Source organism: Rhizobium mayense (genome assembly GCF_030272705.1).
In the GTDB taxonomy this organism is placed as follows: Bacteria; Pseudomonadota; Alphaproteobacteria; order Rhizobiales; family Rhizobiaceae; genus Rhizobium; species Rhizobium mayense.
The window spans coordinates 1-230,686 of sequence record NZ_JARFYM010000006.1 but is presented as its reverse complement, the minus strand read 5'-3'; the positions used below and the strand labels follow the sequence as shown (position 1 = coordinate 230,686).

The 230,686-nt window shown below is 60.1% G+C and carries 209 protein-coding genes, 3 tRNA genes and 2 pseudogenes (1 of these 214 cut by a window edge); 108 read left to right on the top strand and 106 right to left on the bottom strand.

All coding sequences use genetic code 11. From position 1 onward, the window contains the following. Positions 1-203 carry the 3' portion of a hypothetical protein gene (locus tag PY649_RS11110; protein ID WP_285868403.1) on the top strand. 139 nt of this gene lie to the left of the window's left edge, so only the last 203 of its 342 coding nucleotides appear in the window; its start codon lies beyond the left edge, outside the window; its stop codon occupies positions 201-203. Here the strand turns inward: PY649_RS11110 and PY649_RS11105 are convergent. Beyond that, positions 169-1,491 (bottom strand): plasmid recombination protein, encoded by a 1,323-nt coding sequence (locus PY649_RS11105; protein ID WP_285868402.1) that lies wholly within the window; start codon positions 1,489-1,491, stop codon positions 169-171. The genes PY649_RS11110 and PY649_RS11105 overlap by 35 nt on opposite strands. Positions 1,492-1,827: 336 nt before the next feature. Continuing rightward, the gene (locus PY649_RS11100) at positions 1,828-3,588 is read right to left on the bottom strand and encodes a hypothetical protein (protein ID WP_285868401.1); all 1,761 of its coding nucleotides are present in this window, start codon (positions 3,586-3,588) and stop codon (positions 1,828-1,830) included. A gap of 1,054 nt (positions 3,589-4,642) precedes the next feature. Between PY649_RS11100 and PY649_RS11095 the strand changes: the two genes are divergently transcribed. Continuing rightward, the gene (locus tag PY649_RS11095) at positions 4,643-4,888 is read left to right on the top strand and encodes a hypothetical protein (RefSeq protein ID WP_285868399.1); all 246 of its coding nucleotides are present in this window, start codon (positions 4,643-4,645) and stop codon (positions 4,886-4,888) included. On the opposite strand, the gene PY649_RS11090 is transcribed toward PY649_RS11095, so the two are convergent. Then, on the bottom strand, positions 4,889-6,643 hold the full coding sequence (locus PY649_RS11090; protein WP_285868398.1) for a DUF6538 domain-containing protein: 1,755 nt from the start codon (positions 6,641-6,643) through the stop codon (positions 4,889-4,891). A gap of 97 nt (positions 6,644-6,740) precedes the next feature. Continuing rightward, positions 6,741-6,815 (bottom strand) — tRNA-Thr (locus PY649_RS11085). A gap of 155 nt (positions 6,816-6,970) precedes the next feature. Between PY649_RS11085 and PY649_RS11080 the strand changes: the two genes are divergently transcribed. The 13 genes from PY649_RS11080 to PY649_RS11020 all read left to right on the top strand — a co-directional run bounded on the left by PY649_RS11080 (position 6,971) and on the right by PY649_RS11020 (position 18,314). Continuing rightward, on the top strand, positions 6,971-7,240 hold the full coding sequence (locus PY649_RS11080; RefSeq protein WP_285868397.1) for a hypothetical protein: 270 nt from the start codon (positions 6,971-6,973) through the stop codon (positions 7,238-7,240). Between the two features lie 130 nt (positions 7,241-7,370). After that, positions 7,371-8,663: a UDP-N-acetylglucosamine 1-carboxyvinyltransferase gene (murA, locus tag PY649_RS11075; protein WP_285868396.1), complete on the top strand. Its 1,293-nt coding sequence runs from the start codon at positions 7,371-7,373 to the stop codon at positions 8,661-8,663. Positions 8,664-8,796: 133 nt separating this feature from the next. Then, positions 8,797-9,237, top strand: coding sequence for a DUF2948 family protein (locus PY649_RS11070; RefSeq protein WP_285868395.1), 441 nt, complete (start codon positions 8,797-8,799; stop codon positions 9,235-9,237). A 63-nt stretch (positions 9,238-9,300) separates the two neighbouring features. Then, on the top strand, positions 9,301-10,599 hold the full coding sequence (gene hisD, locus PY649_RS11065; RefSeq protein ID WP_285868394.1) for a histidinol dehydrogenase: 1,299 nt from the start codon (positions 9,301-9,303) through the stop codon (positions 10,597-10,599). Between the two features lie 3 nt (positions 10,600-10,602). After that, positions 10,603-11,076 carry a UPF0262 family protein gene (locus PY649_RS11060; protein WP_285868393.1) on the top strand — a complete coding sequence of 158 codons (474 nt, stop codon included), beginning with the start codon at positions 10,603-10,605 and terminating at the stop codon, positions 11,074-11,076. A gap of 5 nt (positions 11,077-11,081) precedes the next feature. Further along, positions 11,082-11,549 carry an arsenate-mycothiol transferase ArsC gene (locus PY649_RS11055; RefSeq protein WP_285868392.1) on the top strand — a complete coding sequence of 156 codons (468 nt, stop codon included), beginning with the start codon at positions 11,082-11,084 and terminating at the stop codon, positions 11,547-11,549. A 143-nt stretch (positions 11,550-11,692) separates the two neighbouring features. Next, on the top strand, positions 11,693-11,911 hold the full coding sequence (gene infA, locus PY649_RS11050) for a translation initiation factor IF-1 (protein WP_004117876.1): 219 nt from the start codon (positions 11,693-11,695) through the stop codon (positions 11,909-11,911). Positions 11,912-11,968: 57 nt separating this feature from the next. Further along, on the top strand, positions 11,969-12,589 hold the full coding sequence (locus tag PY649_RS11045; protein WP_285868391.1) for a Maf-like protein: 621 nt from the start codon (positions 11,969-11,971) through the stop codon (positions 12,587-12,589). A 5-nt stretch (positions 12,590-12,594) separates the two neighbouring features. Then, a complete protein-coding gene (gene yacG, locus PY649_RS11040; protein WP_285868390.1) occupies positions 12,595-12,798 on the top strand; it encodes a DNA gyrase inhibitor YacG in 204 nt (67 codons plus the stop codon). A gap of 184 nt (positions 12,799-12,982) precedes the next feature. Further along, positions 12,983-13,058 (top strand) — tRNA-Phe (locus PY649_RS11035). Positions 13,059-13,530: 472 nt separating this feature from the next. Next, positions 13,531-15,477, top strand: a complete 1,947-nt coding sequence (locus PY649_RS11030) for a PrkA family serine protein kinase (RefSeq protein ID WP_285868389.1) — start codon at positions 13,531-13,533, stop codon at positions 15,475-15,477. Positions 15,478-15,495: 18 nt separating this feature from the next. After that, positions 15,496-16,767 (top strand): YeaH/YhbH family protein, encoded by a 1,272-nt coding sequence (locus tag PY649_RS11025; protein ID WP_285868388.1) that lies wholly within the window; start codon positions 15,496-15,498, stop codon positions 16,765-16,767. Further along, positions 16,764-18,314, top strand: coding sequence for a SpoVR family protein (locus PY649_RS11020; protein WP_285868387.1), 1,551 nt, complete (start codon positions 16,764-16,766; stop codon positions 18,312-18,314). The genes PY649_RS11025 and PY649_RS11020 overlap by 4 nt, the downstream gene beginning before the upstream one ends. Positions 18,315-18,326: 12 nt before the next feature. Here PY649_RS11020 and PY649_RS11015 read toward each other — a convergent pair whose 3' ends face one another. From PY649_RS11015 to PY649_RS10990, 6 genes are all read right to left on the bottom strand, one after another. Beyond that, a complete protein-coding gene (locus PY649_RS11015) occupies positions 18,327-19,778 on the bottom strand; it encodes a DHA2 family efflux MFS transporter permease subunit (protein ID WP_285868386.1) in 1,452 nt (483 codons plus the stop codon). Between the two features lie 235 nt (positions 19,779-20,013). Continuing rightward, the gene (locus PY649_RS11010; protein ID WP_285868385.1) at positions 20,014-20,946 is read right to left on the bottom strand and encodes a DUF6030 family protein; all 933 of its coding nucleotides are present in this window, start codon (positions 20,944-20,946) and stop codon (positions 20,014-20,016) included. Between the two features lie 140 nt (positions 20,947-21,086). Further along, the gene (locus tag PY649_RS11005; protein WP_285868384.1) at positions 21,087-21,797 is read right to left on the bottom strand and encodes a copper homeostasis protein CutC; all 711 of its coding nucleotides are present in this window, start codon (positions 21,795-21,797) and stop codon (positions 21,087-21,089) included. Beyond that, a complete protein-coding gene (locus PY649_RS11000; protein ID WP_285868382.1) occupies positions 21,787-22,713 on the bottom strand; it encodes an ROK family protein in 927 nt (308 codons plus the stop codon). The genes PY649_RS11005 and PY649_RS11000 overlap by 11 nt, the downstream gene beginning before the upstream one ends. 94 nt (positions 22,714-22,807) lie before the next feature. Then, on the bottom strand, positions 22,808-24,160 hold the full coding sequence (locus PY649_RS10995) for an ATP-binding protein (protein ID WP_285868380.1): 1,353 nt from the start codon (positions 24,158-24,160) through the stop codon (positions 22,808-22,810). After that, complete coding sequence (locus PY649_RS10990) at positions 24,157-24,816, bottom strand: response regulator (protein WP_285868378.1); 660 nt, start codon at positions 24,814-24,816, stop codon at positions 24,157-24,159. The genes PY649_RS10995 and PY649_RS10990 overlap by 4 nt, the downstream gene beginning before the upstream one ends. A gap of 229 nt (positions 24,817-25,045) precedes the next feature. Here PY649_RS10990 and PY649_RS10985 point away from each other — a divergent pair, with 229 nt between their 5' ends. The 9 genes from PY649_RS10985 to PY649_RS10945 all read left to right on the top strand — a co-directional run bounded on the left by PY649_RS10985 (position 25,046) and on the right by PY649_RS10945 (position 34,863). Beyond that, entirely contained in the window at positions 25,046-25,498 is a 453-nt protein-coding gene (locus tag PY649_RS10985) for an RbsD/FucU family protein (RefSeq protein WP_285868377.1), read from the top strand. A gap of 55 nt (positions 25,499-25,553) precedes the next feature. Then, positions 25,554-26,507 (top strand): sugar-binding transcriptional regulator, encoded by a 954-nt coding sequence (locus PY649_RS10980; RefSeq protein ID WP_285868375.1) that lies wholly within the window; start codon positions 25,554-25,556, stop codon positions 26,505-26,507. Positions 26,508-26,654: 147 nt separating this feature from the next. Then, positions 26,655-27,971 carry an ABC transporter substrate-binding protein gene (locus PY649_RS10975; RefSeq protein ID WP_285868373.1) on the top strand — a complete coding sequence of 439 codons (1,317 nt, stop codon included), beginning with the start codon at positions 26,655-26,657 and terminating at the stop codon, positions 27,969-27,971. Between the two features lie 149 nt (positions 27,972-28,120). After that, positions 28,121-28,993, top strand: coding sequence for a carbohydrate ABC transporter permease (locus tag PY649_RS10970; protein ID WP_285868371.1), 873 nt, complete (start codon positions 28,121-28,123; stop codon positions 28,991-28,993). 1 nt (position 28,994) lies between these two features. Then, positions 28,995-29,837: a carbohydrate ABC transporter permease gene (locus tag PY649_RS10965; protein ID WP_285868369.1), complete on the top strand. Its 843-nt coding sequence runs from the start codon at positions 28,995-28,997 to the stop codon at positions 29,835-29,837. Between the two features lie 11 nt (positions 29,838-29,848). Then, complete coding sequence (locus PY649_RS10960; protein ID WP_285868368.1) at positions 29,849-30,847, top strand: ABC transporter ATP-binding protein; 999 nt, start codon at positions 29,849-29,851, stop codon at positions 30,845-30,847. Positions 30,848-31,001: 154 nt separating this feature from the next. After that, the gene (locus PY649_RS10955) at positions 31,002-32,483 is read left to right on the top strand and encodes a mannitol dehydrogenase family protein (RefSeq protein WP_285868367.1); all 1,482 of its coding nucleotides are present in this window, start codon (positions 31,002-31,004) and stop codon (positions 32,481-32,483) included. Between the two features lie 101 nt (positions 32,484-32,584). Continuing rightward, entirely contained in the window at positions 32,585-33,259 is a 675-nt protein-coding gene (locus PY649_RS10950; RefSeq protein ID WP_285868366.1) for an HAD family hydrolase, read from the top strand. A 20-nt stretch (positions 33,260-33,279) separates the two neighbouring features. Then, a complete protein-coding gene (locus tag PY649_RS10945; RefSeq protein WP_285868365.1) occupies positions 33,280-34,863 on the top strand; it encodes an FGGY-family carbohydrate kinase in 1,584 nt (527 codons plus the stop codon). Between the two features lie 47 nt (positions 34,864-34,910). Here the strand turns inward: PY649_RS10945 and PY649_RS10940 are convergent, their stop codons facing one another. Then, positions 34,911-35,762 carry a MurR/RpiR family transcriptional regulator gene (locus PY649_RS10940; protein ID WP_285868362.1) on the bottom strand — a complete coding sequence of 284 codons (852 nt, stop codon included), beginning with the start codon at positions 35,760-35,762 and terminating at the stop codon, positions 34,911-34,913. Between the two features lie 257 nt (positions 35,763-36,019). On the opposite strand from PY649_RS10940, the gene PY649_RS10935 reads away from it, so the two are divergent. Beyond that, positions 36,020-36,733 (top strand): sulfate transporter family protein, encoded by a 714-nt coding sequence (locus PY649_RS10935; RefSeq protein WP_285868361.1) that lies wholly within the window; start codon positions 36,020-36,022, stop codon positions 36,731-36,733. Positions 36,734-36,816: 83 nt separating this feature from the next. On the opposite strand, the gene nth is transcribed toward PY649_RS10935, so the two are convergent. Further along, positions 36,817-37,596 carry an endonuclease III gene (gene nth / locus PY649_RS10930; protein ID WP_285868360.1) on the bottom strand — a complete coding sequence of 260 codons (780 nt, stop codon included), beginning with the start codon at positions 37,594-37,596 and terminating at the stop codon, positions 36,817-36,819. Positions 37,597-37,618: 22 nt separating this feature from the next. Here nth and PY649_RS10925 point away from each other — a divergent pair, with 22 nt between their 5' ends. Beyond that, on the top strand, positions 37,619-38,122 hold the full coding sequence (locus PY649_RS10925; protein ID WP_285868428.1) for a DUF2244 domain-containing protein: 504 nt from the start codon (positions 37,619-37,621) through the stop codon (positions 38,120-38,122). Positions 38,123-38,191: 69 nt separating this feature from the next. Continuing rightward, positions 38,192-39,064 (top strand): methylated-DNA--[protein]-cysteine S-methyltransferase, encoded by an 873-nt coding sequence (locus PY649_RS10920; RefSeq protein ID WP_285868359.1) that lies wholly within the window; start codon positions 38,192-38,194, stop codon positions 39,062-39,064. Positions 39,065-39,164: 100 nt separating this feature from the next. Here PY649_RS10920 and PY649_RS10915 read toward each other — a convergent pair whose 3' ends face one another. Beyond that, entirely contained in the window at positions 39,165-40,154 is a 990-nt protein-coding gene (locus PY649_RS10915) for a sugar-binding transcriptional regulator (RefSeq protein ID WP_120705519.1), read from the bottom strand. 491 nt (positions 40,155-40,645) lie between these two features. On the opposite strand from PY649_RS10915, the gene tal reads away from it, so the two are divergent. The 4 genes from tal to PY649_RS10895 all read left to right on the top strand — a co-directional run bounded on the left by tal (position 40,646) and on the right by PY649_RS10895 (position 43,886). After that, a complete protein-coding gene (gene tal, locus PY649_RS10910; RefSeq protein WP_285868357.1) occupies positions 40,646-41,611 on the top strand; it encodes a transaldolase in 966 nt (321 codons plus the stop codon). Positions 41,612-41,871: 260 nt separating this feature from the next. Then, complete coding sequence (locus PY649_RS10905; protein ID WP_285868356.1) at positions 41,872-42,831, top strand: ABC transporter substrate-binding protein; 960 nt, start codon at positions 41,872-41,874, stop codon at positions 42,829-42,831. A gap of 77 nt (positions 42,832-42,908) precedes the next feature. Beyond that, a complete protein-coding gene (locus PY649_RS10900) occupies positions 42,909-43,544 on the top strand; it encodes a L,D-transpeptidase (protein ID WP_285868427.1) in 636 nt (211 codons plus the stop codon). 21 nt (positions 43,545-43,565) lie between these two features. Then, on the top strand, positions 43,566-43,886 hold the full coding sequence (locus PY649_RS10895) for a hypothetical protein (protein ID WP_285868355.1): 321 nt from the start codon (positions 43,566-43,568) through the stop codon (positions 43,884-43,886). Positions 43,887-43,908: 22 nt separating this feature from the next. Here the strand turns inward: PY649_RS10895 and PY649_RS10890 are convergent, their stop codons facing one another. From PY649_RS10890 to PY649_RS10875, 4 genes are all read right to left on the bottom strand, one after another. After that, positions 43,909-45,066 carry a CaiB/BaiF CoA transferase family protein gene (locus PY649_RS10890; protein ID WP_285868354.1) on the bottom strand — a complete coding sequence of 386 codons (1,158 nt, stop codon included), beginning with the start codon at positions 45,064-45,066 and terminating at the stop codon, positions 43,909-43,911. Position 45,067: 1 nt separating this feature from the next. Beyond that, positions 45,068-45,613 carry a MaoC family dehydratase gene (locus tag PY649_RS10885; RefSeq protein ID WP_285868353.1) on the bottom strand — a complete coding sequence of 182 codons (546 nt, stop codon included), beginning with the start codon at positions 45,611-45,613 and terminating at the stop codon, positions 45,068-45,070. A 33-nt stretch (positions 45,614-45,646) separates the two neighbouring features. After that, positions 45,647-46,483: an amidohydrolase family protein gene (locus PY649_RS10880; RefSeq protein WP_285868352.1), complete on the bottom strand. Its 837-nt coding sequence runs from the start codon at positions 46,481-46,483 to the stop codon at positions 45,647-45,649. Positions 46,484-46,546: 63 nt separating this feature from the next. Then, a complete protein-coding gene (locus PY649_RS10875; RefSeq protein WP_285868350.1) occupies positions 46,547-47,338 on the bottom strand; it encodes an IclR family transcriptional regulator in 792 nt (263 codons plus the stop codon). A 179-nt stretch (positions 47,339-47,517) separates the two neighbouring features. Between PY649_RS10875 and PY649_RS10870 the strand changes: the two genes are divergently transcribed. From PY649_RS10870 to PY649_RS10820, 11 genes are all read left to right on the top strand, one after another. Beyond that, a complete protein-coding gene (locus PY649_RS10870; RefSeq protein ID WP_285868349.1) occupies positions 47,518-48,834 on the top strand; it encodes an ABC transporter substrate-binding protein in 1,317 nt (438 codons plus the stop codon). 180 nt (positions 48,835-49,014) lie between these two features. Continuing rightward, on the top strand, positions 49,015-49,908 hold the full coding sequence (locus PY649_RS10865) for a carbohydrate ABC transporter permease (protein WP_285868348.1): 894 nt from the start codon (positions 49,015-49,017) through the stop codon (positions 49,906-49,908). 2 nt (positions 49,909-49,910) lie between these two features. Then, entirely contained in the window at positions 49,911-50,777 is an 867-nt protein-coding gene (locus PY649_RS10860) for a carbohydrate ABC transporter permease (RefSeq protein ID WP_285868347.1), read from the top strand. A gap of 7 nt (positions 50,778-50,784) precedes the next feature. Continuing rightward, entirely contained in the window at positions 50,785-51,882 is a 1,098-nt protein-coding gene (locus PY649_RS10855) for an ABC transporter ATP-binding protein (RefSeq protein ID WP_285868346.1), read from the top strand. A gap of 17 nt (positions 51,883-51,899) precedes the next feature. Next, positions 51,900-53,012: a mandelate racemase/muconate lactonizing enzyme family protein gene (locus PY649_RS10850; RefSeq protein WP_285868345.1), complete on the top strand. Its 1,113-nt coding sequence runs from the start codon at positions 51,900-51,902 to the stop codon at positions 53,010-53,012. A 14-nt stretch (positions 53,013-53,026) separates the two neighbouring features. After that, a complete protein-coding gene (locus PY649_RS10845; protein WP_285868343.1) occupies positions 53,027-53,356 on the top strand; it encodes an L-rhamnose mutarotase in 330 nt (109 codons plus the stop codon). 195 nt (positions 53,357-53,551) lie between these two features. Next, positions 53,552-54,625, top strand: a complete 1,074-nt coding sequence (locus tag PY649_RS10840; protein ID WP_285868342.1) for a Gfo/Idh/MocA family protein — start codon at positions 53,552-53,554, stop codon at positions 54,623-54,625. A 3-nt stretch (positions 54,626-54,628) separates the two neighbouring features. Beyond that, positions 54,629-55,081: a MaoC family dehydratase gene (locus tag PY649_RS10835; RefSeq protein WP_285868341.1), complete on the top strand. Its 453-nt coding sequence runs from the start codon at positions 54,629-54,631 to the stop codon at positions 55,079-55,081. Between the two features lie 6 nt (positions 55,082-55,087). Then, the gene (locus PY649_RS10830; RefSeq protein WP_285868340.1) at positions 55,088-56,221 is read left to right on the top strand and encodes an extracellular solute-binding protein; all 1,134 of its coding nucleotides are present in this window, start codon (positions 55,088-55,090) and stop codon (positions 56,219-56,221) included. Between the two features lie 113 nt (positions 56,222-56,334). Next, the gene (locus tag PY649_RS10825) at positions 56,335-57,066 is read left to right on the top strand and encodes an SDR family oxidoreductase (protein ID WP_285868339.1); all 732 of its coding nucleotides are present in this window, start codon (positions 56,335-56,337) and stop codon (positions 57,064-57,066) included. 110 nt (positions 57,067-57,176) lie between these two features. Then, positions 57,177-57,851 carry a DUF1345 domain-containing protein gene (locus PY649_RS10820; RefSeq protein WP_432761348.1) on the top strand — a complete coding sequence of 225 codons (675 nt, stop codon included), beginning with the start codon at positions 57,177-57,179 and terminating at the stop codon, positions 57,849-57,851. 44 nt (positions 57,852-57,895) lie between these two features. Here PY649_RS10820 and PY649_RS10815 read toward each other — a convergent pair whose 3' ends face one another. From PY649_RS10815 to PY649_RS10785, 7 genes are all read right to left on the bottom strand, one after another. Beyond that, on the bottom strand, positions 57,896-58,069 hold the full coding sequence (locus tag PY649_RS10815) for a DUF1328 domain-containing protein (RefSeq protein ID WP_285868338.1): 174 nt from the start codon (positions 58,067-58,069) through the stop codon (positions 57,896-57,898). Between the two features lie 141 nt (positions 58,070-58,210). After that, a complete protein-coding gene (locus PY649_RS10810) occupies positions 58,211-59,638 on the bottom strand; it encodes a gamma-aminobutyraldehyde dehydrogenase (RefSeq protein WP_285868337.1) in 1,428 nt (475 codons plus the stop codon). 15 nt (positions 59,639-59,653) lie between these two features. Continuing rightward, positions 59,654-60,469: an ABC transporter permease gene (locus PY649_RS10805; RefSeq protein WP_285868336.1), complete on the bottom strand. Its 816-nt coding sequence runs from the start codon at positions 60,467-60,469 to the stop codon at positions 59,654-59,656. Next, positions 60,459-61,430 carry an ABC transporter permease gene (locus PY649_RS10800; RefSeq protein ID WP_285868335.1) on the bottom strand — a complete coding sequence of 324 codons (972 nt, stop codon included), beginning with the start codon at positions 61,428-61,430 and terminating at the stop codon, positions 60,459-60,461. The genes PY649_RS10805 and PY649_RS10800 overlap by 11 nt, the downstream gene beginning before the upstream one ends. Beyond that, a complete protein-coding gene (locus PY649_RS10795) occupies positions 61,427-62,413 on the bottom strand; it encodes an ABC transporter ATP-binding protein (RefSeq protein ID WP_285868334.1) in 987 nt (328 codons plus the stop codon). Before PY649_RS10795 ends, PY649_RS10800 begins: the two co-directional genes overlap by 4 nt. Before the next feature lie 166 nt (positions 62,414-62,579). After that, on the bottom strand, positions 62,580-63,740 hold the full coding sequence (locus PY649_RS10790) for an ABC transporter substrate-binding protein (RefSeq protein ID WP_285868333.1): 1,161 nt from the start codon (positions 63,738-63,740) through the stop codon (positions 62,580-62,582). Positions 63,741-63,888: 148 nt separating this feature from the next. Continuing rightward, on the bottom strand, positions 63,889-64,797 hold the full coding sequence (locus PY649_RS10785) for a LysR family transcriptional regulator (RefSeq protein WP_285868331.1): 909 nt from the start codon (positions 64,795-64,797) through the stop codon (positions 63,889-63,891). 194 nt (positions 64,798-64,991) lie between these two features. Between PY649_RS10785 and PY649_RS10780 the strand changes: the two genes are divergently transcribed. Continuing rightward, on the top strand, positions 64,992-65,840 hold the full coding sequence (locus PY649_RS10780) for a hypothetical protein (RefSeq protein ID WP_285868330.1): 849 nt from the start codon (positions 64,992-64,994) through the stop codon (positions 65,838-65,840). Positions 65,841-65,883: 43 nt separating this feature from the next. Here the strand turns inward: PY649_RS10780 and PY649_RS10775 are convergent, their stop codons facing one another. From PY649_RS10775 to PY649_RS10750, 6 genes are all read right to left on the bottom strand, one after another. After that, the gene (locus PY649_RS10775; RefSeq protein ID WP_285868329.1) at positions 65,884-66,171 is read right to left on the bottom strand and encodes a hypothetical protein; all 288 of its coding nucleotides are present in this window, start codon (positions 66,169-66,171) and stop codon (positions 65,884-65,886) included. A 144-nt stretch (positions 66,172-66,315) separates the two neighbouring features. After that, on the bottom strand, positions 66,316-67,812 hold the full coding sequence (lysS, locus tag PY649_RS10770; protein WP_285868328.1) for a lysine--tRNA ligase: 1,497 nt from the start codon (positions 67,810-67,812) through the stop codon (positions 66,316-66,318). A 16-nt stretch (positions 67,813-67,828) separates the two neighbouring features. Then, on the bottom strand, positions 67,829-69,286 hold the full coding sequence (gltX, locus tag PY649_RS10765) for a glutamate--tRNA ligase (protein ID WP_285868327.1): 1,458 nt from the start codon (positions 69,284-69,286) through the stop codon (positions 67,829-67,831). 276 nt (positions 69,287-69,562) lie between these two features. Continuing rightward, positions 69,563-70,312, bottom strand: a complete 750-nt coding sequence (locus tag PY649_RS10760) for a TerC family protein (RefSeq protein ID WP_285868326.1) — start codon at positions 70,310-70,312, stop codon at positions 69,563-69,565. A 132-nt stretch (positions 70,313-70,444) separates the two neighbouring features. Continuing rightward, positions 70,445-71,284 carry an AraC family transcriptional regulator gene (locus tag PY649_RS10755; RefSeq protein WP_285868325.1) on the bottom strand — a complete coding sequence of 280 codons (840 nt, stop codon included), beginning with the start codon at positions 71,282-71,284 and terminating at the stop codon, positions 70,445-70,447. 105 nt (positions 71,285-71,389) lie between these two features. After that, positions 71,390-72,070, bottom strand: a complete 681-nt coding sequence (locus PY649_RS10750; RefSeq protein ID WP_285868324.1) for a TetR/AcrR family transcriptional regulator — start codon at positions 72,068-72,070, stop codon at positions 71,390-71,392. Positions 72,071-72,234: 164 nt separating this feature from the next. Here PY649_RS10750 and PY649_RS10745 point away from each other — a divergent pair, with 164 nt between their 5' ends. The 5 genes from PY649_RS10745 to xylA all read left to right on the top strand — a co-directional run bounded on the left by PY649_RS10745 (position 72,235) and on the right by xylA (position 79,291). Then, positions 72,235-73,473, top strand: coding sequence for an HlyD family secretion protein (locus PY649_RS10745; RefSeq protein ID WP_285868322.1), 1,239 nt, complete (start codon positions 72,235-72,237; stop codon positions 73,471-73,473). 15 nt (positions 73,474-73,488) lie between these two features. Next, complete coding sequence (locus PY649_RS10740; RefSeq protein WP_285868321.1) at positions 73,489-75,087, top strand: DHA2 family efflux MFS transporter permease subunit; 1,599 nt, start codon at positions 73,489-73,491, stop codon at positions 75,085-75,087. Between the two features lie 206 nt (positions 75,088-75,293). Next, positions 75,294-76,319, top strand: a complete 1,026-nt coding sequence (locus tag PY649_RS10735) for a LacI family DNA-binding transcriptional regulator (protein ID WP_285868320.1) — start codon at positions 75,294-75,296, stop codon at positions 76,317-76,319. Between the two features lie 38 nt (positions 76,320-76,357). Then, positions 76,358-77,815 carry a xylulokinase gene (gene xylB, locus PY649_RS10730; RefSeq protein ID WP_285868319.1) on the top strand — a complete coding sequence of 486 codons (1,458 nt, stop codon included), beginning with the start codon at positions 76,358-76,360 and terminating at the stop codon, positions 77,813-77,815. A gap of 165 nt (positions 77,816-77,980) precedes the next feature. Then, on the top strand, positions 77,981-79,291 hold the full coding sequence (gene xylA, locus PY649_RS10725; RefSeq protein WP_285868318.1) for a xylose isomerase: 1,311 nt from the start codon (positions 77,981-77,983) through the stop codon (positions 79,289-79,291). A gap of 50 nt (positions 79,292-79,341) precedes the next feature. Here the strand turns inward: xylA and PY649_RS10720 are convergent, their stop codons facing one another. Together PY649_RS10720 and PY649_RS10715 are read right to left on the bottom strand one after the other, a co-directional pair. Continuing rightward, positions 79,342-79,698, bottom strand: a complete 357-nt coding sequence (locus tag PY649_RS10720; RefSeq protein WP_285868317.1) for a VOC family protein — start codon at positions 79,696-79,698, stop codon at positions 79,342-79,344. Between the two features lie 12 nt (positions 79,699-79,710). Continuing rightward, positions 79,711-80,736, bottom strand: coding sequence for a LacI family DNA-binding transcriptional regulator (locus PY649_RS10715; protein ID WP_285868316.1), 1,026 nt, complete (start codon positions 80,734-80,736; stop codon positions 79,711-79,713). 167 nt (positions 80,737-80,903) lie between these two features. On the opposite strand from PY649_RS10715, the gene PY649_RS10710 reads away from it, so the two are divergent. The 8 genes from PY649_RS10710 to PY649_RS10675 all read left to right on the top strand — a co-directional run bounded on the left by PY649_RS10710 (position 80,904) and on the right by PY649_RS10675 (position 91,803). Next, positions 80,904-82,427 (top strand): sugar ABC transporter ATP-binding protein, encoded by a 1,524-nt coding sequence (locus tag PY649_RS10710; protein WP_285868315.1) that lies wholly within the window; start codon positions 80,904-80,906, stop codon positions 82,425-82,427. A gap of 60 nt (positions 82,428-82,487) precedes the next feature. Continuing rightward, positions 82,488-83,504 carry an ABC transporter permease gene (locus PY649_RS10705; RefSeq protein ID WP_285868314.1) on the top strand — a complete coding sequence of 339 codons (1,017 nt, stop codon included), beginning with the start codon at positions 82,488-82,490 and terminating at the stop codon, positions 83,502-83,504. A 62-nt stretch (positions 83,505-83,566) separates the two neighbouring features. Further along, the gene (locus PY649_RS10700; RefSeq protein ID WP_285868313.1) at positions 83,567-84,514 is read left to right on the top strand and encodes a substrate-binding domain-containing protein; all 948 of its coding nucleotides are present in this window, start codon (positions 83,567-83,569) and stop codon (positions 84,512-84,514) included. 267 nt (positions 84,515-84,781) lie between these two features. Continuing rightward, the gene (locus PY649_RS10695) at positions 84,782-85,834 is read left to right on the top strand and encodes a sugar phosphate isomerase/epimerase family protein (RefSeq protein ID WP_285868312.1); all 1,053 of its coding nucleotides are present in this window, start codon (positions 84,782-84,784) and stop codon (positions 85,832-85,834) included. 294 nt (positions 85,835-86,128) lie between these two features. Then, positions 86,129-87,316, top strand: a complete 1,188-nt coding sequence (locus tag PY649_RS10690) for a Gfo/Idh/MocA family protein (RefSeq protein WP_285868311.1) — start codon at positions 86,129-86,131, stop codon at positions 87,314-87,316. Between the two features lie 192 nt (positions 87,317-87,508). Then, a complete protein-coding gene (locus tag PY649_RS10685; protein ID WP_285868310.1) occupies positions 87,509-88,882 on the top strand; it encodes a GH1 family beta-glucosidase in 1,374 nt (457 codons plus the stop codon). 49 nt (positions 88,883-88,931) lie between these two features. Then, entirely contained in the window at positions 88,932-89,480 is a 549-nt protein-coding gene (locus tag PY649_RS10680) for an NADPH-dependent FMN reductase (RefSeq protein WP_432761347.1), read from the top strand. Positions 89,481-89,589: 109 nt separating this feature from the next. Then, a complete protein-coding gene (locus PY649_RS10675) occupies positions 89,590-91,803 on the top strand; it encodes a bifunctional diguanylate cyclase/phosphodiesterase (RefSeq protein ID WP_285868309.1) in 2,214 nt (737 codons plus the stop codon). A 5-nt stretch (positions 91,804-91,808) separates the two neighbouring features. Here PY649_RS10675 and trhO read toward each other — a convergent pair whose 3' ends face one another. Next, on the bottom strand, positions 91,809-92,753 hold the full coding sequence (gene trhO, locus PY649_RS10670) for an oxygen-dependent tRNA uridine(34) hydroxylase TrhO (protein ID WP_285868308.1): 945 nt from the start codon (positions 92,751-92,753) through the stop codon (positions 91,809-91,811). A gap of 169 nt (positions 92,754-92,922) precedes the next feature. Between trhO and PY649_RS10665 the strand changes: the two genes are divergently transcribed. Continuing rightward, positions 92,923-93,399, top strand: a complete 477-nt coding sequence (locus PY649_RS10665; RefSeq protein WP_285868307.1) for a GNAT family N-acetyltransferase — start codon at positions 92,923-92,925, stop codon at positions 93,397-93,399. Positions 93,400-93,573: 174 nt separating this feature from the next. On the opposite strand, the gene PY649_RS10660 is transcribed toward PY649_RS10665, so the two are convergent. The 3 genes from PY649_RS10660 to PY649_RS10650 form a co-directional block, all read right to left on the bottom strand. Beyond that, positions 93,574-95,964, bottom strand: a complete 2,391-nt coding sequence (locus tag PY649_RS10660) for an arylsulfatase (RefSeq protein ID WP_285868306.1) — start codon at positions 95,962-95,964, stop codon at positions 93,574-93,576. A gap of 220 nt (positions 95,965-96,184) precedes the next feature. Continuing rightward, on the bottom strand, positions 96,185-97,093 hold the full coding sequence (locus PY649_RS10655) for a CHAD domain-containing protein (RefSeq protein ID WP_285868305.1): 909 nt from the start codon (positions 97,091-97,093) through the stop codon (positions 96,185-96,187). Further along, complete coding sequence (locus PY649_RS10650; protein ID WP_285868304.1) at positions 97,071-97,556, bottom strand: CYTH domain-containing protein; 486 nt, start codon at positions 97,554-97,556, stop codon at positions 97,071-97,073. Before PY649_RS10650 ends, PY649_RS10655 begins: the two co-directional genes overlap by 23 nt. Before the next feature lie 160 nt (positions 97,557-97,716). On the opposite strand from PY649_RS10650, the gene PY649_RS10645 reads away from it, so the two are divergent. From PY649_RS10645 to PY649_RS10635, 3 genes are all read left to right on the top strand, one after another. Then, positions 97,717-98,355 carry a 2-dehydro-3-deoxy-phosphogluconate aldolase gene (locus tag PY649_RS10645; RefSeq protein ID WP_285868303.1) on the top strand — a complete coding sequence of 213 codons (639 nt, stop codon included), beginning with the start codon at positions 97,717-97,719 and terminating at the stop codon, positions 98,353-98,355. A 192-nt stretch (positions 98,356-98,547) separates the two neighbouring features. Then, complete coding sequence (locus PY649_RS10640; RefSeq protein WP_285868302.1) at positions 98,548-99,255, top strand: tellurite resistance TerB family protein; 708 nt, start codon at positions 98,548-98,550, stop codon at positions 99,253-99,255. 88 nt (positions 99,256-99,343) lie between these two features. Continuing rightward, positions 99,344-99,559 carry a hypothetical protein gene (locus PY649_RS10635; protein WP_285868301.1) on the top strand — a complete coding sequence of 72 codons (216 nt, stop codon included), beginning with the start codon at positions 99,344-99,346 and terminating at the stop codon, positions 99,557-99,559. Between the two features lie 9 nt (positions 99,560-99,568). Here the strand turns inward: PY649_RS10635 and PY649_RS10630 are convergent, their stop codons facing one another. The 3 genes from PY649_RS10630 to PY649_RS10620 form a co-directional block, all read right to left on the bottom strand. Then, positions 99,569-100,681, bottom strand: coding sequence for a nickel/cobalt transporter (locus PY649_RS10630; RefSeq protein ID WP_285868300.1), 1,113 nt, complete (start codon positions 100,679-100,681; stop codon positions 99,569-99,571). Continuing rightward, positions 100,675-101,331 (bottom strand): DUF1007 family protein, encoded by a 657-nt coding sequence (locus PY649_RS10625; RefSeq protein WP_285868424.1) that lies wholly within the window; start codon positions 101,329-101,331, stop codon positions 100,675-100,677. The genes PY649_RS10630 and PY649_RS10625 overlap by 7 nt, the downstream gene beginning before the upstream one ends. 90 nt (positions 101,332-101,421) lie before the next feature. Beyond that, positions 101,422-102,315 (bottom strand): LysR family transcriptional regulator, encoded by an 894-nt coding sequence (locus PY649_RS10620; RefSeq protein WP_285868299.1) that lies wholly within the window; start codon positions 102,313-102,315, stop codon positions 101,422-101,424. Positions 102,316-102,847: 532 nt separating this feature from the next. Between PY649_RS10620 and odc2 the strand changes: the two genes are divergently transcribed. Further along, positions 102,848-103,981 (top strand): ornithine/lysine decarboxylase, encoded by a 1,134-nt coding sequence (gene odc2 / locus PY649_RS10615; RefSeq protein WP_285868298.1) that lies wholly within the window; start codon positions 102,848-102,850, stop codon positions 103,979-103,981. A gap of 95 nt (positions 103,982-104,076) precedes the next feature. Next, a complete protein-coding gene (locus PY649_RS10610) occupies positions 104,077-104,667 on the top strand; it encodes a GNAT family N-acetyltransferase (protein WP_285868297.1) in 591 nt (196 codons plus the stop codon). Between the two features lie 39 nt (positions 104,668-104,706). Here the strand turns inward: PY649_RS10610 and PY649_RS10605 are convergent, their stop codons facing one another. From PY649_RS10605 to PY649_RS10580, 6 genes are all read right to left on the bottom strand, one after another. Then, entirely contained in the window at positions 104,707-106,086 is a 1,380-nt protein-coding gene (locus tag PY649_RS10605; RefSeq protein ID WP_285868296.1) for a cytochrome-c peroxidase, read from the bottom strand. Between the two features lie 23 nt (positions 106,087-106,109). Beyond that, positions 106,110-107,735, bottom strand: a complete 1,626-nt coding sequence (locus PY649_RS10600; protein ID WP_285868295.1) for a phospholipase C — start codon at positions 107,733-107,735, stop codon at positions 106,110-106,112. A gap of 247 nt (positions 107,736-107,982) precedes the next feature. Beyond that, entirely contained in the window at positions 107,983-108,795 is an 813-nt protein-coding gene (gene cysE, locus PY649_RS10595; RefSeq protein ID WP_285868294.1) for a serine O-acetyltransferase, read from the bottom strand. Between the two features lie 16 nt (positions 108,796-108,811). Then, positions 108,812-109,801 (bottom strand): WD40 repeat domain-containing protein, encoded by a 990-nt coding sequence (locus PY649_RS10590; protein ID WP_285868293.1) that lies wholly within the window; start codon positions 109,799-109,801, stop codon positions 108,812-108,814. Continuing rightward, complete coding sequence (locus tag PY649_RS10585) at positions 109,801-110,898, bottom strand: CobW family GTP-binding protein (protein ID WP_285868292.1); 1,098 nt, start codon at positions 110,896-110,898, stop codon at positions 109,801-109,803. The genes PY649_RS10590 and PY649_RS10585 overlap by 1 nt, the downstream gene beginning before the upstream one ends. A gap of 138 nt (positions 110,899-111,036) precedes the next feature. After that, complete coding sequence (locus PY649_RS10580) at positions 111,037-111,828, bottom strand: creatininase family protein (protein WP_285868291.1); 792 nt, start codon at positions 111,826-111,828, stop codon at positions 111,037-111,039. Between the two features lie 86 nt (positions 111,829-111,914). On the opposite strand from PY649_RS10580, the gene PY649_RS10575 reads away from it, so the two are divergent. The 3 genes from PY649_RS10575 to PY649_RS10565 all read left to right on the top strand — a co-directional run bounded on the left by PY649_RS10575 (position 111,915) and on the right by PY649_RS10565 (position 114,569). Beyond that, positions 111,915-112,427 (top strand): MarR family winged helix-turn-helix transcriptional regulator, encoded by a 513-nt coding sequence (locus tag PY649_RS10575; RefSeq protein WP_285868290.1) that lies wholly within the window; start codon positions 111,915-111,917, stop codon positions 112,425-112,427. 120 nt (positions 112,428-112,547) lie between these two features. After that, positions 112,548-113,570: a LacI family DNA-binding transcriptional regulator gene (locus tag PY649_RS10570; RefSeq protein WP_285868289.1), complete on the top strand. Its 1,023-nt coding sequence runs from the start codon at positions 112,548-112,550 to the stop codon at positions 113,568-113,570. Positions 113,571-113,600: 30 nt separating this feature from the next. Next, on the top strand, positions 113,601-114,569 hold the full coding sequence (locus PY649_RS10565) for a 2-hydroxyacid dehydrogenase (protein WP_285868288.1): 969 nt from the start codon (positions 113,601-113,603) through the stop codon (positions 114,567-114,569). Here the strand turns inward: PY649_RS10565 and PY649_RS10560 are convergent, their stop codons facing one another. Further along, a complete protein-coding gene (locus PY649_RS10560; RefSeq protein ID WP_285868287.1) occupies positions 114,570-115,358 on the bottom strand; it encodes a gamma-glutamyl-gamma-aminobutyrate hydrolase family protein in 789 nt (262 codons plus the stop codon). It lies immediately after the preceding gene. Positions 115,359-115,653: 295 nt separating this feature from the next. Between PY649_RS10560 and PY649_RS10555 the strand changes: the two genes are divergently transcribed. The 7 genes from PY649_RS10555 (at position 115,654) to PY649_RS10525 (ending at position 123,927) form a co-directional block, all read left to right on the top strand. Next, entirely contained in the window at positions 115,654-116,760 is a 1,107-nt protein-coding gene (locus PY649_RS10555; RefSeq protein ID WP_285868286.1) for a TRAP transporter substrate-binding protein, read from the top strand. Between the two features lie 231 nt (positions 116,761-116,991). Then, positions 116,992-119,295 carry a putative bifunctional diguanylate cyclase/phosphodiesterase gene (locus PY649_RS10550; protein ID WP_285868285.1) on the top strand — a complete coding sequence of 768 codons (2,304 nt, stop codon included), beginning with the start codon at positions 116,992-116,994 and terminating at the stop codon, positions 119,293-119,295. Between the two features lie 293 nt (positions 119,296-119,588). Beyond that, positions 119,589-120,341, top strand: a complete 753-nt coding sequence (locus PY649_RS10545; RefSeq protein ID WP_285868284.1) for an N-acyl amino acid synthase FeeM domain-containing protein — start codon at positions 119,589-119,591, stop codon at positions 120,339-120,341. A 283-nt stretch (positions 120,342-120,624) separates the two neighbouring features. After that, positions 120,625-120,849, top strand: coding sequence for an aa3-type cytochrome c oxidase subunit IV (locus PY649_RS10540; RefSeq protein ID WP_285868283.1), 225 nt, complete (start codon positions 120,625-120,627; stop codon positions 120,847-120,849). 110 nt (positions 120,850-120,959) lie between these two features. Further along, positions 120,960-122,123: a Re/Si-specific NAD(P)(+) transhydrogenase subunit alpha gene (locus PY649_RS10535; protein ID WP_285868282.1), complete on the top strand. Its 1,164-nt coding sequence runs from the start codon at positions 120,960-120,962 to the stop codon at positions 122,121-122,123. Continuing rightward, positions 122,124-122,522: an NAD(P) transhydrogenase subunit alpha part 2 gene (locus PY649_RS10530; protein WP_285868281.1), complete on the top strand. Its 399-nt coding sequence runs from the start codon at positions 122,124-122,126 to the stop codon at positions 122,520-122,522. 10 nt (positions 122,523-122,532) lie between these two features. Continuing rightward, complete coding sequence (locus PY649_RS10525; RefSeq protein WP_285868423.1) at positions 122,533-123,927, top strand: NAD(P)(+) transhydrogenase (Re/Si-specific) subunit beta; 1,395 nt, start codon at positions 122,533-122,535, stop codon at positions 123,925-123,927. Positions 123,928-124,024: 97 nt separating this feature from the next. On the opposite strand, the gene PY649_RS10520 is transcribed toward PY649_RS10525, so the two are convergent. The 5 genes from PY649_RS10520 to rpsU form a co-directional block, all read right to left on the bottom strand. Beyond that, positions 124,025-124,507, bottom strand: coding sequence for a DUF992 domain-containing protein (locus PY649_RS10520; protein ID WP_285868280.1), 483 nt, complete (start codon positions 124,505-124,507; stop codon positions 124,025-124,027). A 102-nt stretch (positions 124,508-124,609) separates the two neighbouring features. Continuing rightward, on the bottom strand, positions 124,610-126,271 hold the full coding sequence (locus PY649_RS10515; RefSeq protein ID WP_285868279.1) for a sensor histidine kinase: 1,662 nt from the start codon (positions 126,269-126,271) through the stop codon (positions 124,610-124,612). 243 nt (positions 126,272-126,514) lie between these two features. After that, positions 126,515-127,600 (bottom strand): NAD(P)/FAD-dependent oxidoreductase, encoded by a 1,086-nt coding sequence (locus tag PY649_RS10510; protein ID WP_285868278.1) that lies wholly within the window; start codon positions 127,598-127,600, stop codon positions 126,515-126,517. 121 nt (positions 127,601-127,721) lie between these two features. Next, positions 127,722-128,597 carry a tetratricopeptide repeat protein gene (locus tag PY649_RS10505; protein WP_285868277.1) on the bottom strand — a complete coding sequence of 292 codons (876 nt, stop codon included), beginning with the start codon at positions 128,595-128,597 and terminating at the stop codon, positions 127,722-127,724. A gap of 142 nt (positions 128,598-128,739) precedes the next feature. Further along, entirely contained in the window at positions 128,740-128,952 is a 213-nt protein-coding gene (gene rpsU, locus PY649_RS10500) for a 30S ribosomal protein S21 (protein WP_003585885.1), read from the bottom strand. 473 nt (positions 128,953-129,425) lie between these two features. Between rpsU and PY649_RS10495 the strand changes: the two genes are divergently transcribed. From PY649_RS10495 to PY649_RS10480, 4 genes are all read left to right on the top strand, one after another. Continuing rightward, positions 129,426-130,679 (top strand): sarcosine oxidase subunit beta family protein, encoded by a 1,254-nt coding sequence (locus PY649_RS10495; RefSeq protein WP_285868276.1) that lies wholly within the window; start codon positions 129,426-129,428, stop codon positions 130,677-130,679. Positions 130,680-130,744: 65 nt separating this feature from the next. After that, positions 130,745-131,110 (top strand): sarcosine oxidase subunit delta, encoded by a 366-nt coding sequence (locus PY649_RS10490; protein WP_285868275.1) that lies wholly within the window; start codon positions 130,745-130,747, stop codon positions 131,108-131,110. Beyond that, positions 131,107-134,103: a sarcosine oxidase subunit alpha gene (locus tag PY649_RS10485; protein WP_285868274.1), complete on the top strand. Its 2,997-nt coding sequence runs from the start codon at positions 131,107-131,109 to the stop codon at positions 134,101-134,103. The genes PY649_RS10490 and PY649_RS10485 overlap by 4 nt, the downstream gene beginning before the upstream one ends. Next, positions 134,096-134,644 carry a sarcosine oxidase subunit gamma gene (locus tag PY649_RS10480; protein WP_285868273.1) on the top strand — a complete coding sequence of 183 codons (549 nt, stop codon included), beginning with the start codon at positions 134,096-134,098 and terminating at the stop codon, positions 134,642-134,644. Before PY649_RS10485 ends, PY649_RS10480 begins: the two co-directional genes overlap by 8 nt. 491 nt (positions 134,645-135,135) lie before the next feature. On the opposite strand, the gene PY649_RS10475 is transcribed toward PY649_RS10480, so the two are convergent. The 13 genes from PY649_RS10475 to PY649_RS10415 all read right to left on the bottom strand — a co-directional run bounded on the left by PY649_RS10475 (position 135,136) and on the right by PY649_RS10415 (position 158,198). Beyond that, positions 135,136-135,624, bottom strand: coding sequence for a MaoC family dehydratase (locus PY649_RS10475; RefSeq protein ID WP_285868272.1), 489 nt, complete (start codon positions 135,622-135,624; stop codon positions 135,136-135,138). 68 nt (positions 135,625-135,692) lie between these two features. Beyond that, the gene (glgX, locus tag PY649_RS10470; protein ID WP_285868271.1) at positions 135,693-137,666 is read right to left on the bottom strand and encodes a glycogen debranching protein GlgX; all 1,974 of its coding nucleotides are present in this window, start codon (positions 137,664-137,666) and stop codon (positions 135,693-135,695) included. Between the two features lie 210 nt (positions 137,667-137,876). Continuing rightward, positions 137,877-139,505 (bottom strand): alpha-D-glucose phosphate-specific phosphoglucomutase, encoded by a 1,629-nt coding sequence (locus PY649_RS10465; protein ID WP_285868269.1) that lies wholly within the window; start codon positions 139,503-139,505, stop codon positions 137,877-137,879. Positions 139,506-139,509: 4 nt separating this feature from the next. Further along, complete coding sequence (gene glgA / locus PY649_RS10460; protein WP_285868267.1) at positions 139,510-140,952, bottom strand: glycogen synthase GlgA; 1,443 nt, start codon at positions 140,950-140,952, stop codon at positions 139,510-139,512. A 3-nt stretch (positions 140,953-140,955) separates the two neighbouring features. Further along, on the bottom strand, positions 140,956-142,218 hold the full coding sequence (glgC, locus tag PY649_RS10455) for a glucose-1-phosphate adenylyltransferase (protein WP_285868265.1): 1,263 nt from the start codon (positions 142,216-142,218) through the stop codon (positions 140,956-140,958). A gap of 25 nt (positions 142,219-142,243) precedes the next feature. Beyond that, positions 142,244-144,451 carry a 1,4-alpha-glucan branching protein GlgB gene (gene glgB / locus PY649_RS10450; protein WP_285868264.1) on the bottom strand — a complete coding sequence of 736 codons (2,208 nt, stop codon included), beginning with the start codon at positions 144,449-144,451 and terminating at the stop codon, positions 142,244-142,246. Continuing rightward, positions 144,448-146,910, bottom strand: a complete 2,463-nt coding sequence (locus PY649_RS10445; RefSeq protein WP_285868262.1) for a glycogen/starch/alpha-glucan phosphorylase — start codon at positions 146,908-146,910, stop codon at positions 144,448-144,450. The genes glgB and PY649_RS10445 overlap by 4 nt, the downstream gene beginning before the upstream one ends. 298 nt (positions 146,911-147,208) lie before the next feature. After that, positions 147,209-148,429, bottom strand: a complete 1,221-nt coding sequence (locus PY649_RS10440; protein ID WP_285868261.1) for a vWA domain-containing protein — start codon at positions 148,427-148,429, stop codon at positions 147,209-147,211. A 130-nt stretch (positions 148,430-148,559) separates the two neighbouring features. Further along, positions 148,560-149,444 (bottom strand): transglutaminase family protein, encoded by an 885-nt coding sequence (locus PY649_RS10435; protein ID WP_285868259.1) that lies wholly within the window; start codon positions 149,442-149,444, stop codon positions 148,560-148,562. A gap of 4 nt (positions 149,445-149,448) precedes the next feature. Further along, positions 149,449-151,866, bottom strand: a complete 2,418-nt coding sequence (locus PY649_RS10430; protein ID WP_285868257.1) for a circularly permuted type 2 ATP-grasp protein — start codon at positions 151,864-151,866, stop codon at positions 149,449-149,451. A gap of 13 nt (positions 151,867-151,879) precedes the next feature. Continuing rightward, a complete protein-coding gene (locus PY649_RS10425) occupies positions 151,880-155,200 on the bottom strand; it encodes a transglutaminase family protein (RefSeq protein WP_285868255.1) in 3,321 nt (1,106 codons plus the stop codon). A gap of 178 nt (positions 155,201-155,378) precedes the next feature. Then, complete coding sequence (locus tag PY649_RS10420) at positions 155,379-156,806, bottom strand: mannose-1-phosphate guanylyltransferase/mannose-6-phosphate isomerase (protein ID WP_285868253.1); 1,428 nt, start codon at positions 156,804-156,806, stop codon at positions 155,379-155,381. 291 nt (positions 156,807-157,097) lie between these two features. After that, positions 157,098-158,198: a DUF475 domain-containing protein gene (locus PY649_RS10415; RefSeq protein WP_285868251.1), complete on the bottom strand. Its 1,101-nt coding sequence runs from the start codon at positions 158,196-158,198 to the stop codon at positions 157,098-157,100. A 424-nt stretch (positions 158,199-158,622) separates the two neighbouring features. On the opposite strand from PY649_RS10415, the gene PY649_RS10410 reads away from it, so the two are divergent. Next, the gene (locus PY649_RS10410; RefSeq protein ID WP_285868250.1) at positions 158,623-158,871 is read left to right on the top strand and encodes a hypothetical protein; all 249 of its coding nucleotides are present in this window, start codon (positions 158,623-158,625) and stop codon (positions 158,869-158,871) included. A gap of 78 nt (positions 158,872-158,949) precedes the next feature. On the opposite strand, the gene PY649_RS10405 is transcribed toward PY649_RS10410, so the two are convergent. Both PY649_RS10405 and PY649_RS10400 read right to left on the bottom strand, forming a co-directional pair. Next, positions 158,950-159,438, bottom strand: a complete 489-nt coding sequence (locus tag PY649_RS10405; protein ID WP_285868249.1) for a hypothetical protein — start codon at positions 159,436-159,438, stop codon at positions 158,950-158,952. A 93-nt stretch (positions 159,439-159,531) separates the two neighbouring features. Further along, positions 159,532-159,762, bottom strand: coding sequence for a hypothetical protein (locus PY649_RS10400; protein ID WP_104824271.1), 231 nt, complete (start codon positions 159,760-159,762; stop codon positions 159,532-159,534). A 215-nt stretch (positions 159,763-159,977) separates the two neighbouring features. Between PY649_RS10400 and PY649_RS10395 the strand changes: the two genes are divergently transcribed. Then, a complete protein-coding gene (locus PY649_RS10395; protein WP_285868247.1) occupies positions 159,978-160,286 on the top strand; it encodes a hypothetical protein in 309 nt (102 codons plus the stop codon). Positions 160,287-160,372: 86 nt separating this feature from the next. On the opposite strand, the gene PY649_RS10390 is transcribed toward PY649_RS10395, so the two are convergent. The 3 genes from PY649_RS10390 to cpdR1 form a co-directional block, all read right to left on the bottom strand. Further along, on the bottom strand, positions 160,373-160,729 hold the full coding sequence (locus PY649_RS10390; RefSeq protein ID WP_285868246.1) for a hypothetical protein: 357 nt from the start codon (positions 160,727-160,729) through the stop codon (positions 160,373-160,375). Between the two features lie 246 nt (positions 160,730-160,975). Further along, positions 160,976-161,050, bottom strand: a tRNA-Val gene (locus tag PY649_RS10385). A gap of 84 nt (positions 161,051-161,134) precedes the next feature. Continuing rightward, on the bottom strand, positions 161,135-161,497 hold the full coding sequence (cpdR1, locus tag PY649_RS10380; protein WP_004117561.1) for a response regulator CpdR1: 363 nt from the start codon (positions 161,495-161,497) through the stop codon (positions 161,135-161,137). Between the two features lie 279 nt (positions 161,498-161,776). On the opposite strand from cpdR1, the gene PY649_RS10375 reads away from it, so the two are divergent. Together PY649_RS10375 and hisN are read left to right on the top strand one after the other, a co-directional pair. Continuing rightward, positions 161,777-162,661: an N-formylglutamate amidohydrolase gene (locus PY649_RS10375; protein ID WP_285868245.1), complete on the top strand. Its 885-nt coding sequence runs from the start codon at positions 161,777-161,779 to the stop codon at positions 162,659-162,661. Positions 162,662-163,146: 485 nt separating this feature from the next. Continuing rightward, positions 163,147-163,920 (top strand): histidinol-phosphatase, encoded by a 774-nt coding sequence (hisN, locus tag PY649_RS10370; protein WP_285868244.1) that lies wholly within the window; start codon positions 163,147-163,149, stop codon positions 163,918-163,920. Positions 163,921-163,953: 33 nt separating this feature from the next. On the opposite strand, the gene PY649_RS10365 is transcribed toward hisN, so the two are convergent. Continuing rightward, a complete protein-coding gene (locus tag PY649_RS10365) occupies positions 163,954-164,928 on the bottom strand; it encodes an alpha/beta fold hydrolase (protein WP_285868243.1) in 975 nt (324 codons plus the stop codon). A gap of 205 nt (positions 164,929-165,133) precedes the next feature. On the opposite strand from PY649_RS10365, the gene PY649_RS10360 reads away from it, so the two are divergent. Then, positions 165,134-165,868 (top strand): SDR family oxidoreductase, encoded by a 735-nt coding sequence (locus PY649_RS10360; protein ID WP_285868242.1) that lies wholly within the window; start codon positions 165,134-165,136, stop codon positions 165,866-165,868. Here the strand turns inward: PY649_RS10360 and PY649_RS10355 are convergent. From PY649_RS10355 to PY649_RS10345, 3 genes are all read right to left on the bottom strand, one after another. Beyond that, a complete protein-coding gene (locus tag PY649_RS10355) occupies positions 165,819-166,757 on the bottom strand; it encodes a LysR family transcriptional regulator (protein WP_285868241.1) in 939 nt (312 codons plus the stop codon). The two genes, PY649_RS10360 and PY649_RS10355, sit on opposite strands and share 50 nt — an antisense overlap. Positions 166,758-166,869: 112 nt before the next feature. Then, positions 166,870-167,937, bottom strand: coding sequence for a cyclic nucleotide-gated ion channel (locus PY649_RS10350; protein ID WP_285868240.1), 1,068 nt, complete (start codon positions 167,935-167,937; stop codon positions 166,870-166,872). A 127-nt stretch (positions 167,938-168,064) separates the two neighbouring features. Continuing rightward, positions 168,065-168,544: an Lrp/AsnC family transcriptional regulator gene (locus PY649_RS10345; RefSeq protein ID WP_285868239.1), complete on the bottom strand. Its 480-nt coding sequence runs from the start codon at positions 168,542-168,544 to the stop codon at positions 168,065-168,067. Positions 168,545-168,677: 133 nt separating this feature from the next. Between PY649_RS10345 and PY649_RS10340 the strand changes: the two genes are divergently transcribed. Beyond that, positions 168,678-169,094, top strand: coding sequence for a DUF2000 domain-containing protein (locus PY649_RS10340; RefSeq protein WP_285868238.1), 417 nt, complete (start codon positions 168,678-168,680; stop codon positions 169,092-169,094). A gap of 352 nt (positions 169,095-169,446) precedes the next feature. Then, entirely contained in the window at positions 169,447-169,911 is a 465-nt protein-coding gene (locus PY649_RS10335) for an Hsp20 family protein (RefSeq protein ID WP_285868237.1), read from the top strand. Between the two features lie 105 nt (positions 169,912-170,016). Here the strand turns inward: PY649_RS10335 and PY649_RS10330 are convergent, their stop codons facing one another. After that, positions 170,017-171,033, bottom strand: coding sequence for a bile acid:sodium symporter family protein (locus PY649_RS10330; protein WP_285868236.1), 1,017 nt, complete (start codon positions 171,031-171,033; stop codon positions 170,017-170,019). Between the two features lie 105 nt (positions 171,034-171,138). On the opposite strand from PY649_RS10330, the gene PY649_RS10325 reads away from it, so the two are divergent. Beyond that, positions 171,139-171,996 (top strand): LysR substrate-binding domain-containing protein, encoded by an 858-nt coding sequence (locus PY649_RS10325; protein ID WP_285868235.1) that lies wholly within the window; start codon positions 171,139-171,141, stop codon positions 171,994-171,996. 413 nt (positions 171,997-172,409) lie between these two features. On the opposite strand, the gene PY649_RS10320 is transcribed toward PY649_RS10325, so the two are convergent. Further along, a complete protein-coding gene (locus PY649_RS10320) occupies positions 172,410-173,456 on the bottom strand; it encodes a threonine aldolase family protein (RefSeq protein ID WP_285868234.1) in 1,047 nt (348 codons plus the stop codon). 151 nt (positions 173,457-173,607) lie between these two features. On the opposite strand from PY649_RS10320, the gene PY649_RS10315 reads away from it, so the two are divergent. The 3 genes from PY649_RS10315 to PY649_RS10305 all read left to right on the top strand — a co-directional run bounded on the left by PY649_RS10315 (position 173,608) and on the right by PY649_RS10305 (position 180,371). Further along, positions 173,608-173,859: a hypothetical protein gene (locus PY649_RS10315; RefSeq protein WP_285868233.1), complete on the top strand. Its 252-nt coding sequence runs from the start codon at positions 173,608-173,610 to the stop codon at positions 173,857-173,859. A 155-nt stretch (positions 173,860-174,014) separates the two neighbouring features. Continuing rightward, entirely contained in the window at positions 174,015-178,739 is a 4,725-nt protein-coding gene (gene gltB / locus PY649_RS10310; RefSeq protein WP_285868232.1) for a glutamate synthase large subunit, read from the top strand. Between the two features lie 177 nt (positions 178,740-178,916). Continuing rightward, a complete protein-coding gene (locus tag PY649_RS10305; protein ID WP_285868231.1) occupies positions 178,917-180,371 on the top strand; it encodes a glutamate synthase subunit beta in 1,455 nt (484 codons plus the stop codon). A gap of 54 nt (positions 180,372-180,425) precedes the next feature. On the opposite strand, the gene PY649_RS10300 is transcribed toward PY649_RS10305, so the two are convergent. The 3 genes from PY649_RS10300 to PY649_RS10290 form a co-directional block, all read right to left on the bottom strand. Continuing rightward, entirely contained in the window at positions 180,426-181,511 is a 1,086-nt protein-coding gene (locus PY649_RS10300; protein ID WP_285868230.1) for a serine hydrolase domain-containing protein, read from the bottom strand. A gap of 36 nt (positions 181,512-181,547) precedes the next feature. Continuing rightward, on the bottom strand, positions 181,548-182,741 hold the full coding sequence (locus PY649_RS10295) for an SGNH/GDSL hydrolase family protein (RefSeq protein ID WP_285868228.1): 1,194 nt from the start codon (positions 182,739-182,741) through the stop codon (positions 181,548-181,550). A gap of 88 nt (positions 182,742-182,829) precedes the next feature. After that, positions 182,830-184,053: a lytic murein transglycosylase gene (locus PY649_RS10290; RefSeq protein ID WP_285868227.1), complete on the bottom strand. Its 1,224-nt coding sequence runs from the start codon at positions 184,051-184,053 to the stop codon at positions 182,830-182,832. A 205-nt stretch (positions 184,054-184,258) separates the two neighbouring features. Between PY649_RS10290 and galU the strand changes: the two genes are divergently transcribed. Further along, entirely contained in the window at positions 184,259-185,146 is an 888-nt protein-coding gene (gene galU / locus PY649_RS10285; RefSeq protein WP_285868226.1) for a UTP--glucose-1-phosphate uridylyltransferase GalU, read from the top strand. Between the two features lie 51 nt (positions 185,147-185,197). Here galU and PY649_RS10280 read toward each other — a convergent pair whose 3' ends face one another. Further along, positions 185,198-186,724: an outer membrane beta-barrel protein gene (locus PY649_RS10280; RefSeq protein WP_285868225.1), complete on the bottom strand. Its 1,527-nt coding sequence runs from the start codon at positions 186,722-186,724 to the stop codon at positions 185,198-185,200. A gap of 197 nt (positions 186,725-186,921) precedes the next feature. Between PY649_RS10280 and PY649_RS10275 the strand changes: the two genes are divergently transcribed. Then, positions 186,922-187,917, top strand: coding sequence for a KpsF/GutQ family sugar-phosphate isomerase (locus tag PY649_RS10275; RefSeq protein WP_285868224.1), 996 nt, complete (start codon positions 186,922-186,924; stop codon positions 187,915-187,917). Here the strand turns inward: PY649_RS10275 and PY649_RS10270 are convergent, their stop codons facing one another. Both PY649_RS10270 and PY649_RS10265 read right to left on the bottom strand, forming a co-directional pair. After that, on the bottom strand, positions 187,918-188,376 hold the full coding sequence (locus tag PY649_RS10270; RefSeq protein ID WP_285868223.1) for an NfeD family protein: 459 nt from the start codon (positions 188,374-188,376) through the stop codon (positions 187,918-187,920). It abuts the gene before it with no gap. A 1-nt stretch (position 188,377) separates the two neighbouring features. After that, entirely contained in the window at positions 188,378-189,394 is a 1,017-nt protein-coding gene (locus PY649_RS10265) for an SPFH domain-containing protein (RefSeq protein ID WP_285868222.1), read from the bottom strand. A 405-nt stretch (positions 189,395-189,799) separates the two neighbouring features. Between PY649_RS10265 and PY649_RS10260 the strand changes: the two genes are divergently transcribed. Next, the gene (locus tag PY649_RS10260; protein ID WP_285868221.1) at positions 189,800-190,708 is read left to right on the top strand and encodes a S1C family serine protease; all 909 of its coding nucleotides are present in this window, start codon (positions 189,800-189,802) and stop codon (positions 190,706-190,708) included. A gap of 30 nt (positions 190,709-190,738) precedes the next feature. Here PY649_RS10260 and hemH read toward each other — a convergent pair whose 3' ends face one another. The 10 genes from hemH to PY649_RS10210 form a co-directional block, all read right to left on the bottom strand. Then, a complete protein-coding gene (gene hemH / locus PY649_RS10255) occupies positions 190,739-191,764 on the bottom strand; it encodes a ferrochelatase (protein ID WP_285868220.1) in 1,026 nt (341 codons plus the stop codon). A gap of 98 nt (positions 191,765-191,862) precedes the next feature. Continuing rightward, positions 191,863-194,124, bottom strand: a complete 2,262-nt coding sequence (locus PY649_RS10250; protein ID WP_285868218.1) for a 5'-nucleotidase C-terminal domain-containing protein — start codon at positions 194,122-194,124, stop codon at positions 191,863-191,865. A 379-nt stretch (positions 194,125-194,503) separates the two neighbouring features. Further along, the gene (gene omp10, locus PY649_RS10245; protein ID WP_285868217.1) at positions 194,504-194,875 is read right to left on the bottom strand and encodes an outer membrane lipoprotein Omp10; all 372 of its coding nucleotides are present in this window, start codon (positions 194,873-194,875) and stop codon (positions 194,504-194,506) included. 181 nt (positions 194,876-195,056) lie between these two features. Then, positions 195,057-196,508 carry a homospermidine synthase gene (locus PY649_RS10240; RefSeq protein ID WP_285868216.1) on the bottom strand — a complete coding sequence of 484 codons (1,452 nt, stop codon included), beginning with the start codon at positions 196,506-196,508 and terminating at the stop codon, positions 195,057-195,059. 136 nt (positions 196,509-196,644) lie between these two features. After that, a complete protein-coding gene (locus PY649_RS10235) occupies positions 196,645-197,547 on the bottom strand; it encodes a heme-dependent oxidative N-demethylase family protein (RefSeq protein ID WP_285868215.1) in 903 nt (300 codons plus the stop codon). Between the two features lie 9 nt (positions 197,548-197,556). Next, positions 197,557-197,925, bottom strand: a complete 369-nt coding sequence (locus tag PY649_RS10230; RefSeq protein ID WP_285868214.1) for a nuclear transport factor 2 family protein — start codon at positions 197,923-197,925, stop codon at positions 197,557-197,559. Positions 197,926-197,933: 8 nt separating this feature from the next. Next, on the bottom strand, positions 197,934-198,218 hold the full coding sequence (locus PY649_RS10225) for a YciI family protein (protein ID WP_285868212.1): 285 nt from the start codon (positions 198,216-198,218) through the stop codon (positions 197,934-197,936). A 3-nt stretch (positions 198,219-198,221) separates the two neighbouring features. Beyond that, positions 198,222-198,863, bottom strand: a complete 642-nt coding sequence (locus PY649_RS10220) for an aminotransferase class IV family protein (RefSeq protein WP_285868211.1) — start codon at positions 198,861-198,863, stop codon at positions 198,222-198,224. Next, positions 198,848-200,008 carry an aminodeoxychorismate synthase component I gene (locus tag PY649_RS10215; RefSeq protein ID WP_285868210.1) on the bottom strand — a complete coding sequence of 387 codons (1,161 nt, stop codon included), beginning with the start codon at positions 200,006-200,008 and terminating at the stop codon, positions 198,848-198,850. The genes PY649_RS10220 and PY649_RS10215 overlap by 16 nt, the downstream gene beginning before the upstream one ends. 209 nt (positions 200,009-200,217) lie before the next feature. Continuing rightward, on the bottom strand, positions 200,218-202,065 hold the full coding sequence (locus tag PY649_RS10210) for a M3 family oligoendopeptidase (RefSeq protein WP_285868209.1): 1,848 nt from the start codon (positions 202,063-202,065) through the stop codon (positions 200,218-200,220). Between the two features lie 224 nt (positions 202,066-202,289). On the opposite strand from PY649_RS10210, the pseudogene PY649_RS10205 reads away from it, so the two are divergent. The 3 genes and pseudogenes from PY649_RS10205 to PY649_RS10200 all read left to right on the top strand — a co-directional run. Continuing rightward, positions 202,290-203,541 (top strand): annotated as a pseudogene (locus PY649_RS10205) (sigma-54-dependent transcriptional regulator); the annotation flags it as partial. Between the two features lie 122 nt (positions 203,542-203,663). After that, positions 203,664-203,873, top strand: a pseudogene (locus PY649_RS35150) (helix-turn-helix domain-containing protein); the annotation flags it as partial. Between the two features lie 174 nt (positions 203,874-204,047). Next, the gene (locus PY649_RS10200) at positions 204,048-206,018 is read left to right on the top strand and encodes a peptidoglycan L,D-endopeptidase MepK (protein WP_285868207.1); all 1,971 of its coding nucleotides are present in this window, start codon (positions 204,048-204,050) and stop codon (positions 206,016-206,018) included. A gap of 110 nt (positions 206,019-206,128) precedes the next feature. On the opposite strand, the gene PY649_RS10195 is transcribed toward PY649_RS10200, so the two are convergent. From PY649_RS10195 to PY649_RS10185, 3 genes are all read right to left on the bottom strand, one after another. After that, positions 206,129-206,392 (bottom strand): DUF2312 domain-containing protein, encoded by a 264-nt coding sequence (locus PY649_RS10195; protein WP_285868206.1) that lies wholly within the window; start codon positions 206,390-206,392, stop codon positions 206,129-206,131. 94 nt (positions 206,393-206,486) lie between these two features. Next, positions 206,487-206,792, bottom strand: coding sequence for a DUF1244 domain-containing protein (locus PY649_RS10190; RefSeq protein ID WP_285868205.1), 306 nt, complete (start codon positions 206,790-206,792; stop codon positions 206,487-206,489). 62 nt (positions 206,793-206,854) lie between these two features. Further along, on the bottom strand, positions 206,855-207,652 hold the full coding sequence (locus tag PY649_RS10185) for an N-formylglutamate amidohydrolase (RefSeq protein ID WP_285868204.1): 798 nt from the start codon (positions 207,650-207,652) through the stop codon (positions 206,855-206,857). Positions 207,653-207,857: 205 nt separating this feature from the next. Between PY649_RS10185 and PY649_RS10180 the strand changes: the two genes are divergently transcribed. The 6 genes from PY649_RS10180 (at position 207,858) to PY649_RS10155 (ending at position 213,942) form a co-directional block, all read left to right on the top strand. Then, complete coding sequence (locus PY649_RS10180; protein WP_133710524.1) at positions 207,858-208,346, top strand: DUF1036 domain-containing protein; 489 nt, start codon at positions 207,858-207,860, stop codon at positions 208,344-208,346. Beyond that, positions 208,346-209,785 (top strand): pyruvate kinase, encoded by a 1,440-nt coding sequence (gene pyk, locus PY649_RS10175; RefSeq protein ID WP_285868202.1) that lies wholly within the window; start codon positions 208,346-208,348, stop codon positions 209,783-209,785. The genes PY649_RS10180 and pyk overlap by 1 nt, the downstream gene beginning before the upstream one ends. Positions 209,786-210,128: 343 nt before the next feature. Continuing rightward, positions 210,129-211,523 (top strand): selenium-binding family protein, encoded by a 1,395-nt coding sequence (locus tag PY649_RS10170; RefSeq protein WP_285868201.1) that lies wholly within the window; start codon positions 210,129-210,131, stop codon positions 211,521-211,523. Positions 211,524-211,549: 26 nt separating this feature from the next. Next, the gene (locus PY649_RS10165; protein ID WP_285868200.1) at positions 211,550-212,179 is read left to right on the top strand and encodes a hypothetical protein; all 630 of its coding nucleotides are present in this window, start codon (positions 211,550-211,552) and stop codon (positions 212,177-212,179) included. A 157-nt stretch (positions 212,180-212,336) separates the two neighbouring features. Beyond that, positions 212,337-213,221: an NAD(P)-dependent oxidoreductase gene (locus tag PY649_RS10160; protein ID WP_285868199.1), complete on the top strand. Its 885-nt coding sequence runs from the start codon at positions 212,337-212,339 to the stop codon at positions 213,219-213,221. Positions 213,222-213,306: 85 nt separating this feature from the next. After that, positions 213,307-213,942, top strand: a complete 636-nt coding sequence (locus tag PY649_RS10155; RefSeq protein WP_285868421.1) for a LysE family translocator — start codon at positions 213,307-213,309, stop codon at positions 213,940-213,942. Between the two features lie 3 nt (positions 213,943-213,945). Here PY649_RS10155 and PY649_RS10150 read toward each other — a convergent pair whose 3' ends face one another. The 4 genes from PY649_RS10150 to PY649_RS10135 all read right to left on the bottom strand — a co-directional run bounded on the left by PY649_RS10150 (position 213,946) and on the right by PY649_RS10135 (position 216,366). Then, on the bottom strand, positions 213,946-214,917 hold the full coding sequence (locus PY649_RS10150; RefSeq protein ID WP_285868198.1) for a threonine ammonia-lyase: 972 nt from the start codon (positions 214,915-214,917) through the stop codon (positions 213,946-213,948). 89 nt (positions 214,918-215,006) lie between these two features. Further along, complete coding sequence (locus PY649_RS10145) at positions 215,007-215,579, bottom strand: DUF4865 family protein (protein ID WP_285868197.1); 573 nt, start codon at positions 215,577-215,579, stop codon at positions 215,007-215,009. 2 nt (positions 215,580-215,581) lie between these two features. Further along, positions 215,582-215,971 carry a cupin domain-containing protein gene (locus tag PY649_RS10140; protein WP_285868196.1) on the bottom strand — a complete coding sequence of 130 codons (390 nt, stop codon included), beginning with the start codon at positions 215,969-215,971 and terminating at the stop codon, positions 215,582-215,584. A 5-nt stretch (positions 215,972-215,976) separates the two neighbouring features. Then, positions 215,977-216,366 carry a tautomerase family protein gene (locus PY649_RS10135; protein ID WP_285868195.1) on the bottom strand — a complete coding sequence of 130 codons (390 nt, stop codon included), beginning with the start codon at positions 216,364-216,366 and terminating at the stop codon, positions 215,977-215,979. Positions 216,367-216,476: 110 nt separating this feature from the next. On the opposite strand from PY649_RS10135, the gene PY649_RS10130 reads away from it, so the two are divergent. Next, complete coding sequence (locus PY649_RS10130; RefSeq protein ID WP_285868194.1) at positions 216,477-217,418, top strand: LysR family transcriptional regulator; 942 nt, start codon at positions 216,477-216,479, stop codon at positions 217,416-217,418. Here PY649_RS10130 and PY649_RS10125 read toward each other — a convergent pair. The 6 genes from PY649_RS10125 to PY649_RS10100 all read right to left on the bottom strand — a co-directional run bounded on the left by PY649_RS10125 (position 217,397) and on the right by PY649_RS10100 (position 221,319). After that, the gene (locus tag PY649_RS10125) at positions 217,397-218,449 is read right to left on the bottom strand and encodes an alpha/beta fold hydrolase (RefSeq protein ID WP_285868193.1); all 1,053 of its coding nucleotides are present in this window, start codon (positions 218,447-218,449) and stop codon (positions 217,397-217,399) included. The genes PY649_RS10130 and PY649_RS10125 overlap by 22 nt on opposite strands. Before the next feature lie 89 nt (positions 218,450-218,538). Then, on the bottom strand, positions 218,539-219,168 hold the full coding sequence (locus tag PY649_RS10120) for a tetratricopeptide repeat protein (RefSeq protein WP_285868192.1): 630 nt from the start codon (positions 219,166-219,168) through the stop codon (positions 218,539-218,541). 99 nt (positions 219,169-219,267) lie between these two features. After that, a complete protein-coding gene (gene ykgO / locus PY649_RS10115; protein ID WP_003582204.1) occupies positions 219,268-219,393 on the bottom strand; it encodes a type B 50S ribosomal protein L36 in 126 nt (41 codons plus the stop codon). A 153-nt stretch (positions 219,394-219,546) separates the two neighbouring features. Next, the gene (locus tag PY649_RS10110) at positions 219,547-220,605 is read right to left on the bottom strand and encodes a 5-(carboxyamino)imidazole ribonucleotide synthase (RefSeq protein ID WP_285868191.1); all 1,059 of its coding nucleotides are present in this window, start codon (positions 220,603-220,605) and stop codon (positions 219,547-219,549) included. Next, complete coding sequence (gene purE, locus PY649_RS10105; protein ID WP_285868420.1) at positions 220,602-221,096, bottom strand: 5-(carboxyamino)imidazole ribonucleotide mutase; 495 nt, start codon at positions 221,094-221,096, stop codon at positions 220,602-220,604. Before purE ends, PY649_RS10110 begins: the two co-directional genes overlap by 4 nt. A 19-nt stretch (positions 221,097-221,115) precedes the next feature. Next, the gene (locus PY649_RS10100) at positions 221,116-221,319 is read right to left on the bottom strand and encodes a YdcH family protein (RefSeq protein ID WP_028752913.1); all 204 of its coding nucleotides are present in this window, start codon (positions 221,317-221,319) and stop codon (positions 221,116-221,118) included. Between the two features lie 229 nt (positions 221,320-221,548). Between PY649_RS10100 and PY649_RS10095 the strand changes: the two genes are divergently transcribed. Then, a complete protein-coding gene (locus PY649_RS10095) occupies positions 221,549-221,722 on the top strand; it encodes a YdcH family protein (RefSeq protein WP_285868189.1) in 174 nt (57 codons plus the stop codon). A 205-nt stretch (positions 221,723-221,927) separates the two neighbouring features. Here PY649_RS10095 and PY649_RS10090 read toward each other — a convergent pair whose 3' ends face one another. Beyond that, positions 221,928-222,188, bottom strand: coding sequence for an ArsR/SmtB family transcription factor (locus PY649_RS10090; RefSeq protein ID WP_107109154.1), 261 nt, complete (start codon positions 222,186-222,188; stop codon positions 221,928-221,930). Positions 222,189-222,439: 251 nt separating this feature from the next. Between PY649_RS10090 and PY649_RS10085 the strand changes: the two genes are divergently transcribed. Together PY649_RS10085 and PY649_RS10080 are read left to right on the top strand one after the other, a co-directional pair. Continuing rightward, positions 222,440-223,093 carry a thiamine phosphate synthase gene (locus PY649_RS10085; RefSeq protein WP_285868187.1) on the top strand — a complete coding sequence of 218 codons (654 nt, stop codon included), beginning with the start codon at positions 222,440-222,442 and terminating at the stop codon, positions 223,091-223,093. 9 nt (positions 223,094-223,102) lie between these two features. Then, positions 223,103-224,344 carry a tetratricopeptide repeat protein gene (locus PY649_RS10080; protein ID WP_285868186.1) on the top strand — a complete coding sequence of 414 codons (1,242 nt, stop codon included), beginning with the start codon at positions 223,103-223,105 and terminating at the stop codon, positions 224,342-224,344. Positions 224,345-224,409: 65 nt separating this feature from the next. On the opposite strand, the gene PY649_RS10075 is transcribed toward PY649_RS10080, so the two are convergent. After that, positions 224,410-226,158 (bottom strand): chemotaxis protein, encoded by a 1,749-nt coding sequence (locus PY649_RS10075; protein WP_432761346.1) that lies wholly within the window; start codon positions 226,156-226,158, stop codon positions 224,410-224,412. 344 nt (positions 226,159-226,502) lie between these two features. Between PY649_RS10075 and PY649_RS10070 the strand changes: the two genes are divergently transcribed. The 5 genes from PY649_RS10070 to PY649_RS10050 form a co-directional block, all read left to right on the top strand. Further along, complete coding sequence (locus PY649_RS10070) at positions 226,503-226,826, top strand: hypothetical protein (protein WP_285868185.1); 324 nt, start codon at positions 226,503-226,505, stop codon at positions 226,824-226,826. After that, the gene (locus tag PY649_RS10065; RefSeq protein ID WP_120705347.1) at positions 226,823-227,191 is read left to right on the top strand and encodes a response regulator; all 369 of its coding nucleotides are present in this window, start codon (positions 226,823-226,825) and stop codon (positions 227,189-227,191) included. The genes PY649_RS10070 and PY649_RS10065 overlap by 4 nt, the downstream gene beginning before the upstream one ends. Beyond that, positions 227,188-229,221 (top strand): chemotaxis protein CheA, encoded by a 2,034-nt coding sequence (locus PY649_RS10060; RefSeq protein WP_285868183.1) that lies wholly within the window; start codon positions 227,188-227,190, stop codon positions 229,219-229,221. Before PY649_RS10065 ends, PY649_RS10060 begins: the two co-directional genes overlap by 4 nt. An 11-nt stretch (positions 229,222-229,232) precedes the next feature. Beyond that, a complete protein-coding gene (locus PY649_RS10055; protein WP_120706463.1) occupies positions 229,233-229,733 on the top strand; it encodes a chemotaxis protein CheW in 501 nt (166 codons plus the stop codon). A 38-nt stretch (positions 229,734-229,771) separates the two neighbouring features. Beyond that, the coding region (locus PY649_RS10050; protein WP_285868182.1) for an MCP four helix bundle domain-containing protein at positions 229,772-230,686 on the top strand (915 nt) is incomplete at its 3' end.

The following is a 230,686-nucleotide window of genomic DNA, read 5'->3' as shown; positions in this document are numbered from 1 at the left end:
CATATGAGATCGAACAAATCATCTTCGATTCAGAAGGCGAAGAAATTGCTATTCTCGGCGTTCCCGAAGATGGTGCAACGTTAAGGTTCTCACTTTCACTCGCGGAAGCGAAAATGAAAGCTGTAGCAGAGCTTCAAAATTGGGTTGAGTCTGGACGAGCAGAGCTGCTTAAGGACGAGGCTTTTGCGCCGACTTCGAAATAAATTTCGGCTTCAACTGAAGACTGGGGGCGGCATGAACATGGTCATGCACCGCCTCCGGTTCAAAACTTGACTGAAGCCGCTGCAAGATCGATTTCGCTTGGTCACGCTCCAGCCGCAGCATTTCGGCCGCCTGTCTGGCCTCGCGAACTGATTGTTCTGCCTCTCTTCGCTGTTCGCGCTCAGCGTCTAGCTGCCTTTGTTTTTGCTCGATTCCCCGGGTGAGCCGTCCGATTTCCGAGGTGAATTCTTGACGAATTTTATCAGCAATTTTTGATTTCCGAAGGCCGTCCCAAATCGCTCGTAGCTTGCCCGACCATCCACCATAACGGCGGGCATTTTCGACCGCCGCCTGCGCTTGCTCTTGTTGTATCTTGGCGCGATTTTCCGCCGTTCTGGCGGCGGCGATAGCCTTTGCGGCAATTTCCTTTTCACGTTCGACAGTGGCCTTCGCCACAGCCGCCGCTTGTTTCTCCTGATCGGCGGCTGCACGGATCGCCGCCGCTTTTGACTTCGTCTGCTCAACAAAATTGTCGCCGGATCGTTTGACCTCACGAGCCAGCTCGACCGTCTTTTGCAGTGCTTTCGCCTGGACCTTCTCGCGCTGCCATTCGTCGCGGCTCAGGCGACGGCGCTGAGGCCCCAGGCGCGTCAGGCCGCTGGGCACAGCGACAGCCTCGTGGTAGCTGTCCTGCCATGCTCGCATTGATTGTTTATAGGCTACGTCAGCACGCTTGCTGAGCGCCTTTGCGTCCTCGCCTACGGCAGGACCAGCGCCCATGACGGCACGTTTTGCCATCGTGCCAGGATGATATTTAAGCGCCGCCATCGATGGATCGCTCGTAGGTACAATGTACGCGTGAATATGAAAATATTCCTCATCTTCGTGCCTAATGACCGACTTTAGATCGTCGCCATACTGTGAACGAAGCCATGATATTGTTCTTTTTTCCCACCTTTCCGCTTCCGCCCGTTTGCTCGGATCGGCGCGGATTTCGGCCATTGTCGCCGGATACGACGCGATGACTGTATGTAAAGTTTTCTTATCCCTCGCCAGCTTGCGGATGTGACCGCCTTTAACGCGGATCGTTGCGGTCGAAGCCGCGCCATCGTGTATTTCCTGTACTTGTTCGACGTCGACGCCGAACACGACGACGGGCGGCAGGGGATTAGCAACATGAATTGCGGCTTCCCGCTTTCGAGACGCTTCCGCAAAAATAAAATCTGTACCTCGACCTTTCGAGTCGGCTTTGCGGCTGAAGGATTCGAGGTGGACAAACTGGTAGCCCATGCGTCAACCTGTCCGTCGATCACATTCTACTGTCAGAACGTCATCCATGCTCCCATCGATTTCGATGATCCGATCTATTATTTGATGTGTCTGAAATTCCTGCATCGCTTGGCTCCATGAAATAGGAAAATTGTCCTTAGACCATGCGGCCGAAATTAAATCGGCGGAAACGGAAAATGGGGACGGAATCGCAATTAGTAGTGACCGACTACCAACAGTAAACTGTTGTCGGCCATTCCATGGAGGGGCCTTCAGCCGGACGATTTCATCGAGACCCTCGCCGGGAGCCTCCTCGAGGGGTTTGCCGACGGCCCCTCTGTCGTCGGGGAGGCGATCCTATGCGATGTAGATGCCCAGCTCGGCGAAGTCAGCCACAAGCGACTCGTAATACTTGTCGCGTTCGTTGCTGTTTGCAGCACTCAACACGCGGCCCGGATCGAGGCGCGCCGTGCCTGGATTGTCGATAGCGATGCGCTCGACAACCTCATGCACGTGCTTTTGCCCGCCGATCCCACGTTCGTGGAGATGTCGTTTCACATCATCCGCAGCCAATCGCAACAGCCGATCAGCTTCGTGCGATGCCTGCTGCTCATTGTGCTCGCGCTCGCGTTCCGCATTTCGAGCCTGCCAACGGCTTTCGATTTCCATCGATTCCGCTTCAGTCTGCTCGACAGCACCCGCGAATCCTGCTTCACCGCCGTACTCGACTCGCAGCAGGAACGTGCTGGCGAGTCCGTGCCGCATCCATCGCGACCAAACCGGCGCTTCCACACGACCGACAACATCGTCGGTTTCGTGATATAACTGCTCGCTGTTGTCGTCGTCATCGTCTTGCGGTTCGGCCGTCAGGCCGAGCTTTTTAGCAAGCGCGGCGGACACGACACATGACCGTGTACCGGGCATGGTCGCTTCGTATTCCTTCCACTTGGCGAACATCTGTTTGTCGCCCACCGAAGCCGCAACGGCGATATCCCACGGTGTCAAGGACTTCGCAGACTTAGTTTCGTCCTTATACCCCCCAGCAACCTCCCAAGCCATGGACCCCTTGGCGGTATAGTCACTAGCATCAGCGGCATCGCGGGCGACGCGTACATGCCAGCCGTATCGGTCGGAGACCTCGCCATCTTTGTCACGCACCTTCTCGGAATACGCCTTTGCGATCCACTCGCCCGCTTGCTTCGCACGTTTGTAAGCATCAGCATCCGGACCGTCCACCAGGATCGACAAATGTTGGTGGTAATGCCAGCCGTTATCAAGGCTGAATGTGACCTCCTGGCCGACGATGACGCCCAGAATGCCGTAGTCCGCAACTGCCTTGACCCATACGCGGCCTTTGCGGGCAGCGCTGGATGAGCCCTGCACAAGTTCCTTGATTTCGGCAAGCGACATGTCCATCGAGTGGGCGGCAGTCAATACTACGAGCGCCGCCCTGCCGCCGCGCAGGAACGTCGCGGTTGCCGCCGCCTGCACCCGTTCCGCGCGTTTCAGCGCCTTTGCTGGAGCGCAGGTCGGGCAGAGCCACGGCGAGCCACAGCGGTAAATGCCACTGACGCCAGCGCGAAGCTCGCCAGTCTGCTCACCATAGCGCAAGTGAATGTTGACGTGTGTCGCACCTTCGCCGGGCCGTCCACAACCACAGACAGCCGGTCCGCGCTCATCCGGGTCTTTGGGACGACAAAGCCGCTGGACCTTGGCGAGTAGCGCATAACGACTGACCGTTGACGACCCTCTGAATTGATCGGTTTCAGAAGAAGAAAGAAGGAGCGGAGGAGCTACGTTCCCGCTGCGCGGAACCGTAGCTCCTCCGCTCCCAAGGCCGCCCGCTTTGGGCGGCTGCTGCGCGGCCTGCGGCCTTGCGTTCGCGGTCTCCAGATGCGCAGAAACGGCAGCACGAACAGCCTGCTCGCTATCCAAGGCATCAGAGAACGGGTCGACGAAAGGCGCGTTCGCTGGATCATCAAAAAGCTTGAGACTGGTGCGGCTCCTCGACGCGCGACGGCTGGAGCCGCTAGGCTTCGAAATAGTGTCAACATTGAAATTTGGGAAAGAGGGGCGCTTCGGTTGACTGGCTGGGCTATGTGCCAGCCCACCGGTCACTCAGTCGTCAATAGGAGCTTTACAATAAACATAAATTCGTTCATCTTTATTGAACAGTGACACAAAAGACGCCGGAGGGGTTCCCGCCCCGAAGATGGCGTCTTTTTTGATGGTCGAAGGAAATCGAATCGGCGTCAAGTCCAAACCCTCCCATGATGACGCCACCCTTAAGATACAAAAAAATAACCCTCCGGTTCGAAACCGGAGGGTTATTAAAGTTCCAAGTCGTTGATCCCCACAGACTGGGGACTGCTATGCAGGTTAGACGCTGACACTTACACTATCTGTTGTCGATCCCCTGCAATGAGGGGACTGCTGATCGTTCGAAAGCAGCATTGCTTGCGATACGTATATATGTTGTTGATCCCCTGATTGGGGACTGCTGGTCCCGATGCGCTCGTTCCGCACCGGTTAATTCAAGATATAAAGACAGAAAGTACGGTTACAACAGTCAAAATCGAAAAATCTCCCGTAAATAACTCTTCGAATGGGAAAGCAATGTTGACATCAGTTCTCGGACGGCGACTGAAACAATGTTGACACTTTTGAAACGCTTTAAGAACAATAGCTTAGAAGGCATTGAGATCATTGTATAGTTTTGTTAACTATACTAAAAGGACTGCTGTTTTCACCCTTCTATCCGCCCGGCAGCGGTAGCCTCGCTCTTTTTTCCACGACGAATCTCCCTCGCTTCGGATCGAGCCTTTTGTCTCGACCCGCTCGCCTACGGCGACTGCTCCTCCCGATTAATCGCGGAACCTTTTTCGCTCGGTGACATCCGACATGCGCGCTCTTCTCACGCCCCGATGGGGCTGCGGCCATCCCCCTTGCGGGGCATGCCCTTCGAAAGAGCCTATGCGCGCCTGTCCGCTGTCAACCCTGCCTGCCCCTGAGATCGTGACGAATAATCCCTTTCTAGGAAAACTAAAATCCAATCGACTTTATTAACGGACGCTATCCCAAGTCCGGCATCTTTCCCGCCGTGAGGATTCTCAAAAATCCCGATTTCTGCTATAAAATATCCAATGAAATCAAATAGAAAAGAGAATTTCCAATGAAGAAGACGATCACCAAAATTCGCGGACTGACGGTTAACGTCGAGGTCGTAGAAGTCTGCCAGACGGACCAGAACGGCGGCGTCCTGTGCTACATCGCCGCGATCTACGTCCAGGCGCACGGTAAAGCGGAAAAGACGCTTGTCCGTAAGTCCAGGTTGCCGGGCGCGGCTGCGCAACTCAGGCGGGAAATCGAACGGGACGGAATCCAGGCATTCGACCGGATCACAGGCAGCAATCGGTAATCAGCTCGCCACTAGGTCTTTCCGCGCTGCGATCAGGCGCGAGAAGTCGAGCCCTTCATATATCAGCTTATCCATCTCTTCCTTAAGTAACCGGACGCGTACCATGCCGGTGCCATACCTGTCGGCCATACCGCCGTCAGAGTGCCCTTGAAGTGCGTTGATAAATTCAATCGGAATCCGGCTATTCCGACAGCAATCCTCAAAGCTATGTCGAAAGCTATGGAATGAATTCCGATCCGTCTTCGCCCCTATATCCACCAAGAATCTTTTGAAGCGAGGGCTATAAGCTGTTGAATAGTACCCGTCGGCGGCCTTCGGGAAGTCCGGGAAAAGCCGCTTCCCCTTTTTGCGCTGGCGTTCAACAAATTCCGCAAACCCAAGCTTCTTGAGAGTTTTGTGGACCGGAATCGTCCGGACCGACGCATCCGTTTTTAGTCCTTGCTTCAGATCGGCCTTGCTACGCTCGCCGTCATCACGGATGTCAAAAAAGAGGATTCCATTTTCGTGACGAACATCATCACATAAAAGTTGGATAACCTCACCAGATCGTGCCCCCGTGAAAAGACCAATGAGAGGGACCCAGTAGATTCCTTGATCGGACGGGACGTAATCGCCAGCGGTTAGATAAGATTTCTCCGATTTGCATCCCGTAAACAGCGGCGCATCGAAAATCTTTTGAAGCTGGCTCGTTGTAAAGGGGTCTCGCTCGTCGCGTGCCTTCATCGCCAACCGTAGGTTCATCTTGTTAAAAGGATTCGCTGGAACGTCATCATATTGTGCTTCTGCCCAGTTCCAGAACGCGCGCACAAACCCGAGAATCTTGTTGACGTTGCGATTCGACATCTTGTCGACATCAGTCGATTTAGCCTTTTCGACTGCCTCAAGGAAATCGAGTTTCTTGAACTCTTCCTTTTGTAGGAAATTGGGAGGAAGCGACATGATCGCCTCCTTGAATTTCCGCGCATCAGCTTTCTTGTATTCGCCAAGCGGCTTGTCGCTGACGAGCTCCAGAAAGCGCCGCGCCCACAATTCGTTAGACTCCGCGCTACTCTCGACCCAATCGCCGTCTTTTCGAGTCTTTTCTTTAACCCATGCCGATATTGCTGTGCTCAGCATGACGCCAGAAGATGGCAGAGCTGTCTCCGAAGGGACCTCAGGGTATTTCTCGAAGGAGGGATAGGCATCGATAATTGGATTGGGAGAGTAATCCCCCTTCCGAAACTTCCATATTTGATCCTTCGCTTGATACAAGCTTTTGCCGGTTGCGGCTCTGAGCTTTTCCAAGCTTTGGGCGTCAACCAATAGACCCATTTCTTTCAGATGCGCCGCAATCTTCGCGTCGAGCCATCCGAATGTTCTCTCGTTCATCGCCTCAAGCATTTTCGCGACAAGCGCTGGGTCTCCACCTGTTTTGACTGTCGTCTTGGCAGGTTCAAATATCCTTGCCAATTGCAAGGACATACCGATGGCTTCATCCTTATCAGGTTCATCCTCGAACCTGGAAACCCATGCTCGGGAGATATCTCCAGCAATTCCCCACACTTGTTTATGCGTCAGTGTGATCGGCCCCTGACGTAATCGCGACCACCTTTCCTCGATTTCAGCAGCGGCCTTGGCAAATAGGACCTTTGCCTCTGCAGGGTCGCGGGTCTTCAAACTGAATTTCTCTTCGCGCTTGCCGATTACGGGACGAAGATCGTCGGGAACCTTCTTGCGTAGCCAGTAAATGCTGCCGCGCTTAATGGGTCGAGCCATTCTCAAAACCATGGGTCAGTGTACCGCTCAGGTGTACCAAAAAGGCGGTTACAAAAGCCCTAAAGCTCAATAAATGAACGATTTCCGGGGGATAAGATGGTGCTGCTAGAGAGATTTGAACTCTCGGCCTCTCCCTTACCAAGGGAGTGCTCTACCCCTGAGCTATAGCAGCAAACCGTGGCGCCAGTCGGTGCGCCGTGTTGGGCGAGGCGGCTATTGCCATAGGTCGGAGGTAAGTGCAAGCCGCAAATTTCAAGATCGGCGAAAGATATCGGGAAAAAATGTGTCGGTCTTTTGAAGGTCGGGAATTTCGGCTATGGGAAGGACATGGGTGCGGACAAGACGAAAACTGGTGATGACCTGATCTCGCAAGGCGGTTTGACGGCCGGCGGGGAGAAGGAAGGCGCGCGCGCAAAGCAGAATATCGAGGCGGAGCGCCGCCGCGAGCGGGCGGCCCAGAAGCTGCGCGAAAATCTTGCTCGCCGCAAACAGCAGGTTCGGGCGCGCCGCGCGGGCCAGGCGGACGAGACGGATGGGCTTCCCGCCGCAAATTCTTCCGATCAGAAAGATGTCGCCGCAAAAATGGACGAATCGTAATGATTGATGTCGCCCATCATCAAACGAATTGATGCGTTAATCTATTTCGTTTAAACAGCGCTTTCTCCCCGAACGCGTGGAATTTGGCGCACGGAACTTCAGGAAAGGCGGGCTTCGCCCGTAGTCATATATGGATCGTATCAGGATTGTCGGCGGCAACGAGCTCAAAGGTATCATTCCGATCTCCGGCGCCAAGAATGCCGCTCTGCCTCTGATGATCGCCTCGCTGCTCACCAGCGATACGCTGACCCTCGAAAACGTGCCGCATCTCGCCGATGTCGAGCTTCTGATGCGCATCCTCGGCAATCATGGCGTCGATGTCGCCGTCAACGGCCGGCGCGAGCGCCAGGAAGACGGCTATTCCCGTACTATCCATTTCACCTGCCGCACCATCGCCGACACGACCGCGCCCTATGAGCTGGTCGCCAAGATGCGCGCCAGCTTCTGGGTCATCGGGCCGTTGCTCGCCCGCGAAGGCCAGGCGCGCGTGTCGCTGCCGGGCGGCTGCGCGATCGGTACGCGTCCGGTCGATCTCTTCATCGAAGGCCTGACGGCGCTCGGCGCCACCATGGAAATCGATGGCGGCTATATCAATGCCACCGCGCCGAAGGGCGGCCTGATCGGCACACGCTATGTCTTCCCGAAGGTTTCGGTCGGCGCGACGCATGTCATGATGATGGCGGCAACGCTTGCCCGCGGCACGACGGTCATCGGCAATGCGGCGCGCGAGCCCGAAATCGTCGATCTCGCCAATTGCCTCATCGCTATGGGCGCCAAGATTTCCGGCGCTGGCACGAGCACGATCACTATCGAAGGCGTCACCTCGCTCTCCGGCGCGCGTCACCGCGTCCTGCCGGATCGCATCGAGACGGGCACCTATGCCATGGCCGTCGCCATGGCGGGCGGCGATGTCCGCCTGGAAAATACCAACATGGCGCTGCTCGATACGGCGCTGGAAAGCCTGCGCCGCGCCGGTGCCGTTGTTTCGGCGACCGAAAACGGCATTCGCGTTCAGCGCAATGGCGGCGGCATCAAGCCGGTCGATATCGTCACCGATCCCTTCCCGGGCTTCCCGACCGACCTGCAGGCGCAGTTCATGGCGCTGATGACACGCTCGACCGGCACGTCGCATATCACCGAAACGATCTTCGAAAACCGCTTCATGCATGTGCAGGAGCTCGCCCGCCTCGGCGCGAAGATTTCTCTCTCGGGCCAGACCGCCAAGATCGAGGGCGTCGAGCGGCTGAAAGGCGCGCCGGTCATGGCGACGGACCTTCGCGCTTCCGTGTCGCTCGTCATCGCCGGCCTTGCCGCCGAAGGCGAAACGCTGGTCTCGCGCGTCTACCATCTCGACCGCGGCTTCGAGCGGCTCGAAGAAAAGCTGACGCGCTGCGGCGCCATGGTCGAACGCATCAGCGACTGAGTTCCGGCTGCCCGCAAAAAGAGACGGGAGAAGCCTGTTTTCTCCGGTTGCGTCTTGCCCGCCCGCATCCTATTTCCATCACGGGGGAAATGCCGCTATCGGCATTTCCGTGGCGATCGGGGATATCAGGCGAATGACCAATCTCAAGCTAATGGCACTGGACAACGAAGACCTGGGCGTCATCTCCGCGCATATGCAGGATAGTGTGTTCAAGATTGGCGACATGAACTATGCGCCGAAGCTCGGGCAGTTCTCGCTCGCCGCCAATCGCTTCGTCTGGGAACTGACGGATCAGAAGGACAAGCCGTTCGAGCGCCACCGCTCGGCGCTGGTGTTCAAGCGGGTGCTGGCGGTGCGCTCCAGCGGCGTCGACCGGCGCCAGCGCGACGAGGTCCTGTCGCTGCTCGCCATCCGCTTCGCTGCAAAAGGCGAGGGGCCGGATGGCACGATCGAACTGACGCTCGCCGGCAATGCGACGATCGCGGTTGATGTCGAATGCATCGAAGTTCAGCTTGCAGATCTCGGCGGCGCATGGGAAACGGCTAACAAGCCCAGTCATCCGGACGAAGCCTAGGAGCCGGACGACAGACCAGTTTCGGCCGCTTGCGGCGGCCTCGATGTAAAAGGATTATCAGCGTTGGCTATCTGGCTGGATCAGGCGTCGGAGGGATTCGAGCAGCAGTTCGCCGCTTTCCTGACGACCAAGCGGGAAGTGTCCGAGGATGTGAATGCCGTCGTGCGTGCCATCATCGATGACGTGCGGGCGCGAGGTGACGCGGCTCTCGCGGATTATTCGAAGAAATTCGAGGGCATCGATTTCGCCACGACGCCGATGCGGGTCACCGAAGCCGAGATCGATGCGGCTGTTGCCGCCGTCCCCGCCGAAGTCCTTGGCGCCCTCAAGGTCGCCGCCACCCGCATCGAATCCCATCATCGCCGGCAATTGCCCAAGGACGATATTTATGAAGACGAGCTCGGCGTCGGCCTCGGCTCGCGCTGGACGGCGATCGAAGCTGTCGGCCTCTATGTGCCCGGCGGCACGGCGAGCTATCCGAGCTCGGTGCTGATGAATGCCGTACCGGCCAAGGTCGCCGGCGTCGAGCGCATCGTCATAACCGTGCCGACGATGGGTGGGGCGGTCAATCCGGCTGTTCTGGCGGCCGCCCGCATGGCCGGCGTCGAGGAGATCTACCGCATCGGCGGCGCGCAGGCGATCGCCGCACTCGCCTACGGCACCGAGACGATTGCCCCGGTCGCCAAGATCACCGGCCCCGGCAATGCTTATGTCGCTGCCGCCAAGCGTCAGGTTTTCGGCACGGTCGGCATCGACATGATCGCCGGCCCCTCGGAAGTGCTCGTCATCGCCGACAAGAACAACGATCCGGACTGGCTGGCCGCCGACCTCCTGGCGCAGGCGGAGCATGATGAAGGCGCGCAATCGATCCTGATCACCGATGATGCGGCGCTCGGCAAGGCCGTGGAAGGCGCCGTCGAGCGGCAGCTCAAGCAGCTTGGCCGGTCGCGGACGGCTGCCGCGAGCTGGCGGGATTTCGGCGCCATCATCCTGGTTTCCGATCTGAAGCTGGCCGTTCCGCTCGCCAACCGCATCGCCGCCGAGCATCTCGAACTTGCCGTCGACGATCCCGATGCGCTGCTTGACGGCATTCGCAATGCCGGTGCGATCTTCGTCGGGCGTCATACCCCGGAAGTGATCGGCGACTATGTCGGCGGCTCCAACCACGTGCTGCCGACGGCCCGCTCCGCCCGCTTTTCGTCAGGGCTTTCGGTGCTCGATTTCGTCAAGCGCACATCGATCCTGAGGCTCGGCCCTGAACAACTGCGCACGCTCGGGCCGGCGGCGATCGCGCTCGCCAACTCCGAAGGGCTCGATGCCCATGCGCGATCCGTTGCGATCCGCCTCAATCTCGAAGGGTAGGGCATGGCTGACGGCGTCTACCGGCTGAGCGACGTGATCCTGGACGACACGATCGGCCGTGCGACGCCCGACGTCGAACATGAGCGCGCCGTCGCCATTTTCGATCTGATCGAGGAAAATAGTTTCGAGCCCGTCGGCCATGACGGCGGGCCTTATCAGTTGAACCTGTCGCTGGTGGATCAGAAGCTGGTCTTCGATATCCGAACCGAAGAAGGGGCTGTCGTTGCCACCCATATCCTGTCGCTGACGCCGTTTCGCCGGATCGTGAAGGACTACTTCATGATCTGCGAAAGCTATTATGAGGCGATCCGCTCGGCCACCCCCAGCCGCATCGAGGCGATCGACATGGGCCGCCGCGGCATTCACAATGAAGGCTCGCGGACGCTGATGGAGCGGCTGAAGGGCAAGATTATCGTGGATTTCGACACAGCCCGGCGGCTTTTCACACTTGTCTGCGTGCTCTACTGGCGCGGGTGACGGCAATGGAACAGCCGAAGGCCATCGAACATAGCGGAAAGGCGCCCGGCGCCATCCTCTTCATGTGCGGGCTCAACACCATCCGCTCGCCGATGGCAGAGGCGATCGCGCGGGGAATGCTGCCGCAGGGCACCTATGTCGCTTCGGCGGGCATCCGCGCCGGTGAACGCAACCCCTTTGTCGATGTCGTCCTCGACGAAATCGGTCTTTCGCTCGGCCGCCGGCAGCCACGGACCCTGGAGGAGCTGGAGGATGATTTCTTCGACGTGATCATCACGCTCTCCCCCGAGGCGCATCATGCGGCCCTCGAACTGACGCGCGCCAATGCCATCGACGTCATCTATTGGCCGACCATCGATCCGTCGGCCACGGACGGCACGCGCGAGCAGATCCTCAATGCCTACCGTGAGGTGCGGGACCATCTTCTTGGTCTCATCGAGAGCCGACTGGTACAGCATCGCGGCTCTCTTTAGAATGCCGCATGAAACAAATGCAGAAAGCCTGATCAACGAGGTTCACAAAACCGCAGCGATTGTGTAGTTTCCGCGCAAATTTCCGGCGGCCTCGCTTTTTAGTCATGGACGCCGGCACCAACCCCACAGGAAAAGAAGCTTTAATGCCGAAAGAAGAAGTCCTTGAATTTCCCGGTGTCGTCACCGAATTGCTGCCGAATGCAACCTTCCGCGTGAAGCTGGAAAACGAGCACGAGATCATCGCGCACACCGCCGGCCGCATGCGCAAGAACCGCATCCGCGTTCTGGCCGGCGACAAGGTGCTTGTCGAAATGACACCTTACGACCTGACCAAGGGCCGCATCACCTATCGTTTCAAGTAGTCCGCAGCTCACATCCGAGCCGGCCCTCCGTCTGCCGCCTGTCACGGTCGAGGTTTTATGGCGCTGAAACACAAGCTGATACTGGCCTCCGGATCGCCGCGCCGCGTCGACCTCCTGCATCAGGCAGGAATTGAGCCGGCGCGTCTGATGCCCATGGATATCGACGAGGATCCGAAAAAGTCGGAACATCCGCGTTCGTTGGCGCGCCGGCTTTCGGCGGAAAAGGGTGAGGCGGCGTTTGCGGCGGTCAAGGGTGATGTCGCCTGGCAGGGAAGCTACATCCTCGCCGCCGATACGGTCGTTGCCGTCGGCCGGCGGATTCTGCCGAAGGCAGAATTCGTGGACGATGCGTCGTCCGCATTGCATCTGCTCTCCGGCCGCAGCCATGTCGTCTACACCGGCATCTGCCTGATCACGCCCGACCGCAAATTGCGCCAGAAGGTCGTCGAGACCAAGGTTCGATTCAAGCGGCTGTCCGGCAAGGACATCGACATGTATCTCGCCTCCGGCCAGTGGCGCGGCAAGGCAGGCGCCTATGGCATACAGGGGCTCGCCGGCTCCTTCGTGCAGAAGCTGATCGGCTCCTATACGAATGTCGTTGGATTGCCACTTTATGAAACCATGCTGCTTCTCGCGGGGGAGGGATTCGACGTCTACGCGGAATGGCAGGAAGGATGATCGTCATGGCAGATGAGATCAAGGTGGGTGCAAAGGTCGAGCCGCTGCGCAAGACGCGACCCTGCGCGGAATGCGGCCGGCCTTCGGTGCGCGAGCATTACCCCTTCTGCTCGGATCGCTGCCGCTCACTCGATCTGTCGCGGTGGCTGACCGGATCCTATGCCATTCCCGTTGCCGACGACGAGAGCAAAGCGTCGGACGAGGAATAGGCGCTTCGTCAAGTCGACGAACCCTTTCATTTTATTCGTGAATTGCCAAAATTCCATTTCCTGTCAAAAAAGAGTCATTTGCGGCTGGACATGGGCGAACAAGATGCTATAACCCCGCTCGCTTCCGGGGCGAACCAACCGCCCAAGGGTCTTTCAAGACCTTCGATCAGTGCGAAGCAGGGATGCCCAGGTAGCTCAGTTGGTAGAGCAGCGGATTGAAAATCCGCGTGTCGGTGGTTCGATTCCGCCCCTGGGCACCATTTTATTTTCATCTTAAATTCACCACGATGTGCCGAAGCACCAGAAGTCGCGGGCAACTTATTGGTTCAGCCAATGCGTGACACGTCCATCTTTGGCGTACGGCAACGTCTGGCAAGCGATCAGCGGCGCGATGCAAATCCCGCTGAAGTTTCGGATCCGGATTTTTCCTTTGTTTCAATCGGGATATCGCGGCTGGGGCCGCCTAAAAGGGCGAGCCGGCTCGTGCTTTTGCAGGGGCTGTCAAGCGCGTCTAATGGTGGAGATTTGGTCATTATTCGCAACTTTAGAGGTATCAATTATTAATTCCGGTGAAAGAACCTTTCAAGATATTGATGGCCAGTGCAATGAAGCGTACGAATTATTGAAGGATCACCTATTGATTCGAAGCGACTATTACCGCACCTTAGATACTAGCGGGATGTGAACTCGCTAAGTCCGGCGTTTATTGCAATAGCAAGCTATCGAGGCGCCATGTTAAACAACGATGTGCTATTTAACACGTTCGCCCGTTCTTTCGAAGCACGGCGCGAAGTTGAGATGTCATTCTCTGAATACCTGGATGCGTGCCGGGACGACACGCTCATGTACGCGAACGCGTCGGAGCGTCTGCTGGCCGCCATGGGTGAACCACTGCTGATCGATACGGCCAAGGATACCCGTCTCGGGCGTATCTTCATGAACCGGACGATCCGGACCTACCCGGCGTTTTCCGGCTTCTTCGGCATGGAAGAGACGATCGAACGCATCGTCGCTTTCTTCCGCCATGCGGCGCAGGGACTGGAGGAGCGCAAGCAAATCCTCTATCTGCTCGGCCCTGTCGGCGGTGGCAAATCTTCGCTCGCCGAGCGGCTGAAGTCGCTGATGGAGGTCCATCCCATCTACGTACTGAAGGCCGGCAATGAGCTTAGTCCGGTGTTCGAAAGCCCGCTCAGTCTCTTCGATCCCGTGACCATGGGACCGATGGTCGAGGAGCGCTACGGCATTCCGCGCCGGCGTTTGACCGGGCTGATGAGTCCGTGGTGCCTGAAGCGATTGGAAGAGTTCGAAGGTGATATTTCCCGCTTCCGGGTGGCCAGGATACAGCCGTCGAGGCTGCGACAAATCGCCGTCGCCAAAACCGAACCGGGCGATGAAAACAACCAGGATATCTCCTCGCTGGTCGGCAAGGTCGATATCCGCAAGCTCGAAAGCCTGGCGCAGAACGACCCCGACGCCTACAGCTATTCCGGTGCGCTCAATCGCGCCAACCAGGGCATCCTCGAATTCGTCGAGATGTTCAAGGCGCCGATCAAGATGCTGCATCCGTTGCTGACGGCGACGCAGGAGGGCAACTATATCGGCACCGAGAATATCGGCGCCATCCCGTTCTCCGGCATCATTCTCGCCCACTCGAACGAGTCGGAATGGCAGAGCTTCAAGGCCAACAAAAACAATGAGGCGTTCATCGACCGCATCTGCGTCGTGAAGGTGCCCTATTGTTTGCGGGTCACAGAAGAGCAGAAGATCTACGAGAAGCTGATCGAGGAATCCGAGCTCAGCGATGCGCCTTGTGCACCGTCGACGTTGGAGACGCTCGCCCGCTTCACGGTTCTGACGCGGCTTGCCAAGCACGAGAACTCGACCGCCTTCTCCAAGCTTCGGGTGTATGACGGCGAAAGCCTGAAGGAGACCGATCCGAGAGCACGCAGCGTGCAGGAATATCGTGATGCGGCCGGTGTCGACGAAGGCATGGACGGGGCTTCGACCCGCTTCGCCTTCAAGGTCCTGGCGGCGACCTTCAACTACGATACGACGGAGATCGGCGCCGATCCGGTGCATCTGATGTACATGCTCGAACAGGCGATCCGCCGCGAGCAGCTACCGCTCGAAACCGAGAAGCTCTATATCGAGTTCATCAAGAGCGAGCTCGGGCCGCGCTATGCGGAATTTATTGGACATGAGATTCAGAAGGCCTATCTCGAATCCTATGCGGATTACGGCCAGAATCTCTTTGACCGTTATGTCGACTACGCCGACGCCTGGATCGAGGATGTCGATTTCAAGGATCCTGACACCGGCCAGCTGCTGGACCGAGAGCTTCTCAACCAGGAACTGACCAAGATCGAGAAGCCGGCGGGTATCGCGAATCCGAAGGATTTCCGCAACGAGATCGTCAAGTTCTGCTTGCGGGCGCGGGCAAGCCACGGCGGTAAGAATCCGTCCTGGACCAGTTACGAGAAGATCCGCGAAGTCATCGAAAAGCGGATGTTCTCCCAGGTCGAGGATCTCCTACCAGTCATCTCGTTTGGGTCCAAGAAGGACGGCGAGACAGAAAAGAAACATGGCGAATTCGTTGAACGCATGATGGCCCGTGGCTATACCGAGCGTCAGGTTCGACGGCTTGTGGAATGGTACATGCGTGTGAAACAGGCAGGATGAGCCACCAAGGAAGAAGGAATGCACATTGTTGACCGACGCCTTAACCCGGGCGGCAAAAGTCTAGAAAATCGTCAACGATTTTTGCGAAGAGCAAAAGCGCTGGTGCAGAGAGCGGTCTACGAATCCTCTCAAAATCGCGACATTCAGGACATTCTGAAGGGCGGTGAGATCAGCATTCCCTTAGATGGAACCGAGGAACCTCGGCTCCATCGCGGCCCGGACGGTCTGCATGAGCATATCCTTCCCGGCAACAAGGACTTCATTGAAGGCGATATACTTCCGCGGCCGGAGAGCGGTGGCGGAAGAGGGCGGGCTGGCGGCGAGGGCAGCGGTGAAGACGCCTTCCGCTTCATCCTGACGCGCGAGGAATTCCTCGACCTTTTCCTCGACGATCTCGAACTTCCCGATCTTGCCAAGAAGCGGCTGACGACGACCGATCAGCCCAATCCGGTACGATCGGGCTATTCGGTGACGGGATCGCCAGCCAATCTTGCCATCAACCGCACCATGCGGCTGGCGATGATGCGGCGCGTGGCGCTGCATCGGCCGAAGCCAGAGACCGTCGCCGAGCTTGAGGCGGAGGCGGCCGAATGCCAGGACGAGGAGCGGCGTGCCGCACTCGAGGCCGAAATAAAGGTGCTGGAATCGAAGGTCCGGCGCATTCCCTACATCGATCCGATAGACATTCGCTATCGCCGTTTCGAGAACGAGCCGAAGCCGGTGGCGCAGGCCGTGATGTTCTGCCTCATGGACGTCTCCGGCTCGATGTCGGAGCACATGAAGGACCTTGCCAAGCGCTTCTACATGCTCCTCTACATCTTCCTGACGCGGCAGTATCGTCGCGTCGAGATCGTCTTCATCCGTCATACGGATGTCGCCGAAGAGGTGGACGAAGAGACGTTTTTCCGCAGTCCGGCGACCGGCGGCACGCAGGTGTCGAGCGCGCTCGAAGCCATGCGGCGGATCGTTCATGATCGTTTCCCGCCATCGGACTGGAACATCTATGCGGCGCAGGCGTCGGATGGCGACAATGCCTATTCGGACAATGCGACAGCGGCGGCGCTGCTCACCAACTCCATTTTGCCGGTCAGCCAGTATTTCGCCTATCTGGAGGTGGGTGAGGCGCGCAGTGTTGCGATCTCATCCGGTTCGGCGCTCTGGTCGCTCTATGAGCGCATCCAAGTGGGCTGGCCCGTGCTGTCGATGCGCCGCGTCAGCGATCGCAGCCAGATCTACCCGGTCTTCCATGATCTCTTTCAGCGCCGGGCGGCAGAAACAAGGAGCGGATGATGGCGAAAGCATCGATGGAGCGGCTTTTTGAGGGTGCGGACTGGGATTTCGCCACCATCCAACGGATCCACGATGCCTGCGAGCGGATCGCCATCGACGAGCTCGGCCTCAACGTCTACCCCAATCAGATTGAGATCATTACTGCCGAGCAGATGCTGGACGTCTATTCCTCGATCGGCATGCCGCTGTTTTACAAGCATTGGTCCTTCGGCAAACATTTTGCGCATCACGAAGCGTTCTATCGCAAGGGCCTGCGCGGACTTGCCTATGAGATCGTCATCAACAGTTCGCCCTGCATTTCCTACCTGATGGAGGAGAATACGGCGACGATGCAGGCGCTGGTGGTCGCCCATGCCGCCTTCGGTCACAATCACTTCTTCAAGAACAACTACCTGTTCAAGCTCTGGACGGATGCCGAGGGTATCCTCGATTATCTCAACTTCGCCAAGGGTTATATCGCCCGCTGCGAGGAGCGCTACGGTCACGCCGCCGTCGAGCGGACGCTGGATGCGGCGCATGCGTTGATGTCGCATGGCGTCCATCGCTATGCCGGCAAGAAAACTCCTGACCTGCGCGATGAGGAAAAGCGCGAGCGTGAGCGGCGCGAATATGACGAGCGGATATTCAACGACCTCTGGCGGACGGTTCCGGTCGCAAAGGACAAGAAGATGCCTGACCTCGATTTGCAGCACCGGCGTTCGCTCGCCGGCCTGCCGCAGGAAAATATCCTCTATTTCCTGGAGAAGATGGCGCCGCGAATGAAGCCGTGGCAACGGGAGATTTTGCGCATCGTCCGGCATGTGGCCCAATATTTCTACCCGCAAAGCCAGACCAAGGTCATGAACGAAGGTACGGCGACCTATGTACACTACCGCATCATGACGCGCCTGCACGAGCTCGGCGGCATCGGCGACGGCGATTTCCTGGAATTCCTCAAGTCGCATACCAATGTCGTCTTCCAGCCGGCCTTCAACGATCCGCGCTATTCCGGCCTCAATCCCTACGCGATCGGTTTTGCGATGATGCAGGATATCGAGCGGATCGTGACGAAGCCGAAGGAAGAGGACCGGCAGTGGTTTCCAGATATCGCCGGGACCGGCGACACTATGGCGGTGCTGCGGGACCTCTGGGCCAATTACCGCGACGAGAGCTTCGTGTCGCAGTTCCTCAGCCCGCATCTGATGCGCAAGATGCGTATGTTCCATCTCACCGATGATCCGGAAGAGGAAGAGGGGTTGTTGGTGGCGGCAATCCATGACGAGCGAGGCTACAAACGCATCCGCCGCGAGTTGGCGCGGCAATATGATGTCGGCTGGATCGATCCGCATATCGAGATCGTCGATGTCGATCTGGCCGGTGACCGGCGGCTGATGCTCAAGCATACCGTGCTGAACGGCGGCCTTCTGGAGGATGTAGACGCCAAGCGCGTGCTGCAGCACCTCGCCGATCTCTGGAGCTATGACGTGCTGCTGCAGGAAGTCGACCGCTCCGGCTTGGTCCTGCGCGACCATCTCGTCCATCCGCGCCCGTCGGCCATTGCGGCCTGACGGCGCAGGTTTTTAAGCGGCTTCCTTCGATTGGCGATAGTGGCCGCTGACCTGCCTGCCGTCTTCCGGCCGCAGCTTCAGGAAGCCCGGCAGACCCAGGAGCGGGATCACCGCCATTAGCAGAAATGCCATGTGGAACTTATCCGGCGTAAGCTTGGAGCCGTCCAGTGTGACGAGGCCGAGCAGCATGGCGGCAATGGAGACGCCGAAGCTGACGCTCAACTGCTGCAGCACGCCGCCGAGGCTCGTGGCGCGGCTGAGCTGAGCGGCGGGTGTGTCGGAATAGGAAAGCGTATTCGACGTCATGAACTGCGCGGCGCGCGCCAGGCCGAAGACGAAGACGTAAACAATAATGAACCAATGCGGCGTCTCCGGCCCGATCAGGGCGAAACCGGCGACGATGGCGGCGCCGAAAACAGCACTCCAGCTCAATACGCGGTCGAAGCCATAAAGCCTCAGCATCGTCGATGATACGGGACGCACGGCGAGAGCGCTCAATGCGCTGACGAAGGTCAACGTGCCCGAAACGATCGGGCTCAAGCCAAAACCAACCTGCAGCATCAGCGGCAACAGGAAGGGCACGCCGTTGAGGCCGACACGACAGATTCCGCCGGCCAAGGTGCCGACGCGGAACGTGCGCAGCTTGAACAGCGTCAGATCGACGGCCGGCGATTCCGCTGTCTTGGCGTAGCGGATGAAGGCGACAAGAAGCAGGCAGGCGGCCGCAAGGACGGCGATGATGGCCCAGACAGGAATGGTCGGCCGGCCGACATTCTCGATGCCGTATTGCAGCAGCACGCAGCCGACGCCGACCATGATGAAACCTGGAAAGTCGAATTTGATCGAGGTGTCGCGAACGGTGTCTTCGACGTAGCGCAACGCCATCAGCATGCCGATGATGCCGAAGGGCAGGTTGACCCAGAAGATCCAGCGCCAGGAGAGATAGGTCGTGAGAAAACCGCCGAGAATAGGTCCGATCACCGGGCCGATAACGGCCGGCAATGTCATATAGGTCATCGCAGTCACCAATTGGCTGCGGGGAAAACTGCGGATCAGGATGAGGCGTCCGACCGGCGTCATCATCGCACCGCCGAAACCCTGGAGGGCGCGCGTGGCGACGAGCATCGGCAGGCTCGTCGCCAGGCCGCACAGTATCGAGCCCATGGTGAAGGTGAAGAGCGACAGAGCAAAGATGCGCCGTGCGCCGAAGCGGTCGGCGAACCAGCCGCTCACCGGGATGAACATGGCGAGCGTCAGAATATAGGTCGTGACCGCGAGGTTCATGCGCACGGGCGTCGTGGCAAGGCTTCTGGCGATGTCAGGAACGGCCGTGACGAGGATTGTCGAATCGAGCTGCTCCATCAGGAATGCAACGGCGACCACGGCGGGGATGATGTAGCGCATGCGGGGGTCGCGGTCGATCGCGAAGACCTCGCCTTCTGGGGCGGTATCCGTGGAATCCATGGGAATGCAATTACTTTCCACGGCCGAATGGGAGGTTCGGCGCGTCAATGCTGGCGCATGATCTTATCCAAGAACCGCTTCGCACTTTTGAGAATCATGCTGTGGGCGACCGGTCGGTCACCGGCCATCGAAATCGCGCGCATTTGACCACTATCGATGGCGCGGTGCAACAAAAAGCGGGGCGAACAGCGCCCCCCATCTCAGGTTAAAAGTAAAATTTTCGCGAGCGGTTCTGTTATCTGGCCGGTGTCGGCGACGGGAGCGTCCATCGCGCCTTGTCGAAGACGATGGCCGTGCGGATCTCCTCCGGCGTTTTTCTCTCCAGCCCCAGCTGAAGGTTGAAACTCCTGTCGTTTTGGAATTCCCGGAAGAAGGCGAGTTTTGTGCCGAAAGCTTGCTGCGTCACGTCCTGTAGTTTGCCGATCGCGTCGAGCGCAGTCTGGAAGTCGAGCCAGCGGGTCTCTGTCAGCAACGCGACGACGGAATCGACGAACATCTCGCCGATGGCACGGCCGTCCGCATTGTCGGGCATGATCACCTTGATGCGGATGTTGTCGAGCTCTCCGGCCGGCGTGCCGCGGATGATGATAAAGAACGACGCCGCGTTTGGTTCACCGTTGCCGCCCTTCTGGATCTCGTAACTGCATTCGTAAGTTGCGGCGCCAAGCGCGCTCTGCCGCCATTCGCCGACGGGCAGGCCGGATTTGATGAGGTCGGCGCACAGCATCGGCCCCGTTGTCCGCCAGCTTCGTATGAACGCGCCGCGCAAGGCGTCGACGGGCGCATCGAACAGATGAGAGCGCCGGGCGCGCGTTGCCTTTGCTGCCGCCGGGGCTTTGGCAGGTGTGGCCGGCATCTGTGCGGGTGCAAGTGCATGTGCCGTAGTTGTCGGCGGATTTGCCGGTGCGGTTTTCGAGGGGCCGGTTTCGACCGGCTTCGGATTGGCAGTTTGCCCGGCGGCGGTCTGCGGCGCGGTGGTCGTCTCCGCCGGGGTTAGGAGTTGCTGTGCCGACGCCTTGAACAGCTCAAGATGATAGCGGGCGTCCAGTGCCCGGAGATTGCGCATTCCGTTGGCAAGCAACGCCGTCGCCAAAATGATCGAGCCGATGACGATCGCCGCAATCCAGAAGACAGCCCTGCTTTTCTTGCGAGGTGGCGCCACCGACATGGTTCAGATCTACAGCTACTCCAGAGGAAACCTGCTCAACTGCGACGGGTTGGCATTCCGCAGCCGATCTATAGCTACACAATATGCGTTTATGAACGATTGATCACTCTACCGTTTCTTTGTCAAATCGCAGCCCCTGTTCAGGCGAAATGCGCCTTGAGCATCCTCACGACGGCGGCGTCGGTGCGGCGGACAGTCGGGGTGGAAAATCCGAAGGCGAGCAGATGTTCATCCGTCTCTTTTTCGGCGACGGAGCAGGAAGAATGGATTTCACCGATCGCCAAGCGCGGCCAGAGCTTGTCGACCGTCCCGATATTGACGCCCGAGCCGGGCATGATGGAAATGCGGCCGGCCGCGATGGCGATTGCCTGTTCCAACACGGCGAGGCCTTCCACGGCCGTCTTCTCGCAGCCGGACGTCAGGATGCGCTCGAAGCCAAGCGAAACGGCGAGTTCCACCGCTTCCTCGATATCCGGAACGAGATCGAAGGCGCGGTGCAATGTCTTGCCGAGGCCTTCGGCATGGGCGACGAGGGCGGCGAGCGTATCGCGATCCAGGCGGCCGTCGGGCAGGGAGGCACCGAGCACGACTCCCGGCAGGCCGGCATGTCTGATGGCGTCGATGTCGCTTTTCATGACGGCGAGTTCATCTGCCGAATAAACGAAACTGCCGGCGCGGGGACGGATCATGGCATAGGCAGGGATGGGAGCGCGCGCTGCCATCGCCATCAGCCCCGCACTCGGGGTCAGGCCGCCGACGGCAAGGGCGCTGCAAAGCTCGATGCGATCGGCCCCGCCGGCGACGGCGGCGTTGAGGCCGGCAATATCCTCGACGCAGACCTCAAGCAGCATGGCTTCGCTCTTCGGCAAATTTCAGTCCCAACAATGCCGCACCGATAAGACCGGGCTCGACCTTGCATTCGCTAGGCACGACGAGCGGGCGGTCGAACTTGCGGAGGATACGCGCGCGCACCGCCGCATCCAGCCGGGCCAGCAGGGGTTCGACATTGGAAAGGCCACCGCCGACAGGGACGATCGTCGCGCCGGTGATGTTGATGGTCAGCGCCAGCGGCGAGGCGACGAGATCGACGAGCACATCGATCGTCCGCTCCGCCTTTGCATCGCCATCGAGCCATTGGCGGATGATTTCCTCGCTGGAAAATTCCAGTCCGTGCAGGGTCTTGTGCAGGCGTTCGACGCCACGGGCGCCGCCGACCGTATCGACGCAACCTTTTTGGCCGCAGCCGCAGGGATAGGCGGGGATGGCGACCGGTGGATTGCCGGCAAATGAGGCTATGATCGGGCCGTGGCCCCACTCGCCGGCAAAGCCGCCGGCGGCGTTGACGAGACGGCCATCCGCCACTAGGCCGCCGCCGACGCCGGTACCGAGAATGGCGCCGAAGACGATGCGATGGCCACGTCCGGCGCCCGACATTGCCTCCGCCATCGCGAAACAATCGGCGTCGTTGGCTATCAGGACGGGATAGCCGAGTTCCGCTTCCAGCTCGGCGGCAAGGCGCCGGCCGTGGATGCAAGGGATGTTGGCGCAGATAAGTGCCTGCGTGTCAGGATCGACGACGCCGGCGATCGAAAAGGAAACGCAATCCGGCTTCTCTCCGGTCTCAGCGATAATAGCGCGCAAAGCTTGGACGAATTCGCCGAAGTCGTGCTTCGGCGTCGGGCGGCGGGCGAGCGGCGTGATGTCCGTCATGGTGTGGGCGATACCGCCTTTGATGGCGGTGCCGCCGATGTCGAAGGATACGATCATAAATACTCGCCTGCAGGAAACGTCTTGCGCTTGCTCGCACCCTTTGCCGGTCTTTGCAAGGCCAATCGGCAAGCGGCGCCCGTCCCTGGTGGGATCAGACTTCCGGCAGAACGATCCTGGCTTCAAAACCGTCCACCTGACCGGTGGCTGGCGACAGCAGATCGAGGCGACCGCCGATCTGCGCGACAATACGCTCGGCGATGGCAAGGCCGAGGCCGGAGCCGGAAGCTTTGGTCCTGCCGCGCCAGAAGCGCTTTTTCAGACCGGCCAGTTCTTCCTGTGACAGCACATGGCCACCGTTCAGAACACGAATGATACCGGCGTCGATCCTGACGGTCACCTCGTCGTCGGCCGGGCCGTGGATCAGGGCGTTTTCGATCAGGTTGCGCATGACGATTGCGAAGCCGTCGATATCGACGTTGCGGATTAGCTTTCCGTCCGCCTCGTTTTCCAGGAGAATGCGCCCGGCCGTGCCTGTGTCGCGGTCGTAGTCGCCGATGATGGTTTCGATGATGGCGATCAGATCGGCCGGCTTGTCGCCGGTGCCGATGCCGGCCTGGGCGCGGGAGAGCTGCAGCAGCTTCTCCGCAAGCCGGCCGAGATTGGAGAGCGAGGTCTCGATGCGTCCAGCGCGATCGACAAGCGGCCCTTTCGGCAGCTCTGCGATCAGGCGCTGGGTCTGCGCGAGCGCGCCTGCAATCGGCGTGCGTAGCTCATGGGCGCTGTTGGCGGTGAATTCCCGCTCGGCTTCGAGGGCGGAGCGCAGGCGGCCGAGCAACAGATTGACGGAGCGGGCGATCGGCTGCAGCTCGTGCGGCAGCGTATCGCTCTCCAAGGGGGCCATGTTGCCGCCGTCCTTGGTGGCGATTTCCGATCGCAACCGGTCGATCGGGCGAAGAGAGCGGCCGACGATGAACCAAATGGCGAGGATGCTGCCCGGGATCAGGGCGAGCAACGGCCAGAGGAGGGCGACGCCGCTTTCGCGGGCTGCTTCCCGGCGGTTCTTGAAGGCATCGGCGACATGTAGGAAGAGCGCGCCGTCCGGCGAGGATTCGGTATAGATCCGGTATTTCCCCGTATTATGGAAACCGATCGCCAGCGGCACGTCGTAAGGCGTCGTGGGCGCATCATGGGAATGCAGGAGGAGCTTGCCGGTCGCGTCGAGCACTTGGTAAGTCAGGTATTCCCGATTCAGTCCCCTCTCCATGTTTTCAAGGGTCTGCGGATCGGCGGCGGGATCGCGATCGGCGAGATCGTCGACCACCAGCGGCATCAGCCGCTGGGCGGTTTCCTGCAATGCACCGTCGAAGGTCTCGGAGAGCTCCTTGTTGACCACATAGACACCGATCCCGACAGCGATCAGCCAGAACAGGACGACGGTGCCGGTGAGCGCCGCAATCAAGCGGCGTGTGATGCTGGTGCGCTTGGGAGCCTTGCGCTGCTTCATCTCTCACCCAGGCAATAGCCGACGCCGCGGGCGGTGCGGATGCGGTCCCTGCCGATCTTTTTGCGCAGACGGCTGACATAGACTTCCACGGTGTTGCTTTCGATTTCCGAGCCGAAGGCGTAAAGCGCTTCTTCGATCTGGTCTTTCGAGACGATGGCGCCTGGTCGTGCCACCAGCAGATCCAGAACCGCCCATTCGCGCCCGGTCAGTACGACATCCTTGCCCGAGAGCGAAATGCGCCGCTGCGGCAGGTCGATTTCGAGATCGGCAACGCGGATAGTTGGTTGTGGACTGCCGCTATAGCGACGGGCCACCGCCATGATGCGGGCGGAGAGTTCGTCGAGATTGAACGGCTTGACGAGATAGTCGTCGGCGCCGCTGTTCAGCCCGTCGATGCGGTCGGAAATCTGGTCGCGGGCTGTCAGAATGATGACGGGCGTTTCATCAGGTTTGCGGCGCAGTTTCTTTAGGAAGTCGATGCCTATGCCGTCGGGAAGCTGCAGGTCGAGCAGGATAAGGCCGTAATGCACGGCGCTGGTGACCTCTGTCGCGTCGGCCAGGTTTTTTACCCAGTCGATGGCATGCGGGGTCGCAGCGATATGGTCACGAACCGCGCCGCCGATCGTCTCATCGTCTTCGACCAGAAGAATCCTCACCTGTCCCTCGCAACTTTCGCGCTGCTGCAGTTAATGCCGCCGAACCTATCTGGTCAATAAAGGCCGAAATAAGCCACAATGAGAAGCACACATCTTATCCCTGCCTTCTCCGACCGATAACGTTCACGGCGGCTATGGACAGAGATCGGCGCCGCGATTACTTCTTGCGTCCCAACAAGGAGCGCGGCTGTAAGTTGCCGCTGATCGAAGAGCTTGAGGAGGCTCGTTCATGCTGAAGGGAATTTCGCCGCTATTGAATGCGGATGTGTTGCATGCGTTGCAATCGATGGGGCATGGCGACATGCTGGCGATCGTCGATACGAACTTTCCGGCCGACGCGGTTGCACGCGAGACCAGGCTGGGCCGCCTTCTGCGGATCGACAATGTATCGGCGGCCGAAGCTGTTTCGGCGGTGTTGTCGCTGATGCCGCTGGATACGTTCATCGCTGATGCGGCGGCGCGTATGGAGGTGGTCGGCGCGGCGGACGTCGTGCCACAGGTTCAGGAGGAAGTGCAGGCGGCGATCAATCGCGCCGAAGGCAAACATTGGCCTCTGACGTCGGTCGAGCGTTTCGCTTTCTATGAGCGGGCAAAAACCGCCCATTGCGTGATCCAGACCGGGGAGCGCCGTTTCTATGGTTGCTTTACCTTGACCAAGGGCGTCATCCCGCCGGAAAACTGAGTAACGTACCCGTCTGGAAAAAGCGGCGCTGTTTTTGCATCTACGAAGGAATGTGATGGCCAGGAAGTTGGATTCCCAAGGACGGCTTGACGACGCGGCGCGAGCTGGCTGGCTGTATTACGTTGCCGGGCGGACGCAGGACGAGATCGCCATCGCCATGGGAATTTCCCGGCAATCGGCGCAGCGGCTGGTGTCGCTCGCGGTTGCCGAACGGCTGATCAAGGTGCGGCTTGATCATCCGATTGCCGCCTGCCTCGAATATGCCGCGGCGCTGCGCCAAAAATTCAAGCTCAGGCATGTCGAAGTGGTGCCGAGCGATCCGAACGGGACATCGTCCACGGTCGGCATCGCCGAAGCAGGGGCGGCCGAGATCGAGCGTTGGCTGAAGCGCAGCGATCCGATCGTGCTGGCGATCGGTACCGGCCGGACGCTGAAGGCAGCCGTCGATCAACTGCCGGCCATCGAATGTCCGCAGCATCGCGTCGTATCGCTGACCGGCAATATCGGTCCGGACGGTTCGGCCGCCTATTACAATGTCATCTTCAGCATGGCCGATGCGGTCAAGGCACGGCACTATCCCATGCCGCTGCCGGTGCTCGTCTCCTCGGCCGCCGAACGCGAACTCTTGCATGCGCAAGCGCTGGTGCGCTCGACGCTCGATATCAGCGCACAGGCCGACGTGACTTTCGTCGGTATCGGCGAGATGGGCATCGAGGCGCCGCTATGTCTCGATGGATTTCTCGAGAAGGACGAGATGCTGGCATTGATGAAACGGGGAGCGGCCGGCGAAATCTGCGGCTGGGTCTTCGATGGCCAGGGCAAGCTGATGTCGGACGACGTCAACGACCGTGTCGCCAGCGCTCCGCTTCCGCCGCGCGAAGCCTCCTCGGTCATCGGAATCGCCAAGGGCAAACGCAAGTTCGAGGCCATCAAGGCTGCCGTTACAGGCCACCAGATCAATGGTTTGATCACCGACGAAGCGGTTGCTGAATTTTTGCTCAGAGACTGAGCAAAAAATAAACGTCATAAAAACAAATAGATGAGCTGTACGTTCGGCGACGCAGCAACGAATCCGCATTGACATTTTGCGGCAAAAGACGAGTAATTGCTCACGAGCAAAGCGAATGCTCATCTTTTGATCTTCTGGGAGGAAGATATGAAATTGAAAACTTTCCTGCTGGGCGCATGCTCCGCACTGGTGTTTGCTGGAATGGCGTCCGCCGAAACCCTCACGATTGCCACCGTGAACAATGGCGACATGGTCCGTATGCAGAAGCTTACGGACGATTTCAAAGCTAAGAACCCCGACATTGACCTGCAGTGGGTCACGCTCGAAGAAAACGTATTGCGCCAGAAGGTTACGACCGACATCGCTACCAAGGGCGGCCAATATGACGTGCTGACGATCGGCACCTATGAAGTGCCGATCTGGAGTAAGCTCGGCTGGCTCGCGCCGCTCGATAAGCTTACTGCCGACAAGAACTATGATGTAGATGACATTCTCCCGCCTATCCGCAGTGGACTGACGGTGAATGGTAAGCTCTATGCTGCGCCGTTCTACGGCGAAAGCTCGATGGTGATGTACCGTAAGGACCTGTTCGAAAAGGCCGGTTTGAAGATGCCGGATGCGCCGACCTGGGACTTCATCGCCGACGCAGCCCGCAAGATTGCCGACAAGGACCATGAGATCTACGGCATCTGCCTTCGCGGCAAGGCCGGCTGGGGCGAAAACATGGCTTTCCTGACGGCGATGTCGAATTCGTTCGGCGCTCGCTGGTTCGACGAGAAGTGGAAGCCACAGTTCGATCAGCCGGAATGGAAGGACACGCTGGACTTCTACGTCAAGCTGATGAAGGACGCCGGCCCTCCGGGCGCTTCGTCCAACGGCTTCAACGAAAACCTCTCGCTGTTCCAGACCGGCAAGTGCGGTATGTGGATTGACGCGACGGTCGCAGCCTCCTTCGTTTCCGACCCGAAGCAGTCGAAGGTTGCCGACAAGGTCGGCTTCGCCCTGGCGCCGGACAAGGGCCTCGGCAAGCGCGGCAACTGGCTCTGGGCATGGAGCCTGGCGGTCCCGGCTTCTTCGAAGAAGACCGAAGCTGCTGAGAAGTTCATCGAATGGGCAACCAGCAAGGATTACACCAACCTCGTTGCTCAGAAGGAAGGCTGGCTGAATGCACCTCCCGGCACCCGCGCCTCGCTCTATGCGAATGCGGACTATCAGAAGGCAGCACCTTTCGCGAAGATGACGCTTGACTCGATCAACGCGGCTGATCCGGCTCACCCGACCGTCAAGCCGGTTCCGTATGTCGGCGTCCAGTTCGTCGCTATCCCTGAGTTCCAGGGTATCGGCACCGCCGTCGGCCAGCAGTTCTCCGCTGCCCTTGCAGGTCAGATCCCCGTGGATCAGGCTCTCAAGGCCGCGCAGCAACTGACCAGCCGTGAAATGACCAAGGCTGGCTATCCGAAATAAGAAACCTCCCAAGGTGAGGAGGGGGCGCCTCGCCGCGCTCCCTCCATTAGGCCGCCGCGTGCCCGAACTGCTCTTCGGCGGCCTGCTTTATTTTAGCCGGTCCGGTCCACGGCCACCTCTCCCTGCTAAAAGATAGGTCGGTACTTGCCATGGCAACGCTACACACCCGTTCCACCGCCCGCGTCATGATGGCGCCTTCCGTGTTGCTCCTCTTCGCGTGGATGATCGTCCCGCTGGTCATGACGATCTATTTCTCGACGCTGAACTACAATCTCATGTCCCCCGGCGAGCATGAATTCATCGGGCTTCTCAACTACCAATATTTCGTCACCGACCCGGCCTTCTGGAATTCGCTGCTGGTCACGCTTCTGCTCGTGGGCGGCGCGTTGATCATCACGGTGGTCGGCGGCATCGCTCTCGCGCTCCTTCTCGATCAGCCGATCTTCGGCCAAGGCATTGTGCGGATGCTGGTGCTAGCGCCCTTCTTCGTCATGCCGACGGTCGCCGCCCTTGTTTGGAAACATATGTTCATGAACCCGGTAAACGGGCTTCTGGCGCATCTTTTCAAGTTTTTCGGGCTCGAACCGCTGACCTGGCTGGAGACGGTTCCCCTATTTTCGATCATCATCATCATTGCCTGGCAGTGGCTGCCCTTCGCAACGCTCATCCTGCTGACGGCATTGCAGTCACTTGACGAAGAGCAGAAGGAAGCCGCCGAAATGGACGGCGCCGGTGCGGTTTCGAAGTTCATCTACATCGTCCTGCCGCATCTGGCACGTGCGATCACGGTCGTCATCCTCATCGAGACGATCTTCCTGCTCTCGGCCTTCGCCGAAATCCTGGTCACCACCAATGGCGGTCCGGGCACGGCCACGACCAACCTTACTTACCTGGTCTATTCGCAGCTCGTTCTGCAGCAAGACGTCGGCGGCGCATCGGCGGGCGGCATCATCGCCGTCATTCTCGCCAATATCGTCGCGATCTTCCTGATGCGCGCAGTCGGCAAGAATCTGGAGGCTTAAGATGGCTCGCACTGTCTCAACCAAACGCAAGGTGGTCGTATCCGTCGTCGCCTGGGTCGTCGCGATCCTGATCTTCTTCCCGATCCTCTGGACGTTCCTGACGAGCTTCAAAACGGAAGGCGACGCCGTCGCTTCGCCTCCACAGTTCCTCTTCTTCCATTGGACGCTGGAGAATTATTTCGAGGTGCAATCGCGCTCGAACTATTTCCTCCACTTCGGCAACTCGGTTCTCATCGCCTTCGGTTCAACGATCCTCGGCTTGATCGTCGCCGTTCCGGCTGCCTGGGCCATGGCGTTTTCTCCGACCAAGCGCACCAAGGACGTGCTGATGTGGATGCTGTCCACGAAGATGATGCCGCCGGTTGGTGCCTTCATCCCGATTTACCTGCTGTTCCAGGCTTTCGGTCTGCTCAACAACCAGTTCGCCAGCCGCCTCGGCATGGTCGTCGTGCTGATGCTGATCAACCTGCCGATCATCGTCTGGATGCTCTACACCTACTTCAAGGAAATCCCCGGCGAGATCCTCGAAGCGGCCCGCATGGACGGCGCGTCGCTGGCCAAGGAGATTATCTATGTGCTGACGCCGATGGCGATCCCGGGCCTTGCCTCGACGATGCTGCTCAACATCATCCTGGCATGGAATGAGGCCTTCTGGACGCTGAACCTCTCCGCGGTCGACGCGGCGCCGCTCAGCACCTTCATTGCCTCCTATTCCAGCCCGGAAGGCTTGTTCTACGCCAAGCTTTCGGCAGCATCGACCATGGCGATCGCCCCGATCCTGATTCTCGGCTGGTTCTCGCAAAAACAACTCGTTCGCGGCCTCACCTTCGGCGCGGTTAAGTAAGGAAGAGAAACATGGGTAGCATTGTCCTTAAGAAGGTTTCTAAGGTCTTCGGCGAAGCCAAGGTCATCCCTTCCATCGACCTTGACATCAATGACGGCGAGTTCGTCGTGTTCGTCGGCCCCTCCGGTTGCGGCAAGTCTACGCTGCTGCGTCTGATCGCCGGCCTCGAAGATGTTTCCAGCGGCCAGATTTTGATCGACGGCAAGGATGGCACCAATCTGGCGCCCTCCGAACGCCGCCTTGCCATGGTGTTCCAGTCTTATGCGCTTTATCCGCATATGAGCGTTCGCAAGAACATCGCCTTTCCGCTCAAGATGGCGAACTTGCCGCAAGCGGAAATCGACAAGAAGGTGGCAGAAGCGGCGCGCGTTCTGAACCTGACGGATTATCTTGAGCGCAAGCCGCGGCAGCTATCCGGCGGTCAGCGCCAGCGCGTCGCCATCGGCCGCGCTATCGTGCGCCAGCCGGTAGCCTTCCTGTTCGACGAACCCTTGTCGAACCTCGATGCGGCATTGCGCGTCAACATGCGCCTCGAAATCAGTGAACTACACAACCAGCTCAAGACGACGATGATTTACGTGACGCACGACCAGGTCGAGGCCATGACCATGGCCGACAAGATCGTGGTCCTGAACCGCGGCAATGTGGAGCAGGTCGGTTCGCCGCTCGAGCTATACCGCAGCCCGCAGAACCTTTTTGTTGCCGGCTTCATCGGCTCGCCGAAAATGAACTTCGTCACGGGTGCCTATGCGCAGAACCTCGGCGCCCATACGATTGGCGTCCGCCCGGAACACGTGCTGCTGTCGACCACCGAGGGTGATTGGCAGGGCAAAGTGAATGTTGCCGAACATCTCGGCTCTGACACGTTCCTGCATATCGATGCCGATGGCATCGGCACCATCACGGCCCGCGGCACCGGCGATTTCCCGGCTCGTGCCGGCGACACCGTCTATCTCACACCCGACAAATCTCGCATCCACCGGTTCAGCGAAACGGGGCGGGCGATCTAGATCGAACGCCCTCGCCATGCCCGGCCCCGCGCGGGCAGCGAATGCCATTTAGCTTGGGCCTGCATCTGTCGCTAAAGGTGGGCCCAGGTCATCCTGGCCGGAGAAGTATTCCCAACCTCTCCGGAGCAAAAGACCTTTCAGAAGGACTTGAGACATGACCTGCAAATTATCGCTCGCAACCCTTCAGGAGGCGGCCGCAACCGCTGCCATCCCGGCCTACGAACCGAAGTCGCTGTCGGCGGGCATCGTTCATTTCGGCGTCGGCAATTTCCATCGCGCGCATCAGGCAATCTACCTCGACGACCTCTTCAATGCGGGCCAGGACCATGATTGGGCGATCATCGGCGCCGGCGTGCTGCCTTCGGACGCCGCCATGCGCGAGAAGCTCGCGGCTCAGAATTTCCTGACGACTGTGGTTGAGCAGGACAATAATCGCACCGCCGCGCGCGTTACGGCACCGATGATCGATATTCTGCCGGTCGGTGACGCCAAGATCATCATCGCCAGGCTTGCCGATCCTTCGATTCGCATCGTCTCGATGACGATCACCGAAGGCGGCTACTTCATCGACGCCTCCGGCAAGTTCAATCCCGCACATCCGGCCATCGTCGCCGACGGTCAGAACCCGGGCGAGCCGAAGACGGTGTTCGGCCTGATCGTTGCCGGTCTCAAGGCTCGCCGTGCTGCCGGCCTGCAAGCCTTTACGGTGATGTCCTGCGACAACATTCCCCACAATGGCGGCGTCACGAAAGCGGCCGTCGTCGGGACGGCGCAGCTTTCGGATCCGGCCTTTGCCGACTGGATCGCCGCCAATGTCGCCTTCCCGAACGGTATGGTCGACCGCATTACGCCTGCAACCGGCGCCCGCGAGATCGACCTGCTGAAGGAAGTCTTCGATATCGAGGACAATTGGCCGGTCTATTGCGAAGAGTTCAAGCAATGGGTGCTGGAAGACAATTTCCCGGCGGGCCGCCCGGCGCTCGAAAAGGTCGGCGTGACGTTCGTGCCGGATGTCACGCCTTACGAGCACATGAAGATCCGCATCCTCAACGGCGGCCATGCGGCCATCGCCTATCCGGCGGCGCTGATGGACGTGCATTTCGTGCACGAGGCCATGGAAGAGCCCTTGATCCGTGCCTACCTCGCCAAGCTCGAGAACGAAGAGATCATTCCCGTCATCCCGCCCGTGCCGAACACGGTGCTTGCCGATTATTTCAAGCTGATCGAGCGGCGCTTCTCCAATCCGAAGATTGCCGACACCATTCCGCGCCTGGCCCAGGACGGTTCGAACCGGCAGCCGAAGTTCATCCTGCCGTCGACTGCCGATCGCCTGCGTCGCAACGAAGATGTCGTAGGCCTGGCGCTGGTTTCGGCACTGTGGTGCCGCTACTTCGCCGGCACCACCGACAGCGGCAAGGATATCGTCTTCAACGATGCCAGCGCCGACCGGCTGCATGCCGCGGCACTGAAAGCCAAGGATGATCCGAACGCCTTCCTCGTCTTCGACGATATTTTCGGCAACGTCGCCAAGTCGGATCTTTTCCGCAAGCGCTTTGCCCATGCATTAAAAACGCTGTGGGAAAAGGGTACGCGCGCCACCCTGCAGCTATACCTCGACAACAAACTCGCGGAATAACTATCCACCGGCCGGGGCGCTCAAGTCCCGGCCGAATTTTTATGGTCAAAACCTGCGTTTCAAGAGATGCAGCGGAAAACAGGGTTCGGGTTGGATCAGCGATGACTGATGCGGAGAAGGGACTCGTAATCTTCGATTGCGATGGTGTGCTCGTTGACAGCGAGCCGTTGTCCGTCAGCGTGCTTATCGACGCGATGCACGATGTCGGCGTGAATATGAGCGAGGAAGACATCTACAGCCGATTCCTCGGCAAAAGCCTTGCCACGCTCGTCGACACGCTGGAGACCGAATTCGACGTCTTCATCGATCAGGATTTTCTCGATCGCATCCGAAACGACCTTTATGACCGCTTCCGGCACGAACTGAAGCCGATCGGCGGCATCGCCGAGACGCTGGATAGGCTGGCCATTCCGCGTTGCGTCGCCTCCTCCAGCCAGATGGAGCGCATCCGGTTGTCGCTCGGCGTTACCGGTCTGTTGGAGCGGCTGGAGCCGAACATATTCAGCGCCAGCATGGTCAAGCGCGGCAAACCGGCACCCGATCTCTTCCTTTATGCCGCCAAGCAGATGCAGGTCGCTCCGCAAAACTGTATCGTCGTCGAAGACAGTCCGGCCGGGATCACGGCGGCGAGGGCGGCCGGCATGACGGTTTTCGCCTTCACCGGCGGCTCGCATGCTCATTCGCCGAGTTACAGGGCTGAACTTGAGCAGCTTTCTCCTGAGGTGGTGTTTGACGCAATGCCGGATTTGATACACCTTGTCCGCAATAAGACGTAAGTGGACGGGGCCCCTTCTGTATGCGTGATCACGTGGTTGCGGTCGATATCGGTACTGGCAGCGCCCGTGCCGGGGTGTTCACTTCGCGCGGCGCTCTACTGGCCAAGGGCGAACATCCGATCTTCATGAACCGCCCGCGTGAGAATCACGCCGAGCACGATTCCGAAAACATCTGGGCCGCTGTCTGCACGGCCGTGCGTGCTGCCGTCGCGGCCTCCGGAGTGGATGCATCCGTCATCGGCGCCATAGGCTTCGACGCCACCTGTTCGCTGGTGGTGCGCGATACCAACGGCAAGCCGCTCACGGTTTCGACCGGCGGTGAAGACCGGTTCGATACCATCGTCTGGCTCGATCACCGGGCACTTGTCGAAGCGGATTTCTGCACGGCCACCAAGCATCCGGTTCTGGAACATTCCGGCCACTTCATGTCGCCGGAGATGGAGATGCCGAAGCTGATGTGGCTGAAGAAAAATCTGCCGCAGAGTTGGGCCAAGGCGGGCTATTTCTTCGATCTCGCCGATTTCATGACCTGGAAGGCAACGGGTTCGCTTGCGCGCTCGCGCTGCACGCTGACGGCGAAATGGAATTATCTCGCCCATCGCAAGCCAGGCTGGCAGACGGATTTCCTCAATGTGATTGGTCTTGGCGATCTGCGCGAACGCGGCAACCTGCCGGAGGAGACAGCTCCCGTCGGGCAAAGCGTCGGTACGCTGACGGCGGAAGCAGCTAATGCTTTGGGGCTCGACCGCGAGTGCCATGTCGGGGCAGGAATGATCGATGCCTATGCCGGCGCTCTCGGTACACTCGCAGGCCATTCCGGCGATCTCGGCGCGCTGGAGCACCAGCTGGCACTGATTGCCGGCACGTCGAGTTGCGTCGTCTCCTTTTCGCGTGAGCGCAGGCGCAGCACCGGCATGTGGGGACCCTATTACGAAGCCGTGTTTTCGGATACCTGGCTGGTCGAAGCCGGGCAATCGGCGACCGGCGCGCTTCTCGATTATATCGTCGGCATGCATGCGGCCGGCGGCGAACCGACGGCGGCGTTGCATGACCGCATCGTGAAGCGCATCGCCGAACTGCGCGCCATCGAGGGCGATGCCTTTGGCGAGCGTATCCATGTGCTTCCGGATTTTCACGGCAATCGATCGCCGCTTGCCGATCCGCACGCGGTTGGCGTCGTCAGCGGCTTGACGCTGGACGCGTCCTTCGATGGCCTGTGCCGCCTCTACTGGAGAACCAGCATCGGGGTTGCGCTCGGCATTCGCCATATTCTCGAGAAGATGCATGACTATGGCTACGTGCCCGATACCCTGCATGTCGCCGGCGGCCATGTGAAGAATGCCGTGTTGATGGAGCTTTATTCCGATGTCACCGGCTGCAAGGTGGTCGTGCCGGAGATGAACGAGGCGGTGCTGTTGGGAACGGCAATCGCGGCTTCCGTTTCCTGCGGTCTCTACGAAAACCTAGGGGCGGCCGGCGCGGCCATGTATCCAGGCGGTCGCGAGCGTTTGCCGGACAAGCGCAAAAAGGCGCTTTATGACCGCGATTACCGGCGATTTCTCGCCATGTACCGCCATCGTGCCGAACTCGATTCCATGGAATAAAAAAGTCGGAAGAGGGTTCCAGCGGTCATGTCATCGCTTGCCGATCGTTACCGAAGCGGCGCGTGGGCGAACATGCCTTCCAGCTCCTCAATCCTGCGGATGCGGGTCTCCGCCTCTTCACCGGCGGCCTGAACGACGGTGGCAGCCAGGAATTCCAGCAAGGCCATCATCGCCGCCAGATTTTCGTGAGGACCGGCGCGCAGCGGTGGCAGCGACAGAGTCATATTGGCAAATTCATGTGCCCATTCGGTATATTGGCTGGTGATCAGCAGCACCTTATAGCCGGCGCGGCGGGCGGAACGCGCAAGCAGCCGCGACGTGACGAAGCGGTGCGAATCGATGATCACTACCAGCGCGTCGGTCGATTGGTGGCCGAGCAGCTCGATATAGCTGCCGTTGGCGCCGTCCAGGAACTGCACATGGTCGCGAGCAAATGCGAGGCGGTCGCAGAGATGGCGCCCGAGGCTGGCGAGGCTAAGATGTGCGGTGATGAAAACCTCGCTGGCCGAAAGGATAGTCGCCACCGCATCCAGCCATTGCGGCTGGCTGGTGAGATTATAGATATGCTGGAGCATCTCGACTTGCTCGGCGATCTGGCCGGCGATCGGGCGTCCCTCGCTGGCGTCCTTTTGCAATTGTTCCAGAACGTTCGGCAGCTGCAGCGCCACCGGCGCTACATTTTCCCGCAGATGCACTTTGATGCCATCCAGGCCCTGATAGCCGAGCGACCGCAGAAAGCGCCCGACGGTCATCGGGCTCAGCTCCAGCCTGTCGGCGACGGAAGAGGCAGTTTCGAAGGGCAACTCTGTCAAATGTTCGGAAAAATACTTGGCTATTCGGCGCTCGGCAGGAGTGCCTGTCTTGATATATTGTCTGAGTTTCTGACCAAGGTCTTCCAAATGTTACGCCTCGCTGACGGTCTATCCGAAGTGCGATCGCGCCGAATGCAGAAACAATCGGGTGGTTTGCAATTTTTTGATGGACCGGTGATCATGTTTAGGTTGTTGTTTTTCGTATGACACCCAAAATATATTAGTATGTACTTTATTACAACAATTCAAATGGGTGATGGATATTACGCGCTTGACGGGAAGATATTGAGGTAATTGCAATCACTATTTACATATCGAGCTACGACCAAGGGGATATCTGACGAATGATCATCCATGCCGCGCGTCTTTCCATCGCAAACCTCTTTGCAGCCGAAACGCGCAAGGTTTTCTGGAAGGTCCTGGGACTGACGTTGCTCGCGCTTGTTGCTCTCTGGTTTGTGCTGCGCGGCACCTTCCTTAGCTATGTCTTGCCTTGGTTACAGAGCTTCATGCCGACCATACCGGATTGGACGAGCTGGCTCACCTTTCTCTTCGCAGTTCTGGCGGGTCTCGGTCTGGCACTCCTATTGGCGCTACTGATTTCGCCGATAACGGCAGTGATCGCAGGTCTTTTTCTCGATGAAGTCGCCGAGGTGGTGGAGAAACGAGATTATCCGGCCGATGCGCCGGGAAAAGCTCTGCCGTTTGCCGCGGCCATGAAGAGTTCACTGAGATTCCTCGGCGTCGTCGTCGTTGGCAACATCATCGCGCTGCTTCTCCTTTTCATTCCCGGCGTCAATCTCATCGCCTTTTTTCTGGTTAACGGCTATCTGCTCGGCAGGGAATTTTTCGAATTCGCCGCGATGCGCTTTCGGCCACCGGAAGAAGCACGGCGGTTTCGCATCAAATATGGTTTCACAGTCTTTCTGTCCGGGCTGGTGATCGCCGCCTTCCTCGCCATTCCCATCGTCAACCTTTTGACGCCGCTGTTTGCGGCTGGGATGATGGTGCACCTGCACAAGCTTCTTTCCCAGAAGGAAGCGGCTCGCCGCATCTGACACTTGGAGCGGCTGCGACTCTATCCCTTTGTTTTTACGCAATTCCGGACGGAAAACCGCTTCGCACTTTTCCTGGAATTGCTCTAGCCGGCCGCCTCCACGCCGAGCAGTTGCGGCGGGAGCGGGACCAATGGCGCGGGTATATCCCAGGTCTTTTCGGGCGAGCGACAGAGGTCGGCGATGACGCAGCGCTCGCATTCCGGCTTGCGCGCTTTGCAGACATAGCGCCCGTGCAGGATCAGCCAGTGATGGGCGTGGTAGAGATATTGATCCGGGATCACCTTCATCAGCCGTTGTTCGACCTCGTCCGGCGTCTTGCCGGGCGCGAGCAGCAATCGGTTGGCGATGCGGAAAATATGGGTGTCGACGGCGAGGGTTGCCTGGCCGAAGGCCATGGAGAGGACGACATTGGCTGTCTTGCGGCCGACGCCCGGCAGGGTCATCAGCTCCTCGCGCGTCTGCGGCACTTCGCCGTCGAAATCCCGGATAAGCTTCTCCGATAGTGCCACGACGTTCTTCGCCTTGTTGCGGTAAAGGCCGATCGTCTTGATGTAGTCGCGGATACGCTCTTCACCGAGATCGAGCATCTTTTGTGGCGTGTCGGCGACGGCGAAGAGGGCGCGGGTCGCCTTGTTGACGCCGGCATCGGTTGCCTGTGCCGACAGAGCCACGGCAACCACGAGGGTAAAGGGATTGACGTGTTCCAACTCCCCCTTCGGCTCAGGCCGCTGAATGGAGAAGCGACGGAAGATTTCGTCCAAATCCGCCTTGGAGTAGGGGCTTTTGAAAGCCGTCTTGCGGCCCGCCGTCGCATTTGACTTTTTCGCGTTCGGCGCGCTGGATTTGATCTTGGGATTTGCCATGAACGACCTATACTCAAGTCCTATGACCGAACGCAACGCCGATACTGACATCGATACCAACAGGCCGGTCTTCGCCGCCGAATTGTTTCCCCATCGCTCCCTGGGGCGAAAGGGGTTCAAGGTGATGCTGACGCTGATGGGGGCATTCTGCCTGATTTATAGCGTCGTGTTCATCCTTCGCGGCGCGTGGCCGATAGGCATCTTTTTCGGTGCGGATTTCGTCCTGCTCTACGGCGCCTTCTGGCTGAACTACCGTTCGGGCAGGGTGCGGGAGGAAGTGACCGTGTCGCGCACCGACGTTTCGATCCGCAAGTTCTCGCCCTCGGGCCGCATGGTCGAGCACCGCTTCAATCCGTTCTGGACACGTTTTCTCGTTCGCCGACACAGGGAAATCGGTGTTGTGTCGATGCATGTCCGCGACAAAAGCCATGACACCGATGTCGGCTCCTTTCTCAATCCCGATGATCGGGAGAGTTTCGCGAAGGCTTTCAAACGCGCGCTCGCGACGGTGACGCAACGGATATGAGCGCTTAAGCAAGAAACGGGTGGTTTCTTCGCCTTCTTCGTGGTGATCTAGCCCACAAGGAGAAAGATTATGAATGCCATCGCACAGTTGAAGACGGACATTACGCCGGACGGGCCGGACTATGATACCGTCCGCCGGGTGATCGAACTCATCACTGAGGATTATCGCGACCAGCCGTCACTGGAGGCCATCGCCGACCGGCTCGGACAATCGCCGACACAGTTGCAGAAGACTTTTACTCGTTGGGCCGGATTGTCGCCCAAGGCCTTCCTGCAGGCGGTGACGCTCGATCATGCCAAGCGGCTGCTGCGTGAGGAAGATCTGCCCTTGCTGGAAACTTCGTTCGAAGTGGGTCTGTCCGGTCCAAGCCGGCTGCACGATCTTTTCGTCACGCATGAGGCCATGTCGCCCGGCGAATGGAAGGCGAAAGGCGGCGGGCTGGTCATTCGCTACGGCTTCCACATCTCACCTTTCGGCCTGGCGCTGATCATGGTCACCGATCGCGGCCTTGCGGGCCTCGCCTTCAGCGATTCGGGCGATGAGAAGGCCTGTTTGGAAGACATGACCTGCCGTTGGCCGAACGCGCAATATGTCGAGGACCTGCAGGCGACCATGCCCTATGCGGCGCGGATTTTCGAGCCGTCGAAATGGTCGAGCGAACAGCCGTTGCGTGTCGTGCTAATCGGCACGGATTTCCAGGTGCGCGTCTGGGAAAGCCTGTTGAAGATCCCGATGGGCCGGGCCGTGACCTATTCCGACATCGCCAAGGATATCGGCCAGCCGACGGCGATGCGCGCGGTTGGCGCCGCGGTCGGCCGCAACCCCGTCTCCTTCGTGGTCCCCTGTCACCGCGCGCTCGGCAAGAACGGCGATCTCACCGGCTATCACTGGGGCCTGACGCGCAAGCGGGCGATGCTGGGCTGGGAAGCCGGGAGGGCGTGAGGGCTGGTGTGTTGCAACATGCTACCAATCTCCCCCTTGTGGGAGATGTCACGACAGTGACAGAGGGGGTACGCACCCTCCGCGAACTCGGGGTCGATGATCATGCCGCCTTTGCCATCGCCATCTGCAACAGCGCCTTTGCCGCGCTTTCGTCCGTGATTAAGGTGTTGCAGCCGATGCGCTTGATGGTGGCGCGGATCGCAAGGGCGCGGTGCGCGCCGCCGGAAGACAGGACGATGTGCTTGGCCTTCTTCAGCGTGTCGAGATCGACCGACATCACGCGCTTGTTGATGGGGTGATCGACGGAATTGCCTTCGGCATCGAGGAAATTGAACATGGTGTCGCAGACGCAGCCGGCCTCGATCAACTGATCCAGCACCTGCTTCGATATGAAGCCTTCCGACAGCGAGGTCGAGCGGGGGCCGATGTCGCCGCAGCTGACGATGGCAAGATCGAGGCTTTCGGCCAGCCGGTAGATCGCCTCGAGACCGCATTTTTCAATCAGATTGCGCTTGGTCTCGATGGAATCGACCAGGAGCGGCGCCAAGAACATATAGCATTCCGCGCCAAGCTGGCTCGCCAGGCGCCAGGTATAATCAATGGGGTTGGTCTGCTGGACAGCGACGATGCCGCCGAGCAGCGAAACCACTTTGCAATTGTCGCGGCGCGGTGGGCGGAAGCTCGCGAGTGAGGCCGTCATGGTCCGGCCCCAGCCGACACCAATCGTATAGTTGTCGGGGATCGCCTCGGTCAGAAACTGGCCAAGGGCCAGGCCGACGCTTTTTGCCTGGGCGTCGACATCAGCGCTTGCAGGCGAGGGAACAACGATTGCCTCGTCCAGCCCGTAGGCGCGCTCGAGCTTGATCGCCAGCTCGACGCAATCGTCAATGCCTTCATTGATCCAGATCTGCACTTCGCTGCGACGCATTGCCTCGTCCAGCAGGCGGATGACGGTCGTGCGGCTGATGCCGAGCTGTTCGGCGACGTCCTTCTGCGTCAGGCCCTGATTGTAATAAAGCCAAGCCGCGCGCAGCCTCAAAGACGCCGTCTCGGAATAGGCGGTGTGTGTCCCACGTCTTAGTTTGGCCACAGGTCCTCCGGCAAGATTTCTGCACGCCCTTTTTGTTTAATGATCGCGAGCAACAAAGGTTGCGGATGACAGGGGCGGCAAGATCAGCTCTTCTGCTGCCGATATTCTATGGCCTGAAACTTATGTCAATTGAAATGCACAAATGTCCTTGACTTTTCGTCGCGAGATTGATGATAGTCGCCGTGAGGAAGTCGGTCTTTGTCCAGTCGAGGAGGACATTGTGCGAGCGCTGTGTCGTGGGCGTGTCTGGCCAAGCAGAGAGCCATATAGGGCGCTCGGTTTCGGCGAAAAGCCTGTCTTCGGCAATTGCTTCCTCGCTGCTTTGACCGTCCGCCGGGAATGGAACTTTCGCGCTTTTTCTCCCGTTACCAGGGCATAGGAGAAGGAAGGGCGCAATCCGCTTGCAGTCTTCTGTCGTCCATCGAACCGGACGGAATTTCGCCGGCCAAAATCTCCCAATCCATGGGCCCAATTCAACAAGGATACGTATTATGACATCCAAGCTTGACCAACTCCGCGCTATGACGACGGTCGTGGCCGATACCGGCGATATCGAAGCGGTTGCCCGCTTGAAGCCGGTCGACTGCACGACCAATCCGACGATCGTCCTCAAGGCGCTCGGCACGCCGATGTTCGCCGATGCGATCAAGGAAGCCGTTGCCTGGGGCAAGAAGCACGGCGGCACGCCGGACGCTATTGCAGCTGCCGTCGCCGATCGCCTGGCAATCTCCGTAGGCGCCGCTCTTTCCGGCCTTGTTCCCGGCCGTGTCTCGACCGAAGTCGACGCAGACCTGTCTTTCAACACCGAAGCCTCGATCGCCAAGGCGCGCGCCATCATCGCTGCCTATAAGGAACGCGGCATCGAGCGGGACCACATCCTGATCAAGCTCGCTTCCACCTGGGAAGGCATCCGCGCTGCTGAAGTCCTGCAGAAGGAAGGCATCGACTGCAACCTGACGCTGCTCTTCAGCAAGGCCCAGGCTATTGCCTGCGCCGACGCCAAGGTTTTCCTGATCTCGCCCTTCGTTGGCCGCATCCTCGACTGGTACAAGAAGTCGACCGGCAAGGAGTTCACGCCGGAAGAAGATCCGGGCGTTATTTCCGTCCGCGAGATCTACAACTACTACAAGGCCAACGACATCAACACGATCGTCATGGGCGCTTCCTTCCGCAGCGCCGGCGAAATCGAAGCGCTGGCTGGCTGCGATCGCCTGACGATCAGCCCCGCCTTGCTCGACGAACTTTCCAAGGATGACGGCAAGCTGGAGCGTAAGCTCTCGCCGGAGCACAAGACCTCCGTCGCCAAGATCGCGGTCGATGAAAAGACCTTCCGTTGGATGATGAACGAAGATGCGATGGCGACCGAAAAGCTCGCCGAAGGCATTCGCGCATTCGCCAAGGACCTGATCGCTCTGCGGACCATGGTCGGCAAGGAACTGCAGCTCGCCGCCGCCTAAGCGGTTGGTGAAAACCTTCTCCTCAGTGAGAGGGTTGTGCGCAAGTTACATGGAGGGGCGTCACATTGTAACGCCCCTTTTTGTTGGTGCCATCTATGCCCGACATCCCCATCCTGTCGCCGGTTGGTTTCACGTAACCGGCGTAAATTTCGATCATGTTACCGTAACGTACTTACCTGCGGATGCTTCCCTCCGCTATCTGGTTCCGGTTCGCGACAGCCGCGACCGGACAGCAGATGTTACCGAAAGCTGGAGGGGACATGAAGAACAGGCTCATTTCCGTCTCAGTGGCGTTAGCCGCTGCCCTTGCGTCTGTCGGGGCGGTCAGCGCCGATGCGGCCGATTTGGTCATCTCGATGCCGAATTGGCCTTCGGGTCAGGCGACGGCGAATATCCTGAAGGTTGCGATTGCCAAGGAATATAAGCTCGATGCCGAGGTCCGGGAGCTCGGAACGCTCACCGCCTTCAACGGTCTCGAAAGCGGCGATGTCGATATCAATCCCGAAGTATGGCGGCCGAACCTCGACAGCCTGATCGAGAAATACGTCAACGAAAAGCACGTCGTCGATGTGGCGGCGCGCGGCATCGATGCCTGGCAAGGCCTCTGCGCCACGCCGGATGCCGTTGCTGCCGGTATAAAGGACATTGCAGATCTGAGTGATCCCGCCAAGACCGCGCTTCTGGATACCGATGGCGACGGACGCGGAGAGCTGTGGATCGGGGCGCCGACCTGGTTGTCGACAGGCATCGAGAGAGTGCGCGCCAATAGCTATGGCTATGCGAAAAACCTGACCCTGGTCGAAGCCGAGGAAGAGGTCGGCATGGCTGCGGTCGATGCGGCGGTCGCGACCGGCCGGCCGATGGTGTTTGCCTGCTACGCGCCACATCACGTCTTCGAGCTGCACAATATCGTGCGACTGACAGAGCCGCCCTATGATGCTTCCAAATGGAAGATCGCACCGGCGAGCGATCCGACCTGGATCAGCGATTCCAGCGCACCGGTTGCCTGGCCGGCTGTGAGTTTTCACATCGCCTATGCCACCGCCTTCGCAAAGAAGCACGCCGACGTTGCGAGCTTTCTCGAGAAGATCGATTTCACGCCAGAGGAAATTACGCACATGACCTACGCCCTGCAGGTAGAGCGTCAGCCGCCCCTGGAATTCGCGAAGCAGTGGGTAGACAGCCATGCATCTCGCATCGACGGATGGGCAAAGCCATGAGAACAGATCCGAAAGAGAACGCCGAGACATTGGTGGAGGCAGGATCGGAACGACGCTGGAGGCGCAAGGCAGCTGTCATGCTGGTGGCCGCTGCCGCAGGCCTTGGCCCGCTCGTCGCGTTCGCGGCGCAGACGCAGATCTTTGATCCGCAGACCCGAACCTGGGTCGACTACGATGCGAGGAAGGCTCGTCAATATTACGCCCGCAACAAACAGGTGCCGGATGCCTTTCGCAGGCAAGTCGTGCCCTTCCGGACGGCTGAAGAGCCGGGAACGATCATTATCGACGGCAACCAGCATTTTCTCTACCTGGTCCAGCCCGGCGGCCAGGCGATCCGCTATGGCATAGGCGTTGGGCGGGAAGGCTTCGGCTGGGCCGGCATCGTGCGCGTCGGACGCACGGCGGAATGGCCGACCTGGACACCGCCCGCCGAAATGGTCGCCCGTGATCCGAATGCGGTGAAATGGGCGAACGGCATGCCCGGCGGACCTGACAACCCGCTCGGGGCGAGGGCCCTTTACCTGTATGAAGGCAACAACGACACGATCTACCGCATTCACGGCACGCCGGAATCATGGTCGATCGGCCTCGATGTCTCCTCCGGATGCATACGCATGAATAACGACGATATCATCGACCTGCACTCTCGCGTGAAGATCGGCGCAAAGGTGATAGTACTGATGCAGGGCGCGGCACTCTACAAGGGCGTATGACTGCAAAATGGGGGATTGAGAATGACGAAATTGAATGCCTGGGCCGCGGCACGATTGCTTTTCCCGCTTGTGCTCCTAGCGCCGGTGACGGCATGTGTATCCTCGCCGCCGCCCGACCAGATGGCTCGAACGAAACTGCAGACGGCTCCCGCCGATCTGCAGCTCTTGTGCGCTGACGCCGCGGCAAAATCCGCCGGCCTCACTCAGAGCAAGGTGCTTCCGACGAATTCGCAGCAATTGGATGCAAACACCTACCGTGTCGAGTTGAATGCGACCGGCCGCAGATTTAATTGCATCATCGACAACACCGGCAAGGTCGCTTCGGTGCAGCCGGTGGCCTGAGGTTTCTTCACGGCGAGGGGTGTCAGGTGATGAACTCCGCTCTGATCTTCTCGGAATCGCTGCCGATCGTCGGGGCGGCGATATCGCTCTTGTGGCGCGCTCCATTGACACGGATCGGGCTTGCCGTCGTGCGAACGGAAACGCCGTCGCCACGGGTTACCGTCTGCAGCATGTCGAGCTGCCGGAAGGCGGCGGTTTGCAACAGTTTCGGCCAGTCCAGCACTTCCGCCGCCCATATATCGGCGGGCTCCAGGATAGCGAGCCATTCCTTCACGGTCTTCTCGTGCAGGCGGCTGGCGATCAGGCTCTTGATCTCGTCGCGGCGAGAGAAGGCCTCGTCCGGCGTGTAGTCGGTAAGCGCCGGAAGCTCGAAGAGAGGTGCCAGTTTCGGCAGCGGCGTCATGGCCAGCGCCAGCCAGCCATCGGCGCAGTGATAGACGCCATAGGGGGCCGAGAGATAGGCGTGGGCGTTGCGCACGGAGGATTTCTTCGGCAGGCGGCCGCCATCGTTCAGATGGGTGGTCAGTACTTCGAACTGGAAATCGATCATCGCCTCCAGCAGACTGGTTTCGACGTGGACACCCTGATCGGTGACGCTGCGCCGCACGAGACCGGCGAGAATGCCCTGGACGATGAGATTGCCGGCCAGCATGTCGGCAACCGCCAGGCCGAAGGGCACCGGGCCATCGTCGGCCTCGCCGTTCAGCCACATGGCGCCGGAGCGGGCCTGGGCGAGCAGATCCTGGCCGGGAAACTGCCGCCACTCGTTGTCCGGTCCGTAGCCGGTGATGCTGCCATAGACGATGCGTGGATTGATCTTGGCGACCGTGACGTAGTCTAGACCCAGCCGGTCGATGACCCCGGGGCGGAAATTCTGGATGATGACGTCGGCCTTTTCGATCAGCGTCTTGAGGTCCTGCAGGTCACCTTCATCCTTCATGTTGACGGCAAAGCTTTCCTTGCCGCGATTGATCGCGTGGAACAGCGTCGAGTCGCCGCCGATCTCCGTGTCGCTGAGATAAAGCCGGCGGCAGAGATCGCCGCCATCGGGACGCTCGACCTTGATCACCCGCGCGCCGAGGTCGCCGAGACGAAGGGCGGCCATAGGCCCAGCCAGAAACTGGCTCATATCCAGCACGGTGATGCCGGCGAGCAGGCTGTCGTTATTTCCTTCAGTCATTTCAGCCCTTCAATTCCGGAGCGTCAGCGGGCCGGCCGTTCTTGTAGCGCACCGTCTGGATATGCTCGCAATAAAGCACCAATTCCCCTTCGCCCTTGAAGACTTCGTAGGAAGAGCGGATCAGGCCGAGATCCTTGTATTTCGGCTGTTTGTCGAGATTGGTGCGGATGGTGTAGATCGTGTCGCCGATGAAAGTGGGCTTGATGAAGCGCAGCTTGTCGTAGCCGTAGGAGAAGGCATTGATGCAGTTGGTGGCGACGAGGCCGAGGCCGGCGGAGAAGACGAAGGCGCCGGCGACGAGGCGTTTGCCGAATAGGCCTTCCGTTTCCGCGAAGATCTGGTCGCTGACATAGGGATGCATATCGAGGACGAGGGCGTTGAACTGCTGGGATTCGCCTTCGGAGATCGTCCGCCGCAGTGAGCGGATCTTGTGACCGATCTCGAAGTCTTCATAGAACCAGTTTTCCGAGTTCCAGACGGGAATGTCGGCGTGATCGGCCGGCATGGTCTTCGGACGAGTGCTGAAAATGCCGACGGTGGCAGTCATGGCATGGGCTTTCGATCGACTTGCATGGCGCGCTCAGAGAGACCAGAGGCGCTTGGCGTTGAGCTGATAGAGGCGGGCTCGCTCGTCGGCGCTCGCCCCTTGCGTCAGCGCATGGGTCGCGGCGATCCAGGTGGAGAGACCGCCGCCCAGCGTGCAGACGGGCCAGTCGCTGCCCCAGATGACGCGATCCCAACCGAAGCTTGCGATCGAATGCTCGACGAAGGGGCGCAGCGTGTCGACCGTCCAGCTATCGGGATCGGCATAGGCGACGACGCCGGAAATCTTGACGACAACGTTCGGCCGCTTGGCGATTTCAGTCATTCCCGAGGTCCAGATCTCGCTGAGGCCATCCTTGACGGCGGGCACGCCACAATGGTCGAGAATGAACTGAACATTAGGGTTGAGATCAGCGACTGCGATCGCCTTGGAGATTTGATGCGGCAGAACGCAGAAATCGAAGGTGAGGCCGGCGCCGGCGAGCCGCTTCAGATTTTCGCGGAAAAGTGCGCCCTCGGAAACGTCGTCGGGGACGACATGCAGCACGCGGCGAAAGCCCTTGACGAAGGGATCGGCGAGCACGCGCTCGAGATAGGCAGGAAAGCCTGCATCTTCCGGACGGCAGGCGGCAATGGCCCCGCGGATCATGCCGCCGGGCTGTCGGCTCAATTCTTTGACATAGTCCGTTTCCCGCTCGATATCGCCTTCAGCGACGTCCACTTCCATATGGAGCGTGTCGGTGATCCCCACGCGTTGGGCTTCGCGGGCATAGTCTTCGTAGAGGCTGTCGCGGTTCAGCGCGCCGGCCCCTTCCAGCCAAGGATATCCTAGTTTGCCGCGATTGACGATGTGCAGGTGGCTATCGAAAAGCATGGCGATCCTCCCATCATGCTGGTCAATATATACTCACAGAAGAATAGTTTATTCAAATAGAAATTATATCTCGGCATTATCCAATGTGCCTGCAACGGTCTCGGATACGTCTTTGGCCGCTTCGCGTACATATTGGATCACCTGCTCGTAGCTTGGTGCATTCGGATTGACCGGTTGGATATAGGGGCAAGTGAGTGCGGCCAATGCGTAGCCGTCCAATGCCAGCACGGGCGCCGAAATGTTGCGCACGCCGTTGGTCTGCAGGCTATCCATCGTCTCGAAGCCTTGCTCCTTGATCAACTGAAGGCGCTCGTTGAGGTCGGTAGGCATCGGCACGTCGTCATCCTGCTGACGCTGCTGCTCGCTGATCATCATCTTGCGCTGTTTTTCGTCGCGGAAGGCCAGCAGGACATGGCCGGAGCCGGTATTGAAAAGATTGATCTGGGCACCGACGCGAATCGAAATGCCCCAATAGGTGGGCGAATCCTGTTGGGCGATGACCACGACCGAGCCGCGGTCGAAAATCGCCAGATGGCAGGCTTGCTCGGCGCGGTTGGAGAATTCGCGCATCAGCGGGGTAGCAAAGGAAACGAGCCGGCGTACCGGCGCGTGATAATGCGCCAGGCCGAAAAGTTTGAGGGTTAGATAGAAACGATCGCCGTCCTGCCGTTGCACATAGCCACGCCGGACCAGGCGATCGAGCATACGGTAGAATTCGTTCGGGCTTTTGCCGAGCGCCTTGGCGATTTCGGCCTGCGTCAGACCGCCGTCGATTCGCGCCAGCAGTTCCAGGATGTCGAGGCCTTTGTCCAGCGCCGGTGCGCGGTATCGATCGCTATCGTCTTCTACGCTCATGGAAGGCCCCATATGAAGGAAATATAGATCATTCATATATGAATGAAAGCGATTTGCAAGCGGCTGCGATCCCTGCTTGACGGTCGATGAATAAGATGTTTACATATAAATTATTGATCCATATTTGGGTCGTGAGGGCGATCGGGCGGGGTGTCCGGTCCTTTAGGGAGGAAAATTCAATGAGGAATTGGAAGACCGGCCTCGCAGCCGGCGTACTGGCATTGCTGGCGAGCTCCGCGATCTCTGCTGCCGACCTGCCCGGCAAGTTCCCGGGTGTGACGATCGACGCCAAGCTGATTGGCGGCCAGCAATATGAGCCGCTCTATGGGCGCATTTCCGAGTGGGAGAAGGAGACCGGCGCCAAGGTCAACATCCTCTCCAAGAAGAACCATTTCGAGCTCGACAAGGAAATCAAGTCGGACATGGCGTCGGGCGATATTTCCTGGTGCGTCGGTTCGAACCACTCGTCCTTCGCGCCTCAGTATCCCGACCTCTACACCGATCTCAGCAAGCTGTTGCCGAAGGAAGAGATTGCCAAGTTCGTCGATTCGACCATCGAAGCGTCCACCATTGACGGCCGGCTGATCATGCTGCCGCGCGCCCAGTTCGACGTGTCGGCGCTCTACTATCAGAAGAGCCTCTACAACGACGAGGCCAAGAAGACGGCGTTCAAGGCCAAGTACGGCTACGATCTGGCACCGCCGAAGACCTGGAAGGAAGTCTCCGACCAAGCAACCTTCTTCGCCAATCCGCCGAATTTCTTCGGCACGCAGTTCCCCGGCAAGGAAGAGGCGATCAACGGCCGCTTCTATGAAATGCTGGTCGCCGAAGGCGGCGAATATCTCGACAAGGACGGCAAGCCGGCCTTCAATTCCGAAGCCGGCGTGCGCGCGCTCGACTGGTTCGTGAATATGTACAAGGCGAAGGCCGTTCCGGCCGGCACGACGAACTATCTTTGGGATGATCTCGGCGCCGGATTTGCGTCGGGCACCGTCGCGCTCGATCTCGATTGGCCGGGCTGGGCAACTTACTTCAACGATCCGAAGTCCTCGAAGATCGCCGGCAATGTCGGCGTCGTCGTGCAGCCTGTGGGCTCGTCTGGCAAACACACCGGCTGGTCCGGCCATCACGGCTTCTCGGTGACGGAAGCGTGCAAGAACAAGGACGCCGCCGCATCGCTCGTCTGGTTCCTGACGAACGACGACTCGCAGAAGCTCGAAGCCGCCAATGGCACGCTGCCGACCCGCAAGGCCGTCTGGGATTGGGACATCCAGCAGGCTGCGTCCGATCCCTATAAGAAGGAAGTGCTGAGCACCTTCCAGGAATCGATGAAGTATGCCTTCCCGGTTCCGCACACACCGCAATGGATCGAGATATCCAACGTCGTCTATCCTGAGCTTCAGGCCGCCATCCTTGGCGACAAGACCTCGAAGCAAGCGCTCGATACTGCCGCACAGAAGGCAACCGACGTTCTGAAGGACGCCGGCGCGCTCTAATTGCCGCAATCAAAGTCCCGTATCCGGCGGAGGGTACGGGACTTCTCTAAAAATTGCTTATGACCAGTGCCTTTAGGGGCCGGTCTGTCCGGCCGGATTTCTTCCGGCCTCTCGGCCCCATGCAATCGCATTCCAGGCAGTTCGGGCCACGCTGCTGAGGAATGCCGACAGGTGCAAACCATGTTCAAGAAAATATCTCCACCGGTCCTGCTGCTTCTTCCGGCGATTATCGTGCTCGTGGCGGTGGTGCTGTTTCCGTTGCTTCTGTCCTTTTATTCCAGTTTCACGCCATTCCGCCTGACGCGGCCGGCGACGCTCTTCACCTTTATCGGCTTGCGGAACTATACCCGCATTCTGACCGATCCGGTCTTCCTGGCGGCCTTCGTGCGCACCGTCGTGCTTCTGACGATCGCGCTCAACCTGGAAATGCTGCTAGGTCTCTGCCTGGCACTCCTGGTCAACAAGGCCACCCACGGCAAGCGCATCCTGCGCACGCTGATGATGTTTCCGATGATGTTTTCGCCCGTGCTCGTCGGTTTCCAGTTCAAATTCATGTTCAACGACAATGTCGGCATCATCAACAATGCCCTGCAATCCCTGGGCATTACCAACAATGCCATACCCTGGCTGATCGACGGCAATCTGGCGCTGCTATCCATCGTCATCGCCGAAGTCTGGTCGTCGACATCGGTCTTCGCGATCCTCATCCTTGCCGGCCTGCTGGCCATGCCGCAGGAGCCGGTGGAGGCCGCCAAGGTCGACGGCTGCACGAGCTGGCAGACCTTCCGTTACGTCACTTGGCCGTTCCTGATGCCGTTCGCCTTTATCGCCATGACCATCCGTTCGCTCGATGTCGCCCGCGCCTATGACATCGTCAAGATCATGACCGATGGCGGCCCGGCGCGGCGAACGGAACTGATCTGGACGCTGGTCGGACGCACGGCCTATGCCGATGCGCAAATGGGGCTTGCCAACGCCATGGCCTATGTCTCGATCATCCTGTCGATCGCCTTCACAGTCTATTTCTTCCGTAAGCTGGCGCTTGCCCGCACCCAGATCGGAGCGGAGTGGTAATCATGGATCGCAACGCCAAACAACGCACGCGCCGACGCATCGCAAAAGTTGCCTATCTCATAGGCCTTTTCATCGCGATGCTCATCATCTGCCTGCCGGGCTTCTGGATCATCCTCAGCTCGCTGCGGCCCACGGTCGAGATCATGGCGAAGCCGCCGGTCTGGATACCGCAGGAGCTGTCGTTCGAAGCCTATCGCGCTATGTTCGGCGGCGCGGGGCAGGGCGGTATCCCCGTCTTGGATTATTTCCGCAATTCGCTGGTGATTTCCGTCACCTCCACCATCATCGCGCTGATCATCGGCATGTCCGGCGGCTATGCATTCGCCCGCTACCGCTTTGCCGGCAAGTCGGCCGTTTTCCTCGGCCTGATGCTGACGCGATCCGTGCCGGGCGTGGCGCTATCGCTGCCGCTGTTCATGGTCTATGCGCGGCTCGGCATCATCGACACGCATTTTGGCCTGATCATCACCTATGTGGCGCTGAACGTACCCTTCACGATCTGGTTGATCGACGGCTTCTTCCGTCAGGTGCCGAAAGACCTCGCCGAGGCGGCGCAGATCGACGGCTGCACACGCTGGCAGGCCTTCTGGCAGGTGGAGTTTCCGCTCGCCGGTCCCGGCATCGCGTCTGCGGGCATCTTCGCCTTCCTCACCTGCTGGAACGAATATGCACTAGCCTCGCAGCTCACCCGCTCCGTCGATTCCAAGACGCTGCCGGTCGGTCTGCTCGACTACACGGCCGAATTCACCATCGACTGGCGCGGCATGTGCGCGCTGGCGGTCGTGATGATCGTTCCGGCGCTCGCTCTTACCTTCATCATTCAGAAGCATCTGGTGTCGGGTCTGACATTCGGTGCGGTCAAAGGTTGAAATCCCCATGGCTCAGGTTTCGCTCAAAAAACTCGTCAAGCGCTACGGCGCCCTGGAAATCGTCCACGGGATCGATCTCGATATCAAGGACAAGGAATTCATCGCGCTTGTCGGGCCTTCTGGCTGCGGCAAGTCGACGACGCTGCGCATGATCGCCGGCCTTGAGGAGATTTCCGGCGGCGCCATCATGATCGGCGATACCATCGTCAACGACCTGCCGCCACGCGATCGCAACATCTCCATGGTGTTCCAGTCCTACGCGCTCTATCCGCACATGACCGTGCGCGAGAACATGGGCTTCTCGCTGAAGATTGCCAAGCAGCCGCAGGCGGAGATCGACCAGCGCGTCAACGAAGCGGCCGCGATTCTCAGCCTGGAGGCGCTGATGGATCGCCGGCCGGCGCAGCTTTCTGGCGGCCAGCGCCAGCGCGTCGCCATGGGCCGCGCCATCGTCCGCCAGCCGGAAGTCTTCCTCTTCGATGAGCCGTTGTCGAACCTCGACGCCAAGCTCCGCACGCAGATGCGCACCGAGATCAAGAAGCTGCACGCCAAGGTGCAGTCGACGGTGATCTACGTCACCCACGACCAGGTGGAAGCGATGACGCTTGCCGACCGCATCGTCATCATGCGCGACGGCTATATCGAGCAGGTCGGCACGCCGGATGAGGTGTTCAAGCGGCCAGCCACCCGTTTCGTCGCCGGCTTCATCGGCTCGCCGCCGATGAATATCGAGGAGGCTACGATTTCGGCCGGCACACTGGTGTTCAAGAACGGCGACAAGCTGCCGCTGCCAGGCCAGTTCGAAGGCCGCGTCAAGGATGGTGAAAAGGTTGCCTTGGGCCTGCGTCCGGACGATATCTTCCCAAGCGGCCATGGCCTGCATTCCGGCGCCGAAACGGCGGTGCATGAGGTAACGTTGCCCGTCGCCATTACCGAGCCTCTCGGCAATGAAACTCTGGTGTTCGTCGAATTTGCCGGCCGCGAGTGGGTATCGCGCATGCTCAATCCGCGCGGTTTGAAAAGCGGCGAACAGCTGAAGATGAGCTTCGACCTCAGCCAGGCGCATCTCTTTTCCGCCGAGACCGGCAAGAGCCTGGCGATCTGAGCGAGGGAGACCGGAACATGGCCCGTATCGAAAAAATTGAACTGTGCATGGTCGACCTGCCGCCGAAGGTGAAGCGGACGGATGCGATCCAGAGCTTCGTCAGCCAGGAGACGCCGATCGTCACCATCACCGATTCCGACGGTGCCGTCGGGACCGGCTACAGCTATACGATCGGCACCGGCGGTTCCTCGGTCATGCGGCTGCTATCGGACCATCTCGCGCCACTGCTGATCGGCGAGGATGCCGAATGCATCGAGGCGATCTGGCATAAGATGGAATTTGCCACTCACGCGACGACAATCGGCGCGATCACGGCCCTGGCGCTTGCGGCTATCGATACGGCGCTTTGGGACCTGCGGGCGAGGAAGCAGAATTTGCCGCTCTGGAAGCTTGCCGGCGGCGCCAAGGATCGTTGCCCGCTTTACACGACAGAAGGCGGCTGGCTGCATATCGAGAAGGAAGCCTTGGTCGAGGACGCCCTGCAGGCGAAGGCCAGGGGCTTCTCGGGCTCGAAGGTGAAGATCGGCAAGCCGCATGGGTCCGAGGACTACGACCGGCTTTCGGCGATGCGTCTGGCGCTCGGCTCCGGCTTCGAGATCATGACGGACTGCAATCAAGGCTTCACGGTCGACGAAGTCATCCGCCGTGCCGCAAGGTTGAGGGAGCTGGATCTCGCTTGGATCGAGGAGCCGCTGCCGGCCGATGATCTCGACGGCCACATCCGACTGACGCGCTCGACGCCGACGCCGATCGCGGTCGGCGAATCCATCTATTCGATCCGGCATTTCCGCGAATACATGCAGAAGGGCGCGTGCTCGATCGTCCAGGTAGACGTTGCCCGCATCGGCGGCATTACGCCATGGCTCAAGGTGGCGCATGCGGCGGAAGCCTTCGATATCCCGGTCTGCCCGCACTTCCTGATGGAACTGCATGTCAGTCTCGTCTGCGCCGTGCCGAACGGGAAATATGTCGAATATATCCCGCAGCTCGACGATCTCACCACTAAGGGCATGGAGATCGTTGACGGCAAGGCTATCGCCCCCGCTGAACCCGGCGTCGGCATCGCTTGGGACTGGGAAGCGGTGAAGGCGCGCTCGATCGGTGAGTTCACGAAAGAGATTCACGGCTAAGGGAGGATTAGGCCATGCAGCGGATGGGGATGATGATCGGCCTGGAGCCGTCAAAGGTCGAGGAATACAAGCGCCTGCATGCGGCGGTCTGGCCCGAAATCCTGGCGCTGATCTCCGAGTGCAACATCACCAACTACTCGATTTTCCTGAAAGAGCCGGAAAACCTGCTCTTCGGCTATTGGGAATATCTCGGCACGGATTTCGAGGCCGACATGCGCAACATGGCTGCGAGCCCGAAAAACCAGGAATGGTGGTCCGTCTGCATGCCCTGCCAGAAGCCGCTCGATACCCGCAAGGAAGGCGAATGGTGGGCGATGATGGAGGAGGTGTTTCATCTTGACTGATTTGCAAGGACAGCCCCTCACCCTAGCCCTCTCCCCGCAGGCGGGGAGAGGGAACAACCTTTTTTGCGGCAGCCTCTCGATTTCTACAGAGTTGAGGGGCGGACCAGGGTGCGCCCATCACCTTCTCCCCGTCAAAACGGGGAGAAGGTGGCCGACAGGCCGGACGAGGGGCTTCTCACGACCGGAGTTGAACTCATGACCTTCGATCCCACCTCCCTGCGCCAATGGTGGCCGAAGCCCACCACGCCGCGTCCGATCGTCATCTTCGGCGCCGGCAGCATCGTCGGCGATGCACACCTGCCCGCCTACAACAAGGCGGGCTTCCCGGTCGTTGGCCTCTATGATCCGAACGGGGAAAAGGCAAAGACCCTGGCGGATCAATGGGGAATACGCGCCTTCGCATCCGAGGCTGAGGCGCTTGCGGTCGAAGGTGCGATCTTCGATCTGGCAACACCTCCGGCCGCCCACGCCGCAATCCTTGCCAAGCTGCCGCGCGGTTCTTTCGCGCTGACCCAGAAGCCGATGGGCAGCGATCTTGCCGGAGCGACTGAGATTCTCAGAGTATGCCGCGAGCGCGACATCAAGGCGGCCGTCAATTTTCAGCTCCGCTTTGCACCGATGATGCTCGCGCTCTACGACGCGGTCGAGAAGGGCTACCTCGGCGAGGTCGTCGATTTCGACGCCTGGCTGGCGCTGGCGACGCCCTGGGGGCTGTGGCCTTTCCTGAAAGGCCTGCCGCGCATCGAGATCGCCATGCACTCGATCCACTATCTCGACTTCATCCGTGGCCTGCTCGGCAATCCCAGGGGCGTGCATGCCAAGACCATCGGCCATCCGAACCATGAGGTGGCGCAGACGCGCACGGCTGCGATCCTGGACTATGGCGACAAGGTGCGCTGTGTGCTTTCGGTCAATCACGACCATGATTTCGGCCGCAAGTTCCAGGCTTGCGAATTCCGTATCTCCGGCACCAAGGGCGCGGCCTATATCAAGCTCGGCGTCAATCTGGACTATCCGCGCGGCGAGCCGGACGAACTGTGGATTCGCCCGGCCGGCGGCAGCGATTGGGTCGAGGTGAAGCTCGAAGGCGCCTGGTTCCCGGATGCCTTCGTCAACCGCATGGCCAATCTGCAGCGCTTCGCCTCGGGCAAGGACGAGACATTGGTCGGCTCCGTCGAAGATGCCTGGCAGACCATGGCGCTGGTCGAGGCGGCCTATCAATCGAGCGCGCAGCCAGCAACACCGATTGCCGGACTTCCAAAGGTGTAAGCGATGGCCGAACAGACGATCTACTTCGAAGACTACGCGCTCGGTCACGTCCGGACGACAACGGGACGGACGATCACCGAGACCGATTTCGTCGTCCATGCCGGTCATACCGGCGATTTTTTTCCGCATCATATGGATGCGGAATTCGCTAAGACCTTGCCCGGCGGTCAGCGCATCGCCCATGGCACGATGATCTTTTCGATCGGCGTCGGGCTGACGGCGTCGCTCATCAATCCCGTTGCCTTTTCCTATGGCTATGACCGGCTGCGGTTCATCCGTCCCGTGCACATCGGCGACACGATCCGCACGCGGGTGACGATATCGGCAAAAGAGGACGATCCGAAACGCCCAGCCTCCGGCCGCGTCGTCGAACGTTGCGAGGTGCTGAACCAGCGCGACGAAGTCGTACTCGCTGCCGACCACATCCTGATCGTCGAGCGCAAGGCGGAAAACTGAGAGAGAATGATGGTGAAATTCAAGGGAATGACCTGGTCGCATCCGCGCGGCTACGACCCGATGGTGGCATGTTCGAAACTCTGGTCGAAAAAGACCGGTGTCGAGATCGTTTGGGAGAAGCGTTCCCTGCAGGATTTCGAGACCTTTCCGGTGGAGGAGCTTGCGGCCTCCTATGATCTGATCGTCATCGACCATCCGCATGTCGGGCAGATCACGCGGGAGAATTGTCTGCTGCCGCTCGACGAGGCGGACCATGCGGATGAGGTAGCCGCAATCGCCGCCGGCACGGTTGGGCGCTCCTTTCCGAGCTACAATTGGCAAGGCCGGCAATGGGGCTTTCCGATCGATGCGGCGACGCAGGTTCAGGCTTACCGGCCGGACCGCTTGAGCGGGCCGATCACCGATCTCGCCGAGATCGTATCGCTGGCGGCCAAGGGCAGGGCGATCCTGCCGATGCGGCCGCCGCATTCGCTGATGACCTTCTTCACGCTGGCGGCGCATCTCGGCACACCCTGCAGCGTCGAGGGGCCGGAACTCATCGCCAAGGCGGATGGAGAAGCCGTGCTCGACTGGATGGCGCGGCTCGCCGGCGGCATGGATGCCAAATGCTACGAAATGGACCCGATCGCCATCTTCGATCTGATGAGTGAGCCGGATTGCCGCTACTACGTCGTTCCCTTCGCCTATGGCTACGTCAGCTATTCCTTTGCCGGATTCCGACCGGCGCGCTTAGCCTTTGCCGACATGCCCGTGATCGATGGACGTGCACCGAACGGCTCGGCGCTCGGCGGCACAGGTATTGCCGTTTCGGCCAGGACGCAGGCACCGGAAGAGGCCAAAGCCTTTGCGCGCTGGATCGCCGGCGGGCCGGTGCAAGCAGGCGCCTACGCAAGCGGCAACGGTCAACCGGGTCACTCAGATGCGTGGGTCAGCAATGCCGTTAACGCGCCTGCGCTTGATTTCTACCGCAATACGCGCGCCACGCTAGAGGGTGCCTATGTCCGGCCGCGTCATGACGGCTACATGGCGTTCCAGAGCGAGGCTTCGAACATCATTACCAATGGACTGCGCACAGGCGAGCGGCATACAGTCCTCATCGACAAGCTCAACCGGCTCTTCGCACAATCGTTCGAAGGCTAGGGCAAGGCGGCTCTAGCTGTTTGTTTTCGCGTGATCTTATCTGCGGGCCGCCACGCATTTCGCTGAGTGGCCCTCGGTCTTGAGATCATGCCCTGGAGGAAAGGATCAGGACTATGGGTCACGGATTGGAAGGCAAGAAGGTCGTCATCACGGCGGCGGGACAGGGTATCGGACGGGCGACGGCCGAGCGCTTCATTTCGCTCGGTGCGCATGTATATGCCACCGACATCAACGAGCAGACGCTTTCGACGCTGGAAGGCGCAAGCAAGCATGTACTGAATGTGCTCGATGGCGCTGCGGTCAAGGCCTACGCCGACGAACTTGGCCCGATCGACGTGCTCTTCAATTGCGCCGGCTTCGTGCATGCCGGCACCATCCTCGACTGCGAAGAGAAGGATTGGGATTTTTCCTTCAATCTCAATGCGAAGGCGATGTATACGACCTGCCGCATCTTCCTGCCGGGCATGCTTGAAAAGGGCAAAGGATCGATCGTCAACATGTCCTCTGTCGCCTCGAGCGTGAAAGGCGTGCCGAACCGCTTCGCCTATTGCGCCTCCAAGGCAGCCGTCATCGGCCTTACCAAATCGATTGCCGCCGATTTCGTCTCCAAGGGCATCCGCGTCAATGCCGTTTGCCCCGGCACCGTTGACAGCCCGTCGCTGCATGAGCGCCTGCGCGCCACTGGCGACTACGAGAAGGCCATGACCGATTTCATCGCCCGCCAGCCGATGGGCCGCATCGCGGATGCCAAGGAAATCGCAGCCCTGGTAACCTATCTCGCCGGCGACGAGGCTGGCTTCACCACCGGCCAGATCCATGTCATAGACGGTGGCTGGACGGCCTGAATTAGCGTCTTCTCCGAGCTCGGAGGTCTCGCATCGCGAGGCCTCTTTTTGTTTGCCACTTCCATCAGAGAATCTATATCTGAAAGAGAATTAGTGATCGGGAGAGCGGCATGCCCACGGACGGACAACAGCATCGTTCCAGGGGCGCCATGCTGTTACGCAAGCATCAGGTGATTCTTGTCAGCGTCGCGGTCGGTGTCGCCGTCTTCCTGCTGCTGACTTCGCGCGCCTTCAACGCGAGCAATGTGCTCTTCGCGTGGAACGCTACCGCCGTCGTCTATGTCGTCTACAGCCTATACCGGATGCTGACATCCGACGTGCATCGCATCCGCAAGCGCTCGGCCGACATCGATTTCTCGGATGCATTTCTGCTGTTCTTGTCGATTGCGGCTGCGATCGCCAGCGTCGGCGGCATCGCCCTGGAACTGCTTGGCGTCAAGGAAGCGCCGCCGGAAGTGGCGCTTTTCCACGCATTGATGGCGATTGTGACGATCCTGATTTCCTGGGTGTTCCTGCATATACTTTTCACGAACCACTATGCGCATCGCTACTACCGCGATTTTCATACGGGGCAGGGGCTGAAATTTGCCGAACCGGTGGAGGAGCCCATCTATTGGGATTTCCTCTATTTCTCCTTCACCATCGGTGTCGCCGCCCAGACCGCGGATATCGGCGTTTCTACCGTCGGCATGCGCAAGCTGGTGCTGCTGCATGCCATCCTGTCGTTCTTGTTCAACACGACGATCCTGGCACTTGCAATCAACGTCGGGGCGAGTTTGGTGTAGCCCGCTCCGTCAAGTGCCTCCGTATCGTCATCGCCCGCCGTTCATCACACGACCGCGTTGCCGGCCATGACTGCCAGGATCAGGAACACCAGGAAGATGATCACGAAGATGACAAAAAGCACGCGGGCGATCGTTGCCGTCGCGGCTGATACGCCGGAAAAGCCGAAATACCCGGCGACCAGAGAAATTATGAAGAATATCAGAGCCCACTTCAGCATCAGAAAATCTCCTCTGCGTTGCGCCTAACGAAGACGCAGGAGACTGGAAATTGTTCCGATACCGTTTCGATTGCCGGGAGATGGGCTTTGGTAAGTGACGCAGCACTGGTCATGCGATTGCAGTGCTATGCCGACCGCTTCTCACCCATGGTTGATCATCACGTGCCGGACGGCGGTGTAGTCCTCCAGCGCGTAGACCGACATATCCTTGCCATAGCCGGATTGCTTCAGGCCGCCATGGGGCATCTCGTTGACAAGCATGAAGTGGGTGTTGATCCAGGTGCAGCCATATTGCAGGCGGGCGGCGGTTTGCATGCCGCGGCTGATGTCCTTGGTCCAGACAGAGGATGCCAGGCCATAGTCGCTGTCGTTGGCCCAGGTCACGGCATCCGCGATATCCGTGAAGCGGGTGACGGAGACGACCGGGCCGAACACCTCGCGACGGACGATTTCGTCGTCTTGTGTGGCGCCGGCAACCACGGTCGGGGCGTAGAAGAAGCCGCGATCACCCGAAGTCTTGCCGCCGGTGGTGATCTGCATGTGCTTATGTTCGGCGGCGCGGGTGACGAAGCTCTCGACACGGTCCCGTTGGCGTTTGGAGATCAGCGGGCCGATTTCGTTTTCGGCGTCGTCAGTCAGATTGAACTTGATGCTGGAGACGGCGGAGGTCAGGTCTGCGACGAAATTGTCATAGACCTTGGCGTCAGCGTAGATGCGGCATGCGGCGGTGCAGTCCTGGCCGGCATTGTAGTAGCCGAAGGTCCTGATGCCGGCGACGACGGCGTCGATATCTGCATCGTCGAAGACGATGACCGGGGCCTTGCCGCCGAGTTCGAGATGCGTGCGCTTGACCGTTTTGGCGGCGGCCTGCAGCACTTTCTTGCCGGTGGCGACGTCGCCGGTGATCGACACCATGCCGATTTTCGAGTGGTTGATCAGCGCGTTGCCGACGCTCTCGCCGCGACCGAGGATGACGTTGACGACGCCTTCCGGCAGGATGTCGGCCAGCAGCTTCGCCATCTTCAGCGCCGTCAGCGGCGTCTGTTCCGAGGGCTTGAATACGACGGTGTTGCCGCCGGCGATCGCCGGTGCCAGCTTCCAGGCCATCATCATCAGCGGATAGTTCCATGGCGCGATCGATCCGACGATGCCGATGGGATCGCGGCGGATCATGGAGGTGTGGCCGGGCAGGTATTCGCCGGCGACCGGGCCATGCAGGTTGCGCACCGCGCCGGCGAAGAACCGGTAGCAGTCGACGATGGCGGGGATTTCGTCGTTGAGGACGGCGTTGATCGGCTTGCCGCAGTTCAGCGCTTCCAGTGTCGCGAAACCTTCGGCATCCTTCTCGATGGCGTCGGCGATCTTCAGGAGATAGGCGGAGCGTTGCCCGGGCGTCGTCTGCGACCAGCTTACAAAGGCTTTTTCGGCGGCGTCGACGGCAGCATCGATCTGGCCGAGCGAGGCTTCCGGCAGGTTGAGCACGGTCTCTCCGGACTTCGGATTGAGGATATGCTCTTCCGTCTCGGTGCCGGCCTCAAAGCGGGAGCCGATCAGCATCTGGGTGTCCATAATATTCTCCCTTTTTCATTTGCCGCCGCCAGCGATTTGGTCGCCGTCGCGGGTAAGATAGTAGGCCGCCAGGATCGGCAGGAAGGTGACGAGCACCACGACCACAGCGACGACGTTGGTAACAGGGCGCTGGCGCGGACGGATCAGCTCTTCCAGCATCCAGATCGGCAAGGTCATCTGCTGGCCGCCGGTAAACGTCGTGACGATGACCTCGTCGAAGGAAAGCGCGAAGGCGAGCATGCCGCCGGCGAGCAGCGCCGTGCCGATATTCGGCAGGATGATATGGCGGAAGGTCTGGAAGCCGTCGGCCCCAAGGTCCATCGAGGCTTCGATCAGCGAACCGGAGGTGCGGCGGAAGCGGGCGACCGCATTGTTATAGACCACGACGACGCAGAAGGTGGCGTGGCCGAGAACGATCGTCCAGACCGAGAAGGGAATATCGAACAGGCTGAAGGCCGAGCGTAGCGCAATGCCGGTGATGATGCCGGGAAGTGCAATCGGCAGGATCACCAGAAGCGAGATCGCTTCGCGTCCGAAGAATTTCGTCTGGCTGACGGCGGCGGCGCAGAGCGTGCCGAGCACCAGGGCGATGACGGTCGCGATCGTCGCCACCTGCACTGATAGCGCCAGCGACGACCAGACATCCGGCCGGTTCCAGGCTATGCCAAACCATTGCAGCGTAAAGCCTGGCGGCGGCCACTGATAGCTCTTCTCCTCGGTGGTGAAGGCATAGACGAAGATCAGCAGGATCGGCAGATGCAGGAAGAGCAGGCCGCCGGCGGCTGCAATCTTCAGGGGCAGGGAAGCGTTTTGGCCGCGATCAGAGCGCATCGAAAGCTCCCTGTTTTTTGGCGATCCATAGATAGATGGCCATGATGACGATAGGCACGACCGAGAAGGCGGCGGCGAGCGGCACATTGCCCGCGGTGCCCTGTTGCGCATAGACCGCCTGGCCGATGAAGAGGCGCGATGAGCCGATGATCTGCGGGATGATGTAGTCGCCCAGCGTCAGCGAGAAAGTGAAGATCGAGCCGGCAACGACGCCGGGCAGCGCCAGCGGCAGCAACACGGTGCGGAAGGTCTGGTTCGGCGTGGCGCCAAGATCGGCGGAGGCTTCGAGGAGATTGGCGGGCACACGCTCAAGGGCCGCCTGTGTCGGCAGGATCATATAGGGCAGCCAGATATAGACGAAAACTAGGAAGGTGCCGATATAGCTCACCGACAGCGAATTGCCGCCGACGATGGGAAGATTGAGCACGCCGTCCAGCAGCCAGCCAAGGTAAAGCTTGTCGAAGAGCCAGGTCAAAATGCCTTCCTTGGCGAGGATCAGCTTCCAGGCATAGACCTTGACCAGATAGCTCGACCAGAGCGGCAGCATCACGCCGAGATAGAACAGCGCCTTCCATTTTCCCTTGGCGTACCGTGCCGCATAATAGGCGATCGGGAAGGCAACGAAGGAGGAGGCGATGGTAACCAGCGCCGCCATCACGATGGTGCGGATGATGATGTCGAAATTGGCGGAATTCAAAAGCTGCGCATAGGTCGAGAGCGTGAATTCGTAGTTCACCATTCCCGAGAAGTCGTCGATCGAGAAGAAGCTCTGCAGAAGCAGTGCGATCAGCGAGCCGATATAGATAATGCCGAGCCAGAGCAGCGGCGGCGTCAGCATTAGGAAAAGCAGGAGTTTCGGGCGACGCCAGAAGAGATCGGACAGGCGGCCGAAGAAACCGCCGCGGCGTGGCAGGATCGAGGTGGCCGCCGGTGCGGCCGTTGCGATGGCGGCTGATATCATGCGGCGTCGTCCATGTAATGGATATCGGCAGGCTGCCAGGCGATGCGCACCGAGGCACCGGTTTCCGGAATCGGCTGGCCTGCAGGCACGGTGACATGCATCCGCGTGCCCTGCGCTTCCACCGAAAGCCGGGTGGCGGCGCCGAGAAAGCTGGTCGCCTGCACCGTCGCCGGAACACCGGCATCCTGCGTCAATCGTATCGCCTCGGGCCGAAGGCTGGCCCAGCGCCGTTCGCCGCCAAGTGACGACATGGTCTCGGGAGCAATCACATTGGAGGAACCGACGAAATCGGCGACGAAACGGGTCTTCGGCCGCTGATAGATATCGTGCGGCGTGCCCTCCTGCACGATCCGGCCATTGTTGAAGACGGCGACGCGATCGGCCATGGAGAGCGCTTCGCCCTGATCGTGGGTGACGAAGACGAAGGTGATGCCGAGCGCCCGCTGGAGGCTCTTCAGTTCCTCCTGCATCTGCTCGCGTAGTTTGAGGTCTAGCGCGCCAAGCGGTTCGTCAAGGAGCAGCACTTTCGGCTTGTTCACAAGTGCGCGGGCGAGTGCCACGCGCTGACGCTGGCCGCCGGAGAGCTGGCCGGGGCGGCGGGCGCCATAGCCCGGCAGCTTCACCAGTTCCAGCGCCTGTTCAGCGGCCCTCAGCCGTTCGGTCTTGCCGATACCCTTGACCATCAGCCCATAGGCTACGTTGTCGAGGATATTGAGATGCGGGAAAAGGGCGTAATCCTGAAAGACAGTGTTGACGTTGCGGCGATAGGGCGGCACGCCCTCGGCGGTATCGCCGAAAATCTCGATGTGGCCGCCGGTCGGTTGCTCGAAACCGGCAATGAGCCGTAGGCAAGTGGTCTTGCCGGAGCCGGAGGGGCCAAGCATGGCAAAGAATTCGCCGGAGGCAATCTGCAGATCGACGTGATCGACGGCACGGACCTGGCCGAAATGGCGCGATACCTGCTGGAGACGAACGGCGGTCATGGGATGCTCCGGGATATGCAGGGACGACGGCCATATTCCGCCGTGGTCTCTCTGTTTGAAAAAGGGCTCGGTGAGGCGATGAGGGGCTTTCGATATCAGGCCCCTCATCGTCCCGATGCGATCGCGCTCATTGAGATCGAGAGGCGGTCGCCACAATCGGCGTGAACTATCTGCCCCCAATCACGCCGATATAGTCGGAAACCCAGCGATGGTAGGGTACGCATTCGCTCTCGGTGGTGCACTTGGCGACCGGGGTTTTCCAGAACTTGATCTTCTCGAAATGATCGTAACCGTTGGTGGCGCAGCCGCTGTCGGTCAGGAGTTCGTTGCCTTTGCAGGCGGCCGGGACAGAAGGGACCGCGCCGAACCAGGCTGCAGCGTCGCCCTGGACCTTTGGCTGCAGTGAATGTTCGATCCACATATAGGCACAGTTCGGATGCTGGCTGTCGGCATGCAGCATGGTGGTATCAGCCCAGCCGGTCGCGCCTTCGTCCGGGAAGGTCGAGCCGATCTTCTGCTTGTCGGCTTGCAACAGGTTGACCTGGAACGGCCAGGAACCGGAGGCGACGACGCCTTCGTTCTTGAAGTCATCCGTTTGGATCATCGCGTCGTGCCAATAGCGGCTGACGAGTTTGCGCTGGCCGCGCAGAAGGTCGAGAGCGGCCTTGTATTGGTCCTCGTTGAGTTCGTAGGGGTCCTTGATGCCGAGTTCAGGCTTGTGGGCCATCAGGTAAAGAGCGGCGTCGGCGATATAGATCGGGCCGTCATAGGCCTGGACGCGGCCCTTGTTGGACTTGCCGTCCGGCAGGGTCATTTCCTCGAAAACGACATTCCAGCTCTTCGGTGCCTGACCCTTGAAAGCGTCGGTGTTGTACATCAGCACGTTCGGTCCCCAGAGATAGGGTACGCCGTAGTGGACGCCGTTGACCGTATGCCAGGGAGCATTCTTCAGGCGATCGTCGAGGTTCTTCCAGCTGGGGATCAGATCGACGTTGATCGGCTGGACGCGCTTGCCGGCGACAAGGCGCAGCGAAGCGTCGCCCGACGCAGTAACAAGGTCGAAGCCGCCTTCGTTCATCAGCGCCACCATTTCATCCGAGGTGGCGGCGGTCTTGACGCTGACCTTGCAGCCCGTGTCTTTCTCGAACTGGGTGACCCAGTCATAATTCTTGTCGCTTTCACCGCGCTCGATGTAGCCGGCCCAGGCGACGATGCTGACGGCGCCTTCGCCCTTGCCGAGCGTTTTCAACGGCTCAGCAGCGATGACCTGCGTTGCGAAGCCTAGGCATGCGAGCGCAGCCGTGCATGATTTCAGCAGATGCTTCATCGAATTCTCCCGGTTCTTGAGCCAGTTGGTCTAGGAGCCAGTTTCTGGCGATTTGTTCCCGGAGAAAAAGGTGACGCGAATTGGCCGTATTCGCAAATTCATTTATCAGAAAGGTGATATCGGAATTTCCGATGAATTGCTCAGAAACCTACCGCTGACGGCCCGAACGCATGGCTTCGGCGATACCGACGAAATCGCGGGCGGCCTGCGGCAGACTCGAGCCTTTGCGCCAGACCATGCCGACTTGCACAACCGGCAGCGAGCCGGAGACATCGCGGCTTTCGATACGGTCGCCTTCCAGCGACCAGGGGCGGTAGACGAGATCCGGCAGCAGCGCGACGCCGGCGCCCGTGGCAACCAAACTGCGCACCGCCTCGACCGAGCGGGTGCGGAAGGCGACATGCGGGCGTGCGCCGAGTGCCGTCAGCAGTTTGCCGGTATTCTCCTCGATCTCGTCGATGGTCAGCATGATCAGCGGTTCGCGCGAGATGTCGGCGACGCTGATGATGTCGGCGGAGACCAGAGGGTGGCCCATCGGCAGCCAGAGGCGATAGGGAGATGTTTCGAGGATTTCGGCCTGCAGCGCCATGCGGTCGCGCAGGTTGGAAATGACCATGACGGCAACGTCGAGTTCGCCGCCAACCAGCAGATGTTCGAGATAACCGCCATTGTCCTCGATGGCGCTAACCTCGACGCCGGGGCAGGCGCGGCGATAGCGCGCCAAGAGGTCGGACAATACATAGCCGGCGACCAGCGACGTGACGCCAATATTCAGCGAACCGCCGGCGGCGTTCTGCTGGCTGGAGAAACTGGTGCGGGCGTCGGAAACGGTCGCGAGGATCTTCGTGGCATGGCGGAGGAACTGGTGGCCGTTGTGGGTGATGGACAATCCGCGTGGATGGCGGTCGAAAAGCGCGACGCCGAGGTCGCTCTCCAGTTCCTTCAGCGCCTCGGTGACCGAGGATTGCGAGATAGACAGGTTCTGCGCGGCGCGGGTGATGGAGCCCTGTTCCGCCACGGCGACGAAATACTGAAGCTGTCTCAAAGTGAAGGCCATGCCCCGGTTAGAGCACGGCCGTGCCATCCGAGGCAAGCACCAGCATCGGTCTGAAAGGCTTGGACCTTTTTTGGTAACGGAAACGCGAGCAGAGCAAGATTCATCACTTCTTTAAGTATTCCGAAACGCCATATCCCTAACGTGAGAGTTGATCATTTTGTCGCGTTGGAGTGCTCTATGGTGGAGCAGTTGGCGTGAGCGCCTTACTGCACATTTTCCGGCCATCCCGGAAGCTTGTCGTCATCGTCGGCGGAGTGGCCTTGTTGATGGGCTGTTCCGGCGTCTTTGCGCTTTATATCGGCAAAGACCAGCTCCTGGGCCTGACCGCGGCCTCCCCGAACGGCCTGAAATGCAGCGACGTCAACCTCGTCACGATCCGCAAGGAGGATCAGTTCTGGGTGCGCAAATATATCCGCACCGATCCGACAGACGGACTGACGCGGGTCAGAACGGCGCTTCGCGTTGCCAAGGCTGTCTATGACGAGCAAAAGCCGGATCTCGTTCAGGTGGTGGTTCTCGATAAAAATGGCCCGACCTTGCGGTCCGATATTCGCGGCCGGGCGTTAGGCGCCGATGTCGTCTATATGCCGCATCCCGCCAAGGTTGCCGATGGTACCGTTGAGGGGCCGGTCACGGCGCGCTACTACAATGGCGGGGCGAGCGCGGAGGGTCTCTTTTATGGGGAACAGATCAACATGTTACCCAAGGATATCGACGACGCGCTGGCGGCGCTGAAGGATCACACCGATTGCGACAACCCGCTGGCCGCCGAGAACGAGTCGGGCGGCGACGCGAAGAAGGACAAACAGAAAGCCGCCGAAGCCGCAGAGCAGAAGGCCGCCGCTCGGGTGGAAAAGGACGAAGCGCCTGCGACACCTCCAGAACAGCGCCCTCCTGCATCAACAGGCAAACTCCCGCCTGAGGGCGACAATACCGGCAGCTTCATTGGCGCCGACGCCGCCGATCCGGATAAAGCGCCATCGCCGGGTCTCGACCCGACCATGACGGGCGCCAGCGATCGGCGGTCGCCGGTAACGAATTGATTTCAGACAACCTTTGCCTCGCGGACGCGAGGGCGGAAATCCCTCAATCCGCCGCCAAATGCTTTTCGCCGATGGCCTGGTAAAGCGCAAACAGCGCCTCATGGACCGCGCCCGCGAGACGGTAGAATTCCGGATTGGCAAGAACGGCGGGATGTTGCAGCAACTGGTCGTCCGTCATATCGAGCATGAGCGACGTGGTATGCATCGCCTCATGGCAGCCGAACGTGCCCGGCGCGTATTGCGTCAGATCGACATCGCCCAGTTCGGCGAGATCGGCTAGGCGCTGTTGCTCGAGATCGGCGTCCGTCATCAGGTTTTCTGTCTCAGTCATTTTTCGGGCCTCTTGTTTCCGGAGGGCGGGGATTCGCCGCACGTTGGCGGGATTTATACGCAATCCGCAAGCAATGGCCCAACGAAAAAGGCCGCCATGGCATAGCTGGCGGCCTGTCGTCTCTATCGTCTGCGCGAAACCGTCTCAGTCCGCCTTGCTGCGCCGTGCCGGGAACAGGATGATGTCGCGGATCGACGGGGAATTGGTCAGCAGCATGATCAGCCGGTCGACGCCGATGCCGAGGCCGCCGGCCGGCGGCATGCCCTGGTCGATGGCATCGAGGAATTCGTCGTCCAGTTCCTTCTGCTTCTCGCCGCGGGCATGCGCCTGTTCGAGCTGCTCGACCATGCGGGCGCGCTGCTCTTCCGGATCGTTGAGTTCCGAGAAGGCGTTGCCGAGTTCCCAGGCGTTGCAATAGGTCTCGAAGCGTTCGACGAGGCGCGGCTCGCCCGGCACTTCCTTGGCGAAGGGCGAGATGTCCTTCGGGAAATGCGTGACGTGCGCGGGTTGGATCAGCGTGCCCTCGACCTTCTCTTCGAAGATGAAGGCAAGGCATTCGCCCCAGGTCGCATCCTTCTCGACGGCGAAGCCGGCGGCCTTGGAGGCGGCGCGAGCTTCTTCGTCCGTCTTGATCGCCAGGAAGTCGATGCCGGTCGCTTCCTTGACGGCGTCGGGCATCGGCACGCGGCGGAACGGACCCTTGAAGGAGATCTGCTTGTCGCCAAAAGCAAATTCCGTGCTGCCGTGGATTGACATGGCGAGCGTCGAGAACAGGCGCTCGACGAGGTTCATGATGTCCTCGTAGTCGGCATAGGCCCAGTAGCACTCCATCATCGTGAATTCAGGATTGTGCCTTGTGGATACGCCTTCGTTGCGGAAGTTGCGGTTGATCTCGAACACCTTGTCGGTGAGGCCCGAAACCAGGGTGCGCTTCAGGAACAGCTCCGGCGCGATGCGCAGGTACATGTCGAGCTTCAGCGTGTTGTGATGCGTCTTGAACGGCTCGGCCGTGGCGCCGCCATAGACCGAGTGCAGCATCGGCGTTTCGACTTCCATGAAGCCGTCATTCTCCATGAAACGGCGGATGCCGGAGACGATGCGGCTGCGCTGCTGGAAGCGAAGCTTCGATTCCTCGTTGGTCATGATGTCGAGATGGCGCTTGCGGTAGCGCGCCTCGATGTCGGAGAGGCCGTGCCACTTTTCCGGCATCGGCAACAGCGACTTGGTCAGCATGGTGATTTGCTGGGCATTGATTGTCAGCTCGCCGCGCTTGGTGCGGCGCACGATTCCGGTCACGCCGATGATGTCGCCGATGTCGATCATCGGCAGCAGGGCGCGGGCCTCTTCGCCGGTCACGTCCTTGTGGCTGAATATCTGGATTTTCCCCGAGGCGTCATGGATATCCATGAACATGCCGGAATTGCGCGAGGAATAGACGCGGCCGGCGACAGTGACGACATCGCCGGTTTCCGTATCCGGCTCCAGCCCCTCATATTTCGCGGCCAGTTCGGCGTTGGTCAGCGTCCGGTGGAAATGCGCCGGATAGACGTCGCCGATCTGTTCGCGCAGCAGCTTCAGCTTCTGCGCGCGGACTTCCGTTGCATCGGAGGAAAGGGTTGCTGTTTCGGTCTTGTCGTTCATGGTTTTTACGTCCGGTTCAGTTCTTCGGGCCGACGAGGGTCGCAACGGTCTGGGCCGCCAGTTTCAGGCGCTGGCGCACGACCGAGCGGCCGAGGATCGCCATCGAGTCAAACAGCGGTAGCGAGCGCGACGAGCCGGACACGGCGACGAAGAGCGGCGCAACGATGACCTTCAGCTTCTTGCCCATGCGGTCGGCGATGGCGCGCAGCTCGGCTTCGATCGTTTCGACATTCCATTCGAGGATCTTTTCAAGGTCGGGCTGCACGGTGTTCAGGATTTCAAGCAGTTCTTCCGGCGTCGACTTGACCTTCGCAAACGCCGAAGGATCGAGGTTGAGATCGGACTTGAACAGGAAACCGGTGAGGTCAGGCAATTCTCCAAGCTTGGAGATGCGCGACTGCGACAGCTTCAGGCCTTCCTTCAGGCGGCTGTTTTCCATCGCCCAGGTCAGGACGCGATGCTGGAATTCCTCTTCCGACAGCTTCTCGCGGATCCAGCGGCCGTTCAGCCAGTCGAGCTTCTGGATGTCGAAGATCGCGCCGGCCTTGGAGAGGTTTTCCGGGTCGAACTTTCCGGCGAGTTCGTCCATGCTTAAGAGCTCTTCGCCTTCGGCGATCTGGATGAAGAACAGGCCGAGGAAGTTCATCAGCGCCTCGGGGATGTAGCCGAGTGCCGTGTAATAGGAGATCGACGTCGGGTTCTTGCGCTTCGACAGCTTCGACTTGTCGGCATTGCGCATCAGCGACAGGTGCATGAACACCGGCGGCTCCCAGCCGAGATACTGATAGATCAGGATATGCTTCGGCACCGAGGCGAGCCATTCCTCGCCGCGTGCGACATGGGTGATCTTCATCAGATGGTCGTCGACGACGTTGGCCATATGATAGGTCGGCATGCCGTCGGCCTTCAGCAGGACCTGCATGTCGACCGCATCCCACGGGATTTCGACATCGCCATAGACGCCGTCATGGAACTTGCAAGAGCCTTCGGTCGGGATCTTCATGCGCACGACGTGCGGCTCGCCGGCAGCGACGCGCGCGGAGACTTCTTCAGCGGTAAGGTTCAAACAGTGGCCGTCATACTTCGGCGGCAGGCCGGCGGCGCGCTGAGCAGCGCGCATCTGTTCCAGCCGCTCCGGCGTGCAGAAGCAGCGGAAACCATGGCCGGCTTCGACGATCTTCTCGACATAGGGCTTGTAGATATCCTTGCGGTCGCTCTGGCGATAGGGGCCATATGGGCCGCCCACATCGGGCCCTTCGGCCCATTTCAGGCCGCACCATTTCAGCGCGTCGAGCACCTTCGTCTCGAATTCTGGGGTCGAACGCGTCGCATCCGTGTCTTCGATGCGAAGGATGAACTCGCCACCATGCTTCTTGGCGAAGAGATAGTTGAACAGCGCGATATAAGCTGTGCCGACATGCGGCTCGCCGGTCGGGGAGGGTGCGATGCGGACGCGAACGCCTGAAGTGGTCATCTTGTTTGCTCGTCAGAAAAAGCCAGGCCGCTGCTTGCGATAAGCGCTGCCCGGCTGGAGATGTTTATCTGGATCAGGAAACCGGCCGGAAAAGGGCGTCTTGACGCTTCAATCCCGCGTTTTCCGTTTGGCTGGCCTTAGGCCATATTCAATGGCGCGCGTCAAGGAATTTAGGTTGGAGGCAAGCTCAGCGGACTGGCCAGACATAGAGCGATGTCGGAACGCTGACGAGAACGATAGGAACGGAAAGCGGCGAGCATTGGGACGACGGGACGGTCAATGCCCTCCTGCGGCTCTTTTTCGCCTGTTCCGCGCCAGCATGTTCAGCATCTCGACCGCGGCCGAGAAGGCCATGGCGGTGTAAACGTAACCCTTGGGAACATGGAAGCCCATGCCTTCGGCGATCAGTGTCATGCCGATCATCAGCAGGAAGGCGAGCGCCAGCATGACGATGGTCGGGTTCTTCTCGATGAAGTTGGCAAGCGGCGCGGCCGCCACCAGCATGACGGTGACCGCGGCGATGACCGCGATGAACATGATCGGCAGATGCGGCGTCATGCCGACGGCGGTGACGATGCTGTCGATCGAGAAGACCAGGTCGAGCAGCAGAATCTGGCCGATGGCCGACGCAAAGCCGGTGTTGATGGTGGTCGACGTGGCGATGAAGTCCTCGCCATGTGCTTCGGGATCGACATTGTGATGGATTTCCTTGGTCGCCTTCCAGACCAGGAACAGGCCGCCGCTGATCAGGATCAGGTCCCTCCAGGAAAAGCCGTGGTCGAAGATTTCGAAGACCGGTTCCGTCAGTTGTACGATCCAGGCGACGGTCGCGAGCAGCACAAGACGAAGGACCAGCGCGAGGCCGATGCCGACCTTGCGGGCTTTCGCACGGTGTTCGACGGGTAGTTTGTTGGTCAGGATCGAGATGAAGATAAGGTTGTCGATGCCGAGGACCACTTCCATGACGACGAGCGTGACGAGCGCAATCCATGCGCTCGGATCCTGCACCAAGCCAACAATGTCCATCGACGATTTTCCTCCGGCCAGCGTCCGCCGACGCTGCCCCCAGCTCCGGCTCCCCAATGATGGTCGCTAATGTAAGGAGTGGAATCGCAGGTGCAAGCGCCACCCATATTTTCGCGGGTGGCGCGCATATTTCTATGCTTTCAGGGGAATCCATACCTCCGTCACGCCCGTGCCGGTGTGGGGATCGAAACGGTCGTCGTAACGTTCCATCATGTCGGGCAGGCCGCCGTGCTGGTGACCGGATTGCGGCAGCCAGTCACCGAAGATCTGGTGCACGGTGGCGGAGATGCCCGAAACATGGCCGCGATGGGTGAAGATGGCATAACGCTGCGGCGGCAGCTTAAGGGTCGTGAAGCCCTCCGGCAGATCGTCGGCCGCGGTGACCTCAGCGGCAGACATATAGCGGAAGCTGTCGGTCTCGCCTTCGGCCTGGGTGCAGACGCCGTAGGCGACATTGCCGACCTGGCCGGGGATATGGCCGAATTGCTGGTTGAATTTCTGCCAAAGCGAGGGAATCCCCTGAGTGGCTTCATAGGCATAGGTTTCCGCGAGACCGGCCAGTAGCATTGCGGGTCGGGTTTCGAAACGCGGCGCGTCGAGTTTGGGAAGGCGGGTGTCGTCCATTCTGATCGGCTCCAGCAAAACAAGGTTTCGGGCGTGCCCCTGTTTGCGCAAACTGTCGGGCGTCATCCCGAATTGTTCGCGGAAGGCACGGGTGAAAGCCTCATGCGAGCCGTAGCCCGCATCGAGGGCAACCTCGAGAATGGTCGACGAGCTGTTGATCAGCGCAAGGGCGGCCCCGCTAAGGCGCCGGCCCCGGATATAACCGCTGATCGAATGGCCGGTGGTGAGCCCGAAGACGCGCGACAGATGATAACGCGACAGGCCGGCCGTATCGGCGATCTCGTCCAGCGAAATGTCAGATGAGAAATGGCTTTCGATGAACCATATCGCTCTTCCGATCGCGCTCATGTTCGATTTCCCTGGTTGCCCGCCCATTGTTAGGCGCGGACCGGCTATCGGGCTTGATCGCGATTGCGGGATTGGGGCGGATATCCGCCGGCTATCGGAAGGCGGTCAAGCCTGATTGTTCCGATTGTTACCATAAGCGGCCATGAAGACGCGAACGGCGCCGCGCACGACATAGTCGATCTCCTCCTTCGAGGGAGGGATATCCATGTCTCCGAACAGTCTCAGCTTGAAGTAGCTGCCGCTGGCCATGTCGAGGAAATGACGTGCGGCCATATCGAAGTCCTCGATGCGAAGACGACCGGCGGTAACCTGACGTTCGAGGAAGCTGCGGAGAACAGTGCGCAGGTTTTCCGGGCCAGTGAAGAAGCGTTGACAGAGGGATGGCATACGTTCGCGCACGCCGATGACGGTGCGCATGGCGCTGATGGTCTTTTGCGATGTAACGTGGCTCACGAACACCATGCCGAAGTCATAAAGACTGGTCGCCACATCGGCATCGTCGGCAAGCGCAGTGCGTACGGTCTCGACGAAACGCGCGCGCTCATTGTCTATCATGGCGGAGAACAGATCTTCCTTGTTGGCGAAATAGACATAAAGAGTGCCCTTGGAGACGCCGGCTTCGCGCGTGACGTCGTTCATGCTCGCCGCATCGAACCCCATTTTCATGAAGACGCGTGTGGCACCATCCAGAATCTGCTGGCGCTTGACGGGGTCTTCGCCGGCAGCCCAACGCCCTCCCGATGCGGGCGCGTTTACGACTGCGGTGTTTTCAGGCTCGTGTTTCATCGTCTCCGTTTAGCTCGATCACTTTTTCTGAATCTTAATCAGATTCGTTAATTAAATCGAACCGGGTGGTTCGATATGACTTGATATGGAATGAAAAACGATCTATGTCAACTGAACTGAACCGTTCGGTTCGATTATTTTAGCCAGATTCCGGTGGTAGGGCAATGTCGTCAAGTCATAGTAACAATGTAGCGCGCATCGTTGATGATTCCGCTGATGTCGAAGTGGAAGCAAAGGGCGCCGGCACATCTGTTGAGGCTCCCGCCGCGGAACGGCCTGGCAACCCACCCCCCGCCCAGGCTGCGCCTGCGGCTCCAGTCCAGGCGGCCCCACCGCCGGCTGAGAAGAAGCGGCGCAGCCTGGTGCTTCCGATCATTGTCGTTCTGGCGCTCGTTGGCGGCGGCTGGTACGGCTACGAGTGGTGGACGAACGGTCGCTTCCTGGTGTCGACTGACGATGCTTACATCGAAGGCGACATTGCGACCATTCAGCCGAAGGTGACGGGCTATGTCGCCAAGGTGGACGTCGTCGCCAACCAGCAGGTCAAGGCGGGCGATGTGCTCGCCACGCTCGACGACGGCGATTACAAGCTGGCCCTTGGCCAGGCCCAGGCTTCGCTCGACACCGAGCAATTGTCGCTGCACACGATCGATGCGCAGATTGCCGCCGGTCAGGCCGCGCTTGCCCAGGCGCAGGCCCAGAAGGTTGCGCTGGAAGCTACGGTGCGCGGCGCGCAGATCACCCAGACACGTGCTGCCGAACTTCAGTCGAAGTCAGTCGGCACCACGGCCTCCTTGGATAGCGCCAATATCGCCCTCGACCAGGCCAAGGCCAATCTCGTCGGCGGCGATGCGGCCATCGCATCGGCTCAGGCCAATATCAACCTGCTGCAAGCGCAGCGTCGCCAGGCGGAAAGCACGATCAAGGGCCTGGAGGCTGCACGCGACAAGGCGGCCCGCGACCTCTCCTTCACCGTGTTGAAGGCGCCCTATGACGGCGTTGTAGGCAACCGTTCGGTTCAGGAGGGCGATCTTGTCTCTCCCGGCCAGAAGCTGATGGCGCTGGTTCCGACTCGCCAGCTCTATATCGACGCCAACTTCAAGGAAACGCAGATCCAGCATCTGGTTGCCGGTTCCAAGGTCAATGTCCATGTCGATGCCTACAGCGATCATCCGATCGTCGGTACGGTCACGTCGATCTCGCCGGCCTCTGGCTCGGTCTTCTCGTTGCTGCCGCCGGAAAACGCGACGGGCAACTTCACCAAGGTGGTCCAGCGCGTGCCGGTTCGTATCGCCTTGCCACAGGATGCGCTCGACAGCGGTCGTCTGCGGGCCGGTTTGAGCGTCGTTGTCGATGTCGATACCCGCACAGCGCCTGATCGTGCCGGATGGGCCAGTAACTAAATTCGGAGAGCGCCGATGGCCTCGACAGCAGCGACCGTAGGTTCGATAGCCGGTCCCGCCGTCCCAGCGGCGGAACATATGGACCCCCGCAGACTCATCGCATTCTTTGCGATGGTGCTCGGCATGTTCATGTCGATCCTTGACATTCAGGTGGTTTCCGCCTCCCTCAGCGAAATCCAGGCCGGCCTCAGCGCCGGCTCGGATGAAATTCCCTGGGTCCAAACAGCCTATCTGATCGCCGAAGTCATCATGATTCCGCTTTCGGGAACGCTGGCCCGCATCATCTCGACACGATATCTTTTCGCCGCCTCCGCCGCCGGCTTCACCATCGCCAGCGGTCTTTGCGCGACGGCGACCAACATCGATCAGATGATCGTCTATCGTGCGCTGCAGGGCTTTATCGGCGGCGGCATGATTCCGTCAGTTTTCGCCGCTGCCTTCACCATTTTCCCGCCGTCGAAGCGCAATGTGGTGTCGCCGATCATCGGTTTGATCGCAACGCTTGCTCCGACCATTGGCCCCACGGTCGGCGGCTATCTCAGCCACGCGTTTTCCTGGCACTGGCTGTTCCTGGTCAACATCGGGCCCGGCATCATTGTCACTATCGTCACCTGGAATTTCATCGACTTCGACAAGCCGGAGCTGTCGTTGATGAAGAAGTTCGACTGGTGGGGACTATTTTCCATGGCGCTGTTTCTCGGCGCGCTGGAATATGTGCTTGAAGAAGGCAACACCAACGACTGGTTCAACGACGACTATATCGTGATGGCTGCGGTTGCTTCCGCAATTGGCGCGCTGATCTTCTTTTACCGAGCGTTCAGCGTCGATTTCCCGGTCGTCGATTTGAAGGCCTTTAGCAATAAGAACTTCGCGTTTGGTTCGATGTTCTCTTTCGTGATGGGCATCGGGCTTTATGGTCTGACCTATATCTATCCCGTCTATCTCAGCCGTATCCGCGGATATGATTCACTGATGATCGGCGAGACGATGTTCGTCTCCGGCCTGGCAATGTTCTTCACCGCGCCTCTAGCCGGTATTCTTTCCGGCAAGATGGATCTCCGGATCATGATGATCATCGGCTTCTGCAGTTTCGCGGCCGGCACGTGGATCATGACCGGCTTGACGATGGACTGGGATTTCTGGGAGCTCTTCATCCCGCAGATTCTTCGCGGCTTCGGGCTGATGATGTGCATGGTGCCCATTAATAATATCGCGCTCGGAACCATGCCTCCCGCCCGCATGCGCGGTGCTTCCGGCCTGTTTAACCTGACCCGCAACCTCGGCGGTGCCGTCGGGCTTGCCATCATCAACACGGTGCTCAGCACCCGCCAGGACGCCCACTATATGCATCTGCGCGAGCATGTGCATTGGGGAAGCCCCGCCGCCATCGATCAAATCAACAACATGACGGCCAATTTCAGTGCCAGTGGCTTGGACGGTCCGCAGGCGGCGGTGCGGCAGTTGGTCAACATGGCGGAGCAGCAGGCGATCATCATGTCCTTTAGCGACGTCTTCCTGATGCTGACGGTATTGTTCCTTGCGATGATCTTTGGCGTATTGATGCTTAGCAAGCCGAAAGCCCCGCCGAAAGGCGCTGGCGGCGGTGGCCATTAGGGCGTCCCGCTTTCAGGTGGCATTACCTGCGAACGCATAGGATGGCCCACGCATCCCGTTTCACTCCTATCTCCCTGTAATGGAAAGGCTTCTCGGATCGAGGAGCCTTTTTCTTTTCGTTGCCATCGACAGGAAATTTCAGGCGCCAAAAATTTTTGATTTACGTACATCAGAATTAGCGATAAGAATCTCGTCAGGAGGAGCTGATGAGACCCACCGTTTACGATATCGCCGCTGCAGCGGGCGTCAGCCTTGCGACCGTGGACCGGGTTCTGAACCAGCGCCCGGGCGTGCGTCTCGTGACACGTGAGAAGGTGGAAGCGGCCATTCGCGACATCGGCTACGTGCGCGACGTGGCAGCCGCCAATCTTGCCAAGGGCCGTGTCTATCCGCTCGTCTTCATCCTGCCGACCGGCGATAATTCCTTCATGCACGGCCTCTATGCCGAAGTGCGCCAGGCAATGACCCGGTCGGCCTTCGAGCGCACGGAGATTCGCATTGTCGAGGTGCCTGCCTTCGACGCAGCGGCCCTGGTGGCCGCGCTCGACGCATTGAACGGCACGGACCTTGCCGGCGTGGCCTTGGTAGCGATCGACGCGCCGGACGTGCGGGCCGCCGTCGACCGGCTGGTGGCGGCGCGGCTTCCCGTCGTCACCCTCGTTTCCGATCTCACAGGCTCCACGCGGCATCATTATGCCGGCGTCGACAATATCGCTGCGGGCCGGACGGCGGCTCGGCTGCTTGGCCGTTTCCTGGGTGGGCGCAACGGCGATATCACCGTTCTCGCCGGGTCCATGCTGGTGCGCGACCATCGTGAGCGCTTGGAGGGATTTGCCTCCGTCATGGCGGCGGAATTTCCGCAACTGCGCCTGCTGCCGGTGCTCGAGGGCCGCGACGATCCGGAAATCGCCAACGCGCTGGTCTCCGAAGCCCTTTCCGGCAGCAACAGCATCATCGGCATCTACAGTCTCGGCGCCGGCAATCGCGGCTTGATCAGGGCGCTGAAAGCGACCGGGCAGGGTCGCGGACTGACCGTCGTCGTGCACGAACTGACCGAACATACCCGTGCAGCCTTGCAGGACGGCACGATCGATGCCGTTCTGAACCAGGACGCCGGCCATGAGGTGCGCAGCGCCATACGCGTCATGAAGGCGACAGCGGACGGCCAGGACGTCATCGCCGGGCAGGAACGCATCCGCCTCGACATTTTCTTGAAGGACAATCTGCCCTGACCATCAAAACCTGCGGCAGAGCATAGGGAGTACATCTGATGTATTTGGGTCTCGATCTCGGAACGTCCGGCGTCAAAGCGATGCTGATCGACGGCAATCAGAAGATCATCGGATCGGCCAATGGCGGGCTCGACGTATCGCGTCCGCATTCGGGCTGGTCGGAGCAGGAACCGGCGCACTGGATTCGCGCCACCGAGGAGGCGGTCGCCGGCCTGAAGACGGCGCACCCGAAGGAGTTGGCTGCGGTGCGCGGCATCGGCCTGTCCGGCCAGATGCATGGTGCGACGCTGCTCGACGCAGACGACAAGGTGCTGCGCCCCTGCATCCTCTGGAACGATACGCGCAGCTATCAGGAGGCTGCGGCACTCGACGCCGATCCACGTTTCCGGACGCTGACCGGCAACATCGTTTTCCCCGGCTTCACCGCACCGAAGCTCGCCTGGGTCGCCAAGCATGAGCCGGACATCTTTGCCAAGGTGCGCTGGGTACTGCTGCCGAAGGACTATCTGCGCCTATGGCTGACGGGCGAGCACATGTCGGAAATGTCCGACTCCGCCGGCACGTCCTGGCTCGACACAGGCAAGCGCAAGTGGTCTTCCCAGCTGCTCGCCGCCACCGATCTCGATGAGAAACAGATGCCGACGCTGGTGGAAGGCACCGAAGCCGCCGGCAAGCTGCGCGGCGAACTGGCCTCGAAGTGGGGCATTGCCGGCGACGTCGTCGTGGCCGGCGGAGCAGGGGACAATGCGGCCTCGGCCTGCGGCATGGGCACGGTCAGCCATGGCGCCGCCTTCGTCTCGCTCGGCACTTCGGGCGTGCTCTTTGCTGCCAACGGCTCCTACCTGCCGAAGCCGGAAAGTGCGGTTCATGCCTTCTGCCATGCGCTGCCGAACACCTGGCACCAGATGGGCGTCATCCTGTCGGCAACCGATGCGTTGAACTGGCATTCGGGCGTCACGGGCAAATCCGCCTCCGAACTCACCGGCGAACTCGGTGATGCCTTGAAGGCACCGTCCGGAGTCACCTTCCTTCCTTATCTTTCCGGCGAGCGCACGCCGCACAATGATGCGACCATCCGCGGCGCCTTCATCGGTCTCGGCCATGAAAGCGGCCGTGCCGTGCTGACCCAGGCGGTGCTCGAAGGCGTCACCTTCGCTATTCGTGATAATCTCGAAGCACTGCGTTCGGCAGGCACCGATATCGCCCGCGTCACCGCCATCGGTGGTGGCTCGCGCTCGCGCTATTGGCTCGCCTCGATTGCGACGGCGCTCGGCGTTCCCGTCGATTTGCCGGCCGACGGCGATTTCGGAGCAGCCTTCGGCGCCGCCCGTCTCGGTCTGATCGCGGCAACCGGCGCCGATCCGGTCGCCGTTTGCACGCCGCCTGAAACGGCCGGCACGATCGAACCGGTAACAGCGCTGACCGGCGCTTACGAGGATGCCTACAAGCGTTATCGCGCGCTTTATCCGGCGATCAAGCCGCTGAGCATAGTTTGAGGGGGACCCCCTCACCCTGCCTTCTCCCCGAGGGGAGAGGGTGAGACCGAGCTTGCGGCAGCCGCCCATACCCTTCTCCCCGCGGGGAGAAGGTGGCGCGAAGGGTCGGATGCGCCACACGGCACGAACAACAATACCGAAATACCAAACCCAAGGAGATGAGACATGAGCACCGGATTTTTTGGTGACATCAAGAAAGTAAAGTACGAGGGCCCTGACAGCACCAATCCGTTGGCCTTCCGCCACTATAACAAGGACGAAGTGGTCCTTGGCAAGCGCATGGAAGACCATTTGCGTTTTGCCGTTGCCTACTGGCATACCTTCGCTTGGCAGGGTGGCGACCCCTTTGGCGGCCAGACCTTCCTGCGCCCGTGGTTCGAAGACACGATGAAGGCAGCCAAGCTGAAGGCCGACGTCGCGTTCGAACTCTTCCAGCTGCTCGACGCACCGTTCTACTGCTTCCACGATGCCGACGTGCGTCCGGAAGGCAAGAACTTTGCCGAAAACACCAAGAACCTGAACGAGATCGTCGACTACTTCCAGGAAAAGCAGGCCGCCACCGGCGTCAAGCTGCTCTGGGGTACCGCGAACCTGTTCTCGAACCGCCGCTTCATGTCGGGTGCCGCCACCAATCCGGATCCGGAAGTCTTCGCTTACTCCGCGGCAACGGTTAAGACCTGCATGGACGCTACGGCCAAGCTCGGCGGCGCCAACTACGTTCTCTGGGGCGGCCGCGAAGGCTATGAAACCCTGCTCAATACCGACCTCAAGAAGGAACTCGACCATCTCGGCCGCTTCCTCAACCTCGTCGTCGAGTACAAGCATAAGATAGGCTACAAGGGCACGATCCTCATCGAGCCGAAGCCGCAAGAGCCGACCAAGCATCAGTACGACTACGACGTCGCGACCGTTTACGGCTTCCTGAAGAAGAACGGCCTCGAAAACGAAGTGAAGGTCAACATCGAGCAGGGCCATGCGATCCTCGCCGGCCACTCCTTCGAGCACGAGCTGGCGCTCGCCAACGCGCTCGGAATCTTCGGCTCGATCGACATGAACCGCAACGACTACCAGTCCGGCTGGGACACCGACCAGTTCCCGAACAACGTTCCGGAAATGGCGCTCGCCTATTACCACGTCCTGCAGGGCGGCGGCTTCACCACCGGCGGCACCAACTTCGACGCCAAGCTGCGCCGCCAGTCGCTTGATCCGGAAGATCTGCTGATCGGCCACATCGGCGGCATGGATGCCTGCGCCCGCGGTCTGAAGGCTGCCGCCAAGATGATCGAGGACAAGGCCCTGTCCGGACCGCTCGACGCCCGCTATGCCGGCTGGGATTCGGCCGAAGGCCAGAAGCTTGCCCGCGGCGAATACTCGCTCGAGCAGATCGCCGAATGGGTTGAGGCCAAGGACATCAATCCGCAGCCGAAGTCCGGCAAGCAGGAACTGCTCGAAAATATCGTCAACCGTTACGTTTGATCGATAGTTGCCGGGAGGCGGTGTTTCATCGCCTCCCGGCCATTCCGGTGCTATCGGCGGAATGCGCGGCTCGAAATGGAAATGGAATTTCCGCAAGGATCCTTGGCATTGGCGAACACATAGCCGTCAGCCTGATGCAACGGCCCGAATTCAAGCCCCTCGCTCGCGCATTTGGCGCGGAACGCTTCGACATGCTCAACGTCGAAGACCAGTTTCACCGATGATTGGTCCATCTTCTGGGTCTTTGCTGCGCGGTGGATCATGAGATTGGCGCCTCCGTCAGGCGCCCGCAGCTCGACAATTCGATCGCCGTCCTGTCGGAGCGGCTTGAATCCAAAATGTTTCTCGTAGAAGCCGACCGTCGCTTCCACATCGCGGGCGTAAAGGATGAGTCTGCCGAGCGGCACAGCTACGCGTCTCTATCGCCGCGCACGCGACGGTGCCGAGACCGAGTTGCGCACCACCAGATCGGGCCGCAGCAGGATTTCCGTCTCAGCTGGCTCGCCGTCCGATAGGAGTTCGATCAGCAGCGACATCGCGTGCTTTCCGATGAGGGTTCGCGGCTGCCGGATGGTCGTCAGCGACGGCGTCATGAAGACGGCTTGCGGCACATCGTCGAAGCCGGTCACCGAAAAATCCTTGGGAATGTCGTAGCCGCGCGCCTTCAGCCCGATCATCACGCCGATGGCGGTCTGATCGTTGACGCACATGAAAGCTGACGGCAGCGTGTCGCGCATGAAAAGCTGCTCCACGGCCAGCCTTCCACTTTCGATGGTGCCGTCGCCCTCGAACACGATGCGTAGATCGGGACTGATATTGGCGGCATCCAGGCCTGCCTCATAACCCATGCGCCGTCGGCTATAGGCGAGGCGGGTGCGCGAATCGCCGATGAATGCAATCTTCCGGTGACCCTCAGCGATCAGAAGGTCGACGGCCTTGCGCGCTCCGGCGATATCGTCCACGCCGACATAGGGAATACCCCCATTGAAGACCGGCTCGAAGACGCCGACGCTCGGCGGAAGCCGCGCTGTCATCGTCTGGTGTCCGAAGGGCAGGATACCGGTGAACAGGATCAAACCGGCCGCCTGGTTGGAATTCAGGAACTTCAGATATTCCAGCCCGCGCTGCGCATCGTTCTGCGTGTGGCCGATCAGGACGCCATAGCCGTGCGCACGGGCCTCATTTTCCAACCCGATGAGAATATTGGAGAAATTGGGATCGCCGATATCGGGCGCGACGACGAGAATCATGTTCGAGCGGCCAAGCCGCAGGCTGCGCGCCATGGCATTGGTGGTATAGCCGGTGATCGCAATCGCCTGGTTGACCTTCAGGCGCGTCGAATTCGCGACCTTCTCAGGCATATGGATTGCCCGCGAGACCGTTGCGATCGAAACATTGGCAATTCTGGCGACGTCTTCGATAGTTGCGGGCGTGGAATTAGACACTGCGCTCTGCCTTGGGTCTCGTCTCGGACCGGACACTACACAGACTTCCGCGGAGGTCAAAGGCGACCGCGAAAAATTGTGCAATGTGCACTCATGTAAACCTTTACAGGCAATATGTAAAGGTTTACACAGCTTGGAAGTGGGTGGAGCCACGGGGGGAGGAAGTGATGAGTTCGGAGACCGTCGACGGTGCGGTGGTGCTGTCCGCGAGGCGAATTTGCAAGTCCTTCAGTGGCGTGCAGGTACTGTTCAGCGTCAATTTCGATCTTCGAGCCGGCGAAATCCATGCGCTGATGGGCGAGAATGGTGCCGGCAAGTCGACGCTCGTAAAGGTTCTCTCCGGTTTCGAGCAGCCAAGCTCGGGTGAGATCCTGCTCGACGGCCAGCCGGTGAAGCTGCCGCCCAACGGCGCCGCCGAGGCGCTCGGGATCGTCATCATCCACCAGGAATTCAATCTGGCCGAACATCTGACCGTGACCGAGAGCCTGTTTCTCGGTCGTGAAGTCACACGTTTCGGCGTCCTCGATCGCAAATATATGCGCGCAGAAACGCGCCGTGTCCTCGATCTCCTCGGTTCGCATGTCGACGAGAGAGCCTTAATCAGCACGCTTTCCATCGCCGACAAGCAGATGGTGGAGATCGCCAAGGCGATCAGCCGGGACGCCAGGATCGTCTTCATGGACGAGCCGACCGCCGTTTTGTCGCGAGAGGAAACCAACTTTCTGTTCAAACAGGTGCGCAAGCTGCGTGACCAGGGGACGAGCTTCGTCTTCGTGTCCCACAAGCTCGACGAGGTCATGGAACTGACGGACCGGGTCACGGTCCTGCGCGATGGCCAATGGGTGAAGACATCGCAAACCTCGCTGCTCGACGGCGAATCGATTGCCCAGTTGATGGTCGGGCGTGAGCTTTCCAGCCTCTATCCCGCCAAGAACGAGCCCGATGTCGACGAGAAGGTGGTGCTCAGCGTGAGTTCCCTTTCGACCGGCTACGTCCGCGATGCGAGCTTCGAGCTGCGCAAGGGCGAGATATTGGGCTTTTCAGGCATGATCGGGTCCGGTCGCACCGAGTTGATGGAGGCAGTCGTCGGCCTGCGCTCACGCTCCGCCGGTGAAGTCATCGCCAACGGTCAAACGGTGCCGCCGCATGACGTGCATGCGGCCATCGATGCCGGGCTTGCCTATATGACCAAGGACCGTAAGTCCAAGGGCTTGCTTTTGAATTCGGGCATGGCCGTCAACTTGACCCTCCAATCCTTGGATCGGCACGGCAAGTTCGGTTATCTAAGCGCCTCCAGCGAGGCCAATGCACTGGCGCGGGCGCGGCGGCGTTTCGACATCCGCGTTCGCGACGGAAATATCGTCGTTGGCCGCATGTCCGGCGGCAATCAGCAGAAATTGCTTCTGGCCAAGGTCATGGAAACCGAGCCGCGGATCATCATCATCGACGAGCCCACGCGCGGCATCGATGTCGGCACGAAGCAGCAGATCTATCATTTCATTTCGGCTCTGGCGCGCGACGGCCATTCGATCATCGTGGTCTCGTCGGAAATGCCCGAGGTCATCGGGCTGTGCACGCGGATCGCGGTGATGCGCGAGGGCCGGATCGTCGGCATGCTTGAAGGCGACGAGATCTCGGAGCAGGAAATCATGCGTTATGCGGCAGGCCTGAAGAAAAAGACCGCTGCCTGAACGGGCGGCTGAGGCAGGGCGAATTCCCAGCAGTCATGGGACGGGAGGTTGGTTTTGGTTATGAGCGTGGGCGAAGACAGCAGCGGCAAGGCCGATCGGCGAGGGCGTTCCTGGCGTGATGTCGATCTTAGGGCTGTGGCACCGTTTGCAGCGCTGGTGCTGCTCCTGATCGTAGGCGCATTGGTCAACCCGAACTTCATCGGCATTACCAATCTCACCAATGTCGCGACGAGATGCGCCTATATCGCGATCATCGCGGTCGGCGCCACCTTCGTCATCTCCGCTGGCGATCTCGATTTGTCTGTCGGCGCGATGGTCGCCTTCGTCGCAAGCCTGATGATCCTCTTGATGAATTCAGGCGTCATCGCCGATCCGGCCCTGATGTTAGCGGCGGCTGTAATGTTCTCGATCGTCGCCGGTCTCCTGTGCGGCCTGGCCAATGGTCTGATTACGACCATGGGCAAGATCGAGCCGTTCATCGCGACCCTGGGCACAATGGGCGTCTACCGTGGCTTGACGACCTGGCTGTCGCAGGGCGGCGCGATCACCTTGCGCCCGGCAAATCTGCAGGCGCTCTATAAGCCCGCCTACTACGGCTCCGTGCTCGGCGTGCCGGTGCCGATCGTCGTCATCATTGTCGTCACCTGCATCGCGGCCTTCATCCTTTATCGCACGCGTTACGGGCGGCATGTCATCGCCGTGGGTTCCAGCCGCGACGTTGCGCGTTATTCCGGCGTGGCGGTCAATCGCGTGCGTACCGTCGCCTTCGTCATCCAGGGCCTGTGCGTGGCGATCGCCGTGCTTCTCTACGTGCCTCGCCTTGGCTCGACATCGGCAACGACGGGGAGCTTGTGGGAGTTGCAGGCGATCACGGCCGTCGTCGTTGGCGGTACGGCGCTGAAGGGCGGCGCGGGCAGGGTATGGGGTACCGTTTGCGGCGCCTTCATCCTCGAGCTAGTCGGCAACATCATGCTGCTTTCCAATTTCATCAGCGAGTATCTGCTCAGCGCCATCCAGGGCGCGATCATCATCATCGCAATGCTGGTTCAGCGCTCGCTTGCTCGCAAACAGCAATAACCGGGTCTAAGGGGCGCCCGGTCGTTATGACAATGCCCTGTCTCTATCTGGGAGGATGAAATATGCGTAAAAGACTATTTGGCCTGGCTGTCGCACTGGCGGCTCTCGCCAGCACCGTTCACGCCGAGGACAAGAAGGTTACCATCGGCGTTTCCATTCCGGCGGCGGACCATGGCTGGACCTCGGGCGTCGTCTTCCATGCCGAACGCGTCGCCAAGCTTTTGATGGCGGAACATCCGGGGCTTAACGTCATCGTCAAGACCTCACCGGACGCGGCGAGCCAGGCCAACGCGGTACAGGACCTCGAGACCCAGGGCATCGACGCTCTCGTGATCCTGCCGTCGGACCCCGATCCGCTGGTCAACGCCATCAAGGAAGTCAAGGACAAGGGCAAGTTCGTCGCTCTCGTCGACCGTGCGCCGAGCAACAACGACAATTCCGTCCGCGACCTCTATGTTGCTGGCAACAATCCTGCACTTGGTCAGACGGCGGGCGAATATATCAAGGCCCATACCCCGAATGCTCAGGTCGTCGTCATCCGCGGGCTGCCGATCCCGATCGACCAGCAGCGTCAGGACGGTTTCGACAAGGGTATCGCCGGCTCCAACGTCAAGGTTCTCGATCGGCAATACGGCAACTGGAACCGCGACGACGCTTTCAAGGTCATGCAGGACTATCTGACGAAATTCCCGAAGATCGACGTAGTCTGGTGCCAGGATGACGACATGGCCGTCGGCGTGCTGCAGGCGATCGACCAGGCCAAGCGCACCGACATCCAATATGTCATCGCCGGCGCCGGTTCGAAGGATATGGTCAAGAAGGTCATGGACGGCGACAAGCTGATCCCGGTCGATGTGCTTTATCCGCCGGCGATGGTCGGGACCGCCATGGAACTGACTGCTTCCAACTTCTACAATCAGGTTCCGGTCCGCGGCAATTATATCCTGGATGCGACCTTGGTCACCAAGGACAATGCCAAGGATTTCTACTTCGCCGATTCGCCGTTCTGATTGGTTGATCCACACATTTCGAGCGAGGCGCCCGCCGGTTCCGGCGGGCGTTTTTTGTAAGTTCTGCCACTGAGTTTATCTCGGTGCGGCGATTTTTGCGGCACGTACCTCTTGCCGTCGAAGGCAGGCCGTGATTAGGTCTGCCTGCATTCGACTTTCGGCCAGACGGCCCTATTGTTTTTGAGGGAAGGACGCCTCGTTCGCCCCGAATGAGGTGTTGAAACGCTTCGGAAACGTTTGCAGCACACGACCAGGGAGGAATTACGCATGAAGACGATCAAGGGCCCAGGCCTGTTTCTCGGGCAATTCGCAAGTGACGAAGCTCCGTTCAACTCGTGGGATTCGATCACGAAATGGGCGGCTGAGGCCGGCTATGTCGGCGTGCAGGTTCCGACCTGGGCAGGCCAGCTCATCGACCTGAAGAAGGCCGCGACCTCCAAAGACTATTGCGATGAATTCGCCGGCGTCGCCCGCGCCAACGGCGTCGAGGTCACCGAGCTTTCGACCCATCTGCAGGGCCAGCTCGTTGCCGTGCACCCGGCCTATGACGAGGCTTTCGATGGCTTTGCGGCGCCGGAAGTGCGCGGCAATCCCAAGGCGCGGCAGGAATGGGCTGTCGAGCAGGTGAAGATGGCGCTGTCGGCTTCCAGGCATCTCGGCATCAAGGCGCATGCGACCTTCTCCGGCGCGCTTGCCTGGCCGTTCCTCTATCCCTGGCCGCAGCGTCCGGCCGGCCTGGTCGAAACCGCCTTCGACGAGCTTGCCCGCCGCTGGACGCCGATCCTCAATCATGCCGATTCCTGCGGCGTCGATATCGCCTACGAAATCCATCCCGGCGAAGATCTGCACGACGGCATCACCTTCGAAATGTTCCTGGAGCGGGTCGGCAACCATCCGCGCGCCAACATGCTCTATGACCCGTCGCACTATGTCCTGCAGTGCCTCGACTATCTCGACCACCTCGATATCTACAAGGACCGCATCAAGATGTTCCACGTCAAGGATGCGGAGTTCAATCCGACCGGACGTCAGGGCGTCTATGGCGGCTATCAGAGCTGGGTCAACCGCGCCGGCCGCTTCCGCTCGCCTGGCGACGGGCAGGTCGATTTCGGCTCGATCTTCTCGAAGCTGACCGCCAATGATTTTGACGGCTGGGCCGTAGTCGAATGGGAATGCTGCCTCAAGCATCCGGAAGACGGCGCGCGCGAAGGTGCCGAATTCGTCAAGTCGCACATCATCCGCGTCACCGAGAAGGCGTTCGACGACTTTGCCGGCAGCGGCACGGATCAGGCTGCCAACCGGCGCATGCTGGGGCTTTGATAATTCTCTCTTCTCCCCCCCGGGAGAAGAGGGGGCCACCCTGGTCCTTCGAGGCTTCACTCTTTCGCAGAGCTCAGGAGGCTCCGCACCTCAGGATGAGGGCGGAGCGGGCTTTTGCGAAATTCCATGGGAGCCATCCTTGGTATCTGTGGGTGGAAGAGGTTTTGCCGCAAAAGATCAGCCTCACCCTGAGGTGGCCCGCAGGGCCCTCGAAGGGCGAGGCGGGTTGTTTGGAACGGCAGGCACCAAATCTTCCTCCGTGAGGGGGAATTCTAATTCATTCAGGAGGAATCTATGGCAATCGAAGGATCATCGGAGCAGACGCGTGAGCCGCGCATTCGGCTTGGCATGGTGGGTGGAGGCGCGGGCGCCTTCATCGGTGCGGTGCACCGTATCGCCGCGCGCATAGACGACCAGTTCGATCTCGTCGCTGGCGCGCTGTCGGCCTCGCCGGACAAGGCCATCGCTTCGGGCCGCGATCTCGGTCTCGATCCGTCCCGCACCTATGCCAGCTATCGTGACATGGCAATCCGCGAAGCCAAGCTGAAGAACGGCATCGAAGCGGTTTCGATCGTTACGCCGAACCATGTTCACTACGACGCCGCCAAGGAATTTCTGAGGCGCGGCATCCATGTTATCTGCGACAAGCCGCTGACCTCCAACCTTGCCGATGCCAAGAAGCTGAAGAAAGTGGCCGACGAAAGCGGTGCACTGTTCATCCTGACCCACAACTATACCGGCTATCCGATGGTCCGCCAGGCGCGTGAGATGATCGCGAATGGCGAGCTCGGCGATATCCGTATCGTGCAGGCGGAATATCCGCAGGACTGGCTGACTGAAAATATCGAGCAGTCGGGCCAGAAGCAGGCCGCCTGGCGCACCGATCCGTCGCAGTCCGGCGCTGGCGGCTCCACCGGCGATATCGGTACGCACGCCTATAACCTCGCCTCCTTCGTCACCGGCCTGGAACTCGACAGCCTCGCCGCCGATCTCGACAGCTTCGTCGAAGGCCGCCGTCTTGATGACAATGGCCATCTGCTGCTGAGGTTCAAAGCCAGGGGTTCGGAGAAGCCGGCCAAGGGCATGCTGTGGTGCAGCCAGGTGGCGCCGGGTCATGAGAATGGCCTCAAGCTCCGCGTCTACGGCACCAAGGGCGGCATCGAATGGACGCAGGCCGACCCCAACTATCTCTGGTACACGCCGTTCGGCGAGCCGAAGCGCCTGATCACCCGCAATGGTGCCGGCTCCGGTGCGGCCGCTGCGCGCGTGTCGCGCATCCCGTCCGGCCATCCGGAAGGCTATCTCGAAGCCTTCGCGACTATCTACACGGAAGCTGCGCGCGCTATCAACGCCCGCAAGAAGGGCGTGGCGGTCGATCCAGGCGTCGTCTTCCCGACCGTCGATGACGGCGTAAAGGGCGTCGCTTTCGTCGAGGCCTGCGTTGCTTCTTCGAGGCGCAATGGTGCCTGGGTCAAGCTCTGATCCCGTGCGTATGGGACGGCGGGTTGTTTGCCGTCCCATCCTCCTCGACTTCTGACTGCAACGTTGCAGTTTTGTCATTTCGGGACTGTACAAGGACGTTTTCGTAGGTTTAAACCGCGCGCAAGCCCAATGTCGTGAGTGCGGGTCGATCGCACCCGGCCGTCCCGCCGTTTGAGAGAAACGAGGTTAGTCATGATTGATCCCAAGAGCTTTGCCGCCCGTTTCCCGGGCGATTTCACGTTCGGCGTCGCCACTGCCGCCTTCCAGATCGAAGGCGCCACCAAAGCGGACGGCCGCAAGCCGTCGATCTGGGATGCCTTCGCCAACATGCCGGGCCGCGTCTATCATCGCCACAACGGTGATGTCGCCTGCGATCATTACAACCGCCTGGAACAGGATCTCGATCTGATCAAGGAGATGGGCGTCGAGGCTTATCGCTTCTCGATCGCATGGCCGCGCATCATTCCTGACGGTACGGGTCCGGTGAACGAAGCCGGTCTCGATTTCTACGACCGTCTCGTTGATGGCTGCAAGGCGCGCGGCATCAAGACCTTCGCGACGCTTTATCACTGGGACCTACCGCTGACGCTTGCCGGCGACGGCGGCTGGACGGCGCGTTCGACGGCTTATGCCTATCAGCGTTATGCGAAGACCGTCGTGAGCCGCCTCGGCGACCGCCTGGATTCGATCGCCACTTTCAATGAGCCCTGGTGCATCGTCTGGCTTAGCCACCTCTACGGCATCCACGCGCCGGGCGAGCGCAACATGCAGGCAGCGCTTTATGCCATGCACACCATGAACCTCGCGCACGGCCTTGGCGTCGAGGCGATCCGCGCGGAAGCGCCCAAGGTGCCAGTTGGTATCGTGCTCAATGCCGCCTCCATCCTTCCGGGTTCCGATAGTGCCGAAGATCAGGCAGCCGTCGAGCGCGCGCATCAGTTCCACAACGGCGCCTTCTTCGATCCGATCTTCAAGGGTCAGTATCCGAAGGAATTCATCGGGGCTCTCGGCGACCGCATGCCGGCCATCGAAGACGGCGATCTGAAGATCATCAACCAGAAGCTCGATTGGTGGGGTCTGAACTACTATATGCCGATGCGCGTCTCCGATGACGCCTCGAAGAGCGGCGATTTCCCCTGGACGAAGGAGGCACCGCCGGCGAGCGACGTGAAGACCGACATCGGCTGGGAGATCTACGCACCGGGCCTGAAGCACGTGGTGGAAGATCTCTACAAGCGCTACGAACTGCCGGAATGCTATATCACCGAGAACGGCGCCTGCTACAACATGGGGGTCGTCAACGGCGAAGTCGACGACCAGCCGCGCCTCGATTACTACATCGACCATCTCGGCGTCGTCGCAGACCTGATCAAGGACGGTTATCCCATGCGCGGTTATTTCGCCTGGAGCCTGATGGATAATTTCGAATGGGCGGAAGGTTACCGCATGCGCTTCGGTCTCGTGCATGTCGATTACGAGACGCAGGTGCGCACGGTGAAGAAGAGCGGCAAGTGGTATCGCGAACTCGCCGGTCAGTTTCCGAAGGGGAATCATAAGGCGGCTTAAGGGACGGATGGGTGTCGTCCGAATCGCTGGCGCTTGATAGGTTTCGCGCATGATCCAGTGCCCGCTTTCCTTCTACGCGCTCTGCGGCAGTCAAAGACAGGCCTCCACCAGCCGCCGGCTGCTGGAGGCTCTGCGACTGATATCGCCTGACGGAGTTTCCATCGAAATCTGTGACTTGATCGGCAATCTGCCGATCTTCAATCCGGATCAAGAGGGCGACAGGACGCCTCCTGTCGTCGAAACATTTGCCGCGAAGATCCGCGATGCGGACGGGCTGATCGTATCCTGTCCGGAATATGCCCATGGCATCCCCGGCGGTTTCAAGAACGCTTTGGATTGGCTGGTGTCGCGTGACGAAGTGCCGTTCAAGCCGCTGATGTTTGCGCACGCTTCGCATCGCGGCGATCTTGTGCTGGAGCAACTGACCGAAGTGTTGAAGACCATGTCGCTCCGTATCGTGCCGGAGGCTTTTCTGCGCGTGCCGCTCGCCGGCAAGAGCGATGAGGCGCAGGCGGCAGTCCTGGCGGAGATGCAAGAGAACGGCACGCTGAGGGGCAGCCTTGATCGTTTTGCGCAGGCAATCCGCGAATTTACATGAATGCTTGCTGCGCCAATGAATTTACAACCTTGTCACGCAATAATCATAGGTTCGCTTTAACCGTTTTTTGAAGACCTGAAGGCACACTCCAAAGTCAAGGAGAAGTGCATTGGGAGCAGTTTTCAAGTCAATCCAGCGGAACACGCAAATCGGTCGTCATTCCATCGTGACGGCCGTTTTGTTTTCGTTCGCTCTGGTCGTCACAGTTGTCACGCTGATGGTGCTGACGGCGATCGGTCGGGTGGCGGACTATTCCAACAAATTGGACGACGAACGCTCCTGGGAAACCACCGCCGGCGCGCTGAAGACCTTCGAGGGCCTGCTCGACGCGACGCTGCATGACTATGCGGCGCGAAATGCCGCCGCCAGGAATGTCTATGAAGAGAACGATCAGGACTGGATCGCCGGCAACTACGGCGAAATGTCCTCCGATGGCGCCCTATTCGACATGGCGCTGGTCGTCGATGACAACAACCAGCCCGTCATTGCCTATCGCGACGGCAAACCGATGACTGACAAGGTCGAGGATGTCTTTGATGCCTCGATCTGGGCCCTGGTGGATCAGGTGCGCAAGACGCGGGTGACCGGCGTGCCAGAGGCGAGCGGCTATGTGATGACCGACAAAGGCATCGCCGCCGTCGGTGTCGCAACGATCCGCCAAAAGTCCGGTCATATCCCCGTGCCGGAAGGCGAGCGCCGCTATCTGATTTTCGTCCGCCACCTCGATGCCGCCAAGATCAAGATGCTCTCCAATACCTATGTCATCAGCGGCCTCAGGCTGGTGCCGCCGGACACGACTGCGCGCTATGCCGTCTCGATCGTCGATCCGCTCGGCAAGCCGCTCGGGCGGCTGGTCTGGACCTCGCGCGGGCCCGGTGACGTCAGCTATCAACAGGCGCGTCCGCTGGTGGTCGGCGCCCTCGGCCTGGTCGGCATGTTTTTCGTGGTGCTGCTGATATTGGGGTCGCTGGCAGGCCGACGGCTGAGGGCGGAAGAGACGCTGGCGCGGCAGGGCTCGTTGCGAGACCGGCTCAGCGGCCTTCTCAACCGCGAGGGCCTGCGCGTCGATGTCGACCGATTGGTGGAGAGCGCCCGGGCCGACGGCAGCAATGTCCTGCTGCTCTATCTCGACCTCGATGGCTTCAAGGAGATCAATGACTCCTATGGCCACGGCACCGGCGACCAGTTGATCCGCGCCGTCGCCGCCGGGCTGAATGTGCTCATTCCGCCGACGGCGACGCTCGCACGGCTTGGCGGCGACGAGTTCGCCGTCGCCTTTCCGACCAAGGAATTGAACGACGCGCCAGCGCTCAGGCTTGCCGAACAGGTGCTGGATTTCTTTGCTGAGCCATTGGAGATCGGCCGCCGCGTGGTCGTGGTCGGCGCCAGCATCGGCATTGCCAGCTCGCCCGAGGGCCGGATCGACCGCGAGGAACTGGTGCGCCGCGCCGACCTTGCCATGTACAAGGCCAAGGAAGCCGGCCGCGCCCGCATGACCTGCTATGAGACGGCCATGGACGCCGATCGCGAGGAACGCAACGCGCTGGAACTTGACCTGCGCAATGCCATCGAAAAGGAAGAGTTGACGCTCGCCTATCAGCCGCTGGTCGACGCCAAGACCCATGAGATCACCGGCGTCGAGGCGTTGGTGCGCTGGAACAGGCCCGGTCACGGGCCGATTTCGCCCGATGCTTTCATTCCCGTTGCCGAGACGAGCGGCTTGATCGAGGCACTCGGGTTGCTCGTGCTGCGCAAAGCCTGCGAGGCGGCGCAGCAATGGCCGGACCTGCGGATCGCGGTCAACGTCTCGCCGGGACAATTCCGCAATCCCGCTTTTGCGGACTATGTCCGGCATGTCCTGAACCGTACCGAGATCGAAGCCGAACGCATCACGCTGGAAATCACCGAAGGCTATATCATCCAGAATCCGGAGCGCACCCGGCAATCGATAGAGCGGCTGAAGGCGCTCGGCGTCAAGGTGGCGCTCGATGACTTCGGCTCGGGCTTCTCGTCGATCGGCTATCTCCGCCAATTCGGCTTCGACCGCATCAAGATCGACCGGTCGCTCACGATGGATGTGCTAACGGATAGCCGTGCTCGCGAGATGCTGCAGGCGACGGTGGCGTTGGCGCGTTCGCTCGACATTCCCGTGACGGCTGAAGGCATCGAGACGGAAGAGCAGGGGATCGCCCTGGAACTCTTCGGTTGCGATGAGCTGCAGGGTTATTTCTTCGCCAAGCCGCTGCCGGAAGCCGAAATCAGCAAGCGGCTGAAGGCGCAGACGGCCCGCGCGCTTGAAGGCGAGCAAGAAGCAGCCGCCTGAATTCTTTAGCCGCCTATATGTTCCTGGCCGCGCTTGCGGGCGAGCATGACCTGGCGCTGGCGCTCGCGGAAGCGCTTGCGGTCTTCCTCGGTGCGGTCGTGATAGCATTGGCTGCAGGACACGCCGGCTTCATAGAAAGGCGAGGTGATCTCTTCGGCGGTGATGGGATTGCGGCAGGCATGGCAGAGCTTGTAGTTGCCTTCCTTCAGGCCATGTTCGACGGAAACGCGTTCGTCGAAGACGAAGCAGGCGCCTTCCCACAGACTTTCCTCAGCGGGCACATCCTCGAGATATTTCAAAATGCCGCCCTTGAGGTGGTAAACCTCGTCGAAACCCTGCTCTTTCATGAAGGCGGTTGCCTTCTCGCAGCGGATGCCACCGGTGCAATACATGGCAATCTTCGGCTTGTTGTGCAGGCCCTCGTTCTGGCGCACCCATTCCGGAAATTCTCGAAACGTCTTGGTCTTCGGATCGACCGCGCCCTTGAACAGACCGATCGCCGTCTCGTAATCGTTGCGCGTGTCGATGACGATCGTGTCCGGGTCGGAGATCAGCGCATTCCAGTCCTTCGGCGCGACATAGGTGCCGACGATCCTGGTGGGGTCGATATTCTCGACGCCCATGGTGACGATCTCTTTCTTCAGCTTCACCTTCATGCGCACGAAGGGCATTTTCGATGCCCGGCTTTCCTTGTGCTCCAGGTCTGAAAATTCCGGCTGGGCGCGCAGGAAAGAGAGGACAGTGCCAATGCCAGCATCCGTACCGGCGATGGTGCCGTTGATGCCTTCATGGGCGAGCAGCAGCGTGCCCTTGACGCCATTTGCTTCGCAGAGCGCAAGCAGCGGCTCCCGCAGGGCCTCGAAGCGCGGAAAGGAAACAAAATGATAGAGGGCGGCAACGAGGAATGCGCCGCCTGCCTCATGTCGTGGGGTGGAAAGGATGTCCGTCATGCCGCGGAAATACAATTTTGTGCGCCGGCAGGCAATCGGGATTTATCTTATGCGTCACAGTGGCCATCATCCGACTTGCGCCAGCCTCTGCAAAGATCTGCTGAGAAGAGATGAGTGGATCAGCCGGCCCAATTTGCGCGGGACGATCGATATGCGACGAGAGGTTAACGTGCCAAAGAACATACTGACTGTAAGAGCATATGTCCCGGCGGATGCCGATCTCACCATCGAGATATTCCTGAGAGCGATCCGGGAGGTGGCATCAAAGGATTATAATCAAGCCCAAGTCGATGCCTGGGCCAAGGTAGAAGACCGGGAAGCCTGGGCGAAACGCCGGTCAAGCAGGCCGGCCTGGATCGTCCAGTCCGGGATCGTGCCAATCGGATTTGCGGATCTGGTGCCCGACGGGCTGTTGGATATGATGTTTGTCCATCCCGATTATAAAGGCATGGGTGCTGCCAGCCTGCTCCTGAAGGCGATCGAGACAGAGGCAAGAAAACAGGGGCTCGGCCGCATTTTTACCGAGGCAAGCCTTACCGCCAGACCATTCTTCGAACGACGAGGCTTCCGCGTCCTGGCATCGCAGAGGGTGGAAAAGCGCGGGCAGATGCTCGAAAATTTCCGCATGGAGAAATTTCTTCGATAGCTTGGCGTTGAACGCGTGGGAGAGATTTCCCCAATCTCCCGCCTTCCAGCCAAAGTTGCTGGATCTTCCCCGCTTCCTGCTTCGTTGGTCCGCAAAAACTCGGCGGGCCATTTGAAGGTTAACTGCGCGACAAAGGGGACATCGATATCAATGTCCCCCTTCGTCCGGCAGTGTCTATGGCTGCAGCGCCACCTGCAGTTTTGCGATATTCCCATTGAAGGGGAACGGCACCTGATAGTCGTTGTCCTCTACGCCTGTCCGCGTATCGACCCCCACATCGAAGGTCTCGTCCCACGGCATTAGTGCTGGAATTGTGTGCGGAATTTTCTCGTTGGCAACCTCAGTGCCATCCACCTTGAGGACGCCGGTTCCACCTTTGCCGAAACCGGGGCCATCGGATTTGAAATCGAACACAAGGGTGTGCTTGCCGGGCGCCAAGGCATCGTGACCCTCCCAACGAAAGCGTTCCATATCAACAAAATTGTACAGGAATACCGGTTTGCCTTTGAGCAGATAGAAGCCGTATCCGCCGAAGCGCCCACCAGTGGTGACAAGCATGCCTTCACCACCGCCCTGCGGTATCTCCACCTCCGCTGTGATAGTGTAAGATCTGTTCACGATGTTCGGAGCGTTGCTGGACGGAATACCGGATATCACGCCGGAATACGTGAAGTCATTTCGTCCGGCTGTGGCACTTGGCCGTGGGGTGAGGAGGCGCTCCAGGATCGAATTATCAAGTGGGAAGACGTTGTATTTCGCCGCTTCCATGAGAAACAGCTCCTGCATCTCGTGCAACTTGTCTGGCATCTTGGCGGCGAGATCGTTGTTTTCCGAAAAGTCCTCCGTGAGGTTATATAATTCCCATTTGTAGCCGTTGACGACGTCGGGCATTTTAGTCGTGCCCATCAGCCAAGGCGGTGCGGGCGGCGTCGTGGCGGCGATCCAGCCGTCATTATAGATCGCGCGGTTGCCGAACATCTCGAAATATTGCGTCGTGCGCGCCGACGGAGCTTGGGCATTGTCCCAGCTATAGGCCATGCTGACGCCTTCGATCGGCTTTTGCGCCACTCCATTGACCATGACAGGCGCCTGGATTCCAGTCGCCTCTAGGATGGTGGGAACAATGTCGATCACATGGTGGAACTGACTGCGGATGCCGCCGGCGTCCTTGATCCGCGCTGGCCAGGCCATCGCCATGCCCTGCCTCGTACCGCCGAAATGCGAGGCGACCTGCTTCGTCCATTTGAACGGCGTGTCAAAGGCCCATGACCACGCCACCGACATATGCGGGTACGTTTTGTCGGAACCCCAGACGTCGTAGAACTTCATCTGATCCGCGACCGGAATCTGCATCCCCTCGATGGTGATCAATTCGTTGGGGGTGCCAAGTGTGCTGCCTTCGGCACTCGTGCCATTGTCGCCTTCGATGTAGATGACAAGCGTGTTGTTGAGCTTGCCCAGATCGTCGATTGCCTGGATCACCCTTCCGATTTCGTGATCGGAATAAGCGACATAGGCGGCGAAAACTTCGGCCTGTCGCGCAAACAACTTCTTGCTGTCCGCATCCAAGCTATCCCACTTCGGTAGGTCGTCGGGCCACGGAGTTAGTTGCGTATTCGCAGGAATGACCCCGAGCCGCTTCTGGTTGGCGAAAATCTGTTCGCGCATTTCGTTCCAACCCATGTCAAACTTGCCTTTGAACTTGTCTATCCACTCCTGGGTCGGATGGTGAGGCGCATGGGTGGCTCCTGGTACGAAATAGACGAAGAACGGCCTGTCAGGAGCGGCCGCATTCAGTTGCTTGATATGGTCAATGGCATTGTCGGCTTCGTCCGTGGTAAGGTTGTAACCCGGCTTACCAACCCATGGGAAAATCTGGGTCGTGTTTTGGAATAAGTATGGCGTCCATTGGTTGCTGTCGCCGCCCATGAAGCCGTAGAAATATTCAAAGCCCATCCCCACGGGCCATTGATCGAACGGTCCGGCACTGCTGTATTGGAAAGCGGGGGTGTTATGGTTCTTGCCGAACCACGACGTTGCGAAGCCGTTCTGCTTCAGAATTTCGCCGATCGTGGCGTTGTCTACGCCAATGACGGAATCGTAACCGGGGTAACCGGTTGCCTGCTCGGAAATGACCCCGAAGCCCGACGAATGATGGTTCCGCCCGGTGATCAGTGCCGCCCTCGTCGGAGAACAGAGCGCTGTCGAATGAAACTGCGTGTAGCGAAGGCCCGCTTTCGCAACGCGATCCAAGGCAGGCGTCGGGATGACGCCGCCAAATGTACCGGCAACACCGTAACCCGCATCATCGGTCATGATGAGCAGGATATTCGGCGCGCCCTTTGGCGGCACGATCTGAGGCGGCCAATAAGGTTTGGAGTTCTTGGCGTCGAGGCCAATTTGTCCGCCGAATGCCGGGGGCGGGTTCGGAAGATATCTTCCGTCGATCGTTGTCGTTGCGCTGGGCGAACCAGGTTCGCCTGTGACCTGTTGGGCGCTTGCCCGGTCGAATGAAACGGCGGTTAAACTCAATGTGGCGAGAAATAGTGTTCCAATTCTCAACATCGTCTTGTCCTCCCAACCCGATGAAGTCGAGACCTTGGCATGATGCCGAAAAGTGACAAGTACGTTACGGTTAATGAGACGCGGTCGCTGACGTCGGGCCGTTATGACACCACAAGCACGCGGCGGCAGTGGTTGCTTTTGAATGGAAATTTTCGTCCGAGAGAGTCGCTACCTAACGGAGAGGAATTGCCTACAATCTTTGCTGATGGAATTGATTTCCTCAATCCCCGGCTTCCAGCCAAAGTCGTTTGATCGTCCGCGCTTCCTGCTTCGGTTCGTCGGCAAACAGCCAGCGGGCCTTGGCCAGCGCATCCTGGCGGGCGGTTTGCTGGCGGGAGATGATCGCCTCCAGCAGGCGGGCGCGGTCGTCATTTCCGTTGAAGAGATGCGGCTCGCGATCGGTAACTTCGGAAAGCATCGACAGATCGAGATAGCGGCCAAGCACATCGACCAGCGCCTTCGCTTCCAGCTGTTTTGCGCGCATGGCCGACGGCCAGATGTCGCGCAAAAGCGCATGATGCATCCAGCAATCCTGGCCGCGTTTGCGCAACTCGTGAAATTGGTCGGTATGAGCTTCTGCATGGCATTCGGCGAGTGCCTTCGCCGCCTTGCGCCCTATCTTGCGCCAGCTTTTTTGAAAGATGCGTCCGGCCTCGCGTCGGCCGCTGTCGAAAGAGATCGCGCTCAGCGCCTCCAACGCTTCTCGGCAGGTGGTAATCGCGGATTCCGCCTTCTCCTCGAGGTCGGTATCCGCCTCCGACAGCCGATCGCGCCGGGCCGTGAGGACATCGATGACGCGTGCTAGCGCCTGTGCTTCTTCCTCGCATGTCGCCGTCTCGTGCAGATGACGACCGACCTCGATGAGAGCGGTCGCGTCGCGAACGTGGGAGAGCGTTCGCGCCATCTCCCGCAGCCTGTCATTTTCCTGTCGCTGGAACTCCGGCGCGCGGTGAGCGATCAGCCGGTAGAGCGCGCGCACGCGCTTGATATGCTTGCGCGCAGTGTGCACCGCCTCATGCAGTCCCTCCGGCCGATCGGTCAATGCTGCTATCGCCTTGCCGAGTTGACGCGCAGCGGCGGTATGCACATCGTCGTCGAAGGCCTTGTCAGGCCGAATGCGATAACTCATCGTATTCCTGTTCGAATTGCGTCGCGAGCGCCTGGTTGGAGTAGCGATATTCGCCGGTCACCTCGCGGCCAACCCAATCCGGCAATTCAGGATCATCGCTTTCGCACTCCATCTCGACCTCGGCGGTCACCAGGCCGCGATGCGCGCCGCGAAAGACGTCGACTTCCCAGACAAAGCCCTTGTAGGGCACCTTGTGGCGGGTCTTCTCGATGACAAGGCCGATGGCGTTGCCGAGCAGCTCTTCGGCATCGGCAACGGGGATCTCATATTCGAACTCGTCGCGCGTCATCGCCCTGCCAATCTTCATCGTGAGGGTGGCGACCGTGTCGTTCGTCAGGCGAACGCGCACGGAGCGATCGTCCATGGAGGCAATATAGGCCTGCCGTAGGGTAAGCTTCTCGGAAGTGAGGTCGCGCCATTGATCGCCGCGCACCAGAAACTTTCGCTCGATCTCTTTTGCCATGCGCTCGACATGCTCCGTCAGCATCATATTTGAATAGACTAACGGATGTTTTCGGGATTTCCTACCCTTGGTAATCAAACTTCGCTTTTGTCTCGACAAGGACCTCTCGGAAGGCTATTCGAACACCGGATTTCAATCGTTTTAAGGGAGCACGCCGACCATGGGCGAGAAAACCGAAAAGCTTCTTTCCATCCTGAAATTGCAGCCTGTCGTTCCCGTCCTCATTGTCGAAGATGCGAAATCGGCCGTGCCGCTCGCCCGGGCGCTGGTTGCCGGCGGTTTGAAAGCAATCGAGATCACGCTTCGCACTGCCGGTGCGCTCGATGCCGTCCGCGCCGTGGCGGAGGAAGTCGAAGGGGCTGAAGTCGGCACTGGCACGATCCTCAATGTCGCGCAGTGGGAAGCTGCCGTCGAAGCAGGCTCGAAGTTCATCGTCAGCCCCGGAACAACGCAAGAGTTGCTGGACGCTGCCCGCGGCTCCCACGTGCCGCTGCTGCCGGGTGCGGCGACGGCGAGCGAAGTCATGGCGTTGCGTGAGGAAGGCTACAAGGTGCTGAAGTTCTTTCCGGCCGAACAGGCTGGCGGCGCTGCCTATCTCAAGGCGCTGTCCTCGCCACTCGCAGGCACGCTGTTCTGCCCGACCGGCGGCATTTCGCTGAAGAATGCCCATGATTACCTGTCGCTGCCGAACGTCATCTGCGTCGGTGGCTCCTGGGTCGCGCCGAAGGAACTGGTCGCGGCAGGCGATTGGGCCGGGATCACCAAGCTCGCCGCCGAAGCGGCCGCACTGAAGGGCTAAGCTAAGGCCTTCCGAAAAGTCGACCAAAGGGCGTGCATGGTCTCATGCGCGCCCTTTTGCTTTTCGGCAGGTTTGTATTCGCAGTCGTCTCTTCCTATTTCCCTCTCGCAGTTTTGTTTTCGCATGATCTCGCCCAAAAACCGCTGCGCACTTTTTGGGATCATGCTTCGCAAAGGACGGAGGACCATCAAGATGATCGACGCCCGCAAGCTTCTGGACCAGTTCCTGGGATCGCAAGTTCCGGGAATGCAGGGAAGCGTGAGAGACAAGGCGACCGAAGCCATCAATCTTGCCAGGGACAATCCCTTGGCAACCAGCGCCATTGCCGGAGTGCTGTTGGGTACGAAGACAGGCCGCGAGATTACCGGCAACGTACTGACGCTCGGTGGCCTCGCCGCCATCGCCGGGCTCGGCTATCAGGCATACAAGAACTATCAGGCGGGCAACACACCGGAGACGGCGCCGCAACCTGCCCAGCAGGCGGAGCCGCAATTCCTGCCGCCGCCCTCCAATTCCGGCTTCAGTACCGCGCCGGCGAGCGCCAGCAATGATTTTGCGCTTTCCCTCGTCCGCGCCATGATCGCCGCCGCCCGTGCCGATGGGCATATCGACGATGCGGAGCGCCGGCATATTCTCGGCAAGGTGCAGGAAGCGGGCGTCGGTGCGGAAGCGGAAGCTTTTTTCGAGCGCGAGCTTGCCAATCCTGTCGATCTCGACGCCATCGTCGCATCGGCGCAAACCGAAGAGCAGCGCGTGCAGGTCTACACGGCGTCGCGGCTGACGATCGAGCCGGATTCGCGAGCAGAGCGCGGTTATCTCGATCTTCTCGCCGGTCGCCTCGGTCTTCCCGATGCGCTGGTCGATCATATCGAGGCAACGGTCGCAAGCGCCAAGGTCTGATCATCGGCGGAAGGGCCGGTTGCCTTTCGTGGGCGGCTGGCCTAAGCCTTCGCCGGACAACGAGTAGCGGCGCGAAGGAACAGCCATCTTGACGGATAAAAACAGCGAAACCCGCTCAACGGCGATCGCGGCCGCTATTATCTTGCTGGCCGCCATGGCGCTGTTGTACTTGATGCCCGATATCATCGTCCGGCTCGGCAATGTTTCGCCGTGGCTCGGCACCGGCTTCGGCGTCCTGGTCATTCTGGCCTTCTTCCTGGTCTTCTGGATGAGAGCCCGCTATCAGAGGCGCAAGAACCGATAATCCACCAAGTCAGGTCTGCAGCGACGCGCCGAGCAATATGACGCCGGTGCAGATGACCAGCAACGCGCCCAGGATTTCGATGCCATTGCCGACCCATGTCGAAAGCTTCGAACCGCGACCGGTGAAATGCACGGCGGTGCCCTTGGCGAAGACGGCGATGATGGCGAGCAGCGAGACGGTTAACGCCGTGCCGATCGACATGGCGATAACGGACAGCAGACCGCCGAGATAGAGCCCGTTCAGCATCGAGAAGGTCATGACGAGCAGCGCGCCAGAGCAGGGGCGCAGGCCGACGGTGATGATCGCCGACCAGGCTTCGCGGACGCTGAATTTCTCGTTCGCCAGCATTTTCGGATCGGGCAGATGCGAATGGCCGCAGGTCTCGCAGACCATGCCATTGGCCAAATCATGTGTCGGGTCGTCGCAATTATACCGGTTGCCTGTCTGCGGCGTCGCGCGGACGCGGGAGAGTTTTTGCACAGGACCTGAGCTGTTCGAGGCGTCTTCGAAAAGCGACATGCTGACCGGGCCGGCCGACGTCGCGAATTGCACCTCCTGGCGTTGCGGCCTGCTTTGGATCATCGAGCGTAGTTTGCGGAACAACAGCCAGCCGCCGAAGATGATCACCATGACGAAGCTGGTGATCTCCATAGCATTGGTGGCCATCGTCATGGTGATGCCCGACCCGCGCAGGACGAAATAGGCGGCCCCGACGACGAGAACGGCGACGAGGCCTTGGATGAAGGCCGAGATAAACGAGATGACGATACCGCGCTTCAGCTCGATCTCGTTTGCGACCATGTAGGAAGAGATGACGGCCTTGCCATGGCCGGGGCCGGCGGCGTGAAAGATGCCGTAAGCGAAGGAGAGGCCGATCAGCGTCCAGAGTTGCCAAGGATCCTGACGCATGGCCTCGATGGATTTGGTGAGCGCCCGATAGAAGGCCTGCTGCTCATAATTTACATAGAGAAAGATCGGCGCCAGCGGCCCCCCGGTCGGCTGGAAGCTCGGTTCTGCCGTGCCGATGCCGAGCGGCGATCCCGTGGCGTGCGCAAGGCTTGCGGCTGCCAGAAAGGCGAGGGCTGCCGCCGGAAGCAGCCTCGATATCCGCGACGTCAGCATTGGACGTCTATCCGCGTGGCGAAGAGCTTCGACATGGTCGTTCCCGTCGGATCGTTGAAGAAGGCATCCGTCAATGTCGCCTTGTTTTCGGCGATGACTTCGTCCGGATCAGGGCGCACGACCTTCTGCGTGCAGCCTTTGAAGGCGTCGCCTTCTGTCACCAGCTCGTTGTCGCTGGGAAAATCGATCGAGGTGTAGAGCGTCGGGTCGTAGATGCCGAAGCTGAGCTTGTTGCCCTTCAGCACCATAGGCTCGGACGGCTTGACCGCGAAGAACATCAGGAGCTGGCCGTCCTTGTAGTCGACATTGATGACGTCTGGCTTGTTGACCTTGATGGCTTTGCCGTTGAGCGTCAGGTTTGTGTAGTAGTCGTAGTCGGCGAGCGAATCGCGCACTGTTTTACCGACTTCCTTGAGCTCATTCGGGTCGAGCTTCAGGTTGGTGTTCTTGTCGAAATCCATCAGCACCGAGGAGGAGAAGACCTCGTCGAAGCGCCAGACATTGCGCAGCTCCTGCACCGCGCCGTCAGCACCTGCCAGCACTTCCAGGCGCGCTTCCACGAAGATATGCGGATGCGCCGATGCCGCGACAGGCGCGAGCAACAGGCCTCCGCCCAGGGCGGCGATATGGAGAACGGTGGATTTTCTCATGCGTCCGATGTGCTTCGTGAGCATTGATTCACCTGGATTTCTGGTCAGGAAATGAGACGGAATTGGGACCAGTCGACAGAGCTAAAATGCTCAGCTGTGTTTGCGGAACCAGTTATGCAGGTAGTCGACGAAGATGCGCACCTTGGCCGGGAGATAACGGCGGTGCGGGTAGACCGCATAGATGCCGCGGTCGGTCGGGATGTAATCGTTGAACAGTGTCAGTAGTTCGCCGCTCGCGATCGCCTTGCGGCCGATGAAATCCGGGACCACGGCAACGCCGAGGCCCGAGAGGGCGGCGCGCAGAGTGGCGTGCGGGCTATTGACTTCGATCGGGCCGCTGATCGCGACATTGAAGGTCGTGCTGTCCGGATTGAAGAAGCGGATGCTGTTCTGTGAACGGTTGTTGGTATCGACGATAAAGGGGACATTTGCCAGATCATTGGGATGTTCCAGCGTCGGGTAGCGGTCAAGAAACTCCTTGGTCGCGCAGATGTGAACGCGGAAATCCGAGATCTTGCGGGCGATCATGCCGGAATCCTCGAGCTTGGTGACGCGAACGGCGACGTCGAAGCCTTCCTCGATCAGATCGACGAATCGGTCATCGGCAGCGATCTCCAGCGCGAGGTCGGGATTTTCCTTGGCGAAGTCGATCAAGGACTGCCCGACATCGGCATCGACAAAGGTGCGCGGCACGGAGATACGCAGGCGGCCCTTGAGCTGCTGATTGCTCTCGCGCACGAGATCGGCGAGATTATCGATTTCTTTCAATATGTCGGAAGCGGTGCGATAGTAGGTATGGCCCGCCTCGGTCATCGAGAATTGCCGGGTCGTGCGATTGAGCAGGAGAGCGCCAAGCTCATCCTCCAGTTCTCGGACATATTTGGAAAGCAGCGCCTTGGAGCGCCCGGTTTTCCTTGCGGCCGCGGAGAAACCTTCCGCCTCGACCACATCGATAAAGGCGCGAATCCGGGTCAAAGTGTCCATGGCAAAGCCCTCGTTAACCGTCGCAAGTTATTGAACAAATTGGGCCGGTTTGTTCAATTATTTTTTTCGGCCGCTGGCGAAAAAAATTCTTGATTATTGCGGCGAATATTCCTATTTCGGGTTCAGCCCAAAGTCGCACGTGCCCGTGGGTGTCCGCCGATCCTCGATGTGGTGAGAAAATCGGTAAGGTACCTGGAATTAACCCCTCCAGTCGCTATTCCGGCCAACCGGAAAATGCGAGGACATCTGAAGCAACGACGGTGCGGGCCTTTTTGTTCTCTCCCGGCTTTCCATCAGCCGGGGTTACTGAAGAGGCACACCTTCATTGCCGGAAGTGCGGTTGGGATTTTCCCTCCAATCCATGGCAGACAAAGCCGAATCCGCGCTGCGTTCGCAGCACTGGTTCATTATCTGCGCGTCGCGCGTTTGCATGGTTCCGGGGTCTCCACCGGCTGGTACCTGAGCGAATGAGCGTCGCCCTTTGTCCTCTGGGTTTTTCCCGGAGCTTTTGGAATTGAAAAAGGGAATTGACATGACCACGCAACGTATTCGCGACTTTCTCGCTACCCGACGTCCGGACGGTCCCTGCCTGGTGGTTGATCTCGATGTCGTCCGCGACAATTTTCACGCTTTCCGTCACGCCATGCCGGACAGCGCCATCTACTATGCCGTAAAGGCGAACCCGGCTCCGGAAGTGCTGCGCTTGCTCGCAGGCCTGGGCTCCAACTTCGATTGCGCGTCCGTCGCTGAAATCGAAATGGCCCTCGATGCCGGTGCGACGCCTGCCCGCATCTCGTTCGGCAACACCATCAAGAAGGAGCGCGATATCGCCCGTGCGCATGCACTCGGTATCAACCTCTTCGCCGTCGACAGCCATGAGGAAGTCGAGAAGATTTCCCGTGCAGCTCCCGGCGCCCGTGTGTTCTGCCGCGTGCTGACGGATGGCGAAGGCGCCGAATGGCCGCTGTCGCGCAAGTTCGGCTGCGTCCCGCAGATGGCTGTCGACGTTCTCGTCTACGCCCATCAGCTCGGTCTGGAATCCTACGGCGTGTCTTTCCACGTCGGCTCGCAAATGACCAAGGTCGATGCCTGGGACGATGCTCTTGCCGATGCCAAGCGCGTCTTCGTCTCGCTCGCCAAGCAGGGCATTCACCTGCAGATGGTCAACATGGGCGGCGGTTTTCCGACCAAGTACCTGCGCGACGTTCCTTCGGCTGAAGCCTATGGCAAGGCGATCTTTGCGTCTCTGCGTGCCCATTTCGGCAACCAGATCCCGCATACGATTATTGAGCCGGGCCGCGGCATGGTCGGCAATGCCGGCGTGATCAAGGCCGAAGTCGTCCTGATTTCCAAGAAGTCGGACAACGATGCCGCTCGCTGGGTCTTCCTCGACATCGGCAAATTCGGCGGTCTCGCCGAAACCATGGACGAGGCGATCCGCTACCCGATCCGCACGACGCGTGACGGCGACGAGATGGAACCCTGCGTCATTGCCGGCCCGACCTGCGATTCGGCCGACGTGCTGTATGAAAAGAACCTCTATCCGCTGCCGGTGACGCTCACCATCGGCGACGAGGTCCTGATCGAAGGCACCGGCGCCTATACCACCACCTATTCGGCGGTTGCTTTCAACGGGTTCGACCCTCTGAAGGCTTACATCATCTAAGGTTTGTCCTCGCCGCCCCCGTAACCAGCCGGGGCGGCACCCTCACAATAGTTCGTCACCACCGCTGATAACGGTATTGGGCACGGGAGGCCGAGATGGCCGCTGTTCTTGATTCTGTCCGCGCATTTTTTGCGCCGTCCACTTTCACCCTCGACCTGGAAAATGCAGGCGACGTCGTCGCGCGCGAAAATCTGCTCGATCGCGTCATGGGCGCCGATCGCCGCAAGAAGTCGTCCGAAAAGCTCCGCCGCGGCCGCGTTCCGGCCGAGGGCCTGGCGCTTGTCGCCCGCGATCGCGCCGGCCATGTCATCGGCACTGTTCGCCTTTGGAACATCGAGGCTGGCGTCGATCGTGAAACCCGCCCGGTCGATGCGCTGCTGCTGGGCCCGCTGGCTGTTGATTGTCCCCATGCAGGCAAAGGCGTCGGTTCGGCGCTGATGCGCGCTGCCGTCCTCGAAGCCAAGAAGCGTGGCCATGGCGCCATCCTGCTTGTCGGCGACGCGCCTTATTACGAGCGTTTCGGCTTCTTCGCCGAAAAGACCCGCCACCTCGTCATGCCCGGCCCGTTCCAGCGCAACCGTTTCCTCGCGCTCGAACTCAAGGATGGTTGGCTGGATGGCGCCGCCGGCATGATCGTCGCCAGCGGCCGCAAGCTGGGTCAGCCTCCGGTCGCCATGGCTGCTTAAGGTCTTCATCCGCCTTCGCCCGTTGTGGCGGAGGCGTTTCTATTTGGCCGCCTTCATCCCATCTTTCGCCGGGTCGTAACCGTCCGTCAGCGTTTTCAGAAACGCGACGACATCAGCGATCTCGGTATCGTTCAGAGCCGGCGCATCGCCGAGCTTGCGGTTCATTGGCGCGTCGATGACGTCGATATTGGCCTGATATTGCGCCGGCAGGTCGTTGTATTTCTGTGCCTTCCCGCTGGGATCCTTCGGATAGATTTCGTCGGGATTGGTGTCGCGCTTGACGTAGAAGCGAGTGACATCCTCCAGCGAGCGATAGACGCCATTGTGGAAGAAGACGCGGCGAGTAGCGACATTGCGCAGCGTCGGTGTCTTGAACAGCCCGCAATTCTGTGGCTGGGCGGAATAGGTGTCATTGCGCAGCGGACCGCAGATGCCGGTGTCGTAATAATGCGGGTCGGCATTGGCCGGAATGTCCGGATTGCGCGGTGCGCCAAGCGCCTCGAATTCGAAATCGGTGAAGTTCGGCATACGTCCGTCACCAGTCATCTTGTCGAGATGGCAGGAGGCGCAATTGCCCTTGTTGGGATCGTCGAACAGTTTCAGCCCGCGCATTTCGGCGTCCGACAGCGTCGCCTTGCCGCGCAGGTAATAGTCGTATTTGCTCGAATATGGGTGGAAGGATGGTTCTTCGATCTGATACCGCGCCAGCGCGAAACCGGCTTCGGCGATCGTCATATCCTGATCGTTGAGGACATTGTTGCCGAAAAGGGCGCCAATGTCCTTGCCATAACTCTGCTTGAGCTTGGCATAGACGACGGCTGCATCGGCATTGGCCATCTCGAAAGGCGAGATCATCGGCTGCAGCGCCTGTTCCTCCAGCGAATCGACGCGGCCATCCCAGAACATGCCGCCCTGCGGCACCAGATCGGGTGCATTCGAATCGGCCTTGACGACGGCCTGCGCCGTCAGCGGCCCTGCGACGGTCGCCGGGGCGTTGGCAAGCGCTACGCCGGATGCCTCGGTCATCGGCGCCGCCTCAGTCGTCTCGTCGGCAGCAGTTTCCGCGCCGACGGAGAAGGCAGGCGTCGACATCTTATAGGCGAGGCTCGGGACAGCGCGGATGCCCGGTTGGTCGAGATGCGGTCCCCCCAATTGCACGGCGCGATCATTAGCCGGCGCATAGTGATTGTTGGGATCATGGCAGGTGGCGCAGGACATCTGGCCGCCGCCGGAAAGCGATTGGTCGTGGAACAACTTCTGCCCGAGCTGCGCGACGGCGCTCAGGGGGGCGGCATCGTCATAGGTATCTGCAGCGGCATTGGCGGCCGGTTCGCTTGCCAATCCGATGGTCGCCCCCGCGAGCGAGATGCTCGCGAGCGCGATCAGGGGGAGGAAAGGGCGCTTCGTGTTCAAGGACATTTTCGATCCCCCATTCTATTGGTTTAGGAGGCGCTGTTACCGGTCTTCGTGTCGAGGATCAGCTTCTGCGCATCGCCCTTCGACCAGTCGAACATGTTGTTCAGCGAGCCGGAGATGGCATCGAACGAGCCGCCGCCGAGGCGTTCGCCGCCCATCCAGTTGTCTTCGATGAAACGCATCACTGAGGTCTGGTCAGTCAAAGTATGGTCGACAAAGTTGACCTTGGAGTAGGGCGAGATGACCAGCAGCGGCTGGCGCGTGCCGTAGCCGCAGCGGCCCTGGGCCGGCTGGCCGTTGACGCCCGGCAACGGGGTTCCGGTCGAGCAGCTATCGCCGTTCAGCACGTCATAGCCCTTGACGCCGAGCTTCGACGGATTGACGACGGCGTGGGCATGGTCGTACCAGCCGTCGGAGTCGTCATAGAGGACGATGATTGCGGTGTCCTTCCAATCCGGCGAATTCTGGACGGTATTGACTACCTGGGTCACGAATTCCTGCTCGTCGAGCGGATCGGAATAGCCGGCATGGCCGTCCTGATAGGCCGGCGCTTTCAGGAAGCTGACGGTCGGCATGGTGCCGTTCTTCAGCGCGGCGTAGAAATCCGTCATGTCATACTGATGGTTGGCGGCGTCGGTGGTGCCGATTGCCGCGACCGAGGACGGACGCGCATGCGTCGGGTTCGCGGTCGAGGCGTAGTACTGGAACGGCTGGTGATGCGGGATGTAGTCGGCGCTGTTGACCTGGGTAACGGTCGAGGTCGAGGCCCGTTTGCAGCCCGTGGTGCCGTCGGCATTGGTCTGCGTCAGGTCGAAGCCACCTTCGAAGAAGCCCCAGGTGATGTTGTGTTCGTTCAGCATGTCGCCGATGTTCTTGCCGTACATCAGCGCCGTCTGGCCGGCCGAGCAGGCGTCGCCGGTCGGATCGAAGTCGCTGATCGCGGTCCAGCCGCCGTTGCCGTCAGGCACGATGCGGCCCTTGGAATAGGTGCCGTCCTTTTCCAGCGTGTAGCCAGGGGGCAGGATGGCGCCATTGGTCTGGCCGGAGATGAGGTTCAGCGCGCCGGGGGTCGACGGGCCGAAATTGGTGGAGAAGGAATTGTCGTTCAGCGCATAGTGCTGAGCGTAGTTCCAGAGCGCGGTGACGGTGTTGCCGTCATAGTAGCCCATGACCTGGCCCTTGGTGCCGAACGCGCCGGCGGCATCCTTGGTGCCCTTGCCGGTATTGGCCGGGAAAAGGTCCATGGCGAAATTGTTGTAGGCGGCCTGCTCGGCGGTATAGCCATGGTTCTGCGACTGGGCGGCTGCCTGGGTGCGATCGAGGCGGAAGGGGGCCGCGGCATCGGCGCCGTTGGCCGTATTCGTCTTGTTCGGGTTATTGTCGATGAGACCGGCGTGGGCGAGCGTGTTGATGTCGGTCGGCGTGTTGTCAGCGGCCTTGAATGCCGGCTCACCGTCGACATTTGCTGCCTTGGGGTAGGTCCCGAAATAATGGTCGAAAGAAACGTTTTCCTGGAAGATGACGACCAGATGCTTGATCGGGGTCGCGGTATTCGTCGGCGCCGTATCGGCGGCACCGGCGGTGGAACAAAGCGAAATCAGGGTGAGCGCGCTGCCGGCAGCGAGGGCGGCGCGACGCGAAAGACAGATCATTGTCATATCCTCTCGAGTGGGGTCTGCGCCCCGACGCTTAAAATGCGCCGCGCCGAGGCGGAGGGAACCGTGCCGGGCTATCAAGCGTATATGACAGTTCCGTGAATGTGCATGCCGGGAGAGGGAGGTGTTGCCTATGAGGGACGCAACTAAAGGGTTGTTTTTGCTGACATGAAAAAGGAGGTCGCGGGCAGGTGTGGCTGATGCGCGTTGCCTGCTACCTTATGTCACGGGGCACAGCCGTCAGCTAGATATTCTGATCCATCGTCTCGGCCGGGATCTCGTCAGCGCGATGGATGCGGACCACCGTGGCGGGGACGCCGGCGACGGTGCAATGGGCCGGAACCGGCTTTACCACGACGCTGCCGGCCGCCACCTTGCTGAAGGCGCCGACTTCGATGTTGCCGAGGATCTTTGCGCCGGCGCCGATCATTACGCCGTGACGGATTTTCGGATGCCGGTCACCGGTTTCCTTGCCGGTGCCGCCGAGCGTGACATTTTGCAGGATCGAGACTTCATCCTCGATGACGGCGGTCTCGCCGATGACGATGCCGGAGCCATGATCGAGCATGATGGACACGCCGATCTTTGCCGCCGGATGGATATCCGGACCGAAGACGAGCGACGCGAGATTGGAAAGCCAGCTGGCGATTTCTGGCCGGCCCTCCGTCCAGAGCGCATGGGCGATGCGGTGGGTCTGCAGGGCGTGAAAGCCCTTGAGGTTCAGCAGCGCATGCAGATAGGTCGTGCAGGCGGGATCGCGAGTACGGACCGCGACGAGATCCGCCTCCGTCGCGGTCAGGATTGCGCTATGCCGCGTCAGCACGTCCTGAAACAGGGCGGCGAGATCGCCGGCTTCAATGCCTGCAACGGAAAGGCGAGCGACCAGGACATTGGCGAGGCTTTCGGCATCCGACTGCGTCGCGATGATCTGCGCGGAGAGCAGCGGGCGCAAGGTCGGCTCGCGGCCGGCGAGATCGGAGGCCTCATGGCGAATTACGTCCCAGACGCTGCCGGTGGCAGGGGAATGTCCGGCGATTGCCGTTCCTGTCTGGGACATGGCCATATCTTTCTTATCAAGCGGAAACGTCGACCACGCCGCAATCACCGGCCTCGGAGGCAAAGGCGAGCAGCTTGCCGGATTTGCTCCAGCTCATGGAGGTGATTGCACCTTTGCCGGGCCGACGCAAGAGCGCTTCCTTGGCGTCGCCGATGCGCACCGCCAGGATCATGCCGTCGATGAAGCCGATCGCCAGAATGTCTTCCACGGGATGGAACTTGACCGAGGTCGCCATGATATTGGCGCGGGTCCCGAGTTCCAGCGGCGCCTTGCCCATCGGACCGTCCTTGCCCTGAAACGGCCAGACAATTGCCGCCGGTGCGCCGGAGGAGGCGAGCCATTTGCCCTTGTTGGACCAGGAGAGCGATTTCACCTTGGCGGGATACCCCGTCATGCGCATGTGCCGGGCCTCGGCGCCGGGCTTCGTGTCCATCTTCCAGCCGTGCAGTGCGTTTTCCTGCATGGTGGTGACGACGAACTGACCGTCCGGCGAGAAGGTGACGCCAGTGTGGGCGCCCTTCCATTCAAGATTGATCGGCTGCGCGGTCATGCCGACCCAATGCAGCGACACGCCGTTATAGCGGGCGACCGCAATGCGCAGGCCCTTGGGCGCGAAGGCGATGCCTTCGACGGTGCGCCCCTCGGTAAATTCCTTGGTCGAGCCATCGGCCAGCCGCACAAAGCTGCTTTTCCCGTATGCGTAAGCGACAGTGCCTTGCGGGCCGGCGGCGAGCTGGGTGATCCATTTGCGCGGTGCCTCTGCCAGCACGGTGACGCCGCCGTCGGCAGCGATCCGGAGAACCTTGCCGTCCTCGCCGCCGGAAACCAGGCTGTCGCTGTAGGGATCGCGAATGCAGGTGAGCATGCCCTGATGGGCTTCCGTCACCTTCTCGCCACCTTCCAGCCGATGGATCGCGCCGGCGGCGCTGGCGAAGAAGGGGGTATCACCTAAAAATTCGACGGCCAGAACGTGGCCGTCGATATCAAGCGGAGCGACAGTCGGCATCAGGCGGCCGCCTCGCAGGCCTTGAAGCTCTTTTCCAGCTTTTCGCGATCGAGCTCACGGCCGATGAAGACCAGGCGGCTCTCATGCTTTTCGCCCTCTTTCCAGGCGCGCTGGTGATCGCCTTCGATGATCATGTGAACACCCTGGACGACATAGCGTTCCTCATCGCCTTTGAAAGCGATGATGCCCTTGAGGCGCAGAATGTTTGGGCCATCGGTCTGCGTAACCTTCTGGATCCACGGGAAGAAGCGTTCGGGGTTCATTTCACCGCCGCGCAGCGAGACCGACTGTACCGTCACGTCATGAACGGCCGAGAGGCCATGGTGATGGTGGTCGTGATCATGATCGTGGTGGTGATGGTCGTGATCATGGTCGTGATGATGGTGGTCGTGGTCGTGATGATCGCAATCCGGGCCGCAGACATGGTCTTCATGGCCATGCTCGAGGAAATGCGGATCGTTTTCCAACGCGCGCTCGAGATTGAAGGCGCCCTGGTTCAGGACGCGGGCGAGGTCAACGCCGGAGCGGGTGGTCTTGTAGACGCGCGCGGCGGGGTTGATGGCGCGGACGATGTCCTCGATCTGAGCGAGCTCTTCCGGAGAGACGAGATCGGACTTATTGATGACGACGACGTCGGCAAAAGCGATCTGGTCTTCGGCCTCGCGGCTGTCCTTCAGGCGCAGCGGCAGGTGCTTGGCATCGACAAGTGCTACGACGGCATCGAGCTCGGTCTTGGCGCGGACATCGTCATCCATGAAGAAAGTCTGGGCGACGGGAACCGGATCGGCAAGGCCTGTCGTTTCGACGATTATGCCGTCGAAACGGCCGGGACGGCGCATAAGGCCCTCGACGACGCGGATCAAGTCGCCGCGCACCGTGCAGCAGACGCAGCCATTGTTCATCTCGTAGATTTCTTCGTCTGATTCGACGATCAAATCGTTGTCGATGCCGATCTCGCCGAACTCGTTGACGATGACGGCGTATTTCTTGCCGTGGTTTTCAGAGAGAATACGGTTGAGCAGCGTCGTCTTGCCGGCGCCGAGATACCCCGTCAGAACGGTGACGGGAATGGGCTTCTGCGTGGCTGTTTCGGTCATGGGAGCCTCGAAATATGGGAGTTTGCCCCGGAGAGCGGAAAGTGATCGCGTTCCATATAAGGAGTTGGCGGCGCCAGTTCAAAGGCTTTTATATGTTATAAGATCACATTGGGTTTGGGACGGCGGCTTCAATGTGGTTCAGTCCAGCCTCTCCACATCAAACTCGCTGACATCCCTGAGCAACTCCACCAATCCCTTCACCGCATGGGCGATCAGCCGCTCGCCCTTTTCCGCTGTCGCGGCACCTGCATTGCCCGCCACGCCTTGTCCGCTCAGATCCGACATTTTCCAGCCGAAGGCATGGGGACCATAGGCGCGCAGATGCTTGAAGCGCCTGATGAAATCGGATTGCCGGGACGGGAAATTCGCGGCTTTGGTCATGTTGACTTTCTCGGGGTAGAGCGCCAGCATCACCGACGTCTCGATATCGCCGCCGTGGATATCGATGGCCTTGTCTTCCGGCGCGATCAGTCCTTCGGGCACACCGAAGCGCGTCCAACTGGTCGCGACCGCCAGCATGTCGAAGCGGACGCGGGCTTCCGTCGCCACGATGGTCATCAAGGGCGAGTTGCCGCCATGGGCGTTCAGCATGACGAATTTGCGGATGCCGAGATGGTGCAGGTTTTCGGCGATACCGAGCCAGCGGTTAACGGCTTCGTCAAAGGCGAGCGTCCTGGTGCCGGCGATATCCATATGCTCGATGGAGTAGCCGACCGGCTCCGCAGGCAGAAAAGTCACGGGCAAATCGGCCGGCAGCGCAGCCTTCAGGCGGGCCACGATGCCTTCGGCAATCAACCCATCGGTTTCGAAGGGTAAGTGGGGGCCGTGTTGTTCATGGGCACCAAGCGGCAGGACGGCGATCCAATTTGCCCGGTCAATTGGCATCAACGTCCTATCATTGTCATCGAAACGCGGCATTGGCTGTGCCATCTGTGGATGTGCCTCTTGTTTATGTCAATAACCTGCGCAATGTCATATCGTGATGCTGCAGCGGCGGAAAGATCAACGGAATCACGATGGGTAAGAAGAGCAAGGACGGAAAAAAAGGTAAGTCGGGTAAGAAGAAGGACCACGGCGAATACACGCTTGCCGATTTGTCGCCGGCATTGACGCAGGCGGCGCGGTCGATGCGCACGGTTCTGACACGCAACCTGACGGCCAGCGGCCTCTACGCTGGGCAGGATGGCGTCATCCTTGCCCTTGCGGCGAGCGATGGCCTGCCGGCTGGAACGCTGGCGCAGAAGCTAGGCGTCAAGGCACCGACCATGACCCGAACGATCGGCCGCATGGAGGCGCAGGGCTTCGTCGAGCGACGGCCGGATGCGACGGACGCCCGGTTGACCAAGGTCTATCTCACGGAGGCCGGGCGCAATAGCGTCACCGAGATCACAAGTTCGGCTGCTGCTTGCGACGAACTCGCTACCCGCGGCTTTTCGGAGAAGGATGTCCGCTCGCTCGTGCGCCTGCTAAGGGCGATCGACGGCAATCTTCAAGCCGGTGACCATGACGAAGATGATGGGGAATTCTGAGAACCCCCGCGAATTCGAGTTGCGCGGCGCGATTTAATCTTTTAATTAAAGTTTTTAAATTCCGGAATCGTGAGACGACGGGATGGCATATTTGGCTGCGTTTCACGAGGAGAGGAGCGCATGGCGCAAAAGATAAAGCTTTCGACCATTGCGGAAACGCTGGGCATTTCAACGGCGACCGTATCCCTTGCCTTACGTGACAGTCCGCTGGTGGCGGCGAACACGCGCGAGAAGATCAAGGATCAGGCGCGCACGCTCGGTTATATCTACAATCGCCGCGCCGCAAGTCTAAGAACCTCGCGATCCGGAATCATCGGCGTCGTCGTCCACGACATCATGAACCCGTTCTACGGCGAAATCCTCAAGGCGATCGAAAGCGAGCTCGACCGTAGCCGTCACACCTTCATTCTTTCCAACCATTACGATTCGGTCGAGAAGCAACGAACCTTCGTCGAGACCCTGCTGCAGCTCGGTGGCGATGGCATCATCATGTCACCGGCGATCGGCACGCCCGCTGAGGATTTCGATCTGGCGGAAGAAAACGGCATGCCGGCCATCCTCGTCGCCCGTTCGATGGAGGGACTGGATCTGCCGACCTTCCGCGGCGACGACAGCTACGGCATTTCGCTCGCGACAAATCACCTGATCAGCCTCGGCCACCGCACCATCGCGATGATCGGCGGCACGGACCAGACCTCGACCGGCCGTGACCGCTATCAGGGCTATGTGAACGCCTTGCGCAAGGCAGGCATCGAAGTTGACCCCAATCTGCGCATTCCCGGCGCTCGTTCCAAGCAGGGCGGTTTCGAATCGGCCGTGCATCTCCTGTCATTGCCGCAGAAGCCGACGGCAGCCGTGTGCTGGAACGATCTCGTGGCGATCGGTTTGATGAACGGTATTTCCCGCGCCGGCCTCGTGCCGGGCAGGGATATTTCGGTCACCGGCTATGACGATCTGGAGGAAGCGGCGATCGCGACGCCGGCGCTGACGACGGTATGGAACGGTCAGGCCGAGGTCGGAAGGCTTGCGGCGCGCGCGCTTTTGGATAGGCTGGCGGGCAGCCATGAGCCGGATGGTATTCATCTCATCAAGCCGGAAATGCGCATCCGCCAATCGACGTCTCCCTACCAGGCGCGCCAATAGCGCCGATCCGCGTCTTCAAGAGGAAAGATCATGTCCGATACTCGCATTGCCATCCTCGTTCCGGGGAAAATACACCCGCGCGTTCTCGAAACGCTCGGCAAACAATTCGATATCATTTCCGTTGAACGCGATGGCGGCCCGAAGGTTGACGCGGAAACTGCAGCCCGCATACGTGGCGTTGCTGTGGCGGGCGGCTTCAACGCCGCCTGGATCGATGCCTTCCCCAACATCGAAGTCATCGCCAATTTCGGTGTCGGCTATGACGGCATCGATGTCGGGCATGCCGCCTCGAAGGGGATCGTCGTCACCAACACGCCCGACGTTCTGAACGACGAGGTGGCCGATACCGCGATCGCGCTGTTGCTCAACACGCTGCGGCAGTTTCCGAAGGCGGAAAGCTGGCTGCGCGATGGCCGCTGGGTGAAAGAAGGGGCGTTTGCGCTGTCGCCCTTCTCCATGAAGGGACGTCGCGTCGGCATCTACGGCCTCGGCCGCATCGGCCTGGAGATTGCCAGACGGCTGGAGCCGTTCAAGGTGAAGATTGGCTATCACACGCGCTCGCCGCGCGACTCGTTGCCGTACGACTACTATTCGACCCTGAAGGAGATGGCACAATCGGTGGATACGCTGATCTCCGTCGTTCCGAAGACGCCGGAGACGCACAAGGTGATCAACGCCGAGATTCTATCGGCGCTTGGGCCGCAAGGCGTGTTCATCAATGTCGGACGCGGCTGGTCGGTGGATGACGATGCGCTGATCGCAGCCCTCCGGAACGGCACGATCGGCGCGGCCGGCCTCGATGTTTTCTACGACGAGCCGAACGTTCCTGAAGCCTACCTCTCGTTGCCGAATGTCTCGGTGCTGCCGCATGTGGCATCCGCCTCGGTGCCGACCCGCAACGCTATGGCCGATCTCGTGGCGGACAATATCATCGCATGGTTCAACAACGGCAACGTGCTGACGCCGGTGCCGGAAACTCCGGTTAAATCAAAAGGCTGATCATACGGCCTGTTGCCGGCGAGGATCGGCCAAGGGCTGCTCTTTGCCGGCCGCATAGTCGCGCACGGCATCGCCGAAAGCGGCAAACAGCTTGCGCGACGGCGAATCCGTCTCCGCCCAATATTCCGGGTGCCATTGCACGCCGACGGCAAAGGCCTTGGCGTCGATAACGGAGACTGCTTCGATCGTGCCGTCTTCCGCGACGGCTTCCACCTGCAGCCGTGGCGCCGTATCGGCGATCGCCTGACGGTGCAGCGAGTTTACCCGCACTTCGCCGGGGCCGACGATGCCGGCGATGCAGGAGCCCTCCTTGACGAACACGCTTTGGCGGATCGAATACATCGTGTCGCGGTCGACATGCGGCGGCTTGCGATGGTCCCAGATGCCCGGCTGTTCCTGGATTTCGCTGGCGAGGGTGCCGCCAAGCGCGACGTTCAGCTCCTGAATGCCGCGACAGATGGCGAGCATCGGGATGGCACGGTCGATGGCGCGGCGAATGAGCGGCAGCGACGTAGCGTCACGGGCCGGATCGAAAGGACCATCGTTCTCGCGCGCTTCCTGGCCGTAGTGCGAGGGGTGCACATTGCTGGCGGAGCCGGACACGAGCAGACCGTCGACGCGGTCGAGGATGGCGTCGACATCGTTGCCGTCTTCCATCGCCGGGACGATCAGCACCATCAGCCCTGCGGCGTTGACGGCCGCGCGGATATATTGGTGCTGCACCGCATGCCAGGTCACGCCGTCGAATTCTCGGATATCGGCAGGAACGGCGATGATCGGTCTGGACATATGAGGCTCCGGAGAAATGCGAAACTATCGGGATCGGCTGAGATCCCACAATGTATATGGTGTCAATGCAAACGCCAGTCACCCTCAAACAAATCTACGCGAAGAGTGGCTCCTCGGCAACGCGGAATGGTTGCGGAGAAGCTTTGTTCCCGTTCGTCATGACGATGTACAGGAATCGCCATAATACGGTGTAAAAGCAATCTTGAAAGACAATGCGCGGCGTGGTTAGCTCCATCGCTTGCGCCACGGTCGGGAGAGCATCTTTCCCGCAATGCTATCTATACGGGAGGTTTCGATGGATCGCCGTTCGTTCATCAGGCGAGCTGGAGCAGTTGGCGCGGGCGCGGCCGCCTCTGCGCTCGCCAGCCCCGCTGTGGCTCAGGAATTTCCGAAGATCACCTGGAGGATGACCTCCTCCTTCCCGAAGAGCCTGGATACGCTTTATGGCGGCGCCGAGGACATTGCAGCGCGTGTTTCGGACGCGACCGGAGGCAATTTCGTCATCCAGACCTTTGAAGCCGGCGAGATCGTGCCGGGCGCGCAGGCCGCCGATGCGGTGAGTGCCGGGACGGTCGATGCGGCTCACACCTGTTCCTATTATTTCTGGAACAAGGACCCGACCTACGCCATCGGCACAGCCCTGCCGTTCGGTCTCAATGCCCGGCTCAGCAATGCCTGGTTCTATGAGGGCGACGGCAACAAGCTGATGAACGAGTTTTACGCCACCCAGGGTATTTTCGGCCTGCCGGCCGGCAATACCGGTGCGCAGATGGGTGGGTGGTTCCGCAAGGAAATCAATACGCTCGACGATCTCAAGGGCCTGAAGATGCGCATTGCCGGCCTTGCCGGCAAGGTCATCGAAAAGATCGGCGTCGTGCCGCAACAGGATCTCGCAATCAACGATATTTACGCCGCGCTCGACAAAGGTGCGATCGACGCGGCGGAGTGGGTCGGCCCCTACGACGATCTCAAGCTCGGCTTCCAGAAGATCGCCAAATATTATTATTATCCCGGTTGGTGGGAGGGAGGCGCCGTCGTGCACGCCTTCTTCAATCTGGAAAAATGGAACGCGCTACCGAAAACCTATCAGACGATCCTGGCGAATGCCTGTGCCTTTGCCAACACCAACATGCTGGCGAAATATGATTTGAGAAATCCGCAGGCGTTGAAAGAGATCGTGAAGCAGGGCGTGACGCTGCGCCCCTTCAGTCAGGAAATTCTCGAAGCTTGTTTTCAGGCGGCGACCGGAATCTATGCCGATCTTTCGAAATCGAACGATTATTTCAAGCGTATTTATGACGATCAGGTTGCTTATAAGAAGGATGCCTATCTCTGGATGCAGCTTTCCGAATATACCTTCGACACCTTCATGATGATCCAGCAACGGGCAGGCAAGCTCTGATAGGCGGCGCGTTGGCTTTTGCCATTTTTCTATTTTAGCATGTTATTATTGACGAAATATAGTCTGGGTAGAGTATGTCTTGGCCGATTGCACGAATACGGTGCAAAATATCACTCAAAATCGGCGTAAGTTACCGACATGATTAGAAAATCTGTCCAGATACCTCTTATTTGGGCAATCAAATTTTAAAAAGTTTCAATTAGTGTGTCCGCCGCACCAGGGGAACTCTGAATGAAGCCTCAAAGCCCGGACACCGTGCCGACGGATGTTTATCTGTCGTTCGTCAGTTCGCTTTTCGGAAACCGTAAAACGCTGTTTACGGGTGTGTTCGTTCACATCTTGAGCTATGTCATTGTTTTTCTGAGTACAGGCGCCGGCATCTATCTCGGTCTCTGTCTGGCCTTTGCCGCCGTTTTCGCCTTCCGTATGTATTCGTTCCGGCTGTTCGACGCTGCCGACAAACACGCTTTTTCGCGCGCCGACATAGCGCGTTGGGAAACGCGTTATGTGTTGGGCGCCGCAGGTACGGCCGGCCTCCTCGGTATCGGCAGCGGCTACGCGATCCTCATCGTCCAGGACCCGTTGGCGGAATTCATCTGCATCGCCGTGACTATGGCATCGATGGTGTCGATCGTCGGCCGTAATTATGGTTCGCAGAAGGCGATCGATCTGCAGACCATGGCTTGCTGCTTACCGATCATTGTCGCCTGTTTGATGTCGGAACAGCTCTACAAGGCCATCGTCTCCATCATGCTCGTGCCCTTCGGCCTGACGACCCGCTCGATGGCCAATGGCGTGCGCGAGTTTCTTTACAAGAATGTCATTGCTTCGCGTGAGATATCGCTGATCGCCGACCGGTTCGATACGGCGCTCAACAATATGACGCATGGCCTGTTCATGCTGGACGCCGACAACCGCATCATGGTGGTCAATCGGAAGGCCTGCGAGCTTTTGAACCTGGCGCATCAGGAACAGCTCCGAGATTGCGAGTTCGATGTCGTGCTGCGCTATGGCGCCCGTCACGCCTTTATCGACGGCTCGCTGCCCGGCCTGATCCAGCGGCAGATGGCGCAGCTGGTCAGCGGCTCGCTGTCGCGCACGCTGATTCAGTTCAACGAAGACTTGTTTCTGGAGTTTTCGGCAAGCCGGCGCGCCGATGGCGTCGTCATTCTGATTTTCGAGGATGTGACGCCGCGCATCCGCGCCGAGCGCAAGATCCTGCACATGGTGCGCTTCGATCCGCTGACGGGATTGCCGAACCGCGAATATTTCGTCGAGATGATCAAGGAAAAGCTTGCGGCGCGCGCCGAGGAGGGCCAGATCGGCATTCTGGTTCTCAACGTCGACGACTTCAAGCACGTCAATGACACCAAGGGCCATGTCATCGGCGATCGGCTGCTGGTCGCCATAGCGGCCCGACTGCGGGAGAAGGCGGGAAATATGGCGCTTTCCGCGCGTCTCGTCGGGGATCAGTTTGTGTTGTTTTTCCCCAACGAGGATCACGAGCCCGATTTGGACGGCCGTGTGCGCGCGCTGCACGCCGCCATGGCCGGCCTGTACGACGTGGATTGCAACAGTTTTCGTGTCTCCTTCAGCGGCGGCTATGTAACCATGTCGAGCCGTGAGTTCCGTCCGGAGGAGTGGCAGATCAAGGCCGACCTGGCGCTGTTCGAGACCAAGTCGCGGACGAAGGGCGGCTGCACTGCTTTCGAGCAGGAAATGGATGCCCGCTACGTCGAGCGGCAGAAACTGAAAGAGGATTTGCGCGAGGCGATCGAGGCCGGCAAGCTGCACGCCGTCTATCAACCGATGTTCACGCCGGATGGCAGTCGCATCGATTGCTGCGAAGCCTTGTCTCGCTGGGTGCATCCGGAAAAGGGGTCGATTCCGCCGAATATCTTCGTGCAGATCGCCGAAGAGATGGGCATCGTCAGCGGCATTACCCGTTTCATGCTCAATCATGCCTGCCGTGACTGCGCCACCTGGCCGGAGCCGATCTCGGTTTCAGTCAATCTCTCGGCGCAGGACCTGCGCAGCAACGATATCGTCGCCACGGTCTTGGAAGCGCTCGATGCATCGGGTCTAGACCCGTCGCGGCTGCATCTGGAAGTAACCGAAAGCTGCTTGATGGATGAGGTGGCGACCGTTCGATCCATCCTCGCCGACCTGCGCTCCAAGGGCATCACCATCGCCATCGATGACTTCGGCACTGGCTTTTCCAGCCTCAGCTATCTCGATTCGTTGCCTGTCGATATCGTCAAGATCGACCGTTCCTTCGTACGCGACATCACCAACGACAGCCGCCGTTTCAAACTCCTGTGCGGAATCGTTGATCTCTCAAGGGCACTTAGTCTCGAAATCGTTATCGAGGGAGTGGAGACGGCGGAGCAACTGGCGCTCATCGATGAATACGATTTGGCCGATATCATCCAGGGCTATGTGTTTTCAGTTCCCGTGTCGCAGGACAGCGTTGCCGAGATGGTGGACAATCTCAGGCGCAATCAGCGGGCCATGCGGCAGGATAATGTGGCCTGAACTCCGGCTCGCTGCCGATTCACGCTGTCTATCTCTGGTGACAGGCAGACATCTACACCATCAACATCTCTTGCCTGCCGTAACGTTAAGTTTGCTCCGGTAAAGGACGGCGAACATCTACTTTCTTCATAATATTCAATAGATAAGAATCATTGAATATTCGAATCTATACCGGTATTCGTAGTCAAAAAATTAACCTTAACGAAAAAATAATTAATAAAAATTAAAACGAATATTGATCAATTTTTCGGTTAATACCAATAATGGACCGTTACCATTGTGGAATAACGGCCATGACTTATATGAGTACTTTGAAAAATAGCTTTGCTGGGAAGCTTATGGAGGTGCTCGATCATGTCGAATATCGTCGGATCGAGAGCAGCGAGGACATGGAGGATGTCGCCCGCCTGCGCTACAAGGCTTACAAGGCGCATTCGGTTTTGCCGGTTGCAGCCAAGACCATGATCGACGCCATCGATTTCGACGAACAGGCCTATATTTTCGGTGTCTATTATTACGAAGAGCTGGTGAGTACGGTGCGCGTGCACCACGTCACGCCGGACCATCGCGTTTGTCAGTCCACGGGGATTTTCCCCGATGAAATCCATGCCTTTCTCGATGCCGGCATGACGCTGATAGATCCGGCCCGCTTTGCGATCGATCCCGATTTCGAGCTTGAAATGCCGGCGCTGCCTTACTTGACACTGCGGCCTGCGATCGTCGGGGCTATCTATTTCGATGCCGACCGGGTGATGCAGCATATCCGTCCGGCACATGCTGCTTTCTACAAGCGTGTCTTCTATGCCGACACTATTGTTCCACCGCGCATGACGGAGACCTATGGTTTCGAACTGACGTTGCTTGCTTCACGGTCGAAAGAGATCCGCGGCAAGTTGATGCAACGATATCCCTTCTTCGATTCGGAACCCTATGAGCGGCGGATGATGTTCTCCCGCGATGTTGACGGCACGCTCCCGCTGACCATCCTGCCGACTGCACGATTGGCTGCGGGCGGGCGCAGCGTCATGCAAGAACGATTTGGCTAAGCTTTCTCGAGAGCGCCGTGCGCTCATTTGAACGCACAAAGGTCGCTCTCGTCTTTTGAATCTGGAGCATCTCGTCTGCTTTCAGGTGGCTACCTTATAGCGGGATGCTCTAGCCTCTGCGGCGTTGTCGTGCATTGCATTTTTCGTCGCTTTGTGTAAGGCCTCGGTGGAGGAAAATTGTCTGCGGTGTCTCGTTGAGATTCACCGCGGCTTTCGAGGCTGGACCCCAGCCGACAGGCGATCGCAAGGCCGGCCGGGGAGTGGATTGAGGGGAGATTTGTGAATGGCAGAACATCATACCGGACCGGTCGAAATGGGTGCTCCGATGGATTACAAGGAGCATGAGAAGACCTATAATCTGTTTCTGCGGGCAGCCAAACTCGGGACGACCATTGTCGCCGCCTTGCTGATTGGCATGGCCGCAGGCTTTTTCGGCCATGCCGGTTTCCTCGGCGGGTTCTTGATTTTCATTATCCTTGCTGTTGTCGGCTCTTATTTGACCCTCTGATCGTCGCAGGGCCGTCCGGCCCGCGCTTTCCCTGGAAATCTTGGCCTGATTCTGCAGGCTATTGCGCTCCTGTATGCGGTAGCGCGGTCGTTTGACGCGAGGTGGTGTCGTTGGGCAATCTGGTTTTCGTTGCCAAGGAGACCGTGGCGGATGAGACGCGCGTTGCAGCGTCCGTCGAAACGGTGAAGAAGATGAAAGGCCTTGGCTTTGACATTGTGGTTGAAGCCGGCGCCGGCGCTCCGTCGCGCATTCGGGATGGTGAATACGAAGCCATCGGCGCGCGGGTCGGCTCCGCTCAGGATGCCGCCCAGGCCGATGTCATCCTCAAAGTGCGCCGGCCCACCGCTGACGAGATCGCGGGCTATAAGAGCGGCGCGATCGTCATCGCCATCATGGACCCCTATGGCAATGAAGCCGCACTTGTCGATATGGCACGGGCCGGACTGACGAGCTTCGCCATGGAGCTGATGCCGCGCATCACCCGTGCACAGTCGATGGACGTTTTGTCGTCGCAGGCCAATCTCGCCGGCTATCAGGCAGTCATCGAGGCCGCCGCGGTTTATGACCGGGCGTTGCCGATGATGATGACGGCGGCCGGTACCGTGCCGGCGGCGAAAGTCTTCGTCATGGGCGCCGGCGTCGCCGGTCTGCAAGCGATTGCAACGGCAAGGCGGCTCGGCGCGCAGGTGTCGGCGACGGACGTTCGTCCTGCCGCCAAGGAGCAGGTCGCCTCGCTTGGCGCCAAATTCGTCGCCGTCGAGGATGAGGAATTCAAGGCGGCGGAAACGGCTGGCGGCTACGCCAAGGAGATGTCCAAAGACTATCAAGCCAAGCAGGCTGCCCTGGTTGCCGAACATATTTCCAAGCAGGATATCGTCATTACGACAGCTTTGATTCCCGGCCGCCTGGCACCACGGCTCGTCAGCCGCGAGATGCTGAAGGCGATGCGCTCCGGCGCCGTTGCCGTCGATCTTGCCGTTGAACGCGGGGGCAATATCGAGGGTGTCGAATTCGGGACAGTGGCCCATGTCGAGGGTGTCAAGGTTGTCGGATATCCCAATATGGCCGGGCGCATCCCAGCGAGTGCGTCGGCGCTCTATGCCAAGAACCTCGTCACTTTCTTGGAAACGATGGTCGACAAGAACACCAAAAACCTCGGGCTCAACCGTGCCGACGAACTGATCAAAGCGACGATGCTGACCGATGGCGGCGAAGTTGTGCATCCGAATTTCGTGGACCCAGATCAGCCGACGGTCAACAAGGGGGATCTCTAGATGGCGAGCCAAGCAATGGACCAGGCGCTTCAGCAACTGGACGACGCCGTTAACGCCGTGATGACCGCCGCCGCCCAGGCGCCGGAATCCGTCAGCGCAGTCTCCGGCGGCACGATCAATCCCTTCGTCTTCCAGCTGGCGATCTTCGTATTGGCGATCTTCGTCGGCTACTACGTCGTCTGGTCTGTGACGCCGGCCCTGCACACGCCGCTGATGGCTGTGACGAATGCGATTTCCTCGGTCATCGTCGTGGGCGCGCTCTTGGCGGTCGGCATTTCCGCCAGCGGGCTCGCTACCGGTTTCGGCTTCGTGGCGCTGGTGCTCGTCTCGGTCAATATTTTCGGCGGCTTCCTTGTCACCCAGCGCATGCTGGCGATGTACAAGAAGAAAGACAAGTGAGGGCGGCATGCTGAGCAATATCGCGGCCTTCCTCTATCTCGTCTCCGGCGTGCTGTTCATCCTGGCGCTGCGCGGCCTGTCGCATCCGGCCACCAGTCGCCGCGGCAATCTCTACGGCATGGTCGGCATGGGTATTGCCATCGCGACGACGCTGGTTCTGGCGACGCCCTCCTTCGGTGGCTTGGCGCTGATCATCCTCGGTCTCGCCATCGGCGGCGGGGCGGGGGCCTATATCGCCCGCGTCATTCCGATGACCTCGATGCCGCAACTCGTTGCCGGCTTCCATTCCCTGGTGGGTCTAGCGGCCGTGCTGGTGGCCGCTGCGGCACTTTATACGCCATCCTCCTTCGGCATCGGCGCCATCGGCACGATCCATCACGAGGCTCGCATCGAAATGGCGATCGGCGCGGCCATCGGCGCGCTGACCTTCACCGGCTCGATCATCGCCTTCCTGAAGCTCGACGGACGCATGTCGGGCAAGCCGATCCTTCTACCGAACCGACATGTGATCAATGCTGCGCTGCTGGCGCTGATCGTCTTCTTCATCGCCGGGCTGGCTGTCAGCGAAAGCCATTTCGATTTCTGGGCGATCGTCGCTCTGGCACTGGCGCTCGGCGTGTTGCTGATCGTGCCGATCGGCGGCGCCGACATGCCGGTCGTCGTATCGATGCTGAACTCCTATTCCGGTTGGGCGGCGGCCGGTATCGGCTTCACGCTTGGCAATCTGGCGCTGATCATAACCGGTGCCCTGGTCGGCTCCTCGGGCGCAATCCTCAGCTACATCATGTGCAAGGGCATGAACCGCTCTTTCATCTCCGTGATTCTGGGAGGTTTTGGTGGTGAAACGGCATCCAACGACGCTGACAACAGCGACAAGATGGTGAAGCTCGGCTCGGCAGAGGATGCCGCCTATCTGATGGCCAATGCCTCGAAAGTCATCATCGTGCCGGGATATGGCATGGCGGTCGCCCAGGCTCAGCATGCGCTGCGCGAAATGGCCGACAAGCTGAAGGCAAACGGCGTCGACGTGAAATATGCCATTCATCCCGTTGCCGGCCGCATGCCCGGTCATATGAATGTGCTGCTGGCCGAAGCCAATGTTCCTTATGACGAAGTGTTCGAGCTAGAAGACATCAATTCGGAATTCGCTCAGGCCGATGTCGCCTATGTCATCGGCGCCAACGACGTCACGAACCCGGCCGCGCGCGACGACAGTACTTCGCCGATTTACGGCATGCCGATCCTTGACGTCGACAAGGCCAAGACCTGCCTCTTCGTCAAACGTTCCCTCGGCTCCGGCTACGCCGGTATCGACAACACGCTGTTCTACAAGGACGGCACGATGATGCTGCTCGGTGACGCCAAGAAGGTATCTGAGGAGATCGTCAAGGCGATGAACGGGTGATTCCAATCTTCTCCATGGGGGAGATGTCAGGACGTGAAGAGGCAGCGAAGATACAACACAGGGCGATCCGCGCGGATCGCCCTGAGTTGATCCCCGCTCAAATCGAAGCGGGTGCCAGCGTCATTTTCTCAACGCCGACGGCGATGTTGACGCCTTCCTGGGCCTGCACGTTGAGGGGTTGCAGCATAAAGGCCTTGTTGGTGCCGCCGGTGATAACCTTGGCGCCGCCGCCGGCGGCAAAGCTGGCATCGGCGCCAACGCCATAATATTCCCCGGCCAACGCGATATCGGTCCATGGCGTGCCGGTTTTGGCAAGCACGGCCCAGATCATGACGCTACGGCCGGTAACGCCGAGGTCGATGCCGTATTTCTGGATGGCGGCGGCATAACGCGCGCTTGGTCCGCCGTTGCTCGGCTCAAAAGTGCACATCAGGTTCTTTTGAGACATGACGATCATGCCCGTCGATCCTTCCGACGTGCAGGTGAGCCTGCCGAGAGTGGCGTAGTCGGCGGAACTTGCAGGCGCAGCCCATATCACGAGGGACAGCGCCGCGGACGCCAGGAGAAGTTGTTTCAGCATGGTCTTTCTCCTTTGGAATGACCAAACTGTAACGATTCCCCGCGGTTGAATGTTCCCGGGGGGGGGGCAGGCGTCGTTACCGCAAGACCGCTGCGATATGCACTAGTTTCGCTCGCGTTCACGCTCCATGGTGCTGCGCAAGGCGTTCAGCACCCAGACCAGACCTGTCGGGCGGAAGTCGACCTCTACGCTGCCGCTAAAGGCGGCGGCGGCATGAGCCTTGGTGACGGTCGTACCAAAGCCGGTCACGGTGGGCGTCTTGACGATCGGCCCACCGCTTTCCGTCCAGACGAACCGGATCATTTGTCCGATGTCACTCTCCACATTCGTCCATTCGATCGCGACCTTCCCCTCGGGAGCGGAGAGTGCACCGTATTTCACCGAATTCGTCGCCAGCTCATGTAGAACCAAGCCGAGATTTTGCACGGCCTCCGGCTTCAACAGGAAATCCCGACCCTTGATGTCGAGTTGTTGCGGTCCTTGCAGGAAGGTGGCCAGATGAATATCGATCACCCTGCGCAGCGACACGCCGGACCATTGTTCGCTGGTCAGGACTTCGATCGAACGCGCCAACCCTTCCAGCCGGTCGGCGACGGCACGTTGAAAGGTATCGACGCTGTCGGTCTGCCGGGCGAGCTGGCGGGTCATCGCCTGGGCGAGTGCGAGCAGGTTCTTGGTGCGATGGACAAGCTCGTGCATGACGAAATGCAGCCGGTCCTCCGTTTCGCTGCGATCGAAAGACGCGTTGGAAAGCGCCATGGCCATTTGATTGGCCTCAATGACACTGGTGTCGATCGGCGAAACGATCTCGCCGCGGCCCATGCGGTCCGCCATATCGGCGATGTTCTGGATGGTGGTACGCACTTGGCGGGCCAACGCATAGACGGCAATCAGGGCGATCAGCAACAGGGTGACGCCACCATAAATCAGGAAGCGCCATGTGCTCATCAGCGAAGCCTGCGCAGAGGCGACGGGCCCCCATACGACGGCTTTCCACGACCAGCCGGGAATTTGCGCATAACCGAGCAGGGCGTGCGGCAGGATCTTTTCGTCCTGAAAGACGCCGCTTGAGGCGATCAGTTTCGGCAGTATGTCGCGGTTGAAGGCGTCGCCAGAAGCATGATTGGCGGGACCGCTGGAAGCGACGACATGGCCGGAGCTGTCAAGGACTGCGGCTGACCAGCCAGGCGCGAGCGCATCCGTCGTGACGAGCTTGCCGAGGTCTTCGGCGCTCTGCGTCATGATCAACGCCGCGCCGGCGGGCGAATGGTAAAGAGGCAGGGTGACGTTATAGACCCATTGACCGCTGCTTGAGCCGATGAAGACGTCGGAGGCCTCGATACGCCCTGAGTCGAGCGCCGAGTGCAATGCAGCGAGATTGGCTGTCTTGCCGAGCGGCTCACCGAATGGGTGGCTCGTATTCAGCCGTTGCTGGCCATCCTTGTCGACGAGCAGGACGAAAAGCGAATCGGTGCGAAGCACCGTCTCCGTCCGGTCGAAGAAGGTTGCGATATCATTACGCTCCAGTTCCGGTGAGGAGGAGAGCAGTCGCAGGGTCGTCGCCATGTCCTGCAGCTGTCGATCGATGGTACGTGCCAGTGCCTGGGCATCCTGAACCGTATCACGCTTCAGCACATCGCGTTCGTTGTTCTCGAGCTGGACCAGCAACAATGCCACGAAGGCCAGAATCGGCAAGGCAATCGCCAGTGCTATGGCGATCAGATAAGCCCCAATCGAAGCCTTCGGGAAGCGCGGCTTTTTCATGGCAGGATCAACCGATCGGACCACCATCGGGATAAAAGACGTCCGCAAAAGCGGGAATAGCGGTCTTAGTCATCATGTCGAGGGCCCCCACACTCTTACCCGAGCAGCATGATCTCGAAAGCGCCATGTTAGGGCCCGGTAAATTGCGTTGCAACATATGAAAAGTCACCGCCGCTAAATCGTAAGTGCGGCTGGACGCTTCGAGTATGATCGAATTATCCTTAAGGTTGTAATTTCATTGAATTATTCGCATGCCTGCGCGAATCGCGACAGGCGGAATGGGGAAAGCTGAGCATCGAGATGGCCGTCGATAATTTCCGTTGCCGCAACCAGTCCGACGAGCGGCGCCAGCGTCACGCCGGAATGCAAGACGGCGAGATAGAGGCCCGGCGCGTCGTCGGCGCCGCCAATGATCGGAAAGCCATCTTTCGGGGTTGGGCGGTAGCCGACAGTATAAAAATCGAGTTCGAGCCTGTCGCCGCCGCGTAGCATGGCTTTGACCTTGGCAAAAAGTTCGTCGGCTGCCTTTTGTGGATTGTCGCCCGGATCGGTACCGGCGAAATCGCTGCCGGCAATGATCCTGCCTTCCGTCGTCTGGCGCATATGCAGCTCCGGCGCCATGACAAGGCCGTTCAGCAGCGGTGGACAGGGACGGGAGTGAACGATCAGTCCCGGCGGCGTTTCTATCGGCACATCGATACCGACGGACGCGGCGAGCGCCACTGTGCCGGCGCCGGCGGCCAAAACGACGTGATCGGCTAACAGCGCTCCATCCGTCGTTTCAACGCCCGCAATCTTGCCGTTCTCCTGCAAGAGCCGCCTGGCCTCTGTGCCGTATAGCAAGGTTGCGCCGTGACGGGCGGCATCCTCCAACAGCATATTGGCAGCGGCCACGGGCTCAACGGCGCCTTCTTCGGCGACATACAGCGCGAAGGCGGGCGGATCGGCGAGATGAGGTTCGAGGGCAGCGCTTGTCTCGCGATCGACCTGCCGCATGCCGTAACCCCAGCCGGTTTGCTGGGCGGCATAGGCCTCCAACTCAGCCTCCGGCAGATCCCAGCAGAGCCCGCCGTACCAGGAAAGCGGCAGGCCGGGAACATCAGCCGCCAGCTGCGACCATTCCGCCATCGAGCGGCGGCGGAAATGGAAATAGAATTCGGGATTGCCCCAACTCGCATTGATCCAGGCGAAGGACTTCGGAGTCGCCTCGCCGCCAGCCTTTTCTGCGATCACGGTGACGGATGCGCCTCTGCGCGCCAAATGCCAGGCGATGGACGCGCCTATGATGCCGGCGCCGACGACGATGATTTTGGGAGGAGAAGAAGGCATGCCGTGTCTCTTGTCCGAATGTGGGGCCGGAGGGAGACTATGCGCTGCACAGCGCAAAGAAAAGCCGCCGGGCGGATAATCGCCGGGCGGCCGACTATTCTGACGATCTGCGCTCGATTTTTTAGGCGCCCGCTCCGACGCGCGCCAGGCCATCCTTGGCTGGCTGATAGCTCGGGTCGAGGTTGACGGCGTGTTGGTAGGAACGGCGGGCTTTGGCTTTGTCGCCACGGCGCTCGTAGACGAAGGCCTGATTTGCCCAGGATTCGGCGACCTTGTTGTTCAGGTCGATCGCGTGGTTGAAATCGGCGAAGGCGTTGTCGTCGTCGTTCTGCGCGAGATAGGAAATGCCGCGGCTGTTATAGGGCTCGGGCGAATTTGGTGACAGCGAGATCGCCTTCGAGAAGTCGTCGATCGCCTTATCCTGCTGATTGCGCTTCTGATAGATCACGCCGCGGCCGTTATAAGCACGGCCATCCGTCGTTCCGAGGCTGATCGCCTTGGAATAGTCGCTGAAGGCGTCGTCGTCGCGGCCGGCTTGGCGATAGAGGTTGCCACGGCCGATATAGGCGACGTCATAATTGGGATTGATCTGCAGCGCGGCGTTATAGTCGGCGGTCGCTTCCGGAAGCTTGCCCATGTTGCGATAGATGAGCGCGCGGTTGGCGTAGGCCTGATAGAACTTCGGATTGAGCTGGATCGCCTGGTTGAAGTCCGCAAGGGCGCGGCTGAATTCGCCGCCGCGGCCATAGGCAGTGCCGCGAACGTTGTAGCCTTCCGGATTCTGAGGATTGGCATTGATGACCGAGGTCAGCGAGGCAATGTTTTCCGACGAGCCCTGTGCTTTGTCGATTCGGATCACCGTATCAGTGGAGCCGGTCTGACACCCGGAAAGGCCGATTGCGGTGAGAAGAGCCAAAGCGGGCAAGGCAGCAGCGCGCTTCGAAGCAATAAAAGACAGTTTCGAAGCGCGGAACTGTTGGGACGTCGTGATTGCCATTATCGGGTTTCGCTTTCCCCATGCGTTATATCAGGCTGTTTTGATTTAATCCCGTTTGCCGGGAGAAGAAATCAAAAAAATGGCGGCGGCGAACGATTCGCCCCCGCCAGACATGCATCTGAAAACGTCGAAAGAACGACGATTAGCGTGCGACCAGACCTTCGCGCTGTGCACGCTTGCGCGCCAGCTTGCGAACACGACGAACAGCTTCTGCCTTCTCGCGAGCACGCTTCTGCGACGGCTTTTCGTAATAGTCGCGCATCTTCATTTCGCGGAAAATACCTTCGCGCTGCATCTTCTTCTTGAGAGCGCGGAGAGCCTGGTCGACATTGTTATCGCGGACAAGTACCTGCACGAGAATCACGTTCCTTTGGTTTGGTTGATGCCAGCGGCGACAGCAGCGCCAGGAGGCAAAAAAATAACGCTCGCGCGGCCGCAGCCTTGCGATTGGTAAGGCGAGATAGCAGATCGGTTTGTCAAAGTCTAGCCAGATCGTGAGTTTGCAGAGGAAAAAGCGGTTTGTCGAGCGTGAATTGCGCCGACGATGTCGTCTCCGACATGCTTGTCTGAGATTTCGAACCACAGTCATTTCAATCCACATGTTTTCCTTTTACGCGTGACGCAACAATGTGGTTTGTTCCTCAGCGGCCATGAATTCAGACAAATGGATCCAGGCTGTTCACAAGGTCGGGCCTTGCTGTAGCATTCTTGTGGGCCGTGTCGAAAGACGGTCCTGTATGCGTCGCAAAAGAGCCGTTGTGTCGGTTTTCGATTTGCGATTTGTATGGCCCATGAAAATGGCGTCTTGCCTGAAGGAGTTGAGGGCGAATGCGTAAATACTCGGTTTTTGCCGTGGCACGGGAAGCAATGCGGGCTCACAAGGGCTGGGAGGCCCAATGGACCTCGCCGGAGCCGCGCAAGGAGTATGACGTCATCATCATCGGCGCCGGCGGTCATGGCCTGGGTGCCGCCTATTACCTCGCCAAGGAGCACGGCATCACGAATATTGCCGTGATCGAAAAGGGGTGGCTCGGCGGCGGCAATACCGGCCGCAACACGACCATCATCCGCTCGAACTATCTCTATGAAGAGAGCATGCACATCTACGAGCATTCGATGAAGCTCTGGGAGGGGCTTTCTCTGGATCTCAATTATAACGTCATGTATTCGCCGCGTGGCGTGATGATGCTGTCGCACAATATCCACGACCAGCAGTCCTTCAAACGGCATATCCATGCTAACCGGCTCTATGGCATCGACAATGAATGGTTGACGCCGGAGCAGGCCAAGGCCTATTGCCCGCCGCTCGATATTTCGAAGACCGCGCGTTACCCGATCAACGGCGCCGCCCTGCAACGCCGCGGCGGCACGGCGCGACACGATGCGGTCGCCTGGGGTTACGCCCGCGCCGCGTCCGATCGCGGTGTACACATCATCCAGAATTGCGAAGTGACCGGGATCCAACGTGGTCCGGATGGCCGGGTGACCGGCGTCGACACGACCAAGGGCTTCATCGGCGCCAAGAAGATCGGCGTTTCGGCGGCGGGCCACACCACGGTCGTCATGCAGATGGCCGGCGTGCGTGTGCCGCTGCAATCGAGCCCACTTCAGGCGCTGGTTTCCGAGCCACTCAAGCCGATCTTCCCCTGCGTCGTCATGTCCAACACCGTGCATGCCTATATTTCGCAGTCCGACAAGGGCGAACTCGTCATCGGCGCGGGCACGGACCAGTATAATTCTTATAGCCAGACCGGCGGCCTGCAGATCATCACCCATACGCTGGATGCGATCTGCGAGCTCTTCCCGATGTTCCGGCGCGTGAAAATGATGCGCTCCTGGGGCGGCATCGTCGACAATACGCCAGACCGTTCGGCGATCCAGTCGAAAACGCCGGTGCCAGGGCTTTATGTCAATTGCGGCTGGGGGACAGGCGGCTTCAAGGCGACGCCGGGTTCGGCCAATCTATTCGCGCATCTGATCGCCCGCGACGAGCCTCACAGGTTCAATGCCGGACTGACGCTCGATCGCTTCCGTACCGGCCGTTTGATCGACGAGGCGGCGGCTGCCGCCGTGGCGCATTGATGGGTTGTAGCTCTGCGTCCGTCCTCCGGGCTCCGGTTCCGAGCTTTAACATTAGGTAGAAAACGATGCTGCTGATTTACTGCCCCTATTGCGAGGAAGAGCGTTCGGAACTGGAGTTCCGCAACGCCGGCGACGCGCATATCGCGCGGCCAGAAAATATCGCTGGGATTTCCGATGAGGAGTTCGAGGAATATTTCTTCCTGCGGGACAATCCGAAGGGTCTGATCTTCGAGCGCTGGCGGCATATCCATGGCTGCGGCCGCTTCTTCAATGCGGCGCGCGATACGGTCAGCGATCGCTTCTACCGGACTTACAAGGCCGGCGAGCCGAAGCCGGATATTTCGACGCCGCTGCCGGCCGCGCGTGAGCCGGTGGTGCAAGACCAAAATGCACAAGAACACACGGCAGAAGAAGAGGGATTTGCGAAATGAGCGGCGCCAATCGTATTGCGGGCAAGGGCCGTCTGACGCCAGCTAGAACCGCCCGCTTCACCTTTGACGGCAAAAGCTACACGGCGCTGGAGGGCGACACCGTCGCCTCGGCGCTGCTTGCCAACGGCATCCATCTCGTCGGCCGCTCGTTCAAATATCATCGTCCGCGCGGCATCCTGTCGGCGGGCGCAGAAGAGCCGAATGCGCTGCTCGATATTTCCCGCGATTCGGCTCGCCGGCAGCCCAATGTGCGCGCCAGCGTGCAGGAGGTCTTCGATGGCATGAAGGCGCAGTCGCAGAATCGCTGGCCGTCTCTCGCCTTCGATGTCGGCGGCGTCAACAATCTCATGTCGCCCTTCTTTGCTGCCGGCTTCTATTACAAGACCTTCATGTGGCCGAAGGCGGCCTGGAAGCATATTTACGAGCCTTTCATCCGCCGCGCCGCCGGTCTCGGCGTTGCGCCGACCGAGGAAGATCCAGATCATTACGGCAGCCGCTATGCCCATTGCGATGTCCTGGTGGTCGGCGCGGGCATTGCCGGTCTTTCGGCGGCGCTCGCGGCCGCAGAGGCTGGCGCCAAGGTCATTCTCTGCGACGAACAGCCGGAAGCGGGCGGGGCGCTGCGCTTTGACGCAAGCGTCAAGATCGGCGGCGTCGAGGGCTACGTCTGGGCACAGAATGTTGTCGCCAGGCTCCAGTCGATGGACAATGTCGAGGTGCTGACCCGCACGACGGCTTTCGGCTACTACAACCACAATTTTATCGGTCTTGCCGAGCGCGTCACCGATCATATTGCAAAGCCTGGCCGCAATCTGCCGCGCGAGCGTCTTTGGCAGGTCCGCGCCAAGCGCGTCATCATGGCGACGGGCGCGATCGAGCGGCACATGGTGTTTCCGAACAACGACCGTCCTGGCATCATGCTGGCATCCGCGGCGCGCACCTATCTCAATCACTACGGTGTTGCCGTCGGCGCCAAGATCGGCGTCTACACGGCGCATGACTCGGCTTATGAGGCTGCCTTCGATCTGAAGCGCGCCGGCGTATCCGTCGCCGCCATCGTCGACAGCCGTTCGCGTCCGGGCGAGGCCGTGCTTGCCGAGGCGAAGCAGCTCGGCATCGAGGTGCTGACGGATTATGCCGTTGTCGATACTGCCGGCAAGCTTCGCATTTCGTCCATAACGGTGGCACGCAACGGGGGCCGGGGTTCGCGCAAGATCGCGGTCGACGCGCTGCTCGTCTCCGCCGGCTGGACGCCCTCCGTGCATCTGTTCTCGCAGTCGCGCGGCAAGCTGAAATTCGATGCTGAGAGGCAACGCTTCCTGCCGGGCACTTATGTTCAGGATTGTCTTTCGGTCGGTGCCTGCAATGGCACGGACGGCCTGCAGGCGGCGATCGAGGAATCGCTGGCTGTCGGCGAGCTGATGGCGCGGGCAACCGGCGCCAGTGGTGAGGGCAACAAGATCGTGCTGCACGCCGAGCAGGCCTTTGAATGGACCGGCGGCATGATCGGCGCGGCCGAAGGCGCGGGGCCCGATACCAATGCGAAGGCTTTCGTCGACTTCCAGCATGATGTCTGCGCCAAGGACATCCGTCTCGCCGTGCGCGAGGGCATGCATTCGATCGAACATATCAAGCGTTTCACCACCAACGGCATGGCTTCCGATCAGGGTAAGCTTTCCAACATGCATGGCCTGGCGATCGCCGCGGAAATGCTCGGCAAGGATATCCCGCAGGTTGGTCTCACCACCTTCCGCGCACCCTACACCCCGGTGACCTACGGCACGCTGATCAGCCATTCGCGCGGGTCGCTCTTCGATCCCGCGCGCAAGACACCGATGCATGCCTGGGAAGAGGCGCACGGCGCCGTCTTCGAGGACGTCGGCAACTGGAAGCGCGCCTGGTTCTACCCGCGGCCCGGTGAGACCATGCATCAGGCGGTCAATCGCGAATGCCGCACGGCGCGCGAAGTCGCCGGTGTGTTCGACGCCTCGACGCTCGGCAAGATCGAAGTGGTCGGGCCGGATGCAGCAAAGTTCCTGAACCTCATCTACACCAACGCCTGGGATACGCTGAAGCCCGGTCGCTGCCGTTATGGCATCATGACCCGCGAGGATGGCTTCGTCTATGACGACGGCGTCGTCGGGCGCTTGGCCGAGGACCGGTTCCATGTGACGACCACGACCGGCGGTGCGCCGCGCGTGCTGCATCACATGGAAGACTATCTGCAGACCGAGTTCCCGCATCTGAAGGTCTGGCTGACGTCGACGACAGAACAGTGGGCCGTCATCGCCGTACAAGGCCCGAAGGCGCGCGAGATCATTGAGCCTTTGGTAGAGGGGCTGGATCTTTCCAACGAGGCCTTCCCGCATATGAGCGTGGCCGAGTGCACGGTCTGCGGCGTACCGGCACGGCTGTTCCGCGTCTCCTTTACCGGCGAAGTCGGCTTTGAAATCAACGTACCGGCCGATTACGGCCAGTCCGTATGGGAAGCCGTCTGGGCTCGCGCCGAGCCGATGGGCGTCTGCGCCTACGGTACAGAGACCATGCACGTGTTGCGCGCTGAAAAGGGTTACATCATCGTCGGCCAGGATACCGACGGCACGGTGACGCCAGGCGATGCCGGGCTTTCCTGGGCCGTCTCCAAGAAGAAGACCGATTTCGTCGGCATTCGCGGCCTGAAACGACCGGATCTGGTCAAAGAAGGCCGCAAGCAGCTTGTCGGTCTCGTCACCCGCGATCCGAAGGTGGTGTTGGAGGAGGGTGCGCAGATTGTCGCCGATCCGAACGAGCCGAAGCCGATGACCATGCTCGGCCACGTCACCTCGGCCTACTGGTCGGAGAATCTGGGCCATTCCATCGCTTTCGCCTTGGTCGCCGGCGGCCGAGAGCGCATGGGCAAGACGCTCTATGTGCCGATGCCCGACAAGACGATCGCCGTCGAGGTGACGGATCTGGTGTTCTTTGACAAGGAAGGAGGCCGGATCAATGGCTGATGTCGCAACCCGCAAACTGCCGCTCGCCGGCCGCCACGGCGGCGCTGCTACCGTCCGCCTAACGGCGGCGGCGCCTGCCAGCCGTATATCGCTCCGCGCGCCTGTCGATTCGATACCCGGCCTGTCCTGGGCCCTCAAGCTGGATATACCGCAGCGGCCAAAGACATCTTCGCACAAGGACGGCCGCTATGCCCTTTGGCTCGGACCGGACGAATGGCTCATCATCGACGAAAGCGGCGCCGATCTGCTCGGCCTTCCGGGCGATGCAGGGGTTCTCTACGCGGCGACCGATATTTCGCACCGAAACACGGCAATCATCGTTTCCGGCCCTGGCGCTGAAACGACGCTCGCCGGCGGCTGCCCGCAGGATCTGTCGCTGCAGGCTTTCCCCGTCGGGGCCTGCTCGCGCACATTGTTCGGCAAGGCGGAAGTCGTGCTGCTGCGGCTCGACGAGGAGACATTCCGCGTCGAAGTCTGGCGTTCCTTTTCCGACTACGCCTTTGGCCTTCTGGCCGAAACGGCGGAGGATGCGGGGCTTTAGGCACCGCAGGCTTTAGCAAGCAAAGTTAAGATCAGTATCAGCTTGGTGCATGAAGCCGATAGTTGTGTAATCGAGCTTGTTTGCCGCAAAATTCGGTCGCATACTGGTTGTAATGGCGAGTATTTCACAACATTCGCCTTCAATCAGTGTACCGTCGTGCGCGACACAAGGGTCATGTTCATGGGCTCAGACAAGGAAGGCTTTGAAGTCGATTCTCAGTCATGGACGGGGATGGGGGTGCAGTCGGAAAACTCGCAATCCCCGGTGCGAAGTGAATATTTTAATATAGATTATATGTGCCGTTTATGTTTGTGGTTAAGTTTGGGGCAAATAGCCTTTCGTACAATAGAGAAGATTATATCTGAGGAATTTTCTCTGAGTTTTCTGTACACAAAGCCGGGCTTAAGTTTCTATATAATTCATATTTCATTTGCGGCGATCGCGTTTGTAATTCTTTTCTTGAGAAAAATGCCTCGCGATTCAAAAAAGCCTTAAGCCTCTTCGGGCCGGTCCTTCGGGTCGAATTGCGAGATAGTCGTCCATGTCGCGGTCAGGGCAGGTTTGCGCTCATTCTCGATTTCGACGCTGACCTCGTAGGTCAGCATCATCATGCTGGCGCCGCGAAGCCGCGTTTCGGCGAGCGTGAAACGGCCGCGCACGCGGGCGCCGCATTTGACCGGCGACATGAAGCGGATCTTTTCGAAGCCGTAGTTGATGCCGAGTGTCTGCTCGCGGATTTTCGGCAGGCCGCTATAGTTCATCGCCGAGAGCAGCGAGAGCGTCAGGAAGCCATGCGCGATAGTGCCGCCATAGGGCGTTTCGGCCTTGGCGCGTTCGGGATCGACATGGATGAACTGATGGTCGAGCGTCGCGTCGGCGAAGGTGTCGATCATCGTCTGATCGACCGTGATCCAGTCGGAGACGCCGATCTCGGTCCCGACCAGCCTCATGATCTCAACAAGCGAAATATCGCTGGGCATTCTATCCTCGTAAGGCACTACTGCTTCTGCCGAGCCTTCTGGCGGAAAAGGCCGAAAAGTCAACGGGTTCAGTTTTCGATGAGAAAGCTGACCGAGCGCGCCGGGACGATGATAGCGCCTTGAACCGCCGTCGTCTCCTTCGGAGTGAGCAGCGACCACCCTGCCTTGGCCGATGGCGGTAGCTTGAAGTCCTGTTCCTCGTTAGCGCGGTTGAGCAGCATGGCGAGACGGGTCTTCTTGCCGCTATTGCGATCTTCGGTCCCGATCGCCATGCCGAGTACGCTGGCAGCCGGCGTCTCCCAATCGGGCACCGTCATTGCCGTGCCCTCAGTGGAGAACCATAGAACGTCGCCGTTGCCGTTGAAAAATTCCATCTCGCCGAAGGCCGTGAAGCGGCGGCGGATGCTAGCGAGCCAGGCGGTGTGGCCAATCAACTCCTCGTCCAGCGTCTGCCAGTCCATCCAGGTTATGTCATTGTCCTGGCAATAGGCGTTGTTATTGCCGCGCTGCGTGCGTCCGCCTTCGTCGCCGGCGGTCAGCATGATCGTGCCACGCGTTGCAAAGAGTGTGGAGAGCAGGGCCTCAATGTCGGTGCGGCGTTTGCGGAGAATCGCCGGATCGTCCGTCTTGCCTTCGACGCCGTTGTTCCAGGAGAAGTTTTCATTGTGGCCGTCGCGATTGTTCTCGCCGTTCGCCTCATTGTGCTTCTGTGCATAGGAGACGATGTCCATCAGCGTGAAGCCGTCATGGGCGGCGAGGAAGTTGACGCTGCGGGTCTGGGTGCGGTCGTCGCGGCCGAAAAAAGAGGAGGAGCCGGCGAGTATGGTGGCGATGTCGCCAATCTTGTGGTGGTCGCCGCGCCAGAAGCAGCGCAGATCGTCACGAGCGCGATCGTTCCATTCGAGGAAAGGAGCCTGAAAATTGCCGAGCTGGTAGCCGCCGGGGCCGATATCCCAGGGCTCGGCAATCATGATGCGATCCTCGAGAATGTCGTCGGCGAAGAGGGACCGTAGCGTCAGGCTTTCCGGATCGAAGCCTTTGGCGGTGCGGCCAAGGACGGTGGCGAGGTCGAAACGGAAGCCGTCGACGCCGGCATGGAGCACGAAATGGCGCAGGCTATCCATGATGAGCTGGCGTGTCGCCGGCTGATCGCAGGCAACGGTATTGCCGGTGCCGGTGTCATTGATCAACGTGCCGGGCCGGTCAGGCTCATGGCGGAAATAGGTAGGATTGTCGAGGCCGCGCAATGACAGCGTCGTGCCCTGACGGTCGCTCTCGCCAGTATGATTGAAGACAAGATCGAGGATGACGGCGATGCCTTCGGCGTGCAGCGCTGCCACCGTTTCGCGCAATTCCCTGACACCACCGGGCGCCAGACGCGGGTCGAGCGCCATGAACGCGACGGGATTGTAACCCCAGCCATTGCTGAGTCCGAGCGGGGGTAGATGCCGTTCGTCGATCCAGGCTACGATCGGCATCAGCTCGACGGCGTCGACATGCAGTCGTTTGAGATGGGCGATGACGGCTGGGTGAGCGAGGGCGGCCAGCGTGCCGCGCTTTTCTGTCGGCACGTCCGGATGCAGCATGGTGAAAGGCTTGACGGCGATTTCGTAGATCACGCCGCCGGGTTGGAACAGTGGTTTGGCCGGCTTCACGGCTACGTCGCGCGAGACGATCGCCTTCGGCATCAGATCCTGCGTGTCCTCGCCGAACACGCCCAACCGTGCATCGTAGCGGAACGGCCGGTCAATTTCCTTTGCGTAGGGATCGACAAGCAGCTTCGACGGGTCGAACCATAGGCCTTGATCCGGATCGTATGAGCCATGAGCACGAAAACCGTAGCGCGCGCCTTCCTTGATGCTGTCCACAGCCAGGCGATGCTCTTCGCCTTCGCGCTTCATCGGTAGACGCGCGATCTCCTTGTGGCCTTCGGCGTCGAACAGGCAGAGTTCGATCTTGTCGGCATGTTTGGACCAAACTGCAAATTCGACACCCGAGTTGGTGAGTGTCGCGCCAAGGCTGCGGATTGTCGGCTCGGACATGTCTCGCGGGCTTTCCGGATGGCTAGAGGCGATACCCTCTCCCCACGTGCTGGGAGAGGGCTAGGGTGCGGGGCGCGTCAGGCAAAAATGTGCAGTCGCGGCGAATTCTGGGAAGGCCCCTCATCCGACCAGTCGCCGCCTCACTTCGTTCGGCAGCTTCTGGCCACCTTCTCCCCGCAGCTGCGGAGAGAAGGGGCTTAAATCGTAGGATCAGGTAATCACTGTCGGCGCGTCGCGACCGGTGCGGCCCTTGATATCGGCGATATCCTGGGCGGCGGCGATGAGGTCGGCTAGTGCTTCCTGAGTTTCGATATTGTGGCGAGTCGGGTCGGGCTCGTAGCGCTCGATATAGACACGCAGGGTCGCGCCGGTCGTGCCGGTACCGGACAGGCGGAAGACGACGCGAGAGCCGCCTTCGAACAGGATGCGGATGCCCTGGTGCTGGCTGACCGATTTGTCGACCGGATCGTGATAGGCAAAATCGTCGGCTGCCGCGACTGTCAGATCGCCGAACTTCGTGCCCGCCAAGGTCGGCAGCTTCTCGCGCAGCGCGCTGATCAGGCCATTGGCGGCATCGGTGTCGACGCCTTCATAGTCGTGACGCGAATAATAGTTGCGGCCATAAGTCGCCCAATGCTGGGTGACGATATCGATGACGCTCTCGCCACGCACGGCAAGAATGTTGAGCCAGAGCAGCACGGCCCAGAGACCGTCCTTTTCGCGGACATGGTTGGAACCGGTGCCGGAGCTTTCCTCGCCACAGATCGTCGCCATGCCGGCGTCGAGCAGATTGCCGAAGAATTTCCAGCCGGTCGGGGTCTCGTAGATGCCGATGCCGCGCTTTTCGGCGACACGGTCGGCGGCTCCGCTGGTCGGCATAGAGCGCGCGATGCCGGCGATGCCGTGCGAATAGCCGGGCGCCAGATTGGCATTGGCGGCAAGGATCGCCAAGCTATCCGACGGCGTGACGTAGATACCCTTGCCGATGATCAGGTTGCGGTCGCCGTCGCCGTCGGATGCCGCGCCGAAATCGGGTGCATCCTCGCCCATCATTTCGTCGTAGAGCTCTTTGCAATAGACCAGATTCGGATCGGGGTGATGGCCGCCGAAATCCGGCAACGGTAGGAAATTGCGGACCGAGCCGCCGGGCGCGCCGAGACGGATTTCGAAGATTTCCTTGGCATAGGGGCCTGTCACCGCGCTCATCGCGTCGAAACAGAGACGGAAGCCGAGGCTGATGAGGTTGCGGATGGCGCCGAAGTCGAACAGCTCTTCCATCAAAGCGGCATAGTCTTCAACCGGGTCGATGACCGAGACGATCATGCCGCCAACGTCTTCGCGGCCGATGCGGTCGAGATTGATGTCGGCGAAATCGGCGATCTTGTAGCTTTCGATGACCTTGGTGCGCTCGTAGATCGCGTCGGTGATCTTTTCCGGCGCCGGGCCGCCATTGCCTATATTGTACTTGATGCCGAAGTCTTCGGTCGGGCCGCCCGGATTGTGGCTGGCGGACAGCACGATGCCGCCGAACGCCTTGTATTTGCGGATGATGTTCGAGGCGGCGGGCGTGGAGAGAATGCCGCCCTTGCCGACCATCACCTTGCCGAAGCCATTGGCGGCGGCCATCTTGATGGCCTTCTGGATGACTTCGCGATTGTAGAAGCGGCCGTCGCCGCCGATGACCAGGCATTTACCCTGGTAGCCTTCGAGCGAATCGAAAATCGACTGGATGAAGTTCTCGGCGTAGTTCGGCTGCTGAAATACGGGAACCTTCTTCCGGAGGCCTGAGGTGCCAGGCTTCTGATCCGCATAGGGTTTGGTGGGAATTGTTTTAATCATCTGGTTAAGCGCCTCTCGAGACAAGGCTGGAGTAGAGGGCTGCATAGCGTTCTGCGCTCTTGCCCCAGGATACGTCGGATTTCATGCCCTGCTTTTGCATCTGCGTCCAGACCTTTCGATCCTGGAAAAGGTGCATGGCGCGGCGTATGGCCTGCAGCAGCCCGTCGGCGGTGACGGGCGAAAACTGAATGCCGGTCGCGACTTTTGCCTGCAGTGCGGCGTGGTTGGCGTCAATGATGGTGTCGTTGAGGCCACCCGTGCGCGCAACGATCGGCAGGCAGCCATAGCGTAAGCCATAAAGCTGCGTGAGGCCACAGGGTTCGAAACGGGACGGGATGATGATGGCGTCGCAGCCGGCTTGCATCAGATGCGACATGGGCTCATTGTAACCGGCGGAGACGCCGACACGGCCGCGATGACGGCCGGCGGCGGCAAATAGCGCGCCTTCGAGCGCTGCATCGCCGGCGCCGAGGATGGCGAGCTTGCCGCCCAGCCGGACGATATCGCCGGAGATGCGGGCGAGCAGATCCATGCCTTTCTGCCAGGTCAGGCGGCTGACAACGCAGAAAATCGGCCCATCATCGTTGTCCAGACCAAAATGCTCGATCACGAGCTTGCGGTTCGCGGTGCGATCTTTCAGGGTAGCGGCTCCGTAGGTCTGCGCGATCATCGGGTCGGTTTCCGGATTCCAGATGCCGTCGTCAATGCCGTTCACAATTCCGTGCAGACTGTTTGCCCGGCTGGCGATGACGCCCTCGAGGCCCATGCCGAATTCCGGCGTCAGGATTTCCTCTGCGTAGGAAGGGCTGACGGTGGTGAGGGCGAGAGCGGTCTGCAGGCCGCCTTTGAGGAAGCCGACATCGCCATAATATTCGACACCTTCTATTGAGAAAGCGTGTGCGGGGAGACGCAAGCCGGGGAAGATATCCGCCCCGAATTGGCCCTGGAAGGCGATATTGTGGATGGTAAGTACGCTCGGCAGTTCCGGCGTCGGATAGTAACGCATGTAGACCGGCACCATGGCCGATTGCCAGTCGTGCACATGCACCAGATCCGGCCGCCAGCCGGGTAGCAGGCCGGCGGCGATTTCCGATCCGGCGAGCGATAAGGCGGCAAAACGCCGCCAGTTGTCAGGATAGTCCTTGCCGGTCGCGTCGACATAGGGGCCGCCGGTGCGGTTGTAGTAGGCCGGCGCGTCGAGCACGAGGAGGGAAATCCCGTCGTGCTCAGCCTCGAAGATCGTCGCCTTTTCGCCGAGCAGATCGGCGAATTCCAGACGAGCCACCGGATTGCGGAGGGCTTTCATGACCGCGGGATAGCCCGGCATCAGGGTCTTCGTCTCGACGCCAAAGGGCTTGAGCGCGATAGGCAGGGCGCCGGCCACATCGGCCAGACCCCCTGTCTTGATCAAAGGGAAGACTTCGGACGAAACCGAAAGAACTTTCATATGTCAGATATCCAGCTTGTCGATCATCGTCTGCGTGATCAGGCAGATACCATTTTCCGTCCTGCGGAAGCGCTTGCCGTCCAGTTCCGGATCCTCGCCGACGACTAGACCTTCCGGAATGGTGACGCCGTGGTCGATGACGACATTCTTCAACTGGGCGCGCCGGCCGACCTTGACGCTCGGCAGCACGACGGCCCCTTCCAGCTTGGAATAGGAATTGGCGCGCACGCCGGTAAACAGCAGGCTGTTCGACAGGGTCGCACCGGAGATGATGCAGTCGCCGGCGACGACGGAGGAGACGGCCGAACCGCGGCGGTCCTCGTCGTCATGAACGAACTTGGCCGGCGGCGTGATTTCGGCATAGGTCCAGATCGGCCAGGATTTGTCGTAGATATCGAGCTCCGGCACGACAGCGGTTAGGTCGATATTGGCCTGCCAGTAGGCGTCGACCGTCCCGACGTCTCGCCAATAGGCCTCGCGCTCGAAATCGGAGCGAACGCAGGACTGCGTAAAGCGATGGGCGATGGCTTTGCCGTTCTTGACGATATCCGGAATGATGTCCTTGCCGAAGTCGCGGCTGGAATTCGGGTCGGCGGCGTCGCGTCGCAGGCAGTCGATCAGGAATTTCGTGTGGAAGACATAGATGCCCATCGACGCGAGCGCGAAACCCGGATTGCCCGGAATGCCCGGCGGGTCGGCCGGCTTCTCGACGAAGTCGATGATCTGGTCCTTGTCGTTGACGTGCATGACGCCGAAGCCGACGGCCTCCATACGGGGCACTTCCAGGCAGCCGACGGTAACGTCAGCGCCGGAATCGACGTGCTGCTGCAGCATCCATTCATAGTCCATCTTGTAGACATGGTCGCCGGCGAGGATGACCATGTATTCCGGACCGTAGGGCTCGATGATGTCGATGTTCTGGTAGACTGCGTCGGCCGTGCCTTCGTACCACTGCGTTTCGGAAACGCGCTGGCTCGCCGGCAGGATGTCGAAGCTTTCGTTACGCTCCGGGCGCAGGAAGTTCCAGCCGCGTTGCAAGTGTCGGATCAGGGAGTGCGCCTTGTACTGTGTAGCGACGCCGATGCGGCGGATACCGGAGTTCAGCGCGTTGGACAGCGCGAAATCAATGATGCGAGCCTTGCCACCAAAGTAGACGGCAGGTTTGGCGCGACGGTCGGTCAGCTCTTTCAGGCGGCTGCCCCGGCCACCGGCAAGAACGTAGGCCATGGCATCGCGCGCCAGTGGCTGGATACGTTTTTCTACCATTTCATTCCTCCCTGTCCTGTTGGTCTCAAAATTCCGGTTCGAGCATGATCGTCGCCAGGGGAGGTAGCGTTATCGTCGCTTGTATGCCTCCCCCTGCACTGACGGCCTGCACGCGTCCGCCATTGCCCTTGCCGCTACCGCCATAAATGTCGGCATCGGTATTCAGTATTTCGCGCCACCGTCCCTCGGCTGGCAGGCGCAAACTGTAATTCTCACGGTAGACTGGTGTGAAATTGGTGATGACCGCGATTGGCTTTTCGCCAGGTGCTTTGCGCAGCCAGGCAAACACCGAATTCTCGAAGTCCTCGACGATCAGCCATTCGAAGCCGTCGCCTTCGCAGTCACGGGCGTGCAAGGCCGGTTTGCTGCGATAGGTCAAATTGAGATCGCGGACCAGGCGCCGCATGCCCTCATGCATCCGGTACTGCAGGAGGTTCCAATCTAGGGCACGGGCTTCGCTCCACTCGCTCCATTGGGCAAATTCCTGGCCCATGAAAAGCAGCTTCTTGCCCGGATAACCCCACATGAAGGCGTAATAGGCGCGCAGGTTGGCGAATTTCTGCCAGTCGTCACCCGCCATCTTGGCGATCAGCGAACCCTTGCCATGCACCACTTCATCATGGGAGAGCGGCAGAACGAAATTTTCAGAGAACGCATAGATCAGGCCGAACGTCAGCTCGTTATGGTGATATTTGCGGTGCACGGGTTCGCGGGCGAGATAGCTCAGCGTGTCGTGCATAAAGCCCATATTCCATTTGAAGCCGAACCCGAGGCCGCCTTCGTGGACCGGCTGCGACACCTTCGGCCAGGAGGTCGATTCCTCGGCGATGGTCATCACGCCTGGATGCGAACCATAAAGCCTGGTGTTCATCGACTGAAGAAAGCGAACGGCTTCCAGGTTTTCGTTGCCGCCATATTCGTTCGGGATCCATTCGCCGTGCTTGCGGGAATAGTCGAGATAAAGCATCGAGGCGACGGCATCGACACGCACGCCGTCGAGATGGAATTTCTCGGCCCAGTAGAGCGCATTGTTCTGCAGGTAGGCGAGAACTTCAGTGCGGCCGAAATTGTAGATCGCGGTATTCCAGTCGGGATGGAAGCCCTTGCGCGGGTCTTCGTGCTCGTAAAGCGCAGTGCCGTCGAACCAGCGCAGCCCGTGCTCGTCCGTCGGGAAATGCGCCGGCACCCAATCGAGGATGACGCCGATGCCGACCTTGTGGCAGCCGTTGACGAAGCGGGCAAAGCCTTCCGGCTCGCCGAACCGGGCCGTTGGCGCATAGAGGCCCGTCGTCTGGTAGCCCCAGGACGGATCGTAGGGATGTTCGGTGATCGGCAGGAATTCGATATGGGTGAAGCCCATGTCGACGCAATAGGGAATGAGGCGTGAGGCGAGCTCGTCCCAGGAGAGCATCGAACCGTCGTCGCGGCGCTGCCATGAGCTGGCATGTACCTCATAGATCGAGATCGGCTGGCGGCGCTTATCGACACTGGCCCAATGTTCCTGGTGTGCCTCGTCTTCCCAGACCTGGGTCATCTCATTGGCGGTGACCGAGGCGGTCTTCGGCCGCAGTTCGCTGCGGCGGGCAAAAGGATCGGCCTTCAGCGGCAGGACGACGCCGTCGTGGCCACGGATTTCGAACTTATAGGCAACGCCCGCCGGAATGTCGGGCGCGAAGATTTCCCAGATGCCGGAGTCCGCACGAAAGCGCATGACATGCCGGCGGCCATCCCAGTTGTTGAAGTCGCCGACCACCGAAACGCGCTGCGCGTTCGGCGCCCAGACGGCAAAGTGAAAGCCCTGCACGCCCTCGTGCTTCAGGGGGTGTGCGCCCATCTTGTCGAACAGGCGCAGATGCGTGCCCTCGCGGACGAAGTAGTCGTCCATCGGCCCGAGGACCGGGCCGAAGCTGTAGGGATCGGTCACCGCCCATTCGGCGTCGCCGCGCCGGGCGCGATAGCGCACCGGCTGTTGCTTTGTGACCGTGATGTTACCCGAAAAGAACCCGGCTGGATCGAGACAATCCAGTTCGCCGATGACGGAACCATCCAGCGCCGTGGCAGTGACGGCTTCTGCGCCGAGAATAAAGCAACGGGCTACGAAGCCCTCATCCGTCCGGTGTACCCCGAGGACGGCGAATGGATCGGAATGTGTGCCTGCGAGAATTGCAGCAATCTCGTCTGCCGAAATATCCCTCAAGGCGATGCCGTCAGCGGGTCTTTTCGGCTTTGTCATCCAGCTCTCCAGATTTCCTTGGCGTATTGACGGATCGTCCGATCGGAGGAGAACCAGCCCATGCGAGCGGTATTGTTGATCGTCTTGGCATACCACTCCGAGGGATTGGCCCAAAGGGTATCGACGTCGCGCTGGGCTGCTGCATAGGCGTCGAAATCGGCTGCCACCATGAACCAGTCATGGGCATAAATGCCGTCGATAAGGCCGGCATAGCGGGTGCGGTCGTCCGGAGAGAAGACGCCCGACGCGATGGCCGAAAGCGCCTGCGCCAGTTCGCGCGAACGTTCGATCACGGCCCGCGGATCGTGGCCGTCGCTGCGCAGATTGGCAACCTCGTCGGCCTTCAGACCGAAGATGACGATGTTGTCTTCGCCGACATTGTCGCGCATCTCGACGTTGGCGCCGTCCAGCGTGCCGATGGTCAGCGCGCCATTGAGGCCGAACTTCATGTTGCCTGTGCCGGATGCTTCCATGCCGGCGGTCGATATCTGCTCGGAGAGGTCGGCGGCCGGAACCATGACTTCGGCCAGCGAGACGTTGTAGTTCGGTACGAAGACGACCTTCAGCAGGCCGCGCACCGAAGGATCGTGGTTGATGACGCGGGCGACGTCATTGATCAGCTTGATGATCAGTTTGGCGTTGTGATAGCTCGGCGCCGCCTTGCCGGCGAACAATTTTACGCGCGGCTGCCAGTCCAGTTCCGGATGGGAGCGGATCTGGTCGTAGAGTGCCACGGCTTCGACGATGTTCAGAAGCTGGCGCTTGTATTCGTGGATGCGCTTGATCTGGATGTCGAACATGGCATTGGGATCGAGCTTGATGCCCATGCGGCTGGCGACCAGATTGGAAAGCTGCACTTTGTTGGCGCGTTTGACGGCGGCGAATTTTTCCTGGAAGGCACTATCGCGGGCGAACTGATCGAGCGGCTTCAGCTTCTCCGCATCGTCGAGGAAGGCGTCGCCTATCGCTTCGCGAACGAGACCGGTCAGGCCCGGATTGCACTGCATCAGCCAGCGACGCGGCGTGATGCCGTTAGTCTTGTTGTTGATGCGATCCGGATAGAGCTTGTGCAGGTCAGCGAAGACGGTGACCTTCATGAGATCGGTGTGCAGCGCCGAGACGCCGTTGATCGAGTGCGAGCCGACGAAGGCCAGATTGCCCATGCGCAGGCGGCGGTCGCCGTTTTCATCGATCAGCGAGATCGAGCGGATTTCAGCGTCGCTGAAATTGCGAGCCTTGCGGGCTTCGACCAGGATCTTGGCGTTGATCGCGTAAATGATTTGCATGTGGCGCGGCAGCAGCCGTTCGAACAGCGGCACCGGCCAGCTTTCCAGCGCTTCCGGCAGAAGCGTGTGATTGGTGTAGCCGAAGGTGTTGCGGGTGATATCCCAGGCGGCGTCGAACTCGAGGCCGTGAACGTCGACCAGCAGGCGCATCATTTCGGCGACTGAGACGGCCGGATGCGTGTCGTTCAGCTGGATCGCAACTTTGTCGGCGAGATTGGTCAGATCGTCATATTGCTGCAGATGGCGCCGCAGGATGTCCTGCAGCGAGGCGGACGAGAAGAAGAATTCCTGACGCAGGCGCAGCTCTTGGCCCGCCGGCGTCGCGTCGGCCGGATAGAGAACGCGGGTCAGGCTTTCGGCCTTGTTGCTTTCGCGCAGCGCGCCGATATGGTCACCGGCATTGAAGGCGTCGAGCAGGATGGGGTCGATCGGCTGTGCCGACCAGAGGCGCAGCGTATTGACGCGCTTGGCACGCCAGCCGACGACAGGCGTGTCGAAGGCGGCGGCGATGACGCGCTCAGCCGGCTTCCAGACATAGCGCGGCTGGTCGTCGTGGCCGCTGACGAATTCGACGGCGCCGCCGAAGCCGATTTCATAGGCGCTTTCCTGGCGCTCGAATTCCCAGGGATTGCCGTGGGCAAGCCATGTTTCCGGCAGTTCCACCTGCCAGCCGTCGGCCATCTGCTGGCGGAACAAGCCGTGGACATAACGAATGCCGTAGCCGTAGGCCGGGACGTCTACCGTCGCCATCGACTCCATGAAGCAGGCCGCGAGACGGCCGAGGCCGCCGTTGCCAAGGGCTGCATCGGGCTCGAGGCCGGCAATGACGCGGATGTCGACGCCGAGCGACGAGAGCGCATTGGTGATCTCTTCCATCAGGCCAAGGTTCGACACGGCATCGCGCATCAGACGGCCGATGAGGAATTCAAGGGATAGATAGTAGACGCGTTTCGCACCGGTCTCGTAGACCTTGCGGGTCGATTCCATCCACTTGTCGATGACGCGGTCACGAATGACAAGGATCGTCGCCGTCAGCCAATCGTGCGGCTTGGCGACTTTTGCGTCCTTGCCGATGCGATAGGTCAGACGCTCGATGATTTCTTCCGCCAGGATTTCGGGGCGGGAACTGCGGGGAGCAGGAACGGGGAGATTGGCCTTGGTCAAGTTATTCATACTATCAAGTCTCGCCATTTGTGATTTATATTCAGGGTGTTACGCCTAACTAGATCAAATTGCCACTGCCTCTACGTAGCAGTTTACGCACCGATGTAAAGCTGTTGCAATAAGGGAATGTGGCAGATGCAAAAATACCGAGCAAACGCTCTGGCAGCGTCAAAAAGACTTGATTTCGGTTGTTTTTCCGGCTCTTATCATCGGATTAGCTAACGAGCGAAAGCCGCCCTGGATTATACCAGCGCGGCTTTTGTTTTTACGATCTATTTGTGGTTTCCGGTGCGTCGCGCTCCGCTTGTTATTTGGTCAGAAGCGTCATTTTCTTTTGCGCTTGCAAAGCGATCGTCGAAAATGCCTTGAAAAGGTCTGCAGCGTTCTGCGGCGTGAAGTAGTCGGCCGCCGTGGTCGCGCAGTATTTCAGCAAAGCCTGACCGTTTGCCGGCGCCATGAAGGCGATCGTGTAAACAGTGATGCCTTGGTTGCGAGCAATGTCGCATTGGGCTCTGGTGGTCGTGTCGGCATTTGCTACGTTGTTGTCGCCGTCGGTCATGAAGACAATGTATCTCGAGATGTCTGTCCGGCCGTTCTTGTTCTTATGCTGCAACTGTTCGTTCGTGAGCCCTTGCGTCGTGGATGCCTTAGTCAGGGCGGTCACCGCGGCCGTGAAAGCAGGCGCCGAGTTCGTCGTGCCGCTTGCCGTCAAGTTGTTGACGTAACTGGTGACGCCGCTGGTTCCCCAGGCCATTGCCGTCGGTGTCTGGGCGTTGGAATTATAGGAGTCGGCGCCGGTGCGGACGTACATGCTGTTCGGGTCGGCGCTGTTCAACTGTGCGGCCAGGTTCGCGGTCGCGATCTTCAGCGACTGCATCTTCGTATAGTAATTGGTGACCGTGCAGGTCTTTTTGTTGTTGTTACCACAGGGAGCTGTCGTCGTCGGCTGTTGGGCATTGACCGTATCCGTTGCTTCGTCCATCGAGCCGGAGCGGTCGAGAACGAAATACATGGACAGCGGGTTGTTTTGAGCCTGCGCGGATGCGTCGTTGCCGCTGACGGACGTGCTTGATGCGCCAACGTTCATCGTGCTGACGCCGAGCATGCGGGTCATGCCGTTCACCGGCATTGCATAGGACGCGTTCACGACGACGGAATAGCTGGGATTGCCTGAAGAATCGGTTGTCTGCGTCACCGTTACGGTGGTGCCCGCTTTAAGCGCGCTAGTGGCGTTCGCATCGCCCGCGAGATAGTTCGCCATCTGCCCGGTCACGAAATCCGCGGCCAACTGCTGGGCATTGGCTGTAGTCGCGCTGCCATTGGCAAGCGCCGTTGCCGTGGCAAGGGCCGCGGCGTCGGTCGCTTCCTGCAACTGGCTGTCGGAAACCGCCATATTGGAAACATCGACCGCAACGCCTGCAGCAGCGGCGAGGACGGGAATGGCCAGCGCGGTCAATATGCCGAAATTACCGGCGCGATCGCGCAAAAGGTGTTGAATGCTGCGAAATTTGCTCGAACCGGTGATCATCACGTCCGTCCAAAGAGAGTAAGCCTCAGAATTGACGTGGACTATCGGCGAAAACTCTAAGTGCGCCGTTGAGAAGATCGTTCGACTTTTACCGAATAGCTGGATTATTCCCGTTTTGGGTGTATTTCAGCTATTGCGTCTTTAGTGGAATAACATCAACGGCCTGAACCGTCTTCTGGCTGCCATAGCTCTTCAGCACACCGATGACGGGGGCGACGTCGGAATAATCGCGACCGTAGGCGACGACGATGTGGTCGGTTCCGGCAGGGATGTTGTTGGTGGGGTCGAGTTCGATCCAGCCCGCCGTTTCACCGCACCAGACGCGCACCCAGGCATGCATGGCGTCAGCGCCTTCCAGCCGTTCCTTGCCAGGCGGCGGGATGGTGCGCAGGAAGCCGCTGACATAGCCGGCAGGAATGCCGAGACTGCGCAGTGCGATGATCATCACATGCACGAAATCCTGGCAGACGCCGCGTTTCAGACGGAATGCCTCCTTCGGCGTGGTGTCGACCGTGGTTGCTTTTGTGTCGTAGTTGAAATCCTTGTGGATCTGGGCGCAGACGGCGTGGGCGATCTGCATCACCGTCAGGTTCGTTGCTGCCCATTGCCGGGCATAGTCGGCGATCTCGACCGTCTCCGGCAGGCGCGGGCTTGTGCCGATGAAATGATGCGGCGAGGAGGGCTCTACCGACCAGCAGTCGCCAATCTCATCCGGCAGCCTGGCGAGTACAGGCGAGAAATCGGCGGTAAGCGGCTGGCTTTCCACCTGCACCCGCGCCTGCATGCGGATATCGAGCCTTTCATGTGGGTTGCGCACCAGGATCGAGGTTGCGGGATGTTGAAAAAAATCGGTGAAGTTCGACTGTTCGTCCGGATGCGGGGTGACTTTCAGCGAGCCGGCAATCAGGCGCTGACGGTTGGCCAGCGACAGCGGCAGCACACGCACGATATGACGCGCGCCGCTGGCCGGCACATCGTAGATATAGCCCATGTGCAGTGACAGGTCGTAGAGCATCACATCACCCGAGATAGGTCTGGGCCAGGAGATCGGAGAGCCGTTCCAGCTCCCGTTCCAACTGCTTGTAGACCTCGCCGTTCATCGTTTCCGGCGTCATGACGGCCAGACCCGAATGCAGCCGCATCGCTTCGCGGTAGAAGGGTGACATCTGGCCGTTGACCAAGGCGTTCGGCAGCTGCTCCACCTCGCGATGGATCTCGTTCATCTGAAAGAGAATCGAGCGCGGATTGAGCGGATCGAGCGCCAGGAGATCGGTCACCGTCAGGCGGGCGGTATTGACGTTGTAGCGGCGGCGATGGGTCATGACGCTGTCGCCGATCTCGAGCAGCATGTCGAGCGCGCCGTCGGGTGCCTCCGGGCCCGACATGTAGCCTAGCAGGCGCGTCATATGCAGGCCGCGCTCGATATAGCGGCCGAGCGACAGGAAACGCCAACCGGTGAAGCGGTACATGTTTTCATGCACGAGACCGGCAAAGCCCGCGAGCTTGCGCAGCAGGATCGTCATCGCATGGCTGGCATCGTCGCCGGATTTGATCTTTTCCTTGAAACGCCGGGCGGTCTTGGCGAGGTCGTTCAGTGCCAGCCAGCCGTCCGGCGAGAAACGATCACGGATGTTGCTGGCCGAATAGACGGCGCTGTCGATATTGCGCAGCAGGTTTTCCGGCACGGCTTCCTTGGTGTCGATATCGACGGCCGCGAGATAGGCGCTGACGGCAGCAAGTAGCGGCTGGGTAGGATCGGCGGCTTCGGCGAAGCGCCCGTGCCAGGCGCGCAGGATGCGCAACGCCCCTTCGGCGCGTTCGATATAGCGGCCGAGCCAGAAGAGATTGTCAGCGGCGCGGCTCGGCAGGCTGCCGGGCATGTTGCGGGTGAAGGTCTCCTCGGCCGGCAACAGCGTGTGGCGCTCCACCGGCTTGTCGGAGACGATCCAGACATCGGCGGCCGAACCGCCGGCCTGCATGGCGATGGCGGCAACATCGTCGCCGCTGCCGATGCGGGCAAAGCCGCCGGGCATGATCTGCCAGCCGTTTTCGGTGCGGGCGGCAAAAACGCGCAAGCTCATCGGCCGCGGCAGCAGCTTGCCGTTTACCCATGCCGGCGTCGTCGAGAGCGTGACGACCTCCTGGCCGACCAGCTTGTGGCCGTCCCTCGTCAGCCAATCGGCAATCGATTCCTTGGCGGTGGTGCGCAGCGTCGAGCCTAGGACCGACTGGCCGTTGTCGTCGAAGAAGGGCATGCAGGAATAGGCAGGGCCGATTACCATTTTTTCGATATGCGCGGCGACGTGCTCGCGCTCGGTCTTTTGTCCGCACCACCAGGTGGCGATCGACGGCAGCTTCAGGTCTTCACCACGTAGATGCCGGCAGATGATGGGCATGAAGGCGAGAAGCGCCCGGGTTTCCAGAATGCCGGAACCGAGCGCGTTGACGATGGTGACGCTTTGCGCTCTCAGCGCCTCGACCATGCCGGGCGTGCCGATATGGGATTGTTGATTGAGCTCCAGCGGGTCCGCATAGGACGCGTCGAGGCGCCGCCAAAGGACGCTGATCGGCCTTAAGCCCGCGACGGTACGCACCATCATCTGGTCGTTGACGACGGTAATATCCTCACCCTCCAGCAGCATGAAGCCGAGGTAGCGGGCGATATAGGCGTGTTCGTAATAGGTCTCGTTGGCCGGCCCCGGTGTCAAAACGGCGATGCGGTCGGCCGCGCCGCGCTTGGCGCCCTGCAACGCGTCGCGGAAGGCGCCAAAGAAGGAGGCAAGGCGGTGCACATTGGTTTCAGCATAGATATCGGAGAAGGCGCGCGTGGTGGCGACACGGGTCTCCAACGCGAATCCGGCGCCGGAAGGCGCCTGGGCGCGGTCGGCCAGCACCCACCAATTGCCATCCGGCCCGCGGCCGATCTCGAAGGCGAGGAAGTGAAGATAGTGCCCGTCCGCGGGCTTGATGCCGACGAGCGGTCGCAGGAATTCCGGATTGGCGGCAACCAGCGCGGGCGGTAGCAGACCTTCGTTGACCAGCCGGTTTTCGCCATAGATATCGGCGATGATCTCTTCGAGCAGGTCGGCGCGCTGCTGCAGGCCCTCCGACAGAGCCTGCCATTCGCGTTCGTCGATCAGCACGGGAATATGCGAAATCGGCCAGTTGCGTTCGCTGACGCCCTTTGCTCCATAGGCTCGATAGAACACGCCGGCGTCGCGCAGATAGCGGTCGGCGCGGGCGAAACGTTCCAGGAGTTCCTTTTCCGGCATGCGGGCCAATGCAGCGAGCAGGTTTTGCCAGACCGGCCGCACCGCGCCTTTGTTGTCGACCATTTCGTCGGCGACACCGGGCAAAGCGGAATAGGCAAAGGCCGGATCGTTGCCGATGCCAGCCCTTATATCGTCTCGCCGCTCCGTCGCTGGTTTTTTGCCCATGCGTATTCCTGTTTCAAACTCCTATCGGCCGCCTGAGATCGAGCGTCAGCGGAAATTCTCCCGACACTGATTCCGCACGGAGATTATAGCCGCCCGCCGTATGTCCCCAAGGTTCGAATCGCGCCAGGCGCCGCGCTTCGGCCTCGTTGCCGTTAACGGGAAAGGTGTCATAGTTCCGGCCACCGGGATGGGCAACATGGTAGATGCAGCCGCCGATCGAACGCTTCGACCATGTATCATAAATATCGAAGGTCAAGGGTGTGTCGATCGGCAGAACCGGATGCAGGCCCGAGGCCGGATGCCAAGCCTTGTAACGGACGCCGGCAACGGAAACGGCCGAGGCGCCCGTCGGCGTCAGCGGCACGGCGCGGCCGTTGCAGGCAACCGTGTAGCGTGAGGGATTGTTGGTTTCGAGCCGCACCTGCAGTCGCTCGACCGACGAGTCGACATAGCGGACAGTGCCGCCGATCGCGCCTTCTTCGCCCATGACATGCCAGGGTTCCAACGCCTGGCGCAGCTCCAGCTTGCTGCCTTCATATTCGACTTCGCCGCAGAAGGGGAAACGGAATTCGAGCTGCGCCTGGAACCATTCGGGACGGAGGTCGAAGCCGTTTTCCCGGAGGTCTGTGAGCACATCGAGGAAATCCTGCCAGATATAATAGGGCAGCATGAAACGGTCGTGCAGCGCCGTGCCCCAGCGGACAAACTTGCCGTCGATCGGGCTGCGCCAGAAGCGGGCGATGAGGGCGCGGACCAGCAATTGCTGGGCAAGGCTCATGCGGGCGTTCGGCGGCATTTCGAAGCCGCGCAGTTCCACCAGCCCAAGACGGCCGGTCGGTCCATCCGGAGAGAACAACTTGTCGATACAGATCTCCGAGCGGTGGGTATTGCCGCTGACATCGGTCAGAAGGTTGCGGAACAGGCGGTCGACGAGCCAGGGCAGCGGCGGGATGCCACGACCGGGCGCCGGCACCTGCGCCAGCGCGATTTCTAGCTCATAGAGGCTGTCGTGGCGCGCCTCATCGATGCGCGGCGCCTGGCTGGTTGGGCCGATGAACAGGCCGGAGAAGAGGTAGGAGAGCGAAGGGTGGCGCTGCCAATGCAGCACAAGGCTCTTCAGAAGGTCGGGCCGGCGCAGGAATGGGCTATCGTTCGGATTGGCGCCGCCAACGACGACATGGTTGCCGCCGCCGGTGCCAGTATGGCGGCCGTCGATCAGGAACTTATCGGTGCCGAGGCGCGTCTGCCGGGCTTCTTCATAGACTGCGGTGGTGATGTCGACGCATTCCTGCCAATTCGAAGCAGGGTGAATGTTGACTTCGATCACGCCAGGATCAGGTGCGACGCGGATAACGTTGATGCGCTCGTCCTGCGGTGGCGAATAGCCTTCGATATGCACCGGCAGTCCGAGTTCCGCCGCCGCATTTTCGGCTGCGGCCAGCAGTTCAAGGTAGTGCTCGATCGTCTCGACCGGCGGCATGAAGACGCAAAGACGACCGTCGCGCGGCTCGACCGAGATTGCAGTGCGCACCGCGCCGCCGATATCGCCGAGCGACTGTTCGACGCGCGATTGTTGGCTTTCCTCCGCCTGAAAAGAGGCTTCCGGCATGGCACGGCCGGCAGGCACGAACACCTCCGGCAAGGGTGTGCGCCGGATCGAAGGATCGGCGGTATGGATATAGGGATAGCGGGACGGCGGCACATAGGGGAGGGTCCCGAGCGGCAGGCGATAGCCGACAGGGGAATCGCCCGGCACCAGGAAAATCCTGCCGCGGCGCGTCCGCCATTTTTCGCTGATCCAGCGGGTATGGCCGGCGCGCGCGTTCCAGGCCTGAACCGGCAGGATATAGCCAGTGGCCGTCGTCAGCCCGCGCTCGAACACGCGGGCGATACGGCTACGCTCCTCCGGGTTTTTCAGTTTCGAATTGGACGGATCGACATTATCCGGCAAGCTGCCTTCCTTGATGATCCATTCGGCCGGATCCTCATAGGCCGGCTGGACCATGTCGGGCTCAATCGCCAATTCCCGTGCTATCGCGGTCAGAAGCCTCTCGGCATCGTTCGCGCTCGCGCCGGTCTTTACAGTCTCTTCGGCAATCAAAGCCGGATTCTGCCAGACCGTCCGGCCGTCCTTGCGCCAGTAGAGCGAGAAGGTCCAACGCGGCAGGCTTTCACCCGGATACCATTTGCCCTGGCCGTAATGCAGGAAGCCGCCGGGCGCGAAGCGATCGCGCAGGCGGCGGATCAGTTGATCGGCCCTGTCGCGCTTAGTCGGGCCGACGGCGGCAGTGTTCCATTCGTCCGATTGGAAATCGTCGATCGAGACGAAGGTCGGCTCGCCGCCCATGGTCAGGCGCACATCATCGCTTTTCAGGATGCGGTCGACTTCTTCACCGAGCGCATTCAGCGCTTCCCAGCTCTCATCGGAGAAGGGTTTGGTGATGCGTGGATGCTCGGCAACGCGGGCGACCTTCATATCGAAGTCGAATTCGGTATTTGCTTCACCAAAGTAGCCGCCGGAGATCGGCGCCGCATTGCGGTAATGCGGCGTGGCGGCAAGCGGAATATGGCTCTCGCCGGTGAGCAGGCCTGACGTCGGATCAAGGCCCACCCAGCCGGCGCCCGGGAGATAGACCTCCGCCCAGGCATGCAGGTCTGTGAAGTCGTATTCCGTGCCCGAGGGGCCATCGAGCGCTTTGAGATCCGGCGTGAGCTGAATGAGGTAGCCGGAAACGAAGCGGGCGGCGAGGCCGAGGTGGCGGAGAAGCTGGACGAGCAGCCAGCTCGTGTCGCGACAGGAGCCCTTTGCCTTTTCCAGCGTCTCTTCCGGCGTCTGCACGCCGGTTTCCAGGCGAATGACGTAGCCGATTTCATGCTGCAGCCGCGCATTGAGACCGACGATCATGTCCACGGTGCGCTGCTCGGAGCGGTCAAGCGTTGCGAGGAAGGCCGCAAGGCGCGGCCCCGGCTCCTCGGGCTTTATATAGATCGACAGATCGTCGCGAATGGTTTCGGGGTAGTCGAAAGGCCACTTGGTAGCCTCCTCTTCGACGAAGAAGTCGAAGGGGTTGTAGACCGTCATGTCGGCAACAAGATCGACTTCGATCTTCAACTCGGTCACCGGATCGGGAAAAACGAAGCGGGCGAGATAGTTGCCGTAGGGGTCCTGCTGCAGATTCACGAAATGATTGGAGGGGGTCACCTTCAGCGAATGGCTGAGGACGTGTGTCTTGGAATGCGGAGCGGGTTTCAGGCGTATGATTTGAGGGCCGAGGCGGACCGGATTGTCGTATTTATAATGGGTGAGATGATAAATGCTCGCTTTGATCGCCATATTTCTCTTTGCCTAGCTCGCATCGTTGTGCGGCATTTGCTGTTCCCGCCGGCAGTGTGTGCAATGCAGCGGAAGAAAGCAAGGCGTCTCGGCGACCAATCAAAGCCATTCAAAGTGGCGCTAAAATAAAAGCGGCGAGCTTTTGCCCGCCGCTTCAAAATCGGTCCTGTCAAATACTTCAGCTTCGGCCGAATTCGTCGACCAGGCGGATGATGTCGTCTTCGCCGAGATAGGAGCCCGTCTGCACCTCGATCAGTTCCAGCAGGATCTTGCCGGGGTTGGAAAGGCGGTGCACTTCGCCGAGCGGGATATAGATCGACTCGTTTTCGCGCAGCATCTGCACGTGTTCACCGACGGTCACTTCCGCCGTGCCCTTGACGACGATCCAATGTTCCGAACGGTGATGATGCTTCTGCAGCGACAGCTTCTTGCCGGGCAACACGAAGATGCGTTTCACCTGGAAACGTTCGCCGTTCAGGACCGAGGTATAGCCACCCCAGGGGCGATAGGACGTCGGATGCGTCTCAGTGAGCTTGGCCGTCTTCTTCTCGCTTGCGAGCAGCTTGACGAGCTTGCCGACTTCCTGGCTGTCCTTGAGATGACCGACATAGACGGCGTCTTCGCTGGCGATGACGGCGACGTCCTCAAGCCCCTGCACGGCGACATGGAGGCTATGCGTCATCACGAGCGAATTCTTGGTGTTGACTAGTGTCGTGGCGCCGGCGGAAACGTTGCCGCTTTCGTCGCGAGTGCCGACTTTCCAGACAGCATCCCAGCTGCCGAGGTCGGACCAGGTGAATGGCGAGGGGACGACGGCCGCATTCGCCGTCTTTTCCATGAGCGCGTAATCGATGGAGATATCGGGGCTCTTGACGAAGGCTTCCGCGTCGAGGCGGGTGAAATCAAGATCGCGGGTTGCCTTGGAAACAGCCTTGCTGGCGGCTTTCTCGACTTCCGGCGCGTATTCGTGCATTTCCGAGAGAAGCTGGCCGGCTGAGAACATGAACATGCCGGAGTTCCAGTAGAACCCGCCGCTGGCGATCATCGCTTCGGCCTTTTCGAGGGCAGGCTTTTCGACGAAGCGCTTGACCGCATGCGCACCGGTCGACAGCGCCTTGCCGCTTTCGATATAGCCGTAGCCGGTCGCCGGCTCTGTCGGCGCAATGCCGAAGGTCACGAGCTTGCCTTCGAGCGCAGTATCGCGGGCGGTCCGCACGCAATCGTAATAGGTGGCGTTGGCGTCGATCTCGTAGTCGGAACCGAGGACGTGCATGGTCGCGTCCTTGCCGAAGAGTTCAGTGACCAGTGCGGCAGCGGCGGCAACGGCGGCAGCGGTGTTGCGGGCGACCGGTTCCAGCAGCACTGCTGACAATTTCAGATCGAGCTCGCGGGCCTGCTCCGCGACGAGAAAGCGGAACTCCTCATTGGTCAGGACGATCGGCGCTTCGTAAAGTTCGGGATCAGCCACGCGCACCAGCGTGTTCTGGAACAGCGTCTTGTCGCCGATGAACTGGATGAATTGCTTCGGCGCAGAGGCGCGCGACAGCGGCCACAACCGTGTTCCCTTGCCGCCGGCCATGATCACTGGGACGATTTTGGCTGCCATATTTGCCTCTCTCCTAGACACTTTATTCAAGAATGCTTTGCGGACATCTGCAACGTATGCGATTGCGACGCCGGTCCTTTAAGCAACTGGCCTTCGCCATTGCGATATTTTTCCGGAAAACACCAGCGGGAATCTGACATCAACTGCGAACATTTCCCGATCTTAGTGAGGAAATTCTAACAGTCAAAGTCATGCTTCGGTTGAGAGACCAGATCCGTGTTGCGGGATTTTCCGCCGAAAGATGTAGGCGTTGCCACGATTTAGATGCAGAAACGCCGGTGGATCACTTTGTCAGGCCTTGGCTCTATCGCGCGGCTCTTCATCGGCCGGACCATGCTTCAGGCCGTTGCGCTTGTTGTAGCGGATCGACGACCACAGCGAGATGCCGATCAATACGGCGCCGCCGAGGCCGGTGATGACTTCGGGAATATGCATGAGTGTTTGGACATACATAATCACCGAGAGAATCAGGATGGCGTAGAAGGCGCCGTGTTCCAGGTATCGATAGTGGGCGAGAGTGCCTTTTTCCACCAGCATGATCGTCATCGAGCGCACATACATGGCGCCGATGCCCAGACCGATGGCGATGATGAAGAGATTCTGCGTCAGTGCGAAAGCACCGATGACGCCGTCAAAGGAGAAGCTGGCATCGAGGATTTCCAGGTAGAGGAAGGCGCCGAGACCGCCCCTCGCGGCAGCGCTCATCGTCTTTTGCGAAGCATCCAAAAAGCCGCTGAGGACTTCTACCAGAAGAAAGGTCACGAGACCGTAGACCGAAGAATAGAGGAATGTCGTCGCATCCTCGCCGCCGAGCAGGGTGGCAAAGACCAGAACGAAGATCAGCACTAGGGCGATTTCGATGCCCTTGATGGTGGCAAAATGGGCCATCGCCTTCTCGACGAAGGCGATCCAGTGCACATCCTTCTCGCGATCGAAGAAATAGGTAAGGCCGACCATCATCAGGAAGGTGCCGCCGAAAGCGGCGATGGGCAGATGGGCGCCGTGCATGATCTCGGCATATTGCGCTGGTCTGGTGGCCGCGAGCTTCAGTGCTTCCCACGGATTGATATGAGCGGCGATCGCGACGATCGCGAGCGGAAAGACGATGCGCATGCCGAAGACCGCGACGACGATGCCCCAGGTCAGGAAGCGATGCTGCCAGACCGGCGTCATTTCCTTCAGCTTGTTGGCATTGACGATGGCGTTGTCGAAAGAGAGCGATATCTCGAGAACGGCCAGCACCAGGCAGATGACGAAGGCTGTTGCCAACCCGCCGAACGTGCCGGTCATGTTCCAGCCGAGCACCCCACCCAGGACGAGACCGGCGATGGTGACGATGAAAGCCCAACCGAAATAGCCGAGCGTGGATCTGGAGGAAGAGGACTGCGTCATCGACGCACCTCGTCAAGACCGGAGAAAATGTGTGTGGTGTCGAGGCACAGCCGCATGCCACAGACGGCATGCGGGCGAGGCATGGTCAGACTATTCATGGAAAGAAATCCGCCGGCTCATCTGCAGGCGGTACCGACATCGCGAGAGCGCCGTTAAAACTCTCGCCAGAGGGGCCCGGCACCAAAGTTCAATCCGCAGCCGATGTCAGAAGGCGCGGAGATGCTACCAATAGTTAGTGAAATTGTGGCGCCCGTCAAGAGCGCGCCCCGGTTCGCCGCGGTCATTGTCGCAGGGCAGGAATTTCCGGAACCAAACGGAGAAGCGGGCGTTTGCCCTTCAGGCGGGCAGGGCGATGTCCGTTGCAAGACAGATCCCCTCCCGGATTTTTTGTCGGATAGAGAGCAGCGGCCAAGGAGGACCTTCCATGAGCCCCCATCCCATTCATCGCAAATCGAAAGAACAGAAGCCGGAGGCACCGGCCCGAAAGAAGCATGCACGTCCGAACGTTCTGCGCCAGGCGCAGGTATTGCCGCCGCATAATGTCGACCTGACACTGCAGCCTGCGACACATGAAGATGTCCATGTGCCCGCCCATGTCAGCGGCGCCGACCTATCGCGCGAGGCGCCGGGCGACGCCAATCACGGCGGGAAGAACAAAGGCCGTTCCAAGTAAAATTTGGCAAAGGACAGTTCGGTAGCCGGAAGCTTTCTGAGGCGGTGCTGGTCCGGCCGCGGAGGAGAGGAGTTTTGCCTATTTGCTGCGCGGGGGCTTGCCGCTCGATGGCGGCTTGCCGTTCGACTGGAAGCTGCCCGCAAAGCTCATCTCCGTCGATTTTGCCGAGCATTCGATGGCGACGGGCTTACCCGAATAGGGGTTGGCGAAGGTGCAGACGCCCTTGGCCTCGACCTGGCCGGTCATCTTGTTGCCGGCGCCGGTGGAAATGGCGTCGATCGGCAATTGCGCGACACCTTTCTTCTCGCCGGGCTTGATTCCGCGACCGTTGCCGTGGAAGCCAAGCATCTTGCCGCCGGATGAAAAAATGAACGTGACCGAGCCGTCCGGCCCCGTCACGCTCGCGACCTCTGCCTTGCAGCCTTTCGAGGCATCGAGCTTGCCGACGACGAGCTTGGAACATGTGCCGCTGATGACAGCCACGCCCGGCCCCGGAAAATTCTGTGCGGCGGCGCTCGCTGCAACGGTCACGACGGTCAATCCAATGGCAAGGCCTGCGAATCGCATGAATGGCTCCTTTCAAGCGTCCGCAAGTTTGCCGATGGAAATGTGGCAGTCAATCCCGGCGCGCTAATGTGCGGGCGCCGGCAAGGGCGCTCGTCACTCGGGCACGAGCGTTCCGATCAACTGCAGAAGGGCGTTTTGCCGGTTGCCGCCGCCGGCCAGGAATTCATAGAGCGTCATCTTCTTCTCGCTGCCGCCGTCGACGAGATAGTCGGATTGGCGGATGACGAAGACCTCGCCACTGTCGGTATCTCGAGCAAGGTGAAACAGATATTCGTCGCCGTTGGGCTTGTGGTTTTTATAGAACTGTTTCTTCACGATCGCCATCTGGTCCTCCCGTACGATCAATGCCTTAGCATGACAGTAGTGTGACAGCGCGATCGGAAGTCAAGGGACTTTTGATGGAAGCTATGCCTACGGCGCCCGCCTGCGGAGCGTTTAAGCGCCGGACATCAGCATGTGATTGGATATCGGCGAAAAGAGCATTATTCTCAACCCGCGCGATCGAGAATTCGAGACGCATCAGCGAGAGGTCAAAGCAAATGAGAATGATGTTAGCGTTAGGAGCGGTATTAAGCTTGGCTTGCGTCTCTGCAGGCGAAGCGCCCTCGAACTATCAGTCATATCACGGTATCCGCGTCGATTCCGATCCCGTGCTTTTAGCGAAATACGACAGGGCTCTGCGCTACTGCGAACCGGAGGCCTATTCCTGGTATCGGGGTTCCCCCGATCCAAACAGCACCATGTACATACTGGCATTGCGAGATTGTTTATATCGACACAGCTTTGTAGATCGCGGCGCCTATGCCTACCCGACAACGGCTTGGTACCGGCACTTTCTGGATCGCTGATCGCTAAAGTTCAGCCTACCGTATGATGGGCTTTGGCGCCGCGTATTGCGGCGCCTCTGCTCTTTCAGCTTGACGATTCGCGGCTCTTAGTCACAGACGCGCATCCGTTCGTAGTGGTATCCGTCGTCATATTCGTTTTGAACCGGGCGGCTTTCATACCAGCATCTCGGGGGCGGGGGAGCGGGCTCATAATACCCTCCACCTCCACCGTTTGCGATTGCGCCTCCGATTAGCCCGCCTATAAGGCCGGCCGCTACGCCGCCGGCGATTGCACCGCCATTATGGTGATGATGGTGGTGACGCCAATCCTGGTCGTGCCAGTCGACCTGACGATACACAGGCGGTCCATCATACTGCTGCGCTTGCGCGTAGCTGCCCGGGATCGCCGTGCTGCTTGCAAACGCAGCAACGATGAAAACCGAGAGAATTGTCTTCTTGATCATGACCACCTCCGGCGCAATGCGCCATATTTTCACTAATGTTCGACTCACTTAAACAACGCTTTCAAGCATGATTATGTTCAAATGAACGTCGCCTGAACGCTGGGCTAGCTGTGGGAGCCTGCGGGCGGTGCTGTGAGCCATTGGGTGGGGCTATCGTTGTCGTGGAAGAGATCCACAGTCCCGCCGATCACAATGAAAAAAAGGCCTCTCGATCTCTCGAAAGGCCTTTTATATCAGAAACTTGGATGGTGGGCGTGACAAGGATCGAACTTGTGACCCCTACGATGTCAACGTAGTGCTCTCCCGCTGAGCTACACGCCCATCCGATGGCGGCGCATAGATCACAAAACCTTGGTGGCCGTCAATAGGCTTTTTTTCGGTTTTGTGACGTTGCCGCCAGAAGTCCTAGGCAGCAAGGAGTTTGTTGACCTCGTCAACCAGCTCGCGCAGGTGAAAGGGCTTGGAAAGAACCTTGGCGTCCTTCGGCGCCTTCGAATCAGGGTTCAGCGCCACGGCGGCGAAGCCGGTAATGAACATCACTTTCAAGTCCGGATCGAGCTCGGTGGCGCGGCGCGCCAGTTCGATGCCATCCATCTCCGGCATGACGATGTCGGTAAGCAGCAGCGAGAAGGGCTCTTCGCGCAGCCGGTCATAGGCGCTTGCTCCATTGTCAAAGGACAAGACCTTGTAGCCGGCCTTTTCCAGCGCCTTCACAAGGAAGCGACGCATGTCGTTGTCATCTTCGGCAAGGAGTATCTTCTGGGTCATCATCTGTTCGCTAATCAACTTTTGTCTGGTTGGACTTGTCCAGCATCCAGCTTAGCTGTTTGCCGTAAACAAGGGGTGAATGGGCAGGGCCATTCGTGTTCGTAGGTTGCAGCATAATCGCATCCCAAGACCGCTTCGTATGTCTTAAGGATCGTGCTTTCGCGCATTTCCGCCGCGGCCCTTTGTATAAGGCCATTTTGCTTAAGTTAGTATGGACTTGCGGGCGAGCAACTGGCAACATGGATGCTGCGACAAGTTGTTGACATGGTAAAGACGTTGATGTCCGCAGAAATGCGTAATTTCGAGATTTTTGAGGTATCGGAGCCCGTCTCTCAGACAATTCCCTTTGTCTACAGCTCGCCCCATAGCGGCCGCATCTATCCCCCCGATTTCATCGCCCAGTCCCGCCTGCAAGGCATCGCCATCCGTCGCTCGGAAGACCATTACGTCGACGAGCTGTTTTCGGCGGCGAGCGCTCTCGGAGCGCCGTTGCTGTTCGCAAATTTTCCGCGGGCCTATATCGACGTCAACCGCGAGCCCTATGAGCTCGATCCGCGCATGTTCGACGGTATGCTGCCGCCTTATGCCAATATCAATTCGCTAAGGGTTGCCGGCGGTCTCGGCACCATTCCGCGCATCGTTGCGGAAAATATGGAAATCTACGCCCGCCGTGTACCGGTCGAGGATGCGCTGAGGCGCATCGACACGATCTACAAGCCTTACCATGCGACCCTTCGCCGGCTGATTGCCCGCACACATGTCAAATTCGGCTTCGGTGTTCTGGTCGACTGCCATTCCATGCCGGGCAATATCCGCATCGCCGGCAGCAATGTGCGCCCCGATTTCATCCTTGGCGATCGCTACGGGACCAGCGCCTCGGGGGACCTGTCGCGCGCCGCCATGCAGATCCTCGAAGAACTCGGCTTTAATGCCGTGCGCAACAAGCCCTATGCCGGCGGCTTCATCACCGAGCATTACGGCCGCCCGTCCCGCGGACTGCATGCCCTCCAGATCGAAGTCAATCGCTCGCTGTATGTCGATGAAACGACGCTGGAGAAGCGGTCGGATTTCGACGCGGTGGCCGCTGCCATCACCCTGTTCATGAAGCGCATGGCCGAGCACGTGGAGTCCTACGCAGGCGATCCGGCGCTGGCGGCGGAATAGGGCAAGGGCCCTTCGCCCTGCAAGGCGGGGATGGGGCGGAGACATTGAGCAGGCCGAATGTCGACGCCTCGGATTAGGGGGCTGTCTCGGACCTTTCAGAGCGAATGGAATCTACCGAATCGTTTGGCTATGGTGATGGTCAGGCGTCTTTGTCGTTGTCGCGCCCTGGTGCCTGGCCCCGCACCCTAGCCCTCTCCCCGCAAGCGAGGCGAGGGGATCCCTCCAAAAAAAGAACCGCGCTTGTGGCGCGGCTAAGTCTAGGGAGGAAACACCCAAGGAGGGTATTTACAGTCAGAAGACTGTAACGGGATATTGCTATTGCATTGCACAAATGTCAAGCACATTATTGCATTGCAAAATATTTAGGCAGTTTCGAGATTTCTGCCTGATCGCCGGGCAATCCGCCGCTCGCATCGGCATTTGGTTTGCTTCGCCCCGTTTATGCGCTATGACTTCGCCCGTCCCGTCATTTATCCGGATCGACCATGCTTCCTGACCGCACCTTCTTCTATCGTCTGGCCGAGGCGGCCAAGGCCGAGACCCTGCCGCGCTTTCGCGCCGGCGTCGATGTAGTCAACAAGGAGGCCAAGGGATTCGATCCGGTGACCGAGGGCGATCGCGCCGCCGAAGTGGCGATTCGGGCACTCATCGAAACGGAATTTCCCGATCACGGCATCCTGGGTGAAGAGCACGGCAATGTCGGTCTCGACCGGGAGCATGTCTGGGTGATCGATCCGATCGACGGCACCCGCGCCTTCATCTCCGGTGTGCCCGTCTGGGGGACGTTGATCGGCCTGCAGAAAAATGGCCGCGCCATCATGGGCATGATCGACCAACCATTTACCGGCGAGCGCTATTTCGCCGACGGCAACGGCTCGACCTATTCCGGCCCGGAAGGCGAAAGGCGGCTGCAGGTCCGCGATTGCGGCAGCCTGTCGAACGCCATTCTCTTCACCACCTCGCCGCATCTTTTCGCCGGCGAGGAATTGGCGAAATATCGCGAGATCGAGAGCCAGGTGCGCCTCTTCCGCTACGGCACGGATTGCTATGCCTATGCTCTGCTCGCGGCCGGTCACGTCGATCTGGTCATCGAAAATTCGCTGAAGCCCTATGATGTCGGCGGTATCATCCCCGTCATCGAGCAGGCCGGCGGCATCATCACGACCTGGGATGGCGGTCGGCCGGAAATGGGTGGCAGCATCATCGCCGCGGGCAGCCGTGCGGTCTATGACGCGGCAAGGGCGATTCTATCGCGCTAGCTGCACATTTTTTGGGTTCGTCGTCCTGCGGCTCTAAATCCCGACTCCCGCCATGTCCGTATTCGCCTCGGCATCACTGCCGGGGATGAAGGCGTTGATGGCGGCGAGTGCCGCATTGCGATAGACATCCCGCTCCTGGAGAATCTCATGTTTCGCGCCGTGCACGGGCACGAGCTGTGCCGCGCGGAAATAGCGCGACAGCCGTTCCTGGTCGGCATAGGGCACGACGCCGTCGCGGGTCGGCGCGATCAGCACGGTCGGAATGGCGATGGAGAATAGATGTTCCGGTGAATTGACGCGTTCGATCGTGCGGAATGCTTCCAGCAGCCAGCGCGCCGTTGGCGGTCCCAGGGTGAGCTGCGGATAGGTTGTTCCGATGGCGATATTGCGCCGGTAGCGCCGCTCGTCCGTGGTCAGCGGGTTTTCCGCGAAGGGCTTTTCCTTGAATTTTTTGCTGAACTGCATCCGTCCGAGACCAACCGCGCTGACCGAGCCTGAGAGGAAACGCACAAGGCCGGGCGAGGCGCCGTGGCCCATAAGGCCAACGAAAGGCGCCGACAGCACCATACGCTCGATCCGGGTGGTCAGCCGCGGTGCCGCCGACAGTGCGATCAGCGCGCCGGTCGAATGTGCCAGTAGATAGAAGGGCAGGCGCGTGTCCGGCAACACGATCTTTTCGAGGAAAGCGCTAAGGTCCCGTTCATAATCGGAAAAGTGGCGGACATGCCCGCGTAAAGGGTCCTTCAAAAGCCGCTCCGAACCGCCCTGGCCGCGCAGATCGAAGGTCGCGACCCAAAGACCCTTGGCGGTCAGATCGCGGATCGTCTCGAAATATTTCTCGATGAACTCGTTGCGGCCCTGCAGCAGCACTACCGTTCCCTTGGCAATCGGCTGTTGGCAGCGGAAGACGACATAGCGCAGCTTGCGCCCGTCAAAGGTTTCAAAGAATCCCTCGGTGCGGTTTTCCGGCACCGGATTGTCTGCTGTGGAATAGAGGATCGAATCCATGACGATGTCGCGCCTCGCTGACGGGATCTCCTTCTCAAGGGGATAGCGCAGGCTGGGGGAATTGCAACTGGTTTGTTGGCACCGGCGGGCTACGACGATGCTCCTCCATCGGCGTTTCCGATGACACTATCGTTTTTCTCCGTTTTCCTTCCCTGTCCGTCTTTGCGATTTTTGGCCGTAGTCATCACTTGCAGGAAAGAACGATATGGCAATCGCCGAAATCGCAAATTCAAGAATTCTTATCGTCGGCGGCAGCTCCGGAATGGGCCTGGCGCTGGCGAAACGCTCGCTTGCTGCCGGTGCCGAGGTCATCATCGCCGGACGGAACGAGGAGAAACTTCAGCGGGCTTGCGCCGAACTGCAAAGTCGAGCGCTCTCCGCGGCCGCGGTCGATATCACGCACGAAGGCCAGGTGGCCGATCTATTTGGGAGAATCGGTCGGCTCGATCATATAGTGAGCACAGCTGCCGACATCGAAGGTGCTTACGAGCTGCTGCCTTCACTGGATCTCAGTGCTGCGCAAAAAGTCGTGGAAAGCAAATTCTACGGACCGCTATTGCTCGCGAAATATGGCGCGCCGGTACTCTCCCCCACCGGTTCCATCAGTTTCACATCCGGCATCGCGGCCTATCGCCCATCGGCGCGGGGGTCGGTCGTCGCGGCCGTCAACGCGGGTCTCGAGGGATTGGTCCGCGCGCTTGCGGTCGAGTTGGCGCCAATCCGTGTGAATGCCGTGTCGCCCGGCTGGGTCGACACGCCGATCTGGACCTTCGTTGCCGGCGACAAGAAAGACGAGACATTAAGCGCCATGGCAAAACGACTGCCTGTCGGACGGGTGGGGCAACCGGAAGACATCGCCGACGCCATCAGCTTCCTGATGGGCAATGCCTTCACAACGGGGACGATACTGCATGTCGAGGGCGGGCATCGGCTGGTTTAGCGGGCGCGAAATTGTCACCTGCGGCCGCCAGCAACAGTTTCACGGCTGGCGGCTGAACACGCCTGCGCCGCCAGATCATCACAAGCGACGCCGTCCGCATTGGACCCGGCCAAGGCATCTCGCTGATTTCGCCACGATCGAGCGCGCCGCTGACAGCAAGCCGTGGAACCAGGCTCGCACCGGTACCGGCTGCCACAAGCCGAGCAATCGTGCCGATACTGCCGACTTCGGCAGCGAGCTTTGGCGGCGCTATCCCTGCCTCATGGAATGCTTTGTCGAACAGGTGTCGGTAGATGCAGCCGACTTCTGTTGCGACGAAGCTCATGGAGGTGAGAGCGGCCAAATCGCCTCTTTTCGATGCGGTTTCATGTTCAGGAGGTACAATAAGGACCAGCGGCTCTGTCGATATCAACCGCTTCGCCAGGCGTTCATCAAGACCGCCCCTGTCAAAACAAAAGGCGACATCGATCTCGCCGTCTTCGAGCTTCCGCAAGAGATCACCGCTGCCCGCGATCTTTACCCGTAGACTGATATCGGGATGATCATTTTGAAAAGCCGGCAGCCATTGCGGAAGCCTCATGGACGCAAGTGTCTCCAGCGCGCCGATCGTTACCGTCCCCGCCGCAACCCCGGAGGCTGCTTCGACGGCCGCACGCGCCTCGTCCGCGATCGTCAGGATTTCTTCGGCACAGGGTCTGAGTGCTTCGCCCGCTGCCGTCAGTGTCAGGCCTGATCGCGACCGGATAAAAAGCGCGGTGCCCAGTTCGGTTTCGAGCGACTGGATCTGATCGCTCACGCTCGATTGCGCGAGATGGACCTCTTCGGCAGCTCGGGTGAAATTCCGGTTCCGGGCAACCGCGAGGAATGTCTTGAGCAATCTGGGGTGCATCGAGCCGCGCCAAACTAGGGTCAGAACAAGCGCCATCAAACGACGAGACGACGCCCAATAGTGACGACGCTGCCATATCGCTTACGTCATCGTCAAGATTACGTGTTTTGTGTCAGGACTTCGGTGCAGGGCCGCGTCGCTCGAGTGCGGTTTTGCGGATGATGTCGGCGATCTCCGGGCTGCTGCTGGACAGCATCTGGAAATCGGCCGCATATAGCGACAGCAGCGAGACCTCAGTTACGGCGCTAACGGTCGCCGACCGGGGTTCGCCGGTGATCAGCGCCATCTCGCCGAAGAAGCTGCCGGCGCCGAGTTCCACAGGGTGCGGTGTGGCGACGCTGACCCGGCCCTCGACGATGAAGAACATCTGGTCACCGGTCTCGCCCTTACGACAGATGATGCCGCCGGCCGGCACGACGCGTGACCTCAAGGCCCGCACGATCTCGATCAGGACCGCCGAGCCAAGCTTTTGAAACAACGGCACCGCCGCAACCAGTTGCCAGTTGCGCACGAAGTCCTGGCGACGAACTTCGTCGTAAAAGCCGGTGGCGATAATGCCGGCCCAGAGTCCGAAAATAGCGATTCCGCTCATCATGACCAGCCCAGCCAGTATGCGGCCGGCGAAACTTTGTGGAATCTCGTCGCCATAGCCGGTGGTCGATAGCGTGACCACCGCCCACCACATCGCCAGGGGTATGCTGCCGAACTTATCAGGCTGGACGTCGCGCTCGATGATATAGCCTATGAGAGCCGCACCGAACAGAACGATGCCGAAGATCGAGGTGACACCGATCAGGTTGTGAGCCTCTTTGGACAGGACCCTGCCCAGCAGGCGGAAGAAGGTCGAGCCGCGCAGGGGTTTCAGCAGCCAGACGGCACAATAGAGGCTCTGATCGCGCCCGCCGACAATCAGAAACGCGGCAAGGGGGAGCAAAACGGCAAGCACATCGATGGTGATTTCCGGCGCTCTATCGCCAATGTCTCTCGCGCGCTGCACGACCAGCGTCTCGATCAGCTGCAGGACGTAGGCAGCCCAGATGCCGATGAGCAGGAGTTCCAGAATGAGCCTGGTCTGTCCGGTCATGTTCGGCGTCGTGAGCGCAGCCACGGTCAACAGACCGACTATGGCGAGCAGCGCGTTCAGCGGTGCTGATATCTTCGAGAACGGGAGCGCCGACATTCAATACCCCCCGACCGACCTGCCACCCGTTCAGAATAGAATGCCTTCGGTCCAAACGTAAAGGGCTGGCGAAACATCCGCGGCAGCCAAGTGTCGACCGGTCAACGGGCTATTTCGTCTTCGGCCGTTATCGCTGGCCGACATCCAGTGGAAAACCTTTGAAAGGTTTGATTTCCTTGAGCACGAACGTCGTCTGCATCTCCTTGATGCGCGGCAAGCGGCGAACGACCGCCATGGCGAAATCCGCATAGCTATCGAGGTCCGCGGCAACGACCTGCAGCAGGAAATCCGCGTCTCCGGCGATGCTGTAGCACGCCACGACTTCGCTCAGCTTCAGGACGTCGCGCGAGAATTCTTCGGCTTCAGCCTCGCTGTGGCTGTCGATCTTCACTCTGATGAAAGCCAGAACGCCGAGGCCGATCTGGCGCCTGTCGAGGGTTGCCGTATAGCTCTGGATGACTCCGGTTTCTTCCAGTTGGCGCACACGCCGCCAGCACGGAGAGGTGGAGAGCCCAACTTCTGAGGAAAGCGCCTGATTGGTCAGGCGTCCGTCTTTCTGGAGTGCTTCGAGGATTCTCAGGTCGATCGACTCAAGGGCGGAGGGCATATGTCACCTTGTTATGCGTCCACATTGGTAGTGTCTACCATATACGGCCAAATATCAGCAATAAAAGGTATGTTTCTCCGCGGCGCCGAAGATATTCTTTTTGGCGACGTCGACACCAAGAAATAGGCTCTCCATGTTTCCCGATATCCGCCTCGCCATCGTCATCAATCCGGATCTGCCGCTCGGGCTGATCGCCAATACCGCCGGCGCCATCGCGATTGGGCTGGGCGCGCGATTTCCCACGCTTGCGGCGCGGCAACTGATCGACAGCGAAGGGCGGGCCATCGACATCAGTTCGAACGTGCCGGTTCCGATGCTGCAGGCGGATACCGACACCATGCGATCGCTGCTGCTGAAGGCATTGCCAACGCAGGGCGAGCGGGCAGTCGTCGCCTTTCCCGCCTTTGCGCGCTCGCTGCACGATTACAGGGAGTATGAGGCAACCTTTCCAGACCGCGACCTCAAAATGGAAGCGATCGACGGTCTCGGAATAGCGGGTCCAGCGAAATGGGTGAAATCGCTGACGGGCTCGCTGAAGCTGTTGCGCTGACGCAGCAAAGAAAAAAGGCCGGCTTACGGAGATAGAGAGTTCCGCGTAGCCGGCCGAGCAAGGACTGAAGAAGAAGGGACGATACACTTCAGTCATCGGACAGTGAATGCATCCGATGGTTCCATTGATAATGCGGCTAGCCTGAACAGGTGCCGAACCGGGCGTTCATCTGCGGTTCACGCGGCTTTCCGTGTGAAATTCGCGGGAACCATTGGGGTCTTGAACTCCTGAAAAGCGATCCCCATCTCCATTCTGCGGGTGCCAAACGGGCTCGCGTAACCGTCCCGAGGCCGCCCAGAGTGGGGTCGTGGGGCAAAAACTGAATCGCAATCGTCGCTCACAGGAGGACATTATGCGTCACGTAGACTTCTCTCCCCTTTACCGTTCCACCGTCGGTTTCGACCGCCTCTTCACCATGCTCGACAGCCTTGCCCAGCCGGATCAGGCCCAGACCTATCCGCCCTACAACATCGAGCGGACCGGTGAGAACACCTATCGCATCACCATGGCCGTCGCCGGTTTCGATGAAAAGGAACTGAGTATCGAGACCCATGCCCATGTTCTCCAGGTCAAGGGTGAAAAGAGCGCCGAGCCGACCGAGGCCAGCGAGTATCTCTATCGCGGTATCGCCAAGCGCGCTTTCGAGCGTCGTTTCCAGCTCGCCGACCATGTCGAGGTCCAGGCAGCTTCGCTGAAGAATGGTCTGCTGCACATCGATCTGTTGCGCAACATTCCGGAAGCCATGAAGCCCCGCCGCATCTCCATCGCGGCCGAGCCGGTCGATACGCCGAAGGCCATCGAGGCCCACATCAACTAACGGCCTTCGACAGATAGCCGAAGACCGATCCTCCCAAGGTCATAAAAACAAGGCGGCGCTCCGTTGGGGCGCCGCCTCTTTGTTTTGGCAATGTTTAAAAGGCAGCTACGCCGCGTGCGTGGCGCTATTCGCTTTGGCTTCGGCCTTTGCTGCTTCCCGCTTCTTGGCGGCATCGGCATATTTTTGGGCGATGACGGCACAGGCCATGAGCTGGATCTGATGGAACAGCATCAGCGGCAGGACGATGGCGCCGATGCCCTGACCGGCGAAAATGACGTTGGCCATCGGCACGCCGCTTGCCAGGGACTTCTTCGAGCCGCAGAAGGTGATGGTGATCTCGTCGGCCTTGGAGAAGCCGAGTGCGCGGCTGCCGAACATGGTAATGCAGAGCACTACCGCCAGAAGCACCATATTGGCGATGATGACCGTGATGATGTCCACCAGCGAGAAGGTATGCCAGAGACCCTCGGCGACGGCCTCGCTGAAGGCCGAATAGACGACCATCAGGATCGAACCGCGATCGACCGGCATCAGGATCTTCTTCTTCGAGCGTATCCAGTTGCCGATCCACGGCTGCAGGATCTGGCCGGCGATGAAGGGCGCCAGCAGTTGCAGCATGATCTGCTCCAATACGTCCCAGGAGAATCCACCGCCATGGCCGCCGACGGAGAAGAGCACGCCCACGAGCAGGGGCGTCAGGAACATGCCGAAAATGTTAGAGGCCGAAGCGGCGCAGATCGCGGCCGGCACATTGCCGCCGCCAATCGAGGTGAAGGCAATCGACGACTGCACCGTCGAGGGGAGCACGCTCAGGAACAGAATGCCGGTGTAAAGCGCCTGCGGCAGGATGGTCGGAACCAGCACGCCCATGGCGAGCGCCAGAAGCGGGAAAATGCCGAATGTGGTCAGCAGGATGACCATGTGCAGCCGCCAATGCAGCATGCCGGCGATAACGACATCACGCGACAGACGCGCACCGTGCAGGAAGAACAGCAAGCCGATGGCGAAATTGGTGGCAATGCTGAAATAGTGAGCGCTCGTCCCGTGCACGGGGAAGAAGGATGCTGTGATCACAGTGAGCACGAGCAGCATCGTGAAGGTGTCTGGAAGAAAGCGGCGCATGTGCCAATCCAATCGCAATTACAAGCCGTAACATTAATCCTTGCACATAGACCTATCGTGATCCACGATGCAAGGAATAACAGTTATCGTGGAGCGGGATGAACAATGCTCGATCTCATACAGCTACGCAGTTTCGTCGCCGTTGAGCAGATGGGCAGTTTCACGCTCGCTGCCGAGCGGCTCGGCCTCGGTCAGTCCACGGTCAGCCAGCATATCCAGCGGCTGGAGATCACACTCGGCCGCAAGCTGCTGGCGCGCGATACGCATCGGGTGGTGCTGACCGGCGACGGCGAGGCATTGCTTGGCCATGCCCGGCAGATGCTGTCGATCGAAGGGGAGGTGCAGCAGCTTTTCGCCGGCAACAGCCTGCGCGGCAATCTACGCCTCGGCGTCTCAGAGGATTTCGTTACCAGCCAGTTGCCGGACGTGCTCGAAGAATTCGTCCGCTCGCATCCTTCCGTTGATCTCGAATTGACGGTCGCCCTTAGCGGTACCCTGTATGAGATGCAGGACAATGGCGACCTCGACCTCGTGCTTGCCAAACGCCGTCTCGGGGATGTCAGGGGAACGCTGGTCTATCGCGAGCCGCTGGTCTGGCTGGCGCGCGACCCGGAGCGCATTCGCGCCCTTGCGGGGCCTCTGCCGTTGATCGCCTTTCCTGCCCCGAGCGTTACCCGCGCCGTGGCCCTTGAAGCCCTACGCCGTCAGCAGGTGCCCTGGCGAATCGTCTGTACCTGCGGCAGCCTTAGCGGCCTGACGGCGGCGGCCCGTGCCGGCATGGGCGTCCTCGTTCAACCGCGCAGCATGGCGCCGACAGGGCTGTCGGAAATTGCACCTGGCTGGCTGCCGGCATTGGAGGATGTCGAATTCGTCCTAGTGCCGCGCAAAGGGGCGGACAGATTGCTGGTCAGCGCGTTGTCGGAGGATATTTTGGCGAAGGTCAGAGGGTTGACGTCCAGCTAAAGCAACGGGGCAGGAAAATCCAGATCCAGAAATCCGTTTTGAATCATAGGTATACACTTAAGGAGGCTATCGGATTTCCTTTGCCGGCTTCCGTCTCTCTTTTGGCGTGTCCCGTCCTTTTAACTCGCCCCTTCAGGTTTGCGTCAGTTTCCGTTAGTATCATCGAAATAACTAAACGAGCTGAGTCGAGGAAAATCAGCCCGATGAAATATGGTGCAATGTTTATTTGCGGCTTGATCGCCTGTGTGATGGCGATGACAGCCATAACCCGCCACATGCCAGGTCGATCTGGTCAAGAGGTTTCACGCTCCGCCCTATTTATGCACCAAACGGAAAACTAGCCCTCCAAATGAGGAGTTGAGCGCCGCGTATGTCCCAATCGGGCCATTACGGCGCTCCTTTTTATCCGAAAATCAGGCGAGGCAAGCCAGGAAGCCGGTGACATCGTCATCGGTCGTGGCAAAGCTGGTGACAAGGCGGATCAGGGTCTCGTTCTCGCTCACCAGATCGGGCTGCGATTCCGGGATCGGCCATTCGTAGAACTTTGCACCCTTGTCCTCGGCGGTCTTGGCAGCCGATTTCGAAATGATCGCAAAGACTTCGTTCGATGCCGTCGGCCAGGCCAGGTGCGCGGTAGCGGCCTGCTCGATGCCGGCGCGCAGGCGATCGGCCATGTGGTTGGAATGGCGGGCAAGGTCGAGCCAGAGACCACCTTCGAAATAGCCATCGAACTGGGCAGCAATGAAGCGCGACTTGGAGAAAAGCTGGGCGGCGCGTTTACGGATGAAATGCATTTCCTTCGCCTGCGCCGGATTGAAGAAGACGATCGCCTCCGCACACCAGCAGCCGTTCTTGGTGCCGCCGAAGGAAAGAATGTCGACGCCGCGCTTCCAGGTCATTTCCGCCGGGCTGACGCCAAGTGCGACCAGCGCATTGGCGAAGCGGGCGCCATCCATATGCAACGGCAGGCCGTTTGCCTTGCTGATCGAGGCGATAGCGTCGATTTCAGCGAGCGAATAGACCGTGCCGATTTCCGTCGCCTGGGTGATGGTCACCGCCGCCGCGCGGCCGTGATGCACGGCGTCCTGCGGGAAGCGGGCAACCTTGGTGGCGAGCGCCTTCGGGTCGATCTTGCCGGCAGCGCCATCCACCGTCGCCAGCCGCGCGCCGCTGAAAAAATCCGGCGCGCCGCACTCGTCCTCGGCCACATGCGCCTCTGCGTGACAGAAGCTGATGCCGCCGGGCTTCTGGACGCTGGCGAGCGACAGGGAATTCGCGGCTGTGCCGGTCGCAACGAAAAAGACGGCTACTTCACGCTCGAAGATTTCGGCGAACTTGGCTTCGACCTTCCGGTCGAGATCGCTCGTGCCGTAGGCTGCGGCAAAACCGCCGGATTCGGCGAGCAGACGTTCGGCGATCTTGGAATGGGCGCCGGCCCAATTATCGGAAGCAAAGAACATGGGTATGTACCAACTGAAACTATGGGATTTGTGGGAGGGTTAACTGAGGTCCGCCGGACATTAATCCAATGCCGCAGGGGATCAAGAGTGCTGTGCTGAAGGACCCATCACAGAAATTGATCTACGCAATCAACAAACAAAATGATGCGACGTGGCGAAACTTTCTTGCTCGAATTTCGAAGCATTGGCAATCTTCCGTCGTCCGTTAACGATATTTTGCCGTTTTGCTCTTGCGAAACCCATCGCTTTCTGGCATAGAGCTGATGAATTAGGACAGGGTTGCTGTCCTATTTTGGCCACCAAGGCCGAAGATGCGCTAGAGGGTCCTGACGATATCGGGATTTCGGGCTATAGTTATCGCGAGCACGCCATCGGGCTACCAGGTGGGGCGGCGGTCGAATAAGCAAGGCGCGGAACGCTGACGACGAGCTCCACCGAAGGGGCATGGTCTGCGGCCGATCTTCACAATGCAACAGCGCTGTCGCGCGTCGGACCCGATAATGGGACGGCGCGGGACGAAGGATCGCCCGCGACGCGGGCCTTACCGGAGGGAAGACGATGACGAACAGGACGACGTTCATGACTTTTGACCAGACCGCTGCAGCCAATGCTGCCGCTACGGCCAAAACGTCGAAACGCGCTGTCGGCATCCCGCTGAAACAGGGCCTCTACGATCCGCGCAACGAACATGATGCCTGCGGCGTCGGCTTTGTCGCGCATATGAAGGGTCAGAAGTCGCATCAGATCGTGCGGGATGGCCTATTCATCCTCGAAAACCTGACGCATCGCGGTGCTGTCGGTGCCGATCCGCTGATGGGCGATGGCGCCGGCATTCTCGTGCAGATTCCAGACCGTTTCTTCCGTGAGGAAATGGCCTTGCAGGGCGTTATCCTGCCGAAGGCAGGCGAATACGGCGTCGGTCATTTCTTCCTGCCGCGCGATGAGGCGCTGATCGAACACTTCAAGACCGCCATCAAGCAGGTAGTTGCCGAAGAAGGCCAGGTTCTGCTCGGCTTCCGCGACGTTCCGGTCGACAATTCTTCGCTGTCGAAGGCGCCTGACATTGCCGCCACTGAGCCGCATCATGTTCAGGTCTTCATCGGCGCCGGCCGAGATGCCGGCACCAACGAGGAGTTCGAGCGCCGCCTGTTCACCCTGCGCAAGGTGATCTCCAACCGCATCTATGCGGAATATGAGGGCGAAGAGAGCAACTTCTACCCGGTCTCGCTGTCGAGTTCGACCGTGGTCTACAAGGGCATGTTCCTCGCCTATCAGGTCGGCGCCTACTACAAGGACCTGTCCGATCCGCGTTTCGAATCGGCGGTTGCGCTCGTGCACCAGCGCTTTTCGACCAACACTTTCCCGTCATGGAAGCTGGCGCATCCCTACCGCATGGTTGCCCATAACGGCGAAATCAACACGCTGCGCGGCAACGTCAACTGGATGGCGGCGCGCCAGGCATCGGTATCTTCACCGCTGTTTGGCGACGACATCTCCAAGCTCTGGCCGATCTCCTACGAGGGACAGTCGGATACCGCCTGCTTCGACAACGCGCTCGAATTCCTCGTGCGCGGCGGCTATTCCATGGCGCATGCCGTGATGATGCTGATCCCCGAAGCCTGGGCCGGCAACCAGCTGATGGCGCCGGAACGCAAGGCGTTCTACGAGTACCATGCCGCCCTGATGGAGCCGTGGGATGGTCCGGCAGCTGTCGCCTTCACGGACGGCAAGCAGATCGGCGCGACGCTGGATCGCAACGGCCTGCGTCCGGCCCGCTATCTCGTCACCAACGACGATCGCGTCATCATGGCGTCCGAAGCTGGCGTTCTGCCGGTCGAGGAAGAAAAGATCATCCAGAAGTGGCGCCTGCAGCCGGGCAAGATGCTGCTCATCGATATGGAAAAGGGCCGGATCATCTCCGACGACGAGGTGAAGTCCGAGCTTGCTACCAAGCATCCTTACCGCAGCTGGCTCGACCGTACGCAGTTGATCCTCGAAGACTTGAAGCCGGTGGAACCGCGGGCGCTGCGTCGCGACGTGTCGCTGCTCGATCGCCAGCAGGCTTTCGGCTACACGCTGGAAGACACCAAGATCCTGATGTCGCCGATGGCAACGACGGGGCAGGAGGCGATTGGCTCCATGGGCACGGATACGCCGATCTCGGCCATGTCCGACAAACCGAAGCTACTCTACACCTATTTCAAGCAGAATTTCGCGCAGGTCACCAACCCGCCGATCGACCCGATCCGCGAGGAGCTGGTGATGAGCCTCGTCTCCTTCATCGGCCCGCGACCGAACCTGCTCGACCATACCGGCATGGCCAACGCCAAGCGCTTGGAAGTGCGCCAGCCGATCCTGACCAACGGGGATCTCGAAAAGATCCGCTCTATCGGTCACACGGAAGACCGCTTCGATACCAAGACGCTCGACTTCACCTATGATGTCGAACGTGGCGCCGAAGGCATGCCGGAAATGCTCGACCGTCTCTGCGAGCGCGCCGAAGCGGCCGTTCGCGGCGGCTACAACATCATCGTGCTCTCCGACCGCCAGATCGGGCCTGACCGCATCGCGATCCCGGCGCTGCTGGCGACCGCCGCCGTGCACCACCACCTGATCCGCAAGGGGCTGCGCACCTCGGTCGGTATCGTCGTCGAAACCGGCGAGCCGCGCGAAGTGCACCATTTCTGCCTGCTTGCCGGCTATGGCGCCGAGGCAATCAACCCCTATCTCGCCTTCGACACGCTGCTCGACATGCACCAGCGCGGCGAATTCCCGAAGGAAGTCGACGCGAGCGAAGTCGTCTACCGCTATATCAAGGCGGTCGGCAAAGGCATCCTCAAGGTCATGTCGAAGATGGGCATCTCGACCTATCAGTCCTATTGCGGCGCGCAGATCTTCGATGCGATCGGCTTGCAGCAGGAATTGGTCGATCAATATTTCTTCGGCACGGCGACGATGATCGAAGGCATCGGCCTCGAAACCATCGCCGAGGAAACCGTCGCCCGTCACAAGTCGGCCTTTGGCCGTGACCCGATCCTGGCGAGCACGCTCGACATCGGCGGCGAATATGCCTACCGCATGCGCGGCGAGAGCCACGCCTGGACGCCGGATGCCGTCGCCGCACTTCAACATGCCGTGCGCGGCAATGCCGTGGATCGCTATCGCGAATTCTCGGAGATGGTCAACCAGTCGGCGCTCCGGATGAACACCATCCGCGGCCTCTTCAAGATCAAGGGCGCGGAAACGCTCGGCCGCAAGCCGATTTCGGTCGACGAGGTCGAACCTGCCGCCGATATCGTCAAGCGCTTTTCGACGGGCGCCATGTCCTTCGGCTCGATCAGCCGCGAGGCGCATACGACGCTCGCCATCGCCATGAACCGGATCGGCGGCAAGTCGAACACCGGCGAGGGTGGCGAAGAGGCCGATCGTTACATGCCGCTGTTCGACGGCTCGCCGAATCCGGAACGCTCGGCGATCAAGCAGATCGCCTCCGGCCGCTTCGGCGTGACCGCCGAATATCTGGTCAATGCCGACGTGCTGCAGATCAAGGTGGCGCAGGGTGCCAAGCCCGGCGAAGGCGGGCAGCTGCCCGGCCATAAGGTCGACGCCACCGTCGCCAAGACCCGGCATTCGACGCCGGGCGTCGGTCTGATCTCGCCGCCGCCGCACCACGACATCTACTCGATCGAAGATCTGGCGCAGCTGATCTTCGACCTGAAAAACGTCAACCCGACCTCGGATGTCTCGGTCAAGCTCGTCTCGGAAGTCGGGGTCGGCACGGTCGCCGCCGGCGTCGCCAAGGCGCGCGCCGACCACATCACCGTTGCAGGCTTCGACGGCGGCACCGGCGCATCGCCGCTGACCTCACTGAAGCATGCCGGTTCGCCCTGGGAAATCGGCCTCGCCGAAACCCAGCAGACGCTGGTGCTGAACGGGTTGCGCTCGCGCGTCGCCCTGCAGGTGGACGGTGGTCTGAAGACCGGCCGCGACGTCATCGTCGGAGCGCTGCTTGGCGCAGACGAGTTCGGCTTCGCCACCGCGCCGCTGATCGCGGCCGGCTGCGTCATGATGCGCAAGTGCCACCTCAACACCTGTCCGGTCGGCGTCGCGACGCAGGACCCGGTTCTGCGCAAGCGCTTCAAGGGCACGCCGGAGCATGTCATCAACTACTTCTTCTTCGTGGCCGAGGAAGTGCGCGAAATCCTCGCCTCGCTTGGCGTTGCCAAGCTGGACGACATCATCGGCGCTTCGGAGTTGTTGGAGAAGGACGATATGCTCGCCCACTGGAAGGCCAAGGGTCTCGACTTCAGCCGCATCTTCCACAAGGTCGATGCGCCGAAGGAAGAGACCTATTGGACGACCGTGCAAAAGCACCCGATCGTCGATATTCTCGACCGTAAGCTGATCGAGAAGGCGGAGCCGGCGCTTGCCAGCAAGACGCCGGTTGCCCTCGACGTCGACATCAGGAACGTCGACCGTTCGGCCGGCGCTATGCTGTCCGGTGCCGTCGCGAAGCGTTACGGTCACCGCGGCCTGAAGGACGACACCATCCATGTCACGCTGAGAGGCACCGCCGGCCAGGCCTTCGGTGCGTTCCTGGCGCGCGGGATCACCTTCAATCTCGTCGGTGACGGCAACGACTATGTGGGCAAGGGGCTTTCGGGCGGCCGCATCATCGTCCGTCCGCCGGAAAACTCGCAGATATCGGCCGAACACTCGATCATCGTCGGCAACACCGTGCTCTACGGCGCGACCGAAGGCGAATGCTACTTCCGCGGTGTCGCCGGCGAGCGTTTCGCGGTGCGCAACTCCGGTGCGATCGCGATCGTCGAAGGCGTGGGTGACCATGGCTGCGAATACATGACCGGGGGTGTCGTCGTCGTGCTCGGCGAAACCGGCCGCAACTTCGCAGCCGGCATGTCGGGCGGCGTCGCTTATGTGCTCGACGAAAAGGGCGATTTCGCCCGCCGCTGCAACATGGCGATGGTCGAACTGGAGCCGGTTCCGGAAGAGGATGAATTGCTGGAGAAGCTGCATCATCACGGCGGCGACCTCATGCACAAGGGACGCGTCGACGTCTCAGGTGACATGACGCGCCACGATGAGGAGCGCCTCTATCAGCTGATTTCGAACCATTTCCACTACACCGGCTCGACACGGGCAAAGGAAATCCTCGATCACTGGGCCGACTACCGTCCGAAATTCCGCAAGGTCATGCCGGTCGAATACCGTCGTGCGCTGGAAGAGATGGAGCGGAGCCGGATGAGCGTGGCGGCGGAGTAATCCGCGGCGGCTTGTCTTCCATTCGAGGGTTTCGCGTCCGATTGCGATCGCCGGGGAGGCGATCGCAGCTGTCGAATAGCGGAATCGAATTTGAACTACAGTGCCGGACAAGGCAGCGGGATTTGCCTGCAGGCACAGGAGCCATCGGCTCCTCTACTAGAGTGAGGAAACGAAAGCATGGGCAAGGTAACAGGCTTCTTGGAAATCGACCGGCAGGTCGGCAAGTATCAGCCGGCGTCTGATCGCATCCGGCATTTCCGTGAATTCACGATCCCCATGTCGGACCAGGAAGTACAGAAACAGGCAGCACGCTGCATGGACTGTGGTATTCCCTATTGCCACGGCCCGACGGGCTGCCCGGTTCACAACCAGATTCCGGACTGGAACGACCTCGTCTATAACAACAATTGGGAAGAGGCGATCCGCAACCTGCATTCGACCAACAACTTCCCGGAATTTACCGGCCGTGTCTGCCCCGCGCCCTGCGAGGAAGCCTGCACATTAAACCTCGAGGACGCCCCGGTCGCGATCAAGACGGTGGAGCAGGCCATAGCCGACAAGGCTTATGAACTCGGCTTCATCCGCCCGGAACCGGCAACGGTCCATACGGGCAAGAAGGTCGCCGTCATCGGCTCCGGCCCCGCCGGCATGGCGGCGGCTCAGCAGCTTGGCCGTGCCGGCCATGAAGTCCACGTCTACGAGCGCGAGACGAAGCCCGGCGGGCTTCTGCGCTACGGTATACCGGACTTCAAGATGGAGAAGAACTTCATCGACCGCCGCGTCGAACAGATGAAGGGCGAGGGCGTTACCTTCCATTGCGGCGTCAATGTCGGCGTTGACGTCAAGGTCGAGCAGCTTTTGGCTGATTACGACGCGGTTCTCTATTGCGGCGGCTCGGAAACCCCGCGCGAGGCCGGCATTCCCGGCACCGGACTTGCCGGCGTCCATGACGCCATGCCCTATCTCGTGCAACAGAATCGCCGCATCGGCCGCGAAAACATCGATAGCATCGGCTGGCCGTCCGATCCGATCCTCGCTGGCGGCAAGCATATCGTTGTCGTCGGCGGCGGTGACACCGCGTCCGACTGTGTCGGTACCGCTTTCCGTCAGGGTGCCGTCAAGGTGACCCAACTCGACATCCGCCCGCAGCCGCCAGAAAAGGAAGACAAGCTCGCCGTCTGGCCCTTCTGGGCGACGAAGATGCGCACCTCCTCTTCGCAGGCCGAAGGCGCCGTGCGCGAATTCCAGGTCGCAACGCTGGAATTCATCGGCGAAGACGGTGTGTTGACGGGTGTGAAGTGCTGCGAAGTGGATGAGCGCCGCCAACCTATCGCCGGGACGGAATTCGTCATCCGCGCCGATCTCGCTTTCATCGCCATCGGCTTCCGCGGCCCCTTCACCGACAGCGTCTTGAAGGAGCTCGACGGCAAGCTGGCGGTCAACACCGACAGGCGCGGCTCGACTAATGTCGTTGCCGACGACAAGAGCTACAAGACCTCGGTCGACAAGCTCTGGACCGCCGGCGACGTCCGCCGCGGCCAGTCCCTGGTCGTCTGGGCCATCCGCGAAGGCCGCCAGGCCGCCCGCGCGATCGACGAGACCCTGATGGGCTCGACGGTATTGCCGCGGTAAGAGCGCCAGACTTTATCGAGTGAGGGAGGCTCTGCTTCGACGGAGCCCTTTCGTTTAGCGGTTCGTTGCGGCAGGAAGCAGAAAACGCCGGAGGAGGGTATCTCCGACGACCGGTTGCAGCATGGGATTGTCGTATAATCCTGCCAACACGACGGCCGTCATGTCCAAGCTCGGAATGACATAGAGTCTTTGTCCGCCCCAACCAACGGCGGCAGCCCAGCCAATCTCTTGCCGGTCAATCAGCGACCGTCCTAGCCACCACTGGAATCCATAGAAATACAGGCCTTCTCCCTGGATTTGCGGTGAGGTGGCCTGATCGATCCAGGCCGGTGAAAGGATCCTGGTGTTGTTCCAGCGGCCCCTATTCAACACCAACTGACCGATCTTGGCGACATCGCGGGGCCGCATGCGCAAGCCGGACGTCACATTAGGCGTTCCGTTCGGGTAGCGAACCCATTCCACGTCTTCGATGCCGAGGTGATCGAAGAGATATTCCTTCGCAAGCTGATCCGGCAGCCGACCCGATACTCTATGCAGAATGGCGCCGAGCAGAGCGGTTAAGCCTCCATTATAGGTATAGACAGCACCGGCCGGCCTGGCGACTGGTTGTTCGAGAACGTAGCGGTGTGGGTCGGCGGCTTCCATCATCCGGCGCTCGCTGTTGGCTGGATTGCTGTAGGGCAGATCCTCGCTCCAGGCTAAGCCGGCGGACATCGTAAGTAGGTGGCGGAGTGTGATTCTGTCCTTTTCCGGTGTCCGGAGATCGGCATGGTCAGGAAAGAAGGAGAAAACCGGCGTGTCGAGGTCGGTGATCCAGCCGCTTTCGATTGAGATGCCGACGAGCAGAGAGGTGACACTTTTGGTGATTGAGCGAAGATCGTGTCTAAGGCCTGCATGGTAGGCCACGCGGCCAAGCAGAGTCGCCCATGCCCTGTCCTCGCCGGCGAAATATCGCTCGTAGACCAGTTTGCCATGGCGGGCAATCACGATCGCATGGGCATTTGCCGCTGTCCATGCCTCGAAATGCGGGCCGATGCCTCGCAATCTGTCCGCGTCGAAACCGTGCTCCTCAGGGATGGATGACTCCCATCCGTCCGTTGATGCTTCCGGTAGATGAAGGTCTGCGTGCGATTGCAGCATGCGGATTGCCCTTGTTTTGTTGGTGCCCGGTGATGGTTATGGAGCAGCCGGCGCCGCAGCCGCCGGCAGGCGGTAATCGTCGACGCGTCCGGTCGGCGCTGGAGCCATTTGGCCTTTTTCGACCAGGAGGTCGCGAGGTGACGGTGTGATGGGATTGCGCGGGGGAGCGCCGCCGAGAAGCTGTGTGCCGCCGTCGAGATTGGGATCGGAGAGACTCACCGGCTGAGTGCGGGTAACCATCTCCCCCGGCGGCAAGTTTGCCTGTTCGGCGGAGAGCGGATTGCCGGTGTCGAGGCGGATGATATCCGGGCTCGCCTGATCGCCAAGCAGCCGGCGCGTCGGTTTTTCGACATAGAAGGCGACCTTGCGCTTGCCTGCTGCCGTCAAATTGATGCCGTCGGCGGTTCTAAGCCGCACCTGCTGACCGTTGATGTCGGAGCCGGTGATAATGAACTGGCCGTTCTGATCCGTGAACCCGTCCCAGATATCGATGAACTCGCCGCCGACGCTTTGGACCTGGCTCTGATAGAGCTGATTGAGCTTCACCGCGTCCGCCGTCATCTGGTCGGAGCCGAACGGCGGCAGGCCGACCCAGAGCAATGGGATATGCCGGCTCGTCACCAGCTTGCCGAACTCCTGGATGCGCTCCTCATAGGCGAGGAACCAAGGGTCGGTGCCGTATTTTTCGTTGAGGCCGTCACCGACCATCTGCTGGCGGTCATTGGCGCCGATCATGACGACGACCATGGCCGGTTTGACTTGATCCAGCATGGCGGGCAGCTGCTGTGGCCAATTGTAATAGTCCTGACGGACGAGGCCGGAGGCAACGGTGCTGTGTGTCTGGACGACGACGCCGGGTGAGGTGGAAAAGGCATCCTCGAGCCCGACACCCAAGCCGCCTGCCAGGAAATCACCGACGACGAGGATCGACTTGGCGTCAGGCAGCTTTTGCACCTGCGGCGGCGTTTCCGGTTGAGCGACCACCTGGCGGGGCGGCGGCGGGGCAATCCGTTTGCGCGGTGGTGGCCGAATCGCGCGTCTCGGCGGCGGCGGCTCCGGATAGTCCGGCTCACGACTGCCGAACAGCATTTCGAGCAATGTTCTGCGCGGCCGCTGCTCCTGCGCCTCAGCCGGCGTCAACAGGCAAGCAAGTACAAAACAGGCGGCTAGAAGCGTCGCAAGGATCGCTTTTGCGGCAGCTATGATGGCGCGGGCAGGTCGGTTTTTCATCGGGCTCTTTTCCGCTCACTGCCGCATGGTCGCATGAAGACGGTTCTGCCGTCCAGCATATCCAAGGGTTCATGTCGACGGTGGCGACCTATTTGCGCAGTGCCTTCAACAGGTTCAGCGACGGCTCACCGTCGGCGCTCATGCCGAAATGCTGCTGAACGGCGGTAATGGCGGCCTTCGAGCCGGAACCGAAATTGCCGTCGACGACGCCGTCGTAATAGCCGAGTTCCTTCAGGCGGTTCTGCAGCTCGAATTTCTGTTTAACGTCCAGTGTGCCGCTCGGGCGCGGCCAGGATTGCTGCATGCCACCGTATCCAGCGATCTGATCGGCAAGCAGACCGACGGCGAGCGCATAGCTGTCGGATGCGTTGTAGCGCTTGATGGTGAAGAAGTTGCCGGCCATCAGGAAGCCTGGGCCGTTAGGTCCGCCCAGCATCTTCAGTTGCGCGCGATCGGCGCTCTGGCTGAAGCCCTTGCCGTTCGGGCGGACAAAGCCGAGGGCTGCCCATTGAGCGAGGGTACGAGTCTTGCCTGCCTGTGCGCTGCCGCCCGGCGGTACGGTTACTTCGTAGCCCCAGGTGCGGCCCGTGTTCCAACCGTTCTTCGCCAGCAGATTGGCGGTCGTTGCCAGCGCATCGGGAACGGAGTTCCAGATGTCGGCATGGCCGCTGCCATCGGCATCAACGGCATAGAGCAGGTAGCTGGTCGGGATGAACTGCGTATGGCCCATGGCACCGGCCCAGGAGCCGTTGAGCTCTTCGCGCGGCACATCGCCGCTCTGCAGAATCTTCAGCGCCGCAATCAATTGTTTTCTGGCATAGTTGGCGCGCTTCGGATCGGCATAGGCAAGGGTCGCCAATGCACGGGGCACATAATGCAGCTTCTCGTCCTTGGCCAATACCGCGCCGTAGTTCGATTCCATCGACCAGATGGCTAGGACAATGTTGCGGTCGACGCCGAAATGCTGTTCAAGGGTACGCAGTGTCGAACCGTATTTGGCCGCCATCTTCCGGCCAATATCAACGGTATAGGGATTGACGCGGGAATCCAGGTAATCCCAGATCGGGGTTGTGAATTCCGGTTGGTACTGAGCTTTTTCGAGGACCGTGGGGTCAGGGTCCGTCACGCCGGCAAATGCTTTGCGATAGGTTGACTGCGTAATGCCGCTTTTAGCCGCGGTATCGTAGAAGCCCGCGATCCATTTCTGGAACCCTGGGTCCGCATTGGCGTTTAGGGGAGCAAGTCCCGCAAAGGCACCGAGCGCGAGCGCCAGAGCGAGACCACGAAGGGAGAGTTTGCGGTTTGGGGTCATCAACAGCCGTGTCCATCAATACTTGGATTTCGGTGTGGCGATGCCCGTGGCATTCGCCCAAGCTTGACACTACAAGAACGAAGTCAACAAATTCTTTACCATGGAAGCTGGGGTCAGTCACCATTTGCGAAACAGTAGCATTTTTATACTACTGACCCTCGAAACAGTTTTGGCGCAAAGCCACGTAATTCCCCAGGAGGTATGAGTGGGACAGCATAAGAAGGTGCGTAAGGCAGTATTTCCAGTCGCCGGACTTGGGACGCGATTCTTGCCCGCGACGAAAGCCGTGCCGAAGGAGATGCTAACCGTCGTCGACAAGCCGGTGATCCAGTACGTCGTCGATGAGGCGATGGAAGCGGGTATTGAACATTTCGTGTTCGTGACCGGCCGCAGCAAGCATGTCATCGAGGACTATTTCGACATTCAGTTCGAACTCGAGCACACGCTGCGTCAGCGCAACAAGAATGCCGAGCTCTCGCTACTGAACGGCCTGCTGCCGAAGGCCGGTACCGCAAGCTTCACGCGCCAGCAGGAGCCGCTCGGCCTCGGCCATGCCGTCTGGTGCGCCCGCGAGATCGTCGGCGACGAGCCGTTTGCGCTGCTGCTGCCCGACATGGTCATGCGCGCCGAAAAGGGCTGCATGAAGGGCATGATCGAACTTTACGAGCATAGCGGCGGCAACGTCATCTCCGTCGAGGAATGCGCTCCGGATCAGACCCACAAGTACGGCATCGTCGGCGTCGGTGACACCGTCGGCAACGGCTTCCGGATCACCGAAATGGTGGAAAAGCCGGCCAAGGGCAAGGCTCCGTCAAATTTCTTCATCAACGGCCGCTATATCCTGCAGCCCGAGATTTTCCATATCTTGGAGAGCCAAGAGCGTGGCGCCGGCAATGAGATTCAGTTGACGGACGGCATGTTGAAGCTTGCGCAAGAGCAGGATTTCGCCGGTTATCACTTCCAGGGCCAGACTTTCGACTGTGGCTCCAAGGATGGTTTCATCCTCGCCAACGTCGCCTTCGCGCTTGCCCGCGCGGATATCCGTCCGACCATCGAGGATGGGTTCAAGGCGCTGATCGACGCACTCAAGTAGAGGCCTGATCCCTCTTGCCCCGCGCCTGCGGGGCAAGAGGTGGCCGATGCCCTACCTTTTCACGGTCAAGCCCACGCCCGCCTGGAGCTGTTTCGTATCATCACCCGTCTTTCGTGACGTCAGCTGGTAGCCGACGTTGCTGGTCAGATCGAGGTAGCGGTTGATGCCCCAGGTGAAGCCGAATGCGGCGTCATATTCGATTTCGTCTGATGTGGTGCTGCCGGACGGGTAGTCGCGCCAGATCGTGCCGCCGGTCAGCTTGGCAGTGAGGTCGTCGCGCAGTTCCTGGCTCAATGTGCTCGTCAGCTGATAGGCGGTGTAGCCGCTTTCGCCCGCTGTCGTGGAAGGTTGAACGCTGGTTGCGAGACCGATACTGACATCGGTGCCGCGCTGCGGCGACCACGCGAGATTGCCGTCGACGGTCGGCGAATCGATCGAGGCCAGGCGCGAATCGTCGAATTCCGTGTGTTGATAGCCGAAGCCCAGCTCGCCCTTCATCTTCTCGCCGAGGTCGAGCTCGATGCCCGCTTTGCCGCCGTAACTCTGGTTCGAACGGGCGTAGCCGTTGCTGTCGTGCGACTGGTCGTAAATGGTGCGCCCGAGATCGGCTTCCAGGAAGGGGATCAGGGCGGGTGACAGCTCGTAGCCGATACGCCCGCGCCAGGTGCCGGCCGTTTGGTTGCGGTCGCTGAGGGTAACCTGCGTTCCGTCCGACAGGGTGGCATCGGAATAGATGGTGCGAGTCAGCGCCAGGGCAGTCGTGCCGCGCAGCAGGCCGAAATCGCGCTCCAGGGATGCACCGGCGTCGAACTGGTTGACGGCCGATTGCTTGGAGGCGCCGGCAATGGCGTTCGGATCGCTGGTGTCTTCACGGAAGAACTGATAGCCGGCGATGACATGCGCCGTCGTATCGGCGGGAAGGTCGAGGCGCAGATCGGCGTTGATATCGACAGTCGGCTGTTCCGCGCCGCTGCCGCTCAGGTTTTTCTGCCAAACACCCTCGCCGGTAATGGTCAGGGCATGGCGATCCCAATCCGATTTCAGCGTGCTCCGGAGATCGGTCTGCAGGAAGCTGCGGTCGTCGTTGGTGGAGCCGGTGCGGTTGCTCTCGACATTGAAGGACTGGTTGACGGAAGGGCGCAGGGTGAAGGTGCCGAGCGGTATGCCCTGCACGTCTTCGCGATCCGGATACTGCCGAGCCTTCAGGTCATCGACGCTGGTCTCGCGCAAATTGACGCGGCGCAGATCGTTATCGAGGGTGGAGCCAGTGGTCGTCGGGTCGATGCCGTCGAGCCGGAGGCGGGCATTGGGGGAGGCGGCCGTATCTGCCGCGGTCTGATTCGCGGACTTCGCCGCCTTGGATTTGGAGGATGTCGTGCCCGCGGCGTCCAAACCGGGCAGATCGAGGCTGTCTGTGTCGGTCGAAGCGGCTGTCGAGTTGGTGCTGGAGTTCTGGCTGGCATCGAGCGATTGCGCATGAATCGGCATGGCGAGCACGCCCCACCCCAGCAGAGCGGATGCAGCGCACGCCGTCAGCCGGAGGGAGCAACCACCCGCCTTGTTCTTGCCAATGTCCATTTGATCCTATGTCTGACCTTACTGGAAATGCCTTAAATCGTTACCCAACCGTAAAGGCCCATAGTTAACGCTTCCTTGCCAACCGACTACAAGGAGTCACGGTGATGGAACTGGCTCTGGTGGTGCGACGAGCCATCTCCGTTGCACAAAATTCATCTCCGGTGGACAGATTTGCAGAAAAGCGTTAGGCCTCCGTAATGAACAAGAGAGCTGTAAGACTCATCGAGAACGGTGCGATCGAGTCCGCAATGCGGACGATCGAGACCGAGAGACGGGGCATGGAGTCGCTGGAACGCGCACTGACCAATGGTCTGGCGGAGCCCTTCAGCCGTGCTGTCGAGATCGTCGGCGATATCACCGGCCGCGTCATCATCACTGGTGTCGGCAAGAGTGGCCATATCGGCAATAAGCTTGCGGCCACTCTTGCCTCCACGGGAACGCCGGCTTTCTTCGTCCATCCGGTCGAGGCCAATCACGGCGATCTCGGCATGATTACGCATGACGACGTCATCGTCGCCATGTCCTGGAGTGGCGAAAGCGCTGAATTGCGCGGCATCATCAGCTATTCCCGTCGTTTCTCGATCCCCTTGATCGCTATTACCGCCGGCGAGACCTCGACGCTGGCGCGCGAGTCGGATGTGGTCCTGTTACTGCCCAAGGAGCAGGAAGCCTGCCCGCACGGGCTGGCGCCAACGACATCGACGCTGTTGCAGCTTGCGATCGGCGATGCGCTTGCGGTGGCGCTGTTGGAGGCGCGGGGCTTCACCGCGGAGGACTTCCGTACCTTCCATCCCGGCGGCAAGCTCGGCGCCAGCCTCTCCCATGTCGCCGATATCATGCACAAGGACGATCGCGTGCCGCTAGTCAAGCTTGGCACCGGCATGCGCGAAGCCGTCATGACGCTGGCGCAAATGCGCTTCGGTTGCGTCGGCGTGATCGATGATGACGGGTGCCTTTGCGGCATTGTGACCGATGGCGATATTGCCCGCAATCTTGGCAGCAGTCTTGCGGAGATGTGCGTGGACGACGTGATGACGCGCAATCCGAAGACGGTGAAGGAAACGACCTTGGCGACCGGCGCGATGGCATTGCTCAACCGCCACAACATCTCGGCGCTGATCGTTGTCGACGACGCTCGGCGGCCTATCGGGATCGTCCACTTCCACGATCTGCTGCGGATCGGCGTCGCCTGATCAGGCGGGTTCGACCGTGAGGTCGCGGCCGCTGCTGGCAACAACTCTTACGCGGGTGCCCACGGGCAAATCGGGTCCGTTGACCGTCCAATAGGTATCGTTCAAGCGAATGCGCCCCCGGCCTTCGGTGATCGGTTGGTCGAGCGTTGCTGTGCGACCGACCAGGCTGGCGCTGCGCTGGTTCAGGAAAGGCTCGTCGGTGGCCCGGTTGTTGCCATAGAGATAGCGACGACCGAGCAGGGTGACGATCACGGCCGTGGCGGCGAAGACAAGTCCTTGCACCTGCCAGATCCAGAAGGTGCTATCCCAGAAAAGCAGCGACAAAGCGCCGACGATGATGCCAGCCAAGCCGATCCACACCAGGAAGAAGCCCGGCAGGATCAGTTCAGCGGCGAGCAGCACCAGGCCCACCAGCCACCAGCTCCAAGGGCCGAGTTCGACGACGAGATTGTCGAACATCTCAGCTCTCCCTCGGCGTCAAAGGATTGATCGAAGGCGTGGTGCGTGCGGGGCCGGTCCGTGGACGGGGCGGCTGCGGTGCGCCGTTGCCATCGCCATTGTCGCCGAAGACTTCGCGGGCGATGGCGCCGATGCCGCCCAGTGAACCGATAATGGAGCTGGCTTCCATCGGCATAAGCACAATCTTCGAATTGCCGGCGGAGCCGATCGCGCTCAGGGCTTCCGTGTATTTTTGCGCAATGAAGTAATTGATCGCCTGCACATTGCCCTCCGCAATGGCCTCAGACACCACGCGCGTCGCCTTGGCTTCTGCCTCGGCGAGGCGTTCGCGGGCCTCGGCATTGCGGAACGCTGCCTCACGCTGGCCTTCGGCCTGGAGAACTGCGGCCTGCTTGGCGCCTTCGGCGCGCAGAATCTGTGCGTTGCGCAAGCCTTCCGCTTCAAGAACCTGGGCGCGCTTTTCGCGCTCGGCCTTCATCTGCCGCGCCATGGCATCGACGAGATCCTTCGGCGGCTGGATGTCCTTGATTTCCACGCGCGTCACCTTGATGCCCCAGGGCTCGGCCGCTTCATCGACCACGCGTAACAGTCGCTCGTTGATGGCGTCGCGATTCGACAGCAATTCGTCGAGATCCATCGAGCCCATGACGGAGCGGATGTTCGTCTTGGTGAGATTGAGGATCGCGGTTTCGAGATTGGTGATCTGATAGGCAGCCTGAGCCGCATTCAGCACCTGGAAGAAGGCGACCGCATCGGCAGCGATGCTGGCATTGTCCTTGGTGATGACCTCTTGCGTCGGGACGGCGAGGACCTGTTCCATCACATTCATGCGCGCGCCGATCGTTTCGATGAAGGGCACGATTAGATTGAGCCCCGGCTCCAGCGTGCGCATATAACGGCCGAAGCGCTGGACCGTGTAGCGATATCCCTGCGGCACGGTCTTGATTCCTGCAAACAGCACCAGGATGACCAAGACAACCAAGGCAACCACAACGATGCTGAACCCACCGATTACCATAAAATCCTCCCTGGACGCTCCCGCACGACGCAGGGTCTACGTCACTTCAAAGAACTGCCGCGATATCGGCCCATTCGGGTGAATAGGCGGCGCAGCAGGTCAATCTGATGTGGTGGGTTAGCATGTTCTCGGCAAGGGCGGAATGGGCCGCGCCGCCAGACCTTTTGCGTCGCTTTACGGCATGAAAATGCGGGCGGAAACTTCAGCTTCCTGGCCCGAAGGGGCAACTCCCGTCGCCTGCAGGTCTGCGGGATAAATTCAGCCGAAGGTGGCCGAGATACTCAATCTCGCGCAAGGTCTTGCACTTACCATCTATCGTCATACCTTAAGGGTAGGAAATGTATCCGGTTTCTGCCGTCGCGTAGCCTTCTGAGCCATCGCATGGCGCATCACGAGGGTGAGACAATGAATATCGATAGGACTTTGCGGTCAATCGTGGCCGTACACGCTTCAATCCCGGAAGATGCCTTCACGGCCGGGGCGTTAGGGACCCGGCGGGAAGGCAGCGGTGTAGTGATCAGAGGCAATGGGCTGGTGCTCACGATCGGTTATCTGATCACCGAGGCCGACGAGGTCTGGTTGACGACCAATGACGGTCATGTGGTTCCTGCTCATGCGCTTGCCTATGATCAGGAAACCGGTTTTGGCTTGGTCCAGGCGCTGGGGTCGCTTGGCGTCCCGGCACTGGATTTCGGCGATGCGGCTAAGGCCGAGATCGGCGATCCCGTGGTGATTGCCGACGGGATCGGTCAATTCGTCCGCGCGAACATCGTGGCCAAACAGGAATTCGCTGGTTATTGGGAATATCTGCTCGACGAGGCGATCTTCGTCGCGCCCGCTCATCCCTCATGGGGCGGCGCCGCGCTAATCGATAGGGACGGCAAGCTTTTGGGTATCGGCTCGCTTCACCTGCAAATGGCATCCCAAGACGAGGAAACTGCCGATATCAATATGGTCGTGCCGATCAATCTGCTGCCGCCTATTCTTGATGATCTGCTCAATCGAGGCCAGGTCAACAAGCCGCCCAGACCCTGGCTCGGCGCATTCTCCGCCGAGAGCAACGGCGAAGTCGTGGTCATGAGCGTGGCGGAAGGGGGGCCGGCTGCGCAGGCGGGCTTGCGTCGGGGCGACGTCATCTCCGAGATCCGAGATGGAGAGGTTGATAGTCTCGCAGATTTCTATCGCAAGGTGTGGGAAAGTGGCCCTGCCGGCGCAGAAATCCCCATGAGGATATTGCGTGACGGTCGAGAGGCATGGCTGCGCGTCAAATCGGCCGATCGCAACAGTTTTCTCCGGAAGCCGCAACTGCAGTGAGGCAACGCGGGCGCATTGGAGCTTCGGGTGCTAAGCCCAGCCCAACAGCTCCCGCCGCACGACCTTCTCAAGCACACGCATGCCATCCTCACTGTCGTTCAGACAGGGGATGTGTGTGAATTTCTCGCCACCATTGTGGTGGAATGATTCGGCAGCTTGTTCGGCGATTTCCTCGAGCGTTTCCAGGCAGTCCGAGACGAAGCCCGGATTGAGGACAGCGATGCGTTTGGTGCCTTCCTTCGCGAGGCGCTCCACCGTTTTGTCGGTATAAGGCTGAAGCCATTCTTCCGGGCCGAAGCGGGACTGGAAAGTGACTATGAGCTGTTCTTTGGAAAGGCCGAGCTTCTCGCGCAGCAATCGAGTGGTCTCGATACATTGGCCGTAATAGGGATCGCCCTTTTCGGAATAGGAAAGCGGAATACCGTGGAAGGAGGCCAAAATCTTTTCCGGTTGCCAGTCGAGCGTGGCGAGATGCCGGGTGACGGAGTTGGCGAGCGCCTCGATATAGGTGGGATCGGGATGATAATCGGGCACGGTGCGTAGCGCCGGCTGCCAGCGCATGGCCATCAGTTTCTCGAAAGCCTTGTCATTGACGGTGGCGGTGGTCGCGGCCGCATATTGCGGATAGAGCGGAAACAGCAGGATGCGGTCGCAGCCCTGATCCTTTAGCCCCTGAATACGCTCGCCGATCGATGGCTTGCCGTAGCGCATGGCCCAATCGACGATAACGCCGGGCAAGTCCTTCAGCCGCCCGGCCATCAAATCCGACTGGTTGCGGGTATAGGTGCGCAGGAAACTTTCGTTCTTTTCCTTGTTCCAGATCGTCTCATAGGCCTTGCCGACCTTGCCGGGGCGGGTGTTGAGGACGATGCCGAAGAGGATCGGGTACCATTTCCACGGAGACCATTCGATGACGCGTTTGTCGGTCAGGAATTCGCGCAGATAGCGTCGCATCGAGGTGTAGTCGGTGCCGTCGGGTGTGCCGAGATTGACGAGAAGGACACCGATCCTGCCGGATTTCTGTTGCGATTGGCCAGCCGGGGCTTCTGCGGTCATCAATTGTGGTCCTCTTAGCGAAACGAAGCACCTCACATAGGAACAAAAGCCGGCCCGGGAAAGCCCGGACCGGCCGACGATTGCGAGACAAATCGTCCTTACTTGGCCGGAATCTCCAATTCACGGCCGATCGCAAGGTGGTGTGGCCTGAGATGGCGGTTGGCGGCCGCAAGCCTGTGCCATTCATTGGCATCGCCGTAATAGGTTCTGGCGAGATCCCACAGGGTATCACCGGCGGCGACGACATGGGTGGTCGGCGTTTTCGGCTGCTCGCTAGCCTGAGGCGCCGGTGCGGTGGTCTCTGGTGCCGTTGTCGTGGCAGCAGGAGCCGTCGTCGTCGGGGTGGTGGTCGTTGTTGCCGGAGGGGTCGTTGTTGGCGCGGCGGTCTGAGACGTTGTAGCCGGGGCGTTGGTGCTGGGTGCTGAAGCAGCCGGCGCGGTTGTGGTGGGCGCTGTCGTTGTTGCGGGAGGCGTCGCGGCGGGCGCGGTGGTCTGAGACGTTGACGTGTCGGGTGTCGTGTTGGTGCCGGGTGCCGTCGCAGTCGCGGCTGGAGCGGTGGCGGCGGGAGCTGTTGTTGCTGGAGCGGTCGTCGTAGTCTGAGCTGTTGACGTGGTTGGTGCTGAAGTCGCGGGTGCCGCTGTGGAAGGGGCTGTGCTCGCATCGGTCGCTGCTGGCGCAGGTTTCTGATCCGACGCCGCTGCCTGCTGCCCGTCAACCGGCTTGGCCGCCTCCGGTTGGGCGGCGGCTGGGGTTCCGCCAACCTGGGTCACGCGGCCGTCCGTATAGGGCTTGTAGGGGTTATGCGCCGCCAGATAGTCGGCGACGACTGCTTCCAGATCGGGGCCGAAGTCATAGGCATTCTTAGCGTTTTGCGCGAAGACGACGTAGCCGTCCCCGCCGGCACGCATATAATTGTTGCTGACGACGCCGTAGGTTTTGTTCGGATCGAGCGGTACGAATTCTGTGCCTTCCTGCACCAGCACGGAGACAACCCGGCTGCCGGGTGGCTTTGATTTGTCAAAAGTATATTTGAGACCGGCGACCTGCGGGAAGCGGCCAGCGCCGTCCTCGATCTGGCTGAGGCCGTTTTCCAGCGCCGCCTTTATGTCGGCGCCGGTCAACTGGAAGGTGGCGACCGTGTTCTGGAACGGCAGCACGGTCAGCACGTCACCCATGGTGACGTTGCCGCCGCCGATGGAGGCGCGCAGGCCGCCGCCGTTCTGGATGGCGATACTGATGCCCTGGTTTTTCGTGCGATCGAGCATGGCGTCGGTCACGAGATTGCCCATGGGGCATTCGGCTGCGCGGCAGACTTCGCGCGATCCATCGATCGCGTCGGTGGAGGAGCCGATGACCTTGTGGCGCAGCTCTTCGATCGGCTTGGCCATTTCCTGGATACGGGCAGTGATGGCGGGATCCGGTTTGACCGAAGAATCGAGCAGGATCGGATCGCCTTTGGCTTCCTTGACGACGCCATTGTCATCGAAGGTGATGACGATATCGCCGAGATATTTGCTGTAGGAGGCGGCCTGAACGACCGGAACCTTATAGCCGGCTGGGTTGTCGACCATGGTCGGATAGGGGCCGGCCGCTTTCGGGTCGGTGTTCGACAGCAGCGTGTGCGAATGGCCGCCGACGACGACATCGACGCCGGCGATCCTGGCAATCTTCTCGACATCGCGCGGATAGCCGACATGGGTGAGCGCGATAATCTTGTTGACGCCCTGCGACTTCAGCCCATCTACCTCGGCGCTGATGGCGGCGGCATCGTCGGTGATCTTGACGTGAGGGCCGGGCGAGGCGAGCTCGGGGGTCTCGGTGGTAACCGCGCCGACGATACCGACCTTCTGGCCGCCGATATCGAGCACGATGGATTTCTTGATGCGGTCGCCGATTTTCGATTGGTCGTCGACCACCAGATTGGCGGTGACGACGGGGAATTGCGCTTTGTCGAGGAAGGCGGCAAGCGGGCCTTCGCCATCATCAAACTCATGATTGCCGACCGTCATGGCGTCGATTTTCATGTCGTTGAGGAATTCGACCTCGGCGGCGCCTTTGTAGGTGGTGTAGAACAGCGAGCCCTGGAAATTATCGCCAGCATCGAGCACCAGCACATTCTGGCCGGCAAGCGCGGCACGCCTCTGGTCGATCGCCGTCTTCAGACGTGCGACGCCGCCAAAGCATTCATTCTTGGCTTCCTCTGCTGCGGAGCAGGTGGCATCGAACTTGTTGATCGACTCTATGCGCGAATGCAAATCATTGAAGTGCAGGATGTTGAGCTGATAGTCCGCAAAGGCGGCGCTGCTGCTGAGCGCCAGCAGCGTGGCGGCCAATAAACCCACTCCGAAGGGCTGCTTCATCTGTCTCTCCTGTTAGTCATCACATTCCGGCCCGCCTGTGCCCCAAGGCGGTCCCCCAAACAGATGTTTTCATCACGGCGGAGTGAGCGCAAGCAAAAGCTGTTGGCTTCATTAGGATTTTACAAAGAGGCGGAATCGCTCGTGGGATCAGGCACATGCTTGGAAGGAAGCGGGGCCATAGGTGCCAGCCGATGGAGTAAAAAATTGAACAGGGCGGTGATGGATATGCCGGTCGTCCGTCGCAATCGAGCACGGCTCCACGCCTTGTCGCTATTGGCGGCAAGAACCTCCGCCAGGAGCGTGAGCGGCAATGGGGCGGCAAGACCGAAATCGCGCCGTTCTACGCATGGCGCTATCCGTCTATACCGCCTGTTTTAGCCTATCGGCGATTGAGGGAAAACTGTTTCCCGGCATCGGAGGTGCAGTTGAGCTGGTAGGGGCTGATCAGGGCGCAGTTGATCTTGGACTGCGTCTTGCGCACCAGCGAGGTCATGTTGATCTCGATCAGGCCGGGGGAGACGTTGGAATAGGTGCCGGAAGCCAGAACCGAGTTGCTGTCGGTGGTGTGAGTCGTGAATGTGCCGGCCTGGAAGGTGGAAATTAGGCCGTTCGCATCGCTCCAATTACCTTCCACTCCCTGCGGCTGCACGCTGGCGCGGGTAGCAGGCGGAGCCCTCGATCCGCCGAAATCGACGCAGGCGGACAGCGCTGCCGCGGCGGCAATAAGAGCAAGGCTGGTTCTAATCTTCATAAATGTCTCCCGCGATTGAAGGCGGACTGTTGTCTTGTTGGTTGCGAGAAACATGGCGCGGCGATCTGTTGAAAGCAAGGCTCCAGAATCCGTCACTTTGATTTATCCGGCGAGCGTAACAAAAATGCCCGCACAGCCTGTGCGGGCATTTCAATCTTCGACTATTCAAATGATCCGTCGATCAACGAACCAGGATGTTCTTGAACTGCCACGGGTCCTTGGTGTCGATGTCTTCCGGGAACAGGCCCGGCCGGCCATCGAGTGGCGTCCAATCGGTGTAGTGGCCTTCAACCGGGCCGAGATAGGGCAGCTGCACTTCGAGGCAGCGCTTGTAGTCGACTTCGTCGGCTTCGACGATGCCGGCGGTCGGGTTTTCCAGTGCCCAGACCATGCCGGCGAGCACGGCTGAAGTCACCTGCAAGCCAGTTGCATTCTGGTAGGGCGCGATGCGGCGGGTCTCTTCGAGCGACAGGCGCGAGCCGTACCAGTAAGCATTCTTGGCGTGGCCATAGAGCAGGACGCCGAGTTCGTCGATGCCGTCCTCAAGCTCGTCCTCGTCGAGAACGTGATGGACCGGCTGCGCCGTGCCGCCGTTGCCGAACATTTCGTGCAGCGAAAGCACGGCATCATTGGCCGGATGATAGGCGTAATGGCAGGTCGGGCGGAAGGTGACTTCGCCATCCTTGTCGCGAACCGTGAAGTAGTCGGCGATCGAGATCGACTCGTTGTGCGTGACCAGGAAGCCGTACTGCGGACCAGGCGTCGGGCACCAGGTGCGGACGCGGGTGTTGGCGCCCGGCTGTTCCAGGTAAATGGCAGCCTGATTGCCCTTCTTGTGCTTCTTCGCGTTCTTCGGCATCCAATCTTCATGGGTGCCCCAGCCGAGTTCGGCCGGCTGCAAGCCTTCGGAGATGAAGCCTTCGACGGACCAGGTATTCCAGAAGACGTTCAACGGCTTCGGATGCTTTGTGCGCTGGGTGTCGCGTTCTGCAATGTGAATGCCCTTGACGCCGACCTTCTTCATCAGCTTGGCCCAGCCTTCGCGGTCATGTTGATCCGGCTCTTCGAACTTGAGGCCGATGTCGTTGGCGAGATTGACGAGCGCCTGCTTGACGAACCAGGACACCATGCCTGGGTTTGCGCCGCAGGTGGAAACCGCCGTCGCGCCGCCGGGGTTCTTCGCCTTTTCCTTGCGCACCGTCTCGCGCAGCGCATAGTTGGTGCGGTCGGCATTCTTCATGCTCTTGTCGAAATAGAAGCCGAGCCAGGGTTCGACCACGGTGTCGATATAGAGCACGTCGTGCTTGCGGCAAAACTTGATGAGGTCGAGCGACGACGTATCAACCGAAAGGTTGACGCAGAAGCCCTGGCCGCTGCCTTCGGTCAAGAGCGGCAGCAAGAGGTCTTTGTAGTTTTCCTTGGTGACGTATTCCTGAATGTACCGGACGCCGTGCTTCTCCAGGATCGCCAAGTGGGCGGCGTCCAACTGCGGATCGATGACGACCATCCGGCTCTTGTCGAATTTGAAATGGCGCTCGATCAGGGGCAGGGTGCCACGGCCGATGGAGCCAAAGCCGATCATTACGATCGGACCGGTAATTTCGGCATATACCGGATAGTTCTGTTCCGTCATTCTTTTCTCCTTCGAAAGGCGGGACGCCGTTCGGCCTGTGAAATTCAACCAATGTTTGCGCTAAAATGCGAGTTGAACGGCTCTAACCATAAATTGATGTCACAATAAAGAGCCGTCCCGGCTTATCGGGCAAATGTCAAGCGTCGGAAGCAGCTTCCGCCAGCATTCGCAATTGCCTCACCAGCTCCGCTTTCTGATGAACCAGGGCTTTATAGGCCGCTTGCGAGTCGTCCAATGCATCCAATTGTGCGGCGAAGCTCGATGCCAGTTCCGAGGCTTTGGGATGGCTCGCAATCGCGGCGATAGGGTCGACATAGATGCGGATGGTGAAGAGAATATCGCCAGATATGGGCAGTTTCCGCAGTGTTTGCCGCTCGATGCGCGCGAAGCGTTCCTTGAGTGTAAAGGTCTCGCCCGCCTTTGGGCGGATGGGCGGAAACGGCAGGTGAAGATTGCCGTTGGCGCTGACGGACCAATTGAACCGCTCGACCGGTTGCGTCACCTGAAGATTGTCGAAGATGCGGTTGATGAGCACCGCATTGCGGGTTCCGTCGCCGAAGCCGGGCACTTCGCCATGAATCGCCTGCATAGGCCGCCCGAATTTTTCGGCAAGGGACCATGACGAGGGAAACGCGACGTGGCCCGCAACGAGATGCCAGCCGTCTGCCTTGCGCCGCATGATTACGAGATCATCGGCAATGAGCGAGCCTGCTTTCAGAAGCGGGGGCAGGCTTGGGTCGGCAAGATCAACGGAGTGCCCTGCGGCAGAGACGATATCGCTTTCGCGGCGGCAGACGGCCGCATGCCGTTCACAGAGATAGGCCGCCAGCAGGTCGAGCGCCTCCTGCTGCGCGTCCTGCGTGTTGTCCTCCGCAACGAAGACTTCGTTTAGATGATCGCGGGAAAGGCGCGCTTTTTCATGGAGGTAACGCCCGAGATCCGCGTCGGGTTCGATCCAGCGGGCTAGGTCCAGCGGCGCCAGGCCGATGGCAAAAGGCTTGGCCGAACCGTCATAGGGTGTGTAAGTCAGTTGTGTCATGGATAAAGCTTATCGCATCAACGTTCCCTGATGGAAGATCATCCGCCACTTGCCGTCCGCCTCCAGCCGCCAGATCGAACTTCGGAGCGTTCTGACCGTCGGCTTGCCGGGAGACGCCCGGGTCGCCCGATATGTGACCAGAGCGATGCCGTCCGAAAGCAGAAGAGCGTGGAAGTCCCCAAGTGTCCGCGAGGCGATATTCTCCGGATCTGCCGGAAGCCCGGTCAGGACGTCCTCTAGGTCGACGAGCCGGCCGGAGCTGCCGATCTCGCGGAATTCGGCAGAGAGCAGTTCCACCAGCATCTGTCGCGAGCCACGCACCGTCGGGTCGAAGAGCCGTTCTTCCAGATCTTTCAAGTGCGCCTGCAGATCGTCCATCGGTTTTCTCAGCTCTTCAACATCTCCAACCCCTCTGTCACGGTCGTCAGAGCGATTTCCGTGACTTCATAAGCGGCAACACCGTGGATGGTGAAGGGATCGGCCGTGACATAGGCTTCTAGTTCAGCGCGGTCGGCGCGGGCGAAGATGATCCCGCCGGTGCGCGGTACCTTACGGCCGGAAGCGAGGAACCAGCCCTTGGCATAGCCCTCCTTCACCCAGGCCAAATGGGGCTCCATGTGCTTGTCGGCTTCGTTATTGCCCTTGAGATAGGTCAGCGAGAGGATGAACATCAGTCAATTCCGCAGGAGTTGCGCGCGGATCAGTCCGCGCAGAGAGTTTCCGATATAAAGGCTGCCTTTTTCGAGATCGTCCAGCCCCATGTGGCCGACGCGCGCCTTGCGCTGGCATATAAGCTCGGTGCGCAACACGCCGGCGAGCAGCCCTGAAGAAATAGGTGGCGTCCGCAAAAGGCCGGAGCCATCGTCGAGGAAAATCGAGGTGATCGTGCCCTCGCAGACGTCGCCCTTTTCGTTGAGCAGTAACACCTCGTCAGCTTCCGTCGGCGAATATTCGGCGCGGGCGGCTTCATAAACAGATCGACGGGTCGTTTTCATGCGCAGCAGCTTGTCGGCCGAATCGAGGCGTGTCTCTGCAATGCAGACGCGCCAGACCGTATCGGCAGCCAGCGGCGCGAAACGAGCGGTGGTGATTTCCGTCCGTCCTGCGCGATCGAAGGTCAGCCGAACCCGCAATGGCGCGCTCGCGCCGGCTACGACAGCATCCAGTTTCGTTAGCGCATCCCTCGGTGCGGGAAAACCCAGTCGGCGGGCGGAACGTTGCAGCCGGGCAAGATGTAAGCGCAGGCGTACGAAGCCCGTTTGCGGTTCATAGCGCAACGTCTCGATCAGCGAAAAGTCGTCTAGCGCTTGATCCATCGATCCCCCACGGCGAAGCGTGCCTTCAGCAGGCATTCTTCATATTCCGCTTCCGCCGTCGAATCGAAAACGATGCCGCCGCCGACATTGAACACGGCGCTACCGTCATCGAACAGCGTGATAGTGCGGATTGCCACGGAAAAACGCATGGCGCCGGTCGGTGAAATCATACCGATCGCCCCGCAATAAGCGTCGCGGGGGCCGTCCTCGAGCTCGTGCAGGATTTCCATCGCCCGCATTTTCGGCGCGCCGGTGATCGAGCCGCAAGGGAAGAGGGCGGCGAAGATATCGCGGATGGTCAAGGCGGGGCGCAGCTTCGCCTGCACATGGCTGACCATCTGGTGCACGGTCGGATAGGTCTCGATCTCGAAAAGTTTCGGCACGTCGAGCGTACCGACTTCGGTGATGCGCGAGATATCGTTGCGCAGGAGATCGACGATCATGCGGTTCTCGGCCTGCGTCTTCTCATCTGCAAGCATGGCGGCGATGATCTCTTCATCCTCGGCGGCATTCGCGCCGCGCCTGGCCGTGCCCTTCATCGGATGCGTCTCGATCCAGCCGTCCTCATCCGTGCGGAAGAAGAGTTCGGGCGAGCGCGACAGGATGACAGGGCCGCCGAGATCGACCAGCGCCCCATACTTTACCGGCTGACGCTCGATCAGCGACCAGAAGGCGGCACGGGCGTCGCCATTCCAGCGGGCCGAGATCGGCATCGTAAGGTTCGCCTGATAGCAGTCGCCCTGGCGCAGATGCCAATGCAGCCGGTCGAATCTCTCTTTATATATGGTGAAGTCCCATGCTGCCGCGGCGTCGGTCAGAAACGCCTCGTTTTCAAGGCGTTGCAACGGCTGAGCGAGGGGATGATCCTCCGTTGCGGGAGCATCGAAAACGCCGAAGCAGAGCAGCGGCGTCTCGCGGTTCTCCTCGGCGAAAGGCGCGAGTTTTTCCTCGAAGAGATGCCCGGCCTCATAGGCCATATAGCCCGCCAGCCATTTTCCCTCGGCCTTCGCCTTCTCCATCCGGTGAAGGGCACTGAAGAATTCCGCGCGTGTTCGAGCGATGATGATCTCCGTCGGCTCGGCAAAGAGCATCACCTGTCCTGTGCTGTCGTCCCGGAAGAGGACGTAGGGTTGGGCATCGGCCATGCGGCCTTCTGAGTCCTTGTGTCAGATGTTGCTAACACCTTCTCCCCAGCGGGGAGAAGGTGGCCTCAAGGGTCGGATGAGGGGGCCGAAGAGTGAAACTCCGAGGGCCTCGAGCGGCGAGCGAAAGGCAATAATCCTCCTTACGGCGCAACGTCCCCTCAACCTGCGCCGACGCGCATCCTTCTCCCCGCTGAGGAGAAGGTGAAACCTCACTTATCTAGCGCTTCCAGCTCATCGATAAGCCCTTCGATCATCGACAGTCCCTTGCTCCAGAACGACGGATCGGTCGCGTCGAGGCCGAAGGGTTTCAGGAGTTCGGAGTGATGCTTGGTGCCGCCGGCCTTCAGCATCTCGAAATATTTGGCCTGAAAGCCCTGCTCGGCATTCTGGTAGACGGCGTATAGCGAGTTCACCAGGCAATCGCCGAAGGCATAGGCATAGACGTAGAAAGGCGAGTGGATGAAATGCGGGATATAAGACCAATAGGTCTCGTAGCCCTCGGAAATCTTGATCGCCGGACCGAGGCTCTCCGACTGGACGGAAAGCCACAACTCGCCGATATCGTCCGATGTCAGCTCGCCGTTCTTGCGGGCGGTGTGAACCTTGCGCTCGAATTCGTAGAAGGCGATCTGGCGGACGACCGTGTTGATCATGTCCTCGACCTTCTGGGCCAGCATCGCCTTGCGCTCGCGTTTGTCGGTGGTCTTGTCGAGCAGGGCACGGAAAGTCAGCATTTCGCCGAAGACGGAGGCGGTTTCAGCCAGCGTCAGAGGTGTCTGGCACATCAGCGCGCCCTGGCCGCCGGCAAGCACCTGGTGCACGCCATGGCCGAGCTCGTGTGCCAGCGTCATGACATCGCGCGGCTTGCCCATATAGTTGACGAGCACGTAAGGGTGGGCGGAAGGAACGGTCGGGTGCGCGAACGCGCCCGGCGCCTTGCCGGGACGCACCGGCGCGTCGATCCATTCCTCATCGAAGAAACGCTTGGCGATATCAGCCATTTCCGGGGCGAAATTGCCGTAGGCGGAAAGAACCGTCTGCTTCGCCTCGGTCCAGGGGATCAGCGCGTTGGAGGTCTCGGGCAGCGGCGCGTTGCGGTCCCAGAAGTTCATCTGCTCCATGCCGAGCCACTTGGCCTTCATATTGTAGTAGCGGTGCGAGAGGCGAGGATAGGCGTCGCGCACCGCCGCCGCCAATGCGTCGACAACTTCGCGCTCGACACGGTTGGCCAGATGCCGGCTGTCGGCGATGTCCTCGAAGCCGCGCCAGCGGTCGGCGATGTCCTTATCCTTGGCGAGCGTATTGGTAATCAGGGTGAAGACGCGCAAATTGGCCTTGAAGGTCTCGGCCAGAGCCATCGCCGCCTTGCGGCGTACCTCAGGATCTTTTTCCTGCAGCATGTTCAAGGTGACTTCCAGCGGCAGCTTCTCGCCGTCGACGTCGAAGCGCAGCTCCGCCATGGTCTCGTCGAACAGGCGATTGAAGGCGGCGGCACTGGTCATGGATTTTTCCAGGAACAACTGCTCCAGCTTGTCCTCGAGCTGATAGGGCTTGTCCTTGCGCAGGTCGACAATCCAGGGACGGTAATGGCCTGCGGCCGGATCATTCGCCATACAGGCATCCATCACGGCATCGTCGATACGGTTCAGTTCCAGCGGGAAGAACAGCAGATGGGCGGAATAGTCGGTCAGCCGCGCCTGTACGTCGCCATAGAGCTTGCCATTGGCCGGATCGCTGGTGTTGGAGAAATAGGTAAGTCCGGCGAAGGAGCCGAGGCGGCCCATGATATCGTCCAGTGCTTCATATTCCTTCAGCGCGGCGCCGATGCCGGCGTCACCGGTCTTGGTCGCAGCGTCGGCAAGTTTGCCCTTCCATTTTTCCTCGAAGGCGATCGCCGCCTTGCCAGCCTTTTCCATGTCGCTGACGAAGGCGGTGGATGTGGCGGAAGGATACAGATCGCTGAGCTTCCAGGCGGGCAGGTCGCCGAGTTCGGCATTGGTCGCCGCCGCCGGGCCAGCTGAAAAGTTAAGGGATGAATAGAGCAAGATAGGGCTCATGGGCGGTATTTCCTCTGCTTTTCTTTGCGGGACAGTCCGGTCCGTCCGTGTCTATTCGGCTGAAAAGGCCGCGGCAAGAGGCGGATCGCCTTGGGGCCGAACAAGCGGACTCTCACGCAATGTTACATTCGTCGCAATGATTAAAATGCGATGCTTTGGCAAAACTTCATGTTCAAGCCTTTCTGCGAATGTCCGCATCAGGTTTCGCATGAAGTGAGGCACCAATGACCGTATTTAATAGCGCCAAGGGGGGCGCGCAGATTCTCGTTGTTGAGGATGATCCGATTCAACGGCGTCTGCTGAAAAACGCTATCGAGCGGCACGGACACGTTGCTCATATGGCAGAGAATGGCCGTTTCGGCCTGGAGATTCTGAAGCGCAACAGCGAGCAGATCAACGTGATCGTGCTCGATCTCATGATGCCGGAGATGAACGGCATCGAGTTTCTGGGTGCTTTGAGCGATATGGGTACCGATATACCCGTCATTGTGCAGACGGGGCAGGGCGGTATCGAGACCGTGGTGCAGGCCATGCGGGCCGGCGCTTTCGATTTCGTCGTCAAGCCGGTATCGCCAGAGCGGATAGCGGCTTCGATCGCCAATGCGCTGAAGCTCGATCAGCGCGAGGCAAGGGCTCGTGCCGGACGCAGAGTGCGTTCGAGCACGATCAGTTTCGACGACATCGTCTCGGCGAGCCCGGCGATGATGCGGGTCGTCGACCTTGCCCAGAGAGCTGCGCAATCGAACATCCCCGTGGTGCTGGAAGGCGAATCCGGTGTCGGCAAGGAGCTGGTGGCACGCGCCATCCAGGCCGCCAGCGACCGCGCTGGCAAGCCGTTCGTGACGGTGAATTGTGGTGCGATTCCGCACAATCTTGTCGAGAGTATTCTCTTCGGCCACGAGAAGGGCGCCTTCACCGGCGCCGCCGAGCGGCATGTCGGCAAGTTCATGGAAGCAGACGGCGGCACGCTGTTTCTCGACGAAGTCGGCGATCTGCCGCTGGAAGTGCAGGTCAAGCTCCTGCGCGCCGTGCAGCAGGGCGAGATCGAGACCGTTGGCGCGCGCGTCGCACAGAAGGTCAATGTCCGGTTGATCTCGGCCACCAACAAGGATTTAATCGAGGAGGTGAAGGCCGGTCGGTTCCGTGAAGACCTCTATTATCGCCTCAACGTCTTCCCGATTACCATGCCGGCGCTGCGCCGCCGCAAGGAAGATATTCCGTACCTTGCCCGCGCCTTCGCGGACCGATTTGCGCTCGAACAGAAGCTAGGTCATTCGCTTTCGATCAGCCCCGGCGCCCTTGCGCTGCTGACGGCTTATGACTGGCCGGGCAACATCCGCCAGCTCGAAAACGCGATTTTCCGCGCCGTCGTGCTGTCCGAGGGATCGGAATTGATTGAAGCCGATTTCCCGCAGATTGCGGCACAGCTGCCGGGCTATTTCACAGCTGAGCATCCGACTTTAGTTGTGGATAATTCTCAGACTTTCGGCATTGGCGTGGATGCAACAGAGAGATTTGAGCACGGCATGCGTGTCATTTCTTCGGAAGCGATTACAACTACACCGCTGTCTATCGTCGAAGCATCATCTGCTCATATATCAGACAATGTTATCGCCAGCACCGATCCGTCCGGCGACGTCAGAAAGCTCGCAGATGTTGAGGAAGAGCTCATTCGATTCGCTCTCAAATTCTATCGAGGGCAAATGAGTCAAGTGGCAAGAAAGCTCGGAATCGGCCGTTCGACCCTCTATCGCAAGTTGAAAGACTATGGGATAGACCCGGATGACCCGCAGAAACATGCAGCCTGAAAGTATTTTAACGTTTAGGCAAGCATATTTTGTTACCTGTCGTAAAGCACTTGTTAGTGCATCGTTCACCATGTATGAAGGTGGCGACCATGTGTGGCATTTTTGCCATCGTGTGACCGCAATTGACAGCCATTTGGAACACGATGCGACATTGTCTGTCGGACGGGGATCGAATTGCCGAATCTGATTGGAAATACCAAGCTTAATAGCTTGAGCAGGCTTTCTGCGTGCTCTGAGATATTTCGTAAGGTGGCCAAGGTCGTAGCCGTTGGTCTGCTTGCGATGGCTGTTTCCACTCCGGTTTTCGTTGGCACCCCATCCCAGGCGGGCGGCGAGACTCGAAGCCTCAAGATCTACTACGTTCATACAGGCGAAAAGGCAGTCATCACCTACAAGCGCAATGGAAAGTTTGATCCGGACGGTCTGGAGAAACTGAACCGCATCCTGCGCGACTGGCGTAAAAACCAGCCGACCAAGATGAACCCGCGTTTGTTCGACCTGATTTGGGAAGTCTACCGCGAAAGCGGCTCGCATGAATTCATCTATGTCGTATGCGGCTTCCGCTCGCCGGGAACTAACGAGATGCTGCGCACGCGTTCGGCCCATACAGGTGTCGCGAAGAAGAGCCAGCATATGCTTGGCAATGCGATGGATTTCTATCTTCCCGACGTCAAACTCGCGAAGCTGCGCGAGATCGGCATGAAATTGCAGGTCGGCGGCGTCGGCTATTATCCGACCTCCGGCTCGCCCTTTGTCCACATGGACGTTGGCGGCGTGCGCGCGTGGCCGCGCATGGATCGCCAGGATCTCGTCCGTCTGTTCCCCGATGGCAAGACCATGCATATTCCGGCCGACGGACGGCCGTTGCCGGGGTATCAGGAGGCGGTTGCCGACTATAAGCGCCGCATGGCGTCAGACGATATCCAGATTGCCAGTGCTTCGCATTCGCGTCGCGGCTTCTTCGCCCGGCTGTTTGGCGGTGGCGGCGCGGATGAGGAAGAGGACAATGCGGATGAAGGCGCACCGGCAACGGCGGCGCCGACCACCACCATGGTTGCCAGCAACAAGAAGACCGAGCAGGCGCCCGCAGCAGCGGATGAAGGCGACGACAGCCAGCAGCAGACCCAGGTTGCCAGCATAAACGCGCCTGTTCCGCAAGTTCGTCCGGCCTTCGGCAATCAGCCGGCGGGAAGCGAAGTTGCCTCGGCTCTGATGTCACCACCGCAGAACGCCGCTCAGGATGCGATGGCCGCAGCCATGCCGAATGGCCAGCAGGACCAGCAGCAATTTGCCGATCTTCGCGCCTATCACGTTCCCGTACCTGCATTGCTTGAACGTCGTTCGCCAGGCGATGCTGAGCTTGCCTCGGCCGAGACCGACGTGAAGGATCAGACCGCCGACGTGCCGGTTCCGGCTGAGCGTCCGGAAGTCGCAGAGAGCCTGCTGGCTTCGGCCGATGCCGATCCAGATGCGATCGATGATGCGGCCGACGAGGGCACGCTGTCGCCCTCGATCGTTGCTGCTCTCGAACAGCATCGCGTCGATCAAACGGGTGCGAATCTCGGCGTGCCCGTCGCTGTGGCTGCTGTTAACAACGCCGCATCCAAGGATGAGATACCGCCGAAGCAGCCCGTGCCGACCAAAGACAATGCGGTTGCCGACAATGACGCCGTGCGGGCGATCGCCGCGGTCTCGCCGCAAAAGAGACCGGACCAGCCGATGCCGATGCAGGTGGCGGCACTCGCACCGACCGCCAACGAGATGAAGCTCAGCAACGGTCGCTTCAGGGACAATTTCGAGATGGCTGTGCCACAGGAACGTCCGATCGCCGCTGGCATTGCGACCAAGGGCGGCCGCCCGAACAAGCAGGATGCCGCCGTGGCTGACGCCGGCCGCGCGACAGTGACAACCGAGCCGAAGCTGACCGAAAAGATGATCTCGCAATGGGCGATCACAAATGCCCGCGTCGAAATCGTCAACCGCCCGGTCAAGGCTCCGCGCTTTGTCAGCCCGACGCTGCGCGCCCAGCCGACTGCTGTCTACACTGAAGGCTTCAAGGTGCAGACCGCATCGATCGACCCGGAACGTTTCAGCGGTTCGGCCGTGAACTTCCTGCAGGTGAAGAAGTTCAATTCCGTCGAATAGCCGCTGCTATCAATTCCAAAAGAAAACCGCCGAAGCGATTCGGCGGTTTTTTTGTTTCTGGCGCAGAGGCTTGAAGCTCAGGCTCTGTCAGGCTCAGCCTTCGACGAAGCTCAGGCTTCCGGCGCTGCTTCGATCATCCCGAGGGCGTGGAGATAGGTGTCGAGAATGAGGTCTTCCTCCATCCGCTCCTGGTCGTCCTTCTTGCGTAGCGCGATGACCTTCTTCAGAATCTTGGTATCGAAGCCCATGCCTTTGGCTTCGCCGTAGACATCCTTGATGTCGTCGGCAATAGTCTTCTTCTCTTCTTCCAGCCGTTCGATGCGCTCGACAAAAGCGCGAAGCTGATCGCGGGCGACGCCATGAGCATCTGACATCATTGTCTCCTGATTGCGTGGGATTTTGAATTCGATGGGCCGTTGACCTGCCGCGAATGGAGCGCGAGGTCAAGCCATCAGGACGGAAGTGGCCCTATTCTTTCGGCTTGTTCAGCTCAAAAGCGGCTTTTTGCACAGCGGAGGCTTCCGTCTGATGCAGATTTTTCCAGTCCTCATAGGGCATGCCGTAGACCATTTCGCGCGATTCGTCCTTGGTGACCGGCAGCCCCGCTTCTTCGGCGGCCTCGCGATACCAGTTGGACAGGCAGTTGCGGCAGAAACCGGCGAGGTTCATCAGGTCGATGTTCTGCACGTCGCTGCGCTCGCGCAGGTGAGCAACAAGGCGACGGAAGGCGGCCGCTTCCAGTTCGGTCTGCTGTTCCTTGGTGAGTTCGGTCATCTCTGTCTCCTCAAGCCGCTTCGCTGGCAAGATCCTGTCCAAAACCGCGTCACGCCTTGGCGTCAAGCCTCGTCATACGGGCCGGTGCGCGACGGGTAGCGCTTATACTCGTGCAGTGCCGGATCATCGTTCATCGCCGAAAAGATCGGTGCCAGCCGTTCGGCCCATTCGCTGATGCCGGCCTCATCGCCGATCAAATCCTGGCGGACTTCCAGCAGGGCATGCGCGATGCCCTTGACCATGCAATGGCGGTACATGGTGTCGTTCCTCAGCGCCCCGTCATAGGGTTCGTTGTCGCCTATAAGGAATTTGGGGTCGGCACGGAGCTTTGCAAGAAGCGGCAGCACGGCGCGCTCGTCGCTGTCCCAGAGAACGCTCGCATGCCAGGGGCGTGGAACGCCCTTCCAGGCCGGTGTGAAGGAATGCAGCGACAGCACCAGCGGCGCCTTGCCCGTCGCGTCGGCGACCGACTTGATCGTCTCATCCACGGCGCGGTGATAGGGCCGGTGGAAGGCTTCGATGCGATAATTCCACTCTTCGTCGGTGATCGGATGATTGCCCGGGATGATCGCCCCATCGGAAATCTTCATGATCAGCGTGGGGTCGTCTTCGCCGCGGTTCGGATCGATCAGCAGACGGGAAAAGCCGCCGAGCACGGCGGGCACACCGAGCCGCGCCGAAAGCTCGCGGCAAAGGCCTTCGATGCCGATGTCATAGGCGATATGCCGCGAGAAAGCGGTTTCCGGCAGGCCCAACCGTTCATAGCGTTCGGGGAGATGCCGCATTGCATGATCGCCGAGAATGACCATGCCTTTGTCACGATTGCCGGATATGATTTCGTAAGATTTGAAGTCATTCATGTGGATTGTCGATTATTGCATTTTCTGCCCGTTGTTTGATTGCATGCGCGGACGGAAGGTGCAAGGCTCGGCCTCTTGAATGGGCAAGGAACGGACCGCAGGGTGCCGTCACCATCCCGTGAAGGAAATATAATCGATTAGAGTTGCGTTGACATTCCATGGATGGCAGCGCAAGAAGACGCAACAACGAATAACCGGGAGCCCATTGGAAGCCGTGTCCAGCCAAGTCGCGCCAAGTTTCGTTACGCGGTCGGGGCCGCTTGCCCGATTCGCATTTTTCATCCTTGCCGCCGCCGCGCCGTTTTTCTTCATGCCAAATGCAGCTCATGCCGATTTCCGCGTCTGCAACGGTACGCAGAATCTCGTGGGCGTGGCGATCGGTTATCGTGCGAAGGAAGGCTGGGTGACCGAGGGATGGTGGCAAGTTCCGGCCACCACTTGCGCCACCTTGATCGAGGGACCGCTCCAATCCCGCTATTATTACCTCTACGCAGAAGACGCAGCTCGCGGCGGCCGCTGGACGGGCGATGTCGAAATGTGCGTGGCGGAAAATGAATTCAAAATCCCAGGCGTGAAAGATTGCTACGCGCGCGGTTACCAGAAAATGGGATTCAAGGAATACGACACGGGGCGTCAGGCGAGTTGGATGGTTCAGCTCTCCGATACCCCGGGCAGCCAAGAAAGCCAGAATTGATGAAACGCAACCGAAAAGTCAAAATCCTAGCGACGCTCGGCCCGGCTTCCTCCGAAGAGGAGATGATCCAGAAGCTGCATGAGGCCGGTGCCGATCTTTTCCGCATCAACATGAGCCATGCGAGCCATGACCTGATGCGCACGCTGATCCAGCGTATTCGCTCCGTCGAGGCCCGCTGTGGTCGTCCGATCGGTATTCTCGCCGACTTGCAGGGTCCCAAGCTGCGTGTCGGCAAGTTTGCCGAAGGCAAGGTCGATCTCAAGCCGGGCCAGACATTCACGCTCGACAACAACGACGTGCCCGGTGACAACACGCGCGTGTTCCTGCCGCATCCGGAAATCCTGGAGGCGGTTCAGCCAGGCCACCGTCTACTCATCGATGACGGAAAGCTCGCGCTTCGCGCAGAAAAGTGCGACGGCAAAAGCATTGTCGCCACCGTCATTTCCGGCACGAAGATTTCCGACCGCAAGGGCGTCAGCCTGCCGGATACGCTGCTCGGCGTCGGCGCGCTGACCGAAAAGGACCGTGTCGATCTTGACGCGGTGCTCGCCACCAATGAAGTTGACTGGGTGGCGCTCTCTTTCATCCAGCGCCCGGAAGATCTGTCCGAAGTCCGCAAGATCTCGCGCGGCCGCGTCGGTTTGATGTCAAAGATCGAGAAGCCGCAGGCCGTCGAGCGTATCGAGGAAATCATCGAGCTTTCCGATGCGCTGATGGTCGCCCGCGGCGATCTCGGCGTCGAAATGCCGCTGGAAGCCGTTCCCGGTATTCAGAAGCAGCTCATCCGCGCCTGCCGCCGTTCCGGCAAGCCGGTGGTCGTCGCGACGCAGATGCTGGAATCGATGATCTCCGCGCCGGTTCCGACCCGCGCCGAAGTTTCCGACGTCGCGACCGCCGTATTCGAAGGCGCTGATGCCGTCATGTTGTCGGCCGAATCCGCCTCCGGCGACTATCCGGTGGAGGCCGTGGCAATGATGGCCTCGATCGCCAGCACGATCGAGCGCGAGCCGCATTATCCCGGCATCATTTACGCCCAGCGCGCCCAGCCGGAAGCAACCGGCGCCGACGCCATTTCGCTCGCTGCTCGCCAGATTGCCGAGACGCTGAAGCTCGCCGCCATCGTGTGCTACACCTCGTCGGGCACCACCGGCCTGCGCGCCTCACGCGAGCGCCCGCAGGTTCCGGTCCTGGCGCTGTCGCCGATCATCCAGACGGCTCGCCGCCTATCGGTTGTCTGGGGCATGCACTGCGTCGTTACCCATGATGCGACCGACCTCGACGATATGGTTAACAATGCCTGCCGCATCGTTGCGGAAGAAGGCCTCGGCAAGCCCGGCGACCGCATCATCATTTCGGCAGGTGTGCCACTTGGCACTCCTGGTGCCACCAACATGCTGCGTATCGCCTACATCGGCTCGGACGGCCAATCGGGCGTCTAACAGCCGGATTCTCACGAATATCGAAGCCCGTTGCCTGAGAAGGCGGCGGGCTTTTCTTTGCAGTCAGGCAGCAACCATCACCGCGCGGGCTCCGCCTTAAAAAGGCAGGGCGCCGGCCGCGGTGAGCGTAGCGGCGAAAAAGGACTGCCCAAGACCGCCTTTATCTGAGATAATTGGCCTGGGGAACGTCGCCTCTGCCGCCTGTTTGGCCGCGAGGGCAATCTCGAATCGATATCCCATTGAAGCATTTGATCCTGCCCCTCCGCAGCGATGGGGCTGTTGTCGGCATGCATCCAGTGAATTTTCTTCATTGTTTAGCAAACGCGAGCCAGGAGCACTTCACATGGTAACGTGGAAACCCGATCCAAGCTTTTATCCGTCACCGCGAATGGCCATGAAAGCCGCGCCGGAGACGCTTGCCTACGTCGCAGCCTTCGATCCGACACGAGCGGTTCCGGACGAGCTCGCGGTCGTCGATGTCGATCCCAAATCAACCTCCTACAGTCAGATCGTCACCTCCGTCGCGATGCCAAATGTCGGTGACGAGCTGCATCATTTCGGCTGGAACGCCTGCTCGTCCTGCCTTTGCCCGAATGCGCCGCATCCGCATGGGGAGCGCCGCTATCTGGTCGTGCCGGGATTGAAATCCTCGCGCATCCATATCATCGACACCAAGCCCGATGGCCGGAAGCCTACGATCGTCAAGGTCATCGAGCCCGGTGAAGTCGCCGAGCGGGCCGGATATACCAGGCCCCATACCATTCATTGCGGACCGGAAGGGATCTATGTTGCGGCACTTGGCAATGCCGAGGGGAAAGCGCCGGGCGGCGTGTTTCTCATGGATCATGAGTCATTCGAGGTGCGCGGCCAATGGGAAATGGATCGCGGACCACAACAGCTTTCCTATGATGTCTGGTGGCACCTTGGTCACGATACGCTCGTTACCAGCGAATGGGGCACGCCGGATACCTTCGAAAACGGCCTGATCCCGGAAGTCCTGCTCGGCTCGAAATATGGCCATCGCCTACATTTCTGGGATCTGCACAAGCGCAAGCATTTGCAGACGATCGATCTCGGCGAGAAGTATCAGCTCGTGTTCGAACTCAGACCCGCGCACAACCCGACCAAGGCCTATGGTTTCGTTAACTGCGTTCTCAGCCTCGAGGACCTGTCATCCTCGATCTGGGTCTGGCATCGCGACGGCGAGAAATGGGCGATGACGAAGGTGATCGACATCCCCGCGGAGCCGGCTGATCCGGAGCTGTTGCCGCCGATGCTCAAGGGCTTCAAAGCCGTGCCGCCATTCGTCACCGATATCGACCTTTCGATGGATGACAGATTTCTCTACGTCTCCTGCTGGGGAACCGGAGACCTGCATCAATACGATGTTTCCGATCCCTTCGAACCCAAACTCACTGGCAAGGTCCGGATCGGAGGGGTGGTTTCGCGCGCATCGCATCCGGGAGCGAAGAACGGCGCGCTGAATGGCGGCCCGCAGATGGTCGAGATCAGCCGCGACGGTCGCCGCGTCTATTTCACCAATTCGCTTTATGGCGCAATCGACGACCAGGTCTATCCCGACGGTGTCTCGGGCTGGATGGTCAAGCTTGACGCGAAACCGGATGGCGGCATCGCCTTCGACGAGAAATTCTTCGTCGAGTGGCCGAAGTCGCATCGTCCGCATCAGGTCCGCTTGCAGGGCGGTGATTGCTCGTCGGATTCCTATTGTTATCCGTGAGCGAAGGTCTGCCGAATGAGGCGCCAATGAACGAACTCTGGCCTTGGATGCTGTTGGCGGGACTGGGAGCCTTTCATGGTCTCAACCCGGCGATGGGATGGCTGTTCGCCGTGGCGCTTGGGGTTCACCGGCAGAGTTCTGCCGCGGTGGTCAAGGCGGTGCCTGCTATCGCCCTGGGCCACGCCGCGTCCATCGCGCTTGTTGCCGGGGCCGTGGTCGCGGTCGGCCTTTTCGTGGATCAGAGCGCCCTGCAGACGGCGACCGGAGCCGGCCTCATCGTTTGGGCTATCTGGCATCATTTCTTCGGGCATCGCCATCGCGTTCGCATCGGCATGCGCACGGGCCTTGCCGGCCTCGTAGCCTGGTCGTTCCTGATGGCGACGGCTCATGGCGCCGGGCTCATGCTGCTGCCGGCTTTGATGCCGCTCTGTCTTGCGGGGTCGCCGTTGCACGACATCGGCGGGGATACGACCGCGGCGATTACGATCGCAGCGGTCGGCGTTCACACCCTCGCAATGTTGGCGGTCACAAGTCTTATTGCTTTGGCGGTCTATCGCTGGGTTGGCCTCGAGATATTGCGCAGTGCCTGGATCAATATCGACCTCGTCTGGACGCTGGTTCTGCTCGGCACCGGCACTATATTGCTGATCGTCTAGAGAAGGCGAAAAAGCACTGCTGAGCCATTGCAACTCATCCTGGCTTTCTTCCATCGGCTCCGCAGCGGATGCGGCATAATCTCGTCGGAAAGCCGTTTCAGATGTTTGGGAAGATGTCACAGGCTTTGACGAATCATTTGCGAGTGGAGAGTTTCTTATGAAGATCGGATTTATCGGATTGGGCCGGATGGGTAGTGCCATGGCGACGAACCTGTTGAAGGCCGGGCACGACGTCACGGTCTACAATCGCTCGCGCGACAAGGCGGAAGCGCTGGTCGGCGAGGGCGCCAAGGTCGCGGCAACGGTCGCAGAAGCCTGCCGCGGAGGCGCGGTATTCACCATGCTCGCCAATGACGATGCGCTTTCGGCAGTCGTTCATGGCGACGGCGGCGTGCTGGCGAGTCTCCAAAGAAATGCGATTCATATTTCAGCGAGCACGATCAGCGTTGCCCTCTCGGAACGGCTGACAAAAGAGCATGCAGCAGTGGGTCAGCGCTTCGTCGCAGCCCCGGTCTTCGGCCGTCCGGAAGTGGCCGCTGCGGGCAAGCTCTTTGTCACGGCCGCTGGCGAGCCAGAGGCCATCGAAGCCGTGACACCGCTGTTCGAGGCGATCGGTCAGCGCAGCTTCGTTGTTGGCGAGGAACCGAAGTCCGCCAATCTCGTCAAGCTCAGCGGCAATTTCCTGATCGCCTCGGTAATCGAGTCGCTCGGCGAAGCCATGGCACTGGTGGAAAAAGGCGGTGTCGACCGGCATCAATATCTCGACCTTTTGACATCGACGCTGTTCGGCTCACCGGTCTACAAGACCTATGGCGGCCTGATCGCCGACCGCAAATTCAATCCGGCCGGTTTTGCCGCGCCGCTTGGTCAAAAGGATATCCGCCTTGCTCTAGCCGCCGGCGAGGCGCTGAACGTGCCGCTTCCGCTTGCAAGCTTGCTGCGCGACCGCTTCCTGACCTTGCTGGCGCACGGCGGCGAGGATCTCGATTGGTCGGCAGTCGGAGCGCTGGCGGCGAAGGATGCCGGGCTGGGGCAAGACTGATCGGGCGGCCCCATTCCGTAAATTACAGGGTGCTTGCCAAGCGCGGCGGTGCATGCAAGTTTCCGACGACTATGAGGAGGAAACCATGCACATCGCCGCGTTGCTCGCCTTTGCCGCCGTCTCCTTCATCGGTATCGCGACGCCGGGGCCGACAGTGCTCCTGGCATTGACCAATGGTTCGCGTTTCGGCGTACGCCGCGCCTTGGCCGGCATGGTCGGTGCTGTGCTGTCGGATTTCGTGCTGATCGGCGCGGTCGCCATTGGGCTAGGCGCGTTGCTGGCGGCATCGGAATTCTGGTTCTCGGTGCTGAAATGGGCAGGTGCCGCCTATCTCGCTTTCCTCGGCATCATGATGCTGCGTTCGAAGGGGACGATCGACGGCATGCTCAAAGCCAATGCCGGGCAGGTGAGGGGCACGGTCCTTGCCATCGCGACGAAAAGCTTCATGGTGGCAGTGACCAATCCCAAGGGCTACCTGTTCTTCTCGGCCTTCCTGCCGCAGTTCATCAATCCAGCCGCGCCGCAGATGCCGCAATATGCCATCCTTGCGCTGGTCTTTGCGTCGCTCGATTTCGGGATCATGTTCGGCTACGCCGTTTTCGGCTCGCAAGCCGTTCGCTTTCTCAAGACGGAAGGCACGAAATGGCTGGAGCGCGCCTGTGGCGGCGCGCTCCTGGCTTTGGCCGGTTCGCTGGCGCTTTATCGCCGCGCGGCGAATTGACCGTCAGTGGCGGTGCAGCGCCGTCTCGAAGACATCGGTATCGACATTGCCGCCAGATGTGACCGCGATCACCGTGTCGCTGTCGATCTCCTTGCCGTGGAAGAGCGCTGCCGCCAGCGCCACCGCGCCGCCCGGTTCGACGACGATCTTGAGGCGAGTGAAGGCCAGCGCCATGGCGTCGAGTGCTTCCTCGTCGGTCACGACCACGCCGGGACCGCAGAGACGCTTCAAGATCGGAAAGGTGATGTTGCCGGGCTGCGGGGTGATGATGGCGTCGCAGATCGAGCCCTGCAGCGCGGCATTGCGTTCGATCTTGCCGGAGGCGAGCGAGCGGGTGGTGTCGTCAAAGTCCTTCGGTTCGCAGGGGCGGACCTTGAAGCCAGGGGCGCGAGCCTCGAGTGCCAGCGCGATACCGGACGTCAGGCCGCCACCGCCGCAAGGGACGAGTACGGTGGCGGCATCGATGCCCTCTTCGGCCGCCTGTTCGGCGATTTCCAGCCCGGCCGTTCCCTGGCCGGCGATGACCTGCGGTTCGTCGAAAGGCTTGATCAGCGTCAAGCCGCGCTCCTTGGAGATCCGGGCGCCGATCTCGTCGCGATCCTCCTTTATGCGATCGTAAAGCACGACTTCGGCGCCGAAGGCACGCGTGTTGGCTATCTTCAGCTTCGGCGCATCCGTGGGCATGACGATGACGGCGGGAACGCCGTGCAGTTGCGCGGCCAGCGCTACGCCTTGGGCATGATTGCCGGAGGAAAAGGCGATGACGCCCTTGGCGCGCACAGAGGGTTCCAAGGCAGACACGGCCGACCAACCGCCGCGGAATTTGAAGGAACCGGAATGCTGCAGGCATTCCGCCTTCACGAATAGCCGCCGCCCGGCGATTTCATCGAGGAAGGGGGAGGAGAGAAGGGGCGTGCGCCGGGCGCGGCCGCCGAGGCGAGCGCGAGCGGCTTCTATCAATGCAATATCGACCATGGAGGGAACACTCTTCTGCTGCGGAAAGGCTATCCATCCATAAAGCGCCGCGCCCCTCTTTAAAACAACGACTTTGTCCCGGTGACACTTCAACCGACACCCGGCAAGGAAAGGTGGCCGACATCGTAGGCCTGGACACCCGGCCGCAAGATGCTTTTCGGCAGATCGGCACGCAGACGGAAGCGCACTCGGGTCCAACTCGTCGGCTCGAAGGCGGCGACGGAAGCAAGCACTTCGCCGCGTGCGATGTCGCTGGCGGCAGCATCGCTCTCGCGCTCACGAATCTCGGCAAGCGGCGCATAGGGCTCCGTCTGGACGATCTCGCGGGTGGCGAACCGGGCATGGTGGATATCCGGCGAGATTTCCGCGCGCCAGACAACCCATGTCCTCACCCGCGGCCAGCCGAAGCTATCCGTCAGCCCGACAAAGCCGGGGCCGCAGATGAAGTTGCTCAAGCCCTCATCCTTCTCCCAGACATAGAAGGGCGCGTAGAGATTTTCCCGGCTTTCTGTTGCTCCGCCGCCCTTCCGGGCTGTGAGATAGGCCTTGAACTTCAGGCCCGGAAAATTGTCGAGCATGGGCCCCTTGTCGCGAATGCGGCGGTGGATGATCGCCATGTCGTAATCGGCGGGCAGGGTGAAGCTGTATTGCATGGCGATCATGGTCAATCCTCCAGCCAGGTCACAGCACTGCCGTTCTGTGCGGCCTGGATGCTGATGTAGGCGAAAGTGCTGCCCGGCGTTGCGCCATGCCGATGACGCTCGCCGGGCGCAAAGGTGATGCAGTCGCCGGCGCGTAGCTTCACCGGGGCGTCACCATCGCGCTCGGCAAGCCCGACGCCCGAGAGCGCGTAGAGAATCTGGCCATGCGGATGCGTGTGCCAACGGGTCATGGTGCCAGGGTCGAGCGTGCAGCGCGTGGCGGTGAGCCCTCCGTCTTCATCATTTTCGACCAGCATTTCCACCCAAAAGGGCGCGCTGGCGTCAGGCGAACGCTGAGTGGCGCTGCCGGCGCGGTGGATCGGGGGTGCCTGTCGGTCAGTTGTCTGATTCATCGTCGTCAGGCCTGTTCGATCATCTGCGCGATCCCATCCGCGAAGGACCAGTCCTCGCGCATCGTCGTGACGATGTTGATCATGACGTCTTCGGGCCGGATGCCCGGCTCATCCGCAAGCAGCGTGACGAGGCGGCGAAAGAAGGCCTTCTTGACCTCCGTCGAGCGCGGTTTGCCGATGGTAATCTGGAAAAAGACGTAATCGTCCGAGCGCGGGCCGCCGAGATAGGTGCGGTCGAAGATCAGTTCGCCGGGTTCCAACTGATGGATCTCCTGGAAGCGATCCGTGGGCGGCACCTCGAAAGTCTCTACCATTGCGCGATGGAAATTGTCCGAGAGCGTCTTCAGATATTCGGGCGACTTGCCGCGGAGAAGGGAAATACGCGTGAACGGCATGGGAAACTCCTGTCATCTGTCCACTTGACGACCCAACCATGCCACGAGATAATCATTCGGAAAATCAGATAATATTGGATCGATAGTCCCAAAAATATGGATCGTTGACTATGCGGAAAGTTCTCTTCGATCTCGATGTGCTGCGCAGCTTCGTGACAGGCATGGAGCTTGGCAGCTTCGCCAAGGCGGCCGACCGGCTCGGCCGTTCGACATCCGCGATCAGCGCACAGCTCAAGAAGCTGGAGGAACAGGCGGGCACGCCAATCTTCCGCAAGGCCGGGCGCGGGCTGGCGCTGACGGAGGCCGGTGAGACCATGCTTGCCTATGCGCGGCGGTTGCTGGATCTCAACGACGAGGCGGCGACCGCAATCCATGGGGTGGATCTGGAAGGCTGGGTGCGGCTCGGCCTGCAGGAGGATTTCGGCGAGACGCTGCTGCCGGAGGTGCTCGGCCGCTTTGCCCGCGCGCATCCGAAGGTGCGTATCGAGGCGCGCGTGGTTCGCAATGCCGAGCTGATCGAGCGCGTGACATCCGGCAAGATCGATCTGGCGCTCGCCTGGAGTGACGGTTTTCGCACTGCCCACACCGATCGGATCGCCGAAGTGCCGATGCGCTGGGTCGGTCCGGCGCACGGCGCTATTCATTGGCATGCCGATGGCGGCGAGCCGCTACCGCTCGCGTCTTTGGAGGCGCCGTGCCTATTGCGCACGATCGCGACCAAAGTGCTCGATCACGCCGACATCGGCTGGCGTATTTCCTTCGTCAGCCCCAGCCTTGGTGGGCTCTGGGCCGCGACTGCGGCGGGGCTCGGTTTGACGGTGCGCACGCCACTTGGCTTGCCGGATAAGGTGCGGCTGTTGGCGGCGGGCGAAGCAGGCCTCCCGCCGCTGCCGAAGCTCGACCTCGTGCTGCATCGCGCCGAAGCGGAAGCAAATCCGGCGACAGAGCGGTTGGCCTCGATCATGCTGCAAGCCGTGCGGCAAACGGTGGACGCCACGCCGCAGGCGCGAGTGTTTGTCGATGCCCCAAATTATGAACCCGTAACCGCTTGAGGCGAGGCGGGGGCTTCGGTCGATAGCGAGGCTTTCAGGCTGGCGAGGCGGGCTTCCGCCTCCTGGGCAAAGGCCCGGAGGTCGCGTGACTGGCCGGCGAGGTGCTCCATCGCAACGATGACGACATCGGTCGTAATATAGTCCGGCTTGTGGCCGAGATGGCGGATAGTGACGAGCTCGGAGCCGACGATGTCGCGCGCCAGACCGCGTGAATGCAGCTCTTCCATGACGATATCATCGCTGTCGCCGGTGATGATGACGGTTGGCGCGGTGATCTCGCGGTAGCGCGGCGCTTGCGCCGAAACATAGGTGAAGAGATTGGCGACGTCGGCGGCATTGTTGCGAAAGGTTCGTGGCCGCAACACCAATTCCGGTGCTGTCTTTTCGATATAATCGGCGGGCGGCTCATTGGGGCTGAAGACGCCGAGCGTGCCGCTTTCGACGCGCCGCAGACCGATCGGCATTACCAACAGATGGGTGAAGAGCCAGCCGAAGACCGGCATGGCCGCAAGCTTATAGTACCAGTCGATGCCCCCCGGCCAAGGGTGAGTCGCCGGTGAGAGAAAAAGCAGGCCGGTCGTCTTGTCGGGGTGGCGCATGCCGAAAGCTGCGGCGATGGCGCCGCCGAAGGAATGGCCGACGATGATCGCGCTTTTGATGCCGCGCTTCTCCATCAGTTTCGCGATCGCATCAGCCTGGCCGGAGGGCAGGGCGTTCTCCGGGCCGCCACGTTCGGAATAGCCATGGCCGGGCCGATCGACGAACAGCATTTCGGCCCGGCCAGCGAGCGGGTCGGCAAAAGCTTCGAATTGGTCGCGCAGATTGCCGCTTGCGCCGTGGATGAAGACCAGCGGCGGCAGATCGGCGGTGGTCGGGCGCGGCAGATGAAGGGCGTTCATTCGAAAATCGCCGATATCGGTCAGCTCGCCGATATTGGGATAGGCCTGCTCTATGGCGCGCGTTTTGTAGGCCGAAAAACCGGCGCCGACGGCAAGAAGGAAAACAATGGCGAGAAGCAGGGCATCGATCATTGCGGTATGAAGCAGATATTGGGGACCATCAGCCTATCCGACTTTCATGACCTCTTGTCCGTCGCAGGCTTGTCCGCTGTTGACAAACCTCACGTTCGGCTTCCGGCGATTTTTTCGGAAAGGGTATTAACCTGCTCCTGAGCCGCGCGATTGGCCGGATAGATTTCAAGGAAACGTTCCCAGGCCTTCAGCGTCAGCTCGTCGTTGCCGGTTTCGCTCAGGATTGCGGCCATGCCCGCGAGCGCGCCGAAGTGGCGCGGCTCTATTCGAAGCACCTGATTGATGTCCTCCATCGACTTGCGGTAGTCGCCGATGGCGAAGTTCAGCGTCGCCCGTCGATTCCATCCCTCGACATAGTCAGGCTTCAGCGCGATGACCTGATCAAGGAAATCCATGGCGGCGGCATTGCGCTTATCCTGGATGGCTTTGTCGGCCCATTGCATCAGAAGATTGATCGTCGCACTGCCGGAATCGTTCCATTCCATACGGATCTGGTCGGCGATGAGGCTCGCCTGCTCGGGATCGCGTTGGCGCTTCAAAGCTGTGAAGAGATTGTCGATCTGCTGCTTCGGCGACAGGCTGCTGGATGCAGCGTTCGGATCTTTCTTCTCGACGATGTTCGAATCATCCGCCTTGGCGAGATGCGGCGTGACAACGGTCAAAGCAAAGAGAATCGGCAGGGCCAGATATGACAAAGCAAAAATGCGCATGGCTGGCATAGTAGCCCGCCAGTGTCGAAGATCAAAACAATTTTGATGTGATCATCTCAAGCGACCGCTGAACGGTCGACCTGGCCATGGGCCAGGCGCCACGCAAAATCAGCCCTGACGAGCCTTGTAGCGCGGGTTCAGCTTGTTGATGATATAAATGCGGCCCTTGCGGCGGACCAGACGGTTGTCACGGTGACGCGCCTTGAGCGACTTGAGCGAATTCTTGATCTTCATTTTTCTGATCCGCGATGTTTGTGGGGGAATGTCACATTCGCCCAGTGTCTTTAACAATCAAAAGCGCGCTCAGGGCGCGCTCTTTAGGGTGGGCAGCAAATACCCTGTCGCCTGGGTCCTGTCAACCACGTCAGGGGTTTTTTCCCCGCGCCGTTAACGGCGAAGCTGTGTGATATGGCCCATTTTGCGGCCAGGACGCGACTCCGTCTTGCCGTAGAGATGTACCAATACGTCGTCCTGGCTCAGCCAATCGGGAACCGAAAGGATATCATCGCCGATCAGATTCTGCATCACACAGTCGGAATGTCGCGCAGGATTGCCGAGCGGCAGGCCGGCGACGGCGCGGATATGCTGCTCGAATTGAGAGACGACGCAGGCCGCCTCCGTCCAGTGGCCAGAGTTGTGAACGCGCGGCGCCATTTCATTGGCGACCAGGCTGCCGTCGGCAAGCGCGAAGAACTCGATGCCGATGACGCCGACATAGCCGAGCGCTGCCAGAATCTTCTCCGCTGCCACGCGCGCTGCAGCGGCCGTTTCAGCGGAGATGCTGGCGGGGAGGGTAGAGGTGTGGAGGATGCCGTTGCGGTGAATATTTTCCGCCGGATCATAGCAGGCAACAGCACCGTCCAGGGCGCGGGCGGCAATGATGGAAATCTCCCGTTCGAACGCCACGAAGCTTTCGAGAATCAGCGGCACGCTGCCGAGCGCGGCATAGCCGCCTTCTGGGCTGTCGGCGGGCGACCGGTATACGCGCTGGCCTTTTCCGTCATAGCCGAGGCGGCGGGTCTTGAGTACGCCCTGTCCGCCAAAATCGGCAAGCGCAGCATCGAGATCAACCTGGCTGTCGACGGCGTGGAAACGAGCGGTCGGAATACCGCAATCATTGATGAAGCGCTTTTCGGTCAGCCTGTCCTGCGCCATCTCCAGCGCTTTCGGCGGCGGGTAGACGGCAATATCCTTGGCGAGTTTTTCGGCGGCAGCGACCGGTACGTTCTCAAATTCATAAGTGACGAGGTCGCAGCGCTTCGCCAGCTCCGCGAGAGCGGCAGGGTCGTCATAGGCGGCCACGATCTGATCGTTCGCCACCTGCGCAGCCGGGCAATCGGCTTGCGGCTCCAGGATGATCGTACGGAAGTTCAAACGGGCCGCAGCCATGGCCAGCATGCGGCCGAGCTGGCCGCCGCCGATGATGCCGATCGTTTTCGCGGTCATAGGTCGTCCATCGGATATTCAGCGACTGCAGCGCTCTGCCGGGCGCGCCATTCATCCAGCCGCTCGGCGATATCCTCGTCGCCGAGTGCCAGAACGGCGGCGGCAAGAAGGGCGGCATTGATCGCGCCGGCCTTACCGATCGCCAGCGTGCCGACGGGAATGCCTGCCGGCATCTGCACGATGGAAAGAAGACTGTCTTGGCCGGACAGGGCGCGCGATTGCACGGGCACGCCGAAGACCGGCAGCGGCGTCATCGCGGCAGCCATGCCCGGAAGATGGGCGGCGCCGCCCGCACCGGCGATGATCACTTTGAAGCCTTCGTCGCGTGCGCCCTTGGCGAAGTTCACCAGCCGGTCCGGCGTGCGGTGCGCGGAGATGATGCGCGCGTCATAGGCGATCTCCAGCGCTTCCAGCGTGTCTGCGGCATTTTTCATGGTTTCCCAGTCGGACTGGCTGCCCATGATGATGGCGACGGGTGGTCTTTCTGTCATCATCGTCGCGTATTACTCCTCAGGCGATAATGTCGGGGATGATCTGGTCTTCCAGCTTGGTCAGCTTGTCCTTGATGACGAGCTTCTTCTTCTTCATCCGCTGGATGCGAAGGGCATCGCAGCCCGTCTGGATCATGGCGTCGATTGCGGCGTCGTAATCCTCATGTTCCTGACGCAATCGCGCCACGATCAGCCTGATTTCCGCCTGTTCCTGATCGGCCATGCCCATTTCCCCAATGCCTTGCGGAATCGCACGCGTTCCGCCTCATGAATTCCGCAAGCTCCTATCACCAAATGGCGATAACTGGAAGTTATCCTTCATCACGAATTTGCCGCCCGTCGGCCACGTTTTGGCCTTCGACAAGGGTTCAATATTATGGCACACTCACGAGGTTGACACCTAGAGCCCTGGCGATGGATGGCCAGGGATCGCATGAGGAAGGAAGGGTCATATGACTGTTCAAGCTCATCTTGAATCGCTCGAAAAGAAACATGTCGCTCTTGAGGAGGAGCTACATTCTGCACTGACATCTCCCTCTATCAATGATACCAAAATTGCAGACATCAAACGCAGGAAACTGCGCCTTAAAGACGAAATCCAACGTCTAAGATCGTCAGTCCACTGACGCAACGTCTTCCGAGGACAAAGCCGCCGATCGTGGCAAGGAAGACAGGTGGGCCTGGAGGGCCCTGAAACAATTCCCTTGTAAGAGACGGTGACTGCTCCCAGTCGAAACGAATGCGCCAACTTCAAAACGTGAGGAGTGGGGGTTGGCGCACTTTCAGGGAAATATCGCAAAAGCGCGCATCCGTTAAAACGTGCAGGGGCTCTCAGGCCCAGAATTGATCCAGCCACAAATTGAGCTTGTCGAAACCGCGACTGTTGACCGCGTAAATCCGTTTCGTGCCTTCGGTCGTGACGGAAACAAGATTGCTGTCGAGCAATGCTTTAAGGTGCTGCGACACGGCGGGGCGGCTGATTGGCAGGCCCTGCGCCAGTTCGTTGACCGTTTTCGGTGCGCGCCGCAGCTCCTCCAGCAAATAGCGCCGGTTCGGATCCGCGATGGCTGCGAAGGGGTCCATGGTCGACATGCAGAAAAGCTACGTCAAACGCCAAAAAGCGGCAAGTCAATTGTGCGCCGCAATGATGCGTTGTGCAGCCCGCTTTTAAAATATTTCGGTTAGAAACGACTATCGAGCCTGGGCGACGCCGAATAGTGCGCGTTGCAACGGAATGGTTTCAACGCCGTGCCCCTTGTCAGACCGCCCTAACGGATTTACTCACAAACATCGGACGGGTTGCCCAATCCCTGGCGATCGAACCCGTAAACATGGAAACTCGCATGACCGCACCCGAAGATCGCTGCCGCCTCGTTCTCATCGTACCCGATATCGCCGATATGGACGAGCGGGCGAAGATGGTAGCCGATGCGCTGAGGGGCGGGGATGTGGCCTCGGTCATCATCCCGCAATATGGGCTTGATGACGGCACATTTCAGAAGCACGCGGAAAAGCTGGTGCCGGTGGTGCAGGCCGCCGGAGCGGCGGCGCTGATTGCAGGGGACAGCCGTGTCGCGGGCCGTGCCAAGGCCGACGGGTTGCATATTGCCGGCAATCTCGCCGAATTCACCGAGGCGGTCGAGAAGTTCGTGCCGAAGCTGATCGTCGGCGGCGGTAGCGCCACAGACAGGCACAATGCGCTGGAGATCGGCGAGCTGCGGCCCGACTATATCTTCTTTGGCAAGCTCGACGGTGACATCAAGCCAGAGGCGCATCCGAAAAACGTCGCACTCGGCGAATGGTGGGCGTCGATGATCGAGATTCCATGCATCGTCATGGGTGGCACCGATCCGAAATCGGCGCTGGAGGTGGCCTTGTCGGGGGCCGAATTCGTGGCGCTGCGCACCGCTGTTTTTGCCGATCCTTCGGCGGCGCCTTCCATCGTTGCGGAAGTGAATGCGCTTTTGGACGAAAAAGCGCCACGGTTTGAAGATTGATAGCAATCCATGTCGCTCACGCCTCGATTTCGCCACCGTTCCTTTCTTGCTGCGCTCGCCGTTGGGTTGACGGCATTGCCGCTACTGGCCGTGGCGCAATCGAGCAACAACGATACGTCGCTGCCCGGTATCACAACACAACCGGACAAGGGCAGCGGGCCCGCCGACAGCGGGCAGTCCGACGATGTTACGCAGCCCGATGACACCACGGTGCCGAGCGGCAGCGCGCCGGCGCATGACGACAGCGTGATGACGCGGCCATTGAACGCCGAAGCAGGTTCCTTCAAGAGCGAGAAGATCCAGCCGGGCGCCGAGCCGAAGGCGGACGACGGTATCAAGCCCTCGCAAGGTGTGGGCGTCTTCGACCGCATGGGTGCGAAACTGCCCGACCTGCCGCCGGAGAAACCTTTCAAGGGGAAGGTCGACGATGCCTATGGCGCTTTCCAGCGCGGCTATTACCTGACCGCGTTTCAGAAAGCTCTGCCGCGCGCGCAGCTCGGCGATCCCGCGGCCCAGACCCTGCTTGCCGAATTGATGTCGCAAGGCCTGGGCGTCAAGCGCGACACCAAAGACGCTGCCTTCTGGTATGGCAAGGCGGCCGAGGGCGGTGATGCGACCTCGATGTTCAAATATGCGCTGCTCCTGATGGAAGGGCGCGATGTGCCGCGCGACGAGAAGAAGGCGGACGAATGGATGAGGAAGGCGGCCGATGCCGGCCAGGCATCCGCCGAATTCAACTGGGCGCAGAGCCTGACGGCCGACAATCCGGGCATCAAAGGCCTGCAGATGGCGCTTCCATATTATGAGAAGTCGGCTGAGCAGGGCATTGCCGATGCGCAATACGCAGTCTCGCAGCTCTATCTCAATCTGCCGGACCTGCCTGAGGAGAAGAAGGCGCAGGCGCGTGAATGGCTATCGCGCGCCGCAAATGCGGGTTACGACACCGCGCAGCTCGACATGGGCATCTGGCTGATCAACGGTATCGGCGGCAAGCAGGACCTGGAGAACGGATTCAACTGGATGAAAGTCGCCGCCTATCGCGGCAACGTCGTCGCGCAGAACAAGCTGGCGCATCTCTATATCAATGCGCTCGGTACGAAGCAGGATCCGGTTGCTGCAGCCACATGGTACGTCATCTCGCGTCGCGCCGGCCTGAAAGATCCGGAGCTCGAAGATTTCTACCAGGGCATCGAGGACTTTCAGCAGAAGGCTGCCATCGACGCCGCGAACAGATTTCGCAGGGCGCAATAACGCGCCAGAGCGCTGTGCGTTCATTTAAATTCACGAAGACTACTCTGGGCGAAATTCCAATTTCATTAGAATAGAGCATCCGCGAAAAGATCTTCGTCATCCGTCTTGGCCGGCGCGACCGCAGCCGGCGCTGCATTGTCGTCCATGGGGATGATGTCTCGATGGATATTGCGCTCCTGCGCCATCGTGTAGACCTTGAAGATGCGGGCGCTGAGCGGCGCGATGATGTCCTCCAAATCGCCCACGTCGGCTATTTCGCTGCCGGCCATGTCGTCGAGCGTGTCTGCGCAATTTGCCAGGGTCTCGCCGAGGTCCCGCTGGAAGTCGAGTTTGCCGATCGACAGCATGATCTTGTTTGCCACTTCGCGGCCATGTCCCGATAGCGTTTCCAACTCTCCGTCCATGATATTGGCGGCGGCGCGGATGGTGTCGACGGCCGAGATCAGCCTTTCGTCGAGGCGATGGTCCGAAGCCTCCTGGCCCGACGCGACGTGGCCGGCCGCCGTTTCGAGAGAGGCGAGGCCGGAGACTATCGCGTCGGCGGATTCATCGAGTTTTGCGGCGAAGATGCGCAGTTCGGCAGTCACGACGTTGATCGAACGGCCTTCCTCGCCCATGCGGCTGCAGCGCAGATTGGTGTTGAGCGCCATGTAGTGGATATCCGTCTTGACCGCGCGGATGGTCTCGATGCGGTGCAACAGGTTCGAGGCCGTGCCGAGCGTCGATTGGCTGATGCCGTCGGCCTGCACGCGGGCGGTTTCGACTTGTTGGACGATTGCGTGGGCGGCAGAGACGCTCTGTTCCAATGCACGCAGCACATTGCCGTCGTTGCTTCCCTCGGGCTTCATGGCGTCGCGCAGTTTCAGGATTTCCTGGGTGTCATGGCTGAAGCTGGCGATCGTCTTGACGACATTGCCCGACTCCCGCTGGAAGTCCGCGACCATCTCCCGCATCTGCGCCGCCGTCAGGTGATGAATGACATTTGCGAGCCGCCGGCGGGCATCGGCATCGAGCTTGCTCCCTTCGTCGCTCGCGAGAAATTCTTCGAGAAAGGCGAAGGCGCTTTGTACGTGCTCGATGCGCTGTCGGGTGATGTCGCCGATCTGCAGAGCCGAGAGGGTGCTTGCGACCTTGCTTTGGACGCCGCGGGCGATGGCGCCAACCTCGGCGGCGATCACGGCGAGTTCTTTACGGTGAACAGCGATGGTGCGGGCATCCTTTTCCAGCGCCGCGACCACTTGCGGAACATTGCGGTCATAGGCCTTCGCGGTCGTGGCGCCAAAGGTCATGGCGACTTTCAGCTCGCGTTCGAGTGAGCCGAGCTGCTGGGCGAAGGTGTTGACTTCGTCCGTGCCGGAACGGATGCGTTCAAGGATCTCCTCCGCAAAGCCGGCAAATTCGGCAATGCCTGCACCGGTAATCTTCACCGTGACCGCGAAGGTGCGCAGGTAACGCATGGTCTCCTGCATATCGGTGACGTGCGCGTGCAGCTTGGAGCCGGCCTCGGCGAGAACCGCGAAACTCTCCTGGCGCCTGGCCTCGAGGCCGGGCAGGTCGGACAGGCCACTCACCGTCTGCAACAGATCGGCCGTGGTGTCCCTGGCGCCCTCGCTGTCGAGCGCCTTGGTCAACCGGTCTAGGGATGACAGGAGTTGGTTCAGAACCTCCATCACCGACAAGAGAACAGCGCCGCCGTCGAGAAAGCGTTTCTCAACTTCGGTGCGCGCCGTTTCCAGCGTGCGGCTGACATCCATTGCCTGCGGGAATCCCCTTGGGCGATCGATGCGGCGTGCCAGAGCTGTTCCGTTTTTCATGTCTGTCCCTTTACTTGGAGAAAGGCTTGTTTGACTCAACTCTTAAATGTGGGATGGAAAATTCCGGTAAATTCTCCGGACTCGTTAGCGTTGCATCCAGGGCTTTCGCCAGCAGGGTTAAGATTCGCTCACCGAGAAAGTAGTGTTTTAGCCCTCTCGATTTAACTGTATGAATCTCAATCACATTTTTTATCATAAGATTTTTATGGTCATTTATGGCGGGTGAGAATTCACAGCCTCCGAAATGATGAATTTTACAACCTACATTTACTACCTGTTAAGGTTGACATGAGATTCAATAGTTATTGCTCAAGTATTTATTTGTTAGCGGGGCCGGATTTGAAATGTCCGATAAATATTCCGAATCTATTTCTCTGCCAAAAGCCCTGAACATCAGGAATATTTCCGAAATTCACCAAAGTATGACTTTGAAGTTTCGGGACAGCAAAATGTTCGTCCTCGAAGTCGCTGACGGCGCGGAAGCCGATTTGAGCTTCGTTCAGTTGGTCGAGTCAGCGCGGATCGAGGCGAAGGCCTCCGGCAAAACACTTCGCCTTTCTTCTCCGGCCAGCGGTTCTGTTTTGAAAGTCTTGCAGAGGGGTGGGTTCATCGACGCCTTTACGGCAGAGGACGCGCAATTCTGGCTCCACAAAGAGGTACATCCATGAGTGCGAAGATTTTGACTGTCGATGATTCTGCCAGCATCCGTCTGACGACGAAGGTGACGCTTACCAATGCCGGCTACGAGGTCACCGAGGCGGTGAACGGCGCCGAAGGTCTCGACAAGGCCAAGGCCGGACAGTTCGATCTCATCGTGACCGACCTCAACATGCCCGTTATGGACGGGCTGACCATGATCGAAGAGCTGCGCAAGCTTCCGGCTCATATGGGTGTTCCGATTATCTTCCTCACGACGGAATCCGATGCCGATCTCAAGGCGCGCGCCAAGGCGGCCGGTGCCACCGGCTGGCTGACCAAGCCTTTCGATCCGGAAAACCTCGTCAAGATCGTCAGGAAGGTGCTTGGAAGATGAGTTCGACCGATCCTATCGCCGTTTTCCGCACCGAGGCCGCCGAATGCCTGGAGCAGATCGAGGCGGGTCTTCTCGATCTCACGCATCAGCTCGACGACAAGGCTCTGATCGACGCGGTGTTCCGCGGCCTTCATACGCTGAAGGGCTCGGGGTCGATGTTCGGCTTCGATGCGCTCGCTGCTTTCACCCATCATTGCGAAACCGCCTTCGACCGCGTCCGTAAGGGCGAGGCGCCGGCAACGGCCGAACTCGTCGCCGCCGTTCTCGACGCGCGGGATCATATGCGCGCCCTCGTCGACGATCCCAATGGTGACCATGACGCCACCAGCCAGCGCCTTCTGGCGCAGTTGCAGGCGGCAGTCGGCGGCGCTGCGAAGCCGGCGCAGCAGGTGGTTGTCGCGACGACGACTGCGCCTGTCGTGATGGCCAAGCGCAAGACCTGGCGTATCCGCTTTAGCCTGCCGCTAAACGCGATGATCAACGGCACCAATCCGCTGGGCTTGCTGGACGAGCTGCGTGATCTCGGTGAATGCGACGTCCTCGCCAACACATCGGCCATTCCGGCGCTCAGTGCGCTGGTGCCGACGGAGCTTTATCTGTCCTGGGACGTGACGGTCACGACGGAGCAGCCGCGTTCGGCCATCGACGATGTCTTCATTTTCGTGATGGACGACATGCAGCTCGATGTCGAGGAAATCGACGGCAATGCGGTTGTCGCGACGCCGAACGAGGCCGCCGTCTCGATGGTGCCGCCGGCGATGGCGCCCGTCGCGCCGGCCGCCGGCGAGATTCTACCGGTCAAACGGGAAGCGCCGGCACCGGTGGCGCCCGTTGCCGACCAGCGTCAGGCAAAGGCTACGGAAAGCGTTCGCGTTCCGGCAGAGCGCCTCGATGAACTCATGGACCGCGTCGGGGAACTGGTCATCGCGCAATCACGCCTCAGCCAGCTGGCCAGTGCCAGCGCCGATATCGGGCTGAGATCGGTGTCGGAGGAGATCGAGCGCCTGTCCGGCGAGCTGCGCGACACGATGATGGTACTGCGCATGGTGCCGGTGGCGAGCCTTTTCAGTCGCTTCCGCCGCCTGGTGCATGATCTGGCGCGCGAGACCGGCAAGGTCATCGAGCTCGTCACCGAAGGCGAGACGACGGAAGTCGACAAGACCGTCATCGAGCGGCTTGCCGATCCGTTGGTCCATCTGGTGCGCAATTCCATCGACCACGGACTTGAGCCACCGGAAGAACGCCTTGCTACCGGCAAGGCCGAAGCCGGAACTATTACATTGTCGGCCCGGCAATCAGGCGGCGAAGTCATCATCTCGATCAAGGATGACGGTCGCGGCATCAATCGCGAGCGTGTTCGCGCCAAGGCGGAATCGTCCGGACTGATCCAGCCGGGTCAGCAGTTAAGTGATGCCGAGCTGCTGCAGCTCATCTTCGCTCCCGGCTTTTCGACGGCGGCACAGATCACCAATCTCTCCGGACGCGGCGTCGGCATGGATGTGGTGAAGAAGACGGTCGAGGCGCTGCGGGGCGCGATCGATATCGTCAGCCTGCCGGGACAAGGCTCCGATGTCTCGCTGCGCATTCCGCTGACGCTCGCCATAATCGACGGTCTGCTCGTGCGCGTCGGCGCCGGGCGCTATGTCATTCCGCTCTCGGCGGTCGAGGAGTGCCTGGAACTGTCACTCGAAGAGGACCTGCGTTCGCGGGGCCGCAGCTTCATTTCGCTGCGCGACAGCCTAGTGCCGTTCCTGCGGCTGCGGGACGTATTCCACACCGGCACCAAGCCGGATGTGCATCAGAAGGTCGTGGTCATTTCGACCGGCACGGAGCGGGTCGGCCTGGTCGTCGACCAGATCATCGGCGATCATCAGACGGTGATCAAATCCATGTCGAAGCTGCACAATGACGTCGCGCATTTCTCCGGGGCCACGATCCTCGGCGACGGCAGCGTCGCTCTCATTCTCGACGTCGTGCATCTGGTCACGGTCGGCCAGCAACAGGAGGCGCATCTGCGTGCAGCGGGATGAGCGAAGCAGCCATGAAACTCGACAATCTCTGGAATGGCACTCATTGGAATGACGACGGCGAGCTTGAGGTTCTGACCTTCGATCTCAATGGAGAAACTTTCGCCCTCGAGGCGGTCATGGTCCAGGAAATCCTGGATATTCTGCCGGAAACGGCCGTACCCGGCAGCCAGCCCTTCGTGGGCAGCGTCATCAACTTTCGCGGCAAGGTGATCCCCCTTGCCGATCTCCGTCTTGCCTTCGGCATGGAGGCGGCGGAAGCGACTATCGATAGCCGTATCATCGTTATCGAACTCGACCTGCAGGATGAGCCCACGCTCGTGGGTCTGCGGACTGACAAGGTGAATGAAGTCACCACACTTGCAAAGGCTTCCAGCGAAGCACCGCCTAGCGTGGGGATGCGTTGGCGTCCCGACTACATCAACTGCCTGGTCAAGCGCGGAGGGGAATTCATCATTCTCCCCAATCTGCAGGCGATTTTTTCAGCCCGGCAAAACAAGGCGCTTTCCGCCTGATTATTTGCCGACGGCCGAATATCGAGGGAACCAAGACGATGCGTCTAACGATCAAAGCCAAGCTGGTGGGGGCGTTCGCCTTCATCATTCTCATGCTGATAGGCACGGCCGGCTACGGCATCATGAGCCTCAGCTCGTTCAACGATACCATCAGCAATGTGCTGGAAGGCCCGGTCGCGCGTCTGGAGCTCACTCAGCAGGTTAACATCTCCGAACTTGAAGTCATCCGCCAGCAGAAGAACCTGCTCGCCGCGCGCAATGACGATGAAGTCAAAGCGGCGGTTGCCGCCGGCGATGCGGCGCGCAAGGAACTTGCCGATACGTTTGTAGCCGTCGACAAGATCGCAACCGAACAGAGCCGCGCGCACTGGGCCGACGTCCAGTCCATCGCAGCAAGATTCATTCAGGCTGACGATCAGGTTCGTCAACTCCTAAAGGCAGGCGACAAGGAAGGTGCCAACAATATCTCCGTTACCGATGCCCGCAAGGCTGGCAACGATATCGACAATGCTCTCGACGGCATGATCTCGACCGAGAAGCAGCACATGAAGGAAGCCGATGACGGCGCCGACGTCCAGTATGGGAACACTCGTCTGACGATGCTCATCGCCGCCGCCGTAGCGCTGTTGATTGCTGCCGTGACCGCCTATTGGATCGCCAACACGATCAGCAAGGGCCTGGCCCGTGCCAACACCGTGGTTCGCGAAGTTTCCGAGGGCGATCTGACGAAGACCGCTCTGATTACAAATCACGATGAGATCGGCGAACTGCTGGGTAACGTCAACGTCATGATCGAACGTCTGCGTGGCGTCGTTGCCGACGCGCTGGGTGCCGCGGACAACGTTTCCTCGGGCAGCCAGGAGCTTTCGGCAAGTTCGGAGCAGGTGTCGCAGGGTGCGACCGAACAAGCGGCATCGGCTGAAGAGGCTTCGGCTTCGATGGAGCAGATGGCG

Bases quoted from the DNA above. Each gene is read 5' to 3' on its own strand.
- PY649_RS11105 (WP_285868402.1), bottom strand. From the start codon at position 1,491: ATGGGCTACCAGTTTGTCCACCTCGAATCCTTCAGCCGCAAAGCCGAC.
- PY649_RS11095 (WP_285868399.1), top strand. From the start codon at position 4,643: ATGAAGAAGACGATCACCAAAATTCGCGGACTGACGGTTAACGTCGAG.
- PY649_RS11090 (WP_285868398.1), bottom strand. From the start codon at position 6,643: ATGGCTCGACCCATTAAGCGCGGCAGCATTTACTGGCTACGCAAGAAG.
- PY649_RS11080 (WP_285868397.1), top strand. From the start codon at position 6,971: ATGGGTGCGGACAAGACGAAAACTGGTGATGACCTGATCTCGCAAGGC.
- murA (WP_285868396.1), top strand. From the start codon at position 7,371: ATGGATCGTATCAGGATTGTCGGCGGCAACGAGCTCAAAGGTATCATT.
- PY649_RS11070 (WP_285868395.1), top strand. From the start codon at position 8,797: ATGACCAATCTCAAGCTAATGGCACTGGACAACGAAGACCTGGGCGTC.
- PY649_RS11060 (WP_285868393.1), top strand. From the start codon at position 10,603: ATGGCTGACGGCGTCTACCGGCTGAGCGACGTGATCCTGGACGACACG.
- PY649_RS11055 (WP_285868392.1), top strand. From the start codon at position 11,082: ATGGAACAGCCGAAGGCCATCGAACATAGCGGAAAGGCGCCCGGCGCC.
- infA (WP_004117876.1), top strand. From the start codon at position 11,693: ATGCCGAAAGAAGAAGTCCTTGAATTTCCCGGTGTCGTCACCGAATTG.
- PY649_RS11045 (WP_285868391.1), top strand. From the start codon at position 11,969: ATGGCGCTGAAACACAAGCTGATACTGGCCTCCGGATCGCCGCGCCGC.
- yacG (WP_285868390.1), top strand. From the start codon at position 12,595: ATGGCAGATGAGATCAAGGTGGGTGCAAAGGTCGAGCCGCTGCGCAAG.
- PY649_RS11030 (WP_285868389.1), top strand. From the start codon at position 13,531: ATGTTAAACAACGATGTGCTATTTAACACGTTCGCCCGTTCTTTCGAA.
- PY649_RS11025 (WP_285868388.1), top strand. From the start codon at position 15,496: ATGCACATTGTTGACCGACGCCTTAACCCGGGCGGCAAAAGTCTAGAA.
- PY649_RS11020 (WP_285868387.1), top strand. From the start codon at position 16,764: ATGATGGCGAAAGCATCGATGGAGCGGCTTTTTGAGGGTGCGGACTGG.
- PY649_RS11015 (WP_285868386.1), bottom strand. From the start codon at position 19,778: ATGGATTCCACGGATACCGCCCCAGAAGGCGAGGTCTTCGCGATCGAC.
- PY649_RS11010 (WP_285868385.1), bottom strand. From the start codon at position 20,946: ATGTCGGTGGCGCCACCTCGCAAGAAAAGCAGGGCTGTCTTCTGGATT.
- PY649_RS11005 (WP_285868384.1), bottom strand. From the start codon at position 21,797: ATGCTGCTTGAGGTCTGCGTCGAGGATATTGCCGGCCTCAACGCCGCC.
- PY649_RS11000 (WP_285868382.1), bottom strand. From the start codon at position 22,713: ATGATCGTATCCTTCGACATCGGCGGCACCGCCATCAAAGGCGGTATC.
- PY649_RS10995 (WP_285868380.1), bottom strand. From the start codon at position 24,160: ATGAAGCAGCGCAAGGCTCCCAAGCGCACCAGCATCACACGCCGCTTG.
- PY649_RS10985 (WP_285868377.1), top strand. From the start codon at position 25,046: ATGCTGAAGGGAATTTCGCCGCTATTGAATGCGGATGTGTTGCATGCG.
- PY649_RS10980 (WP_285868375.1), top strand. From the start codon at position 25,554: ATGGCCAGGAAGTTGGATTCCCAAGGACGGCTTGACGACGCGGCGCGA.
- PY649_RS10975 (WP_285868373.1), top strand. From the start codon at position 26,655: ATGAAATTGAAAACTTTCCTGCTGGGCGCATGCTCCGCACTGGTGTTT.
- PY649_RS10970 (WP_285868371.1), top strand. From the start codon at position 28,121: ATGGCAACGCTACACACCCGTTCCACCGCCCGCGTCATGATGGCGCCT.
- PY649_RS10965 (WP_285868369.1), top strand. From the start codon at position 28,995: ATGGCTCGCACTGTCTCAACCAAACGCAAGGTGGTCGTATCCGTCGTC.
- PY649_RS10960 (WP_285868368.1), top strand. From the start codon at position 29,849: ATGGGTAGCATTGTCCTTAAGAAGGTTTCTAAGGTCTTCGGCGAAGCC.
- PY649_RS10955 (WP_285868367.1), top strand. From the start codon at position 31,002: ATGACCTGCAAATTATCGCTCGCAACCCTTCAGGAGGCGGCCGCAACC.
- PY649_RS10950 (WP_285868366.1), top strand. From the start codon at position 32,585: ATGACTGATGCGGAGAAGGGACTCGTAATCTTCGATTGCGATGGTGTG.
- PY649_RS10945 (WP_285868365.1), top strand. From the start codon at position 33,280: ATGCGTGATCACGTGGTTGCGGTCGATATCGGTACTGGCAGCGCCCGT.
- PY649_RS10935 (WP_285868361.1), top strand. From the start codon at position 36,020: ATGATCATCCATGCCGCGCGTCTTTCCATCGCAAACCTCTTTGCAGCC.
- nth (WP_285868360.1), bottom strand. From the start codon at position 37,596: ATGGCAAATCCCAAGATCAAATCCAGCGCGCCGAACGCGAAAAAGTCA.
- PY649_RS10925 (WP_285868428.1), top strand. From the start codon at position 37,619: ATGACCGAACGCAACGCCGATACTGACATCGATACCAACAGGCCGGTC.
- PY649_RS10920 (WP_285868359.1), top strand. From the start codon at position 38,192: ATGAATGCCATCGCACAGTTGAAGACGGACATTACGCCGGACGGGCCG.
- tal (WP_285868357.1), top strand. From the start codon at position 40,646: ATGACATCCAAGCTTGACCAACTCCGCGCTATGACGACGGTCGTGGCC.
- PY649_RS10905 (WP_285868356.1), top strand. From the start codon at position 41,872: ATGAAGAACAGGCTCATTTCCGTCTCAGTGGCGTTAGCCGCTGCCCTT.
- PY649_RS10900 (WP_285868427.1), top strand. From the start codon at position 42,909: ATGCTGGTGGCCGCTGCCGCAGGCCTTGGCCCGCTCGTCGCGTTCGCG.
- PY649_RS10895 (WP_285868355.1), top strand. From the start codon at position 43,566: ATGACGAAATTGAATGCCTGGGCCGCGGCACGATTGCTTTTCCCGCTT.
- PY649_RS10890 (WP_285868354.1), bottom strand. From the start codon at position 45,066: ATGACTGAAGGAAATAACGACAGCCTGCTCGCCGGCATCACCGTGCTG.
- PY649_RS10885 (WP_285868353.1), bottom strand. From the start codon at position 45,613: ATGACTGCCACCGTCGGCATTTTCAGCACTCGTCCGAAGACCATGCCG.
- PY649_RS10880 (WP_285868352.1), bottom strand. From the start codon at position 46,483: ATGCTTTTCGATAGCCACCTGCACATCGTCAATCGCGGCAAACTAGGA.
- PY649_RS10875 (WP_285868350.1), bottom strand. From the start codon at position 47,338: ATGAGCGTAGAAGACGATAGCGATCGATACCGCGCACCGGCGCTGGAC.
- PY649_RS10870 (WP_285868349.1), top strand. From the start codon at position 47,518: ATGAGGAATTGGAAGACCGGCCTCGCAGCCGGCGTACTGGCATTGCTG.
- PY649_RS10865 (WP_285868348.1), top strand. From the start codon at position 49,015: ATGTTCAAGAAAATATCTCCACCGGTCCTGCTGCTTCTTCCGGCGATT.
- PY649_RS10860 (WP_285868347.1), top strand. From the start codon at position 49,911: ATGGATCGCAACGCCAAACAACGCACGCGCCGACGCATCGCAAAAGTT.
- PY649_RS10855 (WP_285868346.1), top strand. From the start codon at position 50,785: ATGGCTCAGGTTTCGCTCAAAAAACTCGTCAAGCGCTACGGCGCCCTG.
- PY649_RS10850 (WP_285868345.1), top strand. From the start codon at position 51,900: ATGGCCCGTATCGAAAAAATTGAACTGTGCATGGTCGACCTGCCGCCG.
- PY649_RS10845 (WP_285868343.1), top strand. From the start codon at position 53,027: ATGCAGCGGATGGGGATGATGATCGGCCTGGAGCCGTCAAAGGTCGAG.
- PY649_RS10840 (WP_285868342.1), top strand. From the start codon at position 53,552: ATGACCTTCGATCCCACCTCCCTGCGCCAATGGTGGCCGAAGCCCACC.
- PY649_RS10835 (WP_285868341.1), top strand. From the start codon at position 54,629: ATGGCCGAACAGACGATCTACTTCGAAGACTACGCGCTCGGTCACGTC.
- PY649_RS10830 (WP_285868340.1), top strand. From the start codon at position 55,088: ATGATGGTGAAATTCAAGGGAATGACCTGGTCGCATCCGCGCGGCTAC.
- PY649_RS10825 (WP_285868339.1), top strand. From the start codon at position 56,335: ATGGGTCACGGATTGGAAGGCAAGAAGGTCGTCATCACGGCGGCGGGA.
- PY649_RS10820 (WP_432761348.1), top strand. From the start codon at position 57,177: ATGCCCACGGACGGACAACAGCATCGTTCCAGGGGCGCCATGCTGTTA.
- PY649_RS10815 (WP_285868338.1), bottom strand. From the start codon at position 58,069: ATGCTGAAGTGGGCTCTGATATTCTTCATAATTTCTCTGGTCGCCGGG.
- PY649_RS10810 (WP_285868337.1), bottom strand. From the start codon at position 59,638: ATGGACACCCAGATGCTGATCGGCTCCCGCTTTGAGGCCGGCACCGAG.
- PY649_RS10805 (WP_285868336.1), bottom strand. From the start codon at position 60,469: ATGCGCTCTGATCGCGGCCAAAACGCTTCCCTGCCCCTGAAGATTGCA.
- PY649_RS10800 (WP_285868335.1), bottom strand. From the start codon at position 61,430: ATGATATCAGCCGCCATCGCAACGGCCGCACCGGCGGCCACCTCGATC.
- PY649_RS10795 (WP_285868334.1), bottom strand. From the start codon at position 62,413: ATGACCGCCGTTCGTCTCCAGCAGGTATCGCGCCATTTCGGCCAGGTC.
- PY649_RS10790 (WP_285868333.1), bottom strand. From the start codon at position 63,740: ATGAAGCATCTGCTGAAATCATGCACGGCTGCGCTCGCATGCCTAGGC.
- PY649_RS10785 (WP_285868331.1), bottom strand. From the start codon at position 64,797: ATGGCCTTCACTTTGAGACAGCTTCAGTATTTCGTCGCCGTGGCGGAA.
- PY649_RS10775 (WP_285868329.1), bottom strand. From the start codon at position 66,171: ATGACTGAGACAGAAAACCTGATGACGGACGCCGATCTCGAGCAACAG.
- lysS (WP_285868328.1), bottom strand. From the start codon at position 67,812: ATGAACGACAAGACCGAAACAGCAACCCTTTCCTCCGATGCAACGGAA.
- gltX (WP_285868327.1), bottom strand. From the start codon at position 69,286: ATGACCACTTCAGGCGTTCGCGTCCGCATCGCACCCTCCCCGACCGGC.
- PY649_RS10760 (WP_285868326.1), bottom strand. From the start codon at position 70,312: ATGGACATTGTTGGCTTGGTGCAGGATCCGAGCGCATGGATTGCGCTC.
- PY649_RS10755 (WP_285868325.1), bottom strand. From the start codon at position 71,284: ATGAGCGCGATCGGAAGAGCGATATGGTTCATCGAAAGCCATTTCTCA.
- PY649_RS10750 (WP_285868324.1), bottom strand. From the start codon at position 72,070: ATGAAACACGAGCCTGAAAACACCGCAGTCGTAAACGCGCCCGCATCG.
- PY649_RS10745 (WP_285868322.1), top strand. From the start codon at position 72,235: ATGTCGTCAAGTCATAGTAACAATGTAGCGCGCATCGTTGATGATTCC.
- PY649_RS10740 (WP_285868321.1), top strand. From the start codon at position 73,489: ATGGCCTCGACAGCAGCGACCGTAGGTTCGATAGCCGGTCCCGCCGTC.
- PY649_RS10735 (WP_285868320.1), top strand. From the start codon at position 75,294: ATGAGACCCACCGTTTACGATATCGCCGCTGCAGCGGGCGTCAGCCTT.
- xylB (WP_285868319.1), top strand. From the start codon at position 76,358: ATGTATTTGGGTCTCGATCTCGGAACGTCCGGCGTCAAAGCGATGCTG.
- xylA (WP_285868318.1), top strand. From the start codon at position 77,981: ATGAGCACCGGATTTTTTGGTGACATCAAGAAAGTAAAGTACGAGGGC.
- PY649_RS10710 (WP_285868315.1), top strand. From the start codon at position 80,904: ATGAGTTCGGAGACCGTCGACGGTGCGGTGGTGCTGTCCGCGAGGCGA.
- PY649_RS10705 (WP_285868314.1), top strand. From the start codon at position 82,488: ATGAGCGTGGGCGAAGACAGCAGCGGCAAGGCCGATCGGCGAGGGCGT.
- PY649_RS10700 (WP_285868313.1), top strand. From the start codon at position 83,567: ATGCGTAAAAGACTATTTGGCCTGGCTGTCGCACTGGCGGCTCTCGCC.
- PY649_RS10695 (WP_285868312.1), top strand. From the start codon at position 84,782: ATGAAGACGATCAAGGGCCCAGGCCTGTTTCTCGGGCAATTCGCAAGT.
- PY649_RS10690 (WP_285868311.1), top strand. From the start codon at position 86,129: ATGGCAATCGAAGGATCATCGGAGCAGACGCGTGAGCCGCGCATTCGG.
- PY649_RS10685 (WP_285868310.1), top strand. From the start codon at position 87,509: ATGATTGATCCCAAGAGCTTTGCCGCCCGTTTCCCGGGCGATTTCACG.
- PY649_RS10680 (WP_432761347.1), top strand. From the start codon at position 88,932: ATGATCCAGTGCCCGCTTTCCTTCTACGCGCTCTGCGGCAGTCAAAGA.
- trhO (WP_285868308.1), bottom strand. From the start codon at position 92,753: ATGACGGACATCCTTTCCACCCCACGACATGAGGCAGGCGGCGCATTC.
- PY649_RS10660 (WP_285868306.1), bottom strand. From the start codon at position 95,964: ATGTTGAGAATTGGAACACTATTTCTCGCCACATTGAGTTTAACCGCC.
- PY649_RS10655 (WP_285868305.1), bottom strand. From the start codon at position 97,093: ATGAGTTATCGCATTCGGCCTGACAAGGCCTTCGACGACGATGTGCAT.
- PY649_RS10650 (WP_285868304.1), bottom strand. From the start codon at position 97,556: ATGGCAAAAGAGATCGAGCGAAAGTTTCTGGTGCGCGGCGATCAATGG.
- PY649_RS10645 (WP_285868303.1), top strand. From the start codon at position 97,717: ATGGGCGAGAAAACCGAAAAGCTTCTTTCCATCCTGAAATTGCAGCCT.
- PY649_RS10640 (WP_285868302.1), top strand. From the start codon at position 98,548: ATGATCGACGCCCGCAAGCTTCTGGACCAGTTCCTGGGATCGCAAGTT.
- PY649_RS10630 (WP_285868300.1), bottom strand. From the start codon at position 100,681: ATGCTGACGTCGCGGATATCGAGGCTGCTTCCGGCGGCAGCCCTCGCC.
- PY649_RS10625 (WP_285868424.1), bottom strand. From the start codon at position 101,331: ATGAGAAAATCCACCGTTCTCCATATCGCCGCCCTGGGCGGAGGCCTG.
- PY649_RS10620 (WP_285868299.1), bottom strand. From the start codon at position 102,315: ATGGACACTTTGACCCGGATTCGCGCCTTTATCGATGTGGTCGAGGCG.
- odc2 (WP_285868298.1), top strand. From the start codon at position 102,848: ATGACCACGCAACGTATTCGCGACTTTCTCGCTACCCGACGTCCGGAC.
- PY649_RS10610 (WP_285868297.1), top strand. From the start codon at position 104,077: ATGGCCGCTGTTCTTGATTCTGTCCGCGCATTTTTTGCGCCGTCCACT.
- PY649_RS10605 (WP_285868296.1), bottom strand. From the start codon at position 106,086: ATGTCCTTGAACACGAAGCGCCCTTTCCTCCCCCTGATCGCGCTCGCG.
- PY649_RS10600 (WP_285868295.1), bottom strand. From the start codon at position 107,735: ATGATCTGTCTTTCGCGTCGCGCCGCCCTCGCTGCCGGCAGCGCGCTC.
- cysE (WP_285868294.1), bottom strand. From the start codon at position 108,795: ATGTCCCAGACAGGAACGGCAATCGCCGGACATTCCCCTGCCACCGGC.
- PY649_RS10590 (WP_285868293.1), bottom strand. From the start codon at position 109,801: ATGCCGACTGTCGCTCCGCTTGATATCGACGGCCACGTTCTGGCCGTC.
- PY649_RS10585 (WP_285868292.1), bottom strand. From the start codon at position 110,898: ATGACCGAAACAGCCACGCAGAAGCCCATTCCCGTCACCGTTCTGACG.
- PY649_RS10580 (WP_285868291.1), bottom strand. From the start codon at position 111,828: ATGGCACAGCCAATGCCGCGTTTCGATGACAATGATAGGACGTTGATG.
- PY649_RS10575 (WP_285868290.1), top strand. From the start codon at position 111,915: ATGGGTAAGAAGAGCAAGGACGGAAAAAAAGGTAAGTCGGGTAAGAAG.
- PY649_RS10570 (WP_285868289.1), top strand. From the start codon at position 112,548: ATGGCGCAAAAGATAAAGCTTTCGACCATTGCGGAAACGCTGGGCATT.
- PY649_RS10565 (WP_285868288.1), top strand. From the start codon at position 113,601: ATGTCCGATACTCGCATTGCCATCCTCGTTCCGGGGAAAATACACCCG.
- PY649_RS10560 (WP_285868287.1), bottom strand. From the start codon at position 115,358: ATGTCCAGACCGATCATCGCCGTTCCTGCCGATATCCGAGAATTCGAC.
- PY649_RS10555 (WP_285868286.1), top strand. From the start codon at position 115,654: ATGGATCGCCGTTCGTTCATCAGGCGAGCTGGAGCAGTTGGCGCGGGC.
- PY649_RS10550 (WP_285868285.1), top strand. From the start codon at position 116,992: ATGAAGCCTCAAAGCCCGGACACCGTGCCGACGGATGTTTATCTGTCG.
- PY649_RS10545 (WP_285868284.1), top strand. From the start codon at position 119,589: ATGACTTATATGAGTACTTTGAAAAATAGCTTTGCTGGGAAGCTTATG.
- PY649_RS10540 (WP_285868283.1), top strand. From the start codon at position 120,625: ATGGCAGAACATCATACCGGACCGGTCGAAATGGGTGCTCCGATGGAT.
- PY649_RS10530 (WP_285868281.1), top strand. From the start codon at position 122,124: ATGGCGAGCCAAGCAATGGACCAGGCGCTTCAGCAACTGGACGACGCC.
- PY649_RS10520 (WP_285868280.1), bottom strand. From the start codon at position 124,507: ATGCTGAAACAACTTCTCCTGGCGTCCGCGGCGCTGTCCCTCGTGATA.
- PY649_RS10515 (WP_285868279.1), bottom strand. From the start codon at position 126,271: ATGAAAAAGCCGCGCTTCCCGAAGGCTTCGATTGGGGCTTATCTGATC.
- PY649_RS10510 (WP_285868278.1), bottom strand. From the start codon at position 127,600: ATGCCTTCTTCTCCTCCCAAAATCATCGTCGTCGGCGCCGGCATCATA.
- PY649_RS10505 (WP_285868277.1), bottom strand. From the start codon at position 128,597: ATGGCAATCACGACGTCCCAACAGTTCCGCGCTTCGAAACTGTCTTTT.
- PY649_RS10495 (WP_285868276.1), top strand. From the start codon at position 129,426: ATGCGTAAATACTCGGTTTTTGCCGTGGCACGGGAAGCAATGCGGGCT.
- PY649_RS10490 (WP_285868275.1), top strand. From the start codon at position 130,745: ATGCTGCTGATTTACTGCCCCTATTGCGAGGAAGAGCGTTCGGAACTG.
- PY649_RS10485 (WP_285868274.1), top strand. From the start codon at position 131,107: ATGAGCGGCGCCAATCGTATTGCGGGCAAGGGCCGTCTGACGCCAGCT.
- PY649_RS10480 (WP_285868273.1), top strand. From the start codon at position 134,096: ATGGCTGATGTCGCAACCCGCAAACTGCCGCTCGCCGGCCGCCACGGC.
- PY649_RS10475 (WP_285868272.1), bottom strand. From the start codon at position 135,624: ATGCCCAGCGATATTTCGCTTGTTGAGATCATGAGGCTGGTCGGGACC.
- glgX (WP_285868271.1), bottom strand. From the start codon at position 137,666: ATGTCCGAGCCGACAATCCGCAGCCTTGGCGCGACACTCACCAACTCG.
- PY649_RS10465 (WP_285868269.1), bottom strand. From the start codon at position 139,505: ATGATTAAAACAATTCCCACCAAACCCTATGCGGATCAGAAGCCTGGC.
- glgA (WP_285868267.1), bottom strand. From the start codon at position 140,952: ATGAAAGTTCTTTCGGTTTCGTCCGAAGTCTTCCCTTTGATCAAGACA.
- glgC (WP_285868265.1), bottom strand. From the start codon at position 142,218: ATGGTAGAAAAACGTATCCAGCCACTGGCGCGCGATGCCATGGCCTAC.
- glgB (WP_285868264.1), bottom strand. From the start codon at position 144,451: ATGACAAAGCCGAAAAGACCCGCTGACGGCATCGCCTTGAGGGATATT.
- PY649_RS10445 (WP_285868262.1), bottom strand. From the start codon at position 146,910: ATGAATAACTTGACCAAGGCCAATCTCCCCGTTCCTGCTCCCCGCAGT.
- PY649_RS10440 (WP_285868261.1), bottom strand. From the start codon at position 148,429: ATGATCACCGGTTCGAGCAAATTTCGCAGCATTCAACACCTTTTGCGC.
- PY649_RS10435 (WP_285868259.1), bottom strand. From the start codon at position 149,444: ATGCTCTACGACCTGTCACTGCACATGGGCTATATCTACGATGTGCCG.
- PY649_RS10430 (WP_285868257.1), bottom strand. From the start codon at position 151,866: ATGGGCAAAAAACCAGCGACGGAGCGGCGAGACGATATAAGGGCTGGC.
- PY649_RS10425 (WP_285868255.1), bottom strand. From the start codon at position 155,200: ATGGCGATCAAAGCGAGCATTTATCATCTCACCCATTATAAATACGAC.
- PY649_RS10420 (WP_285868253.1), bottom strand. From the start codon at position 156,806: ATGGCAGCCAAAATCGTCCCAGTGATCATGGCCGGCGGCAAGGGAACA.
- PY649_RS10415 (WP_285868251.1), bottom strand. From the start codon at position 158,198: ATGACGCAGTCCTCTTCCTCCAGATCCACGCTCGGCTATTTCGGTTGG.
- PY649_RS10410 (WP_285868250.1), top strand. From the start codon at position 158,623: ATGAGCCCCCATCCCATTCATCGCAAATCGAAAGAACAGAAGCCGGAG.
- PY649_RS10405 (WP_285868249.1), bottom strand. From the start codon at position 159,438: ATGCGATTCGCAGGCCTTGCCATTGGATTGACCGTCGTGACCGTTGCA.
- PY649_RS10400 (WP_104824271.1), bottom strand. From the start codon at position 159,762: ATGGCGATCGTGAAGAAACAGTTCTATAAAAACCACAAGCCCAACGGC.
- PY649_RS10395 (WP_285868247.1), top strand. From the start codon at position 159,978: ATGAGAATGATGTTAGCGTTAGGAGCGGTATTAAGCTTGGCTTGCGTC.
- PY649_RS10390 (WP_285868246.1), bottom strand. From the start codon at position 160,729: ATGATCAAGAAGACAATTCTCTCGGTTTTCATCGTTGCTGCGTTTGCA.
- cpdR1 (WP_004117561.1), bottom strand. From the start codon at position 161,497: ATGACCCAGAAGATACTCCTTGCCGAAGATGACAACGACATGCGTCGC.
- PY649_RS10375 (WP_285868245.1), top strand. From the start codon at position 161,777: ATGTCCGCAGAAATGCGTAATTTCGAGATTTTTGAGGTATCGGAGCCC.
- hisN (WP_285868244.1), top strand. From the start codon at position 163,147: ATGCTTCCTGACCGCACCTTCTTCTATCGTCTGGCCGAGGCGGCCAAG.
- PY649_RS10365 (WP_285868243.1), bottom strand. From the start codon at position 164,928: ATGGATTCGATCCTCTATTCCACAGCAGACAATCCGGTGCCGGAAAAC.
- PY649_RS10360 (WP_285868242.1), top strand. From the start codon at position 165,134: ATGGCAATCGCCGAAATCGCAAATTCAAGAATTCTTATCGTCGGCGGC.
- PY649_RS10355 (WP_285868241.1), bottom strand. From the start codon at position 166,757: ATGCACCCCAGATTGCTCAAGACATTCCTCGCGGTTGCCCGGAACCGG.
- PY649_RS10350 (WP_285868240.1), bottom strand. From the start codon at position 167,937: ATGTCGGCGCTCCCGTTCTCGAAGATATCAGCACCGCTGAACGCGCTG.
- PY649_RS10345 (WP_285868239.1), bottom strand. From the start codon at position 168,544: ATGCCCTCCGCCCTTGAGTCGATCGACCTGAGAATCCTCGAAGCACTC.
- PY649_RS10340 (WP_285868238.1), top strand. From the start codon at position 168,678: ATGTTTCCCGATATCCGCCTCGCCATCGTCATCAATCCGGATCTGCCG.
- PY649_RS10335 (WP_285868237.1), top strand. From the start codon at position 169,447: ATGCGTCACGTAGACTTCTCTCCCCTTTACCGTTCCACCGTCGGTTTC.
- PY649_RS10330 (WP_285868236.1), bottom strand. From the start codon at position 171,033: ATGCGCCGCTTTCTTCCAGACACCTTCACGATGCTGCTCGTGCTCACT.
- PY649_RS10325 (WP_285868235.1), top strand. From the start codon at position 171,139: ATGCTCGATCTCATACAGCTACGCAGTTTCGTCGCCGTTGAGCAGATG.
- PY649_RS10320 (WP_285868234.1), bottom strand. From the start codon at position 173,456: ATGTTCTTTGCTTCCGATAATTGGGCCGGCGCCCATTCCAAGATCGCC.
- gltB (WP_285868232.1), top strand. From the start codon at position 174,015: ATGACGAACAGGACGACGTTCATGACTTTTGACCAGACCGCTGCAGCC.
- PY649_RS10305 (WP_285868231.1), top strand. From the start codon at position 178,917: ATGGGCAAGGTAACAGGCTTCTTGGAAATCGACCGGCAGGTCGGCAAG.
- PY649_RS10300 (WP_285868230.1), bottom strand. From the start codon at position 181,511: ATGCTGCAATCGCACGCAGACCTTCATCTACCGGAAGCATCAACGGAC.
- PY649_RS10295 (WP_285868228.1), bottom strand. From the start codon at position 182,741: ATGAAAAACCGACCTGCCCGCGCCATCATAGCTGCCGCAAAAGCGATC.
- PY649_RS10290 (WP_285868227.1), bottom strand. From the start codon at position 184,053: ATGACCCCAAACCGCAAACTCTCCCTTCGTGGTCTCGCTCTGGCGCTC.
- PY649_RS10280 (WP_285868225.1), bottom strand. From the start codon at position 186,724: ATGGACATTGGCAAGAACAAGGCGGGTGGTTGCTCCCTCCGGCTGACG.
- PY649_RS10275 (WP_285868224.1), top strand. From the start codon at position 186,922: ATGAACAAGAGAGCTGTAAGACTCATCGAGAACGGTGCGATCGAGTCC.
- PY649_RS10270 (WP_285868223.1), bottom strand. From the start codon at position 188,376: ATGTTCGACAATCTCGTCGTCGAACTCGGCCCTTGGAGCTGGTGGCTG.
- PY649_RS10265 (WP_285868222.1), bottom strand. From the start codon at position 189,394: ATGGTAATCGGTGGGTTCAGCATCGTTGTGGTTGCCTTGGTTGTCTTG.
- PY649_RS10260 (WP_285868221.1), top strand. From the start codon at position 189,800: ATGAATATCGATAGGACTTTGCGGTCAATCGTGGCCGTACACGCTTCA.
- hemH (WP_285868220.1), bottom strand. From the start codon at position 191,764: ATGACCGCAGAAGCCCCGGCTGGCCAATCGCAACAGAAATCCGGCAGG.
- PY649_RS10250 (WP_285868218.1), bottom strand. From the start codon at position 194,124: ATGAAGCAGCCCTTCGGAGTGGGTTTATTGGCCGCCACGCTGCTGGCG.
- omp10 (WP_285868217.1), bottom strand. From the start codon at position 194,875: ATGAAGATTAGAACCAGCCTTGCTCTTATTGCCGCCGCGGCAGCGCTG.
- PY649_RS10240 (WP_285868216.1), bottom strand. From the start codon at position 196,508: ATGACGGAACAGAACTATCCGGTATATGCCGAAATTACCGGTCCGATC.
- PY649_RS10235 (WP_285868215.1), bottom strand. From the start codon at position 197,547: ATGACACAACTGACTTACACACCCTATGACGGTTCGGCCAAGCCTTTT.
- PY649_RS10230 (WP_285868214.1), bottom strand. From the start codon at position 197,925: ATGGACGATCTGCAGGCGCACTTGAAAGATCTGGAAGAACGGCTCTTC.
- PY649_RS10225 (WP_285868212.1), bottom strand. From the start codon at position 198,218: ATGTTCATCCTCTCGCTGACCTATCTCAAGGGCAATAACGAAGCCGAC.
- PY649_RS10220 (WP_285868211.1), bottom strand. From the start codon at position 198,863: ATGGATCAAGCGCTAGACGACTTTTCGCTGATCGAGACGTTGCGCTAT.
- PY649_RS10215 (WP_285868210.1), bottom strand. From the start codon at position 200,008: ATGGCCGATGCCCAACCCTACGTCCTCTTCCGGGACGACAGCACAGGA.
- PY649_RS10210 (WP_285868209.1), bottom strand. From the start codon at position 202,065: ATGAGCCCTATCTTGCTCTATTCATCCCTTAACTTTTCAGCTGGCCCG.
- PY649_RS10195 (WP_285868206.1), bottom strand. From the start codon at position 206,392: ATGTCAGATGCTCATGGCGTCGCCCGCGATCAGCTTCGCGCTTTTGTC.
- PY649_RS10190 (WP_285868205.1), bottom strand. From the start codon at position 206,792: ATGACCGAACTCACCAAGGAACAGCAGACCGAACTGGAAGCGGCCGCC.
- PY649_RS10185 (WP_285868204.1), bottom strand. From the start codon at position 207,652: ATGAATGACTTCAAATCTTACGAAATCATATCCGGCAATCGTGACAAA.
- pyk (WP_285868202.1), top strand. From the start codon at position 208,346: ATGAAACGCAACCGAAAAGTCAAAATCCTAGCGACGCTCGGCCCGGCT.
- PY649_RS10170 (WP_285868201.1), top strand. From the start codon at position 210,129: ATGGTAACGTGGAAACCCGATCCAAGCTTTTATCCGTCACCGCGAATG.
- PY649_RS10165 (WP_285868200.1), top strand. From the start codon at position 211,550: ATGAACGAACTCTGGCCTTGGATGCTGTTGGCGGGACTGGGAGCCTTT.
- PY649_RS10160 (WP_285868199.1), top strand. From the start codon at position 212,337: ATGAAGATCGGATTTATCGGATTGGGCCGGATGGGTAGTGCCATGGCG.
- PY649_RS10155 (WP_285868421.1), top strand. From the start codon at position 213,307: ATGCACATCGCCGCGTTGCTCGCCTTTGCCGCCGTCTCCTTCATCGGT.
- PY649_RS10150 (WP_285868198.1), bottom strand. From the start codon at position 214,917: ATGGTCGATATTGCATTGATAGAAGCCGCTCGCGCTCGCCTCGGCGGC.
- PY649_RS10145 (WP_285868197.1), bottom strand. From the start codon at position 215,579: ATGATCGCCATGCAATACAGCTTCACCCTGCCCGCCGATTACGACATG.
- PY649_RS10140 (WP_285868196.1), bottom strand. From the start codon at position 215,971: ATGAATCAGACAACTGACCGACAGGCACCCCCGATCCACCGCGCCGGC.
- PY649_RS10135 (WP_285868195.1), bottom strand. From the start codon at position 216,366: ATGCCGTTCACGCGTATTTCCCTTCTCCGCGGCAAGTCGCCCGAATAT.
- PY649_RS10130 (WP_285868194.1), top strand. From the start codon at position 216,477: ATGCGGAAAGTTCTCTTCGATCTCGATGTGCTGCGCAGCTTCGTGACA.
- PY649_RS10125 (WP_285868193.1), bottom strand. From the start codon at position 218,449: ATGATCGATGCCCTGCTTCTCGCCATTGTTTTCCTTCTTGCCGTCGGC.
- PY649_RS10120 (WP_285868192.1), bottom strand. From the start codon at position 219,168: ATGCCAGCCATGCGCATTTTTGCTTTGTCATATCTGGCCCTGCCGATT.
- ykgO (WP_003582204.1), bottom strand. From the start codon at position 219,393: ATGAAGATCAAGAATTCGCTCAAGTCGCTCAAGGCGCGTCACCGTGAC.
- PY649_RS10110 (WP_285868191.1), bottom strand. From the start codon at position 220,605: ATGACCGCGAAAACGATCGGCATCATCGGCGGCGGCCAGCTCGGCCGC.
- purE (WP_285868420.1), bottom strand. From the start codon at position 221,096: ATGACAGAAAGACCACCCGTCGCCATCATCATGGGCAGCCAGTCCGAC.
- PY649_RS10100 (WP_028752913.1), bottom strand. From the start codon at position 221,319: ATGGCCGATCAGGAACAGGCGGAAATCAGGCTGATCGTGGCGCGATTG.
- PY649_RS10095 (WP_285868189.1), top strand. From the start codon at position 221,549: ATGACTGTTCAAGCTCATCTTGAATCGCTCGAAAAGAAACATGTCGCT.
- PY649_RS10090 (WP_107109154.1), bottom strand. From the start codon at position 222,188: ATGTCGACCATGGACCCCTTCGCAGCCATCGCGGATCCGAACCGGCGC.
- PY649_RS10085 (WP_285868187.1), top strand. From the start codon at position 222,440: ATGACCGCACCCGAAGATCGCTGCCGCCTCGTTCTCATCGTACCCGAT.
- PY649_RS10080 (WP_285868186.1), top strand. From the start codon at position 223,103: ATGTCGCTCACGCCTCGATTTCGCCACCGTTCCTTTCTTGCTGCGCTC.
- PY649_RS10075 (WP_432761346.1), bottom strand. From the start codon at position 226,158: ATGAAAAACGGAACAGCTCTGGCACGCCGCATCGATCGCCCAAGGGGA.
- PY649_RS10070 (WP_285868185.1), top strand. From the start codon at position 226,503: ATGTCCGATAAATATTCCGAATCTATTTCTCTGCCAAAAGCCCTGAAC.
- PY649_RS10065 (WP_120705347.1), top strand. From the start codon at position 226,823: ATGAGTGCGAAGATTTTGACTGTCGATGATTCTGCCAGCATCCGTCTG.
- PY649_RS10060 (WP_285868183.1), top strand. From the start codon at position 227,188: ATGAGTTCGACCGATCCTATCGCCGTTTTCCGCACCGAGGCCGCCGAA.
- PY649_RS10055 (WP_120706463.1), top strand. From the start codon at position 229,233: ATGAAACTCGACAATCTCTGGAATGGCACTCATTGGAATGACGACGGC.